Source organism: Fictibacillus solisalsi, assembly GCF_900103485.1.
In the GTDB taxonomy this organism is placed as follows: Bacteria; Bacillota; Bacilli; order Bacillales; family Fictibacillaceae; genus Fictibacillus_C; species Fictibacillus_C solisalsi.
Genome location: NZ_FNHW01000001.1, coordinates 896862 through 1127547 on the forward strand (window position 1 = coordinate 896862; position 230686 = coordinate 1127547).

A 230686-nucleotide genomic window follows, 5' to 3' on the forward strand; every position below is an offset into this window, starting at 1 on the left:
CGACAAACTGAAAATTGATGGCCTTGAGTTTAAAGAAGAAACCAAGAGATATTACCCGAACCAAACATTTGCTCCTTTTGTCCTGGGTTATACCAATGAAACTGGTCAGAATGAAATTACAGGGGCATTAGGGCTCGAAAAGACGCTTGATAAATACTTAAAAGAAACGAATGGGAGCCTGTCGTTTAAAAGTGATACAAAAGGTGTAAAGCTTCCAGATCCAAATGAAAAGGTGAAAAAGCCTAAGAATGGATCAAATGTATACCTGACGCTGGATGAAAAAATACAGCTTGTCCTGGAACAGGCAATGACGAAGGCTGATAAGAAATACAACCCAGAGAAAATTATCGGTATCGTGGCAGATCCGAAGACAGGGAAGATTCTTGCCATGAGCAACAGGCCCGCATTTAATCCGAACAAAAGGGATATTAAAGATTTCACAAACCGGGCCATTTCGGATCCGTATGAACCGGGTTCTACCATGAAAATCTTTACACTGGCCGCAGCGATTGAAGAGGGAGTTTACAACGGTAATGAAACCTACAAGTCCGGGCAATATAAAATACCACACAACCGCCCGATCAGTGACCATAATAAGGTTGGATGGGGGACTATAACCTTCAATGAAGGGGTCCAAAACTCTTCTAACGTTCTGTTCTCCAAACTTGCAAGGGAGAAGCTGGGCTATGACCGGCTGTTGAACTATTTGAAAAAGTTCGGACTCGACAAGCCGACAGGTATTGATTTGCCGAACGAAAAATCCGGAAGAATTCTATATAATTATGAAATTGAAAAGCTGACAACTGCATTTGGACAAGGGACAACGGTTACGCCGATCCAACAGATCCAGGCCGCTACTGCAATTGCCAATGGTGGCAAGATGATGAAGCCGTTTGTGATTGACAAGGTGATAGATCCGGCAACCCAAAAAGTCCTGCTGCAGCATAAACCTGAAGTTGTAGGGAATCCCATTTCGGCAGAAACAGCGAAAGAAGAAAGAGATATTCTGGAAACGGTTGTTACAAAAGGAACCGGAAAGCCTTACCAGATTAAGGGGTATTCCGTTGCCGGAAAAACGGGGACAGCACAGGTGGTAGATAAAGAGACGGGTAAATATGCACACGGCTGGGGACAGAATATTTTCTCCTTTATGGGCATGGCACCGAAAGATGACCCTAAATTGCTTGTTTATGTGGCAGTTGACCGGCCGCATCTTAAGCCGACGGAACTGGGTTCGTACCCTGTTGCTGATATTTTTACCACGGTTATGAAAAACAGTCTGCAGTATATGAACATTGAACCGGAAGAAGAAAAGAAAGAGAAAAAAACGATATCTGACAGCTCTGTTAAAATAAATGATTATACCAGTGAAGAGGCATCTGCTGCTGAAAGTGAACTGAAGAGCTCAGGGATGAAACCTGTGACGCTGGGAAGTGGTTCAAAAGTGGTTTCCCAACAGCCTGCCGCAGGATCGCACCTGCTTCCTGGTGAGAGAGTTATTTTGCGCACGGATGGTGATGTGCAAATGCCTGATCTTACGGGCTGGTCACTCTCCGACGTTTTGAAATTTTCCAAGATGATGGATTTGGATACATCGGTTAAAGGAACGGGCTACGCTGTTAGTCAAAGCCTGAAAAAAGGTTCAATTGTCAAAGAGAAGGATTATCTCACGGTTGATTTTCAAAAACCTGAAATGCCGTCTGTCAATTTGAGTGACGAAGAGGAAAGCGGAGTATCGCAATAGTAATGATGAAGGACTGATCAATACTGTCCTTCGTTCTAATCGCCTATGTACAAGCATATATTGGAACGAGCCATGTGGAGGAGGTAATCATGTGCGTGTTTCAAATGTGACGGTGCGTAGGCGATTAATTTTGGTGTTAACTTTCGGTCTTTGTATCTTTTTTATCATCGGTGTACGCCTGGGATATGTGCAATTTGTGATTGGTGACTGGCTTACGGGAAAAGCCCTGGACTCTTGGAGCCGGAACATCCCGTTTGAACCGCAGCGGGGTGAAATCCTGGACCGGAATGATGTACCTCTGGCGACAAATGTCAGTGCCCCAACCGTTTTTGTCATCCCCAAACAGATTACGGACCCTGTGGAAACATCAAAGAAACTGGCTGCTGTGCTGGATATTTCCCAGCTTGATGTATATAAAAAAATAACAAAAAGGTCTTCCATTATCCGCATGGATCAAGGTGGAAGAAAAATCAGCAATGAAAAGGCAAACCAAGTGAGAGAGCTTAACCTCTCCGGTGTCTTTATTGCAGAAGACAGCAAAAGGCACTATCCTTTTGGCAGTTATCTGTCTCATGTTCTCGGATTTGCCGGTATCGACAATCAGGGGCTTATGGGGCTTGAAGCCTACTATGACAAAGAACTAAAAGGCACCAAGGGGCATGTCTCGTTTTTCTCAGATGCAAGGGGACGCCGAATGCCTTCGCTTTCCGATGATTATGAACGGCCGAAAGATGGATATAACCTTAAATTGACCATTGATTCCAAAGTTCAAACGATCATTGAACGAGAACTGGACATTGCGCAGGCAAAATATAATCCGGACGGCGCTGTAGCGATTGCGATGAACCCGAATACAGGGGAGATCCTGGGCATGACAAGCCGGCCGGATTTTAATCCCGAAGAATACCGGAGAGTATCGCCGGAGGTTTATAACCGGAATCTGCCTGTTTGGGCAAACTATGAGCCGGGATCTACGTTTAAAATTATAACTTTGGCGGCTGCCATTGAAGAAAAAAAAGTAGACCTTGAAAAGGAGCACTTTCATGATCCCGGTTCTATTGAAGTGGGGGGAAGAAAGCTGCGTTGCTGGAAAAGGGGAGGGCACGGAAGCCAGTCATTTTTAGAAGGTGTACAGAATTCATGCAACCCCGGGTTTGTCATTCTCGGTCAACGGCTGGGCAAAGAAAAGCTTTTCTCCTATATCAAAAATTTCGGCTTTGGCCAGAAAACGGGCATCGACCTTCAGGGAGAAGGAACCGGAATTTTGTTTAATTTAAAAAATGTCGGACCTCTTGAACTTGCCACCACAGCTTTTGGCCAGGGGGTGTCGGTCACACCCATTCAGCAGGTCACTGCGGTATCTGCAGCCATAAATGGCGGCTTTCTGTATGAACCGTATATTGCCAAAGAACTCGTCGACCCGGCTACAGGGAAAACCGTGATGAAGCAAACACCTAAACTAAAGAGGCGGGTCATTTCAGAAAAAACATCCGAAGAAGTCCGCCATGCGCTGGAGACAGTAGTTGCTCAAGGTACTGGCGGTAATGCCTTTGTCGATGGTTATAGAGTTGGAGGAAAAACAGGAACAGCACAGAAAGCCAAAGACGGAAAATATCTTCAAAACAACCATATTGTATCGTTTATCGGTATGGCGCCGGCCGATGACCCGCAGCTTGTTGTGTATGTCGCGGTCGATAACCCGAAAGACACCATTCAGTTCGGTGGAACTGTGGCTGCTCCTATAGTAGGGAAAATCATTGATGACAGCCTGCGCGCCATGGGAGTTGAAAAAAGAAAGAATCAGATCGAGAAGAAAAAATCCTGGCTGGATCAGGAGCTGATTAAGGTTCCAAACCTGGTCGGAAAAACAGCAAAAGAAATAAAGGTTTCATTGTATGATTTAAAAATCCAGAGCTCGGGTAGCGGAAAGTATGTTGTTAATCAGGCACCTGCTCCTGGCGTAAAACTGAAACCCGGATCGGTTATTCGCCTGTTTATGGGTGACAAACCGGGTTCGGAGGATTAAAATAGATAAGAATGCAAAATAGCCAGGCGCAAGCCGTGGCTTCTTTTTCTGATGAGAACACTTTTAGAAAGGTCTTGATAACGTGGAACTTAAGACACTAGTAAATCATTTAATAAACTATAAAACGGATGATGAAATGAACGTGGAAATTACATCGATTGAAATGGATTCAAGAACAGCAGGGCCTGGAAGTCTGTTTGTATGCATTGAGGGTTACACTGTAGACGGTCATGACTATGCCAGGCAGGCGGTTGAAAACGGTGCTGCAGCGATTCTTGCTGAGAAACCGCTAGAGGAAATTGATTCTGTGCCGGTCGTTATCGTAAATGATACCAAAAGATCCCTGGCGGTCCTGGCCAATGTCTTCTATGATCATCCCACTACGAAACTGCATTTGATCGGCGTGACGGGCACAAATGGGAAAACAACAACCTCCCATCTAATTGAGCAGATTTTTGCAGATACAGGCAAAAGAACAGGAATGATCGGCACCATTGACATGAAAATAAACGGTGTGAGCCATAAAGTCACCAATACTACACCTGAATCTCTTTTTCTGCAAAAGGCATTCAAAGAAATGAATGACCAGAAGGTGGAAGCAGCCGTTATGGAAGTTTCATCCCATGCTCTTGACATGGGCCGTGTGCGGGGCTGTGATTACGATATTGCGGTGTTTACCAATTTTACTCAGGATCACCTGGACTATCACAAGGATATGGAAACCTACTTGAGGGCAAAGGGCCTTCTGTTCGCACAGCTTGGCAATACATACGCCGGGAAGAAGGAGAAAATCGCGATTCTAAACCGTGATGACAATGCATCCAAAGAATTTGAGAAAATGACAGCCGCTCAAATTTTAACCTACGGCATTGAACAAAAAAGTGATATTATGGCGAAGGATATTAAGGTGACCGGAAAAGGCACGAACTTTACGCTGGTTACACCTTTTGAAGAAAAACAGGTCTCACTGAAGCTTGTTGGTAAATTTTCAGTATACAATGTACTGGCTGCTGTTTCAGCTACACTGTTATCCGGAATTCCAATTGACTCCATCATCAGAACCATGGAAAATGTTAAGGGAGTACCGGGACGGTTTGAAACGGTGGATGAGGGCCAAAGTTTCACTGTTATAGTGGATTATGCCCATACACCTGACAGCCTGGAGAATGCCCTGGATACCGTTAAAGAGTTTGCGGTTGGAAAAGTGATATCAGTAGTAGGCTGCGGCGGAGATCGTGACCGCACCAAACGACCGCTGATGGCAAAGATTGCAACGGAGTATTCCGACATCGCCATCTTTACTTCAGACAATCCCCGGACAGAAGATCCAGAAGCCATATTGAAGGATATGCAAGCAGGAGTGGAAGACCGAGAATATAAAGTCATAACGGACCGCAGAGATGCGATCAACTATGCAGTTAACCTGGCGGAAGAAAATGATATTATCTTAATTGCCGGAAAAGGACATGAAACTTATCAGATCATCGGAAAAGATGTGCTGGATTTTGATGACCGGAAAGTAGCTGCAGAAGCGATTGGAGCGAAATAGTAATGAAACTCGATTTAAAAGAATTGATAGGGATAGCTGAGTCCACACGCGGAAATATTGAGAGTACAGTCATTCAGGGAGTGACCAAGGATTCAAGGGAGAGCTCCCCGCATTCGCTGTACATTCCGATTGCCGGTGAGAAATTTGATGGGCATAGATTTTTATTGCAGGCGATTGATCAGGGAGCGGTGGCATCGTTTTGGCAGCAAGGCACACCGATACCCCAAGAGCTCGACCCGGCGTTCCCTCTTCTCATTGTAAAGGACACGATTGAAGCGCTTCAGCAGGCGGCCAGGGTATTTTTGAAAAAGGTCAAACCAGTTGTGATTGGTGTTACAGGCTCCAATGGAAAAACAACAACAAAGGATCTTCTGGAAGCGGTGGTTTCCACCTCCTTTAAGACACACAAAACCAAAGGAAATTATAACAATCATATTGGTCTGCCACTTACAATTCTATCCATGGACAATGATACGCAAGTGATCATACTTGAAATGGGAATGAGCAACTTCGGAGAAATATCACTGCTTAGCAAGCTTTCACAGCCCGATTTGGCGATTGTGACCAATATCGGTGAGTCACATATTGAATATTTGGGAAGCAGGGAAGGTATCGCAAAAGCGAAGCTCGAGATTAAGGACGGGTTGAAAGAAGGCGGCCTGTTAATCGTAGATGGGGATGAGCCACTACTTTCCCATCTTTCCTCACCGAACGTTCTCAAGTGCGGATATGATGAAAACTGCACGGTGAAAATTGTGAATCAGGAAGGCGACGAAAATGGATTCACGTTCGGCCTTGAGGGAGAATCAACGATCTATTCCTTGCCGCTTTTAGGTACACATAATGTGAAGAATGCTGCCTATGCCATTGCGGTCGGTCACTATTTGAATATCGAAGACAGCTCGATCAATGAAGGACTGAAAAATATAACCCTCACGAACATGCGCCTTGAAAAATACCGCGGGCAGCACGGAGCCCTTTTAATCAATGATGCATACAATGCGAGCCCAACCAGTATGATAGCTGCAATCCAGGCTATTAAAGACCTGCCAAATTACAAGAAAAAAGTATTGGTGCTTGGGGACATGTATGAGCTTGGCCCTTCCGAGGAAGAGATGCACCGGGGAGTCGCTGCGCATATTGACGAAACCATTTCAGAGGTCATAGCAATAGGGGAAAAAGGCAAATGGATTGGCGAGGAGATTAAGAAAAAAAATATTCCGGGCCAGAATGTTTCTGTTTTCCTCAGCAAAGAAGAAGCAGCTGTGGCCATTTCCTCTCTTTTATCAGAAGATACGGTTGTCTTGTTTAAAGCATCACGCGGCATGGCGCTTGAATCCATAGTGAAACCATTTATTGATGATATCCAGGAGGCAGGGAAATGATTGAACAAGTATTATTATTTACTCTTCTTGCTTCTTTTCTCATTGCTGTATTAAGCTCGCCATTTTTTATTCCCTTCTTGCGAAGATTGAAATTCGGGCAAAGCATTCGTGAAGAGGGGCCGAAATCGCATCAAAAAAAATCAGGTACACCAACAATGGGCGGCATTATTATCATAGTTGCGCTTGCACTTGCCACCTATATCATGACATGGAAGTTCTTTGGATTAAAAACAGAAACGTACCTGCTTTTACTGGTGACCATTGGTTATGGAATTGTCGGCTTTCTTGATGATTTTATTAAAGTGGCCAAAAAAAGAAATCTGGGGCTTACCTCCAAGCAAAAGCTGGTGGGCCAGCTGGTTATTGCGGCCATCTTCTACATCGGCTTGATCAAAACCGGCTTTTCAACTGAAATTAATGTTCCTGGAACCGACTTTTCTTTCGATGTCGGCTGGTTTTATCCTGTTCTCGTTGTCGTTATGCTGATTGGGGCTAGCAACGCTGTCAATTTGACCGACGGTCTTGACGGGCTTCTCTCCGGTACAGCTGCAATTGCCTTTGGGGCTTTTGCTGTGCTTGCATCAAACCTTCATCATTATGAAACCGCGCTGTTTTCTGTAGCTGTGGTTGGGGGAGTTCTGGGATTTCTTGTATTTAATGCCCATCCTGCAAAAGTATTTATGGGTGACACCGGCTCGCTCGCGCTTGGCGGAGCGATCAGTGCCATCGCCATTATTTTAAAGCTGGAGCTGCTCTTGGTAATTATCGGCGGGGTATTTGTCATTGAAACCTTGTCGGTTATGCTTCAGGTTGCGTCATTTAAGACAAGAGGAAAACGAATCTTTAAAATGAGTCCTCTTCACCACCATTATGAACTTAGCGGCTGGTCGGAGTGGAGAATTGTAGTAACGTTCTGGGGTGTTGGTCTGTTGTTTGCAGCCCTTGGAATCTATTTAGAGGTGTGGGTATAAAATGAATGAAATGAATGCTTTTCAAGGGAAACACGTGCTGGTTCTCGGGTTGGCTAAAAGCGGTTTTGCTGCAGCCAAGCTTTTGAAGTCGTATGGAGCTCATGTTATTGTTAACGACCGAACTCCATTGGAAGAAAATGAGCAGGCTAAGGTTTTGTCCAAGGAAGGATATGAGGTGATTTGCGGAGAACATCCTGTTTCCTTACTGGATCGTCCTACTGATTTTGTGGTTAAAAATCCCGGAATCCCTTATAGCAATCCAATCGTGAGTGAAGCCTTAACACGAGAAATACCTGTGATCACTGAGGTAGAGATTGCAGGGCTGGTGTCACGCGCGGAAATGATCGGAATTACAGGATCAAACGGCAAGACAACGACGACGACGCTTGTTGGTGAAATGCTGAAAAACAGCGGACGCGAACCAGTTGTTGCCGGGAATATCGGGACTGTTCTTAGTGAGGTGGCCGACCGTTCCAAGGCATCGGAAATTATTGTGGCGGAATTATCCAGTTTTCAATTGATGGGAACTCAAGCCTTTGCACCAAAAATCGCGGTGCTTCTTAACCTGTTTGAGGCCCACCTTGATTATCACGGTTCTTTTGAAGACTATGCAGCTGCCAAAGGAAAAATTTTCGGCAACCAGCAGGAAACCGACTTTGCCGTCTATAATCAGGATGACGAAGCCGTGTTAAAGCTTGCTCTTCAGTCAAAAGGAACAAAAGTGCCGTTTTCTGTGAGGTCGGAATGTCCGGAAGGGGCATACATAAAAGCAGAAAGCCTTTACTTTAAAGATGAAGAAATCATTTCGTTGAACGAGATCGTGCTTCCCGGCCAGCATAATTTGGAGAACATTCTTGCAGCAGTCGCCGCTTCCAAGCTGGCGGGCGCAAAAAATGAGCAGATTCAAAAGACATTAAAAACCTTTACCGGTGTTAAACACCGCCTTCAATATGTGGATACCATCCAAGGAAGAAAATTTTATAACGACTCTAAAGCGACAAACATTTTGGCTACACAAAAAGCGATTTCGGCATTTGGCAAAAAAATCATCCTGCTTGCCGGCGGGCTGGACAGAGGAAATGAATTTGATGATCTTGTTCCGCAGCTGAAGCAGGTCAAGACGATCATTTTGTTCGGCCAGACTGCCCCGAAGCTTGAGCGTGCAGCCAAAGCGGCTGGAATAGAAGACATCAAACTGGTTGATAATGTGGAGGAAGCCGTTCCTGCCGCATATCAAAGCTCTTCTGAAGGCGACGTTATCCTTCTTTCCCCGGCCTGTGCAAGCTGGGACCAGTTTAAAACTTTTGAACAAAGAGGGGACATCTTTATCAACTCTGTGCATAAACTTAAATAGAGTTTGTACATGCTGGTTTTGGAACGAGCAAATACAGTAGAGTTGAGGTGTTCCTTTTGCCTGCGACACGAAGCACACCGGATATTATTTTAATTGGCACCACCTTGCTTTTATTATCCATAGGTATCGTAATGGTATACAGCGCCAGTGCGGACTGGGCATTAGTAAAGTTCAATGATCCGTTCTTCTTTGCCAAACGGCAGTTGCTTTTTGCCGGGGTAGGGGTGGCCGCTATGTTTTTTATCATGAATGTCAATTATATGACCTGGCGCACCTGGGCCAAGATCCTTTTAATTATTTGTTTTGTCTTGCTCATTGGTGTGTTGATTCCGGGTATCGGGATGGTGCGCGGGGGCGCAAGAAGCTGGATTGGCGTTGGCGCATTTTCCATTCAGCCTTCAGAGTTTATGAAACTTGCAATGATCACTTTTTTGGCGAAATATTTAGCAGAACACCAGAAGAAGATTACATCCTTTAAAAAAGGGCTGATTCCTACACTTGGACTCGTTATGATTGCTTTCGCCATGATCATGCTGCAGCCGGACCTGGGTACAGGCTCGGTGATGGTCGGTACGAGCATTGTCATGATTTTTGTGGCAGGAGCACGAATCTCCCATTTTGTCGGCTTGGGGTTTGTAGGTCTGGTTGGATTTGCCGGCCTGATTATTTCAGCTCCCTACCGCATTAAAAGAATCACGTCCTTTTTGGATCCGTGGAGCGATGAGCTGGGCAGCGGTTTTCAGATTATCCAGTCGCTGTATTCATTGGGGCCAGGCGGTTTGATGGGTCTTGGACTCGGACAAAGCAGGCAGAAGTTTGGCTATTTGCCAGAACCGCAGACCGATTTTATTTTTGCGATTTTATCAGAAGAACTTGGCTTCATCGGCGGAGCACTCGTTCTCCTATTGTTCAGCATTTTGCTGTGGCGAGGTGTGCGTATTGCTCTCGGGGCTCCGGATTTGTTTGGCAGCTTTTTGGCGATCGGGATCATCGGAATGGTTGCCATTCAGGTAATGATCAATATAGGGGTTGTTACAGGCTTGATCCCAGTAACAGGGATTACGCTCCCGCTGATCAGCTATGGAGGATCGTCGTTGACACTGATGCTTGCATCCATCGGCGTTTTGTTGAACATCAGCCGGTATGCCAAGTATTAAATGCAACAAGTATGTGCCGGAATTTTATGGACAAAGAAGTGAAACAGCTGCAGTTTTAGGGTCCACGGTGTAAGCGGCTATAACTTATTTGTCTTTCACATGCCCTGTCAGTGTGATGACAGGGCTGTCTTGTTTTTATACAGGTAACGGAGGTGCTTTATGAGAATTGTATTGAGCGGCGGCGGTACAGGGGGACATATTTATCCTGCACTTGCACTGGCCAAAGAGATAAAAAAAATTCATCCAGATGCGGAGATCTTATATATTGGCACGGAAAAAGGCTTGGAGAGCAAGCTGGTGCCCAGGGAGAACATTCCTTTTAAAAGCATTCACATTACCGGTTTCAAAAGAAGCCTTTCAATGGAGAACGCCAAGACCGTCATGCGGTTTTTAAAAGGAGTTTCAAAGTGCAAGAAAATCATGAAAGAATTTAAGCCGGATGTGGTAGTAGGAACAGGGGGATATGTGTGCGGACCGGTTGTATATGCAGCAAGCAGTCTGAACATCCCTTCCCTGATCCACGAGCAGAACAGTGTGCCGGGTCTTACGAATAAATTCCTGAGCCGATATGTGAAAAATATTGCGATTTCGTTTGAGGAGAGTGCGTCATTCTTTCCACAAGAAAAGGTGGTATTTACCGGTAATCCCCGGGCATCTGAAGTGATAGGCACGGACGGTGCAAAAGGGAAACGATCCTTAAACCTTGATCCAGGGAAAAAGACGGTATTGATAGTTGGGGGAAGCCGCGGGGCACGGCCGATCAACGAAGCATTTCTTGATGTCCTCTCGGAAGCTGGCCAAAAGAACTACCAGTTCGTTTATGTAACAGGAGATGTCCATTACGAGAATGTGCAAAAAGCCGTGAACGAGTCAGGCAGTCCTGCGAACGTGACCATTGTTCCTTTCGTTCACAATATGCCCGAACTTCTGGCTGGAGTAGATCTTGTGGTGGCCCGGGCTGGCGCAACCTCCATAGCGGAATTGACGGCGCTCGGAATTCCTAGTATTTTAATACCGAGTCCTTATGTAACCAACAACCATCAGGAAAAGAATGCGCGTGCTCTGGAAAAGAATGGGGCAGCGGTTGTCGTCCTTGAAAAGGATATGAACGGTTCCCGTCTGCTTGAAGAAGCAGACCGTATTTTGGATAACCAGGAAAACTGGAGCCATATGCACCAGGCATCCAAAGAGCTTGGAATGCCACATGCTGCAGCCAATGTAGTTAAACTGATGGAAAACATAAAACGCTAAAGCGTTGATATAAAAGAATATAGGGGGGATTTTTTTGACGACACTTGCAGAACAGCTGCGGAGCGAGAACTTGGGAAAAGTTCTGGAAAACGAACCGTTGAAACATCATACAACATTAAAAATCGGAGGACCCGCAGATCTGTTTTTTGAACCAAACAGCACCGATTCTCTAAAAAAAGCAATGAAATATATTAAGGATTCAGGTGTTCCTTTCCGGGCCATCGGGAGAGGATCCAACCTGCTCGTTTCCGATGAAGGAATTGAGGGAGTTGTCATTAAGCTCGGTGACGGGCTGGATGGACTTGAACGAAACGGAGATGAATTTACAGTTGGTGGGGGATATTCCATCGTTAAACTGGCAACTGTATTGTCCAGAGAGGGATACTCCGGACTTGAATTTTCCGCAGGAATACCAGGCTCAGTCGGTGGTGCAGTATTCATGAACGCCGGTGCCCACGGTTCTGATATGTCAAAAATTATGAAGAAAGCACTCGTACTCATGCCCGATGGAAACATAAAGTGGTATACGAACGAAGACATGGAATTTTCATACAGGACCTCCATCCTTCAAAAAACAGGAGGAATATGTGTGGAAGCGGTATTGGTATTGGAAAAAGGCGACCGTGAAACCATTATGGCGGAGCTGAAGAAGAACAAGGATTACCGCAGAAATACACAGCCTTGGAATTACCCTTGCTGTGGAAGTGTGTTTCGAAATCCGCTCCCTAACTATGCTGGCCAGCTGATCGAATCTTCGGGATTAAAAGGAACCTCAGTTGGAGGTGCGCAAATCTCGGATATGCATGCCAACTTTATTGTGAACACTGGAGATGCCAAGGCCACAGATGTGCTTGGACTGATTTCCCTCATTAAGAAAAAAATTAAAGAGTTGCATAATATTGATATAGAAACTGAAGTGGAGATTATCGGCAGGAAAAGCTAAAAAATGCCACATCAGGCCCTTCGAATTATGTTATAATTTAATAGACTTGACTCAAACTGGATGTTGACCTTTGAAGAAGAAGAAGAACAGCAGTCAAAACGCTGTTTTTCTTCCTCTTTCCATAAGAAGGAATGTGTTCAGTTATTTGCATTTACATGGGGGAAGGACATGGACAAGCATAAGGTTGTGCCGATTGAAGACCGTATTCCCAAATTAAAGACACAGCGGAAACAAAAAACGAACAGAAGAATGATTATTTACTTGTCCCTTTTCTTTTTGCTGATCATGATTTTTGTTTATTTTCAATCCAGTTTCAGTGATGTGAAAAAAATAACGGTAACTGGAAATGAAAATATAAGCGACGAGGCGATTATCAAGGCCGGAAAGATCAAACCCCATACCAGTTTCCTTAATCTTTCGGATAAAGATATCGAAAATAATATTGGCAAACTGCAGGAAATTTCCTCTGTTGCAGTACATAAATCGTTTTATAATCATCTCCAAATTCAAGTGAAGGAATATCATAGAGTGGCTTACCTGGAGGAGAAAAGCAAATATTATCCTGTGTTGGAAAGCGGTAAAGTACTTGCTCCCATGGGTAAGAAATTCATGCCTGTAAATGCACCGATCATAGCTGACTGGAAGGATAAAAGCCAGCTGAAACCAATGGCAAAGGAGCTGGCAAAACTATCACAGGGGGTCGCACACCGTATTTCCGAGATTCATTTGGACAGCAAGGCTAAGGATGGCAACAAAATCATTTTATACATGACGGACGGCTACGTGGTCCGTTCTTCCATCAGTCATTTCTCACGAAAAATGGAAGAATACCCTTCGATTGTCCAGCAGCTTGGCCCGCATCGAAAAGGGGTCATCAATATGGATATTAGTACGTACTTCCGCGAATACGGCGATGAGGAGGCACCGAAAGAGTGAGACCGACTGGCAAGTACGTTTTCTTTTCGATCATTATGCTCGTGACTGGCTTTTTTTTATCGTATTCTTATCAGACGACGAAGAAAGAAGCGGGTACACATGAAACCAGCAGCGCATGGAAACAGGAAGACAGCTTACGCAGTGAAATCTTGAAAACCCAGAAAACGAACAGAGAATTAAACAATGAGCTGAAAAAAATCCAGCTTCAGATTCAAAAAAGGGAAAACAAACTGGCCGATCAGGAGAAAAAGTCCTTTAACCTTGTGGAAGATTTGAAGAAACTGAGAGAAGTAACCGGTGGAATAAAGGTTAAAGGTCCGGGAATTGAAGTGACTTTATCGGACGCTTCCTATGTTCCGGAGGGAGAAAATCCAAACAATTATATCGTTCATGAAGAACATATCCGAAGCGTCATTTATGAAATGCTCGTATCCGGTGCTGAAGCGGTAGCGGTCAACGGGCAGAGAATATCTCATACCAGCTATATCAGCTGCATTGGACCTGTAGTCAGTGTGGACGGAAACCAGTATCCTGCACCGTTTACGATCACGGCGATAGGCGACAAAACTGTTCTTGAAAAATCCATGAACCTTTCTGTCGTCAATGAACTGGTCAGTGATGGTGTAGAGGTTCGAATCGCAAAGAAGGATGAAATTACAATGGATCCTTATTTAAGCAAAGAAGGATGAGCAAATTGAACAGAAAAAGAAGGGCAGTGTTTTCTGGTGTTGCCTGTGTGCTCGGCCTGATGCTTGCTGTTCAGTTTCAGACAACCAACAATCCGGTCACACGGGACACCAGAGATACCTGGGAGCTTCGTGCGGATTTGGAAAAGGAAAAACAGCGGCAGCAGGATTTGAATAATGAAATCAAGAAATACCAGGCTCTGCTCGACAATTATGAGCAATCACGGAAGAAAGAAAAAATAGAGGCCATGCAAAAAGCGCTCGATGATTTAAAAGAAGAAGCAGGTTTGACAGAAATGAGCGGACAAGGAATTGTAATCACCATCGAACCCTTTAATGAGGGTGAAATGCCTAAAGTGTATCCAGAATTAATCAGAAGGTTAATCAATGAACTGAACAGGTACGATGCTAAAGATATTTCAGTCGATGGACAACGGATCATCACGACCACGCCCATCCGGGAGGTTAATGGGGAAACGTATATTAATAACCAACCCATTTCATCCTTCCCAATTGAGATAAAGGTGCTGTCCGATGATGCACAGAAACTTCAGAATAAGATTATTGCTTCAGAATCTGCCGAAGACTTTGTAAGGGAAAACCTCTTTATTGATTCAAAGCCTGAAAACCAGCTGACACTGCCTGCTTATGACAAACCCATTCGTGTGAAATACATGAAGCAGGCAAAGGAGGAATTGTAAATGTGGCTGCCGGTTTTGGCTTTAATTATTGGTTTGGTTTTGGGGTTTTTATCAGAGATACGTATACCCCTCGAATATTCCAATTACCTGTCCATTGCAGTACTGGCAGCGCTGGACACCTTGTTCGGCGGTATTCGTGCCCATTTGCAGGGGAACTTTGAAGATAAAGTGTTTATCAGCGGATTTTTCTTCAATATTTTGCTTGCTGCCGCACTGGCTTATCTCGGCGTGCATCTAGGCATTGATTTATATTTAGCTGCTATATTTGCATTTGGTGTGAGATTGTTTAATAATATAGCTGTCATTCGACGGCTTGTTATTTCGAAATGGAGCGATTCAAGAAAAAAGAGTTAACTTTTCTTAAAAACTTAAGAAAAAAAAGAGGGAATATTCCTTGTTTGTGGAATTTATTTCTTAATTAACCACTCGTATACCGATATAATTACATAACGGATAGACGAATAGTATATAACGGACATTTTAAACTTAGGGAGGTGCCAAAGAATGAACAGCAATGAGATTTATGTTAGTTTAGACATCGGTACATCCAATATTAAAGTTATCATTGGAGAAATGACCAGTGAATCCTTTAATGTAATTGGTGTAGGTCACTCAAAATCAGCAGGAATAAAAAAAGGATCTATTGTTGATATCGATGAAACAGTTCGTTCCATAAAAAAAGCGGTAGATCAGGCAGAGCGTATGCTTGGTATACCGATTAATGCAGTGATAGTCGGTGTAAAAGGAAACCACATCCAGCTTCAACCATGCCATGGTGTTGTCGCCGTTTCCAGTGAAGACCGGGAGATCGGAGACGAAGATATTGCACGTGTGATTGATGCAGCGCAGGTGGTTTCAATTCCTCCTGAACGGGAAATTATTGATGTCATACCTGGGCAGTTTATTGTAGATGGAACGGATGAAATTATTGACCCGCGCGGAATGCTTGGAGTCAGGCTTGAAATGGAAGGTACAATTGTAACAGGATCCAAGACCATATTACATAATTTATTAAGGTGTGTGGAAAGAGCCGGGCTGCAGGTGGCAGATATCTGCCTTGAACCGCTGGCGACTGCATCCATTGCCCTGACAAGAGATGAAATGGATTTGGGCACGGCTTTAATTGATATCGGAGGCGGTTCCACTACGGTCTCGGTCTTCGATCAAGGCACCATGCAGATGACCACTGTCCTTCCTTTTGGCGGCGAATTCATTTCCAAAGATATTTCGATCGGCCTCAGGACGACAGCCGAAGATGCAGAAAAAATCAAACTGAAACATGGACATGCATTTGTGGACCATGCATCCAAGGATGAAACGTTTTCAGTAGCTCAAATCGGATCATCATCAGAACAGGAAATCAGCCAGTATGATTTGGCTTTAATAATTGAAGCCCGTATCGCAGAAATGCTTGAATTGGCGGATGAAGAGCTGATTCGGCAAGGTTATGGCGATCTTCCGGGAGGATTTGTTATTACGGGAGGCGTAGCCGCTATGCCTGGCCTGCTTGAACTTGCACAGGAAATCTTCCAAAATAATGTTAGAGTATCCTTGCCGGATTATATTGGGGTGAGAGAGCCGCAATATACCACAGGAATCGGTCTCATACAGTTTACGTACCGAAATATTAAGGTACAGGGTAAAGAGGTCGCTTCTGCTCTTACAGAAGGCGCAGAAATCCAGCAGCAGCGCAAGAAACAGCCACAACCCGCCAGGCAAAGCGAAAAAGCTGGAGGCGGCATGAAATCCAAAGTAAAAAACTGGTTTGGTTTATTTTTCGAATAAGAGACAGGGTTAACTAGTCATTAGGAGGAACGCTCATGTTAGAGTTTGATATGAACATGGATTCATTAGCGACAATTAAAGTAATCGGAGTTGGCGGCGGCGGAAGCAACGCTGTTAACCGTATGATTGAGCATGGAGTACAAGGAGTAGAATTTATTTGCGTCAATACAGACGCACAGGCGCTTAATCTTTCTAAAGCTCAGATTAAAATGCAAATCGGTTCTAAATTGACAAGAGGATTGGGAGCCGGGGCAAATCCTGAAATCGGAAAAAAAGCGGCGGAGGAGAGCAGGGAACAAGTTGAAGAAGCCTTGCGTGGTGCCGATATGGTCTTTGTTACAGCAGGAATGGGAGGCGGAACCGGAACTGGTGCGGCTCCAGTTATTGCTGAAATCGCCAAAGAAATGGGCGCATTGACAGTAGGTGTAGTAACACGCCCGTTTACCTTTGAAGGACGCAAGCGTTCTACTCAAGCCATTGGCGGAATCAGTGTCTTTAAAGAAAAAGTAGATACCTTGATTGTAATTCCGAATGACAGATTGCTAGAGATTGTGGATAAAAACACACCGATGCTTGAAGCATTCCGTGAAGCGGATAATGTATTGCGCCAGGGTGTTCAAGGGATTTCCGACCTCATCGCAGTTCCTGGGTTAATCAACCTTGACTTTGCCGATGTTAAAACCATTATGACGGAAAAAGGTTCTGCATTGATGGGTATCGGTATTGCGACAGGAGAAAATCGTGCGGCGGAAGCGGCGCGCAAAGCCATTTCTTCACCATTGCTTGAGACATCGATCGACGGTGCAAAAGGCGTATTGATGAATATCACCGGCGGAGCAAACCTCAGCCTTTATGAAGTCAATGAAGCAGCGGATATTGTTTCTACAGCATCCGATCCTGAAGTCAACATGATCTTTGGTTCCGTGATCAACGAAGATCTAAAAGATGAGATCCTGGTTACGGTTATCGCTACCGGATTTGATGAAAGAGAAAACATGCAGGCAATGCAGGGTCAGGCTCAACGCCCTAAATTCCAGCAACAGCCTCCAAAATCACCGGCAAGTCAAAGCAGCCAGCGCGAGGAAGTAACAAACGAAAGCAGGCAGGCTCCTCCTTCACAGCATGAAGCGGACACCCTTGATATTCCAACTTTCCTGCGCAACCGGAACCGAAATCGTCGAAGATAAAAGACAAGATTGAACGTTTTAAAACACCTTACTCCAGGAGTAAGGTGTTTTTTTGCTGTTATGGATAAAAAATTGTGACAAAATCTCTTAAAATTACAAGGAAACTTGTCTCATGAATTGACAGACTTCCTGGTATGCCTGTTTTATACTAGGTTCATCTTATAGGAAAGGAGAAAACAAATGGCACTATACCTCGATGTCATTTGGTTTCTTAATTTTTGCATCGATTTTCTGCTGATTGTTCTTACTGGAATGGTGTTAAAACGAAAAATGCAAAAATGGAGACTGATTACAGGTTCCCTGATCGGTTCTTCGTATGTATTGCTGTTGTTCGTTCCCAGTGAGATCAGCATGTACCACCCATTGATTAAGTTTGGTTTTTCGCTCCTTATCATGGCGGTTTCATTCGGATTTAAAAAGTTCTCATACTTTATTAAAAATGTTGGCATGTTTTACTTTGTAAGCTTTGTAACCGGAGGGGGATTGTTTGCCGCACATTATTTTTTGCAGAGTGATTTATCCATAATGCAAGGAGTGCTGGCCACTAGGGGGACTGGAAAGGGGGATGTGCTAAGTTGGGCATTTGTTTGCATTGGATTTCCGGCAGTGTGGTTGTTTTCAAAAAGGAGGGTCGATGACATAAAGGTACAAAAACTCCATTATACGGAATTGGTACAGGTGGAGATTCGCATGGATGACACCACAATACATGCGACAGGCCTGATTGACAGCGGAAATAAACTTCATGACCCAATCACTAAAGTGCCTGTCATGATTCTGGATATGAATGAGCATTACACGGAGTTTCCAGAGGAAATCATTTCATTCACGAAGGATATTCATGCGTTTTCTGATGGTGAAACCTGTGCCCATCCTTGGGAAGCCCGCTTGAGAATTGTTCCTTTTCGTGCAGTGGGAAAAGACAATGATTTTCTGCCTGCCATTAAGCCCGATGAAGTGAGGATTATCAGTAAAACAGGAAAGTTCTCATGCACAAAAGTGCTGATTGGATTTAGCTATACCAGCCTGTCGAGTGAGAACAATTTCAGCTGTATTGTTCATCCTGAAGTGATGTCAAACGGAATGGAACAAATTGCCGCATCATAGAGCAATCATTGTGGACAAACGCTTATGATTTTAGAGAGAGGGGAGAAGAGCAACATGAGAAAAATCCGGATGAGACTGACACTATTGTGGTACAAACTGTTAATGAAACTGGGTATCAAAACTGAGGAAATCCACTATATTGGCGGCCACGAGGCACTTCCACCGCCACTCAGCAAGGAAGAAGAGGCCGTTCTGCTGGAAAAACTGCCTACTGGGGATAAAGCAGCAAAATCTTTGCTGATTGAGCGGAATTTACGGTTGGTCGTTTATATTGCACGGAAGTTTGAAAATACAGGAATCAACATTGAGGATTTAATCAGCATAGGAACTATAGGTTTGATCAAAGCCGTCAACACGTTTAATCCGGAGAAAAAAATTAAACTGGCTACATATGCATCCCGGTGCATAGAAAATGAAATCTTGATGTATTTGCGAAGAAACAATAAAACGAGGTCTGAAGTATCTTTTGATGAACCCCTGAATGTAGACTGGGACGGAAATGAGCTGCTGCTGTCCGATGTGCTTGGTACAGAAGAGGATATTATTACGAGGAGGCTCGAGGCGAATGTGGACCGCAAATTGCTGCTAAAAGCCTTGTTTACGCTGAATGACCGGGAAAAACAGATCATGGAGCTCCGGTTTGGGCTTTCAGGAGGAGAAGAAAAAACACAAAAAGATGTCGCCGATATGCTCGGAATTTCGCAATCTTATATTTCCCGACTGGAGAAGCGGATCATCAAACGGCTTCAAAAGGAATTTAACAAAATGGTTTAAAAAGGGGCAGCCGCCTCTTTTTTGTTTTGAAAAATATTTCCATATCGATGCACCTTACAGATATATGAATTGCAGCTGTTTTTTCTGCTGGAGGCGATGCAGGACTGCTGCATAAAAATTCCTGCCGGGGAGATACTGATTTTGACTTAAAAACTCCCGGTAGGAGGGAAATCCATTGACCCGAAACAAAGTAGAGATCTGCGGAGTGGACACATCCAAACTTCCAGTATTAAAAAACCCCGAGATGCGTGAACTGTTCACCAAAATGCAGAACGGGGATCCTACTGCCCGCGAAACGCTTGTAAACGGCAACCTTCGATTAGTGCTTAGCGTTATACAGCGATTTAACAACCGCGGGGAGTTTGTAGACGATTTGTTCCAGGTAGGATGCATCGGCCTAATGAAATCCATTGATAATTTCGACTTGGGCCAGAATGTAAAATTCTCCACGTATGCTGTTCCAATGATCATCGGAGAAATTCGCAGATATTTGAGGGATAACAATCCCATCCGGGTATCCCGTTCACTTCGTGATATTGCTTATAAAGCATTGCAAGTTAGGGATCAGTTAATGAACAAGCTTTCCAGGGAACCAACGGCACAGCAGATCGCCGAGGTGCTTGATGTGCCGAAGGAGGAAGTGGTTTTTGCCCTGGACGCCATCCAGGATCCTGTTTCCCTTTTCGAACCGATCTATAATGATGGCGGAGACCCTATTTATGTGATGGATCAGATTTCTGATGATAAGGCGAAAGATTTTCAATGGATTGAGGAAATCGCACTGAAAGAGGCCATGCGCCGGCTGAATGAACGTGAAAAAATGATTCTGACCATGAGATTCTTCCAGGGCAAGACACAAATGGAAGTAGCAGATGAGATTGGGATCTCTCAGGCTCAGGTGTCAAGGCTTGAAAAAGCGGCCATCTCCCAAATGAACAAAAATATTCAAAGCAGTTAATGCCAGCCCGCTTAAACAAGCGGGCTGTTTGCTGTACATGAAAAGGACTGCACGCTCATATAGTGATAACAGAAGGGCGGGGATATCATGATCAAAATTTCTGATTTTCAGGTCAAAGACGTAGTGAACGTGTCAAACGGCAAAAAGCTTGGACATATTGCAGACTTGGAAATAAATTTAAATACAGGCAAAATAGAAGCACTGATCATCCCGGGACCGGGAAAGATGCTCGGTTTTTTTGCAAGGGAGAGCGATATTGTCATTCCATGGCGAAATATCGTGAAGATTGGAACCGATGTAATACTTGTTCGTTATATGGATGCCCAGGAAGCGACAGAGTATATTAAAGAACCTTTTGACCAATTGAAAAAATAAATAGGATTATACGCACATGGCCGTTCTATGATAAAATAAATAGCATAATAACCCAATATTCCTTGTAAAAGGAGAAAATTTTCAGAAGGAAGTGTGCGCTTTGAAAGCTGAACCATTTGTACAGCAAGACAGCTTGTTCAAACTGGACGACTGGATGATTCAGCTGCCCGGTTTAACAGCAGGAATTACATCACGGCATAATGGTTTTAGCCAGAATCCGTATTCCTCCCTGAATATGGGGTTCCATGTCGGAGATGATCCATCAGATGTTCTGAAAAACCGACAAAGGGCGAGTCAGGCCATTCAAGTCCCGCTTGAGTGTTGGGTGGGTACAGAACAGGTTCATGATTCGGTGATCCAAAAAGTGACCAAAATGGATGCCGGAAAAGGCGCAAAAGACTTGGAAAGCGCAATCAAAGGCACCGATGGAATATATACAGCAGATCAAGACGTGCTATTAACTTCTTTATACGCCGACTGTGTGCCGCTTTTTTTTATGAGTCCCTCCCGACAGCTTGTCGGCCTTGCTCATGCAGGCTGGAAAGGTACAGTAGGGAGAATTGGGGCTAAAATGGTTGATTTGTGGGTAAAGAAAGAAGGGGTCCCGTCTGATGACATTTTTGCTGCAATCGGCCCTTCCATTGGCAGCTGCTGTTACGAGGTAGATGATTTTGTAATGGAAAGAGTGCAGCAAGTCCTGCCAAAAGAGAAGGCGGCACTTGTCTATGAGCCAAAAGGTGCTGGTCACTACATGCTCAATCTAAGGGAAGTCAACAAGCAAATTCTGATTCAGGCCGGAATACATGAAAGCAGAATCATCGAAACTTCGTATTGTACGAGCTGCAGCAACCATCACTTCTTTTCCCACCGCAGGGAAAGTGGAAAAGCGGGCAGAATCATGAGCTACATCGGTCGTTTGAAAGGAGCAGAAAGTGAATATCCAGCAGAATCTATCAGTCATTCAAAACAACATATCTGAAGCTTGCAAGAAAAAAAACAGAAACCCACAGGACGTTAAAATCATTGCCGTTACGAAATATGTGAGTACAGAAACAGCACAGGAGGCAATCTCCTCCGGCGTGGAACACATTGGTGAAAACCGCCAGGAAGGGCTTTTGAAAAAGCAAAATGCACTCGGCAGAGATGTCACCTGGCACTTTATCGGTTCACTTCAGTCCAGAAAGGTGAAGGAAATCCTTCCGTATGTCGATTACATCCATTCCCTGGACAGGCTTTCCCTGGCCAAGGAAATTGAAAAAAGAGCAGACCGGACCATTAACTGTTTTATTCAGGTCAATGTATCCAAAGAAGAATCAAAACACGGATTGCCGGCTGAAGATCTTGTCAATTTTGTCGATAAAATGAAAGAGTATCCTCACATCCGGATTGTCGGGCTGATGACAATGGCGCCCCATACCGGAGATGAGGAGACCCTTCGTTCTGTATTCTCAACACTTAAACAGCTGCAACAGGACATCCAGTCAAGGCAATACGAGCATGCGCCATGCACAGAACTATCCATGGGAATGTCCAATGATTACGAAATAGCTGTCCAGGAAGGAGCAACCTTCGTCAGAATTGGGACCAGCCTGGTCGGCAAAGAATTTTAGGAGGTGCCAATCCATGAGTATAAAAAACAAATTTAAGCGGTTCTTCGATCTTGAAGAAGATGAATATGTATATGAAGAGGTTGTAGAAGAAAACGGTGCGGAAATGGAAGAAGGTGAAACCATGCCTGCCCATAGCAAAAAAAACAAGCAGAATGTTGTCAGTCTCCAAAGTGTTCACCAGCAGTCCAAGGTGGTGCTCCTCGAGCCAAGGGTATATGCCGAAGCACAGGATATTGCAGATCAGCTAAAAAACAGGCGTGCGGTAGTCATGAACCTTCAGCGCATTCCTCATGACCAGGCGAAGCGCATCGTCGACTTTTTAAGCGGTACTGTGTACGCCATTGGAGGAGACATTCAAAAGTTAGGTCCGAATACATTTCTATGCACACCGGAAAACGTGGATGTATCCGGCTCGATTTCAGAAATGCTTGAAGGAGAATAAAAAAAAGAACGAGGACGGTGGCCTTTATTGGTTGTTTACCAGATTGGAAATATAATTACTGAACTTATCGGCATCTACCGATATGTTATTATCGCGTACATATTAATGTCCTGGTTCCCGAACGCAAGAGAATCATCGATCGGACAATTCATAGCAAGAATTGTAGAACCCTATCTGGCTCCCTTCAGAAGGATCATTCCTCCGCTCGGCATGATTGACATCTCACCGATTGTGGCCTTATTCGCGTTATCGTTTGCCTCTGCCGGTGTCCGAATTGTATTTAATTGGATCGCCCAGTCCGTATATTAAAGGCAGCGTGGAAAAATGACTATATATCAGCATTTTCGCAAAGAAGAATATCCTTTTATTGATCAGGTGCTGCAATGGAAAGATGAAGCCGAGGAACGATATTCGGTCAAGCTGACGGATTTTCTTGATCCTAGGGAGCAGGATATCGCCCAAAACATTATCGGAAAGGATTCAGAAGCCTCTCTATCGTTTTGGGGAGGCTCTTCTTTTTCGGAAAGAAAAAGAGCCCTTATCTTCCCCTCCTATTTCCAGCCGGAGCCCAAGGATTTTGAGGTGTCGATCCTGGAAGTCCGCTATCCCTCCAAATTTGTCAGTATTGAACACCGGGATGTGCTTGGTTCTCTCATGAATCTCGGAATCAAGCGTGGGAAATTTGGCGACATTCTCCAAAATGGGGACAAGCTCCAGCTCATTGCAGCGGAAGAAATCAGTGATTATGTATTGCTGAATGTGGACCGCATCGGCAAAGCGGGCGTAAAGCTTGAAAGAGTTGCGGAAGGCGATTTGATCGAATCAAAAGAGTCTTATGCAATTAAGGAGGGCACCGTATCGTCCCTCAGGCTAGATGTCGTCTTGTCGGAAATCTACAATCTGTCCCGTTCCAAAGTTAACCCCCTCATTCAGAGTTCAAAAGTGAAGGTGAACTGGAGAGTGACCGAAGAGGTGTCTTTCCCGGTCGAAGCGGGTGATTATTTATCTGTGAGAGGATTCGGCCGCAGCAAGCTTATGGCCATCGAAGGAAAAACCAAAAAAGATAAATGGCGCATTCAATATGGAATTTTACAATAAATTATTCCGAATAGAAGGAATGGCATTATGATTGTCGAAACTAGGTAGGTAAGAGAAAGCATCATTTGTGGAGGTGGCTTAAATGCCTTTAACACCGTTGGATATACACAATAAAGAGTTTACAAGGGGATTTCGCGGATATAATGAAGATGAGGTGAATGATTTTCTTGATCAGGTGATTAAGGATTATGAACTGGTGATCCGTGAAAAAAGACACCTTGAAGAGACCGTCGAAAAATTGGAAGAGAAGCTTTCCTATTTTAAAAATATTGAAGAGACACTCAACAAATCCATTCTGGTTGCCCAGGAAACAGGCGAAGAAGTAAAGCGAAGCGCGACCAAGGAAGCCAGGCTTATTGTGAAGGAGGCGGAAAAGAACGCGGACCGCATCATCAATGAATCACTGGCAAAATCCAGAAAGGTCGCCATGGAAATTGAAGAATTGAAAAAACAGTCTTCTGTCTACCGTACAAGGTTTCGCATGCTGATCGAAGCACAGCTGGAAATGCTGAAGAACGAGGACTGGGATGCTCTTCAGCCGGCGGACACGACAGAGGAATACGAACTCGAGATGAAGTAGAACGCTTGACGTTTGTGCTTCCTGCGCATATAATTTTTAAAAGATTATCATATAGAGTAAACGATGAAGGGGAAAGTACGGACAGCACCCATTTTTAAGAAAGCGAGCCGGTGATGGTGGAAGACCGGTAAATGGACTGTACGGAAGATCACCCCGGAGTTTCCAAGCTGAACGGATAAAAGTAAGCCTGGCGTTACTTCACGATACGATGACAAAGCGGGTTTTCAATATGGTTTGAAAGCCTATTAGGGTGGTACCGCGGGTGGCCTTCTCGTCCCTTTATGTGACGAGAAGGCCTTTTTGTATGCTTGAAATGATTTTTTCTATTGATACAGGAGGATGACAATGAATTACAAAGACACATTATTGATGCCAAAAACGGAATTCCCGATGCGGGGAAACCTGCCCCAAAGGGAGCCGCAGGTACAAGAGAAGTGGGAAGAACTGAACATCTACCAAAAGGTTCAGGAACATACAAAAGGGCGTCCTTCGTTTATTCTTCATGACGGACCTCCATATGCAAACGGCGATATCCACGTTGGCCATGCGGAAAATAAAATCTTAAAAGACATCATCGTCCGCTACAAATCAATGAATGGGTATAATGCACCTTATGTTCCGGGCTGGGATACGCATGGACTACCGATTGAAACGGCTTTAACCAAAAGCGGTAAAGTCAAAAGGAAAGAAATGTCGGTGGCAGAGTTCCGCAAAAAGTGTGAGGAGTATGCTCTGACACAGGTTGACCGCCAGCGCGGGCAGTTTAAACGCCTTGGTGTACGCGGGGATTGGGAAAACCCGTATATCACACTGAACAAAGCCTATGAGGCCCGCCAGATCGAGGTTTTTGGCCAGATGGTAAAAAGAGGATTTATTTATAAAGGCTTAAAACCGGTGTACTGGTCACCATCCTCAGAGTCTGCTTTGGCAGAAGCTGAAATCGAATATTATGACAAACGGTCTGCCTCTATTTACGTGGCATTCCCCGTAAAAGACGGCAAAGGTGTGCTGGATCAGGATGTGAGCATCGTTATCTGGACGACAACGCCATGGACGATTCCTGCAAACCTTGGGATCTCTGTTCACCCTGATCTGGATTATGTTGTTGTAGAGGCAGAAGGAAGAAAGCTACTTGTCGCCCAGGCACTTCTGGAGCAGCTGCAAAAAGAATTGGAGTGGAACGATGTTTCTGTTCTCCAAACGGTAAAAGGAAAAGACATTGAATATGTGGTGGCAAAGCATCCATTCTATGACCGTGATTCCCTGGTGATGTGCGGTGAGCATGTAACCACGGATGCAGGTACCGGCGCCGTTCATACAGCACCAGGACACGGGGAGGATGACTTCCTTGTTGGAAAACGATACAACCTGGATGTCCTTTGCCCTGTGGATGACCGCGGAGTAATGACAAAGGAAGCACCTGGTTTTGAAGGCTTGTTTTATGATGAAGCGAACAAAAACATCACCCAGAAGCTTGAAGAAGTAGGCGCACTGCTGAAATTATCGTTCATTACCCACTCCTATCCGCATGACTGGAGAACAAAGAAACCAGTTATTTTCCGGGCAACTGCTCAGTGGTTTGCCTCCATCAAAGGAATGCGAGAGGACATGCTGAATGCGGTAAAAGAAGTAAACTGGATTCCGAACTGGGGAGAAACGAGACTGTTCAACATGATCAAAGACCGTGAAGACTGGTGTATCTCCAGACAGCGTGCATGGGGAGTTCCAATTCCTGTGTTTTACGGTGAAGACGGCGAACCGATTATGACCGAAGAAACGATCAACCATGTGGTGGGCTTGTTCCGTGAACACGGCTCCAATGTATGGTTTGAGCGAGAGGCAAAAGATCTTCTGCCGGAAGGCTTTACTTCTCCGCACAGCCCGAATGGCCGATTTACGAAAGAATCAGATATTATGGATGTATGGTTTGATTCTGGTTCCTCTCATTGGAGCGTACTTGAGGAACGCAGTGATCTTACCCGTCCTGCTGATCTTTACCTGGAAGGTTCAGACCAATACCGCGGATGGTTTAACTCGTCCCTTTCCACTTCAGTGGCAATCACTGGTAAGGCACCTTATAAATCGGTATTGAGCCATGGATTTGTACTCGACGGTGAAGGACGCAAAATGAGTAAGTCCATCGGTAATGTAATGGATCCGATTAAAGTGATGAACCAGCTGGGTGCGGATATTCTCCGTCTTTGGGTTTCATCGGTTGATTATCAGGCGGATGTCCGCGTATCCGATGAAATTCTGAAGCAAGTGGCGGAAGTCTACAGAAAAATCCGCAACACACTGCGCTTCCTGCTTGGAAACCTTAATGGCTTTGATCCAAAAACCAATGCGGTTCCATTTGAAGAACTGGGGCAAATTGATCAGTACATGCTTGTGAAACTGAACAAACTGATCGACCGTGTCAAAAAATCATATGATGAGTATCAGTTCCTGGCCGTATACAATGCGATCCATAACTTCTGTACCATCGATCTTTCATCATTCTATCTGGATATCGCAAAAGATACCCTGTACATCCAGGCTGAGGATGACATCAAACGCAGGAGCATACAAACGGTTCTGTATGAAGCACTTATGGCCATCACGAAGCTTACGGCTCCAATTCTTACTCATACAGCAGACGAAGTGTGGCAATATATTCCGGGTGTAACAGAGGAAAGTGTACAATTGACAAGCATGCCGGAATCTGTTTCCTATCCAGGTGAAGAAGAGCTCATCAAGGAGTGGGATCGTTTCATGGATCTTCGGGATGAAGTGCTAAAAGCCCTTGAAGTAGCACGGAATGAGAAAGTGATCGGTAAATCGTTGACAGCTTCGATTACCCTTTACCCATCAGCAGACGTGAAATCCTGGCTTGAGAACGTGGAAGACCTGAATAAATTATTCATCGTTTCAGAAGCGCGTATCGGGGGAACAAAGGACGAAGCACCAGAAGAAGCTGTTCAGTATGATCAGCTTGCTGTCTTCGTTAAGCCCGCTGAAGGCGAAACATGTGAACGCTGCTGGGTAGTATCCCCAGAAGTCGGCACAAATGAAAAGTATCCTACGCTTTGTCCGTCCTGTGCAGAGATTGTAGAGAACCATTACGATAAAGAATAGTTTGAACAGAAGCTCCTTCCTTGCAGCCGTGCTTGCGGCTGTGGAGGGAGCTTTTTCTTTGGGGCTTCGCGGAAGCTTGCAGATTTTTGTCCTTTACATTGTGCGGATCCTTCTGCATGTGCTAAAATTTGAAAGAACATACTAAGGAATCGGAGGAAATTAAGTGTTCTATTATATACTGGCCCTTTTCGTACTTGGCCTGGATCAGGTTACAAAATGGATGATCGTGAAGAACATGCATTATGGAGAAAGCATCACTGTGATTGAAAATGTTTTTTACATTACCTCCCACCGGAACAGAGGAGCAGCCTTCGGTATTCTGCAAAATCAGATGTGGTTTTTTATCATCATTACCATCGCCGTGATTCTTGCAGTGATTTACTACATGCAAAAGCATGCCAAACACCAGCCGCTTTTGCGTCTCGCTTTGGGACTGGTCCTTGGCGGAGCCACAGGGAACTTTTTGGACCGCATCATCCGCAAGGAAGTGGTGGACTTTCTGGATGTTAAAATAGGCAGCTATAACTATCCGATTTTTAATGTAGCAGATTCCGCCCTTGTTATTGGGGTGATCTTAATATTTATACAAACCCTAATGGAAAGCAAGAGTAAAAAGGAGAACATGAATGGAGCACATAGAAGTTAACATTGAAGAAGAGCATCAATCAGAACGGATTGATAAAGTTATTGCGTCCGTTGATCCGGGCTGGTCCCGTTCACAGGTACAGAACTGGGTAAAAGAAGGAAATGTCACGGTCAACGGAAAGCAAATCAAAACCAATTACAAAGTCAGCACAGGAGATGTGGTTTCCATTACGATTCCCGATCCTTCGCCACTTGATGTGGTACCGGAAGAAATGGATCTTGATATCGTATATGAAGATCACGATGTTCTCGTCGTGAACAAACCAAGAGGAATGGTCGTCCATCCGGCAGCCGGGAACTATACAGGGACACTCGTAAATGGGCTTATGGCACATTGCAAGGATTTATCCGGTATTAATGGCGTACTCCGTCCTGGAATCGTCCACCGTATTGATAAGGATACGACAGGACTCCTTATGGTCGCCAAAAACGATATGGCCCATGAATCACTGGTAAACCAGCTGAAAGCAAAAACAACGAAAAGAAAATACAAAGCGATCGTACATGGTATGATGCCTCATGATCGCGGAACCATTGATGCACCAATCGGCCGCGACAAGAGCGATCGCCAGAAAATGACCGTTACAGATGAAAACAGCAGAGACGCTGTCACTCATTTTAACGTCCTGGAACGGTTTGACGGATTTACCCTTGTCGAGTGCCAGCTAGAAACCGGAAGAACCCATCAAATCAGGGTGCATATGAAATATATCGGTTTTCCTTTGGCAGGAGATCCGAAATACGGTCCGAAAAAGACACTGGACATCAAAGGTCAGGCTCTTCATGCCGGCGTTCTCGGGTTTCAGCATCCGAGACGAGACACCTATATAGAATTTGAAGCACCGCTGCCAAAAGACATGGAAGCCCTGCTCGACAAGCTTCGACGAAAAATGGGTTGACAGGACCCGTTGGGTCTGCAATAATATAAACAAATGAATGATCCTTTAACGACAGTCCCGTGAGGCTGAGAAGGAAAACGGAATTAGGCAATAGGCCTAACTGCGTCCTCTCGTCTATGCGGCGAGAGGACTTTTTTGTGTAAACAAAAGGACATTCGTGCAAGATAAGCCATAACCAATTACAGAGTAGGTGACAGAACATGCAAAAAGCCGTCATTTTGGACGATCAGGCCATCCGCAGGGCATTAACGAGAATCGCCCACGAGATTATCGAACGGAATAAAGGGATCGATGATGTCGTATTGGTCGGAATCAAAACTCGCGGAGAGTTTTTGGCTAAGCGGCTGGCCGACCGGATCGAGAACATCGAAGGCAAGGCCGTAAAGGTTGGGGACATTGATATCACATTGTACCGAGATGACCTGAAAGTAAAGACGGAAAATCTTGAACCGGAACTAAAAGGAACGGACATCCCTGACATAACCAATCAGAAAGTCATCCTGGTAGATGATGTGCTCTATACGGGCAGAACGGTGAGAGCAGCCATGGATGCCGTTATGGACCTTGGCCGGCCTGCTTCCATTCAACTGGCTGTCCTTATCGACAGAGGACACAGGGAGCTTCCGATACGGGCAGACTTTGTCGGAAAAAATGTTCCAACCTCTAATACAGAAATCATTACCGCTTCGTTGGCGGAAGTGGATGGCACGGACGAAGTATCCATTCACGAAAAATAAATTATGAACATCCCTTTAAAACGAGTCCAGAGAGACCAGCAAGGGAGGACGGATACACAGGTGATTCTTGATGCCTGTGTCTTCAACCCACCTCCTTATCTGGCATAGGAGGTATTTTTTATGCAAAAAAACACGAACAAACAACAAGAGACCCAAAATAAAAATAACCAAACGGCTGTGCTTGATGTCCGGGATGTTCCGAAAATCCATCAGTGGCTGACCTTGAGCCTGCAGCACTTGTTTGCAATGTTTGGGGCCACAGTACTTGTGCCTTTCCTTGTAAAGCTAGATCCCGGGGTCGCTCTGGTGTCGAGCGGACTGGCAACACTGGCTTATCTACTCGTGACGAAGGGCCAAATACCGGCGTACTTGGGGTCATCCTTTGCTTTTATCTCCCCGATCATCGCCGTAAAAGCACTCGGAGGCCCGGAAGCTGCGATGATCGGCAGTTTTCTTGCAGGACTGGTTTACGGAGCGGTTGCTTTGATTATCAAGACGAGCGGACTGAAATGGCTCATGAAGATTATGCCACCAGTAGTCGTTGGACCTGTAATCATCGTCATCGGACTCGGCCTTGCAAATACAGCGGTGGGCATGGCCATGAATGATCCGGCAACTAAAGCATACAGCCTGTCACACTTTACGGTCGCTTTGTTTACTCTGGCAGTTACCATTGTATGTTCCATGTACTTTAAAGGTATTTTGGGAATTATACCGATCCTCATCGGCATCATCTCAGGCTATCTGTTTGCCCTTTCCAGAGGAATGGTGGATCTTTCCGGTGTCAAAGCTGCGAGCTGGTTTGATACGCCGGACTTTATGTTCCCATTTGTCTCCTATACACCGCATTTTACATGGTCTATCGCCCTCATTATGATGCCGGTAGCAACCGTGACGATTGCCGAGCATATCGGTCACCAGCTTGTTCTGAGCAAGGTAGTAGGGCGGAACTTCCTCGAGAAACCGGGTCTGCATCGTTCCATACTGGGAGACGGAATCGGGGTCATGATCGGTTCCTTGATCGGTGGGCCGCCGGTTACAACGTATGGGGAAAACATCGGAGTGCTTGCCATTACAAGGGTATTCTCGGTGTTTGTTATAGGGGGTGCGGCAGTGGCTGCCATCTGCTTCGGTTTCTCCGGCAAGGTGACAGCGCTAATCAGCTCAGTTCCTTCACCGGTTATGGGCGGAGTATCCATCCTGCTGTTTGGGATTATCGCTTCCAGCGGTTTGAGAATGCTCATCGATAACCAGATTGATTTTGGTAACAAACGAAACCTGATCATTGCTTCTGTTATCCTGGTAACAGGGATCGGCGGAGCTGTCCTGCAGTTCTCTGAAACTCTTCAGCTTGCCGGCATGGCGCTTGCGACGCTGATCGGAGTATTTTTGAACCTGGTGCTGCCGGGCAGGGAAAACGACTCAGAACTACTTAATAAGATGTTTGGCGTTTCAGATAACGATCCAGCTGCATAATGGTCACCTTTTAACTAAGTACGAGAGACTTAAAAGGGTGAATCCGGTAAGGAAGAGGCAATTTAAGCTCTTTCTGGCCGGCTGCACCCTGACAACTCAAGTCAGGGTGTTTTTTATAAAAAAATAAAGACTGGAGCTGATCTCATGAAACATTTGCTTACGATAAATGACCTGTCTCTAATGGAAATTGAACAAATACTGCACGATGCCCAAAGTTTTTCAAAAGGCGAAAAATGGAACCCGGCCGAAAAAACGTTTGTCGCCAACTTGTTTTTTGAACCGAGCACAAGAACGCGAATGAGCTTTGAAGTGGCACAAAAAAAATTGGGATTTGAGGTGTTAAACCTTGACTGTGGTTTTTCCAGCACCCAAAAGGGCGAAACCCTGTATGACACAGTCCGGACAATGGAGGAAATTGGAGCAAAGGCTGCTGTGATCCGCCACAGCAAAGACCGGTATTTTGAAGAACTGGCTGGAAAGGTAAACATTCCGATCATTAATGCAGGAGACGGATGCGGCAACCATCCAACACAGTCGTTACTTGATCTGCTCACCATACAGCAGGAATTTATCGTCCTTCAGGGTTTGAAAGTGGTCATCGTTGGCGATATCCGGCATAGCCGGGTGGCACGGTCCAACGCTGAAATCCTGCACCGCCTTGGCGCAAAGGTCTATTTTTCAGGACCAAGAGAGTGGTATGATGCATCGCTTGCAGAAGACCACTACCTTCCGATGGATGAAGCTTGTGAGATGGCGGATGTGTTGATGATGCTCCGCATCCAGCATGAAAGACACGAATGTAAAAGCGGCATGACATCGGGGCAGTATCACGAGGCGTATGGTTTAACTCCGGCTCGTGAAAAACGGATGAAAGATCAGGCAATCATCATGCATCCAGCCCCTGTGAACCGTGGAGTAGAGATTGCAGATGAACTGGTGGAATGTGAGAGATCCAGAATCTTCAAGCAGATGAACAATGGTGTTTTTGTCAGAATGGCCGTTTTGAAATGGGCACTTGAAGAAAATTTAAAGGAGGAAACAGCAAATGGGTATCTTGTTAAAGGGTGGTAAGGTTTTAACTGGTGCAAATGAACAGAAGGACCTCGATATTTTGGTAGAAGGTACAAAAATTGCAAAGGTGGGGAACAGCCTGCCGGAAGACGGTCATACCGTCATCGACGTGGCCGGCAAACTCATTACTCCCGGACTTGTTGATCTACATATTCATTTGCGGGAGCCTGGCGGTGAACAAAAGGAAACGATCGAAACTGGAACAAAAGCAGCCGCAAGAGGCGGGTTTACAACAGTTGCGGCAATGCCTAATACGAAGCCGGTGCCGGATAACGTTGAACAGCTTCAATGGGTCAACGAGCGGATTAAGGAAACGGGAGATGTCCGGGTGCTTCCGTATGCTTCGATTACCGTAAGACAGGCTGGAAAAGAACTAACAGACTTTGAAGGATTAAAAAATGCAGGTGCTTTTGCGTTTACTGATGATGGAGTAGGCGTACAATCAGCAGATATGATGCTGCAGGCCATGCAGCTGGCAAAGCAGAATGATGCAGTTATTGTGGCTCACTGTGAGGAAAATACACTTATCCATAAAGGCGCTGTTCATGAAGGTGTCTTTTCAGAAAAGCACGGACTAAATGGAATTCCTTCGATTTGTGAGGCGGTTCAGATTGCGCGCGATGTGCTTTTGGCAGAAGCAGCCGGCGCACGATATCATGTCTGCCATGTCAGCACCAAGGAATCGGTTCGGGTGATAAAAGATGCAAAAGCGGCGGGTATCAAAGTGACAGCAGAAGTCACTCCCCATCATCTATTGCTTTGTGATGAAGACATTCCAGGGATGGACGCCAATTACAAAATGAATCCCCCGCTCAGAAGCAAAGAGGACCGGGAGGCATTGATTGAGGCTTACCGATCAGGTGTCATTGACTTCCTCGCAACAGATCATGCTCCGCACACAAAGGAGGATAAAGAGCAGGGAATGGAACTAGCGCCGTTTGGTATCGTGGGACTTGAGACAGCATTCCCGCTTTTGTACACCCACCTTGTGCAAAAAGGGATTTTAACTCTGCAGGAATTGGTTGATGGCTTTACCAGCAAACCGTCCGAGGCCTTTGAACTTTCTTTTGGCAAAATTGAAAGTGGCGGAATTGCCGATCTGACCGTCATTGATCTTGAGCATGAAGAAAAAATCAATCCTGAAAATTTCTTTTCAAAAGGAAAAAATACCCCATTTGCCGGATGGACCTGCAAAGGCTGGCCGGTTCTTACAATAGTGGAAGGCAGCATTAAGTATGAGAAGGAGAGTGTTCACGCATGAGAAGGAATCTTGTATTAGAAGACGGTACTGTTTTTGCCGGGACAGGCTTTGGCAGTGAAAAAGAAAGAGATGGCGAGGTTGTATTCAATACCGGAATGACAGGCTATCAGGAAATTTTGTCAGACCCGTCTTACTGCGGCCAAATCGTAACCCTGACCTATCCGCTGATCGGTAATTATGGTGTGAACCGCCAGGATTTTGAATCGATTTCTCCCGCTGTCCACGGATTGATTGTTCATGAGGCGTGCTCACTGCCAAGCCACTATCAGTCGCTCGGAACGCTGGATGAACTGCTGAAAGAAAAGAACATTCCCGGACTCAAAGGGATTGATACAAGAAAACTGACCCGTCTTATCCGTAAGCACGGAACACTGAAGGGCAAGCTGGTCGCAGGAGATGCCGACATCACTGCTGTAGTAGAAGAATTAAAGTCTTCACCGTCTCGTACGGACCAGGTGAAAACAGTATCCACACAAACGCCTTATCATTTGCCGAATACAGGCAAACGAGTGGTGGTTGTAGACTATGGGGCAAAAAGCGGCATTTTGCGGGAATTATCCCGTCGTAACTGCGATGTCATTGTGGTACCCCACAACACAACGGCTTCGGAAATTCTGCTTTTGAATCCGGATGGAATCCTGTTAAGCAATGGACCTGGGGATCCAAAGGATGTTCCCGAAGCACTTCCGATGATCAAAACAATCCTGGAGGAAACGATTCCGCTGTTTGGAATCTGCCTCGGGCATCAGCTGTTTGCACTGGCACACGGTGCGAATACAGAAAAACTGAAGTTTGGGCACAGAGGATCCAACCACCCGGTCAAGGATCTTGCTACCGGAAAAATAACAATGACAGCCCAGAACCATGGATATACGGTGCGGACGGAATCTCTTGCGGATACAGAGCTTGAACTGACACATGTGGCTGTCAATGACGGAACGGCTGAAGGGCTGGGGCATAAAACAAAGCCTGCTTTCTCTGTCCAATACCATCCCGAAGCATCACCAGGGCCAATGGATGCAAATCCGCTGTTTGAAAAGTTCATGAATATGATGGAAACTGCCAAGGAAAAGGGGAATAAACTATGCCTAAACGCTTAGATATTAAAAAAATACTAGTCATCGGATCCGGTCCTATCGTGATCGGACAAGCAGCAGAATTTGATTATGCCGGTACCCAAGCGTGCCAGGCCCTGAAGGAAGAGGGCTACGAAGTAATTCTGGTCAACTCCAACCCCGCCACCATCATGACGGATACAACGATGGCTGATAAAGTGTTTATCGAACCGCTTACGGTACCTTTTGTCAGCCGAATCATCCGCCAGGAGCGCCCGGACGGAATTCTTGCGACGCTCGGCGGCCAGACAGGGCTTAACCTTGCCGTGGAATTATCCGAAAGCGGCATTCTTGAAGAATGCGGCGTTGAATTGCTGGGCACCACACTCGCCAGTATTCAGCAGGCAGAGGATCGTGAACTTTTCAGAGGGCTGATGAATGAATTGAACGAACCGGTTCCGGAAAGTGAAATCATCCGTACTCTGGATGAAGCAAAAGCTTTTACAGAAGAAATCGGATATCCGGTCATCATTCGCCCGGCGTTCACTCTTGGGGGAACGGGCGGAGGAATTGCCAACAATGAAGAAGAGCTGAACGAAGTCGTGGCAAGCGGCTTGCACGCAAGTCCGGTGCACCAGGTGCTGCTTGAAAAAAGCATCGCCGGCTTTAAAGAAATAGAATATGAAGTGATGCGTGACAGCAATGACACTTCCATCGTGGTCTGTAACATGGAAAACATCGATCCTGTTGGCATTCATACCGGAGATTCGATTGTCGTGGCACCAAGTCAGACACTGAGCGACAGAGATTATCAGCTTTTGAGAAATGCTTCCCTGAAAATCATCCGCGCTCTGAAGATTGAAGGTGGCTGTAACGTTCAACTGGCGCTTGATCCGGACAGCAGCAACTATTACATCATTGAAGTTAATCCAAGGGTGAGCCGCTCATCTGCCCTTGCTTCCAAAGCGACCGGGTATCCGATCGCAAAAATTGCCGCGAAGATTGCGGTGGGCTATACCCTGGATGAAATTAAAAATCCAGTAACAGGTTCTACTTATGCTAGCTTTGAACCGGCGCTTGATTATATCGTAACCAAAATTCCGCGCTGGCCATTTGACAAGTTCGAAGGAGCCAACCGCAAGCTTGGTACGCAAATGAAAGCTACAGGTGAAGTGATGGCGATCGGGCGGAATTTGGAAGAATCCCTCTTAAAAGCGGTCCGTTCACTTGAAACCAAATGCTACCACCTTGAACTTGACCGTCCGAAGCAATCACGGGAAGAGCTGATCCCAGTCCTTACAGATGCCGATGACGAAAGAATTTATCATGTGGCCCAGGCATTCAGAATTGGAATGACCGTACAGGAAATCTGGGAACTGACAAAAATAGATCTGTTTTTCCTTGAGAAAATTAAAGGCATCATTGATCTTGAGCAGAATGTTCGCAACAATGTAGGAGACATGGAGCTGCTCAAAACTGCAAAAGAAAAAGGGTTCAGTGACGTGTGGCTTGCCAACGCATGGAACATGACCGAAAAAGAAATGTATACCCTCCGTACAAATGAGGGCATCCGGCCAGTTTATAAAATGGTTGACACTTGTGCCGCTGAATTTGAATCCGAAACACCATACTACTACGGGACGTATGCCGAGGAAAATGAATCCATTCTGACTGAAAGGGAAAGTGTTCTGGTACTCGGTTCCGGCCCAATCCGCATCGGACAGGGAATTGAATTTGATTATGCAACGGTTCATACCGTATGGGCCATTAAAGAAGCAGGCTATGAAGCAATTATTATTAACAATAATCCGGAAACAGTTTCTACCGATTTCAGCACATCAGATAAACTTTATTTTGAACCGCTTACGGTCGAAGATGTAATGCATGTGATTGACCAGGAAAAACCAAAAGGGGTCATCGTGCAATTTGGCGGGCAAACCGCGATCAATCTTGCAGCAGCTCTTCATGAGCGCGGAGTGGCCATTTTAGGAACATCTCTTGACAGCATGGACCGTGCGGAAGACCGTGACCGGTTTGAACAGGCGATGCAGTCGCTGAATATCCCGCAGCCAGACGGAGCTACGGCCTTCTCGGTAAAAGAAGCACAGGTCATTGCAGAGCGAATCGGCTATCCGGTTCTGGTACGTCCTTCGTATGTGCTGGGCGGAAGAGCGATGGAAATTGTCTATAAAGAAAAGGAACTTCTTCAGTACATGGAAAATGCAGTAAGGGTGAATCCGGAGCATCCGGTACTGATCGACCGATATCTTGAAGGAAAAGAAGTGGAAGTTGACGCGATTTCTGATGGTAAAGATGTGTTTATTCCTGGTATCATGGAGCACATTGAGCGTGCAGGCGTCCACTCCGGCGACTCCATTGCCGTCTATCCGCCACAGCGTCTTACACCTGGGCAGAAAGAAAAGATCATTGACCGCACCATTTCAATGGCACGCGGACTTGGCATTGTCGGATTGCTGAACATCCAGTTTGTCCTGCACAAAGATGAAGTGTACGTATTGGAAGTAAACCCGCGCTCCAGCCGAACAGTTCCATTCTTAAGCAAAATCACAGGAATTCCGATGGCCAATCTTGCGACTAAAGTGATCCTTGGAACTCCACTGAGTGAAATGGGCTATTCAACCGGATATGCACCAGAACAAGAAGAAGTGTTCGTTAAGGTACCGGTTTTCTCCTTTGCGAAGCTGCGCAGAGTGGATACCTACCTGAGCCCCGAAATGAAATCAACCGGAGAAGTAATGGGAAGAGATACAACACTGCAAAAAGCGCTTTACAAGGGACTTGTGGCTTCAGGAATGAAAATACCAACCTATGGAACGGTCCTGTTCACAGTTGCTGACAAGGATAAGCCGGAGGCATTGCGTCTCATGAAACGTTTTTATGAGATCGGCTATACGATTATGGCAACAGAAGGTACTGCCAACTACCTGAAAGAACAGCAGATTCCGGTTACAGTCGTTCATAAGATTGGAAGCAAGGAACGAAACTTGCTGGATGTGATCCGCCAGGGAGAAGCACAATTTGTGGTGAATACACTAACAAAAGGAAAAGTACCGGCACGCGACGGTTTCCGCATCCGAAGGGAATCCTCTGAAAACGGAGTTGTTTGTCTGACAAGTCTGGACACCGCTGAAGCCCTGCTTGGGGTGTTGGAATCTCTTACCTTTACAGCGAGACAAATGCCCGCTTTTGAAAAGGATCGTGTGCTTGTATGAAAAAAGAATTCGTTCAGGTGATTTCTCAAAAGGAAATCGCACATCAAATTTTTGAACTGAAAGTGCGGGGAGAAGTCGTTGCCGATATGACCTCTCCCGGACAGTTTGTCCACCTGCGGGTCAGTGACAGTTTTCAGCCGCTCCTGCGAAGGCCGATTTCCATCTGTGACGTTGATGTGAAAAGCAAGACATTAACGATGCTGTACCGCAAAGAAGGGGCAGGTACAGTACTCCTCAGCCATAAAAGAGAGGGAGAAACCGTCGATCTCCTTGGACCGCTTGGAAACGGTTTTCCACTTGATACATTGTCTGCTGGACAAACGGCACTGCTTGTCGGCGGAGGAATTGGCGTCCCTCCATTGTACTATCTGGCCAAAGAGCTTAAGAGACGCGGTATGAATATCGTATCGGTACTTGGATTTCAGTCGGAGCAAGACGCGTTTTACAATGAAGAGTTCGCTGAACTGGGAGAGGTTTTTATCTCCACAGTCGATGGTTCGCTTGGAACCAAAGGGTTTGTCACTGATGTGCTGAAAAATGAGGACATAAATTATGACTTGCTATACTCGTGCGGGCCGACGGTCATGCTTAAAGCCCTGGAAGCGCAGATTCCGGATGCGAACGGATTCTTTTCTCTGGAAGAACGAATGGGCTGTGGCATTGGGGCATGCTTTGCCTGTGTCTGCCATGTAAACGGCGGTTCGCCCTCGGACTATGTGAAAATTTGCAGCAATGGACCTGTATTTCCGATCGGGAGGGTGGCACTATGAACAAACTGACTGTAAGCCTGCCAGGGTTAGAGATGAAAAATCCGATCATGCCCGCATCCGGCTGTTTCGGCTTTGGAAAAGAATACGCCGGGTTTTATGACTTGTCTGTGCTTGGTGCAGCGGCAATCAAAGCGGCAACACGGGAACCAAGGTTTGGCAATCCGACACCGAGAGTAGCAGAAACACACAGCGGAATGCTCAACGCTATAGGTCTGCAAAATCCTGGTGTGGACCAGATCATGGAAAACGAACTTCCGCATCTTCAATCGTATGACCTGCCGATTGTGGCTAATATCGCAGGATCAACCGAAGAAGATTATTGTGAAGTTGCCCGCAAGATTTCCCGGCATCCACAAGTTTCAGTTCTGGAGCTGAACATCTCCTGTCCGAACGTAAAAGAAGGCGGGATCCAGTTTGGGACAGACGCAGCGACGGCAGCGGCGCTTACAAAAAAGGTTAAGGCTGTTTCATCCAAACCCGTCTATGTAAAGCTGTCACCAAACGTTTCAAATATTACAGAGATGGCGCTTGCGGTAGAAGAAGCTGGTGCAGACGGGCTGTCCATGATTAACACATTGCTCGGCATGAGAATTGACTTGAAAACACGCAAACCGGTGATTGCCAATAAAACTGGCGGCCTGTCAGGCCCTGCCATCAAACCAGTAGCCATCCGTATGATCCATGAGGTCAGCCAGGCGGTGTCCATTCCCATCATCGGCATGGGCGGCGTGAGCTCGGCTGAAGATGTGATCGAATTTATGCTTGCCGGGGCTTCTGCCGTTGCCATCGGTACCGCAAACTTTGTTGATCCTTACATTTGCCCGGAGATCATTTCCCAGTTGCCGAAGCTATTGGAAAAAATGAATGTTGATCATATCACTGAACTTATTGGAGGGAGCTGGAAGGAATGCGGAACCCCATCATTATCGCGCTAGATTTTCCCGGCAAAAAGGAGGTAGAAGCATTTATTGACCCTTTTAATTCTTTTTTGAAGGAAACGGAAGAACTGCAAATATGGGTTAAAGTTGGAATGGAATTGTTCTATCAGGAAGGTCCCCAGTTCATCTCCTTCTTAAAAGAAAAAGGGTTTCGCATTTTTCTTGACCTAAAGCTTCATGACATCCCGACGACTGTTCAAAAAGCGATGAACCGGATTGCCGGGCTTGGTGTGGATATGGTCAATGTGCATGCGGCTGGAGGTACCGAAATGATGAAGCGGGCCATTGAGGGGCTGAACACCGGGACTCTTGGGGCTAGGCGGCCATTGTGCATTGCGGTCACGCAGTTGACCAGCACTTCACCGGCAATGCTGCAAAGTGAGCTTTTGATCAAGGAATCCATGGATTCCACGGTTAGCCATTATGCTAGTCTAGCTAAAGAAAGCGGACTTGACGGAGTCGTCTGTTCGCCGCTGGAAGTGCCCCACATGAAGGCCGTCTGTGGTGAAGACTTTTTAGCGGTAACACCGGGAATCCGTCTCTCAGGGGAAAATAAAAATGATCAGATCAGAACGGCAGATCCTGCTGCAGCAAAAAAGCTGGGATCGGATTTTATTGTGGTCGGCAGAAGCATTACCGGATCAGCCAATCCATTAGAAACTTACTTGACGATACAAAAAGAATGGGGGATTTTTCATGAAACAACAAATTGCTAAAGACTTGCTTTCCATTAAAGCGGTCACACTTTCTGTAGAAGAGCCGTATACCTGGTCGTCAGGACTTCGGTCTCCCATTTATTGTGATAACCGATTAACACTTTCTTATCCGCAAGTGCGCAATCATATTGCGGAAGGATTGAAAAAACTCGTGCTTGAACAATTTCCACAGACGGAAATGATCTCTGGAACGGCAACCGCTGGCATTCCGCATGCGGCGTTGCTTGCAGACCGGCTGAATCTTCCGATGAGCTATGTAAGAAGCAGCGCAAAATCTCACGGTAAAGGCAAGCAAATTGAAGGAAAAGCGGAGCCGGGAATGAATGTAGTGGTTGTGGAAGATTTGATTTCAACCGGTGGAAGCGTCATTACTGCGGTAAACGCGTTGCGGGAAGCAGGCTGCAACGTTCTTGGGGTGGTCGCTGTGTTTTCCTATGAACTTTCAAAAGGCGCCGCCAATCTGAAAGAGCATGGAATAAAGGTGCAAACTCTTACCGATTTTAGTACATTAATAGAAACGGCCTCACAAGAAGGCTATATTACAAAGGATAACCTATCTCACTTGCTGCAGTGGAAAGAAGATCCGGAAAACTGGCTGCAGAAGGCGTAACGGGAAAATGGAAGGAGCGCTTCTGATTGAGAAAAATGAATGGGGAAGAATTTGATGAATTGGTCTCTTTTTTTGACAGTATGGCCAGAACAGAGTGGCTTTCATGGGTTCACGATACATTAAAAGAAAAAACAGGTTCCTGGGAGGACAAAAACGTGCTTGATGTGGGCTGTGGAACGGGGAGACTGCTGCTCCGGGGAGCAGATGAAGCAGCCAAGCTGACGGGAATCGACCTTTCCTCCGAAATGGTAAAAGCCAGTATTCAGAATTTCTTTCTCCACAATCGAAGCGAAAAGAGTGAATTCGTCGTGGGAGATGCCTGTGATCTGCCCTTTAATGATGCATCCTTTGATTTGGCTCTGTCGACATGTGTCATGTTTTTGCTTCCTGAACCTGAACTGGGAATTAAAGAAATGATTCGTGTTCTGAAAACCTGTGGGACGATCGGGATGCTGAATCCGTCAGAAAAGATGAACCAAAAAGAAGCGTTCCAGTATTGCAAAGTCCATCAGATCAGCGGATTTGAACAAACAGCCATGCTGAAATGGGCCAATGTATCAACAAGGAGGCATCGTTACTCCTCCGGTGAACTTAGCGCTCTCCTGGAAAAGAATGGCCTTTTTGATGTGGAGCATTATGAAGTACTGGATGGTCTGGCCATTGTCACCATTGCAAAAAAATAGCCGGGAGCTTTTGCTCCCGGCTATTTTTTTAATTTCATTAGTTGATCCTCATCCGGTGTCACATATAACGTTTGTTGCTGATCATAAATGACAAAGCCCGGCTTGGCGCCTGACGGCTTTTTCACATGCCGAATGAGCGTGTAATCGACGGGAACTGATCCCGAGTGTTTGGCCTTGCTGAAATAAGCGGCGAGTCCGGCAGCTTCAAGAAGTGTCGTCTCGCTTACATCCTCAGCCTTTATGACCACATGGGATCCTGGAATATCCTTCGTGTGAAGCCATGTTTCATTCTGGCGCGAGGCTTTAAATGTCAAATAATCATTTTGCTTATTGTTCTTGCCGACAAGAATGGTTGTACCATCCGAGGATTGATAAGTTTCAAGGACCGGTTTATCATTTTTTTTGGATTTTTGAACTTTTCTTCTTCTAACATAACCCTGTTCCTCAAGTTCCTCGCGGATGCCGGCCACGTCCCTTACGGAGGCTGATTCCATCTGCTGAATCAGACTTTCAAAATAGGCCAGCTCTTCATACGTCTTCTCCAACTGCTCCTCAATATAAGCTACAGAGCTTTTGAGTTTGTTATATTTTTTAAAATACTGTTGAGCATTTTCCGACGGGCCTTTTTTCGGATTCAGCGCAATGGTGATCATCGGCTGATCTTCTTCGTAATAGTTGGCGACCTCAATTTCCTTTTGGCCTTTTTTTACCATGTAAAGATGAGCAGTCAGCAATTCTCCAAGCACTTTGAACGTATCTGCTTTCTCGGTATCGGTTAGCGAGGCATTGAGCTTCTTTACCTTTTTTTTCAGCTTGTTATATTCGTTGTGCAGGAGCTTTTCAAGATCGGCAGCCTGTTGTTTCACTCTGTCCCGCTCTGCTTTGCCGTAATAAAAACGGTCGAGCAGCTCTCCTGTGGTTGAAAAGTCCTTTTTCTCGCCATCCAGATGGGTAAGGGCAACCACGGAAAAGTACTCTTTTCCCTGTGAAACGACCATTTGAGGAGAATAGTTATGGCTATTGATTTCCTCCATCATCCCAATAAAAGCCTCAGAAAGAGCTTCTTTGGTAGATAATCCGGCACGGTGGTTGATTTCCTTGCCAAGAAGGGGGGACAGTCCGCTGTACAGCTGGACGATCTGACGTTCAATTTTGCCTTCGTTCCACTGGATTTTCCGGATGAAGCCCTCGGGTGTTTCCTTGAGAGGGGAATGTTTTTCCTGTGGGGGCGGCGCGATATATTGCTGCCCGGGCAGCAGGGTGCGGTACCGGTTCAGGGAAGGCGGTATATGCTTGATGCAATCCGCGATTAATCCTGTTTTGTCATCTACAAGAATAATGTTGCTATGCCTGCCCATGATTTCGATAATGAGCGTTTTATAGGCAATGTCACCAATTTCATCCCTGTTTTTTACTTTAATATGAATGATTCGTTCCAGATTTACCTGTTCAATTGATTCGATCACCGATCCTTCCATATGCTTTCTAAGCAGCATGCAAAACATGGGAGGGATGGCGGGATTGTCATAGGATTGTTCCGTCAATTGAACCCTGCTGAAAGAGGGATTGGCGGAGACCAGTAATTTATGATTCCTTCCGCCGGCTCTTACTGTAAACAGCAAATCGGTTTTATCAGGCTGATAAATTTTTGTGATTTTACCGGATTGAAGTTTATTCTTGATTTCATGGGAAACTGCGCGTGTTGCAATTCCGTCAAAACTCATAATCTCACCTCTGTTTCTCTCCATAATAGTATAGCATTATTGCGGACATGCCTGCATATAAATGGCTATATACGTTACAAGGCAGAGGTGGAGAAATGAATTGGTATGAACTTTCGAAGGAAGAGGTTGAACGGCTGACCGGGAGCAATTTGGAGATCGGGCTGAGCGAAAAGGAAAGCCAGAAGAAGCTCAAGTCGGCAGGCTATAACCAGCTGCAGGAAGGGAAAAAACCATCCGCCCTTCTCGTTTTCTTTGCTCAGTTTAAAGATTTTATGGTTCTTGTGCTGCTGGCAGCAACACTCCTTTCCGGTTTGCTAGGGGAGTATCTGGATGCCATCGCGATTATCCTCATCGTTATCATGAACGGGATTTTGGGTTTCATTCAGGAACGAAAGGCGGAAAAGTCGCTCAGTGCTCTTAGGGAGCTATCGGCACCTTCGGCTATGGTCATGAGGAACGGCAGCTGGAGCCCAATTTCGGCGAAAGAACTGGTGCCTGGGGATCTTGTGAGATTGTCAGCGGGAGACAGGGTGGGTGCGGATATCCGGATGGTCTCAGCCAAAGGATTGTATATCGAAGAATCGGCATTGACCGGCGAATCCATTCCGGTTCAAAAAAAATCGGAAGCCATCCGGGGAAGCGGTCTCGCGCTTGGCGACCAAAGCAATATGGCTTTTATGGGTACCATGGCTACACGCGGCAGCGGGACAGGCATTGTGATTGCAACAGGCATGAATACGGAAATGGGGAAAATCGCTCATTTGATTCAAAATGCAGATGCGCTTGCCACCCCTTTGCAATTGAAGCTCGAGCAGCTTGGAAAAGTTTTGATCGGACTGGCCCTGCTTCTGACAGTTCTGGTAGTCGTGACCGGTGTGTACAGAGGACATGATTTATACAGCATGGTGCTTGCGGGAGTTTCACTGGCCGTTGCTGCCATTCCCGAAGGCTTGCCAGCTATAGTCACGATTGCCCTTGCCCTAGGCGTACAGAAGATGATCAAGCGGAGAGCTATTGTCCGCAAGCTTCCATCCGTGGAAACGCTCGGCTGCGCAACCGTTATCTGCTCGGATAAAACCGGTACGCTTACACAAAACAAGATGACAGTAACTCATTTATGGAGTGAGGGTGTAACATGGAACGTAACGGGAAGCGGCTATGATACAGAAGGAGATTTTTTAAGGAACGGACAAAAAACTAGAGTGGATCAGCATGATGGGCTGCTTCAGCTGCTGTCTTACGGAGCCATTTGCAACAATGCGGAGCTTCAGGAAAGCGGGAGGATAATGGGTGACCCCACCGAAGCTGCTTTACTAATCAGTGCGGCCAAGGCTGGATTAGCCAAAGAATCGATGCTCGATGCCCTTGAAATTATTGACGAAGTTCCTTTTGATTCCATGAGAAAAATGATGAGTGTGGTAGTTAGGAATACTAACGGGGAAATGTTTTTAATCGCAAAAGGAGCACCTGATGTTTTGCTCGAGAAAAGTGATTATGTGCTTTGGGATGGCCGTCGCCAGCTACTGAAACAAAATCATACCGAACAGGTTAAAGAAGCGATCATGGGCCTAGGCAGCCAGGCGCTCCGGACCATCGCGGTTGCTTATAAACCGATCAACGGCAAGGATGACCCCGTTTCGGGTTCATCCTATGAAAATCATCTGACGTTCGTTGGGCTTCAAGGAATGATCGACCCTCCGAGAGAGGAAGTGAAAGAGAGCATCGAACGTTGCCATGAGGCGGGTATCAAAACGGTTATGATTACAGGAGATCACGCGGTGACAGCGAGCGCCATTGCCAGACAGCTTAATATTCTTCCCAAGGGAGGAAAAGTCGTCGACGGTGCCGCACTGTCGCTCATGTCTGAGGATGATCTTGTCCGGGAAGCAGAAAACATTTATGTGTACGCCCGCGTTTCCCCGGAACACAAGCTCAAAATCGTGAAAGCACTCCAAAAAAGAGGACACATTGTGGCAATGACCGGCGATGGAGTCAATGATGCGCCTGCGATTAAATCTGCCAATATCGGCATCGCGATGGGAATCACAGGAACGGACGTGGCCAAAGAAGCATCCTCTCTTGTGTTGAGCGATGACAATTTTGCAACGATTCGGGCAGCGATCGAAGAAGGCAGAAACATCTATGAAAATATCAGGAAGTTCATCCGCTACCTACTGGCTTCCAATGTTGGAGAAATTCTTGTGATGCTGTTTGCCATGATTCTTTCCATGCCCATGCCGCTCGTTCCCATTCAGATTCTTTGGGTCAATCTCGTGACGGACGGTTTGCCTGCGATGGCCCTCGGTATTGATCCGGCGGAGGATAATGTCATGAAGCGGGCGCCAAGAAAACCGAACGAAGGGGTATTTTCAAGAGGCTTGGGCTGGAAGATTATCTCCCGTGGATTCATGATTGGCGCAGTTACGATACTTGCATTTTGGACTGCGTTGAACGAGCATCCCGATCAGCTTATGAAAGCCCAGACCGTCGCTTTTTGTACACTCGTTATGGCCCAGCTCATTCATGTGTTTGACTGCCGGAGTGAGCGGTCGGTCCTTCACCGGAATCCGTTTGGCAACATGGCCCTTGTGCTGGCTGTGCTGTCCTCTGTGGCCCTACTTCTTGTCGTCATGTATATCGGGCCGCTGCAGGGGATTTTTCACACGGTTCCACTGTCATTCCGTGATTGGCTGCTTGTTATGGGAATGGCCGCTATACCCACTTTTGCCCTTACTGGGTTTCAAGCTTTCAAAAAACTGTAGGCAAAGAGCCGAAAGTGATAGGAACAGTAAACCTGTTTTTATCACTTTTTTGGGTTCTGGCTTGTATACAAAGCTAAAATTGTTTAGAATAACGAAGGAATATGTTAAAATGATATAAATGTGCTGGGTACGGACATATCCATACATGTAATTAATTTGTACATAAATGATTATGATCTTGCTCGTTCTGGCTAGAATAGAACTACCAACGTTAGGAGCGGTTATATACATGAAGTTAATAAATATTGGTTATGGAAACATTGTTGCAGCACACCGAATCATATCCGTTGTCAGTCCGGAATCAGCACCGATCAAGCGCCTTATTACGATGGCGAGGGACGGAAACATGCTTATTGACGCCACTTACGGCAGGCGGACAAGAGCGGTCATCATTACCGACAGCGATCATGTTGTCCTTTCTGCTGTCCAGCCTGAAACAGTGGCACAGCGGCTGCTCTCAATTGAAGAGGGAACGGAAGAAAATTAGGTGGAGGTAAGTATGGATATAGAACGGGGCATTTTGTTTGTGCTCTCAGGACCTTCCGGTGTCGGCAAGGGAACTGTTTGCAAAGCATTGCGTGCGCAAAAACTGGATATCCAATATTCGGTTTCAGCAACTACCCGCACTCCGCGCGCCGGAGAAGTTCATGGGGTAGATTATTTTTTCAAAACTAAAGAAGAATTTCAACATATGATTGAAAATAATGAGCTTCTTGAGTGGGCAGAATATGTTGGCAATTTTTACGGGACACCGATCGAGTATGTGAATCAGACACTTGATGAGGGCCGGGATGTTATTTTGGAAATTGAAGTCCAGGGGGCACTTCAGGTGAGAAAAACGTTCCCTGAGGGGGTATTTATCTTTCTGACACCGCCAAGCCTTGAGGAATTGCGAAGCCGTATTGTGGGCAGGGGCACAGAAACCGAGGACCTTATCAACAACCGGATGACCGTTGCAAGGGAAGAAATCGAAATGATGCAGCACTACGATTATTCGGTAGTGAATGATGAAATAAGCAGTGCCTGCAGCAGGATCCAGTCCATCATTACGTCAGAACACTGTAAAGTTGACCGGGTCACTAACCGCTATAAAAAATTACTGGGAGATGAATAACTATGCTTTATCCTTCAATTGATGCCCTCATGGACAAAATTGATTCTAAATACTCACTGGTCACTCTTTCTTCGAAACGGGCAAGAGAGATTCAAAGAAGCAATAACGGAATTGTTGAAAAGCCAGTTTCCCATAAATATGTCGGAAAAGCGCTTGAAGAAATCTACGCTGGTTATCTAACGTCCAAAAAGACTGACTCGGAATGAGAACAATAACAACCTATGAGAATAGGTTGTTATTTTTTTCAGTTTTTACAGAATAACAAAGATATTGATTATAAATATATTATGTAAACAAAGACGGGAGGAACAAACCTTGACTCCATCTCAAAAAAATGTACTCCTTTGTGTGACAGGCGGAATTGCGGCTTATAAGGCAGCGACGATTGCGAGCCGGCTGTTTCAAAAAGGGTTTCATGTCAAAGTGATTATGTCGGACTCCGCTCAAAAATTTATTACCCCGCTGACCCTGCAGACCTTGTCCAGAAATGAAGTATACACAGACACGTTTGAAGAGCGAGATCCTAATGTAGTTGCCCATATTGACATTGCAGACTGGGCAAATCTTGTCGTGGTGGCACCTGCAACGGCCAACTGTATCGGTAAGCTGGCCAATGGCATTGCGGATGATATGATCACGACGACTCTCCTGGCTACTCAGGCACCCGTAATAATTGCCCCGGCCATGAATGTGCATATGTATCAGCATCCGGCAGTAATGCAAAACATGCAAAAGCTTGCGGACTTTGGCTATCGCTTTGTGGAGCCGGGCGAAGGCTTGCTTGCCTGCGGGTATATCGGGAAAGGACGGCTTGCTGAACCCGAAGAAATCATCGCCTGTATAGAGGGGCATTTTTCGGGAGCGGAATCCGTTGCAGGGCTGCCTCTTAAGGGAAAAAATGTGCTGGTAACGGCAGGCCCGACAAGGGAACAGGTCGACCCTGTGCGTTATTTTACCAATTATTCTTCGGGGAAAATGGGGTATGCCATCGCAAAAGCTGCTGCTAGAATGGGTGCGTCCGTTACGTTAGTCAGCGGGCCGACAGCTCTAGAAAAACCGTCAGGCGTACATGTTATCGATGTTATATCCACTGAGGATATGTTTCAGGCGGTTATGAAGGAGTACCCTGACCAAGATCTTGTCATTAAGTCAGCGGCGGTTGCTGACTACACACCCCGAATTAAATATGGTGAAAAAATGAAGAAAAACAAGGAAAACTGGTCGGTGGAAATGGAAAAAACAAAAGATATTCTTTCCGTGCTCGGACAGAAAAAGGAACGGCAAATTCTGGTCGGGTTTGCAGCGGAAACCGGCAATTTGGAAGAGTACGCAATGGATAAGCTGAAGCGTAAAAATCTCGATATGATTGTCGCCAACAACGTGGCTCAGGAAGACGCAGGGTTCAGTGTGGACACCAACCGAGTCATTATTTATAAGAAGGATGGTTCATCGATTGAATATCCGCTGCAGTCGAAAGAAAAAGTTGCCGAGGAAGTGCTTCTTCAGGCGTTGGAATTGATGGCTTTATGATCGCAAAAGTGATCGTGGATGTGCCGGCCAGCAATGTTAACCGCACCTTCGATTACCTTGTTCCCCAAGAGCTGGAGGAAACGGTAAAACCGGGAATGAGGGTTTCTGTACCATTTGGCCCCCGTAAGCTTCAGGGGTTTGTCATGGAACTGGCTGACGAGCCATCCGTAAAAAAGCTGAAAAAAATCAATGAACTGCTTGATCCTGTACCCGTCTTAACGGAGGAGCTTCTGCGGCTCGGCCAGTGGGTTTCCCAAAGAACGTTGTGCTTTTTGATTACCGCCTATCAGGCGATGATCCCTGCTGCGTTGAAAGCGACCTATAATAAAGAATTCAAAATGGTGACTGGGATTTCTGTGGAAGATTTGCCGGCAGAGGCAGCCGAGTGGTTCAGGCATCGCGAGCGCATACCCATGGATGATTTGTTGAAAGTCAAACCCACACCACTCGGCTTGTTTCAGCGCTTGGTCCAAAAAAATCATCTGGAAGTCATTTATCAGATGTCAGATAAGGTTTCCAAGAAAAAAATCAAGCTTGTGCAGGCTTTGGGAACGAAAGAAGAGATCCTGGAACATATGGCGTCCCTTTCCAAACAGGCGGTAAAACAACGGGAAATTCTTTCGCTTTTACTCGAGTCCGGGGAACCGGTGGTGCAAAGGGATCTGCTTGAGATCCTTGATACTACACGATCGGCGATACAGTCGCTGGAACAAAAAGGGTATGTTCAAACGATCGAAAAAGAAATCTATCGTGATCCATATGGCAACCGGGATATCACGCCAACAGAGCCGCTGCCACTAACCACGCAGCAGGAGCAATGTATCCGGCCGGTATTGTCAGCGCTTGAGGAAGAACGTCATGAAACAATTTTGATTCACGGTGTAACAGGAAGCGGCAAAACAGAAATTTATCTTCAATCCATCGACAAGGTGATAAAAAAAGGACAGGAGGCGATTGTTCTTGTTCCTGAAATATCGTTGACGCCTCAAATGGTTAACCGGTTTAAAGCACGATTCGGCTCGCGCGTTGCTGTGCTGCATAGTGCCTTGTCCGCGGGAGAAAAATATGATGAATGGCGGAAAATTCAGCGGAAAGAGGTATCTGTAGTTGTCGGAGCCCGTTCCGCAGTGTTCGCCCCTTTTGAAAACCTCGGTTTGATTATCATAGACGAGGAGCATGAATCAAGTTATAAGCAAGAGGAAAACCCCCGCTATCACGCCAGAGAGGTAGCCGTTCACCGGGGAGAATACCACCGGTGTCCTGTCATACTGGGAAGTGCGACTCCTTCACTGGAATCGTATGCAAGAGCGCAAAAAGGGGTTTACACCCTTTGTGAACTAAGCGAGAGGGTCAATCAGCGTGAACTCCCCTCCGTGTCGGTTGTCGATATGAGAGAGGAACTCCGTGCCGGTAACCGCTCCATGTTTTCACGTGATTTGTTTACGAAGCTGAAGGAAGTGCTCAGCCGGAAAGAACAGGCGGTTCTCTTTTTAAACCGGAGAGGCTATTCATCATTTATTCTGTGCCGTGACTGCGGTTATGTTGGCGAATGTCCGCATTGCGATATCTCATTAACGTACCATAAACGGCAGCATTTGCTGAAATGCCATTATTGTGGACATCAGGAGCCGATGCCTTTGCGATGTCCTATGTGCGAAAGTCAATACATCCGCTTTTTCGGTACCGGTACACAAAAGGTGGAAGAAGAGCTTGCCAGACTTCTTCCCGAGGCAAGGGTAATCAGGATGGATGTTGACACAACAGGAAGGAAAGGAAGCCATGAGAGATTGCTGAGTGATTTCGGACAGGGGAAGGCAGATATCTTGCTGGGCACACAAATGATCGCCAAGGGACTGGATTTTCCAAAAGTCACGCTTGTCGGTGTTCTTGCCGCGGATACGATGCTTCATCTGCCGGATTTCAGAGCGTCCGAAAAAACCTTTCAGCTTCTGACCCAGGTAAGCGGAAGAGCAGGCAGGCATGAGCTAACCGGAGAAGTGGTGATCCAGAGCTATACGATCGGGCATTACAGCATTGATCTTGCCTCTCAGCATGATTATCATGCGTTTTATGACGATGAGATGAAAATCAGAAGGGACCATAAATATCCCCCTTATTATTATTTGACCCTGTTGTCTTTCTCGCATCCGGAATTGATGAAGGTGGTGGATGCGAGTGAGAAATCAGCATCCTACCTTTCACAGAAGGTTTCACGGGGCACCATCATTCTTGGGCCAGTCGTATCACCGATCGCCCGCATCAAAGATAGATATCGCTACCAGGTCATGATAAAATACAAAAATGAACCTGGATTGAGCGAAATGATTTCAGAATTACTTCAGCATTTTCAGTCCGAAATGGACGCCAACGGCCTCCAGATCTCAGTGGACATGAATGCTCAAAATATAATGTAAGTAGTACAGACGGGAGAGAAAGAAGATGGGAGTTAGGGAGATTGTCTGTTACCCTGATGAAATTCTTGAAAAAATTTGTGAACCAGTCACATCCTTTCATCATGAACTTCACCAGCTGATCGACGATATGTTCGATACCATGTATGAAGCAGAAGGTGTTGGGCTTGCTGCGCCTCAGATCGGGATCGATTTGCGGGTTGCTGTTGTAGATGTGGGTGATGAAACCGGCAAGATTGAATTGGTGAACCCAATTATTGAGCATGGTGAAGGCGAACAGGATGGACCGGAAGGCTGCCTAAGCTTTCCCGGTATTTTCGGAGATGTGAAGCGGTCCCAAAAAGTAACCATACGGGCACAGGACAGGAACGGAAGAACATTTACCATCGTGGCGGAAGACTTTCTTGCTCGCGCCTTACAGCATGAAATTGACCACCTGAACGGCATTTTGTTCACCTCCAAGGTCAGTTCGTACTATGAACCTGGAGAGTTTGAAAGGTAGGAGTTACAAATGAAAATTGTTTTTATGGGAACACCGTATTTTTCGGTCGGTGTTTTAAGAAGACTTGTAGAAGATGGCTATGAGATTGCTGCAGTGGTAACACAGCCGGACAAGCCTCAAGGCAGAAAAAAAGAAATTAAGCCGACTCCGGTAAAAGAAGAGGCCATGAAACACGGTATTCCTGTGTTGCAGCCAAAAAAACTGAGAGCTGAATATGAGGAAGTACTGAGTTTTCAGCCTGACTTGATTGTGACCGCTGCTTATGGACAAATTCTTCCTTCTGAAATCTTGGAGGCACCTCAATACGGCTGTGTTAATGTCCATGCGTCGCTTCTGCCTGAATACCGCGGAGGGGCACCGATTCACCAGAGCATCATTGATGGTAAGGCAGAAACCGGTGTAACCATTATGTACATGGTGGATAAGCTTGATGCGGGGGATATCCTGACACAGGTCAAGGTTCCGATTGAAGAAAAAGATCATGTGGATAGTATGTTTCAAAAATTAAGCATTGCGGGTGCCGAACTCCTTTCCAAAACATTGCCTGATTTGATTGAGGGCAGACTGACTCCCATCAAGCAGGACGAATCAAAAGTAACATATGCTTATAATATTTCAAGGGAGCAGGAAGAGATTGACTGGTCCAAAAGCGGTGAAGCCATTTACAACCAGATCAGGGGTATGCATCCCTGGCCGGTCGCCTTTACGAGACTGAACGGACAGCTCTTGAAAGTATGGTGGGGGAAAAAAGTAAAAACAGGTACTGAAGCTGAACCCGGTACGGTTCTAGAAACCAACAAAGAAGGAGTGGTTGTCAAAACCGGGAATTCCACAGGGATACTCATTACTGACCTCCAGCCTGCCGGAAAAAAACGCATGGCCGCCACACAATTTTTACAAGGTGCGAAGCTTCAGCCCGGGACAAGGCTGGGTGAAAAAACTTGAAACAAAATGTGAGGAATACAGCAGTGGATGTGCTGCTAAAGATTGAACAGAATCAGGCTTACAGCAATCTTCTGCTCAACCAGTCGATCCAGAAAGCAAAACTGAGTCAGCAGGATACAGGCCTTTTGACAGAGCTGGTATACGGAACCGTTCAACGGAAAAACACGCTGGATTATCTATTGGCGCCTTTCGTGGCAAAGGGCCTTCAGAAACTGGACAAATGGGTGCTGGTTCTTCTCCGCATGTCCCTTTATCAGATGATATATCTTGACCGGGTTCCGGATCATGCCATTATCAATGAAGCCGTGGAAATCGCAAAGGCACGAGGTCATAAAGGGATCTCTGGCATGGTCAATGGTGTGTTGAGAAAAATACAGCGGGAAGGGACAAAAGATCTTTCAGTCATTAAAAACGATGAGGAACGGCTGTCCCTTCAGTACAGCATGCCCCTGTGGCTTGTTCACCGATGGATTGAACAATATGGACTACATGAAACAGAGAAAATGTGTGCGGCCAATACAAAGCCATCTCCAGTTACAGGAAGAGTCAATGTAATGAAGACCAACCGTGACCAGGTGCTAGAGGCCCTTGAGAAGGAAGGAATTGCGGGTAGCAAGGGGGAACTTTCTCCTGATGCTGTGCGGATAAATAAAGGCGGCCTTTCACATTCTTCTTTATTTAAGGAAGGATATGTTACAATACAAGACGAAAGCTCAATGCTTGTGGCACGGGCACTTGGTCCGTTGCCTGGTGAAAATATACTGGATGCCTGCGCGGCTCCTGGAGGAAAAACGACGCATATCGCCGAACTGTTAAACAATACAGGCGCGGTGACGGCGCTTGACCTCCATCCGCACAAGGTAAAACTGATCGACGAGCAGGCGAGGCGCCTTCATTTGGGCAACATAGCAACAGAGGCGCTGGACAGCCGTAAAGCAGGAGATAAATTTGCATTCTGCTCGTTTGACAGAATACTCGTGGATGCACCATGCAGCGGATTTGGTGTCATTCGAAAAAAACCGGACATTAAATGGTCCAAAAAAGAAGAAGACATTCATCGAATTGCTGAGATACAGCAACAAATATTAGCTAAAGTGGCAAAACTGTTAAAACCAGGCGGGACATTGCTGTACAGTACATGTACCGTCGATAAAGAGGAAAATCATGAGATTGCCGCAGCGTTCCTGGATAAGCATCCCGATTTTGAATGGGACAGCCAGTTCAGTGAGAGGCTGCCTGAACCATTGAAACCATTTGTGGTGCCTGCACAAGCCCAAGTACAGATCCTTCCTCAATACTTTAACAGTGATGGTTTTTACCTTGCATGCTTTAAGAAAAAGACTACAACTGGTGGTGAAACCCAATGTTAAAACCGTTAAGTGAAAAACAGCAAAACCCGGCCATTATGCCGTCTATCTTTTCACTTGAGTTAAGTGATCTGGAAAACTGGCTTTCTGAAATTAAAGAACCGAAGTTCCGTGCAGCACAGATTTACAATTGGCTTTATGAAAAACGAGTGGCAAGTTTTGAAGAAATGACAAATCTGCCAAAAGGGCTTCGTGAGAAAATGGAACAAACGTACCATATTCATCCGATGAAAGAAGTAGCCCGCCAGGAATCCTCCGATGGCACGATCAAATTTTTGTTTGAGCTGCAGGATGGCTATTCCATTGAAACCGTTCTGATGCGCCATGATTATGGCAATAGCGTCTGTGTGACTACACAGGTAGGCTGCCGTCTGGGCTGTACGTTCTGTGCATCAACGCTCGGCGGGTTAAAACGGAACCTGCTGGCCGGAGAAATTGTCTCCCAGGTGCTACAGGTACAGCGCGCCCTTGATGCTACTGAGGAGAGGGTAAGCTCGATTGTTATCATGGGAATTGGCGAACCTTTTGATAACTATGACGGCCTTATTAAATTTTTGAAAGTCGTCAACCACGATAAGGGCCTTAATATAGGAGCACGCCATATTACGGTTTCAACGAGTGGAATCGTGCCTTATATTTATAAATTTGCAGATGAAGGCATGCAGATCAATTTTGCGGTGTCATTGCATGCTCCAAATACGGAAATCAGAAGCAAACTCATGCCTGTGAACCGAATGTATCCGATGAATGAGCTAATGGAATCCATCCGTTATTACATTAAGAAAACCGGACGCAGGGTTTCCTTTGAATACGGCTTATTTGGCGGAGTGAACGATCAGGTGGAGCATGCCGAGGAACTGGCAGACCTCATTAAAAGTGTAAAATGCCATGTGAACCTAATTCCAGTGAACTATGTACCGGAGCGTGATTATGTCCGCACGCCAAAGAACCAAATCTTTAAGTTTTTGGAAACCTTAAAAAAACGTGGTGTCAATGCGACTCTTCGAAGAGAGCAGGGGCATGATATTGACGCAGCTTGCGGGCAGTTACGGGCGAAGGAGCGTCGGGAAGAGACGAGGTGACGTATTTTGCAGTATGCATTTAAGACAGACACAGGTAAAGTTCGTCAGCATAATGAAGACAGCGGGGGAGTGTTCACAAAAGGTGAACACTTTCTTGCCCTTATTGCGGATGGGATGGGCGGCCATAAGGCCGGAGATGTAGCAAGTTCCAAAACGATTCAGCATTTCGAAAAGGCGTGGAATATGATAACGGAAGATGAGATTGAAACGCCGGTAAAAGCGGAAGAATGGCTTTTAAAGACGGTAACCAATACCAATTTAGAGCTTTTTCAGTATGCCAACAGCAATGCTGATTGCAATGGAATGGGTACGACTCTTGTCGGAGCGCTGTGCACCCCATCTTATTTAACGATTTTACATATAGGCGACAGCCGTGTTTATTATTTTTCGGAAGACAAGCTCATTCAAAAAACGGAGGACCATACGCTTGTCAATGAACTGGTTCGATCAGGACAGTTGTCCGAAAAGGAAGCAGAAAATCATCCCAGAAAAAATGTCATCCTCCGGGCATTGGGAACCGACGATGTTATTGAGGTAGATATCCAGACCATTTCATGGGGCGAAGGCGACCTTGTGCTTCTGTGTTCGGACGGGTTATCGAATAAAGTATCCCGGGATATGATGGAATCCACCGTAAATGATGATAGCCTCTCGCTGGATCAAAAAGCGGACCGTCTCGTAAACCTGGCAAATGAAGCCGGAGGAGAAGACAATATTACGATTGGGCTCGTCCGTTACACTCCCGATGAACAGCAAAAGGGAGTAAATTAGCATGATTGGCAAACGAATCAGCGGCCGCTATAAACTGCTCGAAGTCATAGGAGATGGCGGAATGGCTATTGTTTACCGAGCCAAAGATCTTATTTTGGACCGGGACGTGGCCGTCAAAATCCTTCGATCGGAGTTTTCGGACGACGAGGAGTTTATCAAGCGGTTTAAAAGAGAGGCAGAAGCTGCAACCAGTCTGGATCACCCACATATTGTGAGCATCTTTGATGTGGGTGAAGAAAATAATGTCTATTTCATTGTGATGGAGTACGTGAAGGGAAAAACGTTAAAGCAATATATACGTGAAAAAGGGCGGCTATCTGTGGAGGAGTCCATACAGATCATCAAGCAGATCGCTTCGGGTATGGTAGCTGCCCATGAACATGGAATCATTCACAGGGACATTAAACCACATAATATTCTCATTGATGAAAACGGAGTGGCCAAGGTTACGGATTTTGGCATCGCACTTGCCATCACATCGGCGACCATTACCCACACCAATTCCGTTTTGGGCTCGGTTCACTATTTTTCACCGGAACAGGCTCGCGGAGGTGTAGCCAACGCGAAATCGGATATTTATTCATTGGGGGTCGTACTATTTGAAATGCTGACAGGCCGGGTCCCGTTTACAGGAGAGTCACCTGTATCTGTCGCATTAAAACATTTGCAGGAAGATGTACCGGAACCGAGAAAAATTAATCCGGAAATTCCGCAAAGCGTGGAAAATATTATCCTTAAAGCCCTGACAAAAAACCCGATCTACCGGTATGACAGTGCCCTTGAGATGATGGATGACCTTGACACTGCGTTGTCACCTCACCGGCTGAATGAAGAACGGTGGAGTGATTTTGATGAATCTGCTGATGCGACAAGAATTATGGCTCCGGTTTCCATGACAAAAGAGCCGGAGGCAAAAGAACCTGAGTCTAACCCGGATCACCCCCCCGAACCAAAGAAAAAGAAGAAAAAGTGGCGAATGATTCTGCTCATTCTTATACTTTTGCTTGCTGTTGCGGGGGTAGCCGCTTTTGTCATGCCAGGAATGTTTAAAGTTAAAGACGTTTCGGTTCCTAATGTGGTTCATAAAGACTACGCTGACGGCTATGACAAGCTTGTTAACCTGAAACTGAAAGTGGAGCGCAAAGACCTTTATGACGATGAAGTTGAGCAAGGAAAAATCATCAAACAGGACCCTGAAGCCCAGTCCATGGTAAAAGAGGGGAGCACGGTCACGCTCTATGTCTCTAAAGGCTTTAAAAAAGTGGATATGGAAGATTTGACTGGTATGAAGGAAGAAGAAGCAAGGGATTTGCTGAATGAACAAGGGTATAATACGAAAAATATTGAAACGATACCTGTAGAGTCGGAAGAAACACCAGAAGGGGAAGTAGTATCCCAAAGTCCAGAAAAAGGCGAAAAGGTTAATCCAAGTGAAATTCAGGTCATCCTGCGGGTAAGCACAGGGCCGCCAACCGTTCAGCTTGAAAATTTGGCGAATTCATCCAGAGAAGATGTGCAAAATTACATCTCCCAGGAAGGACTGAATGTTGATTTTTCGGAAGAATATTCTGATACGGTCGAGGAAGGAAAAGTCATTTCACAAAAGCCTTCTCCGTATACCACTGTGAAAAAGGGAACAACAGTAAACGTCGTTATTTCCAAGGGAAAGAAACCTGAGCCCAAACCGCCTGAAGAGAAACCTGAAGAAAAGCCGGATAATAAACCAGAAGATAAACCGGAAAAGCCAGATAAGGGCGAAAAACCACAGGACCAAGAGATTACGTTTAACAACAAAATTACCGTGGAAGTGTCCAAAGAAGATGAGGATCAACAATTTCAGGTGAGAATTGTTTACAGTGATGCCAAAGAGGATAATGCTGTATTTGTGGAAGAACAAATTTCGAAAACGAAAGAATATATGGTGCCGCTCACCGTTTCACCAGAAAAGGATGCGTCCTATACCGTATATTTAAACGGAAAAGAGCAAGCGGCAAAAACGTTTAACTATAAAGATGCAAAGGAAGGAAATTTCAAAGGAGAGAATAATGAATAATAAGACTGAAGGAAGAATTATAAAATCAGTCGCTGGTTTTTATTATGTGCTTTTCAATGACGAGGTCTTTCAATGCAGAGGACGGGGAAATTTCAGAAAGAAAAAAATTACTCCTGTGGTGGGAGACTGGGTTGTGTTTGAATCTACCAACCCTACGGATGGCTATATTCTCGATGTAAAAGAGAGAAAGAATGAATTGAACCGGCCTCCGATCGCGAATGTCGATCAGGCTATTCTAGTGTTTTCTGCAGTACGTCCCGAATTTTCAACAGCGTTGCTTGACCGATTTCTTGTTCACATCGAAGATAATGGCATACAGCCGGTTATATGCATTACTAAGATGGACTTGATCGAGAGCAATGAGTACCAGCTGGAGATTGAAAATTATATCAAAGCCTACCGCAAGCTGGGATATGATGTTCTTCCGACCTCTGCCATGTCGCTCGCTGGAATGGAAGACATCAAACCCATTTTTAAAGGCAAAACCAGTGTGTTTGCCGGACAGTCCGGGGTTGGAAAGTCGTCTTTATTGAATGCGCTGATGCCTGAGCTCATGCTGGAGACCAACGATATATCCGATCATTTGGGCAGGGGAAAGCATACGACCAGACATGTAGAACTCCTTCCGTATGGTGAAGGATTGATTGCGGATACTCCTGGGTTCAGTTCTCTGGATTTTGTTGAGATTGAAACCGAAGAGCTTTCTTACAATTTTCCCGAAATGAAAGAAAGAGTATCGGATTGCAAGTTTCGGGGCTGTACACATAGCTCGGAGCCGAAATGTGCGGTAAAAGAAGCTGTGGAAGAAGGGGAGATTCCCCGCTTCCGCTATGACCACTACTTGGAATTTTTACAGGAAATCAAGGAACAAAAACGGAGGTACTAACATGATAAAAGTTGCGCCATCCATACTGTCCGCTGACTTTTCAAAGCTTGGCGAAGAAGTCAGGGTAGCTGATGAAAGCGGGGCTGATTACATCCATATTGACGTGATGGACGGTCATTTTGTGCCAAACATTACGATGGGCCCACTTGTGGTAAACGCGATACGCCCGCTGACAGATTTGACATTTGATGTCCATTTGATGATTGAAAATCCGGATCAATATATTCCGAATTTTGCAGAGGCGGGTGCCGATATTATCACGGTTCATGTAGAAGCATGCCCGCACCTGCACCGGACCATCCAGCTGATTAAAGAGCATGGGAAAAAAGCAGGTGTTGTATTGAACCCGGCCACTCCGATCGATACGATCAAGCATGTTCTTCCTGAACTGGATCTTGTTTTAATCATGTCGGTCAATCCGGGCTTTGGTGGACAGTCATTTATCCACGAATCTCTGTCAAAAATTAAGGAACTCCGAACCCTAATCGATGAAAAGGGTCTTGATGTCGAGATTGAGGTCGACGGAGGCGTAAATGCAGAGACAGCACGCCTTTGTGAAAAAGCAGGAGCAACTGTTCTTGTTGCGGGATCCGCCATTTATGGGAAAAAGGACATAAAAGGTGCAATCCAAGCCATTCGTGGTGTATAATAGATGGGTATAAAGAACTGAGAGAAGTAACCACAGGGGGAGTCCTATACAGGGGCTGAGAGGGGAGTAAACTCCCGACCCTTTGAACCTGAAGCAAGATCATGCTTGCGTAGGAATGTGGAGTCGCTGTTGTTTCATTAAAAAGCAACCGTCATTCACATGCCGGTTGCTTTTTTCTTTTCTTAACCATGTTAGGGGGAGAACAATATGACAAAACGGATTGGGTTTTTAACCGAAATCGCAATGATGTCCGCACTGGCCATCATTTTAAGCTTTGTACAATTTAAGGGGATCTGGGCCTATGGGGGCTCGGTTTCTCTGGAAATGCTGCCGATCTTTCTAATGGCCTTCCGCAGAGGAGTATCCGGGGGAGTGGCCACAGGCTTTATCGTGGGAATGGTCAAAATGCTGATTGACGGAACTGCAGGCATTCATCCGGCTTCCTTGATTCTTGATTACCCGCTGGCCTTTTTGCTTGCTGGTTTTGCAGGAATTTTCAGAGTCAATGCTGTGTCCTCGCCAAAAAGGAGAATATCAGCCATTGTGGTTGGAATTTTGTTTGGAAGCGTGCTTCGACTTGCTTCCCACGTGGTTTCCGGTGTCATTTTCTTTGCAGCATACGCTCCTAAAGGAATGAATCCCTTTGTGTATTCAGTAATCTATAATGTTTCCTACATGATTCCTGTGGCCCTTATCACCATTGTGGCGTTTCTTTTCTTAACAAAAACCGCCCCTCGCCTTCTTCATCACACGGGCCGTGGAGTACGGCAGGCAGCATGAATATCATCATTGTAGCAGGAGGTCCGGAAGAGAAGCATCCGGACTTTTCTTGTTTTCCTATAGATGACTCCGTCTGGGTAGGAGTTGATCGTGGCGTGTACCTTCTGCTGAAAAAAGGCATCAAGCCCAGTTACGCCTTTGGGGATTTTGATTCACTGGACAGCAGGGAAAGGGAATGGATATCCTCTTATGAACTCCCTTTATTTGAATATGACAGCGAAAAGGACAAAACCGACCTGGAACTGGCCCTCGAATGGGCGCTTGCCGAACAGCCGGAGGGAATCACATTGCTTGGTGCGACCGGCGGGAGGCTCGATCATGAACTGGCCAATATTCAGCTTCTGCTATTGGGCCTTGAACGGAGTGTGCCAATTGAGATCCGAGACATTCAAAATTCAATCAGCCTGAAAGCACCCGGGACATATGAGGCGGTGAATGAACCGGAGTATCCTTATCATTCCTTTCTTCCCTTTAACGGGCCGGTGAAGGGCCTCTCTCTTTCCGGATTTAAATACCCGCTGGAACAGCAATACTTGCCAATGGGTTCCACTCTTTGCATATCCAATGAGCTTGTAAATAAAAGTGGTACTTATTCCTTCTCTGACGGCATATTAATGTTCATAAAGAGCCATGATTAAATTAATCTTTTACGTCAGGCCGCATGGTACTATTTTTTATGTGATGAATATATTTACAAGGAATGTCTTATTTTTTAAGGGCCTGGAGGAGGGGTATGATGAAATTTTACACCATTAAACTGCCTAGGTTTTTAGGAGGATTTGTACGTGCGGTTTTAGGTTCGTTTAGAAAAGGATAAAGAGGACGACCGGCACCTTATTTTATGTACAACATTTATTAAAAAGGAATGGCACCCTGTCAAAGAGGGTGCCATTCCTTTTTGGTGCAAAATAAAAAAACAACGGGGGACCCGTTGTTTTATGAGCATTTACGCACGTTCGATTTTTCCGGATTTAAGGGCACGTGCTGAAACATATACACGTTTCGGCTTGCCGTCAACCAAAATGCGGACTTTTTGAACGTTAACTCCCCAGCTCTTTTTTGTTTTGTTCAAGGCGTGTGAACGCTTGTTTCCTGTTTTAGGGCCTTTTCCAGTAACGTAGCATTTGCGTGACATATTGTGTACCTCCTTTATAACAGTAAAACTGTATCATATCAGTCGTATGTTAAATACTAACCTATAGTAGCATGACCACTAAATAAAAGCAACAAATGAATTTATGTATTTCAAGTAAAATTGCTTGACATAACTTAGATGCTATTGTCAAATGGAGATGTTCTTTTAAAAAACTTAGTTATATAGTAAAATGAGGGTTAGCCATAATTGATTGATAAAAAGGGGGATTCATCATGTCCATTGAAATGAAGAACAAATACGGCCAGATTGACATTTCTACGGAAGTGATCGCAACCATCGCTGGAGGAGCCGCAATTGATTGTTACGGAATTATTGGCATGGCTTCAAGAAAGCAGCTGAAGGATGGCATTACCGAGCTTTTAGGGCGTGACAACTTCTCCCGGGGAATTGTGGTTCGGCAGGAAGAAGAAGAAGTACATATTGATATGTATATTATCGTAAGCTACGGAACGAAGATTTCAGAAGTAGCCCATAATGTTCAGACAAAAGTGAAGTATACACTTGATCAGATGCTGGGTCTATCCGTGGATTCGGTGAACATCTTTGTTCAAGGTGTCAGGGTTACAACCCCTTAGTTAGGAGGAAAGTTTGTGTCTTTAACAGAGTTAGACGGTAAAAAGTTTGCGGCCATGGTTGCACTCGGTGCCGCAAACTTATCAAAAAACGCAGCAATGATTGATGCACTCAATGTCTTTCCCGTTCCGGATGGAGATACAGGGACAAATATGAACCTTACCATCACTTCCGGGGCAAAAGAAGTTCAGCAAAATACCAGTGCCGATATCGGCAAGGTTGCTCAAGGCTTTTCACGCGGCCTGCTGATGGGTGCAAGAGGCAACTCTGGGGTCATACTATCCCAGCTTTTCCGTGGTTTTTCAAAATCAATCGAAGGGAAGGCAACGATTACTTCGGTTGACTTTGCAAAAGCATTTGAGAACGGAGTAGAAACAGCATACAAAGCTGTGATGAAGCCGATCGAAGGAACCATTTTGACAGTGGCGAAAGATGCGGCGAGACGAGCCGTAAAGTCAGCAAAGAAAAATGATGATCTTCTTCTCGTGATGTATGAGATTGTTGAAGAGGCCAAAGTTTCTCTTGATCGCACACCTGATTTGCTTCCTGTACTGAAGGAAGTAGGGGTTGTGGACTCCGGCGGACAGGGGCTTCTGACGGTGTATGAAGGATTTCTTTCTGCCCTTGAAGGAAAGGAACTTGCGGAAATTTCCTCACAGGCACCTTCCATGAAAGAAATGGTCAATGCCGAGCACCATAAAGCTCAGCTCCATATGAAGACTGAAGACATTCATTATGGGTACTGTACAGAATTTATGGTGAGATTCGAAGAGGATAAATTAAAAAAAGCACCATTCAGTGAAGAAGAATTTCGTAACGAGCTGAATCAGCACGGAGACTCATTGCTTGTCGTTGCTGATGAGGAGCTCGTGAAGGTTCATATTCATACCGAGCAGCCTGGTGACATGCTGTCACTGGCACAGCGCTTTGGAAGCCTGATTAACATAAAAATTGAAAACATGAGAGAACAGCATTCAGCCATCTTGGAATCGGACCGGGCGAGGCATGAACCGGTCGCCACCCCGGCAGCCGAAAGCAAGAAAAAGGAATATGGAATTGTAACGGTTGCCATGGGAAGCGGGATTAAGGAGCTCTTTACTTCGCTTGGGGCAGGTTATGTCATTGAAGGCGGACAAACCATGAACCCGAGTACAGAAGACATCGTGAAAGCCATAGATGAAGTGAACGCAGAGAAGGTCATCGTTCTGCCGAATAACGGCAATATTGTAATGGCCGCCGAACAGGCAGCCACAGTCACTGACCAGGATGTTGCCATTGTCCGCTCGAAAAACGTTCCCCAGGGTATGGCCGCCTTGCTGGCTTTCAATCCGGCAGCGAACCTGGAGGAAAACCAGAGCAGGATGACAGAGGCACTAAACCATGTGACATCCGGACAATTGACCCATGCTGTCAGGGACACATCCATTGACGGAATAGAGATCACAAAAGGTGATTTTATGGGGATCATGAACGGAAAAATCGTGGCTTCCATGCCTGACCGAACAGAAGCCCTTCATCAACTTATCAAAGAAATGATTAATGAAGATTCAGAGATTCTTACGTTGATCACCGGAGAAGATGCAACTGAGGAAGAAACGGAATCACTGGTTCAGTACATTGAAGAAACATACCCCTCTGTTGAAGTGGAAGTTCATCCCGGAAATCAGCCTATTTATCCGTTTATTATCTCGGTTGAGTAAGTAAGATGTTCTCTTCATTATTGTTCAGATATGATACAGTAATGAAGGGAATATTTTTATGTGTAATTTTCTTTTTCGGAGGGACAAAAATGAAGTACAAAAGTGTTTTTGATATTATTGGTCCGGTAATGATAGGACCTTCAAGCTCTCATACCGCCGGTGCCGCACGCATCGGAAGGGTAGCCCGTGATTTGTTCGGACGGAAACCGGCTTATGCGCATATTTCTTTTTATGGATCGTTCGCCAAAACATACCGGGGCCATGGAACTGATGTTGCGATTGTTGGAGGTATCCTGGATTTTGATACTTTTGATACTCGGATTGTGGATGCGCTTTCATTGGCTAAGGAGCAGGACATTGAAATCAAAATGACGGAAGAAGATGCGATTACCGATCACCCGAATACAGCCAGGATTGTTCTTGGGGACGAGCATGGTAAAATTGAGCTGGTTGGAATTTCAATCGGCGGTGGAAAAATAGAAATAACAGAACTGAATGGATTCGATTTGCAGTTGAGCGGTGAACACCCTGCCCTTCTAATTGTCCATAATGACCGTTATGGCGCCATTGCAGGTGTGGCAAATGTTCTGGCCAAGCATCAGATCAATATTGGACATATGCGTGTCTCGCGAAAGGAAAAGGGACAGGAAGCGCTGATGATTATCGAAGTGGATCAGAATGTGGATCAAGTACTTGTTGAAGAAATCGAAGCTCTTCCCATTGTTCAGCAAGTAGTAAAAATAAACGAGTAAGCTTGAAAGGAAGAACGTCGTATGTTTCGAAATGTAGCCGAGTTAGTGGAACTTGCCGAAGCGAAAAACTGCAAAATCTCGGATATTATGATAGAACAGGAAATGGAAATTACAGGGCGGACAAAAGATGAAATCCTCAGTCAGATGGACCGTAATCTTAAAGTGATGGAGGAAGCGGTCGAGCGTGGAATCACCCAGGATGTGAGATCACACTCCGGTTTGACAGGTGGAGATGCCCTTCTCCTCCAAAATTATATGAAAAGCGGCAAAAGCCTGTCGGGTGAATTTATGCTTGATGCTGTAAGTAAAGCTATTGCCACCAATGAAGTGAATGCGGCGATGGGAACCATCTGCGCTACTCCGACCGCAGGTTCCGCAGGTGTCGTGCCAGGAGTGCTATTTGCCTTAAAAGAAAAATTAAATCCTACGAGAGAACAGATGGTTGCTTTTTTGTTTGCTTCTGGAGCCTTTGGTTTTGTTGTGGCTAACAATGCCTCCATTTCAGGTGCAGCCGGGGGTTGCCAGGCGGAAGTAGGTTCTGCCACAGGTATGGCCGCTGCCGCGATTGTTGAGCTGGCCGGGGGAACGCCTTCCCAATCGGCTGAAGCCATGGCCATTGCGTTAAAGAACATGCTCGGTCTTGTTTGCGATCCCGTAGCCGGACTGGTGGAAGTTCCTTGTGTGAAGCGTAACGCAATGGGTGCAAGCAATGCGATTGTTGCAGCGGATATGGCACTGGCCGGAATAAAAAGCAGGATTCCCTGCGATGAAGTCATTGATGCCATGTATAAAATTGGACAAACCATGCCTACGGCCTTAAAAGAAACGGCACAAGGAGGGCTGGCGGCTACACCAACAGGCCGGGAGCTTGAAGCTAAGATTTTTGGTATAGCCCTTAACAAAAAATGAATCTGAATCAGCTGAATGTAACTGAAATCAGCGGAATCGGGGAGAGCAAACGTGAAGTTTTGCAAGAACTTGGCATCGTCTCAGTTATGGACCTGCTTGAGTACTTGCCGTTCCGTTATGATAATCACCAGCTTAAGGATCTGGCCGACGTAAAACATGAAGAAAGAGCAACCATTGAAGGGAAGGTTCACAGTGAACCTTCTCTCCGTTATTTTCCACGGAAAAAATCAAAACTGAGCATCCGTGTGTTGATTGGCCGTTATTTGATCACAGCGGTTTTTTTTAATCAGCCGTATTTAAAAAAACAACTGACACCGGGCCAGACAGTAACACTTACAGGGAAATGGGATGCTCATAAAATGACTATGACAGTGAATGACATCAAGTTTGGTATACAGCCTCAGGACGAAAGCATTGATCCGGTGTATCCAGTAAAAGGAGAAATGAGTGTCAAGCAGGTTAGAAGGCTCATCAAAATGGGATTCGGCCAATATGGCGATCAGGTGGAAGAAGTGCTGCCAGTATCCACGCGGGATGCCTATAAATTGTGGCCGCGGAGCAAGGCACTGTACAGCCTCCATTTTCCACAAAGCTTTGAACATTTAAAGCAGGCAAGAAGACGGATGGTGTATGAGGAATTTCTCCTTTTTCAACTGAAGATGCAAATGTTCCGAAAAATCAACCGGGAACAATCTGCAGGAGAAACCCTGAATTTCAAGGAGGAAGATGTACAGAAGTTTATCTCCTCGTTGCCTTTTCCGTTGACAGGAGCTCAAGGCAGGGTAACCGGGGAAATATTAAACGACATGTCGTCCCCCTATAGAATGAACCGGCTGCTGCAGGGGGATGTAGGCTCCGGGAAAACGGTTGTCGCAGCAATCGCACTGTATGCAGCTATAGCTTCGGGCACCCAGGGAGCACTGATGGTGCCGACCGAGATATTGGCCGAACAACATTTTCAATCCCTCGGTCAGTTGCTCGGTCCCCATGGTCTGACGGTTGAGTTGCTGACCAGTTCGGTAAAAGGCAAAAGAAGAGCGGATATCCTCTCAAGGCTTGCTGCCGGAGAGGTTGATGTGTTAATCGGCACTCATGCATTGATTCAAGACGAAGTGGAATTTTTCAAGCTGGGATTGGTCATTACCGATGAACAGCACCGGTTTGGGGTCAAACAGCGCCGGGTGCTGAGGGAAAAGGGACAAAGCCCTGATGTGCTTTTTATGACGGCTACTCCGATTCCCCGGACATTGGCCATTTCCGTGTTTGGAGATATGGATGTATCGGTTATTGATGAAATGCCAGCCGGGAGAAAAGCTATTGAAACGTATTGGGCGAAACACCACATGCTTGACCGTGTGCTTGGGTTTGTCCAAAAAGAGCTTGATCAGGGGAGACAGGCTTATGTCATTTGTCCTTTAATCGAGGAATCGGACAAACTGGATGTTCAAAATGCCATCGATGTACATGCCCAGCTTCAGCAATATTTTCAACAATATAACGTAGGCTTAATGCACGGAAGGCTTCATTCTTTGGAAAAAGAAGAAGTGATGAGGGAATTTGCGGAAAATCGCTGCCATGTGCTCGTATCCACCACAGTGGTGGAAGTAGGGGTTAATGTACCCAATGCGACCATTATGGTTATCTATGACGCTGAGCGTTTTGGCCTCTCGCAGCTTCATCAGCTCAGGGGCCGGGTAGGACGGGGGAGCGACCAATCCTACTGCATATTGATTGCTGACCCGAAGTCGGAAGAAGGAAAAGAAAGAATGAGAATCATGACGGAAACATCCGATGGCTTTGTTTTATCAGAAAAGGACCTCGAACTGCGGGGGCCAGGGGATTTTTTCGGAAACAAACAAAGCGGGCTTCCCGATTTCAGGATTGCCGATATCGTCCATGATTACCGTGTGCTTGAAGTGGCGAGAAATGATGCTTCCAAGCTCGTAAACTCCAAAGCTTTCTATACAGATGACAGCTATGCGCTGCTAAGGGATTATTTGAAACAGACCGGAGCGTTTTCTTCGGAACGCTTGGACTGATCCAGTTTTGCGCAAGGAAACTCAGCCGTTCCCCTTGTATCCTTTCTTGAAAAGGTATAGCTGCTATTATATACTACTATTAGTACCAGCTCTTAAAAAATGGATAGCTGTGCTGATGCTTTAACTGGCATATCTGGATGGTGTGGATACATGAAGAGAACTAAAAAGGAAAGACAGGCATTGCTGAAAAGCACAATCGAGGCTACACCCTTCATAACAGATGAAGAACTGGCAGAAAAGTTCCGGGTCAGTGTGCAGACGATCCGGCTGGACCGGTTGGAACTCTCCATTCCCGAGCTCAGGGAACGGATCAAAAATGTAGCGCAGCAGCAGCTTGATACGGTCAAGGCCCTTCCGCTGGAAGAAGTGATCGGGGAAATTATTGATCTTCAGCTTGACGAAGCGGCCATTTCTATATTGGATATTAAAAGTGAACATGTGTTTTCCCGAACAAAAATTGCGAGGGGGCACCATCTTTTTGCACAGGCGAATTCGCTGGCTGTAGCGATCATAAATGATGAACTGGCGCTTACCTCAAAGGCCAATATCCGCTTTACCCGGCAGGTAAAAGAAGGGGAGCGGGTGGTGGCAAAAGCGAGGGTAACCAGAATAGAAGGATACCGTACTACGGTTGAGGTTACGAGCTACGTAGAAAAGGAAGCGGTCTTTTCCGGTCAATTCATTATGTTCCGTTCGACCGGCGAAGGAAGGGAAGGAAGTGCAACATGAGAATTGCAATCGATGCAATGGGCGGAGATAATGCGCCTGAAGCTCAAGTGAAGGGCGCATTAAAGGCACTCTCTGCCTTTGAGGATTTGACCATTGTTTTAATCGGAGATGAAAATAAAATCTCACCCTATTTGACATCTTCAGATAGGGTGGAGGTTATGCATACCGAGGAGAAGATAGGAAGCGATGAAGAGCCGGTTCGTGCCGTGCGGAAGAAAAAGAATGCTTCCATGGTTCTTGCCGCCAAAGAAGTGAAAGAGGGGCGGGCAGATGCCTGCATTTCTGCGGGAAATACGGGGGCGCTTATGGCATCCGGACTGTTCAACGTCGGCCGGATCAGTGGAATTGACCGCCCGGCACTGTCACCGACTTTACCAACCATGGATGGCAAAGGGTTTTTGCTCCTGGATGTTGGCGCCAATATGGACGCAAAGCCGGAGCATCTGCTTCAATATGCCATTATGGGCAGCACCTATGCTGAGCAGGTCCGTGGAATTAAACAGCCAAAAGTCGGGCTGTTAAACGTAGGTACAGAGGATGAAAAAGGAAATGCGTTAAGCAAAGCTGCTTTTTCCCTCCTTAAGGACGCGCCCATTCATTTTATCGGAAATGTGGAAGCGCGGGATTTGCTAAACGGGGCAGCTGATGTGGTGGTGTGTGATGGCTTTTCGGGAAATGTCGTCCTCAAAACGATCGAAGGTACGGCGTTAATGATGTTTTCCATGCTCAAGCAGGAATTGACGGCCACAACGGTCAGCAAACTGGCGGCGGGTCTCTTAAAGCCGAGGCTTAAAGGCCTGAAGAACAAACTTGATTATTCGGAATATGGCGGTGCGGGATTGTTTGGTCTTGGTGCTCCTGTCGTGAAAGCACACGGATCATCCGATGAGAACGCCATTTTTAATGCAGTTCGGCAAACAAGAACCATGGTGGAGAAGAAGGTCGTTTCCATCATCGCCGAAAAAATGAAAGAAGTAGAAAATGAGAAAAAGGGGGAAGAATAATGGGTAAGATTGCTTTTTTATTCCCTGGCCAAGGATCCCAAAGCGTGGGAATGGCACAGGAACTGGCACAAAATTTCGAGGAAGCCCGAACTATTTTTGAATCCGCAGACAACAGGCTTGGCTTTTCCCTGTCTTCTGTGATCTTTCAAGGACCGGAAGAGGACTTGAAACGTACGGAAAATACACAGCCTGCATTGCTTACAGCAAGCACGGCTGTGCTTGCAGTATTTAAAAAACACGGCATTCAGGCCGATTACACTGCGGGCCACAGCCTTGGTGAGTATTCTGCATTGGTGGCAGCGGGAAGCCTGTCCTTCGAGGATGCGGTGTATGCGGTAAGACAGCGGGGGCTTTTCATGGAAGAAGCCGTACCTGCCGGTGTTGGCGCCATGTCTGCTGTACTCGGAATGAAACAGGCCGATTTGGAGGAGATTACGCAAAAAGTGTCTCAAAATGGCCATGCGGTACAAGTGGCGAATTTAAACTGCCCGGGTCAGATTGTGATTTCGGGAACGGCACAAGGAGTGGCAGATGCCGCAAGTCTTGCCAAAGAAAATGGGGCCAAGGTCATTCCATTGCAGGTAAGCGGTCCATTCCATTCATCGCTGATGGAACCTGCTGCTCAAAAAATGAAGGAAGTGCTTGATACGGTCGAGATCCGCAATGCGGAAGTTCCTGTCATTGCCAACGTTTCTGCCAAACCTGTAGAAGAAGCATCGGTCATTAAAGAAAACCTGGTCAAACAAATCTACTCTCCTGTCCGCTGGGAAGAAACAGTGAATGAATTGATGGCGCTCGGAGTGGATACATTTATTGAAATCGGGCCGGGAAAAGTTCTTTCAGGGCTTGTGAAAAAGGTCAACCGCAGGGCAACAACCATTGCAATCAGTGACGAAGCAAGTATGAATGCCGCAATCGAAAAGCTGAAGGGGGAGTAACTCCATGCTAAACGGAAAAACAGCGCTGGTTACCGGAGCATCAAGAGGAATCGGAAGAGCCATCGCTCTTGAATTGGCAAAAAACGGAGCAAAAGTCGCTGTCAATTATGCCGGCAATGAAGCGAAGGCAAAAGAAGTCGTGGAAGAAATTATCAATATGGGTCAGGAAGCCATTGCTGTTCAGGCGAATGTTGCTGACAGTGAATCCGTAACCGGAATGGTCAAACGGGTAATCGAAGAGTTTGGTTCACTTGACATTCTTGTCAACAATGCAGGGATCACCAAGGATAACCTGCTGATGCGCATGAAGGAAGAAGAATGGGATTCTGTGCTCGATACGAACTTAAAAGGTGTATTTTTGTGCACAAAAGCGGTCACCCGCCAGATGATGAAGCAGAGAAAAGGAAGAATCATTAACATTTCATCTATTGTTGGTGTCTCAGGAAATCCTGGACAGGCCAACTATGTTGCAGCCAAAGCCGGAGTCATCGGACTTACAAAAACGACGGCAAAGGAACTTGCGAGCCGCAATATTACGGTCAATGCTATTGCACCTGGTTTCATTGATACGGAAATGACCGAAGTGCTTGAGGAAAATGTTAAAGGTGAAATGCTGAAATCCATTCCGCTAGCGCGTTTTGGCAGTACAAATGACATTGCTTCACTTGTGACGTTTTTAGCAGGCGACAGCAGTTCTTATATTACCGGACAGACCATCAACGTTGACGGCGGAATGGTAATGTAATCGAACCGTTTATTCTATCTAGTTTTTTTTTCTTAAATGGTATATAGTATTGAAAGGAGGTGAATACACATGGCAGACGTAATTGAAAGAGTTTCGAAGATTATCGTAGATCGTCTTGGTGTAGACGCTGCAGAGGTTAAGCCTGAGGCTTCTTTTAAAGAAGATCTTGGTGCGGATTCCTTGGATGTTGTTGAACTAGTAATGGAACTAGAGGACGAATTCGATTTGGAAATTTCTGACGAAGATGCTGAAAAAATTACAACGGTTGGAGACGTTGTTAATTACATAAACAGCAACAACAACTAATCATGTTTTTAAAAGTCCCGTAACGAATCGTGCGGGACTTTAACCTATTCGCAGAAGAATGAGCAGGTACCCTCTAAGTGTTATGCAGGAGGCAATGATGAAAGGTTCAAAGAAACAAACGTCAAACAATAAAAAAGGCTCCCGACAACGGTTCAAACACCCGTCGAGAAAATTAATGGACGAAAAAGTACGAAAACAAAAGGTAGCTCCTTTGCAGGAACGTATTGATCTTTTTTTTGACAATGAAAAACTGCTGGTACAGGCATTTACACATTCATCATATGTGAATGAGCATCGGGGACGTCCGTATGAAGACAACGAACGGCTTGAGTTTCTGGGGGACGCTGTGCTGGAATTAACCATTTCTCAGTTTCTTTACTCCAAATTTTCGACCATGAGTGAAGGTGAACTGACAAAACTGAGAGCAGCAATCGTTTGCGAGCCTTCTCTTGTTATTTTGGCTAATGAGCTTCATTTTGGGGATTATGTGCTGCTTGGCAAGGGTGAGGAAAATACCGGCGGGCGTACAAGGCCTGCACTGCTCGCTGATGTCTTTGAAGCCTTTATTGGTGCACTGTATCTGGATAAAGGACTTGAAGCCGTCAAAGCATTTTTGGAAATTCACGTATTTCCCCGAATCAATGAAGGTGCTTTTTCTCATGTGATGGATTTTAAGAGCCAGCTTCAGGAGTATGTACAGCGGGAAGGCCTGGGTACGATCGATTATAAGATCATTCAGGAAAAAGGGCCGGCGCATAACCGTGAATTTGTTTCAGAGGTCAAGCTGAACGAAGATCCTTTTGGTGTTGGCTACGGGCGTTCAAAAAAGGAAGCGGAGCAGCATGCTGCACAGGAAGCGCTGGAGAAAATAATGAAACATTAAAAAAACACCCTGCATGAGGGTGTTTTTTCCATTATGTAGTCATTATTTTTTTTTCAGGGATCCAAGCTCGGACACGATGCTTTCCATATCACGAACACTGAAACCGGGCATTTTCATGACCATTTCATAAAGGTCTTTAATGTCTTCATATTGGTCAACGGTGTAATCGTCACCCTGTATCAAACCTGAATTTACGAGCTGCAGCTTTCTTTTTACGGCTTCAATCATGAACTCTATATTTTCCTGGCTGGCAGTGGTTAAATTCATCATAGCACCCTTTCTTTCCTCTTTCTTGTTAATTGTAGCATAAAAGAATCTATTTGTATGTTGATCTATGGTAAAATAAATTAGTTAAGAATACATAAGGGGGATTAAGATGTTCCTCAAACGATTAGATGTTGTAGGTTTTAAGTCTTTTGCGGATCGAATCAATATTGAATTTGTGCCGGGAGTAACGGCGGTGGTTGGTCCGAACGGCAGCGGGAAAAGCAATATTTCAGATGCTGTCCGCTGGGTGCTCGGGGAGCAGTCGGCCAAATCGCTCCGCGGATCGAAAATGGAAGATATCATCTTTGCGGGAAGCGACAACCGAAAGCCGCTCAATGTGGCTGAGGTGACTCTCACGCTGGACAATGAGGATCAGCACCTCCCGCTTGAATATAATGAAATCAGTGTAACCCGAAGAGTTTACCGTTCCGGTGACAGTGAATACCTGCTGAATAAACAGCAATGCCGGCTAAAGGACATTGTGGATTTGTTTATGGATTCGGGACTTGGCCGTGAAGCATATTCCATTATCGGCCAGGGGAAAATTGAAGAAATTTTAAGCAGCAAAGCCGAGGACCGCCGGAAGATATTTGAAGAAGCGGCCGGTGTTTTGAAATATAAAACGCGTAAGCAAAAGGCAGAAGCTAAATTGCAGGAAACGCAAGAGAACCTGAATCGCGTGGAAGACATTCTTTATGAATTAGAAGGACAGGTTGAGCCGCTCGAGATTCAGGCATCCATTGCCAAGGATTTTCTGGAGAAGAAAGAGGAACTTGAGCAAATTGAAGTCGCATTGACGGTCTATGAGATTGAAGAACTTCACGGGAAATGGGAAAAGCAGTCGAAACTTGTGGAGGAGCTGAAAACAAAGGATTCTGCGCTTGCCGCCAAGGTGAAAAATGAAGAGGCATCGCTTGAACGCATGCGTTCGGATATCCAGGCGCTGGACGAATCGATCGACGAGCTGCAGCAGTCTTTGCTGGTTGCGAGTGAGGAACTGGAAAAGCTCGAAGGAAAACGTGAAGTTTTAAAGGAAAGAAAGAAAAACTACCATCAGAATAAAGAATCCCTGAAACAGCAGATTCAGAACTTCAAGAAAAAGAAGGAGGAGCTTGAGCATGCTTCAGCTGAAGGAGAACGATTATTCGGTGAGCAAAAGAAAGAGCTCCGAACACTTAGGAATAAGCTGAAAGAAGAAGAAAGCCGGCTGTCTGTTATGGAGCTGGATCTTGAAGCTGAGATCGAACGGTTGAAAAGTGAATATTTTGAGGCTCTGAACAACTCAGCATCGATCAAAAATGAGATGCGGTATTTAACAGACCAAAAGAGCCAGCAGCAGTTTAAATCCACGCGTCTGGACAAAGAGCATGAGGGTTATATAGAACAGCGGGAAAACGTCCACACGGACAAGCTTTCCCTGCTCAAACAGGTCAAAGCGGCCGAGGCGAAAATATCAGGCCACCTGGAGCAGTATGCCAAACTCAAAAAACAACTCGAACAAAAAGAAAAAGAAAATGAGGAAAAACAGAATAAACTGTATCAAGCGTATCAGTTTATTCAGCAGTTCAAATCGAAAAAAGAATGGCTCGAATCCATGCAAGACGAATACCAGGGCTTTATGCAGGGCGTAAAAGAGGTGCTAAAGGCTAAAAGCACCCTTGCCGGCATTGAAGGAGCGGTTGCTGAATTGATCAGTGTTCCAGCCGAAGTGGAAACCGCTATTGAAACGGCGCTCGGCGGGACCATGCAGCACATCGTCACCCAAAGTGAAAAGGATGCTGTAGCCGCTATTTCATTTCTGAAGAAAAAAAAGTATGGGCGTGCAACCTTCCTGCCAATGTCCGTAATCAAAGGAAGGTATATTCAGCCTTCGGATCTAAGTCTTGCTGCGTCCCACCCGACTTTTGTTGGTGTGGCGAGCCAATTGGTGGCTGCCGATTCCAGCTATGAGAAGATTATCGCCAACCTTTTGGGGAATATTTTGATTGCCAAAACGATTGAAGGTGCCAATGAAATCGCCAAACTCATAAGGTACAAGTACCGTATTGTCACGCTCGAAGGAGATGTTGTAAGTGCCGGCGGCTCGATGACAGGAGGAAGTGTCAGACAAAAGAACTCCTCACTTCTCGGACGGCAGCGTGAACTGGACCAGGTGACTGAAAAGCTGGAAAAGATGGAAAACCAGACAGTTTTTGCCGAGGCCCAGGTGAAAGAATCCAAAGCGGCAATCCTCCAATTGCGTGAACAGCTGGATGCGTTCAGGCAGGAGGGGGAAAACAGCCGCTTGGAAGAACAATCGCTCAAAAGCAAACTGCGGGAAATTGAGATTGAAGAGAAAAATCTGAATGACAGGCTATCTCTTTATGACCGCGAAAAAAATAGCTATCATACGGAACAGAATTCCATTGCTGAACGAATTACAGAGCTTGAAGCCTCCCTTGAAGATAACAAGAAAGAGGCTGAACTGCTCGAGCAGAAAATCGAGGAGCTTACGATCCGCAAAAAAGATCAGCAAACATCCAAGGAAGAGATACAGCAGTCTGCCACCGCATTAAAAATCAAAATTGCGGAAAAGGAGCAGCAGACCGCCAATCAGCAGGAAAAGCTGGACAGACTACGGTCGGAATTAAAGGCTGTAACGGACCAACTGGAAGAAACTGATCAGGACTTCTGGATGCTTGAGGAAGAGATGAACAGCAATTCATCTGGAGAAGAAGTACTGGACGGGCATATTGCTTCCAAAAGGCAGGATAAAAATGCGGTGCTCCATCTAATCTCACAGCGCAGGCAGGAGAGGCTTGAACTTTACCAGAAGTCGGAGGACCGTGACAGGGAGCTTAAAGAATCGAAGCGTATTCTTAAACAGCTCAATGATGCACTCCGCATTGAAGAAGTAAGCATTAACCGGCTGGATGTTGAACTCGATAACCGCCTCACCCATTTACGAGAAGAATATGAACTTTCATTTGAAGGCGCCAAGGAAAAGTTTGCACTTTCCATAGCAGCAGACGAGGCGAGGAAAAAAGTAAAATTGATCAAATTGGCCATTGAGGAACTGGGTCTGGTCAACCTTGGAGCGATTGAAGAATATGAACGTGTGTCCCAGCGGTTTAATTTCCTTACAGAACAAAAACAGGATTTGGTAGAAGCAAAGGAAACCCTTCATGGGGTCATTGATGAAATGGACATCGAAATGAAAAAAAGGTTTGAAGAAACGTTTACCGGCATACGCTCTCACTTTGGGCAGATTTTCAAGGAGCTGTTCGGGGGAGGCAGAGCCGATCTTTCTCTAACCCACCCGGAAAATCTTCTGACAACAGGTGTGGATATTCTAGCCCAGCCTCCCGGAAAAAAACTGCAGCATCTTGCGTTGTTGTCAGGAGGAGAGCGGGCGCTGACAGCGATTGCCCTTTTGTTTGCCATCCTGAAAGTGCGTCCCGTCCCTTTTTGCATTCTTGACGAAGTCGAGGCTGCACTTGACGATGCCAACGTTGGACGGTATGCCAGCTATTTAAGAACATTCAGCAAAGGAACGCAATTCATCGTGGTAACCCACAGAAAGGGTACGATGGAAGAAGCGGATGTTCTGTACGGTGTGACCATGCAGGAATCCGGTGTATCCAAGCTGGTTTCAGTGAAACTTGAGGAATCAAAGGAACTTGTCGGTGCAAACTGACCAATAGAGAACCAACCATAGGAGGAAAGCATGAGCTTCTTAAAACGACTAAAAGAAAAATTCACCACACAATCCGATTCGGTATCTGAAAAATTCAAAAGCGGACTGGAAAAAACAAGAACTTCTTTTTCAACCCGGGTCAATGACCTGGTAAAACGCTACAGAAAAGTAGATGAGGAATTTTTTGAGGAGCTGGAGGAAATCTTGATTTCTGCCGATGTTGGTGTTCATACCGTTATGGAACTCATAGATCAGCTCAAAGATCTTTCCAGGACAAGAAACATCCAAAATACGGAGGATTTAAAATCGGCGATTTCCGAAACACTCGCCGGTATGCTCCATAAAGGTGATCAGGATGGTAAATTGAATCTGCAAACTGAAGGGATGTCTGTCATCCTGTTTGTCGGTGTTAATGGTGTGGGGAAAACGACTACCATCGGCAAGCTCGCCCACCAGTTGAAGCAGGAAGGGAAATCGGTTCTGCTTGCAGCGGGGGATACATTTAGGGCGGGAGCGATCGAACAGCTAGAGGTCTGGGGGCAGCGTGCTGGTGTAGATGTAATCAAGCACCAGGAAGGTTCTGATCCGGCCGCGGTGATCTATGACAGCTTAAAGGCAGCAAAATCGAGAAATGCCGATGTACTTCTCTGTGATACGGCGGGAAGGCTGCAAAACAAAGTAAACCTCATGAACGAACTTGAAAAAGTAAAACGAGTCATCGAGCGTGAAGTGCCGGGAGCACCACATGAAGTCTTGCTTGTTGTGGATGCCACCACTGGCCAAAATGCCATGAGCCAGGCGAAAACGTTCAGCCAGTCGACCAATGTAACAGGACTCGTCCTAACCAAGCTGGACGGAACGGCGAAGGGCGGAATTGTTCTTGGCATCCGGAACGAACTGGATATTCCCGTGAAATTTGTCGGCCTGGGAGAAAAAATTGATGACCTGCAGGCCTTTGATCCTGACCAATTTGTTTACGGATTATTTTCCGGCCTGGAGGATGAAGAAAAAGCGGAGTAATTCCGCTTTTTTTATTGTGACTGCACAAAATGAACCTAAATAAACCAATTTGTTAAGAGGCAACTTCGGCTTTTCGCAGTGATCCAGCTCCGGTGGCTAAAAGCTCTGTCGTTTCACTCTCTCACTACAACACAAAGAGCGTGTTGTTGTTCAGAGTTCCAACGTCTTTCGCTTTTGAACGGGCACCTCAGCTTTTCTTTGTGATCCAGCTTCGGCGCCCAGGGACTCGATCATTTCGGTCTTTGTCAGAAAACAAAAAGCGTTTTATGCCAAGGCCCTCCAATGCTTTTCGTCCCTGAACGGGCACCTCAGCTTTTCTTTGCTATCAAGAAAAAAACTTGACATTGGGCATCGATCAGTGTACTATAATTTAACGTAAAGGCTTTTCACTTAACAAGGGGTGTTGAAATGCTGGATAAGACAACGAGAATTAATTATTTGTTTGACTTTTATCAGTCATTGCTGACCCCAAAGCAAAAGAATTACATGGCTCTTTATTATCTGGATGACTTTTCTCTTGGAGAAATCGCTGAACAATATAATGTAAGCCGCCAGGCCGTTTATGATAATATTAAACGGACAGAGGCGATGCTTGAAGAGTACGAGGAAAAGCTCGGTTTATTTGCGAAATTTCAGGAACGCGATCAGTTACTTTCCAGATTAAAAGAACTGCTCGGAAATTCGTCTGATAAAGTTCTTGAGATCATTGATCGCCTTGAAAACATGGAATAGGAGGCGACAATACTATGGCATTTGAAGGATTGGCCGACCGGCTTCAGAACACCCTGCAGAAAATCAGGGGCAAGGGCAAGGTGACAGAAGCAGATGTAAAAGAAATGATGCGCGAAGTCCGTCTTGCGCTCCTTGAAGCCGATGTTAACTTCCGGGTTGTCAAAGATTTTATTAAACGGGTTACCGAACGCTCTGTGGGGCAGGAAGTGCTGAAGAGCCTGACTCCCGGGCAGCAGGTTGTAAAAGTTGTTCATGATGAGCTTACCACCCTGTTGGGCGGCGAGCAAAGCAAGATTGCAGTGAACAACCGGCCGCCAACTGTCATTATGATGGTTGGTTTGCAAGGGGCGGGTAAAACGACCACAACCGGAAAGCTTGCGAACCATCTTCGCAAGAAGCATAACCGCAAACCGCTTTTGGTCGCTGCCGATATTTATCGTCCAGCCGCGATTAAACAGCTGGAAACCGTGGGCGGGCAGCTGAATCTTCCTGTTTTTTCACTGGGGGATCAGGTAAGCCCGGTAGAGATTGCCAAACAGGCCATCGCCAAGGCGAAGGAAGAGCATCATGATTATGTAATCATTGATACGGCAGGACGACTGCATATCGATGAAGAACTGATGGATGAGCTTCAAAAGGTCAAAGAAATCTCAAACCCGAATGAAATTTTCCTAGTGGTGGATGCCATGACAGGGCAAGATGCAGTGAACGTAGCCGAGAGCTTTAACGAGCAGCTTGGGCTGACGGGCGTTGTACTGACCAAACTCGATGGCGATACCCGGGGCGGTGCCGCACTTTCCATCAAAGCGGTTACTGACCTTCCGATTAAATTTGTCGGTATGGGAGAAAAAATGGACGCTCTCGAGCCGTTCCATCCAGACAGAATGTCGTCGAGGATCCTTGGCATGGGTGATGTGCTGACGCTGATTGAAAAAGCACAAACGAATGTGGATGATGAAAAGGCAAAAGAACTGCAGAAAAAAATGCGGGACATGTCCTTTACTTTTGATGATTTTCTTGATCAGATGGGGCAGGTCAAAAGTCTGGGTCCGCTTGATGAGCTGCTCAGCATGATGCCGGGCGCCAACAAGATGAAAGGCTTAAAGAATGTTTCGATTGATGATAAACAAATCGGCCATGTCGAAGCGATTATTAAATCGATGACCAAGCTTGAAAGAGAGCAGCCGGAAATCATTAACGCTTCAAGGAGAAGAAGGATTGCCAAGGGCAGCGGCCGGACCGTACAGGAGGTTAACCGGCTGATTAAGCAGTTCGATGAAATGAAAAAGATGATGAAGCAGATGTCCGGCATGATGAAAGGCAAAAAGAAAGGCGGAATGAAATTTCCGTTTATGTAAGATTGGATGAATTTTCTGGTTTACAAAGCTGGAAGTTTATTATATTATATTGATTTGTGTGAACAATTTTCGGAGGTGTATTTTTACAATGGCAGTAAAAATTCGTTTAAAACGCATGGGGCAAAAGAAAGCTCCATTTTATCGTGTAGTAGTAGCAGATTCCCGCGCACCGCGTGATGGCCGCTTTATTGAAGAGATTGGTACTTACAATCCGGTTGCAAACCCTGCAGAAGTTAAAATCAACGAAGAGCAGGCTCTTAAATGGATGCTTGATGGCGCGAAGCCTTCAGACACTGTACGTAACCTTTTCTCTAACGCTGGACTAATGGAAAAGTATCACAACGCTAAATTACAAAAATAATGGGTGATGATATGATGACAGAGTTGATCGAAACGATTGTTAAGGCTCTTGTTGATCATCCAGAAGAAGTCAGCGTAAAAGAGGTAGAAGACGGGGAAAAGCTCGTTTATCAATTGACCGTTCACAGCTCGGACATGGGCAAGGTCATTGGTAAACAGGGCAGGGTGGCAAAAGCTATCCGCACCGTTGTCAACGCTGCAGGAACGAGTCAGAACAAGCGCATTTCACTTGAAATCGTATAGATTTGGGAATGCAGTATAACTTCTTAAGCTAAAAAGGGATGGGGGCAGCCTCACCCTTTTTTTCACTTTCAAAAAAATGATTATAGATTGCGATCATTCAGCCCACACTGTTAAAAAAAGAAGGGCGGCAAGGGTGGATAGAGATGACGAAATGGTTAAATGTTGGAAAAATCGTCAATACGCATGGTATACGTGGTGAAGTAAGGGTCATTTCCAGGACGGACTTCCCTGAAGAACGGTATAAAATTGGAAACACGCTTTATGTGGATAAAGGGGACGGCAACATGGTACCCGTGACCATTGCGGCTCACAGGGTTCATAAACAGTTTGATCTCCTGCAGTTTGAAGGTCACCCGAATATCAATGATGTGGAAAAATATAAAGGGCATCTTCTGAAGGTGTCTGCGGATGATTCCGTAGAAATGGAAGAAGGCGAGTTTTTTTATCATGATATCATCGGTTGTTCCGTCATTACGGATGAAGGAAAAGAACTCGGTAAAGTGAAGGAAATTCTTTCTCCGGGAGCAAATGATGTCTGGGTCGTCAAACAGAAGGATTTTGGTCCTGATCTCTTAATTCCATATATTCCTCCGGTGGTTAAATCGGTGGACATTGAAAACAAACAGGTTATTATTCATCTGATGGAAGGCCTGATTTAAAATGAGGATTGACGTTTTGTCGCTTTTTCCTGAGATGTTTGGCGGCGTGTTTGGTTCGTCCATTTTAAAAAAGACACAGGAAAAAGGGCTTGTGGAATATCATGTTACGGATTTCAGGGAGTACACTGAAAATAAGCACCGCCGGGTCGATGATTATCCGTATGGCGGCGGAGCAGGCATGGTGCTGACTCCTCAGCCGCTCTTTGATGCGGTGGAAGATGTGACCCAGAAGAGCGATGCTAAGCCAAGGGTGGTTCTTCTATGTCCTCAAGGAGAACGCTACACGCAAAAAAAAGCCGAAGAACTTTCTAAAGAAAAGCACTTGATTTTCGTCTGCGGGCATTATGAAGGTTATGATGAACGCATTCGGGAGAACCTGGTCACCGACGAAATCTCCATCGGCGATTTTGTGCTCACCGGTGGCGAACTGGGGGCGATGGTCATCATTGACAGCGTGACCCGGCTTTTGCCCGGCGCGCTCGGTAATGAAGAGTCGTCCGTTCGGGACTCGTACAGTTCGGGATTGCTTGAACATCCCCATTATACCCGGCCAGCCGACTTTAGGGGCATGAAGGTTCCGGATATCCTTCTTTCAGGCAACCATAAGCATATTGAAGAGTGGCGGACAAAGGAATCGCTGCGCCGCACATGGAAACGAAGGCCCGATCTCCTGCACTCTGCAGACTTGACAGAACAGGAAAAAAAGTGGTTGGAAGAGGTTAAAAAAGAGAAGTGAATTTTAGCAGAACCCCTTGCTTTTCATTTCTTTCATGTGATAAGATATATTTCGTGGCTTAGGCCAGTATTAAGGTGTTCCGCTGCTGATGAAAGCACGGCAAGAACGTCTGTCGGAAGGAGGCAATAACTATGCAACAGATTATTGCAGATCTAGCTAAAGAACAACTAAAATCGGATCTTCCTAAGTTCCGTTCTGGTGATACTGTTCGTGTACACGTAAAAGTTGTCGAGGGAACTCGTGAACGTATCCAGCTTTTTGAAGGTGTTGTGATCAAGAAGCGCGGAACTGGAATCAGCGAAACTTTCACTGTTCGTAAGATTTCTTACGGTGTGGGTGTAGAGCGTGTATTCCCTTTACATTCACCTAAGATCGCGAACCTTGAAGTCGTTCGACGCGGTAAAGTTCGTCGTGCTAAGCTTTACTACTTGCGTGCACTTCGCGGTAAAGCAGCGCGTATCAAAGAGATTCGCTAATTGCACTAAAAAGGAGCTTGACTCATCTCAAGCTCCTTTTTATATATCTAAATTAAATAAAAACCTGAATGTGAGGATGAAGTATGGCAAGTAAGAAAAAAGAATCTTGGGAATGGGTAAAAGCGCTGGTCGTTGCTTTGCTTCTTGCCGGCGTCGTCCGTTATTTTCTGTTTGCTCCCATTGTTGTCGATGGCGAGTCCATGATGCCTACGTTACATAACCGGGACAGGCTGGTAGTAAACAAGCTTGATAAACCGGAACGCTTTGACATTGTGGTGTTTAAGGCGACAGAAACGAAAGATTACATTAAGCGTGTGATTGGGTTGCCGGGAGATACAATAGAGTATAAGCATGACACGCTGTATGTCAATGGCAAGCCGATGAACGAAAAGTACCTTAAACCGTATAAAGAGCAAACAAAAGACGGAGACTTAACTTATGATTTCACTTTGTTTGAAGTTACAGGTAAGCAAACCGTTCCTAAAGGCCAGGTTTTCGTATTGGGCGACAATCGCCGTCACAGCAGTGACAGCCGGAATATCGGCACTGTGGACATGGATAAGATCATCGGAAAAGCCACTGTGCGATTTTGGCCGCTCAACGATATCGGCGTTGTAAAGTAGTAAAGTAGGTGTAGCAATGACCATTCAATGGTTTCCGGGCCATATGGCAAAAGCCAGGCGCGAAATAACAGAAAAACTAAAACTGATTGATGTTGTTTTTGAATTGGTGGATGCACGGGTGCCTTTGGCATCCCGCAATCCAATGATCGATGAAATTACTGCCGGGAAACCCCGTCTTTTGCTGCTCAATAAAGCAGACATGGCGGATCCTGAGGTAACTAGGCTTTGGGTTGAATATTTTCAAGGGAAAGGCCTTCCTGTCCTTGTGCTCAACTCCAAAACCGGACAGGGCATCAACAAGATTGAAGCCGCGGCAAAAGAGCTGGTAAAAGAAAAGTTTGATAAAATGAAGGCAAAAGGTATTATTAAGCCGAGAGCTGTGCGGGCATTAATCCTGGGCATCCCGAACGTAGGGAAATCCACCCTGATCAACCGCATGGCAGGAAAGAATATTGCCGTAACAGGAGATAAACCCGGTGTGACAAAGAAGCAGCAGTGGATCAAGGTAGGTTCCTCCCTTGAGCTGCTGGATACGCCAGGTATTCTATGGCCAAAATTTGAAGATCAGTCGATCGGACTTAAATTGGCGGTTACCGGTGCGATAAAAGAAACGCTGCTCGACTTTTCCGAGATTGTCTTATTCGCCTTAAATTATTACAAGGATCACTATCCGGAAAGGCTTCAGGAACGATATAACCTTGAAGAGATTCCGGAAGAAGCCATCCAACTCTTTGATGCAATCGGCAAAAAGCGTGGTTGTTTAATGAGCGGCGGACTCATCGACTATGAAAAAACGGCGGAAATCGTTCTGCGCGATATCCGGGCCGAGAAATTGGGAAGGCTCTCCTACGAGCGCCCTGTTCAAGTATAAAAGTAAAGGTGCGCATCCGCGTGCCTTTTTTTGTAATGAAAAACCAGAAGGGTGTTCAATTACATAGAAAGTGAAGGTTAATGATGAAGCTTACAATAAAAGAGATCGAAAATAAGCTGCTCGAACTGAAGGGGAGCGGCGAACGATTGCGGGGATTTTTGGAGGAACTCAAAAATGACGGCAGGGCAGGCGTGCAGAAGATCATCAACAGGCATGAAAAAGAGCTGAAGTCTGCGCATTTGCTTAAAGAGAAATATGAGGAGATGCTCATTTTTGAACGCGAATGGGGCAATCAGGGTAAAACCTTAATTGCCGGTGTGGATGAAGTCGGCAGGGGGCCGCTTGCCGGCCCCGTCGTTGCTGCTGCCGTTATTCTGGCTCCCGGCACATACATACCAGGAATCAACGACTCCAAAATGCTGAGTGAACAGCGGCGTGAAGAGTTGTACGAGAAGATTTTGAATCAGGCGGCTGCAGTTGGATTGGGGATTGTATCGGCGCCTGAAATCGATCAGATCAACATTTACCAGGCTTCAAAAAAAGCAATGGTGAAAGCAGTAAGGGCATTAAAGAAAGAGCCGGACCACCTTCTCATTGATGCCATGGAACTTCCCCTTCCCATCACTCAATCGAAAATTATCAAGGGTGATGCCAAAAGTGTATCCATCGCTGCAGCATCGATTGTGGCTAAAGTAACAAGAGACCGGTATATGAAAGAATTGCATGGGAAGTATCCGCAATATCTGTTTCATAAGAATATGGGCTACGGCACGAAGGAACATCTGAAAGCACTTGATGAGCATGGCCCGGTGGGAGAACATCGGCGCTCATTTTCGCCTGTGCAGCAGGGTACGCTGCTGTAGAGGGACAATTGCCTATTTTTTGGAGGATTGGATATCCTACAAGAAAAGGAGGCGATTGTGATGCCAAGAAGAAAATTACTTGTTCCCGGGATAGAATTGATGCTTGATCACTACCGCGAGGAAATCGGAGAAGAATTTGGAATCTACCGTCCCGTTTCAGAGCGTGATGCAATAATGAAAGAGTCGGAGAAAAGCAAAACGGATGACAAAGACAAAAAGGAAAAAAGCAGGCGTAAATAGCCTGCTTTTTGCATGCCCGTAAAATTTTCTTAGATGTCGGAAATAGTACATATTGTGTAGGAAATCGTGCGGTTTTCTGTCGAAAATAGGTGAATACGTTTGCATTTCTTTCGAAGAACAGTGGACAGTTCGGCTTCTATTATATAAAATGGTAAACGGTAGTTTAGTTTTAAAGATGATAGGAGGATGGAGAATGAATATCCACGAGTATCAAGGTAAAGAGGTACTAAGAAAGTACGGTGTGGCTGTTCCAAACGGTAAAGTAGCGTATTCCGTAGAAGAAGCAGTAGAAGCTGCAAAAGAATTAGGAAGCGCTGTAACTGTTGTTAAAGCACAAATCCATGCTGGCGGACGAGGAAAAGCTGGCGGTGTTAAAGTTGCTAAAAACCTTGATGAAGTTCGTACATATGCGGATGAAATTTTGGGGAAAGTGCTTGTTACACACCAAACAGGTCCTGAAGGCAAAGAAGTTAAGCGCTTGCTTATCGAAGAAGGCTGCGATATTAAGAAAGAATATTATATTGGCCTTGTTCTTGACCGCGCAACTTCAAGCGTTGTCATGATGGGTTCTGAAGAAGGCGGTACTGAAATTGAAGAGGTGGCTGAAAAGACACCAGAGAAAATCTTCAAGGAAGTCATTGACCCGGCAATCGGTCTTCAAGCGTTCCAGGCACGCCGCTTGGCATTCAACATCAATATTCCAAAAGAGCTTGTAAACAAGGCTGCAAAGTTCATGCTTGGCCTTTATAAGGCTTTTGTTGAAAAAGACTGCTCCATTGCAGAAATCAACCCGCTTGTTGTAACTGGCGATGGTAATGTAATGGCGCTTGATGCGAAATTAAACTTTGATTCCAATGCGCTTTACCGCCAAAAAGACATTCTGGCGTACCGTGATCTGGAAGAAGAAGATCAAAAAGAAATCGAAGCTTCCAAATATGACCTGAGCTACATTTCCCTTGATGGAAATATTGGCTGCATGGTTAACGGTGCAGGACTTGCGATGGCAACTATGGACATCATCAAGCACTACAACGGTGATCCTGCCAACTTCCTTGACGTTGGTGGCGGCGCAACCGCTGAAAAAGTAACAGAAGCGTTCAAGATCATCCTTTCGGACAAAAATGTAAAGGGTATTTTCGTTAACATTTTTGGCGGCATCATGAAGTGTGATGTTATTGCCAACGGTGTTGTGGAAGCAACCAAGCAAGTAGGTTTGAACCTTCCGCTTGTTGTTCGTCTTGAAGGAACAAACGTAGATCTAGGAAAGAAAATCCTTAACGAATCAGGATTGAATATTACTTCTGCAGATTCCATGGCAGACGGTGCGGAAAAAATCGTATCACTAGTAAAATAATTCCCGGAAATAAAGAAGAAGGGTGGAGAATTAGATGAGTATTTTTATCAATAAAGACACAAAGGTCATCGTGCAGGGGATTACAGGATCTGTAGGCCTATTCCATACCCAGCAAATGCTTGAGTATGGAACTAAAATTGTCGGCGGTGTAACACCAGGAAAAGGCGGTACTGAGGTAGAAGGACTCCCGGTATTTAACACAGTGGAAGAAGCTGTAAAAGCTACTGGAGCAACCGCTTCTGTAATTTACGTTCCACCGGCATTTGCTGCTGATTCTATTATCGAAGCGGTAGATGCAGAACTTGACCTTGCTATCTGTATCACAGAAGGTATTCCTGTTCTTGACATGGTAAATGTAAAGCGCTACATGCAAGGCAAGAAAACCCGTCTTGTCGGCCCGAACTGCCCGGGTGTTATCACACCGGAAGAATGCAAAATCGGTATTATGCCAGGATACATCCATAAAAAAGGACATGTTGGTGTAGTATCCCGTTCCGGAACATTGACGTACGAAGCTGTACATCAGTTAACACAGCGTGGTATCGGCCAGTCAACAGCTGTTGGCATCGGCGGAGATCCAGTTAACGGTACTGATTTCATCGATGTTCTTAAGGCATTTAACGAAGATGAAGATACGTATGCGGTTATCATGATTGGTGAAATTGGCGGAACAGCTGAAGAAGAGGCTGCTGAATGGGTAAAAGCCAACATGACAAAACCGGTTGTTGGATTCATTGGCGGTCAGACAGCACCTCCAGGAAAGCGCATGGGCCATGCTGGAGCAATTATTTCCGGCGGTAAAGGCACAGCTGCCGAAAAGATCAAAACAATGCAGGAGTGCGGTATTAAAGTCGCTGAGACACCATCTGTTATGGGTGAGACACTTGTTTCCGTTCTCGAAGAAAAAGGTCTCCTCGAATCCTGCACAACACACAAAGCGAATGTTTAATCAAAAAAGCTCCCTGATCTCAGGGAGCTTTTTTTAAAAAATATAGTTATTGGAGGAGACGTATGGACAGAGAACGGTTAATTCTTCTTCATCATTGCCGCGGCGCCGGATGGAAGACCATCCAGTCAATTTTAGCAGTCGATCCCGACTTGAAAAGCATTTTTCAGCTGACAAAGGCTGAACTCCGGGAGCAGTTCCGGATGAACCAGCGGAACAGCAATGATTTTTTGGAGGATATCCGAAATCTGTCGTATCGATCAATCAAACAAACATACGAGAAGCATAATATAAAAATACATACATATTTTGATAGTCATTATCCCGGTGCTCTCCGGTATATTTTTGATCCGCCGTGGGTGTTATACAGTGAAGGGAACACGGAAGCCTTATCGATGCCTCTTTCCATAAGTATAGTAGGAACGCGGCACCCCACAGGGGGCGGATTAAAAAGTCTTGAAAAGATCTTGAAACCGCTGCTGCACAAAGGGTGGATGACCGTCAGCGGGCTGGCCGCCGGGATTGACACACATGCCCATGAATTGACATTAACGCACGCAGGAAGTACCATTGCAGTACTTGGCTCCGGAATCGGCCAGGTTTACCCGAAGTCCAATATGGATCTCGCCCGCCGGATTACCAAAGGCGGATTGCTGTTGTCAGAATATCCATATCAGACTCCACCGAGAAGGTGGCAGTTTCCAGAGCGAAACCGGATTATAAGCGGGCTTACAAGGGGAACACTTGTGGTGGAAGCCCGAGAGCGAAGCGGTTCGCTCATCACTGCCGATCAGGCCATGGAACAGGGCAGAGAGGTATTTGCCGTTCCCGGATCCATTCTTGATGAGTGTGCAGCAGGCACAAACCGCCTGATTCAGCAAGGCGCCAAACTCGTGATGAAGGCTGAAGACATCCTTCATGAATTAAGTTTGGATTATTAGGTCAGAATGAAATATTAATCCCTGTTAATTGAATGATTTTCAAGAGCAATAATTGAAAACCGTTTGACAAATGATGAAAGTCTATTTAATAATAGGGAAGATTTGAATATACCCTTAGAGGGGGATGCACTGTAAATGGAAGAGTATTTAGTAATCGTTGAATCTCCCGCCAAAGCAAAGACGATAAAAAAATATTTGGGAAGCAAATATATCGTAAAGGCTTCGATGGGACATGTGAGGGATTTGCCCCGCAGCCAAATGGGAGTAGAGATAAGTGATAATTTTAATCCAAAATATATAACCATCCGGGGCAAAGGACCGGTTTTAAAAGAATTAAAGACAGCGGCCAAAAAGGTAAAAAAAATATTTCTCGCATCTGACCCCGACAGAGAAGGAGAAGCAATTGCCTGGCATCTGGCCCACAGCCTCGACATTGATCTGAATTCCGAGTGCCGTGTGGTATTTAATGAAATTACGAAGAATGCAATAAAAGATTCTTTTAAACGGCCAAGAAAGATCAATATGGATCTGGTGGATGCTCAGCAGGCCCGCCGCGTTTTGGACCGTCTTGTCGGTTACAAGATCAGCCCTTTATTATGGAAGAAAGTAAAAAAAGGGTTAAGCGCCGGCCGTGTCCAAACGGTAGCACTTCGGCTCATCGTGGAACGCGAAAAAGAAATCAAAGCGTTTGTTCCTGAAGAATACTGGAAAATCAAGGCATCATTTTCTTATGGTAAAGAAGAATTCGAAGCCGGTTTTTATGGAGTTGACGGCAAAAAAAGGGAACTGGCGAATGAAGAGGAAGTAAAGGAAGTTCTCAGCAAGTTAAAAGGAAATACGTTTTCTATAGCTTCTGTTCAAAAGAAGGAACGAAAACGGAACCCTGCTCCTCCTTTCATCACGTCATCTCTGCAGCAGGAAGCTGCCCGGAAACTGAACTTCAGGGCGAAGAAAACAATGATGCTCGCACAGCAGCTCTATGAGGGAATCGACCTCGGCAAGGAGGGAACTGTAGGTTTGATCACCTACATGAGAACGGATTCCACCCGTATTTCCGATCTGGCAAAAGAAGAAGCACAATCCTTCATTACTGAAGAATACGGCAAGGAATTTGTTAACCAGGTGAACCGCGGGGAAAAGAAGCCGGGGAAAAATGCTCAGGATGCCCATGAAGCCATCAGGCCATCCTCTGCCTCGAAACATCCGAAAGAGCTGAAAGAATACTTGAGCCGTGATCAGCTTCGTTTGTACCGTTTGATATGGGAGCGTTTTATCGCAAGCCAAATGTCCTCCGCTGTTCTTGATACCATGACTGTGGACCTTGAAAATGAAGGTGTAATCTTTCGTGCGAATGGATCTAAAGTAAAGTTTCCAGGATTCATGAAAGTGTACATTGAAGGAAATGATGATGGAAAGAAAGATGAAGATCGTCTGCTGCCAGACCTCGAGGAAGGCAAAACTGCTAAAAAGAAAGAAATAGAGCCTACCCAGCATTTTACGCAGCCGCCGCCAAGATACAGTGAGGCAAGGCTTGTCCGGACGATGGAGGAACTTGGAATCGGGCGTCCGTCCACCTATGCACCGACACTTGATACCATTCAAAAACGCGGGTATGTCATGCTCGACGACAAGAAGTTCCAGCCGACAGAGCTTGGTGAAGTAGTCCTAGAGCTGACGCTTGAGTTCTTTTCTGAAGTCTTTAACGTTGAATTTACCGCGCAAATGGAAAACGATCTGGATGAAATCGAAGATGGGGAAAAGCATTGGAACGAAGTCATCGATGAATTTTATAAAAGCTTTGAAAAACAGCTTGTTGTTGCAGAAGAGGAAATGAAGGAAGTAGAAATAAAAGATGAGCCTGCCGGTGAGGACTGTGAATTATGCGGACATGAAATGGTCTATAAAATGGGCCGGTATGGTAAATTTATGGCTTGTTCCAACTTTCCGGAATGCCGAAACACCAAGCCGATTGTAAAAGATACGGGAGTCGAATGCCCGGAATGCCACCAGGGGACTATCGTGGAGAGAAAAAGCAAGAAACGCCGGATTTTTTATGGATGCAGCCGCTATCCGGATTGCGAATTCGTTTCATGGGATAAACCGGTAGGAAGAACGTGCCCGAAATGCGGCAAGATGCTTGTTGAAAAGAAAACGAAAAAAGGCAAAGTTGTACAGTGTATTTCTTGTGATTACGCTGAGGAGCAAGGTTAAAGGGGAGTATTAAGCAGGATGAAAGATTATGTGAACGTAATCGGCGCCGGGCTTGCAGGAAGTGAAGCAGCCTGGCAGATCGCCAAGCGAGGAATAAAGGTTCATCTGTACGAGATGAGACCAAAAAAACAAACACCAGCACATCATACGGATAAATTTGCTGAACTGGTGTGCAGCAATTCCCTTCGTTCCAACACATTGACCAATGCGGTAGGTGTGCTGAAGGAAGAGATGAGAAAACTGGATTCTGTCATCATTGCGTCAGCTGATGACTGTTCGGTTCCAGCGGGCGGTGCTCTTGCCGTTGACCGTCATGAATTCGCGGCTCTTGTTACCGATCGCGTAAAAAATCATCCAAACGTAACGGTGTTTGAAGAAGAAGTAACAAGCATACCTGAAGGCCCGACCATCATTGCTACAGGGCCGCTGACTTCGAAAGAGCTTTCAGATTCCCTGAAAGCACTCACCTCGGAAGATTATCTGTATTTTTATGATGCAGCGGCTCCTATCCTTGATGTGGAGAGCATTGACATGGACAAGGTTTACTTAAAGTCCCGCTATGACAAAGGGGAGGCGGCTTATCTGAACTGTCCGATGACAGAAGAAGAATTTGACCGTTTTTATGAAGCGCTCATTGCTGCTGAAACGGTGCCTCTCAAGGAATTTGAGAAAGAAATTTTCTTTGAGGGCTGCATGCCGATAGAGGTCATGGGAGCGAGAGGAAAAAAAACCATGTTGTTTGGCCCGCTTAAACCGGTAGGTCTTGAAGACCCGAAAACCGGGAAACAGCCATATGCAGTTGTCCAGTTAAGACAGGATAACAGTGCGGGTACGTTATATAATATAGTAGGTTTTCAAACGCATCTGAAATGGGGACCGCAAAAAGAAGTGATTCAGCTCATTCCGGGGCTTGAAAAAGCAGAAATCGTCCGGTATGGAGTGATGCACAGAAATACGTTCATCAACTCTCCAAATCTCCTGAAAAAGACGTATCAGTTTAAAGACAGAGAAGACTTGTTCTTTGCCGGTCAAATGACGGGTGTGGAAGGCTATGTGGAAAGTGCGGCCTCCGGTCTGATTGCAGGGATCAATGCTGCCCGTTTGATGGAAGACAAGGAATTACTGGAGTTTCCTCAGGAAACGGCAATCGGAAGCATGGCACACTACATTACGACCGCCAATTCAAAGAACTTCCAGCCGATGAATGCCAACTTTGGCTTGCTGCCTACCCTTGAAACGCGAATTAGGAATAAAAAGGAACGTTATGAAGCTTTAGCTGGCAGAGCGCTGGAAACAATTCAGAATTTTATAACAAAATTGTGAACTTGCTTGTTATTGCCCCTGATCTGTGATAAGATTTAGGGGCTTTGTGAGGTGTGATAAGTGGATTTAAATGACCGCTATTTGAAGATGTTTATCGAGTATTTGCAAATAGAAAAAAATAGTTCACATCATACAACGGAAAACTACGAAAAAGCTATTTTGCATTTTAAGTCGTTTATGAAACAGCAAGCAATCGAAGGATTCGCTGCTGTTTCTTATCTTTTGGTGAGACATTATTTGACGTGGCTTCATGAACAGTCGTACTCCCGAAGGACTGTTGCCAAGAAAATATCGTCTCTCCGAAGCTTTTATCGTTTTCTAAACCGGGAAAAGATTGTTGAACATAACCCGTTTGCTTTGGCTTCCCTCCCAAAAAAGGGCCAGAGCATTCCGCATTTTATCTACGAGGAAGAGTTGGCTGAGCTTTTTCATGTGAGTGATCTGTCCACTCCGCTTGGCCAGCGAAACCAGGCGATACTGGAACTTTTGTATGGCACAGGAATCCGGGTCAGTGAATGCTGCCAAATCCAGCTTGAGGACCTTGATTTTTATATTGAAACGGTTCTTATCAAAGGAAAAGGCAGAAAAGAACGGTACGTACCGCTGGGCAGTTATGCGATTGAAGCACTCAGCCGATATATAGAAGAAGGCAGAAAGGAATTGTCAGAGAAAGCGGGCCAACCTGCAAAAACGCTTTTTCTTAACTATAAAGGCGGTCCCTTAACCCCCCGAGGTGTAAGAACGATTTTAAACCGCCTGATTGAGCAGACCACACTGACCGTACATATCAGCCCCCATGTACTGCGCCATACGTTTGCTACCCACCTTCTGAACGAAGGCGCCGATATGAGGGCCGTACAGGAGCTACTTGGGCATTCGCATCTGTCATCCACACAGATTTATACTCATGTCACAAAAGATCATTTAAAAAAAATTTATAATAACACGCATCCTCGTGCATAAATGAGAATAAGGAGGGATTTTTCTTATGACACAAACATTTCATGCAACGACGATTTTTGCCGTCCATCACAATGGGAAATTTGCGATGTCTGGAGACGGGCAGGTCACAATGGGAAATGCAGTTGTAATGAAGCATACTGCTAAAAAGGTCCGCAGGCTTTTCGGGGGAAAAGTACTTGCCGGATTTGCCGGATCGGTGGCAGATGCCTTTACATTATACGAAAAATTCGAAGCTAAGCTCGAGGAATTCAGCGGAAACCTGGCACGGGCCAGTGTTGAGCTTGCCAAAGAATGGCGCACGGATCAGGTATTAAGAAAACTTGAAGCCATGCTGATTGTGATGAACAACGAAAGCCTCCTGCTCATTTCAGGAACAGGCGAAGTGATTGAGCCGGATGATGGCATTCTGGCTATCGGTTCGGGCGGAAATTATGCGCTTGCTGCAGGAAGAGCGCTAAAAAGGAATGCTCCCCATCTTTCCGCTGCTGAAATTGCCAGAGCCGCTCTGGAAATTGCCGGAGAGATCTGTGTTTATACCAATAACCAAATTATTCTTGAAGAGCTGTAGAAGGGGCGTGGGAAGAGATGAATACTCAGTTAACTCCAAGGCAAATCGTCGAAAAGCTGGATCAATACATTGTGGGTCAGAAGGATGCCAAAAAGGCGGTCGCCGTTGCGCTTAGAAACCGGTACCGCAGAGCGCTGCTTGACGAAAAACTGAGAGATGAAATTTCACCTAAAAATATTCTCATGATCGGGCCAACCGGTGTTGGGAAAACCGAAATTGCCCGCAGACTCGCAAAGCTTGTGAATGCACCGTTCATCAAGGTGGAGGCCACCAAGTTCACCGAAGTAGGATATGTGGGCAGGGATGTAGAATCCATGGTCAGGGATCTGGTTGAAACATCCATCCGCCTCGTTAAAGAACAAAGAATGCATGAAGTGAAAGACAAAGCCGAGGAAAACGCCAATAAAAGGCTTGTTGAACTGCTCGTTCCCGGCAAGCAAAAAGAAAGCAGCTACAAAAATCCGCTTGAAATGTTTTTTGGTTCAGGTAACGGTCAGTCACAAACATCTAATGATAGTGAAGAAGACCAATCCATTACCCAGCAGCGGCGGCAAATGGCCCATAAGCTGGCGATGGGCGAACTCGAAAATCATCTGGTAACCGTAGAGGTTGAGGAACAAAATCATTCCATGATGGATATGTTCCAGGGGGCAGGACTTGACCAGCTCGGTTTGAACATGCAGGATATGCTGGGCGGCCTTGTCCCAAAGAAAAAGAAAAAGCGCAAGCTGCCAGTTTCAGAGGCCAGAAAGGTTCTTACCCAGGATGAAGCGGCAAAATTGATTGATATGGATGAAGTAACAAGTGATGCGGTTTACAAAACGGAGCAAACAGGTATTATATTCATAGATGAAATTGATAAAATCGCAGGAAAAAATCAAAATACTGCCGATGTATCCAGGGAAGGTGTGCAGCGAGACATTCTTCCCATTGTGGAAGGATCAACTGTGATGACCAAATACGGTTCCATTAAAACGGACCATATTCTGTTTATCTCAGCAGGTGCGTTTCATATGGCAAAACCATCTGATCTGATTCCCGAGCTGCAGGGCCGTTTTCCCATCCGGGTAGAACTCGAGAAACTTTCGGTGGAAGATTTTACGAGAATCCTTATTGAACCGGATAACGCCCTTTTAAAACAATATAAGGCATTGCTTGCAACAGAAGGTATAAATCTTGAATTTTCTGACGAAGCTATTTCTAAGATTGCAAGTATAGCCTTTCAGGTCAACCAGGAAACAGATAACATTGGAGCACGAAGACTTCACACCATCTTAGAGCGCTTGCTTGAAGACTTGTCCTTTGAGGCACCGGATGTTACGATGAATGCGATAAAAATCACACCAGAGTATGTAGAAGAAAAACTTGCGTCTATCGCAAAGAATAAGGATTTAAGCCAGTACATTCTGTAGGAGGAAAATGAAATGAATTTATTAGAAAAAACAAGAAAGCTGAACGCGATGCTGCAACAGTCTGGCGGAAAGCCCGTTAATTTTAAAGAAATGGCGGAAACGCTAAGGGATGTAATTGAAGCAAATATCTTTGTTGTCAGCAGAAGAGGCAAGCTTCTTGGTATTTCCTTGAAACAGGAAATAGAAAACGAGCGTATGAAAAAAATGCTGGAAGAACGTCAATTTCCTTCCGAGTATACCAAAGGACTATTTAATGTGACTGAAACATCGTCCAATCTGGATATTGCCAGTGAATATACAGCATTTCCAGTTGAAAACAAAGAATTGTTTTCTTCTGGCCTGACAACTATCGTACCGATCATCGGGGGAGGAGAGCGTCTTGGGACTTTGATCCTTTCCCGGCTCACGGACTCGTTCAACGATGATGATCTTCTGTTGGCCGAATACGGTGCAACGGTTGTTGGAATGGAAATTCTGCGTGAAAAAGCGGAAGAGATTGAAGAAGAAGCGAGAAATAAAGCCGTCGTGCAAATGGCGATCAGCTCCCTTTCATACAGTGAGCTTGAAGCAATCGAGCATATTTTTGAGGAACTTGAGGGAAATGAAGGACTGCTCGTAGCCAGTAAAATCGCGGACAGAGTAGGGATTACCCGTTCAGTAATCGTCAATGCTCTCCGTAAGCTTGAGAGTGCCGGTGTCATCGAATCCCGCTCTCTAGGAATGAAGGGTACGTATATTAAAGTGCTTAACGATAAATTCCTTCTTGAACTATCCAAATTAAAAACGAGCTAAAAAGCTCAAAAGAATAGGTCATTCTGCCTCGTGGGCAGGATGGCCTTTTTTTCATGGATAATAAAGGATTGTGTCGAAATTTGAAGAAGAATAACAGGTAAAAAGATATAGTCCATTCACTCTATGAAAGGGTTTTAGTAAAAAAACATCGGGAATAAAGACCTATTAAATATTTAGGTCTTTATATCGAAAAAAGTCGATTTAGGAAAAAATACATAGACACTTTTTGGTTTTATCACTTAAAATATGTAAGAACGGTAAGATTTGGCACTCTTTTAAAATAATAGTAGTAAAAAAGAGGGGATTTAAATGTTTTCAAGTCCTGTTTTTCAAATGCTGGAAAGAAGCCTCGATGGCACGGCATTAAAGCAAAAAGCGATTTCAGATAATATAGCTAATATCAACACACCCAACTACAAAGCGAAAAATGTCGAATTTCATACCAAGCTTCAGGAGAGCCTGCAGGCCTTTCGTACTGAAAGCAGACATCTCGACTTCAGTTCGGGAACGAAGTCTGGTTTTTCTGTGAAACGAAGCAACAGTACCCAGATCAATAACAATGGCAATAATGTGGATTTAGACGAACAAATGGCCGAACTTGCAAAAAATCAAATCATGAACCAGGCGCTTGTACAGCAACTGAACGGGAAATTCAATTCTATTGAAATGGTGATTAAAGGAGGAAGAGCGTAAGATGGGGATGTTTACGGCATTAAATAATTCAGCCTCAGCTTTAACGGCACAGCGCCTGAAAATGGATGTGACGTCATCAAATATTGCCAATGCGGATTCCACACGCGGAACCATGATAAACGGCAAGTGGGAGCCCTACCGAAGAAAAATGGTGGTCACCAGCCCGAACGAAAACTCATTTAAGTCCCTGTTTCAATCGGCAAAAGGAGTAGGGGGAGTAAAGATTAATGGCATCGTCGAAGATAAAACGCCGTTTAAAACGGTCTACCAGCCGGATCATCCAGATGCCGATGCTGATGGATACGTTCGGCTGCCAAACGTGGACCCTTTAAAAGAAATGGTTGATTTGGTCAGCACCACGCGATCTTATGAAGCGAATGTAACCGCTCTTAATGCGGCAAAAGGAATCTATTTAAAATCACTAGAAATTGGAAGATAGGAGATACATATGAGCTCATTTACTATTTCTTCACCTGTCCATTTGGCAAAAGCCGCTTATCCGGCACAAAAACAAAGCCCCGCAGCAGCAGAGCAGTCATTTTCAACAATGCTCGGGGAAATGCTTAAGAATGTTAATGATTCACAGCGGGCCTCAAACCAGGCAACAGAGCAGCTGGTAACAGGAAAAACAACAGACCTGCATCAAGCAATGATTGCTGCAGAGAAAGCCAGTCTAACCTTGCAAACTACATTGGAAATCAGAAATAAGGTAGTTGAAGCTTATCAGGAAGTGATGAGAACACAACTATAGGATTCATTATAAATATAATTCGAAGAGTTATCCTTGTTTGTAGGGGTAGGTTGTTCGTTTTTTTTTGAAAAGCATAGAAGGGTCCTTCATAGAAGTTAATCGGGGGAAAGTATGATTGATAAATTGAAACACGCCATGACGAGCATGTATACAACGTTTAAAGAGAAAACGAAAAAACAAAAAATCATTCTTATAGGTTCGATAGTGTTTGTAATTTTTGTGGCTTCATTTTTAGCCACCTTTCTGTTAAAGCCACGACTGGTTCCTTTGTATTCGAATCTTTCCCCTGAAGAAGCAGGGCAGATAAAAGAAAGTCTGGATTCAAAAGGAATCACTTCTGAGCTTACCAACGGGGGCCAGGTCATTTCAGTGCCAGAAGATGTGGTGGATCAGTTGAAAGTGGATCTTGCTGCTGAGGGTATTCCGAAAAGTGGAAGCATCGATTACTCCTACTTCGGTGAAAATAAAGGCTTTGGCATGACAGACAATGAATTTAATGTGATCGAAAAAGAAGCTACACAAACCGAAATTGAGAAGCTGATAAAAAGCATCAACGGTATTCAAGAGGCAAGTGTAATGATTACCACTCCTGACAAAAGCATATGGGTGGCCGATGAAAAAGCCGCCTCTTCTGCATCGGTCGTTCTTACCCTTAAGCCAGGCTACAAACTTGACCAAAGCCAAGTACAGTCCCTTTATCATTTGGTTTCCAAAAGTATACCTGATCTGCCGGTTGAAAATATTGTGATTTCCGACCAGTACTCAAATACTTTTTCTTTGGACCAGGCGGGAACAAATTCAAACATGTCGGCCTATGAAGAACAGCGTCAAATCAAGCAGGATATAGAAAAAGACCTGCAGCAGAGGGTCCAGCAAATGCTGGGCGCAATCGTGGGACCTGACAAAGTGGTTGCTACGGTGACCGCTGATGTTGATTTTACAAAAGAAAAATCAGAACAAAAACTTGTCGAGCCGGTAGACAAAGAAAAAATGGAAGGCATCAAAATAAGTGCTGAAAAGGTAAAAGAGACGTATAGCGGAACGGGTGCACAAGCCGGTGGTGTGGATAATACTGGGGAAAGTGATATCCCAACGTATCAGAGCGGCGATAGTAATGGCAATGGAGACTATGAAAAAACGGAAGACCGGATTAATTATGAAGTCAACAGAATCAAAAATGAAATTGTAAAAAGTCCTTATGAAGTAAAAGACCTCGGAATTCAAGTGATGGTTGAACCTCCAAAACCAGATGATCCATCTTCTCTTCCCCAGGGAACGCTGGATGATATTGAAAAGATGCTTGGAAATATCGTGCGTACTAGCATTTCGAAAGAGACTTCTCAAGATCTTAACCAGCAGCAGATTGACAACAAAATTTTTGTTTCCGCCAAGCCGTTCAATGGAAAACAGCAAACCACAGCACCGGCGAAGGCAGGCCTTCCAATGTGGATCTATATAGCCGGCGGATTATTGGTCGCGGTGATTCTTGTTCTGGCCATCCTTCTCATCAGGAGAAAAAATACAGATGAAGAGTTGGATGCGGGAGATTACCTCACCGATGAAACATTCTATAACGTGCCGGAAGTGAAAATGGCTCTCGATGCTGAAGAGAATACTAGAAAAGAGCAGATCGAAAAAATGGCAAAAGACAAGCCGGAGGAATTTGCAAAACTGCTCCGTACATGGCTTTCGGAAGAATAGGAGGATGGCTGTGGCTAAGAGTGTTAAAGAATTAAGTGGAAAAGAAAAGGCGGCCATGCTGATGATTTCTATGGGCCCTGATGCAGCGGCGCAAATTTACAAACACCTGCATGAAGACGAAATTGAGCGTCTGACTCTTCAGATCTCTCAGATCAGAAAAGTGGATGCAGAGGTGAAGGAGGTCATTCTGGAACAGTTTCATCACCTGGCTCTTGCTCAGAATTATATTTCACAGGGTGGCATCGGCTATGCCAAAACAGTATTAGAAAAAGCGGTAGGGAAATCAGAAGCGATGGATATTATTAACAGGCTCACCTCGACTCTTCAAGTCAGGCCGTTTGACTTTGCACGAAGAGCTGATCCGGGACAAATTTTAAACTTTATTCAAAATGAACATCCGCAAACGATCGCCCTGATCCTTTCTTACCTTGACGCTGGGCAAGCAGGGCAAATTCTTTCAGAATTGCCTCAGGACATGCAGGGCGATGTTGCAAGAAGGATTGCGGTGATGGACCGTACGTCTCCAGAGATTATCAGCGAGGTGGAACAAATTCTTGAGCAAAAGCTGTCGGCAACCGTAAGCAATGATTTCACACAGGCTGGCGGGGTGGAATCGGTGGTTGATGTGCTTAACGGCGTGGACAGGGCAACTGAGAAAACCATTCTCGATGCCCTCGAAATTCAGGATCCAGAGCTCGCTGAGGAAATCAAGAAACGAATGTTTGTGTTTGAGGATGTCGTCAGTCTCGACAATCGGGCCATTCAGCGAATCATCAGAGAAGTGCCTAATGAAGACATGCTGCTTGCCTTGAAAGCGGCCAGTGAAGAAGTAAAAGAAGTCTTATTTAACAATATGTCGCAGAGAATGGCTGAAAATTATAAAGAAGAAATGGAATTTATGGGGCCAGTGAGGCTTCGTGATGTGGAAGAGGCTCAGTCGAGAATTGTCGGTCTGATCCGCAAGCTTGAGGACGCAGGTGAGATTGTGATCGCAAGAGGCGGGGGAGATGATATCGTTGTCTAGGATCATAAAGTCTTCCCTTGCTTTACAAAAGGAAATCAACCGTAAAATAGAAATTCAGCATGTAATGCCAAAAACCGGGAAGCGTGAAGAACGTTCTTGCCAGCCTGATGCCCGCAGCGAAGCGGATGCCCTTTTGAAAGAAACTGAAAGAAAGTATCAGGAAGCCAAGAAAAAAATGGAACAGGAACGGCTACAGCATGAAGGATTTCTTTTAAGAAGTAAAGAGGAATGGCAGCAGCAGGTAATTGCTGAGAGGGAAAACGCCCGTCAAACAGGGTATCAGGAAGGATTTTCAGCCGGTGAAATGGAAGGCCGGGAAAGTTATGAAAATTTGTTGACCATGGCAAAAGCAACGGTTGACCGATCCAAAGAGGACTATCTCCGCTATTTGGAAAGTGCGGAGCCGATGATCATTGAACTGGCCAGCAAAATGGCTAGAAAACTTGTGGGAGATGTGCTGACCGAAAATCCAGAAGCCTGGAAAGACCTTATTAAAAGATTGCTGAATGAAGTAAGGGAATATCCAGACGTTAAACTGTATGTCCACCCCAATTGGTATGAGGCCACACAAAATGCCAAACAAGAGATTCAGCAGGTTTTGATGCATTCGGCTACCTTGTTCATTTATCCTGACTTTGAGTTAAACGAAAATAATTGTGTGGTGGAATTTCCGTTCGGCAAAATAGAAGCCGGACTGGACAGCCAATTAAATGAACTGAAGAAAAAACTGATCGAAACGCTGGGTGAGTACCATGCTGAACATAAATAAACTGAATCAGATCATCGACCGGCTGGATACGTATAAACGATATGGAAAAGTAACACAGGTGGTTGGGCTCATGATTGAATCAAGAGGACCGCAGGCATCGATCGGAGACATGTGCTATATCCATGCAGGAAACGGTCAAAAGATCAAAGCCGAAGTGGTGGGATTCAAGGAAGAAAATGTGCTGTTAATGCCTTTCACGGCAATACAATCGATTCGTGCAGGGAGTCTGGTGGAGGCCACTCACCGGCCAATGCAAATTAAAGCCGGACACGCACTTATAGGCCAAGTACTCGACGGGCTCGGCAACCCGCTCGACGGCAGTCCCGCTCCAAAGGGGCTGAGCCCTTTTCCGACCGAAAATGAACCGCCCAATCCCATGAGGCGGCCGAGGATCAAGGAAAGCATAGACCTTGGCATCCGCTCAATTGACAGTCTGCTGACTGTAGGAAAAGGACAGAGAGTAGGTATTTTTGCCGGAAGCGGTGTGGGTAAATCCACCCTGATGGGTATGGTCGCTCGAAACTCAACAGCAGATTTAAACGTTATTGCCTTGATTGGAGAGCGGGGCCGCGAGGTGATGGACTTTATTGAAAAGGACCTGGGGGAAGAGGGGCTGAGAAAATCGGTTGTTGTGGTTGCCACCTCGGACCAGCCGGCGCTGATGCGGATAAAAGGGGCGCTAACGGCCACGGCGATCGCAGAATATTTTAGAAATCAGGGGAAAGACGTCATGCTGATGATGGATTCTGTTACCCGTTTCGCGATGGCCCAGCGCGAAATAGGGCTGGCTGTAGGAGAACCGCCGACCACAAAAGGCTATACGCCCTCCGTTTTTGCACTATTGCCAAAATTGCTTGAACGGTCGGGCACCGATGTGCAAGGTTCGATTACGGCCTTTTACACTGTGCTTGTGGACGGAGATGATATGAATGAACCCATATCCGACACTGTACGGGGAATTTTGGACGGCCATTTTGTTCTTGACCGGAATCTGGCGAACAAAGGTCAGTTTCCTGCCATCAACGTGCTGAAAAGTATTAGCCGGGTCATGAATGACATTGTGGATGACAGCCACAAAAAGGCTGCTCAAAAGTTTCGGGATCTGCTCGCTGTTTATACCGATGCGGAAGACCTTATAGCCATCGGTGCATACAAGAGAGGTTCTTCAAGGAAAATTGACGAGGCGATTGATTTCCATCCTGGCATCCTGTCCTTTTTAAAACAGGATGTAGAAGAGAAAGTTTCTTTTTATGATTCGATCTACAGATTGATGAGCGAGTTTGGAGGAGAACAGTAACTATGGCATTTCAATTTAATATGGAAAAACTATTATCCATTAAAACAAAGGAAAAAGAAGTCGTTCAATCCGAGTACGGAGAAAGTGTAAAAAAGTTTGAACAGCTGGCTCAGTCACTTTATGAATTGCTGAAAAAAAAAGAAGAAATCGAGCAGCATTCCGGCAACCAGTTTAAAACAAAAATGGTTATTAACGAGATTCAGCAAACTCAGCGGTTCCTGCTTTCTCTTACCCAGCAAATCGGCAGTATCCAAACACAGGTGCAAAGAGCGAGGGAGAAGATGAATCATGTGCATATTCAACTGCTCGAAAAAACAATGGAAGTCAAAAAATTTGAAAAGATGAAGGAACGGCAGTTTTCTGACTATCAGCAATCGCTGACAGCCATTGAAAACAAGCAGAATGATGAATACTCCATTTTGCGCTATATAAACCATTGAAATTAGGTGGAGAGGTTGGAAGGAAAAGAAAAAACGAAAAAGTTTTCCTGGTTTTTGTTTGTAATCATTATGCCTGCGCTTTTTGTTGTCGTCATTATGGGAATGATCCTTATGTTTCTTGGTGTTGATCTTGCTGGAAAGGCAAGGGAAATTGGCAGCCATCTTCCTGGTCTGTCATCATTGGCTCATCAGGATCAACATGCTGCATCCTTTAATGAAAATACTGTTCAATCAGAAAAGGCATATTGGGAAAAGAAAGTTAAGGAACGCGATCATATGATCAAGCTTCTTCAAAACGATGTGGATAAAAAAGAGAAAGAAGTGCAGAGCCTGAAAGCGGATTTGACCGCAGCACAAAACCAGCCGGAGGATAATACAACCGAAACTGAGGGCTCTGTCACCAAAGACGATGGACAGCTGAAGCAAAAGAAAATTACCGCCTGGTATAATTCGATGTCTCCGAAAAATGCCGCGGCCATCTTGTCCAAGATGGATATAAAAGATGCGGCTGACATCATGAAAGCTCTGGATGAAGAAGTGACGAGCAGCATCCTGGCCAAGATGGATCCCGGCAAGGCCGCAGATCTGACGTTAAAAATGCAATCAAACTAACGGAGGGGAAGCAGAGTGAAAATGGCTGAAATGGCAGGGATGGACCGCTTGCCGGTTGTGGTACAAAGGTGTGCTTTACCGATTAGTGCATCTCCCGGTTCCTCCCTTTTTTCCGAAGAGCTTGCACGGTCCCAAAAAAATATACAATCACCTAAACAAGCCGAATCGCCTTTCGGGACAATCAGTGAGGAGCTTAAGAGCCTGATAGAAGGGTGGGTTGGATATCTGAAAGAGGAAGGTCAATCTCAAGAAGATGTACTGGATAATATACCGGAAGTTAAGAGCCTGTTGCAGCATTTGCCCGCTGAATGGGTCTCCGAGATTACCAATCTTGTACAAAATGTTCAATTGCCTGTTTCTTTGAAAAGGGAACGATCATCTCCATCTGCACAATTGATCACGGCGTTCATTCTTCTGGAGGTGGTAGAAGGAAAATATTCAACATCAACTGCAACAAAAGCAACGGATGACGTCATATCCGGCATTCATAAAGGAATCAAGCAGTTGTTTCCCTTTTTAAAAGAGCAGCATCATTTTTCTGTGAATATGCTGGCCGAACAGCTGGAGCAGAGATTGACTGGACAGGAAGCAAAACCTGGTGCACCTTTGAACGGAAAACCTTTTCTTGAACCTTTCATAGCAAAAAACCAGAAAAACATAATACCGGCAATGTCTCAAAAGATAAGTGAGACAGATGGTCAGAAACATACCAACCGGCCGGTATCTTTTATGGGGCAGAGCGGCTTTGTTCCAGTACTGAAGCAATTTGAGCTTCATGTTCAACCGGAAATAAAAGGAGAAAGTACAAATACATTTGTCCAGGAGATTGAAAAAATCATTCTTGCCGGCAAATTTTCAGCACGTACAAATGGAGTGGCAAAACTAAACATCCGGCTTACGCCTGAACATCTTGGAACCTTGAATATTGAACTGATCTCCAAAAATGGTGAACTGTCAGCCAAAATCATGACGAGCTCCCTGGGTGCAAAAGAAATGATGGAGTCCCATATTCATCTGCTGAAGAGTAACTTAAGCAGCAGCCAAATACTGCTTGACCGAGTGGTTATCTTGGACCAGTCACCTGAACAGGGGTTCACGCAGCAGGGCTCAAATTCCGGACAGCAGCAGGACCGTGGCCGCCCGCCTATGCAGGAGAGGCGGACAGAAGAGGAATTTGACGACTTGCTTCAAGACATGGTGAGGGAGGAATAAAGATGTCTTCAACGATAAACAATGATTTGTATTTATCTTCGCTTCAAAAAAGGGACACACAGTCTGGCGGATCATCTGTTTTGGGCAAAGACGATTTTTTAAAAATATTGATGACCCAACTGCAAAACCAGGACCCGGCAAGCCCCATGGAAGATAAAGAATTTATCTCCCAGATGGCAACCTTCTCTTCCCTGGAGCAATTGACCAATATGAACAGCAGCATCGATCAATTGATTTCAAAACAATCGGCACAGACGTTCATGCTGCAGAGCGGAATGATCGGCAAAAGCGTGTCCTATACCGTGGAAACGACAAATGCTGATGGAACACAACAAGAGAGGAAAACAGGCACAGTTAAGGCGGTTTTATTTGAAAATGATACCTCCAAATTCCAATTAGAGGATGGAACTGTGATTGATCAGTCATCCATTACAAAGCTCGAAAACAGGAACAGTTAACAAAAACATATTAAAAAATAGGGGGAATTCAAAATGCTACGTTCAATGTATTCAGGAATCAGCGGGATGAAGAACTTTCAAACCAAGCTGGATGTGATCGGAAACAATATTGCCAATGTGAACACCTATGGCTTTAAAAAAGGGAGAGCAACGTTTAAGGATCTTGTCAGCCAGCAAGTTGCCGGTGCATCCAACGGAACGAATCCAAAACAGGTAGGGCTTGGCTCCCAGCTGGCAACCATCGATACGATCGATACTCAGGGCAGCACTCAAACCACAGGAAGAGCCCTCGACCTTGCCATTTCGGGTGACGGGTACTTCAAGGTGAGAACCTCAAATGGAGATTTGCTGACACGTGCAGGGAATTTTTATTTAAACAATAACGGTACGATTGTAAATGGAGACGGATACGAGTTGCTCGATACAGGAAACAACCCGATTACCATCCCGCAAAACGCAAGCAGCTTCAGCATCGGGCCGGACGGAAAGATTACGGTCGTGGGTGCTGCCAGTCCGGGTGCCTCTATAGGAATTACGAAGGTAACCAATCCTGGCGGACTTGAAAAGGCAGGAAGCAATCTTTACCGTCCAACCGCAAATTCACAGATTGTCTCCAATACTTCTCCTGGTACAGGCGGGGCTGGAGATTTGGTATCCGGCGCACTGGAAATGTCCAATGTCGACCTCTCTGAAGAATTCACCGACATGATTGTGGCACAAAGAGGCTTTCAAGCCAACACGAAAATCATTACAACCTCGGATGAAATATTGCAGGAGCTTGTGAATCTTAAACGATAGGCTGGAACGGAGGAAAAAATAAGGGGAGCCTTATTAATAAACAATAATATGATTATGTTAACTAAATTGAACGGTGACACCTTTACCTTGAATGCAATTTATATTGAACAGGTTCAATCATTTCCAGATACAACCGTTACGCTGACTTCGGGAAGGAAAGTTGTTGTTAAAGAAGCAGAGTGTGAAGTTGTCCAAAAGGCGGCAGCCTTTTATCGGAGGATTTCCCTTTTCCCTCTAACACAAACAGAAAGTGAGGAGGATTGAATGGAAAACGAAGTCAAAAAGTCTGCGAAGAACAGGGCGATCCTCATTGTATTTTCCGTCCTTGTCGTATGCGGGATTGCCGCCTACTTTGTTATTAAAGAACTGGCTCCTAAAACGGCGGCCGCAGAACCTACAGCGGAAGAGCTGGAAAAAATAACAGTAGAAACCGAGGAAATTACAACAAATCTGGCCGATCGATCATTTATTAAGATCAAATTTAAAATCCAGGCTGACGGAGAAGACGGCAAGGCCGAACTCGAAAAGAGACTGTTTCAAGTCAACAATATTATTATCTATGAATTGTCCGGCATGAAAACCGGGGATTTGCAAGGCCAAAAAGGAATCCGCCATCTGGAAGACCTTTTAAAAGGAAGAATTAATAAACTGATGCAGGAAGGAATCATTAAAAAGGTTTATACGACCGAGAAAATTATTCAATAAGGAATTCATCATATATAAAGGGTGAGGCGATTGTCGGAAGTACTTTCCCAAAATGAAATAGACGCGCTCCTCTCTGCCATTTCCACGGGGGAAATGGATGCTGAAGAATTGAGAAGAGAAGAAAAAGAACAAAGAATAAAAACCTATGATTTTAAACGGGCGCTGCGGTTTTCGAAAGATCAGATCAGAAGTCTTACAAGGGTACATGAAAATTTCGCACGCTTGTTGACTACTTTTTTTGCAGCACAGCTGAGAACCTATGTGGAAATTTCCGTCGTATCCGTTGACCAGCTGCCATATGAGGAATTCATACGCTCCATACCGCGAATGACCATTTTGAACATTGTAGAAGCCAGGCCGCTCGATGGGAGCCTTCTCGTTGAAGTCAATCCCAATATCGCCTATTCCATGATGGACCGGCTGATGGGAGGATGGGGAGCAAGTGTAAACAAGGTGACTCATTTAACCGAAATCGAAACGAGAATACTTTCCCGTTTGTTTAAAAATGCATTAACCACCTATAAGGAAGCGTGGAGCAATGTGGTTGAACTCGATTTTACGGTAACGGATTTTGAGGTGAATCCCCAATTTCTGCAAATGGTATCGCCGAATGAAACAGTGGTTGTTATCTCACTCTCCACAACAGTGGGTGAAACGAGCGGCATGATGAACGTTTGTCTTCCGCAGGTCCTGTTGGATCCGATCATTTCCAAGCTTTCGGTGCATAATTGGATGCAAAACAGCCAAAAGGAATTGTTGCCCGAAGAAGCAGCGCTCATTGAACAAAAAATCCGGAAAACCCCGCTTCCGGTGTCCGTGCAGCTGGGTACGGCCATTATGAATGTAGAAGAGTTTCTGCAGTTGAATGCAGGCGATATCATTCAGTTAAACAAAAAGATCAATCAGCCGTTGGCTGTGTATGTGGAGAACAATAAAAAATTTATGGCCCAGCCTGGAAAAGCAAAAAACAGAATGGCGGTCCAGATTTTAGAACAAATAGAGGGGGACGAGTAAATGAATAGCGGAAATATGCTCTCTCAGGATGAGATTGATGCGTTGCTGAGCGGAGCCAGCAAGACATCAGATGATGATCCAAGCATCGAAGATTTTCTGAATTCAATGGAACAGGACGCACTTGGAGAAGTCGGCAACATTTCATTCGGCAGTGCCTCAACCGCTTTATCAACCTTGCTGAATCAAAAAGTCCAGATTACAACGCCGACGGTCTCGGTGATCAAAAAAGAAGAGTTGCAGGGAGAGTTTCCCATTCCGCATGTAGCAGTAAAAGTGGAATATGTAGAAGGGATACAAGGCACAAACCTGCTTGTGATTAAAACGACCGATGCCCAGATTATTGCCGATTTGATGCTCGGCGGGGACGGGAAGAGCCCTTCTGCAGATTTTGGAGAAATGCAGCTCAGTGCCGTCGGAGAAGCGATGAATCAGATGATGGGCTCTGCCTCAACCTCTCTTTCTTCCATATTTAATAAACGGGTGGATATTTCGCCACCTGTAATTGATGTGCTGGACTTTAATGACTCTTCAGATATGATTGGCGACCAGGATATCCTTATCAAAGTTTCCTTCCGGCTGAAGGTCGGGGAACTGATTGACTCCAGCATTATGCAGCTGATGCAAACGGATTTTTCGCAAAACCTGGTTTCCGAGCTTATGACTCCAGCCGTGGATCAGGCTGCAGTAACTTATGGAGAACATTTACAGAGCGAAATCACTGCAGTCAAAGAACCATTGGTGTTGGATGACATTCCTTCAAACGTAGCTCGCCCGCAAAGTTTGGAACCTGATACAGCTGTATCTGTTCAGCCCGCTGTATTTTCAGATTTTGAAGAAAGTTCTGGTGTGTATCAGGAAACGAAGAACCTTGATATGCTTCTGGATATTCCGCTTCAGGTAACGGTTGAACTTGGACGGACGAAAAAGAGCATTAAAGAGATTTTGGAATTGTCGCCGGGGTCGATTTTGGAACTGGACAAGCTGGCAGGAGAACCGGTGGATATTCTGGTGAATGAAAGACTGATTGCCAAAGGGGAAGTTGTTGTTATCGATGAAAATTTTGGTGTCAGAGTAACAGAGATTGTAAGCAGAAAAGACAGACTGAAAAATTTATAAATGAAAGAGTGAGAACAAATGGCTAAACGTATTTTAGTAGTAGATGATGCAGCATTTATGAGAATGATGGTAAAAGATATTCTGACCAAAAACGGATTTGAGGTCTGCGGAGAAGCGGGAGACGGAGAACAGGCGGTTGAAATGTATAAGGAACTTTCACCGGACCTTGTTACCCTCGACATCACAATGCCGGAGATGGACGGAATCACTGCTTTAAAAGAAATTAAAAAGGTGGATTCCGGTGCAAAGGTCATCATGTGTTCTGCAATGGGACAACAAGGAATGGTTATTGATGCGATCCAGGCTGGAGCTAAGGATTTTATTGTAAAACCATTTCAGGCTGACCGCGTCATTGATGCGATCAATAAAGCGTTGAATTAATAACAGGTGGTGCAGCAATTGAGGAAGTTTACTAGATGCATCGCTGTTCTTATTGTCGCTTTCCTCCTCAATTGTTTTGTACAAACTGAGGCAGCGGCAGCAGAGAACAAGGAGACCCATCCGCCTGCAGCATGCAAAACCGTATTTGAGTGTCTGGATACAAAAGCAGGAAAAGAAGACCAGCTGAAACAGCAGCAGGAAACCAAAGCAGAGAGTTCTGCTTCAGGGGGAAGTGGTGTGGTCACTTTTATTAAAGTGCTGTTCTCATTGGGACTGGTTTTGTTCTTGCTCTTCTTTCTCCTGAAAATGATACAAAAACGGACAAAAAACTATCAAGAAGGCAAAGCATTGCAATCTCTGGGAGGATTGAATGTGGGGTCGAACCGTTCAGTGCAGATGATCAAAGCCGGTTCAAGTGTCCTTGTTATCGGGGTGGGGGAAACGGTGACCTTGCTAAAAGAAATTAATGAAGAAGAGGAAGTGAAGCTGCTGCTTTCTTCCTCTCAGCAGGAAACGGGCAACCGTTTGAAACAAACATCTGGTTTTTCTGATGTTTTCAAAGCACAGCTTAGGGAACTTTCGGGTGAACGGGGAGATCTGCTGAAGCGTTTGCTCCGGAAAGGAAAAGCCGATGACTGATTTACTTCCAAATCTCACTAACCAAACAGGCGGAATGGAAACAACGATACAGCTGCTACTCCTTCTTACCGTTCTCTCACTGGCCCCAAGCATCCTCATATTAATGACCTGTTTTACGAGAATTGTGATTGTTCTGTCGTTTGTACGAACATCACTGGCCACGCAGCAAATGCCGCCGAACCAGGTGCTGATCGGTCTTGCGCTGTTTCTTACTTTTTTTGTAATGGCTCCTACGTTTCAGGAAATCAATAAGGAGGCAATTAGTCCGCTTATCAAAGGAAAGATCACCCAGGAAGAGGCTTTTGATAAAGGTGCCCTTCCTTTAAAGGAATTTATGACAAAGCATACACGTGAGAAGGATCTGGAGCTTTTTTTAAATTATTCCAAAGCCAAACGCCCTGAGAAGATTGAGGATATTTCCTTGACTGCACTGGTGCCAGCTTATGCGATCAGTGAATTGAAATCCGCGTTTCAAATGGGATTTATGATCTTTGTTCCATTTCTTGTCATTGATATGGTGGTCGCTTCTGTGCTGATGGCGATGGGGATGATGATGCTGCCGCCCGTCATGATCTCGCTTCCGTTTAAGATATTGCTCTTTATTCTTGTGGACGGGTGGTATTTGATTGTCAAGTCACTGTTATCAAGCTATTAAACAAGTAGGTGTTTTTTGTTGAATCCTGAAGTTGTTATATCCATTGCAGAAAAAGGCGTCTATTTGACTCTCCTCCTGTGCGGTCCTCTACTTGCGATCGCCTTGGCTGTGGGCCTGATTGTCAGTATTTTTCAGGCGACCACACAAATTCAGGAACAGACGCTTGCGTTTATACCAAAGATTGCAGCTGTGTTACTGGCATTAATCTTTTTTGGACCCTGGATGCTTTCACAGCTCGTGTCATTTACGTATAACATTTTTAACAATTTGAATCATTTTGTAGGACTGTAGCTCATGGATGCTATAAATTCTTTTCCGGCCTTTTTATTGATTTTCATGAGAGTAGGGGCTTTTTTCGCAACCGTTCCGATTTTTTCTTACCGAAACATCCCTAATGTCCACAAGGTCGGGCTGGCTGCTTTTTTATCATGGATTATGATGTATGCGATGGGAGCTCCAGAGGTGGCAGTAAACGGTGAGTTCATCCTGCTGGTTTTTAAAGAAGCTCTCGTTGGTTTATTGCTGGGCTTGATTGCCTCCATCCTGTTCTATTCCATTCAGGTGGCAGGGGGCTTTATCGATCTTCAGATGGGATTTGCGATCGCCGGTGTATTCGATCCCCAGACGGGTGTGCAGACACCGTTGCTTGGAAAGTTTCTGTATCAGCTCGCACTCTTACTCCTTTTGGCACTGAACGGCCATTATCTTCTGCTTGATGGCCTGTTTTACAGTTATACCTTTGTGCCGCTTACTGACATTCATTTTGGTTTGGGGAATGGAGAAACGGCAAGGCATGCGGTTTCTGTGGTGACAGCCATGTTTATTATTGCCTTTCAGATGGCACTTCCCATCGTAGGAACACTTTTTTTGGTGGACCTGGCACTGGGCATTGTTGCCCGGACGGTTCCTCAAATCAATATCTTTGCCGTAGGCCTCCCTTTGAAGATCATAGTGGCATTCGGTATTCTGCTGATTATCCTGCCTGTGTTTTTTATAAGCGTCCAGCATTTGAGTGATGAGACTGCACATGCCATGAGAAAGCTTCTAATGCTGCTTGGAGAGTGATCATATGCCGCAAAGGCTGGATTTGCAATATTTTTCGGGTGAAAAAACAGAAAAGGCCACACCAAAGAAACGTGAGGAAAGCAAAAAGAAGGGACAGGTGGCCAAGAGTGCCGATGTAAATACCGCGGTTACCCTGTTTGCTGCATTTTTGATGCTCTGGTTTACCGGAAGTGCTGCAGCACAAAAATTGTTTCATCTGATGCAATTCACATTTCAGCGCAATCTGACCGTTGACCTGACCGAGCAGAACATTCAGCTGCTTTTTGTCGAGCTGGTGAAGGAGACCGCATTAATTCTTTTTCCGGTGCTGCTGACTGTGCTTGCAGCGGGTGTCCTTTCCAATTTTATTCAAGTCGGCTTTTTGTTTTCAAGTGAAGCTGTCCGAATGAAATTTGAACGGATTAATCCGTTACAGGGATTTAAACGGATCTATTCCCTCCGTGCGCTCGTTGAGCTGGCCAAGTCGGTTTTGAAAATTGCCGTTGTTGGCTGTGTTACCTTCTTTGTCATATGGAGCAAGAAGGACCAGCTCTTAAAAGTATCTCAGGTCAGCGTTGAGTCTGCTCTTGGCATGTATGGAAAGATGGCGTTTCAGATGGGGTTCTATGCGGCCCTGGTGCTCCTTCTATTCTCCCTGCTGGATTATCTGTATCAGAAATACGATTTTGAAAAAAGCATCCGAATGTCAAAACAGGATATTAAAGATGAGTACAAAAAATCTGAAGGGGATCCGAAAATCAAAGGAAAAATTAAAGAAAAGCAGCGACAGATGGCCAATCGGAGAATGATGCAGAGTGTGCCGAGCGCTGACGTGATCATTACGAATCCCACCCACTTTGCCATTGCTTTGCAATACGATGATCAAAAAATGGAAGCACCGGTGGTGGTGGCCAAGGGAGCTGACCTAATGGCCCTGAAGATTAAAAAAATTGCCCGTGAAAATAAAGTCCCGATGGTGGAAAATCGTCCGCTTGCAAGAACTTTGTACAGCAGAGCCGAAATTGGGGATGCCATTCCTGAAGATCTGTTTAAGGCAGTGGCAGAGATTTTGGCCTATGTTTACCACTTAAAGAATAAGGTGCAACGGTAAGGAGAGAAAGATTTGATGAAAGCAAGAGACATAAGCGTTCTAGTTGGGGTTATTATGATCATTGCCATGCTGATCATCCCTTTGCCGCCCTGGCTGCTCGACTTTTTCATCATTATTAATATTACACTGGCACTCGTAATTATTTTAATTTCAATGAATATGCAGGAACCATTGCAGTTTTCTATTTTTCCGTCTCTCTTACTGCTTGTCACCCTCTTCAGGCTGGGGTTGAATGTATCAACGACCCGATCCATCCTGGGTTCCGGAAAAGCAGGGAACGTGGTTCATACATTCGGAGAATTTGTAGTTGGCGGTAACATTCTGGTCGGAATCGTCGTCTTTTTTATCCTTGTTGTCATTCAGTTTATAGTCATCACCAAAGGATCAGAAAGGGTTTCTGAGGTAGCAGCCCGTTTTACACTGGATGCCATGCCTGGAAAACAAATGAGCATCGATGCTGATTTGAATGCCGGAATGATTTCTGACAGGGAAGCGAAGGAACGCCGTGAAAAAGTGGAAAGAGAATCTGATTTTTACGGAGCGATGGACGGGGCCAGCAAATTTGTAAAGGGAGATGCCATTGCAGGAATCATCATCGTTCTTATCAACATGCTGTTTGGCATTATTATCGGCATGACACAGATGGGGCTGGGCTTTGCCGAAAGCGCCCATACATTTACACTGCTTACAGTCGGTGACGGCCTGGTAAGCCAGATCCCCGCTCTAATCATATCGACGGCAACAGGGATTATTGTAACAAGAGCAGCATCGGAAGGTAATCTGGGCTATGACATCTCACGCCAGATTCTGGCTTATCCGCAAATGCTTATTGTTGCAGGTGGAACCATTATCGTTCTGGGTCTTTTTACGCCGATTAATGATTTGGTTACCCTGTCTGTTGGCGGACTTATTTCGCTCGGGGGATATCTTCTGTTAAAAGCGGAGAAAGAGAAAAAAGAGCAGGACGAAATCATGGAAGAAGATATCCAGACCGAACAGTTGAAAACACCTGAAAGCGTGATGAACCTGCTGCAGGTGGATCCTGTTGAATTCGAGTTTGGCTACAGCCTGATCCCACTGGCTGACACCAACCAGGGAGGAGATCTTCTCGACCGGGTAGTGATGATTCGCAGGCAGCTGGCGCTGGAGCTCGGCATTATTTTGCCGGTGGTCCGCATCCGGGATAATATCCAGCTGCCGCCGAGTGAATACCGCATTAAAATCAAAGGAAACGAAGTCGCGAAAGGAGAGCTGCTGCTCGACCATTACCTGGCAATGAGCCCTGGTATTGATGATGAAGCGGTGCGGGGCAAGGAAACGGTGGAGCCGGCATTTGGTCTGCCTGCCCTCTGGATTGCTGAAGACATGAAGGACCGTGCGGAAATGTCAGGTTATACGGTTGTAGATCCTCCATCGGTCGTTTCCACTCATTTGACAGAAGTTTTAAAGAAATATGCACATGAGCTAATCGGCCGCCAGGAAACGAAACAGCTGGTGGATCATATGAGAGAAACTTATCCGAGCCTTGTCGAAGAGGTAACTCCTGATCCGTTGTCTGTCGGAGAAATACAGAAAGTGCTGTCCAAATTGTTAAAAGAAAAAATATCCATACGCAACTTGCTGGTGATTTTTGAAACGCTGGCGGATTTTGGAAAGATGTCGCGTGATGTGGATCTATTGACAGAGTATGTCCGGCAGGCATTATCACGGCAAATTTCAAAGCAATATAGAACAGAAAATGAACCATTGAAAGTAATCACACTTGGAGCAGGAGTTGAAAAAAGAATTGCGGACCATGTGCAGCAAACGGAGCACGGAAATTATTTATCTCTTGATCCCGCAGATGCTCAGGACATCTACAGTCAGGTGACGAAAGAAATTGATCTAAGCAGAAATTTTGGACAGATGCCAGTCCTTTTATGCTCACCTGCCGTTCGCATGTATGTGAGGCAGCTGCTTGAGCGCCACCTGCCTGATCTGGTGATATTGTCTTATAACGAACTGGAGCCTGATCTCGAAGTACAAAGTGTAGGAGTCGTCAATCTATGAAGGTGAAGAAGTACATAGCACCCACAATGCAAGAAGCAATGGGGAAAATACGGAATGATCTCGGAAGTGAGGCTTTTATCCTCCAATCAAAACAGGTGCGGACCGGCGGTTTTTTGGGTTTTTTCACCAAACAGAGCGTTGAGGTTATCGCGTTGCTGGATGCTGAAGAGAGATCGGAGTCCACTCACAAAGCAGAAAAAGAGCAGAACTCTTTACTTGTAGAAGAAAGCATCGTCAAGGAAGATAATCCGTCGTGGCAATCCTACTTTAACGATCAAGGTGTATCGCACTTAATAATAGAAGAAATTATCGCGGATATGCAGGGAACCGCTAAAAACGTTGACGCAACACGCTGGCTGGAACACTGGCTGCTGGATCGAGCGTGCGTTCCCCTGTCTCCAGGTTCATTGTATGACACACAATTTTTAACGTTGGTGGGCCCGACGGGTGTAGGGAAAACGACTACGCTCGCGAAACTGGCGGCAAAGGCGAAGCTTGAAGATGGCAAAAAAGTCGCTTTCATCACGATGGACACCTACCGGATCGGAGCGGTGGAACAACTGAAAACCTATGCTGAAATTCTGAAAATGCCGCTTAAGGTGGCGTACAATACCGAAGATTACGAGATGGCCAAGCAAGAACTCTCCTCATATGACTTGGTGTTGACCGACACGGCGGGCAGAAATTTTCTGAATCCGGAATCCATGGATGAACTGGGCGGCCTGCTGCAAGATCAAATGGATCACACAAAATATTTAGTTCTATCGTTAACTTCAAAATACGAGGATCTCAAAAACGTAATCAAGCACTTTAGCCAGGCTGGAGTAAACCGGCTGATCCTGACCAAAAAGGATGAGACAGCTTCCTTGGGAGCGTTACTCAATTTATTGCTGTTAGAAAACACCATCCCGCTATACATCACAAACGGACAAAATGTCCCTGATGACATTTCAACTGTTACACCGAAAGCGATCATCAGCATGTTCCTGCAGGAGAAAAGAGATGCATGATCAGGCAGAACAACTTCGTTTACGGGTTCAAGAGACTTTGTTACAAGTGAAAAAAGCGAAAGTCGTTTCGGTGCTGAGCGGGAAGGGCGGGGTTGGGAAAACAAATATAGCGGTGAACTTGTCGCTTGCACTTGCAGGGCTTGGGAAAAAAGTGGTGCTTCTTGATCTGGATATCGGCATGGGCAACGTTCATTTGCTGCTTGGACTAACCCCGCGCCATACGATCGCCGATCTGTTTGAACATCACTTTTCCGTCAGGGAGATCATTGAAAAAGGTCCAAATAACCTTGACTATCTTGGTGGAGATAACGGTCTTCTCTCTTTGTTTGAACTGGACCGCAACAGTCAAGTTCATTTTGTGGGAGAGCTTGAGAAATTATCGTCGGCCTATGATTATATCGTATTCGATATTGGTGCCGGTTTGTCAGAGGCGAGCTTGAAGTTTGTATTGGCCGGTCATGAAGCCATCCTGGTTGCTACCCCGGAAATTACATCACTTACTGATGCGTATTCCATGATTAAGCTGCTTCATGCTGAACGTCCTGAACTCACTGTATGGACCATGATTAATCAATGTGAAAACGAACGGGAAGGCAGGGCAGTACATGATCGCCTGAACGAGGTGAGCTCCCGGTTCCTTGGAAAGAAACTGGCCAGCTTGGGGCAAGTGTCTTTCGATCCAGCCGTGCGGCGCGCTGTTATGGAGCAATTGCCGTTTGTGCTGGAAAGTCCGCGCTGTAAAGCGGCCGGGCAAATTCAAAAGGCAGCTCAGTGTTTATTAGGGAAAAGGGGAGCAGCTGACATATCTTTTATTAGTAAACTTTTAAGTTTTTTGAGTAAAAGCTAGCGTTTGCACGAGGGGGAAGAAGATGGACACAAGTGAATATTTGGATATTTTTATTGAAGAAAGCAAAGAACATCTCCAGTCGATAAATCAACATGTGCTTCTTTTGGAGAAACAACCGGAAGAGCTGGCAACCATTCAGGAAATTTTCCGTTCTGCTCATACATTAAAAGGAATGTCAGCTTCCATGGGCTACGACGACCTTGCAAATCTGACGCATGCGATGGAAAACGTACTGGATGGAATCAGAAATGGAAAACTTCACGTGACACAGCAGCTGTTGGATTCGCTGTTTGTTTCACTCGACCATTTGGAAGAAATGGTTATGTCAATTGCAGCTGGGGGCGATGGAAAAAAAGATACGAAAGAACTGATACACATTTTGAACGGGATACTAGAGGAGGATGCGCAGGATAAGGCCCAGACAGATATCAGAAATGAAGATTTCAGCAGTTATGATGAATTTGAGCGTTCGGCAATCCATCAATTCCTTGAGCAAGGCTTTTTGGGGTACAGGATTGAAGTTACGCTCGATAAAGAGTGCCTGTTAAAGGCGGTGCGGGCTTATATGGTTTTCAATGCGCTGGAAAACCTCGGCGACATCATAAAGTCAGAGCCTTCAGCCGACCTGATTGAACGGGAACAATTCAACCAAAGCTTTTTCGTTACGTTCATCACACAACAAGAGGCAGCCACAATTGAGTCGGAATTGTTATCAATCTCAGAAATCAAAAAAGTGACTCTAACACCGCTACAGCCGCTGAGCAGCAGCGAACAGAAGAAAGCTGTGGAAGTGGATGCTCAAAAAGGCTCCACTGAAGACAGTAAAAAGAATCCCCAGCCAAAATCTGCGAAGACGATCAGGGTAAGCATTGAGAGGCTGGATCTTCTAATGAGTCTTTTTGAAGAGTTGGTGATTGACAGAGGCCGTCTTGAAAGAATCTCAAGTGAGGTTAAGAATGCTGCACTTCAGGAAACGGTAGAACGGGTTTCGCGGATTTCATCGGATTTGCAGGAATTAATTCTTACTATGCGGATGGTTCCCGTTGACCAGGTATTCAACCGGTTTCCGAGGATGGTGCGCGGATTGGCCAAAGATCTCCATAAAAAAGTGGATCTGCAGGTAGAGGGAGCAGAAACCGAACTGGACCGCATGGTTGCCGATGAAATAGGGGACCCGCTTGTTCATTTGCTGCGTAATTCATTGGATCATGGCATCGAAGATCCCGAGCATAGAATCCGTTCAGGGAAAAGTGAAAAAGGCACCATAACCTTGAAGGCTTACCACAGCGGCAACCGTGTATTTATCGAGATTAAGGATGACGGGGCAGGCATTGATGCGGACAAGGTGCTTAACAGGGCTGTTCAAAAGGGGATCATCAGTGAGAATTCAGCACGTACATTGACTGGCAGGCACGTTTATGAGCTGCTGTTTGCCCCTGGTTTTTCTACAGCTGAAGTGATTTCTGACATTTCTGGCCGCGGCGTCGGCCTGGATGCGGTTAAAAATAAAATAGAATCGCTCGGAGGGTCGGTATCTGTCGATTCCAAAGCTGGAGAAGGTTCAACTTTTACCATCCAGCTTCCATTGAATCTATCCATCATACCGTCTCTGCTGGTCGAAGCGGGAACAGAAACATATGCTGTTCCGCTGCCATCGATCATTGAAACAGCATTGGTTGATCCTGAGGATATCATTATGGTCCATAAGCAGCCCATGATGGATTTTCGCGGGAAGGTTATACCGCTTGTTTCTTTGAATGATTGGCTCGAAGTGCCGCAGGAGGCCAAATTAGAAGAGACCCAACGAGCGGTTGTTATTGTTAAAAAAGAAAACAAATGGGCAGGTTTGACCGTGGACGGGCTGATCGGGCAGCAGGAGATTGTACTGAAGCCGCTTGGAAACTATCTCGATGCTCCTTTTGTTTCAGGAGCGGCAATATTGGGAGACGGCCAGGTTGCTCTCATTATCGATTGTAATTCGCTATTTATATAACGGTGACAAAGAGGAGAATGAGAATGATTGAGCAGGAATTAAAAATAGTCGTGTTCCGGTTAAAGGATGAAGAATATGGCGTGAATGTCCTTAATGTCCTATCCATCGAACGTGTTTCACCAATTACGAGGGTTCCGAAAACACCTGCATTTGTCAAAGGGGTGATGAACCTGCGCGGGGCGGTAACACCGGTTATTGATTTGCGGAGCCGGTTTGGCATGAAAGAGAAGACAGCGGATGATGACACTCGGATTATTATCGTGAATACGGAAGGAATGGATGTGGGACTGATTGTGGATGCAGCGAACGACGTGCTGGATCTGTCTCTTTCTGACATTGAGCCTACCCCGGAAGTGGCGGGTGGCATAAACGCCCGGTATCTCGATGGAGTGGCAAAAATTGATGGAAGGCTATTCATCCTGCTTCGTTTGGACAAGGTACTCGACAAGAATGAAATAATAGAGCTTCAAGGAGCGGCTTATGAAGTATAGAGGTGCGGTTTCAGTTGGACGTTAAAACGGTAAAAATCGGCCTGTCCGAGTTGGGATTTGGAGCTGGTTCCACTGTCCTTCGCACAACCGGCCTCGGCTCCTGTGTCGGTCTTGTGCTGTATGATGCGGATAAGAAGCTGTCTGGAATGGCGCATATCATGCTGCCACATTCTTCTTTAGCGCGATCAAGGGAAATAAACGAAGCAAAATACGCTGACACCGCCATAAAAAGGCTCGTCTTCGGCCTGGAGGAGATGGGATCAAGGAGAAAAGCATTGAGGGCAAAGATAGCAGGAGGGGCCGAGATGTTTCAAATGGTTGACCAGTCGTATGCCATGCGCATCGGCCCGAGAAACGTGGAAGCGATAAAAAGCGGGCTGAAAGAGTGGGAAATCCCGCTGATCGCGGAACATACCGGCGGCAGCAAAGGGAGAACCATTGAATTTGATACAGACACATGTGAACTTCAAATAAAAATAGTACATCAGGGAGAGTTAGTGATTTAATATGATTTCAGGGGGAGTAGCATGACATCATCTACAGCAGCAGCGGATGAACTGGAAATATGGAAAAAGTGGCATGAATGCCGTGATCGCGATGCAGGTGATACTCTGCTTAAGCAATACATGCCGCTTGTTCAGTATCATGTACAGCGGATTGCGGCAGGTTTGCCGAAAAACGTTAATCGTGATGAATTAAAAAGCTTGGGAATGCTGGGACTGTTTGATGCGCTTGAAAAATTTCAGCCCGAACGGGACCTTAAATTTGATACGTATGCCACATTCCGGATCCGGGGAGCGATTCTCGATGGACTGCGTAAAGTGGACTGGCTGCCACGGTCACTGCGTGAAAAGACAAAAAAGATTGAAAGTACGATTGAGAAGCTCGAACAGGAAAAGCTCCGCCGGGTAACAACCTATGAAATAGGAGCCGAACTCGGTATGCCGGAGACGGAAGTGGTTTCCGCCCTGTCCGAAAGTTTTTTTGCCAATGTTCTTTCGATTGACGAAGACCAAAGAGAAAACGAAAGCAAAGAAAAGCTAGGATATACAATAGAAGATAAAAATGGATTGTCTCCGGAGGCGGAAGTGGTCAAAGCCGAGCTGCATAAGGAACTTGCACAGGTGATCAGGGAGTTGAATGAAAAAGAACAGCTTGTGATCTCGCTGTTTTATTATGAGGAACTGACCTTTACTGAAATCGGTCATGTACTGGAGCTTTCCACTTCAAGAATTTCGCAGATCCATTCCAAAGCGTTATCTCGCCTGAGACTGGTTCTTGCGCGATACATGTGACCAGAAGCAGAAGAAAGAGTGGGGATCACTTGCTTTACTTTATAGCGGTTTTAAGTTTATTGCTAAACATCCTTTGCCTGTATCTTGTTGCTGTTCTGTGGATGAAGCTCAAAGCAGCGGCTCCCGGTGCCTTCGCTGAAGTAGAGCAGGCACGGGAGCTGGAGGAGATGCTTCTCGCGTTTGCAAGTGAAATGAAGGAACAAAACGAAGAAATCAGAGAAATGCTATACGAAACGAAACGGGACGGACAGGAGCAGGGTGTGAAATCATCTGACAAAATAGGGATTGAGCATGATGATAAAGAAGTAGAAGAAAACATTTTGCATCAAAACGTATTAACCTATGCCGAAAAAGGTTATACTGCTGAAGAAATTGCAAAAAAACTCGACAGGGGCAAGGGTGAAGTCAGCCTGATTTTAAAAATGAACAGCCTTTCATGACAAATATTCAAAACGGCAACATTTTTCTTGCTACATTCTGACGAAGTATGGTATAGTTACTTTCGGTGTTAATCACACACGCTTGTGGATTTAATCAGTGGTGCTGCATTTGCAGTTTTGGTTAAAGTCGAAGCAGGCGGAGGAAAACAAAACCAGGAGGTGCCATCATGGCAGTAATTTCAATGAAACAACTATTGGAAGCCGGCGTTCACTTTGGACATCAAACACGTCGCTGGAATCCGAAAATGTCCCGTTACATCTTCACTGAGCGTAACGGCATTTACATCATCGATCTTCAAAAGACAGTAAAAAAGGTTGAAGAGTGTTACAACGTAATGAAAGATATCGCAGGAAACGGCGGTAAAATCCTTTTCGTTGGTACAAAAAAACAAGCTCAGGACTCTGTGAAAGAAGAAGCAGAACGTTCCGGCATGTACTTCATCAACCAACGCTGGTTGGGCGGTACGCTAACAAACTTCGGAACCATCCGCAAGCGTATTAACCGTTTGAAAGAGCTTGAAAGAATGCAAGAAGACGGAACTTTTGATGTTCTTCCTAAGAAAGAAGTTATCCTTCTTAAAAAGGAAATGGAGCGTCTTGAAAAGTTCTTGGGCGGAATTAAAGAAATGAACGGCCTTCCAGATGCGCTATTCATCGTAGACCCACGCAAAGAACGCATCGCGGTTGCTGAAGCACGCAAGCTGAACATTCCAATTATCGCTATCGTGGATACTAACTGTGATCCTGATGAAGTTGACCACGTTATCCCTGGTAACGATGATGCGATCCGTGCGGTTAAACTTCTTACTGGAAAAATGGCTGATGCGATCATCGAAGCCAACCAGGGTGGAGAAGAGCAAGAAGCTCAAAACGAAGAAGAAACATCTGCATAAGTAATATAAACTAAAAGGGTGATGGAGGGGATATGCCCTTTCACACCCTTTTTTAATGCCAACCTAAGCTTTACATAAACCAAAGGAGGAATTTCATTATGGCAGTAACAGCTCAAATGGTAAAAGAATTGCGCGAAAAAACAGGCGCAGGTATGATGGACTGTAAAAAAGCATTGACAGAAACCAACGGGGACATGGAAAAAGCGATCGATTTCCTTCGTGAAAAAGGAATTGCAAAAGCAGCTAAAAAAGCGGACCGCATTGCAGCAGAAGGTCTTACTTCTGTTGTCGTAGAAGGCAACAAAGCTGTCATCCTTGAAGTAAACTCTGAAACTGACTTCGTGGCAAAGAACGAAAGCTTCACAGCGCTAATTTCTGTAATTGGTAAGCATCTTCTAGAAGCCGATGTTGCTACTGTTGAGGAGGCGCTTGCTTCTACGATTAAAGGTGAAAACACAACAGTTGCCGAGTACTTGAACAACGCAATTGCCAAGATTGGTGAAAAAATCTCCCTTCGTCGTTTCCAAATCGTTGAAAAAGGCGAAAATGCAGCGTTTGGCGCTTACCTTCACATGGGTGGACGCATCGGAGTTCTTTCTGTAGTTGAAGGTACAACTGACGAAGCGGTTGCAAAAGATGTAGCAATGCACGTTGCTGCTGTAAATCCTCGTTACATCTCTCGTGACGCTGTAAGTGAAGAAGAAGTAGCTCATGAGCGTGAAGTGCTTACTCAACAAGCGCTTAACGAAGGAAAGCCTGAAAACATCGTTGCTAAAATGGTGGAAGGCCGCCTTGGTAAATTCTTTGAAGAAATCTGCTTAAATGATCAGTCTTTCGTTAAAGATCCAGACCAAAAAGTTGGTAAATTCGTAGCTTCCAAAGGCGGTAAGGTTATCGCATTCGTACGTTACGAAGTTGGCGAAGGTATGGAAAAGCGCGAAGACAACTTTGCAGAAGAAGTAATGTCTCAAGTTAAAAAGTAATGGTGTAAAAAGCAAAAAAAACAGGGAGCACAGTGTGTTCCCTTTTTTTAAAAGAGCTAATGAATAAAAAAGCAATTACAGGTGATGGATACGGAGGGAATTATGAGCACTTCAAAATATAAACGAGTAGTTCTTAAACTAAGCGGGGAAGCTCTTGCGGCGGGCAAAGGAAGCGGAATCGATCCGGGTGTCATTCAATCGATTGCCCATCAGGTCAAAGACATTGTCGAACTGGGAGTGGAAGTGGCCGTTGTTGTCGGCGGCGGAAATCTCTGGAGAGGCAAAACGGGAAGCGAGATGGGTATGGATCGCGCGTCCGCCGATTACATGGGGATGCTGGCGACTGTCATGAATTCCCTGGCTTTGCAGGACAGCCTGGAAAATATCGGTGTGCAGACAAGGGTACAAACGTCAATCGAAATGCGCCAGGTTGCTGAACCGTACATTCGCAGAAAAGCTATTCGTCACCTTGAAAAGAAACGTGTTGTTATTTTTGCTGCTGGAACAGGAAATCCCTATTTTTCAACGGATACAACAGCTGCTCTTCGCGCGGCGGAAATTGAAGCCGAAGTGATCCTGATGGCGAAAAATAACGTGGACGGCGTATACTCAGCTGATCCGACGATCGATCAGAATGCTGTGAAATACAATACCTTATCCTACCTTGACTTGCTTAAAGAAGGCCTTGCTGTCATGGATACGACGGCATCTTCATTATGTATGGACAATGATATTCCGCTCATCGTGTTTTCCATTATGGAAGAAGGTAATATTAAGCGTGCAGTTCTTGGTGAGGAAATTGGAACAACGATTAGGGGGAATAATTAATGGCAAAGGAAATTTTAACAAACGCAGAAGACCGAATGAAAAAAGGCATTTCATCTTTTCAGCGTGAGCTTTCGACCATCCGCGCCGGCCGTGCAAACCCTGCACTTTTAGATCGTGTTCAAGTGGATTATTATGGGGCACAAACACCAATCAACCAGCTTGCCGGGATTTCAGTGCCTGAAGCACGCCTCCTGGTGATCCAGCCGTATGATAAATCGGCACTGAACGATGTGGAAAAGGCGATCCAGAAATCCGATCTTGGCTTAACAACTTCCAATGACGGACAAGTAATCCGTATAGCGATTCCTCCTTTAACTGAAGAAAGACGTAAAGAGCTTGTCAAACTTGTTAAGAAGTATGGAGAGGAAGCCAAGGTTGCTCTTCGCAATGTTCGCCGTGATGCCAATGATGAGCTGAAGAAAGCCGAGAAGGATGGAGAGATCACTGAAGATGAACTTCGCCGATACAATGAAGATGTTCAGAAGCTTACAGACAAATATATTGGCGAAGTAGATACGATCGCTTCAAGTAAAGAGAAAGAAATCATGGAAGTATAATTGATTTCCATGTAAAATAAAATAAGAAAAGCCCTCTTTATACAGGGGGTTTTTTTGTTAAGTCTGGACGATAATGGGGGCTTTGGCATGCTTGACAGAATTTCATTCTGGAAAAAAGAAGAAAAAACAGAGCTGAACATACGACAGGATACGATACCGGCTCATGTGGCCATCATAATGGACGGGAACGGACGCTGGGCAAAAAGACGCGGGCTTCCCAGAGTGGCAGGACACCATGAAGGCATGAAAGTAGTAAAAAAGGTTGTCAAATATGCCAACAGCCTGGGAATTAAAGTGCTGACACTCTATGCCTTTTCAACGGAAAACTGGAAGCGTCCGCGTGAAGAAGTGGACTTTCTAATGAGACTTCCCGGGGAATTTTTGAACAGCTTTCTGCCCGAATTGATTGAACAGAATGTACGTGTGACCATCATGGGCCATAAGGAAGTATTGCCGATACATACCATTCAGGCTGTTGACGAGGCAATCGAAAAAACAAAAAACAATACTGGCCTTATTTTGAATTTCGCCCTGAATTACGGCAGCAGAAACGAAATTACAACCGCGTTAACCGAGATTATCCAAGATGTTGAAGCCGGAACCATCGGGCGTGATGAGATCAATGAAGATTTGGTTAGCCGGTATTTAATGACATCCAGCCTTCCGGACCCCGATTTGTTGATCCGGACGAGTGGTGAAGTGCGCCTCAGCAACTTTATGCTGTGGCAGCTTGCCTACAGTGAATTTTGGTTTACCGAGGTGAACTGGCCCGATTTTAAAGAAGAACATTTAAAAAAAGCCATTTACGACTATCAGAATCGCGGTCGCCGTTATGGCGGTGTATAATAAGAAGGAGGATTTATGAAAGAACGCATCATTACGGGAGTAATAGCCGCTCTTCTATTTATAGGAGTTACGGTTTACGGCCATTTGCCATTTGCTCTCGTTATCATCGCTTTGGCAGTGATCGGGATCCACGAATTGCTGAAAATGAAGCATATTTCGCTTTTGTCGGCTGAGGGCATCATCGCTCTATTACTGACATTGGCAACAGTAATCCCGCAGGATTGGAAAGAACAGTACCTTGGAAGTTTCACGGGCTCACAACCCATTGTACTTGCCATGCTCCTGATCCTGGTGGTTACCGTCATCACAAAAAACCGCTTTACATTTGATGATGCCGGATTCGTTATTCTCTCCTCTCTGTATGTAGGTTACGGATTTCACTATATTTATGAAACAAGAATGCTTGAACATGGCCTTCCAATTTTATTCTTTGTCCTTTTCATGATTTGGGGTGCTGATTCCGGTGCTTATTTCACCGGAAAATCCATCGGAAAAACAAAATTATGGCCGGTGATCAGTCCGAACAAAACCATCGAAGGAGCAATCGGAGGCATCGTTACGAGCATTGTAGTTGGCGTGATCTGCTACTTTACAGATTTTGTGCCTTTTACTCTGAACCAGGTGCTGTCCATGGCTTTGATTGCAGGGATTTTCGGACAGATAGGCGACCTTGCACAATCCGCCTTTAAGCGGCACTACGGGGTGAAGGATTCCGGCAATCTGCTGCCAGGGCATGGCGGAATATTGGACCGTACGGACAGCTGGCTCTTCGTGCTTCCGCTCCTCCATATCCTGAACTTGCTGTCGTAGCAAAAAAACAAGGAGTGCTCTATGAAAAATATCAGTTTGTTGGGTGCGACGGGATCCATCGGTATACAAACGCTTGATGTAATCGAACAACACCCTGAGCAATTTCGATTAACGGCCATTTCTTTTGGAAAGAATGTAGAAAAAGGGATGGAGATAATAGAGAAATTTAAACCGCGGATCATCGCGGTTCAAGATAAAAAAGATGCAGAGGATCTGCGTATGCGTTTGGGTGGGCAGTCTCTTGTCTATTATGGACAAGAAGGATTGATTGAAGCAGCTGTGGCACGTGAAGCTCATATTCTGGTGAATGCGGTCATGGGGAGTGTAGGCTTGGTGCCCACCATCCACGCCATTCAGGCCGGCAAGGATATAGCCATCGCCAATAAAGAAACATTGGTCACTGCCGGGCATATCATCATGGAACTGGCTGAAAAACATAACGTCAGCCTCTTACCGGTGGACAGCGAGCATTCAGCCATATTCCAATGTCTTAACGGAGAAAATGCCCAGCAGGTTGACCGCTTGATTCTTACCGCTTCCGGAGGAAGTTTCCGGGATTATACGCGGGAACAGCTGGCAGATGTTACTGTTGACGAGGCATTGAATCATCCGAACTGGTCCATGGGAGCCAAAATCACCATCGATTCAGCAACGATGATGAACAAAGGCCTGGAAGTGATAGAAGCGCATTGGCTCTTCAATATGCCCTACTCAAAAATAGACGTCATTCTTCATAAAGAAAGCATCATACACTCTATGGTAGAGTATAAAGATGGCAGCACGCTGGCACATCTGGGCAACCCCGATATGCGGGTACCCATTCAGTACGCGCTGACCTATCCTGAGAGACTTGAACTAGCTCCTTCCAAAAGGTTAAACTTATGGGAGATTGGAAAACTTCATTTTAAAAAGATGGATATGGAACGATTCCGCTGCCTGAAATTGGCTTATCTTGCAGGTGAGAAAGGCGGAACAATGACAACCGCATTGAACGCAGCAAACGAAGCTGCAGTGGGATTGTTCCTTGAACGAAAAATATCGTTCCTGGCGATCGAAGAATACATTGAAAAAGCACTGGAGCACCATGAATTTATTGAACAGCCGACACTGGAAGAGATACAGGCCATTGATACACACACACGGCAATATGTTCAGTCATTATTAAATTAAAGGTGGGTAAAAGGTTATGAATACAGTCATTTCCATCGTAATTATTTTGGGTGCCCTTGTTTTCTTTCATGAACTTGGCCATTTGATGCTCGCCAAACGAGCCGGCATTTTGTGCCGGGAATTTGCCATCGGCTTCGGTCCAAAGCTCTTCGCATTTAAAAAGAGTGAGACAACATACACCGTTCGGCTACTGCCGCTGGGCGGGTTTGTAAGGATGGCCGGAGAGGATCCGGAAGGGATCGAACTGAAACCAGGTTACAGGGTAGGACTGATTTTTAACCCGGAAGGCAGCGTCCAAAAGATTATTGTCAATCATAAAGAAAAGTATGACATCCAAAAAGTCATTACTGTGGAAAACGCTGACCTGGAGCACCGTTTAGTGATTACCGGATATGAAAACGAAGAGGCAGAACGCCAAAGCTACAGCGTAGACCCGCAGGCCATGTATGTTGCCGATCATCAGGAAATGCAGATTGCGCCGTATAACAGGCAGTTTGGCTCAAAAACCCTCATGCAGCGTACCCTTGCCATTTTTGCAGGCCCGTTCATGAATGTGCTGCTGGCTTTCATCATATTAATGAGTTTTTCTTTGTTCCAGGGTATTCCTACAAAGGAAGCACGACTTGGTGATCTGGCACCCGGTGAAGCTGCGGTGAAATCAGGGCTGCAAAAAGGGGACAGGATTATTTCCGTAAATGGTGATAAAGTCAGCAATTGGGAAGAGCTTGTTTCCTTTATCCAGCAAAACCCTGGAGAAAAACTTGTGTTTGAAGTTGATCGGAACGGCAAAATTCTTACTAAAGAAGTAACACCGGGTGAACGGGAGATTAACAAAGGCACCAAAGAAGGATTTATTGGAGCCTATCCTTCCACAGAGTTTTCTTTGCTGGGCTCCGTGTCCTATGGAGCAAAGCAAACATGGTTCATGACAAAAATGATTTTTGTTGGACTTGGTGAGCTCATTACCGGGAAACACGGATTCGATCAGCTTTCAGGGCCTGTAGGAATTTACGAATACACAAACAAAGCGACAGAAGGCGGTATTCCAATGCTGATGCAATGGGCCGCTGTGCTGAGCATTAACCTGGCCATCTTTAACTTGCTGCCGCTTCCGGCACTTGATGGCGGACGGCTGTTGTTTTTACTGATTGAAGCGTTGCGGGGCAAACCGATTGATCCGCAAAAAGAAGGGCTTGTACATTTTATCGGTTTTGCATTTCTGATGCTCCTGATGCTCGTCGTAACATGGAATGACATTCATAAATTCTTTATAGACAAAATTGACCAATAAGTGATTAACTGAGGTGGAGAAATGAAGCAAAGCAGGTTGTTCGCACCAACATTAAGAGAAATTCCGGCTGACGCGGATGTCGTCAGCCACCAGCTTCTGCTCAGAGCAGGATTTATCCGGCAGAATGCAGCTGGTATTTATTCGTTTTTGCCGCTGGGGAAAAAGGTTCTTCACAAAGTAGAAGCGATTATTCGTGAAGAGATGGAAAACGCAGGATCCAACGAGATGACCATGCCTTCCCTCCAGCTTGCCGAACTGTGGCAGGAGTCAGGAAGATGGTATTCCTACGGACCGGAACTCATGCGTTTAAAGGACCGCCACGGCCGGGAGTTTGCACTCGGGCCAACTCATGAGGAGGTCATTACGAGTCTCGTTCGCGATGAAGTAAAATCATATAAAAAACTGCCTCTTAATCTATTCCAAATTCAAACGAAGTTCAGGGATGAAAAAAGACCTCGCTTTGGTCTTCTTAGAGGCCGGGAATTTATTATGAAGGATGCGTATTCCTTCCATTCCTCCCATGAGAGCCTTGATGTTACTTATGAAGATATGAAAGCAGCTTACAATAATATCTTTTCTCGCTGTGGTCTTAATTTCAGAGCGGTCCTGGCTGATTCCGGGGCAATCGGAGGAAAGGATAACCATGAGTTCATGGTTCTTTCCGAGATTGGTGAAGATTTAATTGCATATTCTTCAGAATCGGATTTTGCTGCCAACATTGAGATGGCTCCAGTGAACGTAATCTATGAAGCTTCCACTGAATCCAAAAAGAAAATGGAGAAAATCCATACGGCAGAAGCAAAAACCGTTGCAGAGATTTCTTCATTCCTTTCCATCGATGCCGCCAAAGTCATCAAGTCAGTTCTGTTTATTGCTGATGAAGAGCCGGTTTTAGTGCTTGTCCGCGGTGATCATGATGTAAATGAAATTAAAGTGAAGAACGTTCTCGGGGCAGCTTCTGCTGAACTGGCAACACCTGAAGAAACGGAAAAAGTGCTTTCCTGCAAACCTGGAAACATCGGACCTGTGTCTGTTCCGGAAAACGTGAAGATCATTGCTGACCATGCGGTGGAATACATGGTGAACGCTGTGGCTGGAGCAAATGAAGAAAACCATCATTATCAGCATGTGAACCCAGGCACCGATTTTGAGGTCTCGGTTTTTGCCGATCTCCGCTTTATTCAGGAGGGAGATGCATCTCCTGACGGCAAAGGGGTTATCCGCTTCGCCAAAGGAATTGAAGTCGGGCATGTGTTTAAACTCGGACAAGTTTACAGCAATCCATTGAATGCATCATTTCTCGATGAGAATGGAAAAAGCCAGACAATGACGATGGGCTGTTACGGAATCGGTGTTTCCCGCACGCTTGCTGCAGTTGCAGAAGAAAACAATGATGAAAGAGGCTTGATATGGCCTTTGTCTCTGGCACCTTTTGATGTGCACATTATTGCAGCCAACAGCAAAGACGAAATACAGGCAGATTTCAGTGAAAAGCTGTATGATAAACTTAAGGGTGCAGGTTATGATTGCTTATACGATGACCGCAAAGAACGCGCCGGTGTAAAGTTTGCCGATGCAGACCTGTTTGGGATTCCGGTCCGTGTAACGGTTGGGAAAAAAGCAGCTGAAGGCATTGTGGAATTAAAAGTAAGAAAAACTGGTGAAATGAATGAAATCCATGTTACAGAATTAATTGAGGCGATTAAAAGCCAAAGAGAATTATTAGCGCGCTAGCATCCAGGGGATGACTTATGAGCCTGACCTTCAGGCTCACTAACCCAAGTCATCCCTTTATTTATGGAAGGAGGGCATCATGAACAGTGACGACCAGGTAAGAAAAGAGCGGTTTCTCTTATTGCTCGACCAGATCGGAATACCCGATGAGCTGCGCCCGCATCTGGGTGATGGCCGCGTTCAGAAACTGGCGATCGATAAAAATAACAGAAGCTGGCATTTTTATTTTTCCCTGCCGAAACCAATGCCTGCCAATGTGTATACCTTTTTTCAGGCGAGAATTACACAGGCATTTGAACATATAGCAAAAGTCACATTCTCTGTTCAGTGTGAGAGCAGGGAATGCGAGGAAGAATTACTCGGAGAGTATTGGAGCATATGCTGTGAACAGCTAAAAGGAACGGCGAGCTCACTTGTGTCCGGATTGATGGGACAGGTTCCTGTGGTAACCGGAAATAAAATCAAAGTCACCGTTCGGAATGAAGCCGAAGGGCTCTTGATCAAACGTAAATTATCTTCGACAATGACGGAGGTCTACCGTTCGTTTGGCATGGATTCGGTCTCACTTGAAATAGAAGTCAAACACAGTGAGGAAGAGTTTCAGAAATTTGTGGAGCAGAAAAAGCAAGAAGATGCGGATAAAGTGCTCGCTGCATTGATCGAAAAAGAAAAAGCAGACAAGCGGGAAGCAGCTGCTGTGCCTTCTGAAGTTACAATAGGTTACAAGATTCCGGATGAACCCGTTGCGATTGAAACCATACAGGACGAGGAACGCAGAGTAACGCTTCAGGGATATGTATTTGATGCGGAAACAAGAGAACTCAGGAGCGGAAGAACGCTGCTGACCTTTAAAATTACCGATTATACAGATTCCATTATGGTTAAAATCTTCTCGCGCGACAAGGAAGATGTACCGATCCTGAACGCCGTGAAAAAAGGCATCTGGGTCAAAGTACGGGGTGGTATACAAAACGATACCTTCGTTCGTGACCTTGTCATGATTGCGAATGATATTAATCAAATTACTCCTGAAACAAGAAAAGACCTTGCCGAAGAAGGAAAGAAAAGGGTGGAACTTCACCTGCATACTCCGATGAGCCAGATGGACGCCGTTTCCTCAGCTTCCAGCCTGATCAGTCAGGCCAGCAAATGGGGCCATCCTGCTGTAGCCGTGACCGACCATGCGGGCGTCCAGTCTTTCCCGGAAGCCTATTCTGCAGGGAAAAAGAATGGTATAAAAGTTTTGTATGGCGTGGAGGCCAATCTGGTGGATGACGGAGTTCCCATCGCTTATAACGAACAGCACAGGAAGCTCTCGGATGACACCTACATTGTATTTGACGTGGAAACAACGGGGTTGTCCGCGGTGTACAACAAAATCATCGAGCTTGCCGCGGTAAAAGTGCACAACGGTGAAATCATCGACAAATTTGAACGGTTTGCCAATCCGCATGAACCTCTTTCGGATACAACGATCAATCTTACCGGCATCACCGATGATATGGTACAAGATGCTCCTGAAATAGAGGACGTTTTGCGGGATTTTGAAAAATTTATGGGAGACGACATTCTTGTTGCCCATAACGCCAGTTTTGACATGGGATTCTTGAATGAAGGATTCCGCAAAATCGGGAGAGGTGCTGCCCAAAACCCGGTGATTGACACGCTTGAGCTTGCCCGTTTTCTCCTTCCGGAACTGAAAAACCACAGATTGAACACGCTCTGTAAAAAGTTTGATATCGAGCTGACCCAGCACCACCGGGCAATCTATGATGCGGAAGCGACAGGCTACCTGCTTTGGAAACTATTAAAACAAGCGTTCGAGAAGGAAATAGAATTTCATGACCAGCTAAACGAAAACATGGGCCAGGGTGGATATATGAGAAGCCGTCCTTCCCATTGCATACTGTTTGCCCAAACACAGCAAGGATTGAAAAATCTGTACAAATTGGTATCAGAATCGCAATTGGACTATTTTTACAGAACACCGAGAATCCCGCGTTCAAGGCTTTCCAAGCACCGTGAAGGTTTGCTGATCGGGTCCGGATGCGATAAAGGCGAAGTATTTGAGGGAATGATGCAAAAAGCGCCGGCGGAAGTGGAAGAAATCGCGAAATTTTATGATTATCTTGAAATCCAGCCGCCATCAAACTACTATCATCTGATTGAAAAAGAACTGATACAGGATGAAATGGCGCTTCGTGAAATCATTGCCAACATCGTAAAGCTCGGTGAAAAACTGGGCAAGCCGGTTGTAGCAACGGGAAATGTGCATTACCTGGATCCAAACGACGGCATCTATCGCAAGATTTTGATTTCAAGCCAGGGCGGAGCCAATCCATTGAACCGACAGACGCTTCCGGATGTTTACTTCCGTACCACTGATGAAATGCAGGAATGCTTTTCATTCCTGGGCGAAGAAAAGGCAAGGGAAGTGGTGGTCGATAATACCCAAAAGGTCGCAGACATGATCGAGGAGATCAAACCGATACCGGATGATCTGTTTACTCCGAAAATTCCGGGAGCGGAAGATGATATACGTAATATGAGTTATTCCATGGCCCGCAGCATTTATGGGGAAAACCTTCCCGATATCGTTGAAAAGAGGTTGGAAAAAGAACTGAACAGCATAATCGGACATGGATTTGCTGTTATCTACCTGATTTCGCATAAGCTTGTTAAAAAGTCTCTGGTGGATGGCTACCTGGTAGGTTCACGGGGATCAGTCGGATCTTCCTTTGTTGCCACCATGACGGAGATTACTGAAGTTAACCCTCTTCCTCCGCATTATGTGTGTCCAGAATGCAAAGAATCTATCTTCTTTGATGATGGGTCCGTTGGTTCCGGGTTTGACCTTCCGGATAAAGAGTGCGCGAATTGTCATGTGCTCTATAAAAAGGATGGCCAGGATATTCCGTTTGAAACGTTCCTTGGCTTTAAAGGAGACAAGGTACCCGATATTGACCTTAACTTCTCGGGTGAATATCAGCCGCGTGCCCATAATTACACAAAAGAACTGTTTGGTGAAGATTATGTCTACCGTGCAGGAACAATAGGAACTGTTGCGGAGAAAACGGCGTATGGCTATGTTAAAGGGTATGCCTCAGACCATAACCTGACCTTCCGCTCTGCCGAGGTTGACCGGCTTGTATCGGGCTGTACCGGTGTGAAACGGACCACAGGACAGCATCCTGGCGGCATCATCGTTGTTCCGGATTACATGGATATTTACGATTTCTGTCCTATTCAGTTTCCTGCCGATGATAAAAATTCCGAATGGAAAACGACACATTTTGATTTCCATTCCATCCATGACAACCTTTTGAAACTCGATATTCTCGGGCACGATGATCCAACCGTGATCCGTATGCTGCAAGATTTGAGCGGCATTGATCCAAAAACGATTCCGGCTTCAGACCAGGAAGTTATGAAAATCTTTTCCGGTCCTGAAGTGCTAGGGGTGACCGAAGACCAGGTCATGTGTAAAACGGGTACACTCGGCATTCCGGAATTTGGAACGAAGTTTGTCCGGCAGATGCTTGAGGAAACCAAGCCAAGCACCTTCTCCGAGCTTGTGCAGATTTCCGGTCTTTCCCACGGGACAGACGTATGGCTGAACAATGCCAATGAGCTGATCGCTGATGGAACATGTGAGCTGAAAGACGTGATTGGCTGCCGTGACGATATCATGGTTTATCTGATTTATAAAGGCCTTGAACCGTCCCTTGCCTTCAAAATCATGGAAAGCGTGCGTAAGGGTAAAGGACTGATCCCTGAATGGGTGGAAGAAATGAAAAAGAACGACGTGCCGGACTGGTATATCGGGTCATGCTTGAAGATCAAGTACATGTTCCCAAAAGCCCATGCTGCTGCCTATGTGTTGATGGCGGTCCGCATCGCCTACTTCAAGGTGCATTATCCAATTCTTTTTTACGCAGCATACTTTACCGTCCGTGCTGATGATTTTGATATTACAGCAATGGTAAAGGGATCTGCCGCCATTCGTTCCAAGATTGAAGAAATATCAGGCAAAGGGCTGGATGCCTCCACTAAGGAGAAGAACCTGCAAACGGTACTGGAGCTTGCTCTTGAAATGTGCGAACGCGGTTTTTCATTTGGCAAGGTAGACCTCTACCGATCAAGCGCCACTGAGTTTTTGGTGGAAGGCAACCAGTTGATCCCGCCTTTCAATTCCATTGCGGGGCTTGGCACGAATGCTGCCATTAATATTGTGAAGGCACGTGAGGAAGGAGAGTTCCTTTCAAAAGAGGACCTTCAGCAGCGTGCACGCCTGTCAAAGACCATCATCGATTATCTGGATGAGCAAGGCTGTCTTACCGGGATGCCTGAAGCCAATCAGCTCTCCCTTTTCTAAAGGCTGAAGGGGACAGACAGACAGCTGGCAAGTTGCATAAAGCCAAAGATTATGATATAGTAATTTTGGAAATACTTATGAATACCTTTCGGGAAAAGAGTGGGGAAACCCACTCTTTCGTTTCGTTTTGGCAAAGGATTTTTTGGTTGAAGGGAGGATGTTTATGAGCAAGAATATCACGGAAACTACCGAAGAGATCGTGACCCCGATTTTGGAAGAATTAAATCTTGAGCTGGTAGATATCGAGTTTGTAAAAGAAGGGAAAAACTGGTTCCTTCGCGTATTTATTGATAATGAAACAGGTGTAGACATTGAAGATTGCGGAACGGTAAGTGAACGCCTCAGTGAAAGGTTGGATGCAATCGATCCGATTGAACAGGCATACTTTCTTGAAGTATCTTCACCCGGTGTTGAACGCCCATTGAAAAAACCGGAGGACATGGCTAAGGCCGTAGGAAAAAATGTCCACATCAAAATGTATGAACAGATTGATGGTTCAAAAGAATTTGAAGGCAAACTGCTGGAATTCGATGGTGAAACGGTCAAACTGCAAATTAAAGTGAAAACACGAAGTACGGAAGTGGAACTGCCATACAACAAGATAGCAAGTGCCAGACTTGCGGTTGTGTTCAATTAACAAAGGGGAGAAGATGGATGAGTAGCGAGCTATTAGATGCACTTACTTTTTTGGAGAAAGAAAAAGGAATCAGCAAAGATATTTTAATTGAAGCGATTGAAGCCGCTTTGATTTCTGCGTACAAACGGAATTTCCACCAGGCACAGAATGTGAGAGTGGATTTTAATACAACAACAGGAAGCATCAAAGTATTTGCCCGCAAAAACGTTGTAGAAGAAGTAACCGACCCGAGGCAGGAGCTTTCACTTGAGGAAGCACACAAGATTAACCCGCAATATGAATTGGATGATGTTGTGGAACTGGAGGTAACTCCACGTGATTTCGGCCGTATTGCGGCCCAAACCGCAAAACAGGTTGTGACTCAAAGGGTAAGGGAAGCGGAACGCGGCATTATTTTTTCCGAGTTTATCGATCGCGAGGAAGATATCATTACAGGTGTGGTACAGCGTCAGGACCATCGTTACATCTATGTGAACCTTGGACGTGTTGAAGCCTTGCTTCCTGCTGCTGAACAAATGCCTGGTGAGAAATATACAACAAACGACCGTATTAAAGTTTTCATTACCAAGGTTGAAAAAACAACGAAGGGCCCACAAATTCTTGTATCAAGAACACACCCTGGTTTATTAAAGCGCCTATTCGAACTCGAAGTGCCGGAAATCTATGATGGTACCGTTGAGGTAAAATCGATTGCCAGAGAAGCGGGAGACCGTTCCAAGATTGCCGTACATGCAGCAGACCCGGAAGTGGATCCAGTAGGATCTTGTGTCGGTCAAAAAGGCGGACGCGTCCAAACGATCGTTAACGAGCTCAATGGCGAAAAAATTGATATTGTCCGGTGGTCTGAAGACCCGGTTGTGTATGTAGCAAACGCGCTCAGCCCAGCCAAGGTGCTTGAGGTGCTTGTGAATGAAGAAGAAAAAATGACGACCGTTATCGTTCCCGATTACCAGCTTTCCCTTGCTATCGGGAAACGAGGGCAGAATGCAAGACTTGCAGCTAAACTAACTGGCTGGAAAATTGATATTAAAAGTCAGTCCGATGCAGAAGAATCCGGACTTTATAATGGTGAAGCTGCACAAGAAGAGTTTGAACCTACTGAAGAAGAACTGTAAAGATACATGGGGGTGAGCCGGATGAAAACACGGAAAATTCCGATGAGGAAATGTGTAGCCTGCCAGGAAATGAAAGAAAAAAAGCAATTGATCCGGATTGTCCGCTCTCCTGAAGGCGAAGTTTTCGTTGACCCAACGGGGAAAAAATCAGGAAGAGGCGCATATCTGTGCAATCAGGCGTCCTGCTTTGCCCTGGCGAAGAAAAAAGGCAGCCTCAACAATCAACTGAAAGCCCAGGTTCCGGATGAAGTGTTTGCTGAACTGGAAAAGGGAGTATAACCTATTGAATATATCACCATGGGCTTCATTGCTTGGATTGGCCAACAGGGCAGGGAAATGCATCTCAGGGGAAGAGCTTGTTGTTAAAGCGGTACAGAAGCAACAGGCGAAATGCGTTCTTCTCTCCCAGGATGCATCGGACAATACGAAGAAAAAAATAACAGATAAATGCTCGTTTTACCGGGTAGAGGTAAAATGGATAGAGAACCGCTATTCTCTTGGTAATGCGATTGGTAAGGACCAGCGCGTGGTTGTTGCCGTAACCGATCAAGGATTTGCAAAAAAGTTAACAGCTTTACTTGATTAAATCATTCGGGGGTGAACATATGAGTAAGATGCGTGTATATGAATATGCGAAAAAACAAAATGTTCAAAGCAAGGATATCATTGATAAACTGAAAAACATGAATGTGGATGTATCCAATCATATGTCGATGATCGATGAAGAAGCGATCCGAAAATTAAATGATGCCTATCAACCCAAAAATAAGAAAACAGAGGAGAAACATAAAATAGAACATAAAAAGAACCCATCCAATGTAAACAAAGTCGAAAATAGAAATGAGAGTAAAAAAGAGAACACTATGAAAATTAAAAAAGACGAAGCACCCAAGAAGAATAATGGCAGCAATAACTCAAAACCGGGTCAAAAAAATAACAGCGGTCAGCAAAACGCTAAACCCGGCCAAAAAGGCGGAAACCGACCGGGGAACAGAAACAACAACAGCAATCATAATAATAAAAACCGAAACAACAAAAACAACAACAGAGGTAAAATTGCTCCCGCTCCTCAGCCGAAGCCGACTCCGGTAACACCTGATAAGATTACTTTTTCCGAATCGCTTACTGTAAGTGAATTGGCGAAGAAACTGGTAAAAGAACCATCTGAAATTATTAAAAAATTGATGACTCTTGGTGTTATGGCAACAATCAACCAAGAGCTTGATAAAGAAACCATTGAGCTCATTGCGGCAGATTACAATGTAGAAGTCGAAGAAGAAATCATCATCGACGTAACGGAATTTGAGAATTACGAAAATAACGATAAAGAAGAGGATCTTACTATTCGTCCACCGGTGGTTACGATCATGGGCCACGTTGACCATGGGAAAACGACCTTGCTGGACTCCATACGAAACACAAAAGTAACCGCAAGTGAAGCAGGCGGGATTACTCAGCATATCGGTGCGTACCAGATCGAAGACAAAGGCAAGAAAATTACGTTCCTCGATACTCCGGGGCATGCTGCGTTTACAACAATGCGTGCCAGAGGAGCACAAGTAACGGATATCACAATTCTTGTGGTTGCCGCCGATGATGGTGTTATGCCGCAAACCGTTGAGGCCATTAACCATGCTAAAGCTGCAGAAGTGCCTATTATTGTTGCCGTAAACAAAATGGATAAGGAAGCAGCCAATCCTGACCGGGTTATGCAGGAACTGACCGAGCATGCCCTGATTCCGGAAGACTGGGGCGGCGATACCATTTTTGTTAATGTATCTGCGATTAAAGGGGAAGGAATCGACGACTTAATCGAAATGATTCAGTTGGTGGCGGAAGTCGAAGAACTGAAAGCCAATCCAAACCGTGCAGCACAGGGTACGGTTATTGAGGCACAGCTTGATAAAGGCCGTGGATCAGTAGCTACGCTTCTCGTTCAAAACGGAACATTGAATGTCGGGGATCCGATTGTTGTCGGAAATACTTTCGGACGTGTTCGTGCCATGGTCAACGATATCGGACGACGTGTAAAAGTAGCAGGTCCATCTACTCCAGTTGAGATAACTGGATTAAATGATGTACCTCAGGCGGGCGATCAATTCATGGTATTTACCGATGAAAAGAAAGCACGCCAAATCGGTGAAGCACGCTCGAAAAAACAATTGGAAGCCCAACGTAAGGAATCTTCCAAATTGAATCTTGAAGATCTGTTCAATCAGATCAAAGAAGGCGATATCAAAGAAATCAATGTAATTATTAAAGCAGATGTTCAAGGCTCCGCCGAGGCGCTGGCCGGTTCCCTTCAAAAAATTGATGTGGAAGGCGTCAAGGTAAAGATCATTCATACGGGAGTAGGAGCGATAACTGAATCGGATATTATTCTTGCTTCTGCATCCAATGCGATTATTATCGGATTTAACGTACGCCCTGACAACAATGCTAAACGTACAGCAGAGGCTGAAAAAGTGGATGTACGTCTGCACAGAATCATTTATAACGTGATTGAAGAAATTGAGTCAGCGATGAAAGGTATGCTTGACCCAGAGTTCGAAGAGAAGGTTATTGGACAGGTGGAAATCCGTACAACGTTTAAAGTATCAAAAGTCGGTACCATTGCCGGCTGTTATGTAACGGATGGTAAAGTTACCCGTGATTCTACCGTTCGCCTGATCCGAGATGGCGTTGTTATCTATGAAGGGAAAATTGATGCCCTCAAACGTTTTAAAGATGATGCAAAAGAAGTTAGTGCAGGCTACGAATGTGGTATAACATTAGAAAAGTTCAATGACATTAAAGAAGGAGATGTCATCGAAGCGTACATCATGGAAGAAATTAAACGGCCATGATTGGTTTCCTGACTGTGGAATGCTTCATTTATGAGTCCCATTCCCTGAAGGATAAACGCTCCGTTGTGAAAAAGGTCGTTACCCGGATAAGACAGCAATTTAATCTTGCTGTCTCCGAGACCGACTTTCATGATTTATGGCAGAGAACAGAACTTGGAATTGTAACCATTTCAAAGGACAAACTAATCGTGGAACAGGAACTTCAAAGGGCTATAAAATTGATCAGCAGTATTCCTGAGCTCGAAGTTACGTCTTCGGTTATCGAATGGTTATAATGGCTAGATAGAAACGGGGTGTAAGAATGAGTGAGATCCGATCCAACCGCATTGGAGAACAAATGAAAAAAGAACTGGGAGATATCATCGGCCGAAAGCTGAAAGATCCCCGCATAGGGTTTGTGACCGTTACCGGTGTCGAGGTGACGGGTGACCTGCAGCAGGCGACTGTATTTATTTCTGTTTTTGGTGATGATGAACAAAAGGAACAGACGCTGCGGGGTCTGGCCAAGGCTTCTGGTTTTATCCGAACTGAAATCGGCAAGCGAATCCGGTTGCGCAAAACGCCGGAAATTTCTTTTAAATTCGATGAATCCATCGAATATGGAAGCCGAATTGAGACATTGCTGACCGATATCAAAAGTTCGGATGAAGATAGTGATTACAATAAGAGATAGGCAGGCCTTGGTTTGTCTGTCTCTTCTTTTTTGATGTATAAAAAGGTGGGTACCAACAAATGGCAGGAATACAGCCAGAAGGCATTTTGCCTTTATTAAAACCGGCGGGAATGACATCCCATGACTGCGTGGCAAAGTTAAGAAAAATGCTGAAAACGAAAAAAGTGGGACATACGGGCACGCTCGATCCCGAAGTGACGGGCGTGCTTCCCGTCTGTGTCGGAAGAGCAACAAAAATTGCACAGTATATGTCCGACTATCCAAAATCCTATCAGGCGGAAGCCATGATCGGAAAAGCGACAACCACAGAGGATGCCCATGGCGATGTGGTGGAAGACAAGCCTGTCCCTGAGGGGGTGTCAGCTGAAGCTGTTAAAGATGCGCTGGTCTCACTGACAGGAAGAATCATGCAGGTTCCACCCATGTTTTCGGCTGTCAAAGTGAATGGTAAAAAGCTGTACCAATATGCAAGAGAGGGAATTGAAGTGGAAAGGCCGGCAAGGGAAACGACGATTTACGAGTTAAATCTTCTTTCAGAGGATGCATACTTTTTTGGCCCCTATCCCGTTTTCCCTTTCTTTGTCAGCTGCAGCAAAGGAACCTATGTAAGGACACTGGCGGTGGACATTGGGAAAAAACTGGGATATCCCGCCCACATGTCTCACTTGGTCCGCACCAGCTCAGGACCTTTTGATATGGGGGACTGCTTTACATTTGAACAGATTGAGCAGGCCATTCAGGATGGCAATACGAACGACCTTTTTCTTCCCATTGAAAAAGCCATTGCACATTTTGACGCGATCACCTGTGATGAGGAGATGGAAGTGCGCATAAAGAATGGTGCCGTTCTCCCTATGGTATCTGAGGTGCAAAGCACACCGTTTGCCGTTTATAATAAACATGGAAAATGTATCGCTCTTTATAAACAACATCCGGAGAAACCAGGTATGATGAAACCGGAAAAAATTTTAGCCGTTGAGTAACACACAGAGTTAGAAGGTGGAGTTTTGAAAACAATAACGCTTACACATCCGCATCAATTCAATAAGTATGACCTTCCCCCAACCGTCATGGCCCTGGGGTATTTTGACGGCTTGCATCTTGGGCACCAGAAGGTAATTGGGACGGCAGCCGCCATTGCCCGGCAGGGAAATATGGCATCGGCAGTGATGTCCTTTCATCCGCATCCATCTGTGGTGCTTGGAAAAAAGGAAGCCCATGTCTCATATTTGACGCCAATTGAAAAGAAAAAGGAACTTTTGCATGAGCTCGGGATTGATATCTTCTATCTTGTAGAGTTTAATGAAGAGTTTGCCTCTCTCTCACCCATGAGGTTTATTGAGGAATATCTTATTGGTCTTCATGTACAGCATGTTGTTGCAGGATTTGACTATACGTTCGGTAAATTTGGCAAAGGAAACATGGCCATGATGGAGGAAAGTGCCGGGGGTGCATTTTTTCAAACGGTGATTGAAAAGTTGGAGAAAAATGGACAGAAAATCAGTTCTACGCTTATTCGTAACTTGCTGAAGGATGGAAACATTGACGACATTCCCGAATATCTAGGAAGGCCGTACAGCATTTCCGGTAAGGTGGTACACGGGGAGAGCAGAGGAACCTCCATTGGCTTTCCAACGGCCAATATTGATCCTCTTCCTGATTATTTAATACCCTCCAACGGAGTTTACATTGTACAGGCTGAAGTGGATGGTCGCCTATTGAATGGAGTAGCCAACATCGGCACCAAACCGACCTTTCATGAAAAGCGGGAGGCGTCAATCGAAGTGCATCTTTTTGATTTTTCCTCTAATATCTACGGTAAGGATGTGGAAGTATACTGGCTCTCCAGAATCAGGGACGAGAAAAAGTTTGAATCCGTGGATGCCCTTATCGAACAAATTGGCGCAGACAAACAGGCAGGCATAAATTATTTTTATGAAAAGTAGGCTTGCTCTTGCATTATTCTTAAAAAAGAGGTAATCTATTACCTGTACGTCAAGTACAAACAACCGCTGCTTGGCAGGACGATTCACCGACGCTTGCTCGGTAGACGGGGTTTATATTTTAAAGGAGGTGAACAGGATGGCAATTTCTCAAGAACGTAAAAATGAACTGATCAGCGAGTTCAAAACTCATGATCTTGATACTGGATCTCCAGAAGTTCAGATCGCTATCCTTACAGAGCAGATTAACACTCTTAATGACCATTTGCGTACTCATAAAAAAGATCACCACTCACGTCGTGGCCTTTTGAAAATGGTAGGTAAGCGCCGTAACTTGCTAACGTATCTTCGTAACAAAGATATTACACGTTATCGTGAGCTTATCAATAAGCTTGGATTGCGTCGTTAATCGGAAAAGCGGGAATAAATTCCCGCTTTTTTTCTGTAAAAAAAACTTTATGCTTTTTAATTAAAGTGGCATGGAGAAATTTCCGCAATATGCCTACATTGGCTGCCTTGATTGTATGGAAGGTGCGAGATCATCGAAAATGAACTTTACATTTTCTTCGTGAGATATTAAGCTGCCGAAGCTTTCCTTGTCCTGCGGGTAGCGTGACAGGTGAGACCACAAAAGTGCTTGCCCCGAGGTAGTAGCCGTTTACGCCGGTAAAAGTGAGCGGCCTGAAATGAAATCAACCGCTCTCACAGATGCAACAACGTATGGCGAAAGCAATACTTTTAAAAAAGCTTAGTGCTTTTTATTTGCAAAAAAAGCTTAGTGCTTTTTATTTATAAAAAAAGCTTAGCTTTTTATTTATAAAAAAAAGCTTACATAGCAGATTAACTGTATACTTAAAAGAGCTGGCCTAGTTTTTCTTTTTAGGAACGTTCAGTTTAGGATATAATAGTGACATAAATATTTCGTTTATTGTCGAGAGGAGTACCAATAGAAATGGAACAAGAGAAACGTATTTTTTCTATGGACTGGGCAGGCAGAGAACTGTCTTTTGAAATTGGAAATCTTGCAAAGCAAGCGAACGGAGCTGTATTTGTCAGATATGGTGATACTGCCGTTCTTTCTACAGCTGTGGCTTCAAAGGAGCCAAAGAACTTAAGCTTTTTCCCGCTTACAGTAAACTACGAAGAGCGTCTGTACGCGGTTGGTAAAATTCCTGGCGGATTTATCAAGAGGGAAGGCCGCCCGAGCGAGAAAGCCATTCTCGCCAGCCGTCTGATTGACCGTCCAATCCGTCCGCTTTTTGCTGATGGCTTCCGAAATGAAGTTCAGGTGGTCAGCACAGTGATGAGTGTAGACCAGGATTGTTCTTCAGAAATGGCTGCGATGATTGGATCATCTCTTTCATTGTCCATTTCAAACATCCCGTTTGAAGGGCCGATTGCCGGGGTCACTATTGGCCGTATCGATGGCGAATTTATCGTGAATCCAACGGTTGAACAGAACGAGAAAAGCGACATTAATCTTATTGTAGCAGGCACAAAGGATGCCATTAATATGGTAGAGGCTGGAGCCAAGGAAGTTCCTGAAGAAGTCATGCTAGAAGCGATCATGTTCGCCCACGAGGAAATCAAGAAATTGATTGCCTTCCAGGAAAAGATCGTAGAAGAGCTCGGAAAGGAAAAAATGGAAGTCGTGCTGCACGAAGTTGATCAAGAGCTTGTGGAGGAAGTGCGCAGCTTTATCGGTTCCGATTTGGCAGCGGCTGTTTCTGTTTTTGATAAGCAGGAACGACAGAGTGCGCTTGATGAGTTAAAAGAACGAGTGGTTGCTCATTATGAAGAAACCGATGAAGAAAAGGTGGATGAAGCCAAAGAAGTGCTTCAGCTTCTGATCAAAGGTGAAGTTAGACGACTTATTCTAAAGGAAAAAGTTCGTCCGGATGGAAGAAAGATCAATGAGATCCGCCCACTCTCCTCTGATGTCAGCCTTCTGGCCCGTACGCATGGATCCGGGCTGTTTACACGCGGCCAAACTCAAGCATTGAGCGTTTGTACGCTTGGAGCATTGGGAGATGTACAGGTTCTTGACGGTTTGGGTGTGGAAGAATCCAAGCGCTTCATGCATCAATATAACTTCCCTCCATTCAGTGTTGGCGAAACCGGCTTTATGAGAGGACCGGGACGCCGTGAAATCGGACATGGTGCGCTCGGGGAACGTGCTCTTGAAGCCGTCATCCCGTCTGAAGAAAGCTTCCCTTACACCATCCGACTTGTGTCTGAAGTTCTTGAATCCAACGGTTCCACCTCTCAGGCGAGCATTTGCGCAAGTACACTTGCTATGATGGATGCAGGTGTTCCCATTAAAGCTCCTGTAGCAGGTATTGCGATGGGCTTAGTAAGCGACGGTGAAGATGTAACGGTTCTTACCGATATCCAGGGAATGGAAGACCATTTGGGAGATATGGACTTTAAAGTTGCCGGTACTGAAAAAGGTGTTACAGCATTACAGATGGATATTAAAATCTCCGGGATCAATCGTGAGATCTTGGAACAGGCTCTGACTCAGGCAAAAGAAGGGCGAATGCACATCCTTTCCTCGATGCTTGACACACTGTCTGAACCAAGAAAACAACTGTCTACTTATGCTCCAAAAATTATAACAATGAAAATCAATCCGGATAAAATCAGAGACGTTATTGGGCCAAGCGGAAAAGTCATCAATAAGATTATTGAAGAAACCGGCGTGAAAATTGACATCGAGCAGGACGGCACTGTATTTATCGCATCCGCCGACCAGGCGATGAACGAAAAAGCGCAAAAAATTATTGCTGATCTTGTTCGTGAAGTGCAAGTGGGCGAGTACTATGATGGTAAAGTGAAACGCATTGAAAAGTTTGGTGCTTTCGTTGAACTCTTCGCTGGAAAAGACGGGCTTGTTCACATTTCTGAAATTGCCGAGGAGCGAATCGGCAAAGTGGAGGATGTACTTAAACTTGGAGATATCATTCGCGTCAAGGTTACCGAGATTGACAACCAGGGACGTGTAAATCTTTCAAGAAAGGTTGTTTTGAAAGAAGAAAAGAAAGAACAGGAACAAAAGAATAGCGAACAATAATCAAAACCGGTTTTGGACTGTAACCCCTATTCCAATAATAGGGGTGCCGTTCATTACAACGGTTTTTTTGTTTGTGATAAAGTTTGAAAATGCCATTATAGAGCATGGGCTCCATGTTCTAACCCTCCCGGATTGGACATACCTTTTTAATGGGAGGGAAGTGAGATGAAGAGAAATCTGCTGCATATGAGCATGATGGCCCTGATCTTTGCATTTGCTGTAGGTATGGTGCAAAACCCGTTTACCTCCACGTATGTTGATAAGATGAAGGACCAGACGGCGGCGGTGTCCAAAATGCAGGGAAACAGCCTGTACGAACAGCTTCAGCAAAAATCGCCATCTTACCATAAAGCACCCATCGATGCAAAAATCGACAGGGTGTGGAAGGCGATCCCAGGTTATAACGGCATGGAACTGGATATTGATGCTTCGTACAAAAAATTAAAAGGAAGCAAAACGATCGACGAGAAAAAACTGGTGTTTAAACAAATTCCGCCAAAAGTGAAGCTGCAGGATCTGCCGCCTTCACCAATCTATAAAGGGAACCCCGAAAAACCCATGGTAACGCTGCTTGTGAATGTGGCATGGGGTAATGAATACTTGCCTAAACTTTTAAAGATCATGAAAAAGTCCCATGTTCATACCACTTTTTTTCTTGACGGGTCGTGGGTCAAGAAGAATCCAAGTCTCGCAAAAATGATTCTGGATGAAGGGCATGAAATCGGAAACCATGCGTATACCCATCCGGATATGAAGCGATTGACAAACAAGCGTATCAGGGAAGAGCTTGTCAGCACCAATCAAGTGATACAGGCGACGCTTGGAGACAGGAATAAAGTTCCTGTAAAATGGTTTGCACCGCCAAGCGGATCTTATCGAGATGACGTCGTTAAAATTGCTGCTGAAGAAAAAATGAGAACGATCATGTGGTCGGTGGACACGGTAGACTGGAGGAAGCCGGATCCGGGGGCAATGGCCCAGTCGGTGATAAGAAAACTGCATCCGGGAGCCATGATCCTTATGCATCCCACGTCATCAACTGCTGATGGCTTACAGCAAATCATCGACGGCATTAAAGCAAAAGGATACGCTATTGGAACGGTAAGCGACCTGATGGATGAAAAACGCCTATACCTCAAGTCATCCGCTGAATAACATTGTTGTATGATAGGTATGTTAATGATATATTGTTCCTAGAGATGGAATTACAGCTAGGGGGAAACAGGTTTGATTACTAGACATACGTGTCCAAACGGCGTGAGGGTCGTTTTGGAAAAGATTCCAACTGTCCGTTCCGTTGCGATCGGGGTATGGATCGGCACAGGTTCACGGTTTGAAGTTCCCGAAAATAATGGGGTTTCTCACTTTTTGGAGCACATGTTCTTTAAAGGAACAGCAACCCGAAGTGCAAGGGAAATCGCTGAATCATTTGACAGCATTGGCGGCCAGGTCAATGCGTTTACTTCCAAAGAATATACATGCTACTATGCAAAGGTACTCGATACTCATGCACCGAGAGCGCTGAATGTACTGTCCGATATGTTTTTTAACTCTGCCTTTGATGAGCAGGAGTTGTTAAAAGAAAAGAATGTCGTGCTCGAAGAGATTAAAATGTACGAAGATACTCCAGATGATATTGTTCATGATCTTCTCAGCAGGGCAAGCTTTCATCAGCATTCTCTCGGTTATCCGATTCTTGGTACGGAAAGTACGCTGAATACATTTACAGGGCAAACCCTACGCAATTATATGAAAGACTACTACACACCTGAAAATGTGGTGATTTCAGTGGCCGGGAATGTAGAAGAGAGCTTTATTAAGGAAATAGAAGATCTCTTTGGAAGCTATTCAGGCAGCCAGGCGGCTTCACGCCTGAATGCACCTGGCTTTCACAGTCAAAAGATTGCCCGCAAGAAGGAAACCGAACAGGCTCACCTTTGCCTCGGGTTCCCAGGGCTGTCCCTGAAAGACCCGGACACCTACTCTCTGATTGTGCTGAATAATATTTTTGGATCAAGCATGAGCAGCCGGTTGTTCCAGGAGGTTCGTGAGCAGCGCGGACTGGCCTACTCCGTGTTCTCCTACCATTCGGCTTATCAGGACAATGGTTTGTTTACAATTTATGGAGGGACGGCTCCCAATCAGCTTGATGAGCTGTATGATACCGTGAAGATGATTGTCAATGATCTTCAAGATAAGGGGATCACTGATAAAGAGCTGGTCAACTCCAAGGAACAAATCAAAGGCAGCTTGATGCTTAGTCTCGAAAGCACCAACAGCAGAATGAGCAGAAACGGAAAGAATGAGCTCATTTTGAATTACCATCGTTCACTCGATGAAATGGTTCAATTGATCGACGGGGTGACAAAAGAAACGGTCGATTCACTGATTGAAAAAATATTCAGCAAGGAATGCTCCGCATCCCTTGTCAGCCCGACCGGTGAACTTCCAAAAGGATTGCAATAAAGCCTGCAGCATGTCAGCTGCACCCTCAATGGCAGGGTGCAGCCGACATAAGCTGGAGGTTTTTTCTTTTCATGTTTTCATTGCATCTTCATTGATGGATTGGAGTAGAAGCTGCGATATCCTTGAAATGAACGTCATATTTTCTTTGTGTGATGCTCCGTTTCTGAAGTCTTCCTTGTCCTCCGGAAAACGAGCATCTGAAACGGAAACCAATCACTAAAATAGCTAAAAAGATTACAAATACATGGATTCTTATTTTCCAATGGTAGACGGTAAAATAGGCTTGGACCTAGGTTGTCTACTCAATCCCCAATCTTTTTCCTGAATATAATGATAGAGCAAATGAGAACGAATAACCGATTTTATTACTGTTGACTCCGGATTGGCACAGTAACCATCTAGGCAAAGTGTTCATATGATGGTGTTGCGAACATGAACAAGGATTTCCCCTGTTTATATCGGAGTGACAGAGAAAGGGGAGGAAGCATGTTAACTGACTTACAAGTTGCCATATTTGGCGGTGATGCCAGACAACTGGAAGTGATTCGTAAATTGGCGGAACAAGGGGCAAATCTTGTTCTTGTGGGATTTGACCAGCTCGACCATGGATTTACAGGAGCTTCGAAATTGGATATTGGTGAAGTCGACTTTTCCAAATTGGATGTCATCATTCTTCCGGTGAATGGATCGGGCCCGAATGGAGAAATTGAAACCATTTTCTCAAATAAACGCATCGTACTTACTGCTGAGCATCTAAAAAGAACACCACAACACTGCCATGTGTATTCGGGTATCACGAATTCCTATTTGAATAAAATTGTCTCACAAAGCGGCAAAGGGCATACACAGCTTTTTGACCGGGATGACGTTGCCATTTATAACAGCATCCCGACAGTCGAAGGCACGATAATGATGGTAATCCAGAATACGGATACGACCATTCACAATTCAAACACCGTTGTCCTCGGTTTCGGCCGGGTCGGCATGAGTGTGGCAAGAGCGTTTGATGCGCTTGGTGCCAATGTGAAAGTTGGGGCAAGAAAACCTGAACATTTGGCAAGAATCAGCGAAATGGGCTTTATACCTTTTCATCTTGATCATCTGCAGAAAGAAGTGACCAACACGGATGTATGCATCAATACAATTCCGTTTCAAATTGTAACCTCCGATGTGATTTCTAAAATGCCCACTCAAACATTGATTATAGATCTGGCTTCCAAGCCAGGTGGTACGGATTTCAAGTATGCTGAAAAAAGAGGTATTAAGGCATTGCTGGCACCAGGATTGCCGGGCATCGTCGCACCAAAGACAGCAGGGCAGATCCTTGGCAATGTTCTTTCCCAATTAATAGGGGAACAAATGAGTACTCGAAAGGGGAAAGTGTAATGAAGGTCCATGGTAAACACATAGGATTTGGTTTAACAGGTTCACACTGCACATATGATGCTGTATTTCCCGAAATCAAACGGCTGGTGGAAGAGGGAGCAAAGGTCACTCCGTTCGTTACGCATACCGTGCAAAACACAAATACCCGGTTCGGTGAAGGAGAAGAGTGGCTTGAAAAGATAACAAAACTTACAGGAACTGAACCCGTTAATTCGATTGTCAAAGCTGAACCGTTCGGACCGAGGACTCCTCTGGACTGCATGATCATTGCGCCGCTGACTGGGAACTCCATTAGCAAGTTTGCCAATGCCATGACAGATTCGCCGGTTTTAATGGCTGCGAAAGCCACCATGAGGAACCAGTCACCAGTCGTTCTCGGAATATCGACCAATGACGGGCTTGGATTGAACGGAGTCAATATCATGAAGTTAATGGCTGCAAAAAACATTTATTTTGTGCCGTATGGCCAGGATGATCCAGTAAACAAGCAAAATTCACTGGTCGCCCATATGGAATATCTCCTGGAAACGGTTGAGGCTGCACTCGATGGAAAACAGCTGCAGCCAGTTCTCCGAATGTTGCAATCGCAATAAATGATAAAAATAGCTTACCAATGGCGCAAATTATGATAAAATGTGAAATAAAATGTTTATTGGAAGCAAGTAATCTCTCATTTTGAAGCAGTGAAGGGAACAATGATGTTTCATAAGGGGAGAAACACTCGTTGTTTCTCCCTTTCTGTTTTAAAGTCAAGTATGGAGAACAAAAAGGAGATAGTGTTAAATGACTCAAAAAGGATTTCACGTAGCTGTAGTCGGAGCAACAGGTGCAGTCGGACAACAAATGCTTAAAACACTGGATGAAAGAAACTTTCCAATCGCAAAGCTGTCCCTTCTTGCGAGCAGCCGGTCTGCCGGAAGAAGTGTTGAGTATAAAGGGGAAAAAGTTGTTATTCAGGAAGCAACTCCGGACGCATTTGAAGGGGTTGATATTGCCTTGTTCTCTGCGGGCGGATCCATTTCAAAGGAACTGGCACCGGAAGCGGTAAAGCGCGGAGCAGTGGTTATTGATAACACCAGTGCATACCGTATGGACGAAAACGTGCCATTGGTGGTACCTGAAGTAAATGAACAAGATATTGCCAAGCACCAGGGTATTATCGCCAATCCGAACTGCTCAACCATTCAAATGGTCGTTGCACTAAAACCCCTGCAGGAGAAGTACGGGTTGAATAAAGTGATTGTATCCACCTATCAGGCAGTTTCAGGAGCAGGTGCGAAAGCGATCAAGGAGCTTAAAACCCAATCTCAGGCGATATTGGACGGAAACGAATTTACCCCTGAAATCCTGCCATGCGCCGGTGACAAGAAGCATTATCAGATTGCGTTCAACGCCGTGCCACAAATCGATAAATTCGAGGATAATGGCTATACATTCGAAGAAATGAAAATGATTAATGAGACGAAAAAAATCATGCATATGCCATCACTTGAAGTGGCGGCTACCTGTGTCCGGCTTCCGGTAGAGACGGGCCATTCTGAATCCGTTTATGTCGAGCTTGGAGAAGATGTTTCTTCTGTTCATGAAATTAAGGAGCTTCTGTCTGCATCTGCCGGCATTACTCTACAGGATGATCCGGAACATCAAGTGTACCCGATGCCTGCCCACTGTGTTGGCAAAAATGATGTCTTCGTGGGACGCATCAGAAAAGACTTGGACCGCGAAAATGCGTTTCATATGTGGGTTGTATCCGACAACCTGTTAAAAGGTGCTGCCTGGAACTCGGTTCAGATTGCAGAAAGCCTTATTAAGCTCGGATTGCTGAACTAATTAAAGAAGGTGCTAACTTCATGAAAATAATCATACAAAAATTTGGCGGCACATCTTTAAAAGATGAAAAAGGAAGAGAACTGGCTGCACAGCATGTGAGACGCGCGATAAGTGAAGGCTACAAGGTAGTATGTGTGGTATCAGCCATGGGACGTTCGGGCGATCCGTATGCCACCGATACATTGCTTCGGCTACTGGGAGAAAATGATCAACATGTGGAGAGCAGAGAATATGATCTGCTTCTTTCCTGTGGAGAAATTATCTCTTCTGTCGTGTTTTCCAACCTTCTGAAATCAAAAGAAATTTCGGCTTCTGCTCTTACAGGTTCTCAGGCGGGATTCCGGACCAATGATGAGCACAAAAATGCCCGGATCACAGATATGCAGTGTGAGCGTCTGCAATGCATGCTTGAAACCTATGATGCTGTGGTTGTTGCAGGATTTCAGGGAGAAGCTGCCAACGGAGACGTCACCACGCTGGGCCGTGGTGGCAGCGATACCTCCGCTTCGGCTTTAGGTGCCGCTCTTGGCGCTGAATATATTGATATATTTACAGATGTAGAAGGGGTCATGACGGCGGATCCACGGATTGTAGAGGACGCGCAGCCACTATCCGTTGTCACGTATAATGAAATCTGCAACATGGCCTATCAGGGGGCAAAAGTTATCCACCCGCGAGCGGTTGAGATTGCCATGCAGGCGAAGGTTCCCCTCAGAATCCGGTCCACCTATTCAGAACTTCCGGGAACATTGGTGACTTCAGCCACGTCCAAGGGAGCGGGAAGGGATGTCCAGGATCATGTCATAACCGGCATTGCCCATGTTCCAAAGGTAACTCAGATCAAGGTGTTTGCCAGGGATGCACAATATGATTTGCACACGACCGTGTTTAAGGCAATGGCGAAAGAGCAGATATCCGTGGACTTTTTTAACATTAGTCCAAAAGGTGTCGTGTATACGGTAATGGAAAATATGGCCGAGCATGCTGAGAAGGTGCTGCGCGAACACGGCTACTCACCAGAAATCACCAGAAGCTGTGCCAAAGTATCCGCAGTAGGTGCCGGTATGTCAGGCGTTCCTGGTGTAACAGCAAGGATCGTTGAAGCGCTGGTCAATGAAAACATACAGATACTGCAATCCGCAGATTCGCATACTACCATTTGGGTGCTTGTCAGACAGGATGATATGGTCAAAGCGGTGAATGCTCTGCACAGAGCTTTTGAACTGCACAACATCCATTCAAAAGGCCGGCAGCTGTCAGAATAAGTACGAAAAACGGATGTTGATTGCAAGATTTAAGGAGCTGATATTCATGCATTTTGGAAACGTAAGTACCGCCATGGTTACACCCTTTGACAGTAAAGGAAACATTGATTTTACCAAAACAACAAAGCTGGTCAATTATTTGATTGGAAACGGCAGTGACAGCCTTGTTGTCGCAGGGACGACCGGTGAGTCTCCAACATTGTCAACAGAAGAAAAACTTGCCCTGTTCCGCCATGTTGTAAAAGTGGTAGACAAGAGAGTACCGGTGATTGCCGGTACAGGCAGCAACAACACAAGAGCTTCCATCGATTTAACAAAAAAGGCGGAAGAAACAGGCGTCGACGCGATCATGATCGTTGCTCCGTATTATAATAAACCGAGCCAGGAAGGAATCATTGCACATTTCAAGGCGATTGCAGAAGTAACCTCACTGCCGATTATGGCGTATAATGTTCCCGGCCGTACGATTGTACATTTTACTGCAGAAACAGTGATCGAGCTGTCCAAAATTCCGAATGTCATCGCGATTAAGGATGCAGGGGGTAATTTGGGGGATATGAGCCGGATCATTGAAGAAACAGAAGATTTTCAACTCTACAGCGGTGATGACGGCATGACGCTGCCTGTATTATCCATTGGGGGCACAGGGATCGTATCGGTAGCCTCCCATGTGATTGGAAACGAAATGCAACAAATGGTTACGGCCTATAAACAAGGAAACGTGGCGGAAGCAGCAAGACTACACCGGCAGCTGCTTCCTGTTATGGATGAGCTGTTCAAAGCACCAAGTCCTGCTCCGGTAAAAACGGCTCTCCAGTTTAAGGGGCTTGATGTTGGCAGTGTGAGACTTCCTTTATTGCCTCTAAACCACCAGCAGCGGGAATCACTATCTCAAGTAATGAATATTTCATTGTAAAAAGCGGCCTTTGTGCCGCTTTTTTTTACTCTCTGGAATTATGTGGGGCTATTCGCACAAGAATTCTCCATTCATATGTTAATAGGAGCGGAAGAGGCGGGATACAGGCTGGAAAAGCGGGACAGATGCTCCTCTGACCGCCCGCGGAAAGCGAGCATCCTAAAAACAGGAATCAAACACCTCCTAAAAGCAACGAAGGCAAAAAGACAATAAAGAAAAAACAGTTCTCCTTGTATTCGCTTTCGAACATAAGCTATAATAAATGCAAGTGACGTGAACGGAGAAATACATAACCAACAACTAGGAGGATTATTACATTGACAACAAAACAACAAAATAGCGATAAAGTAAGAGTTTTTGCTCTGGGCGGTATAGGGGAAATCGGCAAAAACATGTATGTGGTCGAAGCGGGGGAAGATATCTTTGTCCTGGATGCGGGACTCATGTTTCCGCAAGAAGAGATGCTGGGCATCGATATTGTGATTCCTGACATTACTTACCTTGTACAAAACAAGGACAGGGTAAAGGGAATCTTTCTGACTCACGCACACGAGGACCATATCGGCGGCCTTCCTTTTATTTTAAAGCAGCTTCCTGTTCCGGTTTATGGAACGAAGCTTACCCTGGGGCTTGTAGACGCAAAGCTTAAAGAAGCTGGGCTTCAACGGAGCACGAAGACCTTTTTGGTGAGTTCTGATTCCGTCCTTGACTTTGGCGAACATAAAGTCACTTTTTTTGGTACCAATCACAGTATTCCTGATTCCGTCGGCATTGCCGTTCACACGCCGCAGGGGATCATTGTAAATACTGGGGACTTCAAGATCGATCAGTCTCCGATCGATGGTAAGCATACGGAATTTGCCAAAATTTCAGAGCTGAGCCAAAAAGGAGTGCTTTGTCTTCTATCAGACAGCACCAATGCTGAAAGACCAGGGATGACAGGGTCGGAAAAATCTGTGGGCCATGAAATTGACAATGTGTTCGAGGAGGCAAAAGGCCGTGTAATTATTGCTTCATTTGCCTCCAACGTTCATCGAATCCAGCAAATTTTTACTGCAGCTGCGAAAACCAACCGAAAGATCATCATTACCGGCAGAAGCATGGTAAAAGTCGTGGATATCGCGTCAGACCTGGGTTATCTGAACATTGAGAAAGACAGTATTATCTCTATCGATCAGATAAATAATTATGCCGAAGACCGGATTGTTATTCTTACAACGGGCAGCCAGGGAGAGCAAATGGCCGCTCTTTCACGCATGGCGCATAAAGCCCACAAACAAATTGCGATAAGGCATACTGATACAGTAGTCATAGCAGCTACTCCGATCCCGGGGAACGAACGCTCTGTGGCACGTATTGTGGATCTTCTTATGCGGACGGGAGCAGAGGTTGTTTTTGGACAGCGTAAAGTTCACGTTTCCGGTCACGGAAGCCAGGAAGAATTAAAACTGATGCTAAGCCTGATGAAGCCTAAATACTTCATCCCCGTTCACGGTGAATATAAAATGCAGAAAGCCCACCAAAACCTGGCACTTCAGGTAGGTGTGGCCCCGGAAAATATATTTATTCTTGAAAAAGGCGAAGTGGTTGAATTTACAGATGGAATGGCCAAACGAACAGGAAAAGTGCCAGCCGGCAATGTACTGGTTGATGGACTTGGAGTCGGGGATATTGGCAATATCGTTCTCCGCGACCGGAAACTGCTATCCCAGGATGGCATACTCGTCGTCGTGGTTACGATCAGCAAAGCTTCCAACCAGATTATCTCGGGACCGGAAATTATCTCTCGCGGTTTTGTGTATGTACGCGAAAGTGAGGAGCTCCTTCATGAAGCCAATTCACTTGTAACGGAGGTTCTTGACCGATGCATGCAGGAAAAAGTAAAAGACTGGTCTTCCTTAAAATCCAATATGCGTGATTCATTAAGCCATTATCTGTATGATAAAACACGGCGCCGCCCAATGATCATGCCAATTATCATGGAAATTTAAGCCTGCGATGCCGCAGGCCTTTTTTCTTCCGAATGAAAATAATCCGTGCGTTCATACTAAAAGAAAATGGATATCAACCCAGGGGGTTTTTGTATGAACCGCACGACGAATAATTTTAATGGAGAACAAGAACCAAAACGCGAAGAAAATAACGAACAAAGCAGTCTGGTTAACAAGCTGCAGGCTCTTGGTCAAACCAACGTTCCGCAAATGGAAGGCTCAAGCATTCATTGCCTGACCATTGTCGGTCAAATTGAAGGACATGTTCAGCTGCCGCCCAACAACAAGACAACCAAATATGAACACCTCATCCCGCAGCTGGTGGCAATCGAACAAAACCCGAAAATTGAAGGGCTTCTCATTATTTTGAATACGGTTGGCGGTGATGTAGAAGCCGGGCTTGCAATTTCAGAAATGATCGCCTCTCTTTCAAAGCCTTCTGTATCGCTCGTGCTTGGTGGCGGCCATTCAATTGGAGTGCCGATAGCCGTGAGCGCCGATTATTCTTTTATAGCGGAAACCGCAACAATGACGATTCATCCCGTTCGGCTGACCGGACTTGTAATCGGTGTTCCACAGACGTTTGAATATATGGATAAAATGCAGGATAGGGTCATCAATTTTGTGACCTCACATTCGGATATTACCGAGGAAAAGTTTAAGGAACTGATGTTTTCCAAAGGCAATTTAACCCGTGACATTGGAACAAACGTGATTGGAAAGGATGCCGTCAGCGACGGACTGATCAACGAAGTGGGCGGAGTGGGGCAGGCCATTTCGAAGCTGAATGAACTGATGGAACAGAACCGGAAATCCAAACCCGAGAACGGGTTAGAGGTGATCCAATGATATGGTATACGCTCATGCCCTTTGAAATGATGTTTCCGCAGAACAGCACAGCAAAAGAACAAACCCAGCCGATGACCGTCCTTTACAACAACATTCCGCTTCTTGTGGAGCAAGTTTCACCCATGGAATATAAAGTAGTCCGTGTGATCAGTACAGATCCGGCGCATTTTATGGACGAATCTTGCGGACCTGGGCAGATTCTGTCGATGAACACATTTGTAAACCCATAGAAAACATGTGTGCCCCTGTGATATAATAATGGACAAAGAAGCAGCCCTCTAGTGGCTGCTTTAGTTGGTTTTTAGGAAAAAGAGGTGAAAGAATGGCAAAACGCAATAAAAAAACATCAAAAAAGACATCGGCCTGGAAAGAACAGTTGAGCTTTGAGCTCGCTGGCCTTCTTTTGCTTGCTTTAACACTGCTTGCCCTTGCCAAAATGGGGAAAGTCGGGCAGGCATTTGTGCAGTTTTTAAAATTTTTCAGCGGAGAATGGTACGGAGTCCTGCTGATCGGAACCCTTGTCATGGCCATCTATCTGATTTGGAAGCGAAAATCACCGCCGGTTTGGGGAAAACGGTTGGCAGGCTTTTATTTATTTTACATATCCATGCTGATTCTCAGTCATCTGAAATTGTTTTCTCTTCTTTCCAAGCAGGGAAAATGGTCGGATCCTTCCGTCATCCGAAACACCTGGGAGATTTATTGGTCACAGCTGTCGGGAAGTATACCGCAGGGAGATCTTGGCGGAGGCATGATCGGGGCAGTGGGCTTTGCAATGTTTCATTTTCTGTTCGGTGTACAAGGTTCGGCGGTCATCCTAGTTTTTGTCATGATCATTGCCATTATATTAATTACCGGAAAGTCGTTGTCAGGTGTCATCGCAAAATTGGCAGAAGCAGCCGGCAGCCTTTATTCAACCGCTTATGAATCGTTTCAAAACAAACGGCAGGAGCTGAGAGAAAACCGGAAAAAGGTACAGAGACAAACGCCTTCAAGATCGCAAGAACCGGCTGAAGGCCATCATGAAACTCGAACAATGGATGAAGAATACGAACCCATTATCGAAGATTTCACAAGGAACGTTCATGGCGATGAAAGCCCGGCGGTACAGCTGAAATTTGGTTCCAAAGGCTTTCACGAAGAACCGGAAACTCAAAATGAAACCAGCCACGCTCCAACTGATAATAAGCAAGACGGACTTCCTGCCAGTTTTGAACAGACGGAAGAAGAACATAATGAAAACTATTTGCTCCCTTCCATGGATTTGCTAGTCAGGCCGACTTCAACTGGTCAGCATAAGGAACGTCAATATTCGGCAAGCAAAAGCAACGCAAAGAAACTGGAGAAAACCTTTGAAAGCTTTGGGGTAAAAGCTAGAGTGCTGAAGGTTCATCTTGGCCCGGCGGTAACGAAATATGAAGTGTATCCAGATGTAGGAGTAAAGGTAAGTAAAATCGTTAACCTTGCCGATGATATCGCCTTGGCTCTAGCCGCGAAAGATATCCGGATCGAAGCTCCTATTCCCGGAAAATCAGCGGTCGGTATTGAGGTTCCTAACCAGGAGGTAGCCACGGTTACGCTGCGTGAAGTCCTTGAATCAAGCCAATATCAAAAGCAAACCTCAAAACTTGCGATCGGGCTAGGAAGGGATATCTCGGGGGAACCTATTTTTGCCGAGTTATCAAGAATGCCTCACCTCCTGGTCGCCGGGGCTACAGGAAGCGGGAAAAGTGTGTGTATTAATGGCATCATTACAAGCATATTGATGAGAGCCAAACCCCATGAAGTGAAAATGATGATGATTGACCCGAAAATGGTTGAACTCAACGTGTATAACGGGGTTCCCCATCTCTTGGCTCCGGTTGTTACAGAGCCGAAAAAGGCTGCGCAGGCATTGAAACGGGTGGTTAGTGAAATGGAACGCCGTTATGAATTGTTTTCGCACACAGGGACCCGGAATATCGAAGGGTACAATGAAGGCATACGCAGAGCCAATAATGAAAGCGATGCGAAACAGCCAACCCTGCCTTATATTGTCGTGATTGTGGACGAGCTGGCAGATTTGATGATGGTGGCTTCAGGAGATGTGGAAGATGCCATTATTCGTCTTGCCCAGATGGCACGTGCAGCAGGAATCCATCTGATCATCGCCACCCAGCGGCCTTCAGTGGATGTTATTACAGGAATAATTAAAGCCAATATTCCGTCCAGAATTGCGTTCAGTGTTTCTTCCCAGACGGACTCGCGTACCATTCTTGATATGGGCGGCGCAGAAAAGCTGCTGGGCCGGGGTGATATGCTCTTTTTCCCTTCCGGATCGTCCAAACCTACAAGGGTTCAAGGGGCATTCCTATCAGATCAGGAAGTGGAAAAAATTGTTGAGTTTGTGATTGGACAGCAAAAAGCACAATACCAGAAGGATATGATACCAACGGAAGAAGCACAGGTAACGATGGAAGTGGAGGATGACCTGTTCCCCGAAGCGGTGAAGCTTGTAGTGGACATGCAGACGGCCTCTGTTTCCATGCTTCAGCGGCGCTTCCGCATCGGCTATTCACGGGCGGCCAGGCTGGTGGATGCAATGGAGGCAAAGGGAGTCATAGGGCCTTATGAGGGCAGCAAGCCAAGGGAAGTATTGCTTACATCTCTACCGGAACAAAACCAGGCATCAAGTTAAAAAACAGAACCCCAAAACACGGGGTTCTGTTTTTTAACCTGCCTTTTCTGAATAATGTGTATATTCCCGTTTTAAAAAAATCTCAAAAAATAGTATTTATTTCTCATGATAAAAATGATATATTAATGTCGATTATTTTATTTATTTGTCAAAAAAATTTTACACTTAAAAAAACAGTACATTATTAATGGTTTTGATTGTCTATCGAGGTGAGTAAAAACGTGTCCATTAAGACGGATCATCGTCTGCTGTATTTAAAAGTCATTGAGAAATTGAAAGCCGACATTGAAAATGGCACTTATGAGGAAGGAGAAAAGCTTCCATCCGAATTTGAGCTGTCAAAACAGTTGGGCATCAGCAGGGCGACATTACGAGAAGCGCTGCGCATCCTTGAAGACGAAAATATTCTGATCAGAAAACATGGTGTTGGGACCTTTGTTAGGACCAGAGCCCTATTTTCTTCCGGAATTGAAGAACTCTTCAGTGTGACAGAAATGATTGAACGGGCGGGAAAAAAAGCTGATACTGTTTTTGTTTCGTCGGTAGTGGTCCCTGCTGTGGATGACCTGAAACATCAGTTTAAACTTCCGCCGGACGGTGAAATCAATGTAGTGGAACGGGTAAGGACCGCTGATAGTGAGCCGGTTGTTTACTGCATCGACCAAATGCCGGCAACGTTCATGCCTGCCGAATCGCAGCATAAGTACCTTTCCATGCTCGAAATGCTTGAAAGAGAAGCAGGCAAGCGTGTTATGTATGCCGTTACAACGATTGAACCTCTCGGATTTCATGAACGGATTTCAGAGATCCTGGAATGTCCCGAAGAAGCCTCACTTCTTGTACTAAAGCAAATGCATTATGACCAGAATGATGAGCCGGTTTTATATTCCTGCAATTATTTTAGAGCCGATAAATTTAATTTCACAGTTGTCAGAAAACGATTATAGTAAGTTTATCCTATTTAGGGGGTGATGTGCTACACCGTTTGCTTGATGTGTTATGAGTGTTATCCGTATAAAAAATTAGGGGGAAAAACAATTGAAAAAGAGAACCGGGGTTTTATTAAGTCTTGCTTTAGCAGCTGGTACACTGCTTTCTGCCTGTGGGAAAGATGACGGCGGAGGATCAAATGCCGATGGTAAGAAGGATGCATTTAAGGTGGCCATGGTCACCGACACTGGCGGTGTAGACGATAAGTCCTTTAACCAATCCGCTTGGGAAGGGCTCCAAAAATTCGGTAAAGACAACGATTTGAAAAAAGGAACAGGCTTTAAATATCTCCAATCCACGGCTGCGAGTGATTACGCTCCCAACCTTAACTCATTAGTACGCGATAATTACAAGCTTGTTTACGGAATCGGATTCCTGATGCAGCAGGACATCCAGAAGGTGGCTAAACAGCAGCCAAAAGCACAACTTGCTCTTGTTGACTCTGTTGTTCCGGAAAAGAACGTGGCCAGCATCACATTCAAAGAACATGAAGGTTCATTCCTTGTCGGTCTGATCGCCGGCACACAGACGAAAACCAATAAAGTCGGGTTCGTCGGCGGCGTGGACAGTGAATTGATCAAAAAGTTTGAAAACGGATTTAAAGCTGGTGTAAAAACAGCGAATCCAAAAGCTGAGATTTTTGTTCAATATGCAGGTGACTTCAATAAAGCAGAAAAAGGCCAGGCCATTGCCAATACTTTCTACGGAAAAGGCGCTGATATTATCTATCATGCAGCTGGCGGAACAGGAAAAGGTGTATTTACAGAAGCAAAGAACCGTTCCAAAAATGGCGAAAAGGTTTGGGTTATCGGAGTTGACCGTGACCAGCACGAAGAAGGAATGCCAGAAAATGTAACATTGACTTCCATGGTTAAGCGTGTGGACAAGGCGGTTGAAGAAGTTTCCAAGCAAACAATGGACGGAAAGTTCCCTGGAGGAAAAACGGTAGAATTCGGACTTGACCAAGACGGTGTGGGAATTGCCCCTCATAAAGAGAATGTTTCCAAAGACGCTCTTGCCAAAGTTGATGAGTATAAAAAGAAAATCCAGGACGGTGACATCACAGTCCCTAAGACAGACAAAGAGTATAAGACATTTGAAGCTAACATGAAAAAGTAAATGCTAAAAAGTAAAGGCTGGTATTCGTTTACTGGCCTTTATTTACGCCGTAAAAGGTTAGACTTCTGACTCCTAGAAAGACCAAGAATAAAAGTCATTAAGGGGTGAACTTGGTGGAATATGTTATCGAAATGAGAAACATACGCAAAGAATTTCCTGGAATTGTTGCCAACGACAATGTCACATTGCAGGTGAAAAAAGGTGAGATTCATGCGCTTTTGGGTGAAAACGGAGCCGGAAAATCAACCTTGATGAACGTGCTCTTCGGTTTGTATCAGCCAGAGCAGGGTGAAATCTATGTAAAAGGAAAACCCATCTCCATTACTGATCCAAATGTAGCCAACCGGCTTGGAATCGGCATGGTGCATCAGCACTTTATGCTTGTTGAAAATTTTACTGTAACAGAAAATATTATATTAGGCAAAGAAATCACTACCGGAGGACGTGTGGATTTAAAAAAAGCGGCCAAGGAAGTCAAGGCACTTTCTGACCGCTATGGTTTATCGGTAGATCCAAACGCAAAGATTGAAAATATTTCGGTGGGTATGCAGCAACGGGTGGAAATTTTGAAAACGCTGTATCGCGGAGCTGAAATCCTTATCTTTGACGAGCCTACAGCTGTACTGACGCCGCAGGAAATTCATGAATTAATGGAAATCATGAAGAAGCTCGTAGCGGAAGGGAAATCCATTATCCTCATCACGCATAAGCTCAAAGAAATTATGGAGGCATGCGATAGATGTACCGTCATCAGAAGGGGACGCGGCATTGGCACCGTTGATGTGGCAGAAACGAATCCCGATAAGCTTGCTGCCATGATGGTAGGACGCGAAGTTAATTTTAAAGTGGATAAAACGGACGCTTCACCGAAGCACACCGTTCTTAAGATCCAGAACCTCGTTGTAGAGGATGCGAGAAAAGTACCGGTAGTCGATGGCCTTAACCTGGAGATTAAAGCGGGGGAAATCCTCGGTATCGCAGGGGTTGACGGTAACGGACAGACGGAGCTTTTAGAAGCTATTACAGGCCTAAGAAAAGCTGTCAAGGGAACCGTTGAGCTTAACGGTAAGAGCATTACCAACCATAAACCAAGAAAGGTTACGGAAGCAGGGCTTGGCCACATCCCCCAGGACCGGCATAAACATGGTCTTGTTCTGGATTTTTCCATTGGAACAAATATGGTTCTGCAAACGTACTATCAGCAGCCTTTCTCAAAACATAAAATTCTTAAATTCCCGGCGATTTTTGAGAAAGCCAATCAACTCATCAAAGAATTTGATGTTCGAACGCCAAGTGAGCATACATTGGCCCGAGCGTTATCGGGAGGCAATCAGCAAAAAGCGATCATTGCCAGGGAAGTGGACAGAAGTCCAGACTTTTTGATTGCGGCCCAGCCAACCCGGGGACTTGATGTTGGGGCGATCGAATTTATCCACTCAAAGCTCATACAGGAGCGAGATAAAGGAAAAGCCGTACTTCTGCTTTCCTTTGAACTCGATGAAGTAATGAATGTCAGTGACCGGATCGCTGTCATCTATGAAGGGAAAATTGTAGCCATCGTTGATCCGAAGGAAACGACGGAACAAGAGCTCGGGCTGCTTATGGCAGGCGGGAAGAAACAAAAAGCAGGTGATCGTAGTGAATCTCATTAAAGGCCGTTTATTTCATATTCTTGTACCCGTTGTTTCGGTTTTATTGGGGCTTCTAATCGGCGGCATAATCATGCTTGTCAGCAATTACAACCCGATTTCAGCCTATGCTGCGCTTATTGACGGCATATTCGGGAATGGCTATAACCTTGGTGAAACCATACGTGCGGCATCTCCGCTTATTTTGTCGGGGCTAGCTGTTGCTTTTGCTTTCAGAACCGGCCTTTTTAACATCGGAGTTGAAGGGCAGCTGCTCGTCGGCTGGCTCGCTTCGGTTTATGTTGGCATTCATTTTGATCTTCCTAAAGTGATTCACCTTCCGTTTGCCATTTTGGCAGGTGCAGCCGCGGGTGCACTGTGGGGAGTCATTCCCGGTTTTTTGAAAGCAAAGTTTAAAGTACATGAAGTTATCACAACGATCATGATGAACTATATTGCGCTCTATACGACCAACGGAATCATTCGCGCTTACATGCTGGCGCCTGGGGAGCGGACAAAGGATATTAAAGAAACTGCGTCTCTGGCTTCACCGTGGCTGCAGCAGCTTACCGAGTTTTCAAGGCTTCACTATGGCATTGTGGTAGCCATTCTGGCTGCACTGATCATGTGGTTCATTTTATGGAAGACCACGACGGGATATGAATTAAGGGCCGTGGGATTCAATCAGCATGCTTCACAATATGCGGGAATCAATGTGTCAAAAAACATCGTGCTCGCCATGGCCATTTCTGGTGCATTTGCCGGTGCGGCGGGAACGATGGAAGGACTTGGAACTTATCAATACATGACCATCAATAACGCGTTTACAGGGGTCGGTTTTGACGGCATTGCGGTCTCCCTGCTTGGTGCCAATGGCTCTGTCGGCATTATTATTGCTGCCTTGCTGTTTGGGGGGCTCAAGATCGGATCGCTTACCATGCAATCCGCAGCAGGCGTGCCGACGGAACTTGTAGGAATTGTCATCGCACTTATCATTTTCTTTGTGGCGTCAAGCTACCTGATTCGATGGCTGACCAACCGATTTACAAAAGGGGGTAAAATCTGATGGATTTCTTTCAAATTCTTGCCCTTATCGTTCCAGCTGCAATCGTATCGGCAGCTCCGCTTATTCTCACGGCGCTTGGTGGAGTGCTTAGTGAACGTTCAGGCGTGGTTAACATCGGCCTTGAAGGGCTGATGATGTTCGGTGCCTTTATCGGAGCTATTTTTACGCATTATGGTGAACAGTGGGGACTTGGAGGCGGTTCTCCATGGATGAGTTTCGTGGTTGCTATTGTCGCCGGAGCCTTATTTGCCGTACCGCACGCGGTGGCCAGCATTTCTCTGAAAGCCGACCAGGTGGTCAGCGGTGTGGCACTTAACTTTTTGGCTGCAGGTCTCTCCATCTTTTTGACAAAGAAATTGTTTGGAGCCGGGCAGACGCCGGATATCCAGGAACGGATTGGAAAGGGTGATGTTCCTGTGCTGTCTAAGATTCCGGTGATCGGAGATCTGCTTTTCTCCAATGCGTATTCTACATCGTTTGTTGCGGTATTCCTTGCCTTTGTCGTGTGGTATATCATTTATAAAACGCCGTTCGGGCTTCGCCTCCGGTCTGTCGGGGAGCACCCGATGGCTGCAGATACCATGGGGATCAACGTCATTAAAACGCGATACATTTCAGTAATCATGGGAGGCGCGTTTGCAGGACTCGGAGGAGCCATCTATGTGGCTTCCATCGCTGGGAACTTCACGGGTTCCACCATTTCCGGCCAAGGTTTCATGGCTCTTGCCGCCATGATCTTCGGGAAATGGCATCCGCTGGGTGCCATGGGTGCGGCTCTCTTTTTTGGTCTTGCCCAGAGCTTGAGCATTACAGGAGAACAAATTCCGCTCCTGAAAGATATTCCTGATGTGTATCTTCTGATTTTGCCTTATGTTTTGACCATTCTTGCCCTTGCCGGATTTGTCGGCAGAGCGGATGCACCAAAAGCATCCGGACAGCCTTACGAAAAAGGCAAACGATAAGAACCAGAGCCTGTTTCCCTTGGGGAGCAGGCTCTTTATTTCTTCTTCAGGCAGGAAAAGTCATGTTTGCTATGGAAAGTGGGTACACTAGAAAGTATGATTCATACTTATAAAAAGGAGGAACCGAAATGACACTTGTAGACCATCACGTGGCGGATTTGCCCGGAATGACCTTACATACGATCGAAACAACCAAATATAAGACCACTTCTTTAATACTGCAGATTAAAAGCCCGATTACAGAAGAAGAAGTAACCAAAAGAGCCTTGCTTCCCTATGTGCTGCAAAGCGGCACTGAACGCTATCCGAGCAGCAAAGAGCTTCGTGCTGCACTTGATAGCCTTTACGGGGCAACGCTTGGAGTGGACCTTTCCAAAAAAGGTGAATACCAGATCATCACCTTGCGAATGGATGTGGCGAATGAAAAATTTTTGAGCGACAACACGCCCTTGCTTGACCGGGCGTTTGCATTGCTTTCCCAGGTGCTCCTGAAGCCGGCCAAACAAGGTGAAGCGTTCCTGCCCCGGATAGTTCAAAAGGAAAAGCGGTCGTTAAAACAGCAGATTGAATCGATTTATGACGATAAAATGAGATATGCCAACAAGCGCCTGATTGAAGAAATGTTTGAAGAAGAACCGTACCGCTTCAATGTATACGGCAGTAAGCAGGAAGTGGATCCAATCACGCCCGAAACACTGTATGACTATTACCAAAAAGTAATAAAAGAAGATGAAATTCATCTTTATGCGGTCGGTGATGTTTCAAAGGATGCACTGCAGGAATTGGCAAAAAAACATTTTGAATTTCCACAGGACAGAACGGAACCGAAACGAACCTCTCCATCTGGCAAGCAAAGGGTGGACGAAGTTAAGGAAATTTTTGAAGAACAGGAAGTGCAGCAAGGAAAGCTGCATATGGGTTATAGAACCTATATCACATATAGCGATCCGGAATACCTTGCCCTTCAGGTATTCAATGGGGTGTTCGGCGGATTTTCACATTCTAAGCTGTTTATGAACGTTCGTGAAAAAGAGAGCCTCGCATATTATGCTGCTTCACGCTTTGAAAGTCATAAAGGCATCATTTTTGTGATGTCAGGCATTGAGACCAATAACTATGAAAAAACCGTGAAAATCATCAATGAACAGCTCGAGGAAGTTCGAAACGGAAACATTACCGACGGGGAACTTGAACAGACGAAAGCTATGATTAGAAACCAAATCCTAGAAACCGTAGATGATTCAACCGGCCTGGTGGAGGTTCTTTATCATGAAGTGGTTTCCCGCCATAAACGGACCATCGAGGAATGGCTCGAAGGCATTCAGAATGTCACGAAGGAACAAGTCAGGGATGTCTCCCAAAAGATTCAGCTGGATACCATTTATTTCTTAAAAGGGAGGGGAGAATGATGGAACAAATCCATTTTAACCAGCTTAAAGAAACTTTGAACCACAAAACTCTTCCGAACGGCCTGAAAGTGTATATCCTGGAAAAAAAGGATTTTAACAAAACATATGCTACATTCACGACTCACTATGGTTCAGTGGACAACCACTTTGTCCCGCTTGGGAAACAGGAAAAGGTGAAAGTTCCGGATGGCATAGCCCATTTTCTAGAGCATAAGCTTTTTGAAAAGGAGCATGGGGACGTTTTCCAGGACTTCAGCAAGCAGGGAGCATCCGCGAACGCGTTTACCACGTTTAACCGCACTGCCTACTTATTTTCAACGACCGGCGACGTGGAAAAAAACTTGACCACTCTTATTGATTTTGTTCAGGCACCATATTTTACAGAAAAAACGGTGGAAAAGGAAAAAGGAATAATCGGACAGGAAATAAGGATGTATGATGATAATCCGGACTGGCGGGTGTACTTTGGCCTGATTGCCAATATGTACAAAAATCATCCTGTGGCTATTGATATCGCGGGAACGGTGGAATCCATTGCAAAAATCACGAAGGATGATCTGTACGAATGCTACAATACCTTTTATCATCCGAGCAATATGCTCCTCTTTATTGTCGGCCCGGTTGATGCTGAAAAAATTATGGATCTTGTGGAAAAAAACCAGGCAGGCAAGGATTACAAAGACCAGCCGCCGATCGATCGCTTTTTTGAGGAAGAACCGGCTGAACCGGCCAACAGAAAAGAGGTGCTGCACATGCCTGTGCAAACGCCAAAGTGCTATATGGGATATAAGGAGAAGCGGCCGCAGCGAAGCGGGAAAGACCTCCTTGTCCGTGAATTGTCCATCAACCTGTTATTGGAGATGATGTTGGGCAAAAGCACAAAAAATTATGAAAAACTATATGAAGAAGGCTTAATTGATCCTTCCTTTTCGTTTGACTATACCGAAGAGATGGGATTTGGCTTTTCCATGATCGGCGGGGATACAACCGACCCGGATACGTTTGCACAGCGTATTTCCGAAATGGTAAATGAATTCAAACAGCAATCACTGAATGAAGAAGATCTTGAACGGGCGAGGAAAAAGAAAATCGGCTCGTTTCTCAGAGCGCTGAATTCTCCTGAATTTATTGCCAACCAATTTACCCGGTATGAATTTAATGAGATGAATCTTTTTGATGTAATCCCTACTTTTGAGGAACTGACCGTCAAGCAGCTTCAGGACGCGTTAAACGACCATTTTCAGGATAGCCAGCTGACCGTTTGTCAGGTAAAGAAGAAACAGTCATAATGAAAGAAAAAAGAGCATCCCTGCGCAGAGCGGGGATGTTTTTTAAGCAGGTGAATAAAAATGTCAAAATGGGTTCTTGTGACCGGGGCGAGCGGCGGAATTGGCTCCAGCATTTCCCGCGTGCTGGCAGCGGCTGGCTACTCCCTCATTCTTCATTACAATCAGGGGGCAGAGCAGGCAAAACAGCTTGAAAAAGAGCTTGTTGATCGATACCAGACCGAAATTTTACTACTGCAGGCAGACTTGTCACTGAAGGAAGGCACAGAAAAACTGCTTTCCTCCCTGTTTGTCCCTGTGGGTGCCGTGATCCATAATAGTGCCTCCTCCTATTATGGGCTGCTGACCGATATGGAGCAGGAAACGATGGAAAGGATGATCCACCTTAATCTTACCAGTCCCATTATGATCACGAAGCATGTGCTACCCCAAATGGTCAAAAGAGGAAAAGGGAATATTATCGCTGTTTCATCAGTTTGGGGAGCGGCTGGTGCTTCTTGCGAAGTGCTTTATTCCGCCTTGAAAGGCGGATTGAATACCTTTGTTAAGGCGATGGCTAAAGAAGCCGCCCCAAGCGGTATTCGGGTAAACGGCATTGCACCAGGCGCTGTGGAAACAAAAATGATGAGCGGGTTTTCTGAAGAAGAGCTTCAGAACCTGAACGATGAGATTCCCGCAGGACGTCTCGGAAAACCGGAAGAGATTGCCGAAATCGCTCTGTTTTTACTTTCCGATAAATCCTCCTATATAAATGGCCATGTAATTACCGCGAGCGGTGGGTGGTATAGTTAAAATTTGTCCTTGGGCATGCATAATTCACCTTTCTTCTTGAAATATTAAGGGATGTACCATATTTTAAGGAGGAACAAACATGTCTGTATTAGATAACTTTGGACAATGGAAGAGTTTTCTCTCTGACCGCCTTGAACATGCTCAAGGGCAAGGGATGGATCAATCAACAGTTTCCAACCTCGCTACAGAGATCGGCGGATACCTTGCATCCCATGTTGACCCTAAAAATTCTGAGGAAAAAGTTCTTGCTGATCTTTGGAATGTGGCCAGCGACGAGGAAAAACATGCCATTGCCAACATGATGGTAAAAATGGTTCAGAAGGATAGCTGACTTTAAAGGATGTTAAGAATTTTTCTTAACATCCTTTTATTTTTTCTTTCATAATAATTTGAAATCAGATATTATTAAGTAATGAAGCGGTAATCAATACGGAAAAATGAAAGGGAGTTGAAGAATGGACGAACAGGAATGGTACCTTGAATATGAAATCAATAAAAATCGTCCTGGGCTCCTTGGTGATATATCATCTCTTTTGGGAATGCTTGGAATCAATATCGTGACGATTAATGGCGTGGACAATGGGAGGCGGGGTCTTCTCCTCTTGGTAGACAAACAGGAGAAGGTGGAACGGCTTCGCTCAATCCTTCAATCCATGGATAATATTACGGTTACAAAATTCCGGAAGCCAAAGCTGCGAGACATTTTGGCAGTGCGGCATGGACGATACATACAACGTGATGCGGACGACAAAAAAACATTCCGGTTTGTCAGGGATGAATTGGGCCTGCTTGTCGATTTTTTGGCCGAGCTTTATAAAGTGGAAGGCCACAAGCTGATTGGTATCCGGGGCATGCCGCGCGTAGGCAAAACCGAATCCATTGTTGCGTCAAGTGTTTGTGCGAGCAAAAAATGGGTATTTATATCTTCTACGCTTCTTAAACAAACCATGCGTGTTCAGCTGGCTGACGATGAATACAGTACAAACAATGTTTATATCATTGATGGCATTGTATCGTCACGCCGTTCCAATGAGCGGCACTGGCAGCTTATCCGAGAAATTATGCGCATGCCTACAGCAAAAGTGATTGAGCATCCTGATGTGTTCGTTCAACAAACGGAATACAGCATGGATGATTTTGATTATATTATTGAATTGCGAAACGACCCGAACGAAGCAATCACGTATGAAGTAATCGAAACAGATGTAGGATTTTCCGCATTTGAATGACTTCAATTAGTGGAAGGTGGTAAACTTGACTGAACTAGGAAATTTTTTGCGAGAGAAACGGGAGGAGAAAGGGTTTTCCCTTGAACAGCTCCAAACGGAAACTAAAATTCAAAAACGATACCTGCAGGCCATTGAGGAAGGGCGGTATGAAGTCCTGCCCGGTTCCTTCTATGCCAGGGCGTTTATAAAAAATTACAGCGAAACCGTCGGGTTGGATTATGAAGAAGTTTTCGAGCGGTTTGAATCTGAAATCCCTAAAGCCGAAAAGGAACCGACCGAGTTTATTCCCCGCTCAGAACGAAACAAACAGTCGCTCGATGGCAGTGAATCGGTCTTTAAAACCTGGCTTCCCATAGTGCTGGTTTCTGCTGTTATTCTTGCTGTCCTTGTCGGCGTTTGGGCGTATCTTGCCAATCGTGACTCAGGAGCCAACAGCAATTCGAATGGCTCGAATCCCGCGTCTGTCGAGATCGATAATAGCAAAAACGCAGAAAAAGACAGTGCGGAAAAGGCAAAGGAAGAAAAGAAAGAACCGGTAAAGAAAACACCGGAAAAACCGAAAGAACAAAAGAAACCAGAAAAGAAAGAAGCGGTTCTGGTGAAAAAAGGCACTCAGGGGATTACCACTACATACGAACTCAAGGAAGCGGATGAATTCAAGATTGCCTTTAAAATGAACGGATCTGTATATATGGATGTAAAAGCAGATTCAAAACAACTGGCAAGCAAGATGTTTAAGAAAGGCGAAACCGCCAAGTATGATTTAACCGGTAAAAAAGAGGTTGAACTGAATATCGGAGCCGCCAATTTTGCGAAGTTAACGATTAATGGTAAACCGTTCTCCTACCCGATTCCTACCGAAAAACGAGGGATCCACCAGAGAATTGTCATTAAAAACACGGCTTTCAGCAAACAATAATCTACAGGTAACGCCGTGTACGCGCTGTCAAAATTGGAGGAAAGAAAATGAATTTGCCAAATAAAATTACTATTTCACGTATTTTTTTAATCCCAGTCTTCATGATTGTGCTGCTTGCCGGTTTCGAATGGGGAACCGTCACATGGATTGGCGTGGATCTTCCGGTCACCCACCTGGTGGCTGCCCTGATCTTTATTGTTGCATCCTGTACCGATTGGGTGGACGGCTATTACGCCCGCAAGCTCGGCCTGGTGACCAATTTCGGGAAATTTTTGGATCCGCTGGCGGATAAATTGCTCGTAACTGCCGCGTTTGTGGCCCTTGTCCAGCTTGGTTATGCACCGGCCTGGATGGTCATCATTATCCTCAGCCGCGAATTTGCCGTCACCGGCATCCGTCTCGTTGCAGCGGCTGAAGGTGCAGTCATCGCAGCAAGCCAGATGGGGAAATTGAAGACATGGATTCAGATTATTGCCATATCTGCCTTGCTATTGCACAATATTCCGTTTGCATGGATCGGGGTACCTTTCGCCCAAATCAGCATGTGGGCGGCTACATTGATTACCCTTTATTCAGGGTGGGAATATCTTATTCAAAATAAAGAAGTTATGCTAAAATCAAAATAACAGCATGAACAGGAGAACCATACCATTCTCCTGTTTTTTTATTAGATCGAAAGTTTATTACATATCCATACGGGGGAATACGCCAATGAATGCAGAAATTATTGCTGTCGGAAGCGAGCTTCTTTTAGGACAGATTGCAAACACCAATGCCCAATTTATTTCATCCGAACTGGCTGAGGCCGGAATCAATGTTTTTTACCATTCCGTAGTGGGTGATAATCCGGGTCGTTTGGAAACGGTCATCCAAAACGCCCAGACAAGGTCAAACCTGATCATTTTCACCGGCGGTCTCGGCCCGACAAAAGATGATTTAACCAAAGAAACTATTGCCGCGGTTTTGGGAAAACAATTGGTGTATGATGAGGAAGCAATGGAAGGAATCGAGCTGTATTACAAGAGAACAGGAAGAACGATGACCGAAAATAACAGAAAACAGGCCCTGGTGCTTGAGGGTTCAGCCGTATTGCCCAACAAAAACGGCATGGCGCCGGGCATGGCCCTTGAAGCGGGTGGAATAACGTATATGCTCCTTCCCGGACCGCCGAAGGAAATGCGCCCGATGTTCAGGAATTTCGGTATCACCTATCTCACCGCCAAGCTTCCCGGCGTTGAACCGATCGTATCGAGAGTCCTGCGCTTTTTTGGTATCGGTGAATCGCTCCTTGAAGCCACACTGCAGGACATTATCGATGAGCAGACCAACCCGACCGTAGCGCCGCTCGCCGGCAGTCACGAAGTCACCTTGAGACTTTCCGCCAAATTCAAGGATAAACATATGGCACACGTTCAGCTGGACCTGCTTGAAGAACGCATTAAAGAGCGGGTTGGTGAATTTTTGTACGGCTATGGCGAAACAAGTCTGACAGAAACAACAGCAGAATATTTAAAAAGAAGCAAACTTACCGTCTCTTCTGCTGAGAGCCTTACCGGCGGATGGTTCGGGCAGCAGATGACCGAATTGCCCGGCAGTTCAGCATTCTACAAAGGTTCTGTGGTTTGCTACAGCAATGAGATGAAAGAAAAGCTGCTCGGTGTCAGCCCGGACGTTCTCTCATCCCAGGGAGCCGTTAGCCCTGACACAGCTAAGCAAATGGCGGATAACATCCGCAAGCTGACTGGTTCGGATATCGGCATCAGCTTTACCGGGGTGGCAGGACCGGACAAAAGTGAAGGCAAGGAGCCGGGCACCGTATTTATCGGTTTGTCTGACAAGAACGGCACTGAGGTATTCTCACTCAGCTTATCCGGGTCACGGGCAAGCATAAGGGAGCGGTCGATAAAGCACGGATTGTTCTTTTTATTGTCAAAGGTCAAAAAAGATCAATGAAAAATCGAATAAATGTTCGCAAAAAGATTGGCAAATGAGCAGAAAAGAAGTAAAATAGAACTATAGGAAATGACATCATTTTGTACTTACATGTGCAATGATATAAATTTGAGGAGTGATTACATGAGCGACCGCAAAGCGGCACTTGACATGGCCTTGCGCCAGATCGAAAAGCAATTCGGAAAAGGTTCCATCATGAAACTTGGCGAGCAGGCTGAACAGAGAGTCTCCACCATCTCGAGCGGATCTTTGGCGCTTGATATCGCGCTTGGTGTTGGCGGATATCCACGGGGAAGAATCATTGAAGTTTATGGACCTGAATCTTCCGGTAAAACAACCGTTGCGCTTCATGCGATAGCTGAAGTCCAGAAAAACGGCGGACAAGCCGCTTTTATTGATGCAGAGCATGCCCTTGACCCGGTGTATGCCCAAAAACTTGGCGTGAACATCGACGAGCTTTTGCTGTCACAGCCGGATACAGGCGAACAGGCGCTTGAGATTGCCGAAGCCCTAGTCCGAAGCGGTGCGGTGGATATTCTGATCATTGACTCTGTTGCCGCTCTTGTTCCAAAAGCGGAAATTGAAGGCGAAATGGGAGATTCCCATGTGGGTCTTCAGGCGAGATTGATGTCCCAGGCTTTGCGTAAGCTTTCCGGAGCAATCAGCAAATCCAAAACCATTGCGGTGTTTATCAACCAGATTCGAGAAAAAGTAGGTGTTATGTTCGGAAACCCTGAAACCACTCCGGGTGGACGTGCGCTTAAGTTTTATTCTTCTGTCCGTCTTGAAGTCCGCCGTGCGGAAACGCTCAAGCAGGGAACGGATATGGTAGGGAACAAAACAAGAATCAAAGTGGTTAAAAACAAGGTTGCACCTCCGTTTAAACAGGCAGAGGTGGACATTATGTACGGCGAAGGGATTTCAAGAGAAGGGGAAATCCTTGATATTGGCTCCGATATTGATGTAGTTCAAAAGAGCGGAGCCTGGTACTCCTTTGAAGGAGACCGTCTCGGCCAGGGCAGGGAGAACTCCAAGCAATTCTTAAAGGAAAATGAAGAAGTGGCTGAAGAAATTATCACCCAGATCAGAAGCTATTATCAATTGGGCGGGGAAGTCAATACCGTTGATGCTGCTGCCCGGCCGGAAGAAGAAGAGGAATTTGAGCTAACCGAATAGTACCCAATGGCCGTACATCCTGCATGTACGGCTTTTTTTTGCAGTCTGATAACGACGGTTGTGTGCGGAATTTTAGATTGGAAAGAATTAAAACTTGCCAATTTCATAAGGAAGATTTATTATAGGTGATTTGACATCTCTTGACATAATGGGCTGTAATTTATAAAATGAAGATATACTTTGATTTCACTTGAAATTAAATGATATGAGCTTAAATTGAGAATGGCATGACTAGTGCACAACACTTTGTTACACGAATGATGCTTATGACCCAGTACAAAAAGTAGATAGCAAGAGGAGGTGGAAACATGGAAACAACATTTATTGTCTTCATCTCCAGTTTGCTTGTCTCAGCAGGTGTCGGTGCAGTTGTCGGATATCTTGTTAGGAAAAAGATCGCCGAAGCGAAAATTTCGAGCGCTGAAAATGCTGCAGCCCAAATCGTCGAAGATGCAAAACGAGACGGTGAAGCGAGCAAGAAGGAAGCGCTGCTTGAAGCAAAAGATGAAATCCATAAGCTCAGAACAGAAGCAGAGCGCGAAATTCGAGATCGCAGAAATGAGCTTCAAAGACAAGAACAACGATTGGTTCAAAAAGAAGAGATTCTGGACAGAAAAAGTGAGACTCTTGATAAAAAAGAGGAATCATTGGAGAAACGCGAGGAGTCTCTCACCAAAAAACAACGACAAATTGAAGAGATTGAAAGCAAAGTGGAGGAGTTGCTCAGAGAGCAGCAAAAAGAATTGGAACGCATATCCGGCTTTACGCGTGAAGAAGCAAAGCTGATCATCATGGGAGAAGTGGAAAACGAAGTTTCACACGAAATGGCTATGATGGTGAAAGATATGGAAAACCGCGCCAAGGAAGAAGGAGACAAGAAAGCGAAAGAAATTCTTTCTCTGGCCATCCAACGCTGTGCGGCTGACCACGTTGCTGAAACGACGGTTTCCGTCGTTAACCTGCCAAATGATGAGATGAAGGGACGGATTATCGGGCGTGAAGGACGAAACATCCGAACACTGGAAACGCTCACAGGCATTGATTTAATCATCGATGATACACCTGAAGCGGTAATTCTTTCAGGTTTCGACCCGATCCGTCGGGAAATTGCCCGTATGGCGCTTGATAAGCTGGTACAGGATGGAAGGATTCACCCGGCGCGTATTGAAGAAATGGTGGAGAAATCCCGCCGTGAAGTGGATGAATACATCCGGGAGGTTGGTGAACAGACTACATTTGAAGTTGGTGTTCATGGCCTTCACCCAGACTTGATAAAGATTTTAGGCCGATTAAAATATCGTACGAGTTATGGACAGAACGTGTTGAAGCATTCAACGGAAGTGGCTTATCTTACCGGGCTCATGGCTGCAGAAATTGGAGAAGATGTTCATTTGGCACGCCGAGCAGGCTTGCTTCATGACATCGGAAAAGCCATTGACCATGAAGTGGAAGGAAGCCACGTGGACATCGGCGTGGAACTGGCGACAAAGTATAAAGAACATCCAGTGGTGATCAATTCAATTGCATCCCACCATGGAGATACAGAACCAACGTCCATCATTGCGACGCTGGTAGCCGCAGCTGATGCATTATCGGCAGCAAGGCCGGGTGCACGCCGTGAAACGCTTGAAACCTACATTCGCCGTTTGGAAAAGCTCGAAGAGATTTCCGAATCCTTTGACGGCGTGGAAAAATCTTTCGCCATTCAGGCCGGTAGAGAAATCCGAATCATGGTTAAACCTGATTTGATCGATGATGTGGCTTCTTACCGTCTGGCACGCGATATTACGAAAAAAATTGAAAATGAACTGGATTATCCGGGACATATTAAAGTTACAGTCATTCGGGAAACAAGAGCAGTTGAGTACGCAAAATAAAGTGGTGAAAACCACTTTATTTTGTTTTTATGCAGAGTTTGATTGAAAAAGGAGAGCTTGATGAAGATTTTATTTATAGGGGATGTTGTAGGGGCCCCGGGAAGAAAGATGATTGATTCGTACCTGCCGAAGCTGAAGCGCAAGTACCAGCCGCTTGTTACCATTGTAAATGGTGAAAACGCGGCTCACGGCAGAGGAATTACTGGCAAAATCGTAAAAGGAATATTTGAAGCGGGTGCTCAGGCGATTACTCTTGGCAACCATGCGTGGGACAATAAGGAAATCTTTGAGATTATTGATACAACTCCACAGCTTGTCCGTCCGGCCAACTTTCCGAAGGGGGCACCGGGCAGCGGTTCCGCTATTTTAAAGATGAACCAGCTTGAGGTGGGTATTATCAATCTGCAAGGAAGAACTTTCCTGCCACCCCTGGATTGCCCGTTTGAAAAAGCCGAAGAGCTGATACGCGAAATGCGCAAACGGACACCGATTATCTTTGTGGACTTCCATGCAGAGGCAACCAGCGAAAAACAAGCAATGGGATGGTTTTTGGATGGTAAGGTGACGGCGGTTGTAGGAACCCACACACACGTTCAAACCGCCGATCAGCGGATATTGCCGGAAGGAACGGCTTATTTGACGGATGTCGGCATGACCGGCCCCTATGACGGAATCCTTGGAATGGACCGGGAAGCGGTGATAAAAAAGTTTGTTACCAGTTTACCGGTAAGGTTTGAAGTATCTTCCGGACGGGAACAGTTAAGTGGCGTATTAATAGAGTGTGATCCTGCAACTGGAAAAGCTAAAAGTATCAAGACCATTCTTATTAACGATGACCACCCGTTTTTTGAATAAAAGGCGAATCGGCATGCCGTATACACGCTCAGGTTCATTGATCTGAATGAAACTTTTCCATCTGCAGGAATACGGGCTCTTACCAATGAATATAGTAGAATTGGTATCAGATCTCTAAGGAGGTACAAATTAATGGAAATATTAAAAGTTTCAGCAAAATCCAACCCTAATTCTGTAGCTGGTGCGCTTGCCGGAGTCCTTCGTGAACGTGGAGGGGCTGAAATACAGGCAATTGGGGCAGGTGCATTAAACCAAGCCGTTAAGGCAGTAGCCATTGCACGAGGATTTGTAGCACCCAGCGGAGTCGACCTCATTTGTATTCCTGCTTTTACGGATATTCTGATCGATGGAGAGGAACGGACTGCGATCAAGCTGATCGTAGAACCTCGTTAATTGAAAAAAACCATGGACTGGCCTGTTTGCATGAATTCATGTGAACAGGCCATTTTCACGGAAGGCTTATGGATTTATTTCCGAGAATGCTTGCTTTTTTGTGAAGATAGGGCTAGAATTGTAAGCGTTTAGTACATATTTAAACACACAAACTTATACCCATCTCAAGAATCAGCGCGCTTATTTTCGACAGGAAAAGAGCGTATTTTTATACATTGAGATTTATTTTTATTTCTCCAATGAAGCTGTGGATGAGTATACGGATGAAAAGAATAGAAGGGGTGGAGTACATGATTGATCAACTTTCCTGGAAAGTTGGCGGACAGCAAGGGGAAGGAATCGACAGTACCGGTGAAATTTTTGCCATGGCCTTAAACCGGCTTGGATACTATCTATACAGCTACCGGCACTTTTCTTCTCGTATTAAAGGCGGCCATACGAATAATAAAATCCGCGTCAGCACAAAGCAAACCAGATCGATTTCCGATGATCTGGATATTCTTGTCGCATTTGACCAGGAAACGATCGATGTTAATATACATGAAATGCGGGACGGCGGTGTCGTCATTGGTGATGCTAAATTCAACCCGGTCGTACCTGAAGGGTCAAAGGTCAGGCTTTTTTCCGTGCCGTTTACGGAGATTGCCAACGAGCTCGGAACATCGCTCATGAAAAACATGGTAGCCATCGGGGCAACCAGTGCGGTTCTTGATCTTCCCGCTGAGGCGTATACCGAAGTAGTGGAAGAAATCTTTTTGCGAAAAGGCGCTAAAGTCGTGGAAAAGAACATGGAAGCCATCAAAAGAGGTGCGGCTTACTTTACAGAGGCTGCCGGCGGACCTCTTGCAGGCTTCCAGCTGAACAAGGCGGATGGCCAAAAACGGATGTTTATGATTGGCAATGATGCGATCGCTCTTGGTTTTGTCGCAGGTGGCGTGCGTTTCATGTCTGCTTACCCGATTACACCGGCGTCTGAAATTATGGAATACCTGATTAAAAAGCTTCCCCAGTTCGGCGGAACCGTTATCCAGACAGAGGATGAGATTGCGGCGGCCACTATGGCAATCGGTGCGAACTATGCTGGTGTTCGTACGGTTACTTCTTCTGCAGGACCGGGTTTGTCCCTGATGATGGAATCCATCGGCCTTGCAGGCATGACCGAAACGCCGCTAGTGATCGTCGATACGCAGCGCGGGGGCCCGAGTACAGGACTTCCTACCAAACAGGAACAATCGGACTTGATGGCCATGATTTATGGCACCCATGGAGAAATTCCAAAGGTCGTTATGGCGCCAAGCACGGCAGAGGAAGCCTTTTATGATGCGGTGGAAGCCCTGAATATTGCCGAAGAATATCAATGTCCTGTAATTCTTTTGACCGATCTTCAACTTTCTCTCGGCAAGCAGTCGGTTGAACCGCTTGATTTTGGAAAAGTTGAGATCCGCCGAGGCACGTTAGACTTGAACGCTGAGCTGCCAGAAGTGGAAGGCGGTTATTTTAAACGATATGAAGTAACAGAATCAGGCGTTTCCCCTCGTGTCATTCCTGGGATGAAAAACGGTATTCATCATGTTACCGGGGTAGAGCACGATGAGACGGGCAAGCCTTCCGAAGTGGCAGGCAACCGCCTGAAGCAAATGGACAAACGCTTGAGAAAGCTAAAAAATTTAACATTCAATACACCAGTCGTTAAATACACACCGAACGAGGAAGCAGATTTGCTGCTCGTTGGCTTTAACTCCACCCGGGGTGTGATTGAAGAAATCATTCCTCGTCTGGAAGCAGAAGGACTTAAGGTGAACCATGCGCACCTTCGCCTGATTCATCCGTTCCCGCTTAAAGAAATGAAAGAATTGGTGGATTCAGCGAAAAAAGTAGCGGTTATCGAAAATAACGCAACAGGTCAGCTTGCCAACATTCTCAAGATGAACCTTGGATCACATGAAAAGATTGAAAGCATCTTGAAATATGATGGTAATCCTTTCCTTCCATCGGAAGTTTTCAATAAATGCAAGGAGCTGGTTTAAGTGGCGACGTTTAAAGAATTCAGAAACTCAGTAAAACCGAATTGGTGCCCCGGCTGCGGAGATTTCTCCGTTCAGGCATCCATACAGCGGGCAGCAGCCAACGTCGGTCTTGAACCGGATGATCTCGCTGTCATTTCCGGCATCGGCTGTTCCGGACGTATCTCCGGTTATATCAAATCCTACGGCTTCCACGGCATTCACGGACGCGTGCTGCCGATTGCCCAGGGCGTTAAAATGGCGAATCGTGACCTGACCGTTATTGCTTCCGGTGGGGACGGCGATGGATTTGCCATCGGTATGGGCCATACGGTTCATGCAATTCGCCGAAACATTGATGTCACGTACATCGTAATGGACAATCAAATCTACGGGTTAACCAAAGGACAAACGTCTCCGCGTTCTGCTGAAGGCTTTAAGACAAAAAGTACACCGGAAGGTTCTGTGGAATCAGCCATCGGAATCATGGAGCTTGCCCTTACCGCAGGCGCCACTTTTGTGGCACAGAGCTTTTCCAGTGATTTAAAAGAACTGACTGCGATCATTCAAAAAGGGATCGAGCACAAAGGGTTCTCCCTTATTAATGTGTTCTCGCCTTGCGTGACGTACAATAAAGTGAACACATATGACTGGTTTAAAGAGCACTTAACCAGTCTAGATACGATCGAAGGATATGATTCCTCCAACCGCATGCAGGCGATGCAAACCTTAATGGAGCATGACGGACTGGTTAAGGGGATCATCTATCAAAACACAGAGAAACCATCCTACCAGGATTTGGCTCACGGCTACAGCCAGGATGCACTCGCTCATGCCGACCTCAAAATGGATGAGCAGAAATTCAATGAGCTAGTGGCAGAATTCATGTAAAAAAAAGGCATCCTGAACCATGTTCAGGATGCCTTTTTTTGCTGTGAAAGCGCCAGACGCAGCTTTTTGTTTCTTGCGATGGAAACCATGTTGATCAAGAGAAAGATCATCGTAATGTAAAAGATGTCTTTAATATTATAGGTGGCTGCAATAAAGGTGCCGAGCAGCGGGCCCAGCAGATTTCCGAGAAAGCGGGCCGATGAACTGAGGCCGAAAGCCGTTGCCTGAAGATGAGCGGGCGCGAGTTTTTTTACAAGCACATTTAACGAAGGAATCATCCCCCCGATAAAGAGGCCGAGGAGAAACCTTCCCGCAAGGAGCACCTTGACATCGGTAGCCAGGACTTGCGGCAGAAAAGCGAGGGCGGCCATAATCAGGGAGAAAATGAGCACCTTCCGCTGGCCGATTTTATCGCCGATTCTTCCCAGTATGGGTGAACCAATGAGGTTGGCGATCCCGGTTACCGCGCTGATTAAACCGACAATCAGCGTTAAATGCTGGCCATGGTAAATGGTTCTTGTGTAAAGCGTGATGATCGGCTGAATGCTCATCATGGCAAGCTGGGTAATGGCAGCGGCAATAAAAATAGGAAAAAGCGGTCGCAATGCTTTGTATTCCTTTTTCTGCTTTTGAACCTTTTTCGTCTTCACAGATACATCTTCTTGAATGAGAAACAGAACGACCAGGCCGGCGATCAAAATGAGCCCTCCTGTAACGAAAAAGACGCCTTCAAAGCCGAACACTTCCGATAAAAAGCCACCGATCAAGGGACCGACAAGCGTTCCGACGATCTGGCCGGTTTGCAGGGTGCCCAGCGATTTGCCGGCGTGCTCATCAGGTGTAACGGAGGCCTGAAGGGAGATGCTCATGGAAATAAAACCCGAAAACAATCCGTTAATTAGACGCAGAATCAATAACTGGCCCGGCCCGGTGACGAAGCCCATCAATGCGGTAATGGAACCCATCCCGATCGCAGAGCGGATAAGCATGACTTTTCGCCCGTAGCGGTCGGCGAGTGAGCCCCAGAGCGGCTGAAACAAAAAGGAGGTAATAAACTGGGCTGAAAAAATCCATCCGGTCCAATGCTCCACCTGCTGGAGGTTATGGACGCCAAGCTTTTCAATATACAGGGGTAAAAAGGGAATGATCAGACTCATGCCGGCCGCAATGAGAAAGTTGGCCGGCCAGAGGATCCATAAGGAGCGTTTCCAATACATAAACCATCATCTCTTTCGTTTGCAAAGTATCTGATTCTATTTTACTCCTATTCATTAATAAAGTGAAATATAAGTATAGTTAAATACAGAGCCATTACCATGGCAAACATTCCTTTTGAGCGGGAAGTCTGTTATAATATTGAAGTTATGAAAGAAACGGCCCCAGAACGTTTAGGGAGGAATTGCATTGAATCAACCAGGATCAACACCTGCGAAAGATAAAGAAAAAACGACGAAGGACTATGCCAGCTATTTTCAGACAACCTATCAGCCTCCGTCATTGAAGGACGCGAAAAAACGCGGGAAAGAACAAATTAACATCGTAAAAGATTTTGCCGTCGATGAAGACTTGAAAAAAATTGGTGCCGGCAAAAAATTCTATATCAGAACCTATGGCTGCCAGATGAATGAACATGACACCGAGGTCATGGCTGGCATTCTGTCCGATATGAGCTATGAAGCAACAACAGACATAATGGAAGCAGACTTGATTTTGCTGAATACTTGCGCCATCCGGGAAAATGCGGAAAACAAAGTGTTTGGTGAACTCGGCCACTTAAAACCGATGAAGGTTGAAAATCCCGATCTTTTAATCGGGGTGTGCGGCTGCATGTCCCAAGAAGAATCGGTGGTAAATAAGCTTCTTAAAACGTATGACCAGGTGGACATGATCTTCGGCACCCACAACATCCACAGACTGCCTCAAATCGTAAAAGAAGCCTACTTCTCCAAAGAACGGGTCGTGGAAGTGTGGTCCAAAGAGGGAGATATCGTTGAGAACCTCCCGCGTGTGCGCAAAGGCAACATTAAGGGCTGGGTCAACATCATGTACGGCTGTGACAAGTTCTGTACGTACTGCATCGTTCCGTATACCCGTGGAAAGGAAAGGAGCCGCCGCCCGGAAGATATTATTGAGGAAGTAAGGCACCTGGCCCGCAACGGCTATCAGGAAGTCACTCTGCTCGGGCAGAACGTCAATGCGTATGGCAAAGACTTTGAGGACATGGAATACGGGCTCGGCGATCTTATGGATGAAATTCGTAAAATCGATATCCCGAGAGTCCGGTTTACAACCAGTCATCCCCGTGACTTTGACGACCATTTGATCGAAGTGCTCGCCAAGGGAGGAAACCTTGTGGAGCATATTCACCTGCCGGTCCAGCACGGGAACAGTGACATTTTAAAGCTCATGGCCAGAAAATACACCCGCGAACATTTCCTTGAGCTGGCGGGCAAAATCAAGAAGGCGATCCCGAATGCTTCGTTCACGACAGACATCATTGTCGGGTTTCCAAACGAAACCGAAGAACAGTTCCAGGATACCTTATCTCTTGTAAAAGAAGTGGAATTTGACGCAGCTTATTCGTTCATCTATTCGCCAAGAGAAGGGACACCTGCTGCGAAGATGAAGGATAATGTGCCGCTTGAAGTAAAAAAGGACAGACTGCAGCGGTTAAATGCTGTACTGAACGAAATTTCCCTCCGCAAGAACCAGGCATATCTTGATACCGTTGTCGAGGTGCTCGTTGAAGGGGAAAGCAAGAAGAATCCGGATGTCCTGTCCGGTCATACGGCTTCCAATAAAGTTGTAAACTTCAGAGGGCCGAAGCATTTGATTGGAAAGATTGTCAAAGTTCATATTACAGATGCAAAAACATGGACATTAAGCGGTGATTTAGCAGACGAAAAGGCGGGAGTGGTTTAAGGATGAGCTATACAAAAAGCGATATTCTAGACAAAGCAAAAGAATTGGCCGAAATGATTGCCCAAACCGAAGAAGTGGATTTCTTTAAAAGAGCGGAACAGCAAATTAATGAAAACAGAAATGTATCCACACTGGTTGCCCGTATCAAGCAACTTCAAAAGGAAGCAGTCAACCTTCAGCATTACGGCAAGCATGAAGCACATAAAGAAATGGAAGCCAAAATTGACGCCCTAATGGCGGAAATGGACAGCATTCCGGTTGTTCAGGAATTCAAGCAGTCACAATCGGATGTGAACGATATTTTACAGATGGTGTCTCATACCATTTCCAATACCGTTACCGACGAAATCATTGAATCGACCGGCGGAGACCAGTTAAAAGGAACCACTGGATCAGCTGAAAGCTGTTCAAGCGGCAGCTGCGGCTGCCACTAAGGTGAAAGAGCAGGAGAATCTTACATTCTCCTGCTCTTTTTTTTATGATTTTTTTAATTTCACGTACCGTATTATAAATATAAAAATTTAAAAAACAGGTCACCATCTGGGCATCTTACATAAACTGTATTAACCGGATTTATAAAAAAAATAGTTAGCACACTAGTCATTCGCCCTGCATAGGATGAAATGAAGATTGGAAGAGGAGGGGTTAAGTCTATGGCCAACATAGATCAAGATCTGAATTACAGAGAGATAATCTGCAAAGCTGTATGCGGCAAGGGACGGAAATTCTCTCAGTCGACACATACGATCACTCCGAGTCATAAACCGACGAGCATTCTGGGAAGCTGGATCATCAATCATACCTATAAAGCTACCAGGTCGGCGGATGACAGCGTGACAGTGGAAGGCAGATATGATGTGAACATTTGGTATTCATACAACAATAACACGAAAACGGAAGTATGCACGGAAACCGTGGGCTATAAGGATGAAATTATTCTGAGTACAAAAGATGAACATGCCACGGGCAAGGACCTTGAGGTATCTGCACGCTGCATTCAGGCCCCGAACACGCTCGAATGCACCATTTCGCCGAACGGCAGCCGTATGGTTATTCAGTGTGAACGGGAATTTGTGTGTGATGTGATTGGCGAAACGAAGGTATGTGTTTATGTCAACTCCGATGCCAAGCCGGATGAGTGGGAAGATAAGGATTGGGATTACGGGCTCGACGATGAGGATGTTGAAGATATCGACCAGTTCTTCATGGGCGAACTGGAGGAATAAAAGCACAAGGAAGAAGGAGCCTTCTTCCTTGCTTTTTTATTGTGGGAAAGGATTTGTTTTCTTAAGTCTTCGCAATCGTACTATGCTATAATGAACTATTGAAAAAAGTACTTAGAAGTTAGGTGAAAGCATGGCCCAATATACTCCCATGATGCAGCAGTATTTAAAAATCAAATCGTCGCACCGTGACGCTTTTTTATTTTTCAGGCTCGGCGATTTTTATGAAATGTTTTTTGAGGATGCGGTAAAGGCATCTCAGTTCCTTGAAATTACACTGACAAGCAGAGATGGCGGAACGTCCGACCGCATTCCAATGTGCGGCGTGCCCCACCATTCTGCCGCCAACTATATTAAACAGCTCGTGGAAGCTGGCCATAAAGTGGCCATCTGCGAGCAGGTGGAAGACCCGAAAGCGGCAAAAGGAGTCGTAAAACGGGAAGTGATCCAAATCATTACACCAGGAACGGTCATGGATCACAACCTTCTGAAAGAAACGGAAAATAATTTTATCGCCGCCGTGGCCTGTGGCGAGGAAGAATACAGCATCGTGCTGAATGACTTGTCCACTGGTGAACTGAAAGGGTATCAGTTCAGAGGAGACTCCTCCATGCTGCTGCAAGAGGTACAGGCTCTTCATGCACGGGAAGTCATATTGTCTGCTTCGGTTTATGAAGAGATTGCCGAACCGCTCCGGCTTCGTTATCAGATCACAAGCTCCATTCAGGATGAAGGGGAAGTACCAGGTCCCTTTGCGCATTTACTCGCGGAAAATGAAAGTCTGCTTCTGAAGGAAGCATGCGGACGTTTGTTTCACTATTTGCTGCACACCCAAAAACGGGCATTGGATCATATTCAGCCGGTCAGTGTTCAGCATCTCAATGAATACATGAAGCTAGACAGCTTCTCGAAACGAAACCTGGAGCTTGTGGAAACGAACCGGGCAAAAGGCAAGAAAGGTTCTCTGTTATGGCTTCTTGACCGTACAGTAACAGGGATGGGAAGCCGAAGACTAAAGCAATGGATTGAACAGCCTCTGCTTATACCTGAACGGATCAAACAGCGGCTTGGGGTAGTGGAAGAACTGATGCAGGAGTTTTTCGTCCGGCAGGAGCTTCGCGACCAGCTCAAAAAAGTGTATGATCTGGAGCGGCTGGCAGGAAAAGTGTCATTCGGGAACATAACAGCACGCGACCTGATTCAATTAAAGCACACACTCGGAAGCGTGCCGGGAATCAAACAGAGCCTTTCACAGCTGAAAAATCCATACAGCCTCAAGATTTCGGATAAGATGGATGTGCACGAAGATTTATTTGACTATCTTGAGCGTTCGCTGCATGATGATCCCCCTCTTTCGATTAAAGAAGGCGGAATTATTAAAGATGGTTACCATGAAGAACTGGATACATATCGGGATGCCAGTGTGAATGGAAAAGCATGGATCGCTTCCCTTGAACAAAGAGAACGAAATGAAACGGGAATCAAATCTTTAAAGATTGGCTACAACCGCATCTTTGGATATTTTATAGAAATCACCCGGTCCAACTTATCGCTGATCCCGGAAGGCCGCTATGAGCGAAAACAGACGCTTGCCAATGCTGAGCGGTTTGTTACTCCCGATCTTAAAGAAAAAGAGCGTCTTATTCTTGAAGCTGAGGAAAAGATGGTTGCGCTCGAATATGATTTGTTTTTACAGGTAAGAGAACACGTAAAAAGCTATATCCAATCTCTTCAGGAGCTGGCCAAACAGCTTAGTGAAATTGACGTCCTTCAGGCGTTTGCCACAGTCAGTGAGGAGCAGCGTTATGTGAAGCCGGTTATTTCAGATTTAAACCAGGTAGAAATCATCAACGGTCGCCATCCGGTGGTGGAAAAGGTGATGGACGCCCAAGAGTATGTGCCCAATGATATCCGTTTAAACTCCGATCGGTCCATGCTGTTGATAACAGGACCCAACATGGCCGGGAAAAGCACGTACATGAGACAACTGGCATTGACCGCCATTATGATGCAGATCGGCTGCTTTGTACCAGCCGATCAGGCAGAGCTCCCGCTTTTTGACCAAATTTTCACCCGAATTGGAGCGGCGGATGACCTAGTAGGCGGGCAAAGTACATTTATGGTGGAAATGCTTGAAACGCGGTACGCCTTGAAAAAAGCAACGAGCGCAAGCCTCATTCTGCTGGATGAAATCGGAAGAGGAACATCTACCTATGACGGAATGGCTCTGGCTCAGTCCATCGTTGAATACATTCATCACCATATCGGAGCCAAGACGCTCTTTTCCACCCATTATCATGAACTGACCGTACTGGAGTCAGAACTTGATTCATTGAAAAACGTGTATGTGTCGGCGATTGAGGAGCAAGGGAAATTGGTGTTCCTTCATAAAGTTATTGATGGACAAGCCGACAAAAGCTTTGGTATTCATGTTGCACAGCTGGCAGAATTGCCAACAGGTGTCATCGAACGGGCGAAGGAAATCTTGCTGGAATTCGAATCCTTCGACCATTCGCCTAAAAAAGCAGTGAAAGAGGTTGAAAAGGCAGCTGAAGAGGACACCCAGTTAAGCCTGTTTGCCGATGAAACCCGCACCAACAAAAAAAGGGAAACTTCAGTGGTGGAGCAAGAGCTGAAAACTCTGAATCTCTTGGAGATGACACCTCTCGATGCGATGAATGCATTGTTTAAACTGCAAAAGAAAGTGAAATAAAGGAGACGATCAAGTGGGAAAAATTATCCAACTGGACGATCACCTATCCAATAAAATTGCGGCAGGTGAGGTCGTTGAGCGTCCTGCATCTGTCGTGAAGGAACTTGTGGAAAATTCAATCGATGCCCACTCTACCCGCATTGAAATCGAGCTGGAAGAGGGAGGGCTCACTCTCATTCGGATCATTGACAACGGAGACGGCATTGAACCCGAGGACTGCAAGCTTGCCTTCAGCCGGCACGCCACGAGTAAAATAAAAGAAGAGCAGGACCTGTTTCAGATCCGCACGATGGGCTTTCGCGGAGAGGCGCTGCCTTCTATTGCCTCTGTTTCCCACATGGAAATGAGCACAGGAACAGGAAATGGACCGGGGACAACTCTTGTGCTGGTAAATGGAGAGGTCCAGTCTCATTCTTCCACCAACGCGAGAAAAGGAACAGACATTACCGTCCGCCATTTATTTTATAACACGCCGGCCAGACTGAAACACATGAAGACGATCAATACAGAGCTCGGAAACATTTCTGATGTGATCAACCGGCTTGCGATGGGCCATCCGGACATCTCATTCCGGCTGCGGCATAATGGACGTGATATGTTAAACACGAATGGCAGCGGTAATGTGTTAAATGTCATCGCAGCCGTTTACGGTATGAATGTTGCCAGAAATATGGTCCCTGTGTCCGCCAAATCCCTGGACTATGAAATCGATGGTTATATTGCAAAGCCGGAAATTACGAGAGCTTCAAGAAATTATGTTTCCTTGTTTATGAACGGCAGATATATCAAAAATTATAATGTCCAGCGTGCCATCCAGCAGGCGTATCATACACTCTTGCCGATTGGCAGGCATCCGGTCGTTGCTCTGTCCATCACAATGGATCCGTCCATTATTGATGTAAACGTTCATCCTTCCAAGCTGGAAGCGAGGCTGAGCAAAGAACCGGAGCTCACCGGTCTCATTGAAGAAGAAGTGAGAAACGTACTTCGGTCACTCAGGCTGATTCCCGAACCGGTGAGGATGGAACGGAAACCGCAAAAGGACTATTCAGAACAAGGATCCTTTTCGTTTGAACACCGGTTATCTTCTCCGGAAAACACGAACACCAGCACCAGCACCATTACTGAAGAAGCAGAAGCTCCTGAAAAAGCTCAGGGATGGAACGAAACTCCAAAGGTGCAGGAAGCACCAGCGAGTTTCAGTCCTGTGCAGCCGGCAACAAGCCATGCACCAGACTCCATTGCAGAGGTGGAAAAGTCTTCTGGAGCAGAAATCCTTGAAGAACCGTTGATACTCCAAAAGGCACCATCACTGGAAGCGGAACCTGTGGTAAAGCCACAGGAACAACCGGAGGAAAAGAAGGAAAAAATTCCTGTCATGTATCCGATTGGACAAATGCATGGAACCTATATCATTGCTCAGAATGAAGAAGGCATGTATCTTATCGACCAGCATGCTGCACAGGAACGGATCAAATATGAATTTTTCAGGGAAAAAGTAGGGCAGGTCGGTTCAGAGCTGCAGGAGCTGATGATCCCGCTCACCTTTCAGTTTACAAGCAAGGAAGCACTGACGATCAATGAAAACCTTGAGGCTCTCGAGCATGTGGGGGTTTTTCTAGAACCCTTCGGATCCGGTACATTCATTGTTAAAGCTCACCCTCAATGGTTTCCGTCGGGCTATGAACAGGAAAGCATTGAGGACCTGATCGGTCAGGTATTAAAAGATAAAAAGGCAGATATTAAAAAATTACGTGAAAAAGCGGCGATTATGATGTCCTGTAAAGGATCCATTAAAGCCAATCATCATCTGCGCAATGATGAAATATTCTCGCTGCTTGAGACACTCCGAAAGAGTGAAGATCCTTATACATGTCCACATGGCCGGCCAATCATCGTGCATTTTTCAACCTACGAAATGGAAAAGATGTTCAAACGCGTCATGTAATCCCTAAAACCGGTGCTTCATTTATAAAGGCACCGCCTTTTGGTTTTTTGAGAGTTTTCGTATATGATAGGAAGAAACAAGGTAAAATCAATGAACGATTGATAGGAGTTTTTATGAAAGAACGATTGATTGTAATTGTCGGTCCCACGGCGGTCGGTAAAACAAAAACCGGAATAGAGCTGGCTAAAGCGTTGAACGGTGAGGTAATCAGCGGGGATTCCATGCAGATTTACAGGGGCATGGACATCGGCACAGCGAAAATTTCTAAAGAAGAAATGGAAGGTATTCCGCATCACTTGATTGATATAAAAGATCCATGTGAATCCTTTTCTGCGGCAGAATTTCAGGAACGGGCTAAAACCTGTATCACCGATATCAACAAGCGCGGTAAATTACCCATCATTGTAGGGGGGACCGGGCTGTACATCCGTTCGGTTACCCATAAATATGTGTTTTCAACCGCATCCGGAGATGAACAATACCGCCAAAAGCTTGAGGATCTGCTTTCAGAAAAAGGGCCGGACTGGCTTTACGCCTTTCTGCAGGAAAAAGATCCTGAGAGCGCAATGCGCATCCATCCCAACAATGTGAGAAGGGTGATGCGAGCGCTTGAAATATATCATGTGACAGGGAAAACAATGACAGAGACCCTCAGGGAGCAGGAACAATCACAAGATACACCCTATGACTTAAGATTAATCGGGCTCTCCATGGACCGCAGCCTGCTGTACGAACGCATCAATGATCGTGTCGATCAAATGATGTCACAAGGACTCTTGGAAGAAGCAGAGCGTTTATTTCGGGAAGGAGTCCGGGACTGCCAGTCGGTTCAGGCGATCGGCTATAAAGAGATCTATGAATATCTTGAAGGGCGTATGACGTTAGAAGGAGCCGTGGAACTCCTGAAGCGGAATTCTAGACGATACGCTAAGCGTCAGTATACCTGGTTTAGAAATCAGATGGATATCCAATGGTTTGATATGTCCGCTTTAAACTTTTACGAGAAATTTAATGAAATCAGATTATTTGTAGAAGGAAAAGAAAAGAACTTGTCGAATGACTATTCTAATGGCAAATGAGGAGGACTGTATACATGAAGCAAGCGATCAATATCCAGGATCAGTATTTGAACCAATTACGACGGGAAAATATCTATGTGACTGTATATTTACTAAATGGTTTTCAACTTAAAGGGCTGGTGAAAGGGTTCGATAACTTTACGGTCATCCTGGAATCAGAAGGAAAACAACACTTAATATACAAGCATGCCATCTCAACTTTCACGCCTCATCGTCCGGTGGAGCTGCCGGCTGAAAATTGATACATAGGTACGTTGGGAATTTTTAAAAAACCTTGCTGAACGTTCAGCAAGGTTTTTTTATGTTGGTATTACCTGTAGGTAATTATAGTATCGGCGAAGGCTTAAGGGGGACCTGAATCCATACTTCGTTTTCATGGTTTCAAAATCGAGTCCAGCCTTTACATCATTCAGGATGCACGTTCTCCTCAGATGCTGTGCAGATATCCCCTTGCGTAAACCGGATCTCTCAATTTCCAGCCGGATCATTTTTTGTACCGCAATCTCGGTGAGCGGTTTAGGGGAATGTGTTTTGTATACCCATCGGTAGGTTCCCCGCTGATAGTCAAAAGCGGCCAGGAAGTGATCGTTGGAATACCATGCCGGACGAACGGCCTGCGGGATGGTCTCATAATAGGAATAAAGCAACGTCTGGTCATTTTTCTCTAATGGTATTTCTCGGGTAAGGCTCGTTTCTGAGGGAACATGCACATACCCTTTTGTGAAGTTGATATGTTTCATTTTGAGTGAGGTGAGTTCATGCAGTGTTAATCCATAATACGCAAGCAACATAATGATTGACTGGTTGCGGTCGATCAGCATGTGGCGGTATTTTTGCTGATTTTCCGTCAGGCCCTTATACGAACGGACGGTTTCAAACAGCTGTTGAAGCTCATCACTTGTGATGAAGTCTTCTTCCGTAAAGCAAGCGTCGTCCTTTGGACCGATTTCAACGCCGCTTACCGGATTGAAAGAAAGGTTCCCCAAACTGATCTGAAACTGGACGAGTTGCTTGAGCACTGTCAGCACACGCTGAAGAGTGCGAAGCGAATAATGACGTTCCTTCATTAAAAAATCAAAGTACGATTGAAAGTCTTTGGTTTGCAGCGACTGAAAGACTGAAAAACTGTCCTCTTTTTTGACGACGCGCATCCAGGCCAAAAAGTCATTCACATCATAAAAATATCGCCTGATGGTACTTTCCTGTCTGCCTTTCTTCTCCAATGCTTCTAAATAAACAGCCGAATAGCGTGGCAAGGAATCGATTAGCGGAAACATAGCAACCTCCGTATGGCGTTTTTTTCATTATACCAATATGTACCTCCATGAGCACATATTAACAAAATGAATATTTGCGTGTGTAAGATTGAACACTAACCGTAACAATGAAAAAGAGAGGGTTTTTTCCATGAGAAACTATTTGCTAGTCATTGGAGCGGCTATCATGATTTCGGGTTGTTCAGGACAAGAACTTGACCTGGATCAAGATAAAAATTACAAAGCACCGACGAAGGTCAACATGAAGAAATTGCCGAACTCACAAAATGATGCTCCCAATGTGAATGAAAAAAACTATGAGGCGAAAAATGCGAAGGAAATTCATGATCTGGCAGTAACCGTACCAGGGGTGAAACAAGCAGATGTCATTGTGAGCGGCATTTATACGCTCGTGGGAATTACACCCGAGAAACAACTTTCTCAGAAACAAAAGGACCGTTTGCGGTTGAAGGTCTACCAGAACATTAAGGGCAATGAGCACGGAAAGAATGCTGCGATTACAGCTGATCCCGCACTTATTAAGGAAATGAGGGGGATTCAGAAAAAAATTGATGATGGCGATACGCTGAATACGGATGACGTTTACAATAAACTGGGGATTTTAATTGGCAAAATTGTCCCGCCGTCCAATCAGGCGAAGAGAAATGAACAAAAAGACATGGACCGGATGAAGCACAATAATCGGGGAAGGCAAGTGTACGAATAAAACTATTTCCCGGAGAAGCGCAAAAAATGACAAAAACCCCTATGGTTTTTCAAAAGAAAAACCCCTAAGGTTTTTCCAAAGAAAAACATAGGGGTTTTTGTGTTTTGGCTTAAAGTGAAGCTTCAACCGGGATATCATTTTCGTCCGATTTGGCCCCCTGCTGCGGTTTGAACTTACCGGCAAGGAAACTTGCAATTGAAATGGTGATTATGGAATAGAGTGCATTTACTATTCCGACCATCAACGAGGCAGACAAAACGATAAGAAAATCGGTGATGAACAGTGTCTTTCCGCGATTGATGGAAAGATGCTGATCCATATAAACGGCTAAAATATGGATGCCTCCAAGAGAAGCTCCGTTATTCAGGACAAGTACTACTCCGCTTCCAATGATCAGTCCGGATGCAACGGCAATAAATATCGGATGGACACCATTTGTCGGAGCAATCTTCAAAAAGCCGTTGATAATGGAAATCAGAGAGATGCAAAGCAATGTGTAAACAGAAAACAACATGCCCAACCTTTTTACCGATAAAATAAAGAAGGGAAGGTTAATGACAAAAAACCAAACGCCCCAGGAAATCCCCGTTGAAAAGGTTAACAGGGTGGAAATGCCAGCTGTGCCTCCAAACGTGAGATGGGAAATGGTCAGCAGCTTTGTCCCGAAAGCGGTTAAAAACAGTCCGGTAATCACCAGTAAAGCCTTTTTGATAAAATACATTTTCATCGTTCCTTTATTCGCAACTAACTTCAACAATAAGGCAGCTAGAAATATTAGTCAATACAATTCTTCGGTTAAATATACATTGAAATTTCTGAAAATACTGTTTATCTGAACATTTAATTCGCAATTTTTGAATAAAAATACATTTTTAAGTATAAAGATTTAGGGTCCCGAGTTGTTCTCCAAGCCCGTATAATTGCCAGTCTCAAGAATACATTAGAATGAGGGCAGGAAAAGATAGGCATTTGTCACCCATAAACAATGTCATGCGTATATTAATTTTAGACAGCTAAAGAGAGGTGAATCTCTTGCATGATTCCATGACATTTAAAAAGAAGACCCAGATCAACATTATCCTGAACCAGAATACGGAAAGAGAAAAGTTGGAAGACGCGCCTGTTTCTGCACCAAAGGAAGGGCAACAGCTTGAAAAGCATCTTCCATTAAAAAAAATGGAACAGGAAATGTCATCATTGGTTGGCATGGAGGAACTGAAGAATTTTATTAAGGAAATCTATGCATGGCTTTATGTCAATAAATGCAGAGAAAATCAAGGGCTGAAGGTTGAAAAGCAAGTGCTTCACATGATGTTTAAGGGAAATCCGGGAACAGGAAAGACGACTGTCGCCCGTTTGCTTGGAAGCCTGTTCCATGAAATGAATGTTCTTTCGAAGGGGCACCTGATCGAGGTGGAGCGTGCGGATCTGGTCGGGGAATATATCGGCCATACCGCCCAGAAAACAAGAGACCTTCTAAAAAAGGCGATGGGCGGGATCTTGTTTATTGACGAGGCCTACTCGCTCGCCCGCGGTGGCGAAAAGGATTTTGGGAAAGAAGCGATTGATACCCTTGTAAAAGCGATGGAAGACCAGCAGCACGATTTCATCCTGATTCTAGCCGGTTATTCGGGAGAGATGGACCGCTTCCTGAAACTAAATCCAGGTTTGCCGTCACGCTTTCCCATCATGGTCACGTTCCCCGATTACTCGGTTGATGAACTCATGGAAATCTCCAGGAAAATGGTTGCCGAACGGCAGTATATCATGGCCAAAGATTCGGAGTGGAAGCTGCGGCAGCATCTGCAACGCGTGTGTGCGGCTGGTGAAAAATCCTTTTCAAACGGTAGGTACATTCGCAACATTATCGAAAAAGCGGTGAGAAAACAATCGGTCCGGTTGTTAAAAGAGGAACGGACGGATAAAAAATCATTGATGACACTAACGGCAGACGACCTGCATCTGGAAGAGAAACAAGGAATTTGATATGATGAACGTATGATAAAAAACGAAAGCAGGTTGATTTTTTGGAAGATACCACGCATTCTCAAGAAGAGAAAGCCATCCTCGTTGGCTGCCAGCTGCCAGGGCAAACCGACGAGCGATTTTTTTATTCCATGGAAGAGCTGGAGTCGTTGACAAAAACGGCTCAGGGACAAGCTGTGGCCACGGTTACACAAAAAAGGGAACGATACGATGCGTCCACCTTCATCGGGAAAGGAAAGATTGAAGAAATTGTCGCTCTTGAAGAAGAGCTGGAAGCCGATCTTATTATTTTCAATGATGAGCTTACACCAGCGCAAAACCGGAATTTATCCCGTTATTTTGATGCGCGGATCATTGATCGCACACAGCTGATCTTGGATATTTTTGCGACCCGTGCTCGCTCCAGGGAAGGTAAGCTGCAGGTCGAACTGGCGCAGCTGCAATACATCCTGCCAAGGCTTGCAGGAATTGGTACGTCGATGTCGCGTCTTGGAGGCGGGATTGGCACCAGGGGTCCAGGGGAAACCAAGCTTGAACAGGACAGGCGGCATATCCGCACGAAGATTACTGATATTAAACGCCAGCTGGAAGATATCGTTCACCACCGGGAACGATACAGGGAAAGGCGGAAGGAAAACCAGGCCATCCAAGCAGCTCTGGTCGGCTATACCAACGCGGGTAAATCTACGCTTTTCAACGGATTGACACGGGCAGACAGCTATGAAGAAAACTTGCTGTTTGCTACCCTTGATCCATTAACGAGAAAAATGCGTCTTCCTTCCGGATTGCAGGTGCTTGTCACCGACACTGTAGGATTCATTCAGGACTTGCCCACTTCACTGATTGCTGCATTTCGTTCGACACTTGAAGAAGTAAAAGAAGCGGATGTACTCATCCATGTTATCGACGGGTCGAGCGAAGACCGGGGACAGCATGAAGAAACGGTGCTGTCGATCCTAAAGGAACTGGGTGCCGCATCCATTCCCATGGTGACCGTGTTTAATAAGAAGGATCTATTTAATGAAGGCTTTATTCCGGCTGCTTCAACATCCATATCCATCTCTGCCTTTGAGAGTGGGGATTTGCAGCGTTTAAAAGAAGTCATCGAAACAGAAATGAAAAAGCAAATGGATTACTATCATATTTTTGTTCCGGCTTCAGAAGGCAAAACACTGTCCATGCTGAAAACAACGACCATATTGCTGGAGCAAAGATTTGAAGAAGAAACTCAATCGTATGAATGTAAAGGCTATGCTTTACCATCCACGAAATTACAATAAAAGGAGCACCACATGTTTTCACAGTTTCAAAACGGAGAAAGATTACAAACCTTAACAAGGGCTACAGAAGAAAAAATTCGCGGTCAGCATGAGAAGATTCAGCAGACCGCCGAATTCAATCAGTTAAAAGTATTAAAAAGCTTTAGAGAACAAAAGGTGAGTGATTTTCATTTCACTCCCTCCACCGGGTACGGGTATGACGATGCCGGCCGAGATACGCTTGAAAAGGTGTATGCCCAGGTATTCGGAGGAGAAGCAGCGCTTGTACGGCCACAGATTATTTCGGGCACTCACGCCATTTCTCTGTCTCTATTCGGTGTTTTGCTGCCGGGGGACGAGCTTCTCTATATTACCGGAAAGCCCTACGATACACTTGAAGAAATTGTGGGGATTCGAGGAAAAGGGACCGGTTCGTTAAAAGAATATGATATTACCTACCAGCATACCGAGCTGACTCCTTCCGGACGCCCGGATTTCAAAGCCATTCGAAATGCTATTTCTGACAAAACTCGAATGATCGGTATTCAGCGATCAAAAGGCTATGCGGACCGGACATCTTTTACAATTGAAGAAATTCGGGAGATGATTTCATTCGTAAAGGAAATCAAGCCCGATGTAGTGGTGTTTGTGGATAATTGCTATGGAGAGTTTGTAGAAGAAAAGGAGCCATGCGAAGTTGGAGCAGATCTGGTTGCCGGTTCACTTATCAAGAACCCGGGCGGTGGGCTTGCCAAAACCGGCGGTTACATCGCAGGAAAGAAAGAACTGGTGGAACGGTGTTCATACAGGCTCACATCACCAGGAATAGGAGCGGAAGCAGGCGCTTCTTTATACAGCCTGCTTGAAATGTACCAGGGGTTCTTTTTGGCACCGCACGTTACCGCACAGGCGTTAAAAGGTGCCGTTTTTACAGCTGCTCTCCTTGAAAGTCTTGGAATGGAGACCAATCCCGCATGGAATGAAGAGCGTACTGACTTGATTCAGTCGGTTAAATTCAATGATGAAAAACGAATGGTATCTTTTTGCCAGGCGATTCAGCTGGTTTCACCGGTTAATGCCCATGCGGTTCCTTATCCCGGCTATATGCCCGGTTATGAACATGATGTGATCATGGCAGCAGGAACGTTTATCCAGGGAGCGAGCATTGAACTCACAGCTGATGGACCAATCCGTCCGCCATACATAGCCTATGTTCAGGGCGGCCTTACCTATGAGCATGTCAAAATCGCCATTTTGACGGCTATCGACCAATTAATGGAACAAAATCTGCTTCATTAAACGAATATAAAATATTTTTTGATAATTTTATGTTATTTCTTCTCACATTGTATTGACATGTTAGGTTATGTGACATAAGATAAAAGTAGTTGGAAGGAGGGCTTACGATGATGAATGATGATACACGGCGGAATCAACCTTTATTTCCGATCAGTATTGTTATGAAGCTAACTGAATTATCTGCCCGGCAAATTCGATATTATGAAGAACATGAACTGATTAACCCGGCTCGTACAGACGGCAACCGGAGAATGTTCTCTTTCAACGATGTGGATAAATTGCTGGAAATCAAGTCTCTGATTGAACAAGGCGTCAATCTTGCAGGAATCAAGCGTGTGTTTGAGCTGAACCAGCAAGCGGTTAGCCTTTTGAAAAATGAGGTTAAGAACGAGCAAGTGTCTGACGCTGCCATACACCGCCGATTAAAGCGCGACTTGATGCATGCGGGCAGACTGGGGAAGACGTCCTTGATCCAGGGGGAACTATCCCGCTTTTTCCACTAATCTTACCAACGAATGCTGTATTCAATTTCTAAGGAGGAGTAACAATTGGCTAAATTTACAAGAGAAGACATCATGCAAATTGCAAAAGATGAAAATGTACGTTTCATTCGCCTTCAGTTTACCGATCTTTTGGGCGTAATCAAGAACGTAGAAATTCCTATCGGACAATTGGAAAAGGCATTGGATAATAAGATGATGTTTGACGGTTCTTCTATCGAAGGATTTGTGCGCATCGAGGAATCCGATATGCTTCTTTACCCTGATTTAGACACATGGGTTGTATTCCCTTGGACATCTGAAAAAGGAAAAGTAGCGCGTCTGATCTGTGATATCTACAATCCGGATGGCACACCATTTGCCGGCGACCCTCGCGGAATTTTGAAACGAGTACTGAAAGAAATGGAAGATTTGGGCTTCACGGATTTCAACATCGGGCCTGAACCAGAATTCTTCCTCTTTAAAAATGATGAAAAAGGCGAGCCGACACTTGAGCTTAACGACAAAGGCGGATATTTTGACCTTGCGCCTACAGACCTTGGTGAAAACTGCCGTCGCGATATCGTTCTTGAGCTTGAGGACATGGGCTTTGAAATTGAAGCATCTCACCATGAAGTAGCTCCTGGACAGCACGAAATTGACTTTAAATATGCGGATGCTGTAACAACTTGTGATAACATCCAAACGTTTAAGCTTGTAGTTAAGACCATTGCCCGCAAGCACGGTCTTCACGCTACCTTTATGGCGAAGCCGCTGTTTGGGGTGAACGGTTCCGGAATGCACGCCAACATGTCATTATTTAAAGACGGCGAGAACTCATTCTACAACGCGTCCACTGAAACTGGCCTTAGCGAAACAGCGATGCAGTTCCTTGCTGGAATCCTGAAGCATGCTCAAGACTTTACTGCTGTTACCAACCCGACTGTAAACTCCTACAAGCGTTTGGTTCCTGGCTATGAAGCTCCTTGTTATGTTGCATGGTCCATGCAAAACCGCAGCCCGCTGATCCGTATCCCGGCTTCCCGCGGACTGAGCACACGTGTTGAAGTGCGTAGTGTTGACCCTACAGCAAACCCTTACCTTGCTATGGCTGTATTGCTGGCATCCGGTCTTGACGGAATCAAGAACCAATTGCAAACTCCAGAACCTATTGACCGCAATATTTATGTTATGGATAAAGATGAGCGTGAAGCAGAAGGAATCAAAGATCTTCCTGCAACGCTTAAAGAAGCGATCGACCGCTTGAAGAAGAGCGAAGTGCTGATCAAAGCGCTTGGCGAGCATGCGGCTGAACACTTTGTGGAAGCAAAAGAAATTGAGTGGGATATGTTCCGTACACAAGTTCACCCTTGGGAACGCGAACAATACATGAGCATGTATTAAAACCCAAACCCCTTGACACTATTAGTGTCAAGGGGTTTTTGCTTTTTGGTCGTAAAGGTTAATTCCTTTTTTAATTAATGCAGGACCAAAAATGGACCAAAAAATTATTGCTTTAAGACATTTTTCATATACTCTTCATATTTACCCATAGGGGATAGCGTCAGAAAAATGCGGATTTACATGATAAGCAATTATCAAATTAAAAAGCCCGACTTCTCTACAAATCAAAATAGAGAAATTAAGCTTTTTAATTACTTCTTCATTTATTTATTGAATTCATTAACTGGAAGAAGTATTCAGGTTTATGAGTCTTATTTAGGTTATACCATGAATGTAATGTATCTGGTGTAAATACATCTATTTTTTTCAGTACCTCCATTGCAAATTCCAGAGGAGCTATTCCTGATGCAGTAACTAAATTCGCATCAGATACCGCAGATCCCAACTCATAAAACTTTTCTCCTTTATAGTTAGGACATACCATTTTAGTATATTCCAAGTTATTACTTGTATGCTTTCTAGTATCTAAGTATCCCATATTCGCGAGGCCCTCAGTCGCACCACAAATTGCAGCAACAATAGTGCCAAGCTTTAAAGCTTGGCCAATTCTTTCCAAGATAGGTTGATGAATTTCTTCACTCCAAGTAGTACCTCCTGGTAAAATTAAAAGATCTTTACTCTCAAGAGTACATTCATCAAGGGAAATATCTGGTTTTATGCTCAGTCCTCCCATAGTAGTAATCATTTTTTTATTAGCTCCTACTGTAATTACTTTTAAAGGTGCTACATCTTTTTTGAAATATCTTCCTGTGTTTAGTTCAGCAATTAAATATCCATATTCCCAGTCCGACATTGTATTAAATACATATAGAAAAACTTTTTTTGTTTCCATCCAATATCACTCCCAATCACAATTTATATAGCAATTATAAGATAACTTCCCTGACAGCTAACGTCAGGGAAGTTATCATACTTGATGAAATTTTATTAATTCCGACAGAACTTCAATAAGTCTTTTCTTTAGACTTATTGGCTCGATAATTTGAATAGATTTACCGTATGGTAAAAGTAAATAAGGTATATATGTATGTACTATATCTTTTTCAAGAAGGAAAACTGCTTGATTTGAATTTCGTTCATGTAAATAATGTCCTAAAAACCAATGTTGGCAAACATCATTCAGCGTACTTTCATTGCCATTAATAACTAAAGAAATAATCCCTTCCTTATCTTCTATAGTTGGAAGGAGGTTTTTCATAAAAAAGTCACGTGCTGAAAAATTTTCTGGCCGGTTAAACTTATTTTCGGTTACCAGTAGACTTTCAATTCGATCTACTCTAAAACTACGAATATCATTCCTAAGGTGACAAAATCCAACCACATACCACTTATTATTCCAATAGATAATTCTGTAGGGATCGACCAATCTATAATTTAATTGCTTTTCACCACTTTTATGGTAAAGAATTTTTACTGAGTACCCGTCAGCTACAGCCTTTTCCAACTCCTTCAAAAAAGGTTCCATAGAGAGTGAACTTAATCGACTTATTACTTCAAGACTAGTTAAATGTTGGGTTATCTTTGTTTCCTGCTCTTGATTTGAGTATTTACTTAGTTTTGAAATGGCCCTATTTAGTGCTTCACCTCCATAATATCCGGCTTCTTCTGCAAAAACAGCAGCGTGAAATAATGAAGTTTGCTCTTCAAAATCAAAAAAAAGAGGAGCCTCAATAAAATTGTTCAATAAAGTGTATCCACCGTTATGTCCTGGTTCTGAAATTATAGGTACGCCACTTGTTGAAATTGTATCAATATAACGATACACAGTCCTTATATTCATCTCTAACTTTTCTGAAATTTGTTTTGCAGTAATTTTTTTTCCTGAACGAAGCATCCATAGAATTGCTAACATATTGTCAATTTTAGGCATATAATTCCTCCTCTATATGGAATTTATTCTCTGTTGTATATTTTCGATTTTTGGTATATCTCATCGATTGTTCTTTTCCGATAGCTCTCTATATAATGAGGCCTTAGACACATTTGTGATTTCACAAATTTGATTTACAGTCATATCTTTCCTCTTTAAAGCTTACTACATAATTCATTCCTGCATAATATTTATGGTACTTCTTTCACCTCCTTTAAACTTTCTTTTTTTCTTAGCCTGTTCAATTCCTTCACGCTGCCGCATACGGATAAGATCACGTTCAAATTGGTTGGTTTACACCCGCCATAACCGTAATGAAGAATTGGCTGTAGGATCATCTTCTGATAAATCTAACCATGTATCTTTTAAGGATTTTAAATTTGCCTTTTTACTCCGTATGTTATCGATGAATTCAAATAAATCTTGTGTACTACGAGTAATCCGAGGTAAGTCCAATTAAAGTATGCAAAAGAAAGACAAGAGAGATTTATGAACGAACCCGTGATACCAATGTTTGACTATAAAGAAGCCTTGAGGCAGAAAAAAAGAAAGAGGTTGAAACACGAACAATGAGTGATAATATTTATGATCTATTAAGAGTAAGATTATAAACCATGAGAAGTGAGATGATTCAAATTTGAGTTATCTCTTTTTATATTGGAGCAGATTATTTAAAGTAGGGTCGGAATTCAAGACAACGTTACAGGATCTAATAAAACTCTTCTTTTATTTATATACTTTTAAGAAGGGACTGCTGCGGGCAGCCCTTTTCATATATCCTCTAAATGTTTGTTAGTAGGAAAGAAAGAAATCTTTATAATACTTTATAACTCTGTTACCGAAGAAGCTCAAATATGATGGTCCAAGACTATTTCCTAATCTAATATTTTCTGCCAAAAAGACCTTGATTTTTATCGTACTCAAAAATGAGTTAATGATCTAAGAATCTAGCAGTGAGGCAGGAATTCCTCAGACCGCATAGGTTGAATATGAGGAATGAATTAATAATAACAATCTAAAAGAAAATGCAAATCCACAAAATTTAAGATAAAAATGAACAATGCAGAGGATTTTCTTAATAAAAAACCTCTGCATTGTCTAGAATTCAACTTGTGAAGAGTAAATTCAAAAAATAAAATATTCTAAATAAACTAAAATTTTAAAAAATTATATTGTCTTTTTCAAAATTAGCTGTTAGACTTTAAAATAATAAAGGAATATTAAAAACTATTTTTATACCATTCAAAGATATAACATTATAATATTTTAGGAGAATCAAATGAAAGTTAACAAAAATCTGCCGACGCCATTGTATCATCAAGTAAAGGATTATTTGGAAGAAAAAATTATTTTAGGTGAATGGGAGCCAGGCTACCAGCTTCCGACAGAGAAAGAACTTGCATTACAATTTAATGTAAGTACAATCACCATCAAAAGAGCTGTTCACGATCTTGTTAATAAAGGCATTTTATTTCGCCAAAGGGGAAAAGGAACGTTTGTAAATAAGAAGGGCGAAACCGATTTACAGCAATTAGTAAGTCTCCGGAACGAAGCAGAAGACGCAACACATCACCCGCACAAATTATTGTCTTTTCAAGAGGATGATGCAGGTGGAAAAATTGCGAAGCATCTAGAAATAAGTTCAAGGGATAAAGTGTACAAAATCCACAGGATTAAAATTGAAGGAGATACACCTTTCGGCATCGAGTATTCTTATATTCCGAGTTCTCCATTTCCTGGACTTACTCACGACATGATTGAAGATGACTTAATCTATAACGTGTTCACGAATAAGTATGGGAAGAACTTAGGAAAAGCGAAAATATTCTTTTCAACCATCTTAGCGGATGAGTATGAAGCAAGATTGTTAAAGATTCCTAAAGGCGAGCAATTATTTGTCTTAGAAAGGTATACATTTACCGAGGATCAGATGATTATTGAATACTCAAGATTTATCATCCTTCAAGAAAAAACTAGATACTTTATCGAAATTAAGCTTTAAAAAAAGAAGGTAAGTATCAATAATATTTTTATAAAATTAAAAGATATAATATTATAACTTTATATTTAATTATATCTGAAAATTCAAATATTATATTAAATAAAAAATCTAGAAAAAGGAGTGAGATAACTGTAAACCAGCTTAGATTTAGCGCATGAAAATATTCATATCGAATAGGGAGGAAAAACGGTGAAAAGTAAAGCATCTCTAATTCTATTAATTTGTTTCATGCTTGGAATTTTTTCTGCTTGCAGCAGTCAAACGGGCAAATCCTCTGATGCTTCAGATGGAAAAACATTGGTTTTGGCTGCCTATGGAGGAAGCTATGAGAAAAAGATGAAGGAGATCCTTATTCCTAAATTTGAAAAAGAATATGGCGTCAAGGTTAAGTATATTACGGGAAGCTCGGTAGACACTTTGTCAGAGCTGCAGGCACAAAAGGATAATCCTCAAATTGACGTGGCATTTCTAGATGATGGGCCACAAGCACAGGCCAAATCATTCAATTTACTTGCACCATTGGATGAGAAGATTGTTACGAACCTACAAGATGTATATGAAATCGCTAAAGACAAGGATAATATTGGGGTTGGCTTTGGGATTATTACGACAGGTTTAGCATATAACAAAGATTACTTTGAGCAAAATGGATTAGAACAGCTAGATTCATGGAATGATTTATCCGATCCAGCATTCAAGGGAAAACTTGTATTGCCATCGATTGCAAATACATATGGGGTTCATTTGCTTTTAATGGCCGCGATTGCCAATGGCGGAAACGAAGAAAATATTGAACCTGGATTTGAAAAGCTTAAGGAAATGGCAGAGAATGCCGTAACATTTGATAAAACGGCAGACGTATCGAACTATTTCCTGCAGGGGCAAACGGTGGCCAGTGCATGGGGTAGCAGCAGGGTATACACACTACAGGATTCAGGGTTTCCGATTGAGTATGTAATACCCGAAGAGGGGGCACCTGCGTTAATGGCAACGGTAAGTGTGGTGAAGGATGCGCCAAATGCAGACCTTGCCCAGAAATTTGTCAATTTTATTTTAAGCGAGGATGCACAGGTTGAATTTGCTCAATCCTTGTTTGACGGTCCAGTAAACAAAAAAGTGAAATTAGATGGAGATATAACTAAGAAGCTTGTTTATGGAGAAGATGAAATTGCAAAGCTGATTAAAGTGAATTGGGAGTATGTAAACAAAAAAAGGGCTGAATGGACGGAAAGAGCAAACAAAGAAATTGAAGTGGCCCATTAAAGAAAGGGGGATACTATGAGTTACTTATGCTTGGAAAATTTGGTTAAGACTTTTAACAAAACAGAGGTAGTAAAGAAACTAAACCTTGAAATTAAGCAAGGAGAGCTTGTGTCTTTTCTCGGACCATCCGGATGTGGAAAAACAACGACTTTAAATATGATTGCCGGGTTTACAGAAGTCGACGAGGGGAAAATTGTGGTGGACGGGAAACCGGTTCACTTGCTGCCTCCTAACAAAAGAGAAATGGGCATGGTCTTTCAAAACTATGCCTTATTTCCTCACATGACTGTGTTTGACAATGTAGCGTATGGGCTAAAACTTTCCAAAATAGGAAAGAGTGAAACACAGAGGCGTGTGCTGGAAGCATTGGAAATGGTCCGGTTATCTGGGTATGAAAAGCGATATCCAAAGGAGCTTTCAGGTGGGCAGCAGCAGCGGGTTTCTCTGGCAAGAGCTTTAGTTATTAAGCCTAAATTGCTGCTTCTTGATGAACCGTTAAGCAATCTTGACGCGAAGCTTCGTCAGGAAATGAGAGAAGAAATTGTTGAAATCCAAAAAAACGTTGGGATTACGACGATTTTTGTGACACACGATCAGGAAGAAGCACTGGCCATTTCCGATCGGATAGCAGTGATGTATGAAGGAAGAATCGAACAAGCAGACTCACCCGTGTCCATCTATAACCATCCAAAAACCGATTTCGTTTCTCGATTTATTGGTGAAGTGAATCAAATACAGGGGAAAGTGACAGAAATTCTTGGCACTCATCAAAGCAAGCTAAACTTTTATGGAAATGAGCAAATCGTTGCTGTGAATGCAATGAAGAATGCAGAAATGGACTTCTTTATCAGGCCTGAGAACATTCAAATCTCCTTAGTTGAAACTAATGATCGAAATATTGGTTTTAAGGCGAAGGTCGAACGGAAAATGTTCCTTGGAGCAAAGACTAGATATATTTTAAAAGCACAAAACAAGCATTTGATTGCGGATATTTCTAATGTCGTTTTAAATTCCAATCTGATTCACGAGGGGAGCAGCGTGTATGCTGCATGGAAACCAGAGCATTTATTGCCTTCTAGGAACGTGAGGTGACCTTAACGAATGCATGCTGAAATGGAAACATATCAAGAGCAGGAACTATTAATGATGCAGAAGAAAAGAAAAAAAACGAAGAAACAGCTGGAAACATGGGCCTTATTGCTTCCCATATTGGTAATCTTTATTTTTTTCTTTTTACTTCCTTTGTTTTTCCTATTTATTACGAGCTTCAAGACATTTGATGCAAGCAGCGGGATTGCCAATGAGTGGACAATTCAAAATTATGTAAAATTTTTATCGGACCCTTTTTATCTGGGGATTGTGTGGCGGACAGTTAAAATTGCGCTGTTGACTACTATCATAACAATTGTTATTTCTTACCCTGTAGCTTTTCATATTTCCAAAGCGAACGGAAGAATAAAGAATTACTTAACGTTGCTCGTGCTGTCTCCTTTATTAATCAGCATGGTTATCCGCTGCTATGGCTGGAGCATTTTGCTATCTAATAATGGTGTCGTAAACAATACTTTGATGAGCTTAGGATGGATTGATAAGCCGCTTACATTACTGTATACGGAATTAAGTGTAGTCATTGGAATGGTACACGTTCTGTTTCCATATATGGTTTTAAGTATTATGGGTTCTCTTGAAAGAATCGACCCATCCGTGATTAGAGCCTCGCAAAATCTTGGAGCAGGTCCAGTCCGAACTTTCTTTTCCATCGTATTGCCTTTAACACTTCCTGGAATATTTGCTGGATCAGTTATGGTCTTCAGTTTAAGTGTGAGCTCATTTGTTACTCCGGCCATTCTTGGCGGGCCGCAGGTAAAGGTTATGTCCTATTTAGCATATGAGCAGGCAGCTGTTTTGCTGAACTGGCCATATGGGGCAGCAATTGGGTTCCTATTAATCTTCATCGCCACAATTACGATTATTATGTATAGTAAAATTCTTGTCAGATCAGAAAAAGGAGTGGCGATTCAATGAAGAAGAGGCTGCCCAAAATAGGATTTCATTTCTTTTGCACGATCATCTATGTTTTTTTGCTTGCACCTATTGTTGTTGTGTTAATGTCTTCACTTACCGCCACTGACTATATAGTATTTCCTCCAAAGGGCCTAACATTAAGGTGGTATGTAGAGTTGGTAAACCATCCGGAATTTATGCAGTCATTTATGCTCAGTGTCTTCGTTGCGCTTGGCACTTCACTAATTTCTACTGCAATTGGAACGCTCACTTCTATTGCTATCGTCCGGCACCAATTCAAAGGAAAAACGGCAATCGTCCAATTAGTCGGTTCACCGCTCCTTATTCCATCCGTGGTATTTGGCGTAGCACTGCTGCAGTTTTATTCCTGGATTGGGTTAGCAGCGAGCCCGGCTGCATTAATTATTGGTCATATTATTTTAACTATACCCTTCGTGATGCGATTAGTCGTTGCTAGTTTAGTAGGCTTCGATCGCTCCATTGAACAAGCTGCTATGAATTTAGGTGCAGGGAAGTTTAGGGTTTTCTTTCAGATTACACTGCCTATCATAAAATCCGGTGTCATTGCTGGTGCCATTTTTTCATTCATTACTTCCTTCGATGATTTAACGGTGGCATTGTTTATCGTAAGTACGGATGTCGTAACCCTTCCGGTACGGATATTTACATACATGCAATATCAATATGATCCGATTATTACATCTGTATCCAGCATTATGATATTACTGACCATTGTATTAATGATCATCATTGAAAGAGTTTTGGGTGTAGGAAAGGTTTTTGCTTCGAAAAATCAATAAGTAGGTAGGTGTTTTCATGCATATTAAAGATCATCCTGTATTGGGTCCCCAGCTGCAGGATCCTGTAACAATTTACTTTAATGATCAGCCATATATGGCATACAAACAACAAACTGTAGCAGCCGCACTAATTGCGAACGGAGTAAAAAAATTTGGGCTAAGCAGAAAGTTAGTCCAATCAAGAGGTCTTTTTTGCTCTCGCGGGAGATGTTGTAGCTGCTATATGACTGTAAACGGGGAAGACCATGTACGCACATGTATGATAAGGGTTGAAGAAGGAATGGAAATCTATCCGAACTTAGAAGACCCAGAGGTAAGGGGAGATGGTCATGGAGACTGATGTACTCATAATTGGAGCGGGACCAGCAGGACTTGCAGCCGCTTATGAAACAGCCTCGAGAGGATTAGATGTAACGATTGTTGATGAATCGATATCAAAAGGAGGCCAGCTATGCCAGCAAACACAAATCCTGCGAACATTGCCATCACCCTTTTTGGCTATGCGTGGCTATGAACTGGCAAATACATTAATTAATCAGCTGGACGAATTCTCGGTTCGGTATTTGCTTGGGCATCGAATGATTGGAACTTATAAAGATGGCAGTATTGGAATTACAGATGAAACGAATGTTTTTCCGGTGAACCCAAAGAAAATCATTGTCGCTACAGGTGCTGCTGAGAAAGCCGTTCCTTTTCCAAAGTGGACGCTGCCTGGTGTCATTACGGTAGGAGCAGCTCAAACTTTAGTCAATCGTGATTTTGTCACACCAGGCAAGAATGCAGTAATCATTGGTTCCAGCGATTTTGCTATGGACGTCGCTATCCAACTTTCGGATGTAGGAGTAAACATTATCGGAATTGTTGAAAGTCTCCCGAAGATCCTTGCGAGAGATGCAGAAAAAACAGAACACATAATGCAAAGAAGTATTCCCTTATATTTACGTTCTTCGATCAAGGAAGCGAGAGGGAATGGGGAAGTGGAAGAAATCGACATTCAGTTTCCTGATCGCATCATGACAGAAAAGGTCGATCTTGTATGTGTAGATGGCGGCAGGACCCCAATTTTAGATGCATTTTACCAGTTAGGCTGTTCGTTCGGTTTTCAAGAAGAGCTTGGAGGCTGGCTTCCTCAGTATAATGAATTTTTACAGACAGATTGCAAAGACGTATTTCTAGCAGGCAATGCAGCTGGAATCAGTTCGCAAGGAGCTTTGTTAATTACCGGGAGGATTCCTGGGGTTCGTGTTTGCGAAGAATTAAATATTATTAGCAAGCAGGAGGCTGAACATGAAAGAGCCAGCCATTGGAAAGAGTTAGAGAATTTAGAAGCAAAGCTTTTTCCTGAGAAGTGGGAAGCTAGACTTAACCACATAAAAAATTATGCAAACCCTTTGCTTAAAGATCAATTTATCTCTTAGACAGAGACTAGAAGGTGAAAGAGTTGGATAAAACAACGATTATTTGTCGATGTGAAGAAATTAACTGTGAAGAAATTGAAGAAGCCATTGGGCATGATGCAAGAACTTTTGATGATATTAAAAGGCTCACCCGCTGCGGAATGGGCCCATGCCAGGCAAAAATATGCATAAGCCTTGTGGCTGACGTTATTCATGAACAAACAGGAAGTCACTTACATGAGATTCCATTACCTAGAATGAGGATGCCGATATCGCCGATTAAGCTTGAGACATTAGCCACCAATAGTACCACGTTCTCCTCAGTGAAGTCTGTGATGGATGAGGTTGAGCTAGAGGAAGGGAAGGTGCGGTAAATGGAATCAAGCTATGAAACGGTTGTGATTGGGGGAGGAGTCGTTGGCAATAGCATCGCCTATCATCTTTCTGAACGCTATCAAGAAGGCATTTTGGTGCTAGATAAGAAATACCCGATGACAGGCACGTCAGGCTCTACTCAGGCGTGGGTATGGGTACATAACAAAACGCCATCCTGGTATGCGGAATTCAGTATGTACAGTGCCGAACTCTATCCCTATCTATCTAAGAAAATAGGTGATGTCGAATATAAACGGACAGGTGGCCTATCACCATTCTTTGCTGAGAAAGATCGGGAAAAGGCAAAGCAGCTCGCCGATTCATATAGAAAAATTGGAATAAAAATTAAGGTGTTATCAAGAGAAGAAGTATTGGAAAAGGAGCCATCCATCAACCCAAACGTTGCTGGTGCTACTTATAGTTCGATCGACGGCAATGTTAATCCATTTCGGCTGATTGACATGTATATGAGAGCTGCAAAGAAAAACGGTGTCCAATATTCCACTTATAATAAAGTAACGAGTATTGAAAAACAGAATGGAACGTTCATGGTCACTTCTGATAAAAAAACGTATGTATGTAAAAATCTGATCCTTGCAGGTGGTACATGGTCAAGAGAATTGGGGAATTTGCTTGGGATTGATATTCCAGTCAACCAGCTGAGAGGACAAATTATTGTTACGGAGCCGCTAAAACCCTTTTTAAATTATACGATAAGCGGATTGAGGCAGGCCATTAATGGTGAGGTATTAATTGGTTATTCGATGGAGAAGGCAGGCTTTGACCGCTCAACCACACTGGATGTCATTCAGGAAACAGCTAACATGGCTGTCCACTATGTGCCTTCCCTGAGAAAAGCGAAAATTGTACGTGCGTTTTCCGGAATCAGAGCGATGCCGGAAGATGGTTTCCCGATCTTAGGAAAGGTTCCGGGGCATGAAAATCTATATGTGGCTGCTACACATAGCGGTGTAACACTATCCCCTCTTATTGGCACACTTCTAACAGAATTGATTCTAGACGGGGAAACTTCTGTCCCAATTGATCGATATTCGCTTAGCAGGTTTGCGTAAAAGTTGAAACTGTATCTTGTAATAAAAGATTATGCACCGAAATTTCAACTTTTTGGCTAAATTAACTAATTTATGTGCGATGATCTTAAAAGATAAAATGATAAAACCGGAGGAATAAAAAATGCCACAATTAATTTTTCGAGGAATTTCAATCGATCAGGTCAAAACTATAAGCACATCATTAGTACAAGAATTAGCGGATCTATGCTCATGCGGAACGTAATTTCACCTCGAAATTATCCAATCAAATTTTGTTTTCGATCAAAAAGAAGTTCCGGGATTTCCACTCATTGAGGTAAAATGGTTCGAGCGTGGTCAGGATATCTAAGGTCCATTTGCCCAAATCTTCACATGTTCTGAAGCTGAGAATTTCAGAAGTAGAAGTGGCTTTTACAGCATTTTTGGAATCTGCTTTCTAAATGGAAAAAGTTTCGCTGCTGAATGATAGAACGTCTGCTGCACTAATTTTAATTTACAAAAGTTATAATATTATATCAAATAACTCAAAAGGATTTAAAAGGCTGGCTGTTTCGTAAACTTTATAGTCTAGGAACAACAAATTATGTAAAAGAGCCTTTCAAAATAAGTTTTGCTACTCTTTCTTGAAGAGGTGGAAACGAAAATGCAAAAAGTGTTTCAGTACATTGAAGATCATGCAGACATGTATATTGACTGGTTAATTGAAGCTTGCAATCAGCCGAGTGTTTCCGCACAAAATCGGGGAATGACGGACATGAAAGAAGTTTTGAAAAAGTTCCTTGGAAACATCGGTGCTGATGTTGAAGAGCTTGCCACGAAAGGCTATCCGATCATTTATGGTGAGCTGGGGCAAGGCAAAGCAAAGACTCTTACGTTTTATAATCATTACGATGTACAGCCTGAAGACCCGCTCGATCAATGGTTAAGTGAACCATTTAAAGCTGAAATAAGAGACGGCAGGATTTTTGCACGGGGTTCAGCAGATAACAAAGGTAATTTAATGGCGAGAATTTGTGCCATTCATGCCTATCAGCAAGTGATTGGAGAGCTTCCAATAAACGTGAAATTTGTATTTGAGGGAGAAGAAGAGGTAGGAAGCCCTCATTTGGAATTTTTTGCGAATGAACATCCCGATAAGCTCCAAACAGATGGAATCATTTGGGAAGGAGGCACAAGAGGAGCAGAAGATAAACGGCTTCATGTTGGGTTAGGGGTAAAAGGGATCTGTTATGTGGAGCTGATTTGTAAGGGAGCCAAAAATGACCTGCACTCATCTGAGGCGGCTATTATCGAAAACCCAGCATGGCGGTTAATATGGGCGCTTGCTACTTTGAAAAATGAGCAGGAAGAAATATTAATAAAGGGTTTTTATGATGATATCGCTTCATTAAGTGAGACTGATAAAAAAATTATTGGAACGATGGCTTATGATGAGGAAGCCATTAAGAAATTATATGCCATTAATGGATTTTTGAAAGATGTGTCAGGGGATGCACTAAAGGAAAGATTAACAGCTGAACCGACTTGTACCATTTGCGGTATTGAATCAGGATACACGGGTGAAGGATCAAAGACCGTCCTTCCATCGCTTGCAAAAGTAAAATTAGATTTCCGTTTAGTTCCTTATCAAACACCAGACAAAATCGCTAAATTGTTAAGAGATCATTTAGAACAGAATGGATTTGAGGATATAGAAATCATACCTTCTCATGGGGGTTACCCTTTTAATACAAATCCAAACGATCCTTTTGTTAAAGTTGTCCTTCAGAGTGTAGATGATGTATATGAAGAACCACCTGTCATTTTACGAAATTTAGCTGGTTCCAGTCCGATGTATAAAATGCTAAGAGGCACAAATATTCCTGCAGTGCAAATTGGTGTCGCGAATTCGCAGTCCAATTACCATGCACCAAATGAAAATATTTTTATAGATGACTATATTCAAGGAATTAAAGTCACTGCTGCAGTCATTAAGAATTTCAATAATTATTTGTATAATCAAAGATCTGAAATTTTATAATACTGCAATAATGGGAGGGGGAAAAAGGATGAGATCGCCTTACAAGTTATTCTTTGTTGCTTACTTAATGGTAATGCTTCTAGTTTCTGGATGCAGCAATCAATCTTCTACGAGGGAAAACGAAAAAGGAACCAAGGGTGAAACAGGAAAAGATAAGACAACATTGGTATTGGCACAAAGTGCAGATATAACAACAATGGATCCTCAAAACTCTTTAAGTACAACAGGTGATCGAGTGTTCAGGAATATGTTTAACAGATTATTCTATCGGGACGCGAATATGGAAGTTCAGCCAGAGCTAGTTGAAGCTTACGAAAATGTGGATGATGTAACATGGAAATTTAAATTAAAACAAGGTGTAACGTTTCACAACGGAGATCCGTTAACAGCTGAAGATGTTAAGTTCAGCCTCGAGCGTGTGATGAATGATCAAACCCTTAAGGAGTATCCATATTTCACCCAGCTTGCAAAAATAAAAGTGATCGATGATTTGACTTTGGAAATCATTACGGATGGTCCAATGCCGACATTATTAAGATTGCTTGCTAAAAGTGGGGCGGATGTTATCCCTAAGAAGTATTTTGAAGAAGTCGGGTTAAAGGAATTTCAGAAGAAACCGATTGGATCTGGTCCCTATCAATTCGTGGAATGGAAACGGGATGACCGGGTCGTTTTAGAAGCTTATCCGGACTATTTTGATGGGGCACCAAAATGGAAGGAAGTTATAGTAAGGGCGATTCCGGAAAGTTCGACTCGTGTTGGGGAATTATTAACAGGCGGCGTAGATATTGCAACCGATATTCCTCCTAATGAATGGGATCGTGTGAATGGAGATGAAGGGGTCTCTCTAGTAACCGGGGACACAACTCGAATAATGCTTTTAGTGGTACGTACTACTGAGGGATCGGTTACCGCTGATCCTAAAGTACGGGAGGCAATCGATTTAGCGATAAACGAAAAGGCAATTGTTGATTCCGTCTTAAAAGGAACTGGAGTCCCTGTTCGGTCCCGTGTACCTGAAGGGGTGATCGGTTCAAACCCTGATTTGTACGACGCTTATGTATACGATGTTGAAAAAGCAAAAAAATTATTAGCTGAAGCAGGCTTTAAAGATGGTCTTGAGATCACACTGACAGCGCCAAAAGGCAGATACCCGCTTGATGGAGAAGTAGCTCAATTGATTGCTAGTATGCTAGGTGAAGCAGGAATTAAAGTAAACTTGAAACTCCTCGAATCAAGCGCGTTTTTAGATATATACAATTCTAATTCAAATGAAGAATTACTGATGATTGGATTAGCGGATGGACTGTTGGATGCCTCTTATTCGCTAGTACACTATACAAAAGAACGCGCTACCGGACAAACAGATTATTATAACGAGAAGGTAGAAAAGTTATATCATGATGCAGGCCGGAATTTAAATGAAGAAGAAAGAATCAAGCAATACCAAGAAATTCAAGCAATCATTGCCGAAGAAAGACCGCATATTACTTTATTCCAGCAAGGTTCAAATTATGGGGTAAGCGATAGAGTGGAATTTAAACCAAGATTAGATGAAGTGATTAATTTCTCAGACATATCGGTAAAGTAGTTAACTATGTACCAATTTTGCAAGCGGAACTATTGATCGTCTAGTTCCGCTTGTTTATAAGGGGGGTATACATTGAAAAAGTATCTGATCAGGAGATTGCTGCAACTCATTCCAGTTCTATTCATCATTACTTTTGTCGTTTTCGTTTTGGTCTATTTAGCAGGTGATCCGGTTTCATTAATGCTGCCGGAAGATGCTTCGGAAGAAGATCGGGAAGCACTAAGAGAAGCACTTGGATTAAATGAACCTTTTTTATATCAATACTTTCATTTCTTAGGAGACTTGATCAGCGGAGATTTTGGAACATCGTTCCGATATAGTCAGGAAGCACTTCCATTAGTATTAGAGCGATTGCCCGCAACCTTTGAGCTCGCAGCAGCTTCCATGCTGGTAGCTATTGTTCTTGCGATCCCTCTTGGTATTTTTTCGGCACGAAAACGCAATAGTTTTGTAGATTTATTTATTACTGGAGGATCTGTACTTGGAAAAGCTATGCCAAACTTTTGGCTTGGAATCATGCTTATTCTTATGCTTGCGGTTAACTATCAAATATTTCCTGTTTCAGGAAGAGGAACGTTCGTTCATTTAGTTTTGCCAGCCATTACACTCGGTACAGGAGTAGCTGCTGAGATGACTCGGTTAATTCGATCAAGCATGCTGGAAATATTGCATCAGGATTATATTCGTACGGCAAAAAGCAAAGGGGTTAGTGACACACTTGTTATCTTTAAACATGCGTTTAGAAACTCGCTCATTCCCGTTGTGACCATTACTTCATTGCAAATCTCTCATCTTGTAAGCGGAGCATTAATTACAGAAACAGTATTTTCTTGGCCAGGATTAGGTCAACTCTTAGTCCAAGCAGTAAACGGGAGAGACATGGCAGTCGTTCAGGCAGCCGTTTTTGTAATCGCTATTTTAGTTATCGTGATTAATCTAATTACAGACCTCGTTTATCGGCTCCTGGATCCGAGAATTAATTATTCCTAGGAGGTGACATAGTGGAAGTAAATATAAAGACAAATTCCTTAGCTGATGCTAATAATTGCATAGCAAAGTCGAAACAAAGTTCCTTATGGCGTTGGCCAAAATTACTTCTTCAAAGTAAAACAGGGACGGTTGGTTTTTTGATCGTTTTCGTAGTCGTTTTTGTTGCTGTTTTCGCAGACTCTCTCGCTCCTCATAATCCCGCAGCAAATAATTTAGGAGATATGCTCAAGCCCCCCGCCTGGTTAGATGGTGGTACTTCTGCCTATTTACTCGGAACAGATAATTTGGGACGAGATATATTAAGCCGAATTATTCTTGGTACTAGGGTTTCTTTATTGGTAGGCATATTTTCGGTAGTTGTGGCTGGGATTATTGGTATTTTGATTGGTATTTTGGCCGGTTATTATGGTGGATTGATCGATAATATTTTAATGAGAATCGTAGACTCGTTTCTTGCTATTCCTAGTATTTTATTTATTTTAGTGGTACTTGCGGTTTTTGAACCAAGCATCATGGTCCTTATTATCGTAATTGGATTTACGAACTGGGTTACATATGCCAGGGTTGTAAGAGGTGAGGTTCTGAGCATTAAAGAACGAGAATTTGTAAAAGCATCAAAGTCTATCGGAACGAGGAATGGAATCATTATGCTAAAGCATATTTTCCCTAATATCATATCGTCGTTTATTGTTATTTCGACACTAAGTGTTGCCACGACGATTATTTTGGAAGCCTCCCTAAGCTTTCTTGGATTGGGGATTCAGCCTCCTGAAATTTCATGGGGCGGTATGCTGACAGATGGAAGAAATTATTTAGCCACGAATTGGTGGCTTGTAACCTTCCCTGGAATTGCTATTACTGTTACTGTTCTCGGTATTATTTTCTTAGGTGACTGGCTCCGAGATGTCCTTGATCCGAGAACACAAGGAAGAAAATAGAGAGGAGCTGAAATAATGAGTGAAGCGGAAACACCACTATTAGAAGTAAGAAATTTACAAACTCATTTTTTCACAGAGCTTGGGGTAGTACCTTCGGTTAACGGTGTATCCTTTTCAGTGAAAAAAGGGGAGACGATCGGAATTGTCGGCGAATCAGGCTGCGGTAAAAGTGTTACCTCATTATCTTTGCTTCAGTTAATTAGTGACCCAGGGAAAATTGTCGGTGGGGAAATATTGTTTAATGGGGAAGACTTAACGAGATTATCTAACAAGCAAATGCGAAAAATTAGAGGAAACAAAATTTCGATGATTTTTCAAGAGCCGCTCACCTCTTTAAATCCGGTGTTTACAATTGGAAGCCAAATTTCAGAGGCCATCCGGCTTCACCAAAACGTAAACAAGGAAGAGGCAAAGGAAAAAGCAATAGTTATGCTTAAAAAAGTAGGGATTCCAAGAGCAGAAAAACACTATTATTCATTTCCTCACTTGCTTAGCGGTGGGATGAGACAAAGAGTCATGATTGCAATAGCTTTATCTTGCAATCCACAGCTATTAATTGCCGATGAGCCTACAACTGCGCTTGATGTAACAATCCAAGCTCAAATCTTGCTTTTAATGAAGCAATTAAGCACGGAATATCAAACTTCAATTATTATAATTACTCATGATTTGGGTTTGGTGGCAGAAATGGCCGATCGGGTGGTCGTCATGTATGCTGGGCAGATTGTAGAACAAAACAATGTTTATGAGCTTTTCAAAAATCCAAAACACCCGTATACAAAAGGGTTATTAAACAGTATTCCAAAAATTCATCAACTTAAAGATCAGTTAGAATCGATTGAAGGAAATGTCCCAATCCCATCCCAATTGCCAGCAGGCTGCAAATTTCATCCAAGATGTGCTGCTGCCCTAGAAAAATGCAGATTCCAGGACCCGCCGCTTTTCCAGGCAAAACAAGGTGCGGAAGTTAGATGCTGGCTTCATCAAGAAGAGGTGATCGGGGTATGACAATGACTAATGAAACAGAAACAAACCATGACTGCTTACTGAGAATAGAGGGACTAAAAAAGTATTTCCCTATTCCATCAGGCTTATTTGGAAAATCAAAGCAGTTTCTAAAAGCAGTTGATGGAGTGGATCTATTTGTAAAAAAAGGTGAGACTCTAGGGATTGTTGGCGAATCAGGATGTGGAAAATCAACGACAGGCAATACGATTCTTAGGTTGCTTGAGCCTACCGAAGGAAAAATTGTTTTCGAAGGTAAGGATATTACAAGATTATCGGAGCGCGGCATGCAAAAGATCAGGAAAGATATTCAGATGGTGTTTCAAGATCCCTTCTCATCCTTAAATCCGAGAATGAGAGTTTTCGATATTATTGCGGAGCCGCTTAGAACGCATAAGGCTGCAAAAGGCAGGGTCCTTGAAGAAAAGATTTTTGAACTTATGGAAACAGTCGGATTAGATCGTTCTTTTGTCAGACGATATCCTCATGAGTTTAGCGGAGGTCAAAGGCAAAGAATTGGCATCGCCCGTGCTCTTGCATTAAAACCAAAACTAATCATTTGTGATGAACCTGTTTCTGCTTTAGATGTGTCAATACAAGCCCAAATCTTAAATTTATTGCTCGAGCTGCAGAAAAAATTTAATTTAACTTATATTTTCATAGCACATGGCATTCCGGCAGTAAAATACATTAGTGACCGAATAGCTGTTATGTATATGGGAGAAGTGGTTGAACTCGCTGGAAAAGAAGAACTGTTTAGTCATACGATGCACCCATATACAAGTGGTCTCATCTCTGCCGTACCGTTACCAGATCCAACCTTAAGAGAAAGAAATAATCGAATCCTATTGGAAGAAGATTTTCCAGATCAAACCAATCTCCCTAAAGGCTGCCGCTTTTATTCAAGGTGCCCGTTTCGGAAGGATAAATGTAAAGAAGAAAAACCTCTTTTTAGAGAAGTTCGCAAAGAGCATGTTGTGTCCTGTCATTACCCGATCATCCAATAAGAAGGCTTTTGTTTATTAAATGGAGTGAGGAAAGGTCGTGAAAGTATGAAAATCGTTGTTGTTGGTTCTGGTATTGTCGGAGCCAGTGCAGCATACCATTTGGCAAAAAAAGGAGCCGAAGTAGTAATCGTGGATAAACTTCATGAGGGCCAAGCAACCGCAGCGGGTGCAGGTATTGTTTGTCCATGGATATCGAGTGTTGAAAATGAAGACTGGTTCACGCTTGCTAAAGGAGGAGCCTGTTACTATCCTTCATTAATCGCACAATTAAAAGAAGATGGAGAGAATGATCTTGGGTACGGCATGGTAGGTGCACTCGCTGTCAGCAGCAATATAGATGAGTTAGATGAGATCGAACTTAAAGTAAAAAAGCACCAAGCGGAAATCCCTGATGTGGGGGAAGTGAGCCGTCTATCGGCGGAAGAAGCTCGCCTGCTCTTTCCTCCTTTGAGCGAAGACCTTGCTGCGATCCATGTTACTGGTGCGGCTCGAGTAGATGGAAGACTATTAAGGGATGCCTTGATAAGAGGGGCTGTGAAACATGGAGCATTGTCCTATTCGGGTGAAGCTAAGCTTAAAGCAGTGAGCAGTAAAATAACAGGCGTACATGTAAATGATGATTTTATTACAGCCGACTCTATTGTGATATCAGCAGGTGCTTGGGCTGCACAGTTATTAGCTCCATTTGATATACAAGTACCTATTGAACCTCAAAAAGGGCAAATTGTTCATTTAAAGCTTGAACAGCAAGAGACATCGAAGTGGCCCGTAATCCTTCCGCAAAGCAGCCATTATCTAGTCAGTTTCGATGATTCAAGGGTCGTTGTAGGCGCTACAAGGGAAACCGGTTCTGGATTTGATTATCGAATCACAGCAGCCGGATTACTAGAGGTGTTAGGAGAGGCTTTATCTGTTGCACCCGGACTTTCAAATAGTAAAGTACATGAAGTCAGAGTTGGGTTTCGGCCAGCTGGGCCAGATATTCTCCCTTTGCTTGGACCTGTACCTTCAATAGAAGGATTAGTGATCGCTACCGGCCTCGGTGCATCAGGGTTAACGATGGGTCCTTATTCAGGGAAATTAGCGGCAAGTCTCGCAATGAACGAAAAACTCGAAATTGATATCACTCCATTTGATCCTTTTAGAAGGACTTTGAAGGTGCAATAAGTAGAATAGTAATACTGTGTAAAAAAGAAGCTGTAATTTAAAACAAGATGAGGAGGAGACATATCGATGACAGAATACATTAAAGTGGGAAAGGTGGCTCGTGTTCTCTATGAATTTATGAATTTATTAATTTAGAAGCTCTCCCAGGCAGCGGTTTGGAGCCTGACTTTATTGTTAGAGACATTAAAGGATCCTTTAGAAGAAACAAGGTTAAATTCTGTAATGGCTCTAGAAGGTATCGGAAACCCTGTGTAATAAATGAATTGAAAGAAATGGAGAACTTAGAGTCAGACGAGGATGTAATAGAAGCCATTCAGAGTTAGGCAAACCAGTTATCAAAGAAATCTAAGAAGAGTGGGCGATGCCTGCTCTTTTTTATTATGGCTTTTGATAACAATTGTCTTTTTATAAAAGAAAAAGAACGGAATATAACCGTTCTTAAATGAATTTATAATGTTGGTTGACCATCAGTGACAGTTAGGAAGCGATTATTCCAAATAGACTCATGATGACTAATAATATCCCTTGCATTTAAAACTACGCCATTTAATGTACTGTGTGTCCCTTTGAAAAGTAGATTTTTTTGATACCCTAAACTAAAGGCAACTCTAATTGTTGTGTCGAGGCAAAACTCAGTCTGTGCTCCTGCAAAAATAAGTTGTTCTATTCCATTGTTTCTTAAGTAATCTAAGAGTTCAGTTTGATAGAATGAATCCCATTTAGATTTTTTGATGATTTTATCGGTAGATGATATTAGTAAATTTTTATGTAATTTCCAGTCATTTTTACCTTCAAAGAGTTCGTCTTGTTTGTTTGGACTAGTATGTTGAATGAAGATAACTTGAATACTTTTTTCATGAGCCTGCTTAATTAGCTTGTTAATATTACTGACTAATTGTTCATTATCAAATAAATAGTTTTGTGGATAATTGAAAAAAATTTCCTGCATATCAACAATTATTAGAGCCTGTTTCATCGATTAACACTTCCTGTTCGTTTCTTTTTAAATATAACAGGTGGCAACCGCAAAGGGAATGCCCTTGTTTAACTAGCTTTGATGGGTATTGGTACGGCGGGAATTAAATATTTCTTAGAATCACGCGAGAACAGATAACTGATAGCCCTCACGTCTTCTTCAATTTTCATATAAAGCTGCTTAAAAAGCCAAGTATATATGAATAGAATGAAGGAAGTAGATATGGGAGGTTATATAATGAACGGGGAAGCTACATCTTTGCATGCTGATACCGGTGTTAGACATAGGCCAAATTAAAAGTCCCTCACCTAAATTGTAACTAGTTCTCTTTTGGGGTACAAAAAGTTAAAATCGCATATAAATTAGCAATCGAAAAAGCACTGCAAAACGCAGTGCTTTTTACATTTATAATTGGATTAAATTAGACGGAGCTTTGTTCAATAAACGTCCCGATTGTTAAAAAACAACTATGATTTATTTATTTCCAGACGCCAATTGTTACAATGCATGAAATTACCTGGTGGGTACTCAAATTTGCAATCTGATATTAATGAAAAGTTGAGCTTTCGACAAATGGCATTTGAAGCAGAATTTTCAACCGAAGGGAAAGCGTGGATGTATTGATATTTCCTTTCCTTAATTGCTTCATTAATTGCTAGTCTGACGGCATGTGTTGCTATCCCTCTCCCCTGAAATTGGGGTAGTATGCTCCATCCAATTTCATAAACACATTCATTATTCCAATTTGATTGCCAATATACAACTGAACCAACCACTTCAAAATCGGGACTTAGGGTAATACTAAATACTTTCCCCTTTTCACCAAGTTCAAGATACCTTTTATGACGCTTTAGAACCTGTTCATTACTTTCAGACCCTCCGAGATGTTCCATCATTTCTGGTGTGTTTAATTTAACAAGTAGATCAAGGTCTTTGTCTTCCCAATTGTTAATTTGTATTTGTCGTTCTTTAATTTGTTTTGAAATAACGTCCATCTCCTTAAATTTATTATTTTTTCTCCTCTTGTTTACTACTTTTTAATTTCAACAACGTGTTCCCCTATGTCTTCACTACCGTCTAACCCTGTAAACGATACGATCACCCGACAAGCTGAATGAGTCTGACTCGTAAAAAAAGCAGTGACGGACTAAGAACTCGGAAGACCTAGACTGCCGCTGCTTTTGCTGTGCTAACGTAATCCGTTAGCGTCATCTGCTTTAGGGGACAAGGTCATCTAACCGTCTGGTAAACGAGGCCTATGGCTCCAGAATCAAATGTCTTGTTTTCGATAAGTTTAAGATTGATCTTCTCCTTGAGACCTTTGAATAACAGCAACCCGCTGCCGATCAGGACGGGAGACACCGTAATTTTATACTCATCTATTAAATCAAACTGCATAAGGTAGTGTGCGAACCTAGGACTGCCGAGGATGACCATATCCTTGCCTGGCTGCTGTTTGAGGTTCTTGATCTCTTCCTCGACATCTTCTTTCACCAGTCGGGAATTGTTCCATTCGACTTTCTCCAGCGTTGTTGAAAAAACGATTTTGGCTGTCTTTTCGATCCACTCGGCATGATTCCGTTCATGCTGCGAAGCTGATGGGTTCGAAGGCACAGATGGCCAGTAACTGTGCATCATCTGATAAGTCCCACGTCCCCAAATGACAGTGTCGGCAGTACTCAGAATTTCTTTCGCGTGTTTCTCCAAATCAGCATCGTAGGAAACCCAGCCAATGTCCATTTCACCGTTAGGCCCTTCTACAAAACCGTCAAGCGATGCGTGAAGAAATAGAACGAGTTTTCTCATTTACAGTTCTCCTTTGTTCATGAGGGATATCTACATTATACATTAACTGCATTTCAAAGCGCTGCGCCGAAAAATCCATCGGGGATTGATTGGCGAACCAAAAATATTTTAGCACCTCGGGAGAGTTTTTTTCATACAACGCTGAAAGCTTTTTGGAACCCTTGGCCTAGCCTAGGGTTTTCTTTTCTATAATAAAAAGGAGCTGATTCAGCGCATCGTGTGCAATGTATCAGCTCCTATAAAATTAAATCATGCTCCCATAATCCTAGCTTTCCCTTTGCTGGAATAAATTCATCCAGCATCTGCATATCCTCAACTACCCAAGCATAACCTCCCACTATAAAGTCACCCATAAAATAGTCATTCCCTGATACGATTCGACCATCCTCCAGAATGGCCCATGTCTCATTGTTTTCTGTTACCTTCAAACAATCTACAAGTTTGCATACAGCAATGATCTGGCCAGTTGGAAGATTCTCTGGTGTGTATCCATGCTTACCAAGCAATGACTTTATGGCTATATGGTTAGAGACGTCTTTATCTATTTTTTTACTTGTGTGAATGGCAAGTGGCCCCCGATAGTTTGTTCTCCATGACCTTGTTTCATATGTTGCCTCTCTAAGGACAAAAAGGCTTGCCCATGGCTGGATCATTGATAAAACCTTCATTCTGACAGCCTCCAACCTATAGCAGTTTATTTTGATTATAGAGTGTCCCTGAAAAGGAATATTATGAGCAAAAGGCAGAATATCAATTCACGGGGATCCAATTAATGAGGCATGAGTCATGACCAGTGATCATTAATATCATATATTAATCAGCGAACTATTTTTGTTGGGTTTTACAAACTCACTGGATGTGATGTGGCACGAACTTACACAAGGAGTGACCCAGTTCACAAGCGGGCTAGAATATGAAAAGCAGCCTGGAGCTTTAAACGAACATCACTCGGATGTTTTTGTTGCACCGAATTTTTTAAAGACCTCTATTTTGTGGAATGCACAATTTTAAAATACTTGCCAATCTTCATGGAGGGTAAAGGCCCATTGAGAATTTGCTAAGAGGTAGATCCGTGTCAGGCAATAATGCTGATTAATAAATAAAAACTGTCATTTAAGTAAGTATGGCTTCACACATCGTCTCTTCCATAAAGATAGGTGCTGTTCATCCAAGGGGAAAGTGAAGCTAAACTCTTTTTAGATAATAACAGGCCTTTTGGGAAAAGCTTCCGCATACAAAGATCCTTAGGAACGGTACAAACGCGATATTGCAGCCCAAAAGGTGGGGATGGAACTAGTCCCCATTAACTATCCGGCAGCGTCTAAGGGTGAGTTCAATAAAGAAAAAAGTTGACTTTTTTGAGGAAGAATACGCTCCGGTGTTGAAAGTAAACAATATTTTTCACACTTTTTTACTTTATTTGTAGTGAACAACATATCATTCTATAGAAGAAAATTATCTCTATAGGAGGTTTCAATGGATCACAAGGATCAAAGTCGCCAATTAGACCAGATAAAGCAAATGCAACAAATGTTTAAAGCGAACATGAAAACTCAACCTTATCCCATGTACCCTAACTATGGGAAAATCACACGTTACGAAGAAATCCCGATAAGTTTACCTGAACAGCGCCAGCTTCGCCATCCCGGAGTGGAAAAATTTATGGTACCCCTTCCAATTATCGAAAACCCGAACTATAAAGGGAGTGGAAAGTTAACAGGAAAAGTAGCACTTATTACAGGGGGTGACAGTGGTATTGGTGCAGCAGTAGCCATTGCGTTTGCTAAAGAAGGCGCAGATGTTGCTATTTCATACTTAGATGAACATGAGGATGCAAATAGAACAAAAACAAGGATTGAGCAACTCGGACAACGTTGTTTTCTAATGCCTGGTGACTTGCGGGACAAACAACAGTGTATCTCTATTGTAGAACAAACAGTAAATACGTTTGGACGTCTAGATATTCTTTGTAACCATGTTGGTATCCAATTCCAACAACTAAGTCTCCTTGACATTACAGATGAGCAATTCGATGACACCTTCAAAGTTAATATATACTCTCATTTTTACACAACAAGAGCAGCGCTTCCTCATTTAAAACCAGGCAGCTCAATCATTGGCACTTCTTCAGTGGTGACTTATGTAGGTGAAAAGCAAATGATTGATTATACGAGCACAAAAGGCGCAATAGTTGGTTGGACACGTGCCTTGGCTAAAAATGTCGTGAAACAAGGGATCCGAGTCAATGCCGTCGCCCCCGGCCGAATTTGGACCCCACTTATTTCAGCAAGTTTCTCGTCAGATCAAGTCGCTGTATATGGAGCATTTAATCCAATGGAACGAGTTGCCCATCCATTTGAACTCGCACCAACCTTTGTCTATCTTGCTTCTGATGATTCTCGTTTTGTTACTGGTCAAGTTCTTCATGTTGATGGGGGAGAATCCACACATTCCTAATGGAAGGGGGTTACCATTTTGAGATATGAATTTAATCCAGAAGTAAAGCTATTGCTAGTAAACCATTCAAATGAAAAAGTAAAGATGGTCTATATTGAGGATTCCTGGCCAATGTCTAAAATAGCACTTAGACCACCATACTATTACTACCCAAGTTACGAGCTGAATTATCCAATAATCTGATAATAACAGACAAAAAGACCTATACACAGTGTGGAAGTCCATTCAACATTTCGCTTAGTGTCCGCAATTATGCAAACTTTCAATTCATCCAGTTAAACTAATAAAAAAATAGGATAACGGTTTTAAAACGACTTTTATACAGTCGTCCTCAAGATTAATAACCATTTGCTAACCTTGATTTGCTTATCCAAGTGCCACTCTGTGTGTGAGTCAACCTTGTGATTCGTTATCTTTTCAAAAATTCAGTCATAAAATGTTAAAACAGTATGAAAAAGTTTGAGTGTCATAAACAAACATATAACACATGGCTTTTGCTTTTCACATATAGGCGAAGACTTGTCTAAAAAAAATTGGTGGTCAAATGATATCATGCATATAAAACTGACCATCAAAACAACAAACCCAAACCCCTTAACACCAATGGTGTCAAGGGGTTTGGGTTTTAATACATGCTCATGTATTGTTCATGGTCACAGGGGTGAACTTGTGTACGCTACATATACTTTGTGTCTACGCTTACGCTAATTACCATAGCAGTTTCCCGGAAAACAAGCAAAGAACCAAAACCTTAAATTTCGCCTGATTTGGCCAAATTAAGGATTTCAGTTTTGAGAAACACTCCTCAATCCATTAAGGTTAACTTCTTCCAACTCCCGAAGCAGTATATCGGCGCCTTTAAGGGTCAACAATTCCCATTCCCATAAGCCTTATTTTCTCTCGTTACCTCACTGGTAATCACACACATATGTTAGGCAGTATATTCTGGAAGAACACATAGGATAGATTCTGTACACGAGTTACGGAACAAGAAAAAAAGCCTCTGAAGCAGCATATTTAAACACAATCTTAAGTATTAAAAAAAAAGGAGCTACCGAAGCAACTCGATTTTTTATCAAGAAACAATGCTTTATTATACCAACCTATTCGTTAAGTTACGCAGTTGTTTAAATTATGGGGTACCGTGTGTAAGATGCGTGTCAAACATATCAATGATTTCTAGGAACCTATCAGCTTCCCGAAAAACATGGTCTGCTAATAGAGGGTGAATAATGCTCTTTATTTTACATTGCTCAATTAAATCACGGGCTGTTTTCTTGAAGTCCCTAAGAGATACGACCGACACCCGATTTTGATCAAGGAATTGATCTAAAAGAGGAACGGTTTGAGATTGTGGCTTCATAGATTCTAAGTCCCTTGCCTGATATAGCAATTGATCAAAATCATTGCTGAAATTCCGTGCTAGATCAACTAGTTTCCTTTCTGACGGATCAAGGAGATGGCCAATAAATTTGGCATGGTCTGCCATAATCCTTAAGAAGAAGACATTTTCTTTAATAATGGCATCTGGAAGCGATTGTAATTTCCCTTCATTTAATTCAATTAATCGCTTCCTAAAATAATTTGCTTCCCTGCTTGTATGGTCAACTAAAAGTGGGAAATTATTTGCCCCTGGCAATTTGCATGTGAGAATAAGTCCTAATACTTTCCGTTTAAATAAGAAAATATTAGAGGCAGCTTGTTGTACCTCGGAATTAAATCTTCTTATTTGTTCGGGGTCTGTTTGATTATTAAACGAATGTGCAGTTTGTTCGATGTATTCAAATATGCGATAAAATTGATTAGCCTCTTGAATTAGTTGAGTATCTTCTGCTCTAAAACCCAATCGAAGAAATAAAGAATGTTCTTTCATGATCCTGGCCCAAAAACGAATTTCATTTAAAGAGCGCTCAACAAACAATCCAGATGTAACTCCGGTATCAGCATGCAAAGGTGTATCTTCCCCGTTCATTCTGTAACCTCCCCGAATACCTTTTTGTTTTATTCCTATTTACAAAGTTATTTGAATATGCCTTAATGCAATAGTTCCGTATTATCGATGAAGCTGTGGTTGAAAAAGACCCTAATAACAATCCTATTATGTTTGAAACATAAAAATACTAAAACAGTCATGCCTTTATTTTCTTTCCAGCAAATTAACAAATCGAATTTGCATTAACTTCTATAAATATTTCTGTTTACACAAACGTAGTTAAATTTTATTGCGTTCAATAGACTGGGAAACGTTTTAAAGAGCAAGTGGAAATCTTAAATCCAAATTAATGTAATTCGGCAATTTAAGCTAACCATATTATTTACTGTGTTTAACTAACCACATCCATTTTCAGTGCTTATCATTTTACCTTTGATCCCCTGTATACTGGATAATATTTTATTGATAATATAAAAGTATATAGAAAGGGGCTAGGCATAATTGTTTGGAACAAAAGAAAGTAAAGAAGCGAAAAGACAAGAAAAAGAACAAAAAGAAGTTCAAAAGTTTCTAGAGAAGTATCAATTAGAGGATATAAGTGAAAAAGATTTAGTTGTACTTAAGCGAATTGCCAATGATCTTGCAGGTAATGGGTTTTTTAAGGCAGGGATGGCATTAAGTTTTGCGAAAGCCGAAGAACAAGCCAAGGTCTCATACTTATCTGCTTTAGTGGAACAAAACTGGATGATTATCAGGAAGTTGGATGAAATTAGTAAAAAATTAGATAGGTAGTGCAAGGGCACTCACAAATTAGTGGGTGCTTTTTCATTTGTTCTGCATAATAGGGAATGCTTCCCTTTTTGACTTTGAGGAATGTTTGAAAATAAAAAGAATTTAAATCCGCAACAGGAAGAAACAAATTGTCTTTAAACAACCATTTGCTTTATTAAGTACCAGATAGCTGAGTACAGCACTAAGGTAGTAAACCAATGACATCATGTGTTTTAATTCAACGACTTTACTGTTTCTGGCTTATCTATACCAGAATTACGTTTTCAGAAATTAGTGACTTAGGTTATTATGGTTATATAGAATTATTACACATTCGGAGGATCTCAGTATGAATAGAGACATACAGTTGCTCGGGGAAGAGCTAATTAAGCGGAAACAAGAAATAGCAGAAAAAGTTCATTTGAATCGGATGGCCGGGGTTTCAATGACGCCTAAAGAAATGAATGACTTTAAAAAAGTAGAACCGACAATTATGGAGCTTCGTACCCAGTTTATCAATTTATTTGGAGAATCTCTTATTCATAACGATGAACAAGCGGAGTATATTGAAAGGGTCCGTGAATGGGGTAAAGAAACGGGTGATTATTCGTTTAAATTAGGAGCTCCTCTTGATGAAGCTTTGAAAGATACGAATTACTACCGGAGGTACATTTGGGAAGTACTTAAAAATGAATCAACCAGGTTATATTTATCAGCTGGGGTCATTTTTGAGGTCATTGATATCATTGATCCTCTCTTGGATGAGGCTGTATACTATTTTAGTTTGACGTATATTCAATCATATAAAAAAGTACTTGATCAGGCAAAATCTGCATTTTTAGAGTTATCGGTTCCTATTGTTCCATTAGTCAGAGGGACTGGAGTGCTTCCTTTAGTAGGTAATATTGATACAGAAAGAGCACAGCACATTATGGAAGAAACATTAACCCAAGCTTTGAATTTAAAGTTAGAGAATTTAATCATAGATCTCTCAGGGGTCATGATTGTTGATACAATGGTAGCCGATCAATTATATAAAGTCATTGATGCACTTTCATTGTTAGGTGTATCAACCATACTTACAGGGATTCGGCCAGAAGTGGCACAAATTATGGTGAGTTTAGGATTAGACATTGATAAATTTGTTGTGAGAGGGAACCTGCACCAGGCATTTTTGGAAGTAAGAAAGTAAGTAATCAGGTGGAAAGCAATTGGCTATTGCTTTCCATATTTTAACGTTGTATTAATTCATATTCTTACATAAGAAATATTTGAAGAACATCCCTTTTGTGGATGTTCTTTTTTATTCATCCATTTAATGGAGGCGAATAAGCAACAGGAGAAATGAACACACCTAGTACAAAGCGCTTCTCATTGAAAAAGACAAGCAACTAAATTGCGCCTGGTGCACATTGGAACTTTAGCCTAATGGATACGTTAAAAATACATAGTTCGTAGATGCAGCCGAATACTTAACCGATTATAACGTGTATTGTCACAAATTCTAGCCGCCGATCAGTCATGTGACTTCTGGAAAGATCAGCTGGAAAGCTTCTACCGGCTGGCATTAAACCTTAAGCGGGCGAGTATTAAAGAGGTTAAGGAGAAGTATTTTGGATTATTCATATAGAATTAGATGATTATTGAAGGAATATGGTTTCCGATAGGAGAGGGTTTTATTTCAGTCAGGTACATTGAAAGAGAATCCTCTCATCAAGGCAAGGTGATGCGAGAAGTAGTTTAACACGTACCTCTATGTATAAAAACAACAATTTTTAGAAAACTGCCTTAAGAAATTAGGAAAGTCTATCTCCGAAGAGATAGACTTCACTAACACTCGGCTTTTAAGACCATCGGTTATGGTGTCGACAACACTTTTTCTTTTTCTTTTTCTTACAGATGAAGCTTGAGGATGAGCTTGAGGATGAACGTCGTTGTTTGCGACATTTACATTTACATTTAATTCTCTTTTTATGAGAACATGACATTTAATTTCAACTCCTCTGAATCATTTTGAGAATAAGAGAGAATCTCTTAATCTCTCAATATAGTATGTAGCAATACAGTAGATTGTGAAAATAAACCTTAAAAATGTGCGAATAGTACAGTGATCGATAATTAAAATTCATTGTTCCTGATGTTTAGGAGCTTATCGGCTTTTTGATAGTTTACCATTTTTTTACTTTACTGATATTCTTATATAAAAGCACAAAAAAACCACCCGTATTAATGGGTGGTTGCTGCATCATCTAACCCTGTTTTTTCTTGTTAATCTTTTGAGAATCAGTCCTGCCTTATATAATTATATTCTAATTATGGGTCTTTTCTAGAGCGAGTTTTATACCGAAACCTATCAGTATAGAACCTGTGATTCCTTCTATAATATTTTGTGCTTTAGGTCTCCTCATGAAGGTGCTAATCTGATTAAGTAAATAGACATAAAATAAAAACCATATGGCGGTCAATACAGTATAAGTGATGCCCATTATAAAAAACGGTAGAAAGGTATTGCTGCCAGAGTCCACGAACTGAGGAAAAAAAGTTAAGAAAAAGACAGCAACTTTGGGATTTAGGATATTGGTCAAGAATCCCAGTTTAAAGAATGATGTGTTTTCAAACTGGTTTTCTGTGTTCATCTCAACGCTTGCTGCTTCTTCCTTTTTCCTTAAAGACCATAAATTCTTAACACCCAGATAAATTAAGTAAACAGCTCCCACATATTTAAAGACAGAAAATAATAACGCTGATTTCACAATGATCGCTGATAGTCCTAGTACAGCAGCAGAAGTATGGATAAGGAGGGCACAACAAATACCTAAGGCTGTTTTAAGACCCCCGCTTCTCCCAACGGTGAGAGTGCTTTTGGTAACAATGGCAGTATCGGGACCAGGTAAAATAATTAGAAAAATACACATAAGGACAAAAAGATAAAAGTTTTCCATTTTATTATCTCCTTTCTGATTATGATAAGGCCAGAATATGTGATTCTTACACTGTATTATATATAAATGCTGTTATTAATTGAACATAAATCTTATTGTGATTTCTTTGTTGAACCAGGGCTCCGGCTAGTGGATTACCAAATGAAATACATAAATTAAAACAAGACAGTTTGATTGATGTTAAGCTAAATTAGATTCTAATAACGAGATTCGGAATGAACTGGGCAAAGATATGGTTTAGAACCAAGAAATTTATCTCCTGTTCTATTTAATCAAAAATGAAATAGCGGAAATTTCAAAGCTTTGAAAGAGGATCATATTTATCACCGCAACTTCAATATATGTAAATAACCACTTTCATTTTGAAAGTGTTGGTGTTATGCGGATTTTAGACATTAAACCGTGAAAAACATATAAGATATACCGTTCGCAAGTTACCCTGAGAATGCGGACAATACAAGAGCATGTATCAAAATTCAAAATTCCTGATACTTTTGGTATCAGGGGTTTTTTCTGTTTAGGGGCACTTCCGATTCTTCTGATACCAGTAACTCAATCAGTTTTCTGTTGGCTTTTGACATATATTTGTCTTTCATCCAGACAATCGCCGGTTTTGCTTGCAGAAAAGGTTCCTCAATTGTAAGTACTTTGAATTTTCCATCGTATGCCTGATGGATTTCTGAGCGGGGAATAATGGTCATCCCCATACCGGTGGCCACAAACGTCAGAATGGTGGATATATCCGGTCCGTCCAAAACCACCTGTGGTTGAAGATCATAGTGATGAAAATGGGAGAGAATATTCTCGTATATTCCGATTCCGGATCTTCTTTTTCCCAAGAGAAGATCCTGCTCAGCCACTTCTTTCAGGCTGATCGAGTCTTTTGGAAAGTGCTTCTCCCAGTGTCTTGGGATAACTGCAACAAACGGGTCTTCCTCCAGAGGGACAATTTCATATTGGCGTCCTTCGACCGGAAGTAAAAGGAGGGCAACATCAATCATATTCTGCTGAAGCAGCTCCTCCAGATAATACGTATCACCATTGAATATCTTTACATACACTTTCGGAAATTCGTTATGAAACTGAGTTAAATGGGGGGCAAGATGGGAAACGCAAATCGTAGAAGTGCCGATGGTGACCGTCCCGGTAATGCCTTCTTTTATTTCCGACAATTCTCCTTTAATGGAATTAATCGACTGAAGCAGCTGTTTGGAACGCTCATAAAGTTTCTGTCCTGCTTCTGTTACCTGCCACTGTTTTCCTTGTCGGATAATTAATTGAACACCGAGCTCCTCCTCTAATTGCTTAAGCTGCAAGCTCAGCGCCGGCTGGGCCATATGCAGAATCCTTGCAGCTTTTGTTATCTGTTTTTCTTCTATGATGGTTTGAAAATAGCGAAGCTGACGAATATCCATGAGTTCTCCCTCACCCTTATCATTGCGATCTTACATAGATTTTGCTTATTCGGATCGAGCATACACTATTTTTTATGCGTTCACCAGAAATAGGGATCCGGTGTTATCTGGAATTCTATTTTTTCGGCCAATTATTTTCTGTCTATAGTATTTTCCATCCATAAGTTAAACATATGCATTGCATAATATATATATATTTTATTTATTAAAATGAGAGGCGTATACTTGTTTCTGTAAAACACGCTATACGTTATGAGCGAGAAAGGTGGGAACAGATGAGGATTATAGTTGGTATAACCGGTGCAACGGGCGTCGTTTTTGGCATTCGCATTTTGGAGCTTTTAAAGCAGGCAAATGTAGAAACCCACCTGGTGATGTCCCCGTGGGCAACAGCTAACATTCCTTTTGAAACATCTTATACCGTGAAGGAAGTAGAAGGAATGGCTGATTTCAGCTATTCCTACAAAGATCAGGCAGCAAGGATTTCCAGCGGGTCCTTCCGGGTTGATGGCATGATTGTGGCACCATGCAGTATGAAATCACTGGCATCTATTCGAATGGGGCTTGCGGATAACTTACTGACACGTGCAGCGGATGTCATGCTGAAAGAAAGAAAAAAACTTCTTTTAATGACTCGGGAAACTCCATTGAGTACGATCCATCTTGAAAATATGCTGGAGCTTTCCCGCATGGGCACCATCATTATTCCGCCCATGCCTGCATTCTACAATCATCCACAGGATCTTGGAGATATGGTAGATCATATTGCTTTCAGGGCGTTGGACCAGTTTGATATTCATTTATCTGAAGCAAGACGCTGGGAAGGTATGAAACCTAAGAAACAGGAGGACTAAAAATGGCCTATAAAGATTTTCGTGATTTTCTTGCGACATTAGAAAAAGAAGGGCAGCTTCTTACTATTAAAGATGAAGTGAAACCTGAACCGGATATTGCTGCAGCAACCAAAGCGATGAGCAAGCTTGGTTCAGAGACTCCGGCTATGTTATTTGACAACATTTATGGGTATACCAACGCAAAAGTAGCCATGAATGTAATGGGCTCTTGGCCAAACCATGCACTAATGATGGGGATGCCAAAAAATACACCGTTAAAAGAACAATTCTTTGAATTTGCCCGTCGTTATGATCAATTTCCGATGCCAGTTCAGCGGGAGGAAACCGCACCATTTCATGAAGTGGAGATCACTGAAAACATCAACCTTTTTGATATTTTGCCGTTGTTCCGTTTGAACCAGGGAGACGGAGGGTTTTATATTGATAAGGCGTGTGTAATTTCACGTGACCTTGATGATCCGGAGCACTTCGGAAAGCAAAATGTAGGTATTTACCGCATGCAGGTTAAAGGGAAAGACCGATTGGGAATCCAGCCGGTTCCTCAGCATGATATTGCCATTCACCTGCGACAGGCTGAAGAACGCGGTGAAAACCTGCCTGTTGTGATTGCGCTTGGCAACGAACCTGCCATTACAACAGCAGCGGCTACGCCGTTACATTACGATCAATCCGAATACGAGATGGCCGGTGCCATTCAGGGTGAACCATACCGTATTGTAAAAGCGAAAGATTCAGACCTCGATATTCCTTGGGGAGCAGAGGTTGTTCTTGAAGGAGAGCTATTGGCAGGTGTCCGTGAATTTGAAGGGCCGTTTGGTGAATTCACCGGCCACTATTCAGGAGGAAGAAGCATGCCGGTTATAAAGATTAACCGTGTCTATCACCGTCAGAATCCGATATTTGAACACCTTTATATCGGAATGCCTTGGACAGAAACAGACTATATGATTGGTATTAATACAAGCGTGCCTTTATACCAGCAATTAAAAGAAGCATTCCCTAATGAAATCCAAGCGGTAAATGCCATGTACACTCATGGATTGGTTGCCATTATTTCCACCAAACGCCGCTACGGCGGATTTGCAAAGGCAGTGGGAATGCGGGCTTTAACCACGCCACACGGCTTGGGCTATTGTAAACTGGTGATTGTTGTCGATGAGGATGTGGATCCGTTTAATCTTCCTCAGGTCATGTGGGCCCTTTCGACTAAAATGCATCCAAAACACGATGCAGTAATTATTCCGGACCTTTCCGTCCTTGCTCTTGATCCAGGTTCATTACCTTCGGGAATCACTCACAAAATGGTCCTCGATGCTACTACGCCTGTGGCGCCTGAAACAAGAGGCCACTACTCACAGCCCCTTGATTCCCCGCTTAATGTTGAGAAGTGGGAACAACGTTTACGGGAATTATTACGATAAAAGGAGTGAAAGATATGCATACTTGTCCGCGATGTGAATCAAAAAAAGCCGAAGTTGTATCAAAGTCACCGGTGGAAGGTGCATGGGAGGTTTATATGTGTCCGGTATGTATTTTTACATGGCGTTCCATTGAGCCTGAAACCATCACGAAACCTGAAAAATATAACCGTGCGTTTAAGGTGAACCCGGCTGACATCCCATTTGCAGAAAATGTGCCTGCTCTTCCGGCAAAGTATATAAAATAATAAATGTAGTAAACCAGCAGGGCTAGTCTGAAAACGGACCAGCCCTGTCCTGGTTTCTATAGGAAAGGATGTGTAGACTGTTGGAACTATCCGATGAATTGTTCGAACTGCTGAACGGAGAAAACCTCGAAAATAAGCAGCATGAGGCGATGCTTTTAATGACGGTAACACAGGATGGCTGGCCGCATAATGCAATGGTAAGTGCAGGTGAAGTTGTTGCCCATGACAAAGAGAATTTACGATTGGCACTTTGGCCGGGTACCACGACAACCAAAAATTGCATCAGAACGAAAAAGGCCTTTTTAATGGCGGTCTATAAGGGTAAGGTCCATTATATCCGACTTGCATTATCGCCGTTGGGAATACTCGAAGACGCAAAGCATCCTTTGGAGCGTTTTTCAGCCAAGGTAGAGTTATATAAAGAGGATCAGGCGAAATATGCAGACATTACTACGGGGATTCAAATCTCCTTAAAGAATCCACCGGCAGTCCTTACAAGGTGGAAAGAAACCATTCAAGAAACACTGCGGTAAGCAGGAGACTGCCCTGGCATTCTTGAAAGGGAAGACTGCTGGAGCAGTCCTTTTGTCAAATAATGATGAAAAAAATTCATTTTTTATGTTATATTATGAATAAAACTAATGTAAAGAGGGATAAGTTTGTCGATCGGCAAGTATGAAATCTTTCAAACCGTAGTAGAGCTTGGCAGCTTAACGAAAGCAAGTGAAATTTTAAACATTTCTCAATCAGGGGTAAGTCATGCCATTTCCAGCCTGGAAAAAGATTTGGGGTTTTCCTTGTTGACCAGAAACAAAGCAGGAATCAGGCTGACTGCAAATGGTGAGAAAATGCTGCAGTATGTTAGAGAGATTCTTCATTTAAATGAAAAAATGCTTCAAGAGGCCGGGGAAATCAAAGGACTTGAAATAGGGACGGTAAGGGTCGGTACATTTTCTTCTGTTTCCGCGGTATGGCTTCCTGGTATAGTAAA

At 44.3% G+C, this 230686-nt stretch carries 223 protein-coding genes, 2 pseudogenes, 1 riboswitch and 1 other annotated feature (2 of these 227 only partly in view); of the genes and pseudogenes, 208 read left to right on the forward strand and 17 right to left on the reverse strand.

Annotation, left to right across the window (positions count from 1 at the left end; translation table 11 throughout):
• The 39 genes from BLT53_RS04725 to BLT53_RS04915 form a co-directional block, all read left to right on the forward strand.
• Positions 1–1744 carry the 3' portion of a penicillin-binding protein gene (locus BLT53_RS04725; RefSeq protein WP_090233147.1) on the forward strand. 422 nt of this gene lie to the left of the window's left edge, so only the last 1744 of its 2166 coding nucleotides appear in the window; its start codon lies beyond the left edge, outside the window; the stop codon is at positions 1742–1744.
• 91 nt (positions 1745–1835) lie between these two features.
• Positions 1836–3770 (forward strand): stage V sporulation protein D, encoded by a 1935-nt coding sequence (locus tag BLT53_RS04730; RefSeq protein ID WP_090233148.1) that lies wholly within the window; start codon positions 1836–1838, stop codon positions 3768–3770.
• Between the two features lie 82 nt (positions 3771–3852).
• A complete protein-coding gene (locus BLT53_RS04735) occupies positions 3853–5319 on the forward strand; it encodes a UDP-N-acetylmuramoyl-L-alanyl-D-glutamate--2,6-diaminopimelate ligase (RefSeq protein WP_090233150.1) in 1467 nt (488 codons plus the stop codon).
• Positions 5320–5321: 2 nt separating this feature from the next.
• Positions 5322–6704, forward strand: a complete 1383-nt coding sequence (locus BLT53_RS04740; RefSeq protein ID WP_090233152.1) for a UDP-N-acetylmuramoyl-tripeptide--D-alanyl-D-alanine ligase — start codon at positions 5322–5324, stop codon at positions 6702–6704.
• Entirely contained in the window at positions 6701–7675 is a 975-nt protein-coding gene (gene mraY / locus BLT53_RS04745; protein ID WP_090233153.1) for a phospho-N-acetylmuramoyl-pentapeptide-transferase, read from the forward strand. The genes BLT53_RS04740 and mraY overlap by 4 nt, the downstream gene beginning before the upstream one ends.
• A 1-nt stretch (position 7676) precedes the next feature.
• Positions 7677–9029 carry a UDP-N-acetylmuramoyl-L-alanine--D-glutamate ligase gene (gene murD, locus BLT53_RS04750; protein WP_090233155.1) on the forward strand — a complete coding sequence of 451 codons (1353 nt, stop codon included), beginning with the start codon at positions 7677–7679 and terminating at the stop codon, positions 9027–9029.
• A 56-nt stretch (positions 9030–9085) separates the two neighbouring features.
• On the forward strand, positions 9086–10186 hold the full coding sequence (gene spoVE, locus BLT53_RS04755) for a stage V sporulation protein E (protein ID WP_090233156.1): 1101 nt from the start codon (positions 9086–9088) through the stop codon (positions 10184–10186).
• 159 nt (positions 10187–10345) lie between these two features.
• Complete coding sequence (murG, locus tag BLT53_RS04760; RefSeq protein ID WP_090233157.1) at positions 10346–11437, forward strand: undecaprenyldiphospho-muramoylpentapeptide beta-N-acetylglucosaminyltransferase; 1092 nt, start codon at positions 10346–10348, stop codon at positions 11435–11437.
• Between the two features lie 34 nt (positions 11438–11471).
• Positions 11472–12380 carry a UDP-N-acetylmuramate dehydrogenase gene (murB, locus tag BLT53_RS04765; protein WP_090233158.1) on the forward strand — a complete coding sequence of 303 codons (909 nt, stop codon included), beginning with the start codon at positions 11472–11474 and terminating at the stop codon, positions 12378–12380.
• A gap of 168 nt (positions 12381–12548) precedes the next feature.
• Positions 12549–13316 (forward strand): cell division protein FtsQ/DivIB, encoded by a 768-nt coding sequence (locus BLT53_RS04770; protein ID WP_170834238.1) that lies wholly within the window; start codon positions 12549–12551, stop codon positions 13314–13316.
• Positions 13313–14005, forward strand: a complete 693-nt coding sequence (locus tag BLT53_RS04775) for a DUF881 domain-containing protein (protein ID WP_244520357.1) — start codon at positions 13313–13315, stop codon at positions 14003–14005. The genes BLT53_RS04770 and BLT53_RS04775 overlap by 4 nt, the downstream gene beginning before the upstream one ends.
• Positions 14006–14010: 5 nt before the next feature.
• Positions 14011–14703, forward strand: coding sequence for a DUF881 domain-containing protein (locus BLT53_RS04780; RefSeq protein ID WP_170834239.1), 693 nt, complete (start codon positions 14011–14013; stop codon positions 14701–14703).
• Positions 14704–15057, forward strand: a complete 354-nt coding sequence (locus BLT53_RS04785) for a small basic family protein (protein ID WP_061969271.1) — start codon at positions 14704–14706, stop codon at positions 15055–15057. It begins immediately after the preceding gene.
• Between the two features lie 150 nt (positions 15058–15207).
• On the forward strand, positions 15208–16488 hold the full coding sequence (ftsA, locus tag BLT53_RS04790) for a cell division protein FtsA (RefSeq protein ID WP_090233162.1): 1281 nt from the start codon (positions 15208–15210) through the stop codon (positions 16486–16488).
• Between the two features lie 35 nt (positions 16489–16523).
• A complete protein-coding gene (gene ftsZ, locus BLT53_RS04795; RefSeq protein ID WP_090233163.1) occupies positions 16524–17675 on the forward strand; it encodes a cell division protein FtsZ in 1152 nt (383 codons plus the stop codon).
• A gap of 180 nt (positions 17676–17855) precedes the next feature.
• A complete protein-coding gene (gene spoIIGA / locus BLT53_RS04800) occupies positions 17856–18782 on the forward strand; it encodes a sigma-E processing peptidase SpoIIGA (protein WP_090233165.1) in 927 nt (308 codons plus the stop codon).
• 54 nt (positions 18783–18836) lie between these two features.
• Positions 18837–19556, forward strand: coding sequence for an RNA polymerase sporulation sigma factor SigE (sigE, locus tag BLT53_RS04805; RefSeq protein ID WP_090233166.1), 720 nt, complete (start codon positions 18837–18839; stop codon positions 19554–19556).
• 175 nt (positions 19557–19731) lie between these two features.
• On the forward strand, positions 19732–20514 hold the full coding sequence (gene sigG / locus BLT53_RS04810) for an RNA polymerase sporulation sigma factor SigG (RefSeq protein ID WP_061969281.1): 783 nt from the start codon (positions 19732–19734) through the stop codon (positions 20512–20514).
• A gap of 87 nt (positions 20515–20601) precedes the next feature.
• On the forward strand, positions 20602–20889 hold the full coding sequence (locus BLT53_RS04815; protein ID WP_090233167.1) for a YlmC/YmxH family sporulation protein: 288 nt from the start codon (positions 20602–20604) through the stop codon (positions 20887–20889).
• Positions 20890–20989: 100 nt separating this feature from the next.
• Complete coding sequence (gene pgeF, locus BLT53_RS04820) at positions 20990–21868, forward strand: peptidoglycan editing factor PgeF (RefSeq protein ID WP_090233169.1); 879 nt, start codon at positions 20990–20992, stop codon at positions 21866–21868.
• A complete protein-coding gene (locus BLT53_RS04825; RefSeq protein WP_090233170.1) occupies positions 21822–22499 on the forward strand; it encodes a YggS family pyridoxal phosphate-dependent enzyme in 678 nt (225 codons plus the stop codon). Before pgeF ends, BLT53_RS04825 begins: the two co-directional genes overlap by 47 nt.
• A gap of 13 nt (positions 22500–22512) precedes the next feature.
• Entirely contained in the window at positions 22513–22941 is a 429-nt protein-coding gene (locus BLT53_RS04830; protein ID WP_090233172.1) for a cell division protein SepF, read from the forward strand.
• Between the two features lie 27 nt (positions 22942–22968).
• On the forward strand, positions 22969–23250 hold the full coding sequence (locus tag BLT53_RS04835) for a YggT family protein (RefSeq protein WP_244520358.1): 282 nt from the start codon (positions 22969–22971) through the stop codon (positions 23248–23250).
• A gap of 15 nt (positions 23251–23265) precedes the next feature.
• Complete coding sequence (locus BLT53_RS04840; protein WP_090233173.1) at positions 23266–24039, forward strand: YlmH family RNA-binding protein; 774 nt, start codon at positions 23266–23268, stop codon at positions 24037–24039.
• An 82-nt stretch (positions 24040–24121) separates the two neighbouring features.
• The gene (locus BLT53_RS04845) at positions 24122–24619 is read left to right on the forward strand and encodes a DivIVA domain-containing protein (protein ID WP_090233174.1); all 498 of its coding nucleotides are present in this window, start codon (positions 24122–24124) and stop codon (positions 24617–24619) included.
• A 54-nt stretch (positions 24620–24673) separates the two neighbouring features.
• Positions 24674–24901, forward strand: a binding site (T-box leader).
• A gap of 63 nt (positions 24902–24964) precedes the next feature.
• On the forward strand, positions 24965–27733 hold the full coding sequence (ileS, locus tag BLT53_RS04850) for an isoleucine--tRNA ligase (RefSeq protein ID WP_090233176.1): 2769 nt from the start codon (positions 24965–24967) through the stop codon (positions 27731–27733).
• A gap of 163 nt (positions 27734–27896) precedes the next feature.
• Positions 27897–28379 (forward strand): signal peptidase II, encoded by a 483-nt coding sequence (lspA, locus tag BLT53_RS04855; RefSeq protein ID WP_090233177.1) that lies wholly within the window; start codon positions 27897–27899, stop codon positions 28377–28379.
• On the forward strand, positions 28360–29277 hold the full coding sequence (locus tag BLT53_RS04860; protein WP_090233178.1) for an RluA family pseudouridine synthase: 918 nt from the start codon (positions 28360–28362) through the stop codon (positions 29275–29277). Before lspA ends, BLT53_RS04860 begins: the two co-directional genes overlap by 20 nt.
• Before the next feature lie 200 nt (positions 29278–29477).
• Entirely contained in the window at positions 29478–30014 is a 537-nt protein-coding gene (gene pyrR / locus BLT53_RS04865) for a bifunctional pyr operon transcriptional regulator/uracil phosphoribosyltransferase PyrR (RefSeq protein WP_090233180.1), read from the forward strand.
• Positions 30015–30134: 120 nt separating this feature from the next.
• A complete protein-coding gene (locus tag BLT53_RS04870) occupies positions 30135–31490 on the forward strand; it encodes a solute carrier family 23 protein (protein ID WP_090233181.1) in 1356 nt (451 codons plus the stop codon).
• 144 nt (positions 31491–31634) lie between these two features.
• Positions 31635–32561: an aspartate carbamoyltransferase catalytic subunit gene (locus tag BLT53_RS04875; RefSeq protein ID WP_090233182.1), complete on the forward strand. Its 927-nt coding sequence runs from the start codon at positions 31635–31637 to the stop codon at positions 32559–32561.
• On the forward strand, positions 32536–33822 hold the full coding sequence (locus tag BLT53_RS04880) for a dihydroorotase (protein ID WP_090233184.1): 1287 nt from the start codon (positions 32536–32538) through the stop codon (positions 33820–33822). Before BLT53_RS04875 ends, BLT53_RS04880 begins: the two co-directional genes overlap by 26 nt.
• On the forward strand, positions 33819–34922 hold the full coding sequence (locus BLT53_RS04885) for a carbamoyl phosphate synthase small subunit (protein WP_090233185.1): 1104 nt from the start codon (positions 33819–33821) through the stop codon (positions 34920–34922). Before BLT53_RS04880 ends, BLT53_RS04885 begins: the two co-directional genes overlap by 4 nt.
• The gene (gene carB / locus BLT53_RS04890; RefSeq protein WP_090233186.1) at positions 34907–38110 is read left to right on the forward strand and encodes a carbamoyl-phosphate synthase large subunit; all 3204 of its coding nucleotides are present in this window, start codon (positions 34907–34909) and stop codon (positions 38108–38110) included. The genes BLT53_RS04885 and carB overlap by 16 nt, the downstream gene beginning before the upstream one ends.
• Positions 38107–38880, forward strand: coding sequence for a dihydroorotate dehydrogenase electron transfer subunit (locus BLT53_RS04895; protein WP_090233188.1), 774 nt, complete (start codon positions 38107–38109; stop codon positions 38878–38880). The genes carB and BLT53_RS04895 overlap by 4 nt, the downstream gene beginning before the upstream one ends.
• Complete coding sequence (locus tag BLT53_RS04900; RefSeq protein WP_090233189.1) at positions 38877–39815, forward strand: dihydroorotate dehydrogenase; 939 nt, start codon at positions 38877–38879, stop codon at positions 39813–39815. Before BLT53_RS04895 ends, BLT53_RS04900 begins: the two co-directional genes overlap by 4 nt.
• Positions 39788–40534 carry an orotidine-5'-phosphate decarboxylase gene (pyrF, locus tag BLT53_RS04905; protein ID WP_090233190.1) on the forward strand — a complete coding sequence of 249 codons (747 nt, stop codon included), beginning with the start codon at positions 39788–39790 and terminating at the stop codon, positions 40532–40534. Before BLT53_RS04900 ends, pyrF begins: the two co-directional genes overlap by 28 nt.
• Positions 40515–41144, forward strand: a complete 630-nt coding sequence (gene pyrE, locus BLT53_RS04910) for an orotate phosphoribosyltransferase (RefSeq protein ID WP_090233192.1) — start codon at positions 40515–40517, stop codon at positions 41142–41144. The genes pyrF and pyrE overlap by 20 nt, the downstream gene beginning before the upstream one ends.
• 35 nt (positions 41145–41179) lie before the next feature.
• On the forward strand, positions 41180–41827 hold the full coding sequence (locus tag BLT53_RS04915; protein WP_244520463.1) for a class I SAM-dependent methyltransferase: 648 nt from the start codon (positions 41180–41182) through the stop codon (positions 41825–41827).
• A gap of 20 nt (positions 41828–41847) precedes the next feature.
• Here BLT53_RS04915 and BLT53_RS04920 read toward each other — a convergent pair whose 3' ends face one another.
• Entirely contained in the window at positions 41848–43551 is a 1704-nt protein-coding gene (locus BLT53_RS04920; RefSeq protein WP_090233194.1) for an Rqc2 family fibronectin-binding protein, read from the reverse strand.
• 95 nt (positions 43552–43646) lie between these two features.
• Between BLT53_RS04920 and BLT53_RS04925 the strand changes: the two genes are divergently transcribed.
• From BLT53_RS04925 to spoVM, 17 genes are all read left to right on the forward strand, one after another.
• The gene (locus BLT53_RS04925; RefSeq protein WP_090233195.1) at positions 43647–46313 is read left to right on the forward strand and encodes a calcium-translocating P-type ATPase, SERCA-type; all 2667 of its coding nucleotides are present in this window, start codon (positions 43647–43649) and stop codon (positions 46311–46313) included.
• 223 nt (positions 46314–46536) lie between these two features.
• Entirely contained in the window at positions 46537–46800 is a 264-nt protein-coding gene (remA, locus tag BLT53_RS04930; protein WP_061971570.1) for an extracellular matrix/biofilm regulator RemA, read from the forward strand.
• A gap of 12 nt (positions 46801–46812) precedes the next feature.
• Complete coding sequence (gene gmk / locus BLT53_RS04935) at positions 46813–47427, forward strand: guanylate kinase (RefSeq protein ID WP_090233197.1); 615 nt, start codon at positions 46813–46815, stop codon at positions 47425–47427.
• Between the two features lie 2 nt (positions 47428–47429).
• Positions 47430–47633, forward strand: a complete 204-nt coding sequence (rpoZ, locus tag BLT53_RS04940; protein ID WP_061969326.1) for a DNA-directed RNA polymerase subunit omega — start codon at positions 47430–47432, stop codon at positions 47631–47633.
• 109 nt (positions 47634–47742) lie between these two features.
• Positions 47743–48957: a bifunctional phosphopantothenoylcysteine decarboxylase/phosphopantothenate--cysteine ligase CoaBC gene (gene coaBC / locus BLT53_RS04945; protein WP_090233199.1), complete on the forward strand. Its 1215-nt coding sequence runs from the start codon at positions 47743–47745 to the stop codon at positions 48955–48957.
• Complete coding sequence (priA, locus tag BLT53_RS04950; RefSeq protein WP_090233200.1) at positions 48954–51371, forward strand: primosomal protein N'; 2418 nt, start codon at positions 48954–48956, stop codon at positions 51369–51371. The genes coaBC and priA overlap by 4 nt, the downstream gene beginning before the upstream one ends.
• A 25-nt stretch (positions 51372–51396) precedes the next feature.
• Positions 51397–51870: a peptide deformylase gene (gene def, locus BLT53_RS04955; RefSeq protein WP_090233202.1), complete on the forward strand. Its 474-nt coding sequence runs from the start codon at positions 51397–51399 to the stop codon at positions 51868–51870.
• 9 nt (positions 51871–51879) lie between these two features.
• On the forward strand, positions 51880–52815 hold the full coding sequence (fmt, locus tag BLT53_RS04960) for a methionyl-tRNA formyltransferase (RefSeq protein WP_090233203.1): 936 nt from the start codon (positions 51880–51882) through the stop codon (positions 52813–52815).
• Positions 52812–54185, forward strand: coding sequence for a 16S rRNA (cytosine(967)-C(5))-methyltransferase RsmB (gene rsmB / locus BLT53_RS04965; protein ID WP_090233205.1), 1374 nt, complete (start codon positions 52812–52814; stop codon positions 54183–54185). Before fmt ends, rsmB begins: the two co-directional genes overlap by 4 nt.
• A complete protein-coding gene (gene rlmN / locus BLT53_RS04970) occupies positions 54179–55264 on the forward strand; it encodes a dual-specificity RNA methyltransferase RlmN (protein WP_090233206.1) in 1086 nt (361 codons plus the stop codon). The genes rsmB and rlmN overlap by 7 nt, the downstream gene beginning before the upstream one ends.
• A 6-nt stretch (positions 55265–55270) precedes the next feature.
• A complete protein-coding gene (locus BLT53_RS04975; RefSeq protein WP_090233208.1) occupies positions 55271–56035 on the forward strand; it encodes a Stp1/IreP family PP2C-type Ser/Thr phosphatase in 765 nt (254 codons plus the stop codon).
• Between the two features lies 1 nt (position 56036).
• A complete protein-coding gene (gene pknB, locus BLT53_RS04980; protein ID WP_090233210.1) occupies positions 56037–58088 on the forward strand; it encodes a Stk1 family PASTA domain-containing Ser/Thr kinase in 2052 nt (683 codons plus the stop codon).
• Positions 58081–58974: a ribosome small subunit-dependent GTPase A gene (rsgA, locus tag BLT53_RS04985; RefSeq protein ID WP_090233211.1), complete on the forward strand. Its 894-nt coding sequence runs from the start codon at positions 58081–58083 to the stop codon at positions 58972–58974. Before pknB ends, rsgA begins: the two co-directional genes overlap by 8 nt.
• A 1-nt stretch (position 58975) precedes the next feature.
• Positions 58976–59623: a ribulose-phosphate 3-epimerase gene (gene rpe / locus BLT53_RS04990; RefSeq protein ID WP_090233213.1), complete on the forward strand. Its 648-nt coding sequence runs from the start codon at positions 58976–58978 to the stop codon at positions 59621–59623.
• A 25-nt stretch (positions 59624–59648) separates the two neighbouring features.
• Positions 59649–59756: riboswitch (TPP riboswitch) on the forward strand.
• Between the two features lie 74 nt (positions 59757–59830).
• On the forward strand, positions 59831–60403 hold the full coding sequence (gene thiT / locus BLT53_RS04995) for an energy-coupled thiamine transporter ThiT (RefSeq protein WP_090233214.1): 573 nt from the start codon (positions 59831–59833) through the stop codon (positions 60401–60403).
• The gene (locus BLT53_RS05000; RefSeq protein ID WP_090233215.1) at positions 60400–61041 is read left to right on the forward strand and encodes a thiamine diphosphokinase; all 642 of its coding nucleotides are present in this window, start codon (positions 60400–60402) and stop codon (positions 61039–61041) included. Before thiT ends, BLT53_RS05000 begins: the two co-directional genes overlap by 4 nt.
• Positions 61042–61139: 98 nt before the next feature.
• Positions 61140–61220 carry a stage V sporulation protein SpoVM gene (spoVM, locus tag BLT53_RS05005; protein ID WP_061969353.1) on the forward strand — a complete coding sequence of 27 codons (81 nt, stop codon included), beginning with the start codon at positions 61140–61142 and terminating at the stop codon, positions 61218–61220.
• A 129-nt stretch (positions 61221–61349) separates the two neighbouring features.
• On the opposite strand, the gene rpmB is transcribed toward spoVM, so the two are convergent.
• Positions 61350–61538, reverse strand: coding sequence for a 50S ribosomal protein L28 (rpmB, locus tag BLT53_RS05010; RefSeq protein WP_090233217.1), 189 nt, complete (start codon positions 61536–61538; stop codon positions 61350–61352).
• A gap of 233 nt (positions 61539–61771) precedes the next feature.
• On the opposite strand from rpmB, the gene BLT53_RS05015 reads away from it, so the two are divergent.
• The 11 genes from BLT53_RS05015 (at position 61772) to rnc (ending at position 72137) form a co-directional block, all read left to right on the forward strand.
• Positions 61772–62134, forward strand: a complete 363-nt coding sequence (locus BLT53_RS05015; protein ID WP_061969356.1) for an Asp23/Gls24 family envelope stress response protein — start codon at positions 61772–61774, stop codon at positions 62132–62134.
• 15 nt (positions 62135–62149) lie between these two features.
• Positions 62150–63832 carry a DAK2 domain-containing protein gene (locus BLT53_RS05020; RefSeq protein ID WP_090233218.1) on the forward strand — a complete coding sequence of 561 codons (1683 nt, stop codon included), beginning with the start codon at positions 62150–62152 and terminating at the stop codon, positions 63830–63832.
• A gap of 89 nt (positions 63833–63921) precedes the next feature.
• Positions 63922–64584, forward strand: coding sequence for an L-serine ammonia-lyase, iron-sulfur-dependent subunit beta (gene sdaAB / locus BLT53_RS05025; protein ID WP_090233220.1), 663 nt, complete (start codon positions 63922–63924; stop codon positions 64582–64584).
• Positions 64585–64605: 21 nt separating this feature from the next.
• Entirely contained in the window at positions 64606–65493 is an 888-nt protein-coding gene (sdaAA, locus tag BLT53_RS05030) for an L-serine ammonia-lyase, iron-sulfur-dependent, subunit alpha (RefSeq protein ID WP_090233221.1), read from the forward strand.
• Positions 65490–67532, forward strand: a complete 2043-nt coding sequence (gene recG / locus BLT53_RS05035; protein ID WP_090233223.1) for an ATP-dependent DNA helicase RecG — start codon at positions 65490–65492, stop codon at positions 67530–67532. The genes sdaAA and recG overlap by 4 nt, the downstream gene beginning before the upstream one ends.
• A 150-nt stretch (positions 67533–67682) precedes the next feature.
• Positions 67683–68261 (forward strand): transcription factor FapR, encoded by a 579-nt coding sequence (gene fapR, locus BLT53_RS05040; protein ID WP_090233224.1) that lies wholly within the window; start codon positions 67683–67685, stop codon positions 68259–68261.
• Positions 68258–69265 (forward strand): phosphate acyltransferase PlsX, encoded by a 1008-nt coding sequence (gene plsX / locus BLT53_RS05045; RefSeq protein WP_090233225.1) that lies wholly within the window; start codon positions 68258–68260, stop codon positions 69263–69265. The genes fapR and plsX overlap by 4 nt, the downstream gene beginning before the upstream one ends.
• On the forward strand, positions 69265–70203 hold the full coding sequence (gene fabD / locus BLT53_RS05050) for an ACP S-malonyltransferase (RefSeq protein WP_090233226.1): 939 nt from the start codon (positions 69265–69267) through the stop codon (positions 70201–70203). The genes plsX and fabD overlap by 1 nt, the downstream gene beginning before the upstream one ends.
• A gap of 4 nt (positions 70204–70207) precedes the next feature.
• Entirely contained in the window at positions 70208–70948 is a 741-nt protein-coding gene (gene fabG, locus BLT53_RS05055; RefSeq protein WP_090233227.1) for a 3-oxoacyl-[acyl-carrier-protein] reductase, read from the forward strand.
• A 69-nt stretch (positions 70949–71017) separates the two neighbouring features.
• A complete protein-coding gene (acpP, locus tag BLT53_RS05060; RefSeq protein WP_061969375.1) occupies positions 71018–71254 on the forward strand; it encodes an acyl carrier protein in 237 nt (78 codons plus the stop codon).
• A 175-nt stretch (positions 71255–71429) separates the two neighbouring features.
• Positions 71430–72137, forward strand: coding sequence for a ribonuclease III (gene rnc / locus BLT53_RS05065; RefSeq protein WP_090236710.1), 708 nt, complete (start codon positions 71430–71432; stop codon positions 72135–72137).
• Between the two features lie 42 nt (positions 72138–72179).
• Here the strand turns inward: rnc and BLT53_RS05070 are convergent, their stop codons facing one another.
• Positions 72180–72404, reverse strand: a complete 225-nt coding sequence (locus BLT53_RS05070; protein WP_090236712.1) for a DUF1128 domain-containing protein — start codon at positions 72402–72404, stop codon at positions 72180–72182.
• Positions 72405–72513: 109 nt separating this feature from the next.
• On the opposite strand from BLT53_RS05070, the gene smc reads away from it, so the two are divergent.
• The 103 genes from smc to BLT53_RS05585 all read left to right on the forward strand — a co-directional run bounded on the left by smc (position 72514) and on the right by BLT53_RS05585 (position 177018).
• On the forward strand, positions 72514–76080 hold the full coding sequence (gene smc / locus BLT53_RS05075) for a chromosome segregation protein SMC (RefSeq protein WP_090233228.1): 3567 nt from the start codon (positions 72514–72516) through the stop codon (positions 76078–76080).
• Between the two features lie 30 nt (positions 76081–76110).
• Complete coding sequence (gene ftsY / locus BLT53_RS05080; RefSeq protein WP_090233229.1) at positions 76111–77100, forward strand: signal recognition particle-docking protein FtsY; 990 nt, start codon at positions 76111–76113, stop codon at positions 77098–77100.
• 408 nt (positions 77101–77508) lie between these two features.
• Positions 77509–77832, forward strand: coding sequence for a putative DNA-binding protein (locus BLT53_RS05085; RefSeq protein WP_061969381.1), 324 nt, complete (start codon positions 77509–77511; stop codon positions 77830–77832).
• Positions 77833–77846: 14 nt separating this feature from the next.
• Positions 77847–79190 (forward strand): signal recognition particle protein, encoded by a 1344-nt coding sequence (ffh, locus tag BLT53_RS05090; RefSeq protein ID WP_090233230.1) that lies wholly within the window; start codon positions 77847–77849, stop codon positions 79188–79190.
• An 88-nt stretch (positions 79191–79278) separates the two neighbouring features.
• A complete protein-coding gene (gene rpsP, locus BLT53_RS05095) occupies positions 79279–79551 on the forward strand; it encodes a 30S ribosomal protein S16 (protein ID WP_061969385.1) in 273 nt (90 codons plus the stop codon).
• 14 nt (positions 79552–79565) lie between these two features.
• Positions 79566–79793, forward strand: coding sequence for a KH domain-containing protein (locus BLT53_RS05100; protein ID WP_061969387.1), 228 nt, complete (start codon positions 79566–79568; stop codon positions 79791–79793).
• 143 nt (positions 79794–79936) lie between these two features.
• Entirely contained in the window at positions 79937–80452 is a 516-nt protein-coding gene (rimM, locus tag BLT53_RS05105; protein ID WP_090233231.1) for a ribosome maturation factor RimM, read from the forward strand.
• A 1-nt stretch (position 80453) separates the two neighbouring features.
• Positions 80454–81188, forward strand: coding sequence for a tRNA (guanosine(37)-N1)-methyltransferase TrmD (gene trmD, locus BLT53_RS05110; RefSeq protein WP_090233233.1), 735 nt, complete (start codon positions 80454–80456; stop codon positions 81186–81188).
• A gap of 131 nt (positions 81189–81319) precedes the next feature.
• Complete coding sequence (rplS, locus tag BLT53_RS05115) at positions 81320–81664, forward strand: 50S ribosomal protein L19 (RefSeq protein ID WP_061969393.1); 345 nt, start codon at positions 81320–81322, stop codon at positions 81662–81664.
• Positions 81665–81747: 83 nt separating this feature from the next.
• Positions 81748–82287: a signal peptidase I gene (gene lepB / locus BLT53_RS05120; protein WP_090233234.1), complete on the forward strand. Its 540-nt coding sequence runs from the start codon at positions 81748–81750 to the stop codon at positions 82285–82287.
• A 16-nt stretch (positions 82288–82303) separates the two neighbouring features.
• Positions 82304–83158, forward strand: coding sequence for a ribosome biogenesis GTPase YlqF (gene ylqF / locus BLT53_RS05125; RefSeq protein WP_090233236.1), 855 nt, complete (start codon positions 82304–82306; stop codon positions 83156–83158).
• Positions 83159–83238: 80 nt separating this feature from the next.
• Complete coding sequence (locus BLT53_RS05130) at positions 83239–84021, forward strand: ribonuclease HII (protein ID WP_090233237.1); 783 nt, start codon at positions 83239–83241, stop codon at positions 84019–84021.
• Positions 84022–84081: 60 nt separating this feature from the next.
• On the forward strand, positions 84082–84261 hold the full coding sequence (locus BLT53_RS05135; protein ID WP_090233239.1) for a hypothetical protein: 180 nt from the start codon (positions 84082–84084) through the stop codon (positions 84259–84261).
• A 193-nt stretch (positions 84262–84454) separates the two neighbouring features.
• Positions 84455–85615: an ADP-forming succinate--CoA ligase subunit beta gene (gene sucC / locus BLT53_RS05140; protein WP_090233241.1), complete on the forward strand. Its 1161-nt coding sequence runs from the start codon at positions 84455–84457 to the stop codon at positions 85613–85615.
• Between the two features lie 34 nt (positions 85616–85649).
• Entirely contained in the window at positions 85650–86564 is a 915-nt protein-coding gene (gene sucD, locus BLT53_RS05145; protein WP_090233243.1) for a succinate--CoA ligase subunit alpha, read from the forward strand.
• 62 nt (positions 86565–86626) lie between these two features.
• Positions 86627–87502 (forward strand): DNA-processing protein DprA, encoded by an 876-nt coding sequence (dprA, locus tag BLT53_RS05150; RefSeq protein ID WP_090233245.1) that lies wholly within the window; start codon positions 86627–86629, stop codon positions 87500–87502.
• Between the two features lie 135 nt (positions 87503–87637).
• Positions 87638–89713, forward strand: a complete 2076-nt coding sequence (topA, locus tag BLT53_RS05155) for a type I DNA topoisomerase (RefSeq protein ID WP_090233246.1) — start codon at positions 87638–87640, stop codon at positions 89711–89713.
• An 18-nt stretch (positions 89714–89731) separates the two neighbouring features.
• Complete coding sequence (gene trmFO / locus BLT53_RS05160; protein WP_090233247.1) at positions 89732–91036, forward strand: FADH(2)-oxidizing methylenetetrahydrofolate--tRNA-(uracil(54)-C(5))-methyltransferase TrmFO; 1305 nt, start codon at positions 89732–89734, stop codon at positions 91034–91036.
• Between the two features lie 60 nt (positions 91037–91096).
• Positions 91097–91999: a tyrosine recombinase XerC gene (xerC, locus tag BLT53_RS05165; RefSeq protein ID WP_280138793.1), complete on the forward strand. Its 903-nt coding sequence runs from the start codon at positions 91097–91099 to the stop codon at positions 91997–91999.
• 25 nt (positions 92000–92024) lie between these two features.
• Entirely contained in the window at positions 92025–92567 is a 543-nt protein-coding gene (hslV, locus tag BLT53_RS05170; protein ID WP_061969414.1) for an ATP-dependent protease subunit HslV, read from the forward strand.
• Positions 92568–92584: 17 nt separating this feature from the next.
• Positions 92585–93979 (forward strand): ATP-dependent protease ATPase subunit HslU, encoded by a 1395-nt coding sequence (gene hslU / locus BLT53_RS05175; RefSeq protein ID WP_090233249.1) that lies wholly within the window; start codon positions 92585–92587, stop codon positions 93977–93979.
• 12 nt (positions 93980–93991) lie between these two features.
• A complete protein-coding gene (codY, locus tag BLT53_RS05180; RefSeq protein WP_061969417.1) occupies positions 93992–94771 on the forward strand; it encodes a GTP-sensing pleiotropic transcriptional regulator CodY in 780 nt (259 codons plus the stop codon).
• Between the two features lie 309 nt (positions 94772–95080).
• The gene (gene flgB, locus BLT53_RS05185) at positions 95081–95464 is read left to right on the forward strand and encodes a flagellar basal body rod protein FlgB (protein ID WP_170834240.1); all 384 of its coding nucleotides are present in this window, start codon (positions 95081–95083) and stop codon (positions 95462–95464) included.
• Position 95465: 1 nt separating this feature from the next.
• Complete coding sequence (gene flgC, locus BLT53_RS05190) at positions 95466–95903, forward strand: flagellar basal body rod protein FlgC (protein WP_090233250.1); 438 nt, start codon at positions 95466–95468, stop codon at positions 95901–95903.
• Positions 95904–95912: 9 nt separating this feature from the next.
• Positions 95913–96215 (forward strand): flagellar hook-basal body complex protein FliE, encoded by a 303-nt coding sequence (fliE, locus tag BLT53_RS05195; RefSeq protein WP_090233252.1) that lies wholly within the window; start codon positions 95913–95915, stop codon positions 96213–96215.
• Positions 96216–96326: 111 nt separating this feature from the next.
• On the forward strand, positions 96327–97916 hold the full coding sequence (gene fliF, locus BLT53_RS05200) for a flagellar basal-body MS-ring/collar protein FliF (RefSeq protein WP_090233253.1): 1590 nt from the start codon (positions 96327–96329) through the stop codon (positions 97914–97916).
• Positions 97917–97920: 4 nt separating this feature from the next.
• Positions 97921–98940, forward strand: coding sequence for a flagellar motor switch protein FliG (gene fliG / locus BLT53_RS05205; RefSeq protein WP_090233255.1), 1020 nt, complete (start codon positions 97921–97923; stop codon positions 98938–98940).
• Positions 98933–99709: a flagellar assembly protein FliH gene (gene fliH, locus BLT53_RS05210; protein ID WP_170834241.1), complete on the forward strand. Its 777-nt coding sequence runs from the start codon at positions 98933–98935 to the stop codon at positions 99707–99709. The genes fliG and fliH overlap by 8 nt, the downstream gene beginning before the upstream one ends.
• Positions 99693–101006, forward strand: coding sequence for a flagellar protein export ATPase FliI (fliI, locus tag BLT53_RS05215; RefSeq protein WP_170834242.1), 1314 nt, complete (start codon positions 99693–99695; stop codon positions 101004–101006). Before fliH ends, fliI begins: the two co-directional genes overlap by 17 nt.
• A gap of 2 nt (positions 101007–101008) precedes the next feature.
• The gene (fliJ, locus tag BLT53_RS05220) at positions 101009–101446 is read left to right on the forward strand and encodes a flagellar export protein FliJ (protein WP_090233258.1); all 438 of its coding nucleotides are present in this window, start codon (positions 101009–101011) and stop codon (positions 101444–101446) included.
• A gap of 15 nt (positions 101447–101461) precedes the next feature.
• Positions 101462–102058, forward strand: coding sequence for a MotE family protein (locus BLT53_RS05225; protein ID WP_090233260.1), 597 nt, complete (start codon positions 101462–101464; stop codon positions 102056–102058).
• Between the two features lie 21 nt (positions 102059–102079).
• Positions 102080–103270: a flagellar hook-length control protein FliK gene (locus tag BLT53_RS05230; RefSeq protein ID WP_244520464.1), complete on the forward strand. Its 1191-nt coding sequence runs from the start codon at positions 102080–102082 to the stop codon at positions 103268–103270.
• A 2-nt stretch (positions 103271–103272) separates the two neighbouring features.
• Positions 103273–103728 carry a flagellar hook assembly protein FlgD gene (gene flgD / locus BLT53_RS05235; protein WP_090233263.1) on the forward strand — a complete coding sequence of 152 codons (456 nt, stop codon included), beginning with the start codon at positions 103273–103275 and terminating at the stop codon, positions 103726–103728.
• Positions 103729–103761: 33 nt separating this feature from the next.
• Positions 103762–104526: a flagellar basal body rod protein FlgG gene (gene flgG, locus BLT53_RS05240; RefSeq protein ID WP_090233265.1), complete on the forward strand. Its 765-nt coding sequence runs from the start codon at positions 103762–103764 to the stop codon at positions 104524–104526.
• Between the two features lie 48 nt (positions 104527–104574).
• A complete protein-coding gene (locus tag BLT53_RS05245) occupies positions 104575–104790 on the forward strand; it encodes a flagellar FlbD family protein (protein ID WP_090233266.1) in 216 nt (71 codons plus the stop codon).
• Positions 104791–105231, forward strand: a complete 441-nt coding sequence (fliL, locus tag BLT53_RS05250; RefSeq protein ID WP_090233268.1) for a flagellar basal body-associated protein FliL — start codon at positions 104791–104793, stop codon at positions 105229–105231.
• A gap of 30 nt (positions 105232–105261) precedes the next feature.
• The gene (fliM, locus tag BLT53_RS05255; RefSeq protein WP_090233269.1) at positions 105262–106245 is read left to right on the forward strand and encodes a flagellar motor switch protein FliM; all 984 of its coding nucleotides are present in this window, start codon (positions 105262–105264) and stop codon (positions 106243–106245) included.
• A complete protein-coding gene (gene fliY, locus BLT53_RS05260; RefSeq protein WP_090233270.1) occupies positions 106246–107361 on the forward strand; it encodes a flagellar motor switch phosphatase FliY in 1116 nt (371 codons plus the stop codon). It begins immediately after the preceding gene.
• Between the two features lie 18 nt (positions 107362–107379).
• Entirely contained in the window at positions 107380–107742 is a 363-nt protein-coding gene (locus BLT53_RS05265) for a response regulator (RefSeq protein WP_061969449.1), read from the forward strand.
• Positions 107743–107760: 18 nt separating this feature from the next.
• Positions 107761–108381 carry a flagellar biosynthetic protein FliO gene (locus BLT53_RS05270; RefSeq protein ID WP_090233272.1) on the forward strand — a complete coding sequence of 207 codons (621 nt, stop codon included), beginning with the start codon at positions 107761–107763 and terminating at the stop codon, positions 108379–108381.
• Positions 108374–109036, forward strand: coding sequence for a flagellar type III secretion system pore protein FliP (fliP, locus tag BLT53_RS05275; RefSeq protein WP_090233273.1), 663 nt, complete (start codon positions 108374–108376; stop codon positions 109034–109036). Before BLT53_RS05270 ends, fliP begins: the two co-directional genes overlap by 8 nt.
• A gap of 18 nt (positions 109037–109054) precedes the next feature.
• The gene (gene fliQ, locus BLT53_RS05280; RefSeq protein ID WP_090233274.1) at positions 109055–109327 is read left to right on the forward strand and encodes a flagellar biosynthesis protein FliQ; all 273 of its coding nucleotides are present in this window, start codon (positions 109055–109057) and stop codon (positions 109325–109327) included.
• A gap of 3 nt (positions 109328–109330) precedes the next feature.
• Positions 109331–110101 carry a flagellar biosynthetic protein FliR gene (gene fliR, locus BLT53_RS05285; protein WP_090233276.1) on the forward strand — a complete coding sequence of 257 codons (771 nt, stop codon included), beginning with the start codon at positions 109331–109333 and terminating at the stop codon, positions 110099–110101.
• 4 nt (positions 110102–110105) lie between these two features.
• Positions 110106–111191 carry a flagellar biosynthesis protein FlhB gene (gene flhB, locus BLT53_RS05290; protein ID WP_090233278.1) on the forward strand — a complete coding sequence of 362 codons (1086 nt, stop codon included), beginning with the start codon at positions 110106–110108 and terminating at the stop codon, positions 111189–111191.
• A gap of 15 nt (positions 111192–111206) precedes the next feature.
• Positions 111207–113240 carry a flagellar biosynthesis protein FlhA gene (gene flhA, locus BLT53_RS05295; RefSeq protein ID WP_090233279.1) on the forward strand — a complete coding sequence of 678 codons (2034 nt, stop codon included), beginning with the start codon at positions 111207–111209 and terminating at the stop codon, positions 113238–113240.
• A complete protein-coding gene (locus BLT53_RS05300) occupies positions 113237–114250 on the forward strand; it encodes a flagellar biosynthesis protein FlhF (protein WP_090233281.1) in 1014 nt (337 codons plus the stop codon). Before flhA ends, BLT53_RS05300 begins: the two co-directional genes overlap by 4 nt.
• Positions 114243–115097 (forward strand): MinD/ParA family protein, encoded by an 855-nt coding sequence (locus tag BLT53_RS05305; protein WP_170834243.1) that lies wholly within the window; start codon positions 114243–114245, stop codon positions 115095–115097. Before BLT53_RS05300 ends, BLT53_RS05305 begins: the two co-directional genes overlap by 8 nt.
• Positions 115098–115119: 22 nt before the next feature.
• Entirely contained in the window at positions 115120–117090 is a 1971-nt protein-coding gene (locus tag BLT53_RS05310; RefSeq protein ID WP_090233284.1) for a chemotaxis protein CheA, read from the forward strand.
• Positions 117091–117113: 23 nt separating this feature from the next.
• Positions 117114–117581: a chemotaxis protein CheW gene (locus tag BLT53_RS05315; protein ID WP_090233285.1), complete on the forward strand. Its 468-nt coding sequence runs from the start codon at positions 117114–117116 to the stop codon at positions 117579–117581.
• Between the two features lie 14 nt (positions 117582–117595).
• On the forward strand, positions 117596–118087 hold the full coding sequence (locus BLT53_RS05320) for a chemotaxis protein CheD (protein ID WP_090236717.1): 492 nt from the start codon (positions 117596–117598) through the stop codon (positions 118085–118087).
• 21 nt (positions 118088–118108) lie between these two features.
• On the forward strand, positions 118109–118876 hold the full coding sequence (locus BLT53_RS05325) for a FliA/WhiG family RNA polymerase sigma factor (protein ID WP_090233287.1): 768 nt from the start codon (positions 118109–118111) through the stop codon (positions 118874–118876).
• Positions 118877–118905: 29 nt separating this feature from the next.
• Complete coding sequence (locus tag BLT53_RS05330; RefSeq protein WP_090233288.1) at positions 118906–119316, forward strand: DUF6115 domain-containing protein; 411 nt, start codon at positions 118906–118908, stop codon at positions 119314–119316.
• 167 nt (positions 119317–119483) lie between these two features.
• Positions 119484–120209, forward strand: coding sequence for a 30S ribosomal protein S2 (rpsB, locus tag BLT53_RS05335; RefSeq protein WP_061969473.1), 726 nt, complete (start codon positions 119484–119486; stop codon positions 120207–120209).
• 98 nt (positions 120210–120307) lie between these two features.
• Positions 120308–121192, forward strand: a complete 885-nt coding sequence (tsf, locus tag BLT53_RS05340) for a translation elongation factor Ts (protein ID WP_090233290.1) — start codon at positions 120308–120310, stop codon at positions 121190–121192.
• Positions 121193–121294: 102 nt separating this feature from the next.
• Entirely contained in the window at positions 121295–122020 is a 726-nt protein-coding gene (pyrH, locus tag BLT53_RS05345) for a UMP kinase (RefSeq protein ID WP_211516907.1), read from the forward strand.
• Positions 122020–122577, forward strand: a complete 558-nt coding sequence (gene frr, locus BLT53_RS05350) for a ribosome recycling factor (protein ID WP_090233293.1) — start codon at positions 122020–122022, stop codon at positions 122575–122577. Before pyrH ends, frr begins: the two co-directional genes overlap by 1 nt.
• Positions 122578–122664: 87 nt before the next feature.
• Entirely contained in the window at positions 122665–123423 is a 759-nt protein-coding gene (uppS, locus tag BLT53_RS05355; protein ID WP_090236718.1) for an undecaprenyl pyrophosphate synthase, read from the forward strand.
• 15 nt (positions 123424–123438) lie between these two features.
• Positions 123439–124233: a phosphatidate cytidylyltransferase gene (locus tag BLT53_RS05360; RefSeq protein ID WP_090233294.1), complete on the forward strand. Its 795-nt coding sequence runs from the start codon at positions 123439–123441 to the stop codon at positions 124231–124233.
• A 21-nt stretch (positions 124234–124254) separates the two neighbouring features.
• Positions 124255–125403: a 1-deoxy-D-xylulose-5-phosphate reductoisomerase gene (gene dxr / locus BLT53_RS05365; RefSeq protein ID WP_090233296.1), complete on the forward strand. Its 1149-nt coding sequence runs from the start codon at positions 124255–124257 to the stop codon at positions 125401–125403.
• Positions 125404–125419: 16 nt separating this feature from the next.
• Positions 125420–126694 carry an RIP metalloprotease RseP gene (gene rseP, locus BLT53_RS05370; RefSeq protein ID WP_090233297.1) on the forward strand — a complete coding sequence of 425 codons (1275 nt, stop codon included), beginning with the start codon at positions 125420–125422 and terminating at the stop codon, positions 126692–126694.
• A 21-nt stretch (positions 126695–126715) separates the two neighbouring features.
• Positions 126716–128428: a proline--tRNA ligase gene (locus tag BLT53_RS05375; RefSeq protein WP_090233298.1), complete on the forward strand. Its 1713-nt coding sequence runs from the start codon at positions 126716–126718 to the stop codon at positions 128426–128428.
• A 79-nt stretch (positions 128429–128507) separates the two neighbouring features.
• Positions 128508–132803, forward strand: a complete 4296-nt coding sequence (locus BLT53_RS05380) for a PolC-type DNA polymerase III (protein WP_090233300.1) — start codon at positions 128508–128510, stop codon at positions 132801–132803.
• Positions 132804–132966: 163 nt separating this feature from the next.
• Positions 132967–133440, forward strand: a complete 474-nt coding sequence (gene rimP, locus BLT53_RS05385) for a ribosome maturation factor RimP (RefSeq protein WP_090233301.1) — start codon at positions 132967–132969, stop codon at positions 133438–133440.
• A 17-nt stretch (positions 133441–133457) separates the two neighbouring features.
• The gene (gene nusA / locus BLT53_RS05390; RefSeq protein ID WP_090233302.1) at positions 133458–134555 is read left to right on the forward strand and encodes a transcription termination factor NusA; all 1098 of its coding nucleotides are present in this window, start codon (positions 133458–133460) and stop codon (positions 134553–134555) included.
• A 21-nt stretch (positions 134556–134576) separates the two neighbouring features.
• Positions 134577–134834: an RNase P modulator RnpM gene (rnpM, locus tag BLT53_RS05395; RefSeq protein ID WP_090233304.1), complete on the forward strand. Its 258-nt coding sequence runs from the start codon at positions 134577–134579 to the stop codon at positions 134832–134834.
• A gap of 4 nt (positions 134835–134838) precedes the next feature.
• Positions 134839–135141: a YlxQ family RNA-binding protein gene (locus tag BLT53_RS05400; protein WP_090233305.1), complete on the forward strand. Its 303-nt coding sequence runs from the start codon at positions 134839–134841 to the stop codon at positions 135139–135141.
• Between the two features lie 19 nt (positions 135142–135160).
• A complete protein-coding gene (gene infB / locus BLT53_RS05405; RefSeq protein ID WP_090233308.1) occupies positions 135161–137401 on the forward strand; it encodes a translation initiation factor IF-2 in 2241 nt (746 codons plus the stop codon).
• Positions 137398–137676 carry a DUF503 domain-containing protein gene (locus BLT53_RS05410; RefSeq protein ID WP_090233310.1) on the forward strand — a complete coding sequence of 93 codons (279 nt, stop codon included), beginning with the start codon at positions 137398–137400 and terminating at the stop codon, positions 137674–137676. Before infB ends, BLT53_RS05410 begins: the two co-directional genes overlap by 4 nt.
• 26 nt (positions 137677–137702) lie before the next feature.
• A complete protein-coding gene (gene rbfA, locus BLT53_RS05415) occupies positions 137703–138074 on the forward strand; it encodes a 30S ribosome-binding factor RbfA (protein WP_090233312.1) in 372 nt (123 codons plus the stop codon).
• 59 nt (positions 138075–138133) lie between these two features.
• Entirely contained in the window at positions 138134–139057 is a 924-nt protein-coding gene (truB, locus tag BLT53_RS05420) for a tRNA pseudouridine(55) synthase TruB (RefSeq protein WP_090233313.1), read from the forward strand.
• Positions 139058–139081: 24 nt separating this feature from the next.
• Complete coding sequence (gene ribF / locus BLT53_RS05425; RefSeq protein ID WP_090233314.1) at positions 139082–140020, forward strand: bifunctional riboflavin kinase/FAD synthetase; 939 nt, start codon at positions 139082–139084, stop codon at positions 140018–140020.
• A 136-nt stretch (positions 140021–140156) separates the two neighbouring features.
• Positions 140157–140426 (forward strand): 30S ribosomal protein S15, encoded by a 270-nt coding sequence (rpsO, locus tag BLT53_RS05430; RefSeq protein ID WP_090233315.1) that lies wholly within the window; start codon positions 140157–140159, stop codon positions 140424–140426.
• A 543-nt stretch (positions 140427–140969) separates the two neighbouring features.
• Complete coding sequence (gene pnp / locus BLT53_RS05435; RefSeq protein ID WP_090233317.1) at positions 140970–143090, forward strand: polyribonucleotide nucleotidyltransferase; 2121 nt, start codon at positions 140970–140972, stop codon at positions 143088–143090.
• Between the two features lie 165 nt (positions 143091–143255).
• Complete coding sequence (locus BLT53_RS05440; RefSeq protein WP_090233318.1) at positions 143256–144245, forward strand: polysaccharide deacetylase family protein; 990 nt, start codon at positions 143256–143258, stop codon at positions 144243–144245.
• Between the two features lie 72 nt (positions 144246–144317).
• A complete protein-coding gene (locus tag BLT53_RS05445; RefSeq protein ID WP_090233319.1) occupies positions 144318–145556 on the forward strand; it encodes a M16 family metallopeptidase in 1239 nt (412 codons plus the stop codon).
• 486 nt (positions 145557–146042) lie between these two features.
• The gene (dpaA, locus tag BLT53_RS05450) at positions 146043–146942 is read left to right on the forward strand and encodes a dipicolinic acid synthetase subunit A (RefSeq protein WP_090233321.1); all 900 of its coding nucleotides are present in this window, start codon (positions 146043–146045) and stop codon (positions 146940–146942) included.
• Complete coding sequence (gene dpaB / locus BLT53_RS05455) at positions 146942–147535, forward strand: dipicolinate synthase subunit B (RefSeq protein WP_090233322.1); 594 nt, start codon at positions 146942–146944, stop codon at positions 147533–147535. Before dpaA ends, dpaB begins: the two co-directional genes overlap by 1 nt.
• Positions 147536–147725: 190 nt before the next feature.
• Positions 147726–148772 carry an aspartate-semialdehyde dehydrogenase gene (asd, locus tag BLT53_RS05460; RefSeq protein WP_090233323.1) on the forward strand — a complete coding sequence of 349 codons (1047 nt, stop codon included), beginning with the start codon at positions 147726–147728 and terminating at the stop codon, positions 148770–148772.
• Positions 148773–148792: 20 nt separating this feature from the next.
• Positions 148793–150037 (forward strand): aspartate kinase, encoded by a 1245-nt coding sequence (dapG, locus tag BLT53_RS05465; RefSeq protein ID WP_090233324.1) that lies wholly within the window; start codon positions 148793–148795, stop codon positions 150035–150037.
• A gap of 46 nt (positions 150038–150083) precedes the next feature.
• Positions 150084–150953 carry a 4-hydroxy-tetrahydrodipicolinate synthase gene (dapA, locus tag BLT53_RS05470; protein ID WP_090233325.1) on the forward strand — a complete coding sequence of 290 codons (870 nt, stop codon included), beginning with the start codon at positions 150084–150086 and terminating at the stop codon, positions 150951–150953.
• Positions 150954–151270: 317 nt separating this feature from the next.
• Complete coding sequence (locus BLT53_RS05475; protein ID WP_090233327.1) at positions 151271–152944, forward strand: ribonuclease J; 1674 nt, start codon at positions 151271–151273, stop codon at positions 152942–152944.
• Between the two features lie 93 nt (positions 152945–153037).
• Positions 153038–153793: a ClpP family protease gene (locus BLT53_RS05480; RefSeq protein ID WP_090233329.1), complete on the forward strand. Its 756-nt coding sequence runs from the start codon at positions 153038–153040 to the stop codon at positions 153791–153793.
• A complete protein-coding gene (locus BLT53_RS05485; RefSeq protein ID WP_090233330.1) occupies positions 153790–154023 on the forward strand; it encodes a YlzJ-like family protein in 234 nt (77 codons plus the stop codon). Before BLT53_RS05480 ends, BLT53_RS05485 begins: the two co-directional genes overlap by 4 nt.
• A gap of 92 nt (positions 154024–154115) precedes the next feature.
• The gene (locus BLT53_RS05490; RefSeq protein ID WP_090233332.1) at positions 154116–156470 is read left to right on the forward strand and encodes an FtsK/SpoIIIE family DNA translocase; all 2355 of its coding nucleotides are present in this window, start codon (positions 154116–154118) and stop codon (positions 156468–156470) included.
• A gap of 221 nt (positions 156471–156691) precedes the next feature.
• Positions 156692–157417, forward strand: coding sequence for a GntR family transcriptional regulator (locus BLT53_RS05495; protein WP_090233333.1), 726 nt, complete (start codon positions 156692–156694; stop codon positions 157415–157417).
• 91 nt (positions 157418–157508) lie between these two features.
• Complete coding sequence (locus tag BLT53_RS05500; protein ID WP_090233335.1) at positions 157509–158579, forward strand: BMP family lipoprotein; 1071 nt, start codon at positions 157509–157511, stop codon at positions 158577–158579.
• A gap of 113 nt (positions 158580–158692) precedes the next feature.
• Positions 158693–160231, forward strand: coding sequence for an ABC transporter ATP-binding protein (locus BLT53_RS05505; protein WP_090233336.1), 1539 nt, complete (start codon positions 158693–158695; stop codon positions 160229–160231).
• The gene (locus tag BLT53_RS05510; protein WP_425284696.1) at positions 160227–161273 is read left to right on the forward strand and encodes an ABC transporter permease; all 1047 of its coding nucleotides are present in this window, start codon (positions 160227–160229) and stop codon (positions 161271–161273) included. Before BLT53_RS05505 ends, BLT53_RS05510 begins: the two co-directional genes overlap by 5 nt.
• Positions 161273–162235, forward strand: a complete 963-nt coding sequence (locus BLT53_RS05515) for an ABC transporter permease (protein ID WP_090233338.1) — start codon at positions 161273–161275, stop codon at positions 162233–162235. The genes BLT53_RS05510 and BLT53_RS05515 overlap by 1 nt, the downstream gene beginning before the upstream one ends.
• Before the next feature lie 128 nt (positions 162236–162363).
• Positions 162364–163644: an EF-P 5-aminopentanol modification-associated protein YfmF gene (yfmF, locus tag BLT53_RS05520; protein ID WP_090233340.1), complete on the forward strand. Its 1281-nt coding sequence runs from the start codon at positions 162364–162366 to the stop codon at positions 163642–163644.
• A complete protein-coding gene (gene yfmH / locus BLT53_RS05525) occupies positions 163644–164933 on the forward strand; it encodes an EF-P 5-aminopentanol modification-associated protein YfmH (RefSeq protein ID WP_090233342.1) in 1290 nt (429 codons plus the stop codon). The genes yfmF and yfmH overlap by 1 nt, the downstream gene beginning before the upstream one ends.
• A gap of 60 nt (positions 164934–164993) precedes the next feature.
• Positions 164994–165722, forward strand: a complete 729-nt coding sequence (gene ymfI, locus BLT53_RS05530; RefSeq protein ID WP_090233343.1) for an elongation factor P 5-aminopentanone reductase — start codon at positions 164994–164996, stop codon at positions 165720–165722.
• 79 nt (positions 165723–165801) lie between these two features.
• Complete coding sequence (locus BLT53_RS05535; RefSeq protein WP_090233345.1) at positions 165802–166053, forward strand: DUF3243 domain-containing protein; 252 nt, start codon at positions 165802–165804, stop codon at positions 166051–166053.
• A 124-nt stretch (positions 166054–166177) separates the two neighbouring features.
• Positions 166178–166951 (forward strand): DUF3388 domain-containing protein, encoded by a 774-nt coding sequence (locus tag BLT53_RS05540; RefSeq protein WP_090233346.1) that lies wholly within the window; start codon positions 166178–166180, stop codon positions 166949–166951.
• Positions 166952–166976: 25 nt separating this feature from the next.
• Positions 166977–167870, forward strand: coding sequence for a helix-turn-helix domain-containing protein (locus BLT53_RS05545; protein ID WP_170834244.1), 894 nt, complete (start codon positions 166977–166979; stop codon positions 167868–167870).
• 47 nt (positions 167871–167917) lie between these two features.
• Positions 167918–168496 carry a CDP-diacylglycerol--glycerol-3-phosphate 3-phosphatidyltransferase gene (gene pgsA / locus BLT53_RS05550; protein WP_090233349.1) on the forward strand — a complete coding sequence of 193 codons (579 nt, stop codon included), beginning with the start codon at positions 167918–167920 and terminating at the stop codon, positions 168494–168496.
• Positions 168497–168581: 85 nt separating this feature from the next.
• A complete protein-coding gene (locus BLT53_RS05555) occupies positions 168582–169823 on the forward strand; it encodes a competence/damage-inducible protein A (protein ID WP_090233350.1) in 1242 nt (413 codons plus the stop codon).
• A gap of 123 nt (positions 169824–169946) precedes the next feature.
• A complete protein-coding gene (gene recA, locus BLT53_RS05560) occupies positions 169947–170999 on the forward strand; it encodes a recombinase RecA (protein ID WP_090233351.1) in 1053 nt (350 codons plus the stop codon).
• A gap of 308 nt (positions 171000–171307) precedes the next feature.
• The gene (gene rny, locus BLT53_RS05565) at positions 171308–172876 is read left to right on the forward strand and encodes a ribonuclease Y (protein WP_090233353.1); all 1569 of its coding nucleotides are present in this window, start codon (positions 171308–171310) and stop codon (positions 172874–172876) included.
• A gap of 60 nt (positions 172877–172936) precedes the next feature.
• Positions 172937–173731, forward strand: coding sequence for a TIGR00282 family metallophosphoesterase (locus BLT53_RS05570; protein ID WP_090233354.1), 795 nt, complete (start codon positions 172937–172939; stop codon positions 173729–173731).
• Between the two features lie 132 nt (positions 173732–173863).
• Positions 173864–174124 carry a stage V sporulation protein SpoVS gene (gene spoVS, locus BLT53_RS05575; RefSeq protein ID WP_010193268.1) on the forward strand — a complete coding sequence of 87 codons (261 nt, stop codon included), beginning with the start codon at positions 173864–173866 and terminating at the stop codon, positions 174122–174124.
• Positions 174125–174414: 290 nt separating this feature from the next.
• On the forward strand, positions 174415–176151 hold the full coding sequence (locus BLT53_RS05580; protein WP_090233355.1) for a 2-oxoacid:acceptor oxidoreductase subunit alpha: 1737 nt from the start codon (positions 174415–174417) through the stop codon (positions 176149–176151).
• Positions 176152–177018, forward strand: a complete 867-nt coding sequence (locus tag BLT53_RS05585; RefSeq protein WP_090233357.1) for a 2-oxoacid:ferredoxin oxidoreductase subunit beta — start codon at positions 176152–176154, stop codon at positions 177016–177018.
• Between the two features lie 23 nt (positions 177019–177041).
• On the opposite strand, the gene BLT53_RS05590 is transcribed toward BLT53_RS05585, so the two are convergent.
• Positions 177042–178235, reverse strand: coding sequence for an MFS transporter (locus tag BLT53_RS05590; protein ID WP_090233358.1), 1194 nt, complete (start codon positions 178233–178235; stop codon positions 177042–177044).
• Positions 178236–178422: 187 nt separating this feature from the next.
• Between BLT53_RS05590 and miaB the strand changes: the two genes are divergently transcribed.
• From miaB to hfq, 7 genes are all read left to right on the forward strand, one after another.
• On the forward strand, positions 178423–179940 hold the full coding sequence (miaB, locus tag BLT53_RS05595) for a tRNA (N6-isopentenyl adenosine(37)-C2)-methylthiotransferase MiaB (protein ID WP_244520359.1): 1518 nt from the start codon (positions 178423–178425) through the stop codon (positions 179938–179940).
• Between the two features lie 2 nt (positions 179941–179942).
• Positions 179943–180374 carry a YlbF/YmcA family competence regulator gene (locus BLT53_RS05600; RefSeq protein ID WP_090233361.1) on the forward strand — a complete coding sequence of 144 codons (432 nt, stop codon included), beginning with the start codon at positions 179943–179945 and terminating at the stop codon, positions 180372–180374.
• Between the two features lie 219 nt (positions 180375–180593).
• Positions 180594–181166, forward strand: a complete 573-nt coding sequence (gene cotE, locus BLT53_RS05605) for an outer spore coat protein CotE (protein WP_090233362.1) — start codon at positions 180594–180596, stop codon at positions 181164–181166.
• Positions 181167–181296: 130 nt separating this feature from the next.
• On the forward strand, positions 181297–183876 hold the full coding sequence (mutS, locus tag BLT53_RS05610) for a DNA mismatch repair protein MutS (protein ID WP_090233363.1): 2580 nt from the start codon (positions 181297–181299) through the stop codon (positions 183874–183876).
• 13 nt (positions 183877–183889) lie between these two features.
• The gene (gene mutL / locus BLT53_RS05615) at positions 183890–185824 is read left to right on the forward strand and encodes a DNA mismatch repair endonuclease MutL (RefSeq protein ID WP_090233365.1); all 1935 of its coding nucleotides are present in this window, start codon (positions 183890–183892) and stop codon (positions 185822–185824) included.
• 101 nt (positions 185825–185925) lie between these two features.
• On the forward strand, positions 185926–186903 hold the full coding sequence (gene miaA, locus BLT53_RS05620) for a tRNA (adenosine(37)-N6)-dimethylallyltransferase MiaA (protein ID WP_244520465.1): 978 nt from the start codon (positions 185926–185928) through the stop codon (positions 186901–186903).
• A gap of 14 nt (positions 186904–186917) precedes the next feature.
• Positions 186918–187145, forward strand: a complete 228-nt coding sequence (gene hfq / locus BLT53_RS05625) for an RNA chaperone Hfq (protein WP_061969616.1) — start codon at positions 186918–186920, stop codon at positions 187143–187145.
• A gap of 57 nt (positions 187146–187202) precedes the next feature.
• Here hfq and BLT53_RS05630 read toward each other — a convergent pair whose 3' ends face one another.
• On the reverse strand, positions 187203–188180 hold the full coding sequence (locus BLT53_RS05630; RefSeq protein ID WP_090233368.1) for a tyrosine-type recombinase/integrase: 978 nt from the start codon (positions 188178–188180) through the stop codon (positions 187203–187205).
• Positions 188181–188310: 130 nt separating this feature from the next.
• Here BLT53_RS05630 and BLT53_RS05635 point away from each other — a divergent pair, with 130 nt between their 5' ends.
• Positions 188311–188886 carry a YhcN/YlaJ family sporulation lipoprotein gene (locus BLT53_RS05635; RefSeq protein ID WP_090233369.1) on the forward strand — a complete coding sequence of 192 codons (576 nt, stop codon included), beginning with the start codon at positions 188311–188313 and terminating at the stop codon, positions 188884–188886.
• 109 nt (positions 188887–188995) lie between these two features.
• Here the strand turns inward: BLT53_RS05635 and BLT53_RS05640 are convergent, their stop codons facing one another.
• Positions 188996–189640, reverse strand: coding sequence for a YitT family protein (locus BLT53_RS05640; protein ID WP_090233371.1), 645 nt, complete (start codon positions 189638–189640; stop codon positions 188996–188998).
• Between the two features lie 278 nt (positions 189641–189918).
• Here BLT53_RS05640 and spoVK point away from each other — a divergent pair, with 278 nt between their 5' ends.
• From spoVK to glnA, 5 genes are all read left to right on the forward strand, one after another.
• Complete coding sequence (gene spoVK, locus BLT53_RS05645; RefSeq protein WP_090233372.1) at positions 189919–190872, forward strand: stage V sporulation protein K; 954 nt, start codon at positions 189919–189921, stop codon at positions 190870–190872.
• A gap of 41 nt (positions 190873–190913) precedes the next feature.
• A complete protein-coding gene (gene hflX, locus BLT53_RS05650; RefSeq protein ID WP_090233374.1) occupies positions 190914–192152 on the forward strand; it encodes a GTPase HflX in 1239 nt (412 codons plus the stop codon).
• Positions 192153–192164: 12 nt separating this feature from the next.
• Positions 192165–193430, forward strand: a complete 1266-nt coding sequence (locus BLT53_RS05655) for a methionine gamma-lyase family protein (RefSeq protein WP_090233375.1) — start codon at positions 192165–192167, stop codon at positions 193428–193430.
• 110 nt (positions 193431–193540) lie between these two features.
• Complete coding sequence (locus BLT53_RS05660) at positions 193541–193933, forward strand: MerR family transcriptional regulator (RefSeq protein WP_090236721.1); 393 nt, start codon at positions 193541–193543, stop codon at positions 193931–193933.
• 45 nt (positions 193934–193978) lie between these two features.
• A complete protein-coding gene (gene glnA, locus BLT53_RS05665) occupies positions 193979–195313 on the forward strand; it encodes a type I glutamate--ammonia ligase (RefSeq protein ID WP_090233377.1) in 1335 nt (444 codons plus the stop codon).
• Between the two features lie 259 nt (positions 195314–195572).
• Here glnA and BLT53_RS05670 read toward each other — a convergent pair whose 3' ends face one another.
• From BLT53_RS05670 to BLT53_RS25275, 3 genes and pseudogenes are all read right to left on the reverse strand, one after another.
• Positions 195573–196205, reverse strand: a complete 633-nt coding sequence (locus BLT53_RS05670; protein WP_090233378.1) for a type 1 glutamine amidotransferase family protein — start codon at positions 196203–196205, stop codon at positions 195573–195575.
• Positions 196206–196280: 75 nt separating this feature from the next.
• Positions 196281–197243: a helix-turn-helix transcriptional regulator gene (locus BLT53_RS05675; RefSeq protein WP_090233380.1), complete on the reverse strand. Its 963-nt coding sequence runs from the start codon at positions 197241–197243 to the stop codon at positions 196281–196283.
• Between the two features lie 60 nt (positions 197244–197303).
• Positions 197304–197696: pseudogene (locus tag BLT53_RS25275) on the reverse strand (recombinase family protein); the annotation flags it as partial.
• A gap of 826 nt (positions 197697–198522) precedes the next feature.
• Here BLT53_RS25275 and BLT53_RS05685 point away from each other — a divergent pair.
• From BLT53_RS05685 to BLT53_RS05765, 17 genes and pseudogenes are all read left to right on the forward strand, one after another.
• Positions 198523–199245, forward strand: a complete 723-nt coding sequence (locus tag BLT53_RS05685; RefSeq protein WP_090233382.1) for a GntR family transcriptional regulator — start codon at positions 198523–198525, stop codon at positions 199243–199245.
• Positions 199246–199473: 228 nt separating this feature from the next.
• Positions 199474–200508: an ABC transporter substrate-binding protein gene (locus BLT53_RS05690; protein ID WP_170834394.1), complete on the forward strand. Its 1035-nt coding sequence runs from the start codon at positions 199474–199476 to the stop codon at positions 200506–200508.
• A gap of 15 nt (positions 200509–200523) precedes the next feature.
• Positions 200524–201600 (forward strand): ABC transporter ATP-binding protein, encoded by a 1077-nt coding sequence (locus tag BLT53_RS05695; RefSeq protein ID WP_090233385.1) that lies wholly within the window; start codon positions 200524–200526, stop codon positions 201598–201600.
• Between the two features lie 9 nt (positions 201601–201609).
• Positions 201610–202533 carry an ABC transporter permease gene (locus BLT53_RS05700; protein ID WP_090233386.1) on the forward strand — a complete coding sequence of 308 codons (924 nt, stop codon included), beginning with the start codon at positions 201610–201612 and terminating at the stop codon, positions 202531–202533.
• Complete coding sequence (locus BLT53_RS05705; protein WP_090233388.1) at positions 202530–203333, forward strand: ABC transporter permease; 804 nt, start codon at positions 202530–202532, stop codon at positions 203331–203333. Before BLT53_RS05700 ends, BLT53_RS05705 begins: the two co-directional genes overlap by 4 nt.
• A gap of 16 nt (positions 203334–203349) precedes the next feature.
• Positions 203350–203673, forward strand: a complete 324-nt coding sequence (locus BLT53_RS05710) for a (2Fe-2S)-binding protein (protein WP_090233390.1) — start codon at positions 203350–203352, stop codon at positions 203671–203673.
• Positions 203663–204751: an NAD(P)/FAD-dependent oxidoreductase gene (locus BLT53_RS05715; RefSeq protein ID WP_090233391.1), complete on the forward strand. Its 1089-nt coding sequence runs from the start codon at positions 203663–203665 to the stop codon at positions 204749–204751. Before BLT53_RS05710 ends, BLT53_RS05715 begins: the two co-directional genes overlap by 11 nt.
• Positions 204752–204765: 14 nt before the next feature.
• Positions 204766–205104 carry a (2Fe-2S)-binding protein gene (locus BLT53_RS05720; RefSeq protein WP_244520360.1) on the forward strand — a complete coding sequence of 113 codons (339 nt, stop codon included), beginning with the start codon at positions 204766–204768 and terminating at the stop codon, positions 205102–205104.
• Entirely contained in the window at positions 205105–206178 is a 1074-nt protein-coding gene (locus tag BLT53_RS05725; protein WP_090233394.1) for an NAD(P)/FAD-dependent oxidoreductase, read from the forward strand.
• Between the two features lie 121 nt (positions 206179–206299).
• Positions 206300–206597: pseudogene (locus BLT53_RS05730) on the forward strand (DUF1904 family protein).
• A 203-nt stretch (positions 206598–206800) separates the two neighbouring features.
• Positions 206801–208177, forward strand: coding sequence for a M20 family metallopeptidase (locus BLT53_RS05735; protein ID WP_090233395.1), 1377 nt, complete (start codon positions 206801–206803; stop codon positions 208175–208177).
• A gap of 28 nt (positions 208178–208205) precedes the next feature.
• Positions 208206–209768, forward strand: coding sequence for an ABC transporter substrate-binding protein (locus BLT53_RS05740; RefSeq protein ID WP_170834245.1), 1563 nt, complete (start codon positions 208206–208208; stop codon positions 209766–209768).
• Positions 209769–209840: 72 nt separating this feature from the next.
• Complete coding sequence (locus BLT53_RS05745; protein ID WP_090233398.1) at positions 209841–210758, forward strand: ABC transporter permease; 918 nt, start codon at positions 209841–209843, stop codon at positions 210756–210758.
• A 59-nt stretch (positions 210759–210817) separates the two neighbouring features.
• Positions 210818–211696, forward strand: a complete 879-nt coding sequence (locus tag BLT53_RS05750) for an ABC transporter permease (protein WP_244520467.1) — start codon at positions 210818–210820, stop codon at positions 211694–211696.
• 15 nt (positions 211697–211711) lie between these two features.
• Positions 211712–212704 carry an ABC transporter ATP-binding protein gene (locus BLT53_RS05755; RefSeq protein WP_090233399.1) on the forward strand — a complete coding sequence of 331 codons (993 nt, stop codon included), beginning with the start codon at positions 211712–211714 and terminating at the stop codon, positions 212702–212704.
• Between the two features lie 2 nt (positions 212705–212706).
• Positions 212707–213708 (forward strand): ABC transporter ATP-binding protein, encoded by a 1002-nt coding sequence (locus BLT53_RS05760; RefSeq protein WP_090236724.1) that lies wholly within the window; start codon positions 212707–212709, stop codon positions 213706–213708.
• 45 nt (positions 213709–213753) lie between these two features.
• Positions 213754–214875, forward strand: coding sequence for an NAD(P)/FAD-dependent oxidoreductase (locus tag BLT53_RS05765; protein ID WP_090233401.1), 1122 nt, complete (start codon positions 213754–213756; stop codon positions 214873–214875).
• Between the two features lie 448 nt (positions 214876–215323).
• On the opposite strand, the gene BLT53_RS05770 is transcribed toward BLT53_RS05765, so the two are convergent.
• The 4 genes from BLT53_RS05770 to BLT53_RS05785 all read right to left on the reverse strand — a co-directional run bounded on the left by BLT53_RS05770 (position 215324) and on the right by BLT53_RS05785 (position 218325).
• The gene (locus tag BLT53_RS05770; protein WP_090233403.1) at positions 215324–215851 is read right to left on the reverse strand and encodes an isochorismatase family protein; all 528 of its coding nucleotides are present in this window, start codon (positions 215849–215851) and stop codon (positions 215324–215326) included.
• A 467-nt stretch (positions 215852–216318) separates the two neighbouring features.
• Positions 216319–216846, reverse strand: coding sequence for a GNAT family N-acetyltransferase (locus BLT53_RS05775; protein ID WP_090233404.1), 528 nt, complete (start codon positions 216844–216846; stop codon positions 216319–216321).
• A gap of 235 nt (positions 216847–217081) precedes the next feature.
• Entirely contained in the window at positions 217082–217657 is a 576-nt protein-coding gene (locus tag BLT53_RS05780) for a dihydrofolate reductase family protein (RefSeq protein ID WP_090233405.1), read from the reverse strand.
• Between the two features lie 236 nt (positions 217658–217893).
• Complete coding sequence (locus BLT53_RS05785; protein WP_090233407.1) at positions 217894–218325, reverse strand: ASCH domain-containing protein; 432 nt, start codon at positions 218323–218325, stop codon at positions 217894–217896.
• Between the two features lie 808 nt (positions 218326–219133).
• On the opposite strand from BLT53_RS05785, the gene BLT53_RS05795 reads away from it, so the two are divergent.
• Positions 219134–220114 carry an SDR family oxidoreductase gene (locus BLT53_RS05795; RefSeq protein WP_090233408.1) on the forward strand — a complete coding sequence of 327 codons (981 nt, stop codon included), beginning with the start codon at positions 219134–219136 and terminating at the stop codon, positions 220112–220114.
• 865 nt (positions 220115–220979) lie between these two features.
• Here the strand turns inward: BLT53_RS05795 and BLT53_RS25760 are convergent.
• The gene (locus tag BLT53_RS25760; RefSeq protein ID WP_425284697.1) at positions 220980–221042 is read right to left on the reverse strand and encodes a hypothetical protein; all 63 of its coding nucleotides are present in this window, start codon (positions 221040–221042) and stop codon (positions 220980–220982) included.
• 204 nt (positions 221043–221246) lie between these two features.
• Entirely contained in the window at positions 221247–222086 is an 840-nt protein-coding gene (locus BLT53_RS05800) for a DUF2935 domain-containing protein (protein WP_090233410.1), read from the reverse strand.
• Positions 222087–222548: 462 nt separating this feature from the next.
• On the opposite strand from BLT53_RS05800, the gene BLT53_RS05805 reads away from it, so the two are divergent.
• Positions 222549–222839 (forward strand): hypothetical protein, encoded by a 291-nt coding sequence (locus tag BLT53_RS05805; RefSeq protein ID WP_090233411.1) that lies wholly within the window; start codon positions 222549–222551, stop codon positions 222837–222839.
• Positions 222840–223167: 328 nt separating this feature from the next.
• Entirely contained in the window at positions 223168–224010 is an 843-nt protein-coding gene (locus BLT53_RS25595) for an STAS domain-containing protein (protein ID WP_090233412.1), read from the forward strand.
• Between the two features lie 1117 nt (positions 224011–225127).
• On the opposite strand, the gene BLT53_RS05815 is transcribed toward BLT53_RS25595, so the two are convergent.
• Positions 225128–225760: a LysE family translocator gene (locus tag BLT53_RS05815; protein WP_090233414.1), complete on the reverse strand. Its 633-nt coding sequence runs from the start codon at positions 225758–225760 to the stop codon at positions 225128–225130.
• Between the two features lie 500 nt (positions 225761–226260).
• A complete protein-coding gene (locus BLT53_RS05820; protein WP_090233415.1) occupies positions 226261–227175 on the reverse strand; it encodes a LysR family transcriptional regulator in 915 nt (304 codons plus the stop codon).
• 275 nt (positions 227176–227450) lie between these two features.
• On the opposite strand from BLT53_RS05820, the gene BLT53_RS05825 reads away from it, so the two are divergent.
• The 5 genes from BLT53_RS05825 to BLT53_RS05845 form a co-directional block, all read left to right on the forward strand.
• Entirely contained in the window at positions 227451–228029 is a 579-nt protein-coding gene (locus tag BLT53_RS05825) for a UbiX family flavin prenyltransferase (protein ID WP_090233416.1), read from the forward strand.
• Between the two features lie 2 nt (positions 228030–228031).
• A complete protein-coding gene (locus tag BLT53_RS05830; protein WP_090233418.1) occupies positions 228032–229450 on the forward strand; it encodes a non-oxidative hydroxyarylic acid decarboxylases subunit C in 1419 nt (472 codons plus the stop codon).
• A gap of 14 nt (positions 229451–229464) precedes the next feature.
• Positions 229465–229695, forward strand: coding sequence for a non-oxidative hydroxyarylic acid decarboxylases subunit D (locus BLT53_RS05835; RefSeq protein ID WP_090233419.1), 231 nt, complete (start codon positions 229465–229467; stop codon positions 229693–229695).
• A gap of 68 nt (positions 229696–229763) precedes the next feature.
• The gene (locus BLT53_RS05840) at positions 229764–230228 is read left to right on the forward strand and encodes a hypothetical protein (RefSeq protein WP_090233421.1); all 465 of its coding nucleotides are present in this window, start codon (positions 229764–229766) and stop codon (positions 230226–230228) included.
• 126 nt (positions 230229–230354) lie between these two features.
• Positions 230355–230686 carry the 5' portion of a LysR family transcriptional regulator gene (locus BLT53_RS05845; protein ID WP_090233422.1) on the forward strand. 544 nt of this gene lie beyond the right edge of the window, so 332 of the gene's 876 nt are visible here — the first part of the coding sequence; its start codon is at positions 230355–230357; its stop codon lies beyond the right edge, outside the window.

What these genes read in the sequence shown, in the direction of transcription:
- BLT53_RS05675 (WP_090233380.1), bottom strand. Translation starts at nt 197,243, where the DNA reads ATGCCTAAAATTGACAATATGTTAGCAATTCTATGGATGCTTCGTTCA.
- rny (WP_090233353.1), top strand. Translation starts at nt 171,308, where the DNA reads ATGGAAACAACATTTATTGTCTTCATCTCCAGTTTGCTTGTCTCAGCA.
- pyrE (WP_090233192.1), top strand. Translation starts at nt 40,515, where the DNA reads ATGAAACAACAAATTGCTAAAGACTTGCTTTCCATTAAAGCGGTCACA.
- fliI (WP_170834242.1), top strand. Translation starts at nt 99,693, where the DNA reads ATGCTGAACATAAATAAACTGAATCAGATCATCGACCGGCTGGATACG.
- BLT53_RS04920 (WP_090233194.1), bottom strand. Translation starts at nt 43,551, where the DNA reads ATGAGTTTTGACGGAATTGCAACACGCGCAGTTTCCCATGAAATCAAG.
- BLT53_RS05480 (WP_090233329.1), top strand. Translation starts at nt 153,038, where the DNA reads ATGAACCGCACGACGAATAATTTTAATGGAGAACAAGAACCAAAACGC.
- pknB (WP_090233210.1), top strand. Translation starts at nt 56,037, where the DNA reads ATGATTGGCAAACGAATCAGCGGCCGCTATAAACTGCTCGAAGTCATA.
- dxr (WP_090233296.1), top strand. Translation starts at nt 124,255, where the DNA reads ATGAAAAATATCAGTTTGTTGGGTGCGACGGGATCCATCGGTATACAA.
- BLT53_RS05695 (WP_090233385.1), top strand. Translation starts at nt 200,524, where the DNA reads ATGAGTTACTTATGCTTGGAAAATTTGGTTAAGACTTTTAACAAAACA.
- yfmH (WP_090233342.1), top strand. Translation starts at nt 163,644, where the DNA reads ATGGAACAAATCCATTTTAACCAGCTTAAAGAAACTTTGAACCACAAA.
- rpmB (WP_090233217.1), bottom strand. Translation starts at nt 61,538, where the DNA reads ATGTCACGCAAATGCTACGTTACTGGAAAAGGCCCTAAAACAGGAAAC.
- rsgA (WP_090233211.1), top strand. Translation starts at nt 58,081, where the DNA reads ATGAATAATAAGACTGAAGGAAGAATTATAAAATCAGTCGCTGGTTTT.
- tsf (WP_090233290.1), top strand. Translation starts at nt 120,308, where the DNA reads ATGGCAGTAACAGCTCAAATGGTAAAAGAATTGCGCGAAAAAACAGGC.
- BLT53_RS04880 (WP_090233184.1), top strand. Translation starts at nt 32,536, where the DNA reads ATGGGTATCTTGTTAAAGGGTGGTAAGGTTTTAACTGGTGCAAATGAA.
- hslV (WP_061969414.1), top strand. Translation starts at nt 92,025, where the DNA reads ATGACACAAACATTTCATGCAACGACGATTTTTGCCGTCCATCACAAT.
- ylqF (WP_090233236.1), top strand. Translation starts at nt 82,304, where the DNA reads ATGACCATTCAATGGTTTCCGGGCCATATGGCAAAAGCCAGGCGCGAA.
- spoVM (WP_061969353.1), top strand. Translation starts at nt 61,140, where the DNA reads ATGAAATTTTACACCATTAAACTGCCTAGGTTTTTAGGAGGATTTGTA.
- BLT53_RS05540 (WP_090233346.1), top strand. Translation starts at nt 166,178, where the DNA reads ATGGACGAACAGGAATGGTACCTTGAATATGAAATCAATAAAAATCGT.
- murG (WP_090233157.1), top strand. Translation starts at nt 10,346, where the DNA reads ATGAGAATTGTATTGAGCGGCGGCGGTACAGGGGGACATATTTATCCT.
- rseP (WP_090233297.1), top strand. Translation starts at nt 125,420, where the DNA reads ATGAATACAGTCATTTCCATCGTAATTATTTTGGGTGCCCTTGTTTTC.
- pyrH (WP_211516907.1), top strand. Translation starts at nt 121,295, where the DNA reads ATGAGCACTTCAAAATATAAACGAGTAGTTCTTAAACTAAGCGGGGAA.
- dprA (WP_090233245.1), top strand. Translation starts at nt 86,627, where the DNA reads ATGGACAGAGAACGGTTAATTCTTCTTCATCATTGCCGCGGCGCCGGA.
- topA (WP_090233246.1), top strand. Translation starts at nt 87,638, where the DNA reads ATGGAAGAGTATTTAGTAATCGTTGAATCTCCCGCCAAAGCAAAGACG.
- flgG (WP_090233265.1), top strand. Translation starts at nt 103,762, where the DNA reads ATGCTACGTTCAATGTATTCAGGAATCAGCGGGATGAAGAACTTTCAA.
- BLT53_RS05410 (WP_090233310.1), top strand. Translation starts at nt 137,398, where the DNA reads ATGATTGGTTTCCTGACTGTGGAATGCTTCATTTATGAGTCCCATTCC.
- BLT53_RS05070 (WP_090236712.1), bottom strand. Translation starts at nt 72,404, where the DNA reads ATGAATTTAACCACTGCCAGCCAGGAAAATATAGAGTTCATGATTGAA.
- BLT53_RS05015 (WP_061969356.1), top strand. Translation starts at nt 61,772, where the DNA reads ATGTCCATTGAAATGAAGAACAAATACGGCCAGATTGACATTTCTACG.
- mutS (WP_090233363.1), top strand. Translation starts at nt 181,297, where the DNA reads ATGGCCCAATATACTCCCATGATGCAGCAGTATTTAAAAATCAAATCG.
- BLT53_RS05660 (WP_090236721.1), top strand. Translation starts at nt 193,541, where the DNA reads ATGAATGATGATACACGGCGGAATCAACCTTTATTTCCGATCAGTATT.
- spoVS (WP_010193268.1), top strand. Translation starts at nt 173,864, where the DNA reads ATGGAAATATTAAAAGTTTCAGCAAAATCCAACCCTAATTCTGTAGCT.
- BLT53_RS04885 (WP_090233185.1), top strand. Translation starts at nt 33,819, where the DNA reads ATGAGAAGGAATCTTGTATTAGAAGACGGTACTGTTTTTGCCGGGACA.
- BLT53_RS05580 (WP_090233355.1), top strand. Translation starts at nt 174,415, where the DNA reads ATGATTGATCAACTTTCCTGGAAAGTTGGCGGACAGCAAGGGGAAGGA.
- ftsY (WP_090233229.1), top strand. Translation starts at nt 76,111, where the DNA reads ATGAGCTTCTTAAAACGACTAAAAGAAAAATTCACCACACAATCCGAT.
- BLT53_RS05555 (WP_090233350.1), top strand. Translation starts at nt 168,582, where the DNA reads ATGAATGCAGAAATTATTGCTGTCGGAAGCGAGCTTCTTTTAGGACAG.
- fliR (WP_090233276.1), top strand. Translation starts at nt 109,331, where the DNA reads ATGGATGCTATAAATTCTTTTCCGGCCTTTTTATTGATTTTCATGAGA.
- BLT53_RS05000 (WP_090233215.1), top strand. Translation starts at nt 60,400, where the DNA reads ATGAATATCATCATTGTAGCAGGAGGTCCGGAAGAGAAGCATCCGGAC.
- BLT53_RS05100 (WP_061969387.1), top strand. Translation starts at nt 79,566, where the DNA reads ATGACAGAGTTGATCGAAACGATTGTTAAGGCTCTTGTTGATCATCCA.
- pnp (WP_090233317.1), top strand. Translation starts at nt 140,970, where the DNA reads ATGGAACAAGAGAAACGTATTTTTTCTATGGACTGGGCAGGCAGAGAA.
- BLT53_RS05310 (WP_090233284.1), top strand. Translation starts at nt 115,120, where the DNA reads ATGGACACAAGTGAATATTTGGATATTTTTATTGAAGAAAGCAAAGAA.
- BLT53_RS05780 (WP_090233405.1), bottom strand. Translation starts at nt 217,657, where the DNA reads ATGAGAAAACTCGTTCTATTTCTTCACGCATCGCTTGACGGTTTTGTA.
- rimP (WP_090233301.1), top strand. Translation starts at nt 132,967, where the DNA reads ATGAGCAAGAATATCACGGAAACTACCGAAGAGATCGTGACCCCGATT.
- gmk (WP_090233197.1), top strand. Translation starts at nt 46,813, where the DNA reads ATGGATATAGAACGGGGCATTTTGTTTGTGCTCTCAGGACCTTCCGGT.
- fliE (WP_090233252.1), top strand. Translation starts at nt 95,913, where the DNA reads ATGAGCTCATTTACTATTTCTTCACCTGTCCATTTGGCAAAAGCCGCT.
- BLT53_RS05630 (WP_090233368.1), bottom strand. Translation starts at nt 188,180, where the DNA reads ATGTTTCCGCTAATCGATTCCTTGCCACGCTATTCGGCTGTTTATTTA.
- carB (WP_090233186.1), top strand. Translation starts at nt 34,907, where the DNA reads ATGCCTAAACGCTTAGATATTAAAAAAATACTAGTCATCGGATCCGGT.
- BLT53_RS04830 (WP_090233172.1), top strand. Translation starts at nt 22,513, where the DNA reads ATGAGTATAAAAAACAAATTTAAGCGGTTCTTCGATCTTGAAGAAGAT.
- BLT53_RS05755 (WP_090233399.1), top strand. Translation starts at nt 211,712, where the DNA reads ATGAGTGAAGCGGAAACACCACTATTAGAAGTAAGAAATTTACAAACT.
- fliP (WP_090233273.1), top strand. Translation starts at nt 108,374, where the DNA reads ATGACTGATTTACTTCCAAATCTCACTAACCAAACAGGCGGAATGGAA.
- BLT53_RS05735 (WP_090233395.1), top strand. Translation starts at nt 206,801, where the DNA reads ATGCAAAAAGTGTTTCAGTACATTGAAGATCATGCAGACATGTATATT.
- rpe (WP_090233213.1), top strand. Translation starts at nt 58,976, where the DNA reads ATGATAAAAGTTGCGCCATCCATACTGTCCGCTGACTTTTCAAAGCTT.
- BLT53_RS05600 (WP_090233361.1), top strand. Translation starts at nt 179,943, where the DNA reads ATGAGCTATACAAAAAGCGATATTCTAGACAAAGCAAAAGAATTGGCC.
- BLT53_RS05265 (WP_061969449.1), top strand. Translation starts at nt 107,380, where the DNA reads ATGGCTAAACGTATTTTAGTAGTAGATGATGCAGCATTTATGAGAATG.
- rnpM (WP_090233304.1), top strand. Translation starts at nt 134,577, where the DNA reads ATGAAAACACGGAAAATTCCGATGAGGAAATGTGTAGCCTGCCAGGAA.
- BLT53_RS05130 (WP_090233237.1), top strand. Translation starts at nt 83,239, where the DNA reads ATGATGAAGCTTACAATAAAAGAGATCGAAAATAAGCTGCTCGAACTG.
- rimM (WP_090233231.1), top strand. Translation starts at nt 79,937, where the DNA reads ATGACGAAATGGTTAAATGTTGGAAAAATCGTCAATACGCATGGTATA.
- rpsP (WP_061969385.1), top strand. Translation starts at nt 79,279, where the DNA reads ATGGCAGTAAAAATTCGTTTAAAACGCATGGGGCAAAAGAAAGCTCCA.
- flgD (WP_090233263.1), top strand. Translation starts at nt 103,273, where the DNA reads ATGTCTTCAACGATAAACAATGATTTGTATTTATCTTCGCTTCAAAAA.
- BLT53_RS04870 (WP_090233181.1), top strand. Translation starts at nt 30,135, where the DNA reads ATGCAAAAAAACACGAACAAACAACAAGAGACCCAAAATAAAAATAAC.
- BLT53_RS05380 (WP_090233300.1), top strand. Translation starts at nt 128,508, where the DNA reads ATGAACAGTGACGACCAGGTAAGAAAAGAGCGGTTTCTCTTATTGCTC.
- BLT53_RS25595 (WP_090233412.1), top strand. Translation starts at nt 223,168, where the DNA reads ATGAATAGAGACATACAGTTGCTCGGGGAAGAGCTAATTAAGCGGAAA.
- BLT53_RS05590 (WP_090233358.1), bottom strand. Translation starts at nt 178,235, where the DNA reads ATGTATTGGAAACGCTCCTTATGGATCCTCTGGCCGGCCAACTTTCTC.
- ftsA (WP_090233162.1), top strand. Translation starts at nt 15,208, where the DNA reads ATGAACAGCAATGAGATTTATGTTAGTTTAGACATCGGTACATCCAAT.
- frr (WP_090233293.1), top strand. Translation starts at nt 122,020, where the DNA reads ATGGCAAAGGAAATTTTAACAAACGCAGAAGACCGAATGAAAAAAGGC.
- BLT53_RS04860 (WP_090233178.1), top strand. Translation starts at nt 28,360, where the DNA reads ATGGAGCACATAGAAGTTAACATTGAAGAAGAGCATCAATCAGAACGG.
- rpoZ (WP_061969326.1), top strand. Translation starts at nt 47,430, where the DNA reads ATGCTTTATCCTTCAATTGATGCCCTCATGGACAAAATTGATTCTAAA.
- flhA (WP_090233279.1), top strand. Translation starts at nt 111,207, where the DNA reads ATGAAAGCAAGAGACATAAGCGTTCTAGTTGGGGTTATTATGATCATT.
- BLT53_RS05325 (WP_090233287.1), top strand. Translation starts at nt 118,109, where the DNA reads ATGACATCATCTACAGCAGCAGCGGATGAACTGGAAATATGGAAAAAG.
- BLT53_RS05485 (WP_090233330.1), top strand. Translation starts at nt 153,790, where the DNA reads ATGATATGGTATACGCTCATGCCCTTTGAAATGATGTTTCCGCAGAAC.
- codY (WP_061969417.1), top strand. Translation starts at nt 93,992, where the DNA reads ATGAATTTATTAGAAAAAACAAGAAAGCTGAACGCGATGCTGCAACAG.
- BLT53_RS05230 (WP_244520464.1), top strand. Translation starts at nt 102,080, where the DNA reads ATGGCTGAAATGGCAGGGATGGACCGCTTGCCGGTTGTGGTACAAAGG.
- dpaA (WP_090233321.1), top strand. Translation starts at nt 146,043, where the DNA reads ATGTTAACTGACTTACAAGTTGCCATATTTGGCGGTGATGCCAGACAA.
- BLT53_RS04785 (WP_061969271.1), top strand. Translation starts at nt 14,704, where the DNA reads ATGTGGCTGCCGGTTTTGGCTTTAATTATTGGTTTGGTTTTGGGGTTT.
- fapR (WP_090233224.1), top strand. Translation starts at nt 67,683, where the DNA reads ATGAAGAGAACTAAAAAGGAAAGACAGGCATTGCTGAAAAGCACAATC.
- BLT53_RS04925 (WP_090233195.1), top strand. Translation starts at nt 43,647, where the DNA reads ATGAATTGGTATGAACTTTCGAAGGAAGAGGTTGAACGGCTGACCGGG.
- fabD (WP_090233226.1), top strand. Translation starts at nt 69,265, where the DNA reads ATGGGTAAGATTGCTTTTTTATTCCCTGGCCAAGGATCCCAAAGCGTG.
- BLT53_RS05710 (WP_090233390.1), top strand. Translation starts at nt 203,350, where the DNA reads ATGCATATTAAAGATCATCCTGTATTGGGTCCCCAGCTGCAGGATCCT.
- ileS (WP_090233176.1), top strand. Translation starts at nt 24,965, where the DNA reads ATGAATTACAAAGACACATTATTGATGCCAAAAACGGAATTCCCGATG.
- BLT53_RS05305 (WP_170834243.1), top strand. Translation starts at nt 114,243, where the DNA reads ATGCATGATCAGGCAGAACAACTTCGTTTACGGGTTCAAGAGACTTTG.
- pyrF (WP_090233190.1), top strand. Translation starts at nt 39,788, where the DNA reads ATGCGGAACCCCATCATTATCGCGCTAGATTTTCCCGGCAAAAAGGAG.
- fliF (WP_090233253.1), top strand. Translation starts at nt 96,327, where the DNA reads ATGATTGATAAATTGAAACACGCCATGACGAGCATGTATACAACGTTT.
- fliJ (WP_090233258.1), top strand. Translation starts at nt 101,009, where the DNA reads ATGGCATTTCAATTTAATATGGAAAAACTATTATCCATTAAAACAAAG.
- plsX (WP_090233225.1), top strand. Translation starts at nt 68,258, where the DNA reads ATGAGAATTGCAATCGATGCAATGGGCGGAGATAATGCGCCTGAAGCT.
- recG (WP_090233223.1), top strand. Translation starts at nt 65,490, where the DNA reads ATGAATCTGAATCAGCTGAATGTAACTGAAATCAGCGGAATCGGGGAG.
- recA (WP_090233351.1), top strand. Translation starts at nt 169,947, where the DNA reads ATGAGCGACCGCAAAGCGGCACTTGACATGGCCTTGCGCCAGATCGAA.
- sdaAB (WP_090233220.1), top strand. Translation starts at nt 63,922, where the DNA reads ATGAAGTACAAAAGTGTTTTTGATATTATTGGTCCGGTAATGATAGGA.
- BLT53_RS05830 (WP_090233418.1), top strand. Translation starts at nt 228,032, where the DNA reads ATGGCCTATAAAGATTTTCGTGATTTTCTTGCGACATTAGAAAAAGAA.
- smc (WP_090233228.1), top strand. Translation starts at nt 72,514, where the DNA reads ATGTTCCTCAAACGATTAGATGTTGTAGGTTTTAAGTCTTTTGCGGAT.
- BLT53_RS04875 (WP_090233182.1), top strand. Translation starts at nt 31,635, where the DNA reads ATGAAACATTTGCTTACGATAAATGACCTGTCTCTAATGGAAATTGAA.
- BLT53_RS05570 (WP_090233354.1), top strand. Translation starts at nt 172,937, where the DNA reads ATGAAGATTTTATTTATAGGGGATGTTGTAGGGGCCCCGGGAAGAAAG.
- BLT53_RS05765 (WP_090233401.1), top strand. Translation starts at nt 213,754, where the DNA reads ATGAAAATCGTTGTTGTTGGTTCTGGTATTGTCGGAGCCAGTGCAGCA.
- flgB (WP_170834240.1), top strand. Translation starts at nt 95,081, where the DNA reads ATGTTTTCAAGTCCTGTTTTTCAAATGCTGGAAAGAAGCCTCGATGGC.
- BLT53_RS05490 (WP_090233332.1), top strand. Translation starts at nt 154,116, where the DNA reads ATGGCAAAACGCAATAAAAAAACATCAAAAAAGACATCGGCCTGGAAA.
- BLT53_RS04915 (WP_244520463.1), top strand. Translation starts at nt 41,180, where the DNA reads ATGAATGGGGAAGAATTTGATGAATTGGTCTCTTTTTTTGACAGTATG.
- BLT53_RS05785 (WP_090233407.1), bottom strand. Translation starts at nt 218,325, where the DNA reads ATGAAGGTTTTATCAATGATCCAGCCATGGGCAAGCCTTTTTGTCCTT.
- asd (WP_090233323.1), top strand. Translation starts at nt 147,726, where the DNA reads ATGACTCAAAAAGGATTTCACGTAGCTGTAGTCGGAGCAACAGGTGCA.
- BLT53_RS05815 (WP_090233414.1), bottom strand. Translation starts at nt 225,760, where the DNA reads ATGGAAAACTTTTATCTTTTTGTCCTTATGTGTATTTTTCTAATTATT.
- cotE (WP_090233362.1), top strand. Translation starts at nt 180,594, where the DNA reads ATGGCCAACATAGATCAAGATCTGAATTACAGAGAGATAATCTGCAAA.
- BLT53_RS05135 (WP_090233239.1), top strand. Translation starts at nt 84,082, where the DNA reads ATGCCAAGAAGAAAATTACTTGTTCCCGGGATAGAATTGATGCTTGAT.
- trmFO (WP_090233247.1), top strand. Translation starts at nt 89,732, where the DNA reads ATGAAAGATTATGTGAACGTAATCGGCGCCGGGCTTGCAGGAAGTGAA.
- sigE (WP_090233166.1), top strand. Translation starts at nt 18,837, where the DNA reads ATGAGAAAAATCCGGATGAGACTGACACTATTGTGGTACAAACTGTTA.
- BLT53_RS05655 (WP_090233375.1), top strand. Translation starts at nt 192,165, where the DNA reads ATGTTTTCACAGTTTCAAAACGGAGAAAGATTACAAACCTTAACAAGG.
- BLT53_RS05315 (WP_090233285.1), top strand. Translation starts at nt 117,114, where the DNA reads ATGATTGAGCAGGAATTAAAAATAGTCGTGTTCCGGTTAAAGGATGAA.
- BLT53_RS05705 (WP_090233388.1), top strand. Translation starts at nt 202,530, where the DNA reads ATGAAGAAGAGGCTGCCCAAAATAGGATTTCATTTCTTTTGCACGATC.
- rnc (WP_090236710.1), top strand. Translation starts at nt 71,430, where the DNA reads ATGGACGAAAAAGTACGAAAACAAAAGGTAGCTCCTTTGCAGGAACGT.
- ftsZ (WP_090233163.1), top strand. Translation starts at nt 16,524, where the DNA reads ATGTTAGAGTTTGATATGAACATGGATTCATTAGCGACAATTAAAGTA.
- BLT53_RS04895 (WP_090233188.1), top strand. Translation starts at nt 38,107, where the DNA reads ATGAAAAAAGAATTCGTTCAGGTGATTTCTCAAAAGGAAATCGCACAT.
- fliG (WP_090233255.1), top strand. Translation starts at nt 97,921, where the DNA reads ATGGCTGTGGCTAAGAGTGTTAAAGAATTAAGTGGAAAAGAAAAGGCG.
- BLT53_RS05440 (WP_090233318.1), top strand. Translation starts at nt 143,256, where the DNA reads ATGAAGAGAAATCTGCTGCATATGAGCATGATGGCCCTGATCTTTGCA.
- BLT53_RS05840 (WP_090233421.1), top strand. Translation starts at nt 229,764, where the DNA reads ATGTGTAGACTGTTGGAACTATCCGATGAATTGTTCGAACTGCTGAAC.
- rlmN (WP_090233206.1), top strand. Translation starts at nt 54,179, where the DNA reads ATGTTAAAACCGTTAAGTGAAAAACAGCAAAACCCGGCCATTATGCCG.
- flhB (WP_090233278.1), top strand. Translation starts at nt 110,106, where the DNA reads ATGCCGCAAAGGCTGGATTTGCAATATTTTTCGGGTGAAAAAACAGAA.
- BLT53_RS05690 (WP_170834394.1), top strand. Translation starts at nt 199,474, where the DNA reads ATGCTTGGAATTTTTTCTGCTTGCAGCAGTCAAACGGGCAAATCCTCT.
- fmt (WP_090233203.1), top strand. Translation starts at nt 51,880, where the DNA reads ATGAAAATTGTTTTTATGGGAACACCGTATTTTTCGGTCGGTGTTTTA.
- BLT53_RS05700 (WP_090233386.1), top strand. Translation starts at nt 201,610, where the DNA reads ATGCATGCTGAAATGGAAACATATCAAGAGCAGGAACTATTAATGATG.
- murD (WP_090233155.1), top strand. Translation starts at nt 7,677, where the DNA reads ATGAATGAAATGAATGCTTTTCAAGGGAAACACGTGCTGGTTCTCGGG.
- nusA (WP_090233302.1), top strand. Translation starts at nt 133,458, where the DNA reads ATGAGTAGCGAGCTATTAGATGCACTTACTTTTTTGGAGAAAGAAAAA.
- def (WP_090233202.1), top strand. Translation starts at nt 51,397, where the DNA reads ATGGGAGTTAGGGAGATTGTCTGTTACCCTGATGAAATTCTTGAAAAA.
- BLT53_RS05835 (WP_090233419.1), top strand. Translation starts at nt 229,465, where the DNA reads ATGCATACTTGTCCGCGATGTGAATCAAAAAAAGCCGAAGTTGTATCA.
- BLT53_RS05375 (WP_090233298.1), top strand. Translation starts at nt 126,716, where the DNA reads ATGAAGCAAAGCAGGTTGTTCGCACCAACATTAAGAGAAATTCCGGCT.
- fliY (WP_090233270.1), top strand. Translation starts at nt 106,246, where the DNA reads ATGAATAGCGGAAATATGCTCTCTCAGGATGAGATTGATGCGTTGCTG.
- priA (WP_090233200.1), top strand. Translation starts at nt 48,954, where the DNA reads ATGATCGCAAAAGTGATCGTGGATGTGCCGGCCAGCAATGTTAACCGC.
- rbfA (WP_090233312.1), top strand. Translation starts at nt 137,703, where the DNA reads ATGAGTGAGATCCGATCCAACCGCATTGGAGAACAAATGAAAAAAGAA.
- BLT53_RS05515 (WP_090233338.1), top strand. Translation starts at nt 161,273, where the DNA reads ATGGATTTCTTTCAAATTCTTGCCCTTATCGTTCCAGCTGCAATCGTA.
- BLT53_RS04770 (WP_170834238.1), top strand. Translation starts at nt 12,549, where the DNA reads ATGGACAAGCATAAGGTTGTGCCGATTGAAGACCGTATTCCCAAATTA.
- BLT53_RS04900 (WP_090233189.1), top strand. Translation starts at nt 38,877, where the DNA reads ATGAACAAACTGACTGTAAGCCTGCCAGGGTTAGAGATGAAAAATCCG.
- BLT53_RS05245 (WP_090233266.1), top strand. Translation starts at nt 104,575, where the DNA reads ATGATTATGTTAACTAAATTGAACGGTGACACCTTTACCTTGAATGCA.
- yfmF (WP_090233340.1), top strand. Translation starts at nt 162,364, where the DNA reads ATGACACTTGTAGACCATCACGTGGCGGATTTGCCCGGAATGACCTTA.
- BLT53_RS05715 (WP_090233391.1), top strand. Translation starts at nt 203,663, where the DNA reads ATGGAGACTGATGTACTCATAATTGGAGCGGGACCAGCAGGACTTGCA.
- dapG (WP_090233324.1), top strand. Translation starts at nt 148,793, where the DNA reads ATGAAAATAATCATACAAAAATTTGGCGGCACATCTTTAAAAGATGAA.
- pyrR (WP_090233180.1), top strand. Translation starts at nt 29,478, where the DNA reads ATGCAAAAAGCCGTCATTTTGGACGATCAGGCCATCCGCAGGGCATTA.
- mraY (WP_090233153.1), top strand. Translation starts at nt 6,701, where the DNA reads ATGATTGAACAAGTATTATTATTTACTCTTCTTGCTTCTTTTCTCATT.
- lepB (WP_090233234.1), top strand. Translation starts at nt 81,748, where the DNA reads ATGGCAAGTAAGAAAAAAGAATCTTGGGAATGGGTAAAAGCGCTGGTC.
- BLT53_RS05825 (WP_090233416.1), top strand. Translation starts at nt 227,451, where the DNA reads ATGAGGATTATAGTTGGTATAACCGGTGCAACGGGCGTCGTTTTTGGC.
- ffh (WP_090233230.1), top strand. Translation starts at nt 77,847, where the DNA reads ATGGCATTTGAAGGATTGGCCGACCGGCTTCAGAACACCCTGCAGAAA.
- flgC (WP_090233250.1), top strand. Translation starts at nt 95,466, where the DNA reads ATGGGGATGTTTACGGCATTAAATAATTCAGCCTCAGCTTTAACGGCA.
- BLT53_RS05635 (WP_090233369.1), top strand. Translation starts at nt 188,311, where the DNA reads ATGAGAAACTATTTGCTAGTCATTGGAGCGGCTATCATGATTTCGGGT.
- sucD (WP_090233243.1), top strand. Translation starts at nt 85,650, where the DNA reads ATGAGTATTTTTATCAATAAAGACACAAAGGTCATCGTGCAGGGGATT.
- acpP (WP_061969375.1), top strand. Translation starts at nt 71,018, where the DNA reads ATGGCAGACGTAATTGAAAGAGTTTCGAAGATTATCGTAGATCGTCTT.
- BLT53_RS05725 (WP_090233394.1), top strand. Translation starts at nt 205,105, where the DNA reads ATGGAATCAAGCTATGAAACGGTTGTGATTGGGGGAGGAGTCGTTGGC.
- BLT53_RS05800 (WP_090233410.1), bottom strand. Translation starts at nt 222,086, where the DNA reads ATGAACGGGGAAGATACACCTTTGCATGCTGATACCGGAGTTACATCT.
- hfq (WP_061969616.1), top strand. Translation starts at nt 186,918, where the DNA reads ATGAAGCAAGCGATCAATATCCAGGATCAGTATTTGAACCAATTACGA.
- uppS (WP_090236718.1), top strand. Translation starts at nt 122,665, where the DNA reads ATGCTTGACAGAATTTCATTCTGGAAAAAAGAAGAAAAAACAGAGCTG.
- truB (WP_090233313.1), top strand. Translation starts at nt 138,134, where the DNA reads ATGGCAGGAATACAGCCAGAAGGCATTTTGCCTTTATTAAAACCGGCG.
- BLT53_RS05685 (WP_090233382.1), top strand. Translation starts at nt 198,523, where the DNA reads ATGAAAGTTAACAAAAATCTGCCGACGCCATTGTATCATCAAGTAAAG.
- sucC (WP_090233241.1), top strand. Translation starts at nt 84,455, where the DNA reads ATGAATATCCACGAGTATCAAGGTAAAGAGGTACTAAGAAAGTACGGT.
- BLT53_RS05300 (WP_090233281.1), top strand. Translation starts at nt 113,237, where the DNA reads ATGAAGGTGAAGAAGTACATAGCACCCACAATGCAAGAAGCAATGGGG.
- BLT53_RS05360 (WP_090233294.1), top strand. Translation starts at nt 123,439, where the DNA reads ATGAAAGAACGCATCATTACGGGAGTAATAGCCGCTCTTCTATTTATA.
- BLT53_RS04845 (WP_090233174.1), top strand. Translation starts at nt 24,122, where the DNA reads ATGCCTTTAACACCGTTGGATATACACAATAAAGAGTTTACAAGGGGA.
- dpaB (WP_090233322.1), top strand. Translation starts at nt 146,942, where the DNA reads ATGAAGGTCCATGGTAAACACATAGGATTTGGTTTAACAGGTTCACAC.
- rpsB (WP_061969473.1), top strand. Translation starts at nt 119,484, where the DNA reads ATGGCAGTAATTTCAATGAAACAACTATTGGAAGCCGGCGTTCACTTT.
- BLT53_RS04815 (WP_090233167.1), top strand. Translation starts at nt 20,602, where the DNA reads ATGATCAAAATTTCTGATTTTCAGGTCAAAGACGTAGTGAACGTGTCA.
- sdaAA (WP_090233221.1), top strand. Translation starts at nt 64,606, where the DNA reads ATGTTTCGAAATGTAGCCGAGTTAGTGGAACTTGCCGAAGCGAAAAAC.
- ymfI (WP_090233343.1), top strand. Translation starts at nt 164,994, where the DNA reads ATGTCAAAATGGGTTCTTGTGACCGGGGCGAGCGGCGGAATTGGCTCC.
- infB (WP_090233308.1), top strand. Translation starts at nt 135,161, where the DNA reads ATGAGTAAGATGCGTGTATATGAATATGCGAAAAAACAAAATGTTCAA.
- BLT53_RS04740 (WP_090233152.1), top strand. Translation starts at nt 5,322, where the DNA reads ATGAAACTCGATTTAAAAGAATTGATAGGGATAGCTGAGTCCACACGC.
- BLT53_RS05740 (WP_170834245.1), top strand. Translation starts at nt 208,206, where the DNA reads ATGAGATCGCCTTACAAGTTATTCTTTGTTGCTTACTTAATGGTAATG.
- trmD (WP_090233233.1), top strand. Translation starts at nt 80,454, where the DNA reads ATGAGGATTGACGTTTTGTCGCTTTTTCCTGAGATGTTTGGCGGCGTG.
- thiT (WP_090233214.1), top strand. Translation starts at nt 59,831, where the DNA reads ATGACAAAACGGATTGGGTTTTTAACCGAAATCGCAATGATGTCCGCA.
- BLT53_RS05775 (WP_090233404.1), bottom strand. Translation starts at nt 216,846, where the DNA reads ATGGACGTTATTTCAAAACAAATTAAAGAACGACAAATACAAATTAAC.
- rplS (WP_061969393.1), top strand. Translation starts at nt 81,320, where the DNA reads ATGCAACAGATTATTGCAGATCTAGCTAAAGAACAACTAAAATCGGAT.
- BLT53_RS05760 (WP_090236724.1), top strand. Translation starts at nt 212,707, where the DNA reads ATGACTAATGAAACAGAAACAAACCATGACTGCTTACTGAGAATAGAG.
- rpsO (WP_090233315.1), top strand. Translation starts at nt 140,157, where the DNA reads ATGGCAATTTCTCAAGAACGTAAAAATGAACTGATCAGCGAGTTCAAA.
- BLT53_RS04840 (WP_090233173.1), top strand. Translation starts at nt 23,266, where the DNA reads ATGACTATATATCAGCATTTTCGCAAAGAAGAATATCCTTTTATTGAT.
- BLT53_RS05535 (WP_090233345.1), top strand. Translation starts at nt 165,802, where the DNA reads ATGTCTGTATTAGATAACTTTGGACAATGGAAGAGTTTTCTCTCTGAC.
- BLT53_RS05670 (WP_090233378.1), bottom strand. Translation starts at nt 196,205, where the DNA reads ATGGAAACAAAAAAAGTTTTTCTATATGTATTTAATACAATGTCGGAC.
- BLT53_RS05820 (WP_090233415.1), bottom strand. Translation starts at nt 227,175, where the DNA reads ATGGATATTCGTCAGCTTCGCTATTTTCAAACCATCATAGAAGAAAAA.
- fliL (WP_090233268.1), top strand. Translation starts at nt 104,791, where the DNA reads ATGGAAAACGAAGTCAAAAAGTCTGCGAAGAACAGGGCGATCCTCATT.
- BLT53_RS05795 (WP_090233408.1), top strand. Translation starts at nt 219,134, where the DNA reads ATGGATCACAAGGATCAAAGTCGCCAATTAGACCAGATAAAGCAAATG.
- BLT53_RS05770 (WP_090233403.1), bottom strand. Translation starts at nt 215,851, where the DNA reads ATGAAACAGGCTCTAATAATTGTTGATATGCAGGAAATTTTTTTCAAT.
- fabG (WP_090233227.1), top strand. Translation starts at nt 70,208, where the DNA reads ATGCTAAACGGAAAAACAGCGCTGGTTACCGGAGCATCAAGAGGAATC.
- hslU (WP_090233249.1), top strand. Translation starts at nt 92,585, where the DNA reads ATGAATACTCAGTTAACTCCAAGGCAAATCGTCGAAAAGCTGGATCAA.
- dapA (WP_090233325.1), top strand. Translation starts at nt 150,084, where the DNA reads ATGCATTTTGGAAACGTAAGTACCGCCATGGTTACACCCTTTGACAGT.
- pgsA (WP_090233349.1), top strand. Translation starts at nt 167,918, where the DNA reads ATGAATTTGCCAAATAAAATTACTATTTCACGTATTTTTTTAATCCCA.
- BLT53_RS05085 (WP_061969381.1), top strand. Translation starts at nt 77,509, where the DNA reads ATGCTGGATAAGACAACGAGAATTAATTATTTGTTTGACTTTTATCAG.
- spoIIGA (WP_090233165.1), top strand. Translation starts at nt 17,856, where the DNA reads ATGGCACTATACCTCGATGTCATTTGGTTTCTTAATTTTTGCATCGAT.